The 230,686-nt window shown below is 72.7% G+C and carries 181 protein-coding genes, 2 tRNA genes, 3 rRNA genes and 1 pseudogene (2 of these 187 only partly in view); 111 read left to right on the forward strand and 76 right to left on the reverse strand.

The window, feature by feature from the left end; translation table 11 throughout:
• Both BX285_RS23735 and BX285_RS23740 read left to right on the forward strand, forming a co-directional pair.
• On the forward strand, positions 1 to 50 hold the 3' end of the coding sequence (locus tag BX285_RS23735) for an IucA/IucC family siderophore biosynthesis protein (protein ID WP_310794233.1). It extends 1,774 nt beyond the left edge of the window; the window shows 50 of its 1,824 coding nt (coding positions 1,775–1,824); its start codon lies off the left edge, out of view; the stop codon is at positions 48 to 50.
• A 12-nt stretch (positions 51 to 62) separates the two neighbouring features.
• Positions 63 to 2,192, forward strand: a complete 2,130-nt coding sequence (locus BX285_RS23740; RefSeq protein WP_097236029.1) for an ATP-dependent DNA helicase — start codon at positions 63 to 65, stop codon at positions 2,190 to 2,192.
• A 116-nt stretch (positions 2,193 to 2,308) separates the two neighbouring features.
• Here the strand turns inward: BX285_RS23740 and lexA are convergent, their stop codons facing one another.
• Positions 2,309 to 3,007 carry a transcriptional repressor LexA gene (lexA, locus tag BX285_RS23745; protein ID WP_257033036.1) on the reverse strand — a complete coding sequence of 233 codons (699 nt, stop codon included), beginning with the start codon at positions 3,005 to 3,007 and terminating at the stop codon, positions 2,309 to 2,311.
• Positions 3,008 to 3,535: 528 nt separating this feature from the next.
• Between lexA and nrdR the strand changes: the two genes are divergently transcribed.
• The 13 genes from nrdR (at position 3,536) to BX285_RS23810 (ending at position 20,247) form a co-directional block, all read left to right on the forward strand.
• Positions 3,536 to 4,036 carry a transcriptional regulator NrdR gene (gene nrdR, locus BX285_RS23750; RefSeq protein WP_097236028.1) on the forward strand — a complete coding sequence of 167 codons (501 nt, stop codon included), beginning with the start codon at positions 3,536 to 3,538 and terminating at the stop codon, positions 4,034 to 4,036.
• 207 nt (positions 4,037 to 4,243) lie between these two features.
• Positions 4,244 to 7,135, forward strand: coding sequence for a vitamin B12-dependent ribonucleotide reductase (locus BX285_RS23755; protein ID WP_121177951.1), 2,892 nt, complete (start codon positions 4,244 to 4,246; stop codon positions 7,133 to 7,135).
• 160 nt (positions 7,136 to 7,295) lie between these two features.
• The gene (locus BX285_RS23760; RefSeq protein WP_121178978.1) at positions 7,296 to 8,063 is read left to right on the forward strand and encodes an SDR family oxidoreductase; all 768 of its coding nucleotides are present in this window, start codon (positions 7,296 to 7,298) and stop codon (positions 8,061 to 8,063) included.
• A 436-nt stretch (positions 8,064 to 8,499) separates the two neighbouring features.
• Positions 8,500 to 10,323, forward strand: a complete 1,824-nt coding sequence (locus BX285_RS23765) for an ATP-binding protein (protein WP_259470754.1) — start codon at positions 8,500 to 8,502, stop codon at positions 10,321 to 10,323.
• Positions 10,320 to 10,766 (forward strand): roadblock/LC7 domain-containing protein, encoded by a 447-nt coding sequence (locus tag BX285_RS23770; RefSeq protein WP_097236025.1) that lies wholly within the window; start codon positions 10,320 to 10,322, stop codon positions 10,764 to 10,766. The genes BX285_RS23765 and BX285_RS23770 overlap by 4 nt, the downstream gene beginning before the upstream one ends.
• On the forward strand, positions 10,763 to 11,131 hold the full coding sequence (locus BX285_RS23775; RefSeq protein WP_097236024.1) for a DUF742 domain-containing protein: 369 nt from the start codon (positions 10,763 to 10,765) through the stop codon (positions 11,129 to 11,131). The genes BX285_RS23770 and BX285_RS23775 overlap by 4 nt, the downstream gene beginning before the upstream one ends.
• Positions 11,112 to 11,837 carry an ATP/GTP-binding protein gene (locus tag BX285_RS23780; protein ID WP_097236023.1) on the forward strand — a complete coding sequence of 242 codons (726 nt, stop codon included), beginning with the start codon at positions 11,112 to 11,114 and terminating at the stop codon, positions 11,835 to 11,837. The genes BX285_RS23775 and BX285_RS23780 overlap by 20 nt, the downstream gene beginning before the upstream one ends.
• A 34-nt stretch (positions 11,838 to 11,871) precedes the next feature.
• Positions 11,872 to 13,116: a cytochrome P450 gene (locus tag BX285_RS23785; RefSeq protein WP_097236022.1), complete on the forward strand. Its 1,245-nt coding sequence runs from the start codon at positions 11,872 to 11,874 to the stop codon at positions 13,114 to 13,116.
• 91 nt (positions 13,117 to 13,207) lie between these two features.
• A complete protein-coding gene (locus tag BX285_RS23790; RefSeq protein WP_097236021.1) occupies positions 13,208 to 14,422 on the forward strand; it encodes a cytochrome P450 in 1,215 nt (404 codons plus the stop codon).
• A 279-nt stretch (positions 14,423 to 14,701) separates the two neighbouring features.
• Positions 14,702 to 16,099, forward strand: a complete 1,398-nt coding sequence (locus BX285_RS23795) for an ABC transporter substrate-binding protein (protein ID WP_097236020.1) — start codon at positions 14,702 to 14,704, stop codon at positions 16,097 to 16,099.
• Positions 16,100 to 16,347: 248 nt separating this feature from the next.
• Entirely contained in the window at positions 16,348 to 17,385 is a 1,038-nt protein-coding gene (locus BX285_RS23800) for a carbohydrate ABC transporter permease (protein ID WP_121177954.1), read from the forward strand.
• Positions 17,382 to 18,413, forward strand: coding sequence for a carbohydrate ABC transporter permease (locus BX285_RS23805; protein ID WP_257032390.1), 1,032 nt, complete (start codon positions 17,382 to 17,384; stop codon positions 18,411 to 18,413). Before BX285_RS23800 ends, BX285_RS23805 begins: the two co-directional genes overlap by 4 nt.
• A gap of 160 nt (positions 18,414 to 18,573) precedes the next feature.
• A complete protein-coding gene (locus BX285_RS23810; protein WP_121177956.1) occupies positions 18,574 to 20,247 on the forward strand; it encodes a DUF4153 domain-containing protein in 1,674 nt (557 codons plus the stop codon).
• Positions 20,248 to 20,424: 177 nt separating this feature from the next.
• Here BX285_RS23810 and BX285_RS23815 read toward each other — a convergent pair whose 3' ends face one another.
• A complete protein-coding gene (locus BX285_RS23815; RefSeq protein ID WP_398901035.1) occupies positions 20,425 to 21,975 on the reverse strand; it encodes an MFS transporter in 1,551 nt (516 codons plus the stop codon).
• Between the two features lie 404 nt (positions 21,976 to 22,379).
• Between BX285_RS23815 and BX285_RS23820 the strand changes: the two genes are divergently transcribed.
• From BX285_RS23820 to BX285_RS23830, 3 genes are all read left to right on the forward strand, one after another.
• On the forward strand, positions 22,380 to 22,985 hold the full coding sequence (locus BX285_RS23820; protein ID WP_183107206.1) for a TetR/AcrR family transcriptional regulator: 606 nt from the start codon (positions 22,380 to 22,382) through the stop codon (positions 22,983 to 22,985).
• 33 nt (positions 22,986 to 23,018) lie between these two features.
• Positions 23,019 to 23,717: a ribonuclease HII gene (locus tag BX285_RS23825; RefSeq protein ID WP_097236017.1), complete on the forward strand. Its 699-nt coding sequence runs from the start codon at positions 23,019 to 23,021 to the stop codon at positions 23,715 to 23,717.
• Positions 23,718 to 23,817: 100 nt separating this feature from the next.
• A complete protein-coding gene (locus BX285_RS23830) occupies positions 23,818 to 24,501 on the forward strand; it encodes a hypothetical protein (RefSeq protein ID WP_097236016.1) in 684 nt (227 codons plus the stop codon).
• A gap of 117 nt (positions 24,502 to 24,618) precedes the next feature.
• On the opposite strand, the gene BX285_RS23835 is transcribed toward BX285_RS23830, so the two are convergent.
• Complete coding sequence (locus BX285_RS23835; RefSeq protein WP_398901533.1) at positions 24,619 to 25,272, reverse strand: hypothetical protein; 654 nt, start codon at positions 25,270 to 25,272, stop codon at positions 24,619 to 24,621.
• A gap of 431 nt (positions 25,273 to 25,703) precedes the next feature.
• Positions 25,704 to 27,899 (reverse strand): RecQ family ATP-dependent DNA helicase, encoded by a 2,196-nt coding sequence (locus BX285_RS23840; RefSeq protein ID WP_121177961.1) that lies wholly within the window; start codon positions 27,897 to 27,899, stop codon positions 25,704 to 25,706.
• A 228-nt stretch (positions 27,900 to 28,127) separates the two neighbouring features.
• Between BX285_RS23840 and BX285_RS23845 the strand changes: the two genes are divergently transcribed.
• Entirely contained in the window at positions 28,128 to 29,684 is a 1,557-nt protein-coding gene (locus tag BX285_RS23845; RefSeq protein WP_121177964.1) for a DUF4192 domain-containing protein, read from the forward strand.
• Between the two features lie 46 nt (positions 29,685 to 29,730).
• On the opposite strand, the gene BX285_RS23850 is transcribed toward BX285_RS23845, so the two are convergent.
• The gene (locus BX285_RS23850) at positions 29,731 to 31,044 is read right to left on the reverse strand and encodes an alpha/beta fold hydrolase (RefSeq protein WP_121177967.1); all 1,314 of its coding nucleotides are present in this window, start codon (positions 31,042 to 31,044) and stop codon (positions 29,731 to 29,733) included.
• Positions 31,045 to 31,801: 757 nt separating this feature from the next.
• On the opposite strand from BX285_RS23850, the gene BX285_RS23855 reads away from it, so the two are divergent.
• The 8 genes from BX285_RS23855 (at position 31,802) to BX285_RS23890 (ending at position 42,193) form a co-directional block, all read left to right on the forward strand.
• Positions 31,802 to 33,922 carry a glycogen debranching N-terminal domain-containing protein gene (locus tag BX285_RS23855; RefSeq protein WP_259470872.1) on the forward strand — a complete coding sequence of 707 codons (2,121 nt, stop codon included), beginning with the start codon at positions 31,802 to 31,804 and terminating at the stop codon, positions 33,920 to 33,922.
• Positions 33,923 to 34,077: 155 nt separating this feature from the next.
• Entirely contained in the window at positions 34,078 to 34,836 is a 759-nt protein-coding gene (locus BX285_RS23860) for an NUDIX domain-containing protein (protein WP_121178983.1), read from the forward strand.
• 167 nt (positions 34,837 to 35,003) lie between these two features.
• Positions 35,004 to 35,285: a hypothetical protein gene (locus BX285_RS23865; RefSeq protein ID WP_097236012.1), complete on the forward strand. Its 282-nt coding sequence runs from the start codon at positions 35,004 to 35,006 to the stop codon at positions 35,283 to 35,285.
• Positions 35,286 to 35,555: 270 nt separating this feature from the next.
• A complete protein-coding gene (locus BX285_RS23870; RefSeq protein ID WP_183107207.1) occupies positions 35,556 to 37,022 on the forward strand; it encodes an ATP-binding cassette domain-containing protein in 1,467 nt (488 codons plus the stop codon).
• Positions 37,023 to 37,025: 3 nt separating this feature from the next.
• On the forward strand, positions 37,026 to 37,931 hold the full coding sequence (locus BX285_RS23875; RefSeq protein ID WP_097236010.1) for a hypothetical protein: 906 nt from the start codon (positions 37,026 to 37,028) through the stop codon (positions 37,929 to 37,931).
• Positions 37,932 to 38,042: 111 nt separating this feature from the next.
• Positions 38,043 to 38,975 (forward strand): FadR/GntR family transcriptional regulator, encoded by a 933-nt coding sequence (locus BX285_RS23880; protein WP_097236009.1) that lies wholly within the window; start codon positions 38,043 to 38,045, stop codon positions 38,973 to 38,975.
• A 494-nt stretch (positions 38,976 to 39,469) separates the two neighbouring features.
• Entirely contained in the window at positions 39,470 to 41,119 is a 1,650-nt protein-coding gene (locus tag BX285_RS23885; protein WP_097236008.1) for an RNA polymerase sigma factor, read from the forward strand.
• Between the two features lie 195 nt (positions 41,120 to 41,314).
• Positions 41,315 to 42,193: a trypsin-like serine protease gene (locus BX285_RS23890; protein ID WP_259470755.1), complete on the forward strand. Its 879-nt coding sequence runs from the start codon at positions 41,315 to 41,317 to the stop codon at positions 42,191 to 42,193.
• Positions 42,194 to 42,407: 214 nt separating this feature from the next.
• Here BX285_RS23890 and BX285_RS23895 read toward each other — a convergent pair whose 3' ends face one another.
• Positions 42,408 to 42,641 carry a hypothetical protein gene (locus tag BX285_RS23895; protein WP_097236007.1) on the reverse strand — a complete coding sequence of 78 codons (234 nt, stop codon included), beginning with the start codon at positions 42,639 to 42,641 and terminating at the stop codon, positions 42,408 to 42,410.
• Positions 42,642 to 43,180: 539 nt separating this feature from the next.
• Between BX285_RS23895 and BX285_RS23900 the strand changes: the two genes are divergently transcribed.
• The 6 genes from BX285_RS23900 to BX285_RS23925 all read left to right on the forward strand — a co-directional run bounded on the left by BX285_RS23900 (position 43,181) and on the right by BX285_RS23925 (position 50,331).
• Complete coding sequence (locus tag BX285_RS23900) at positions 43,181 to 45,292, forward strand: type IIA DNA topoisomerase subunit B (RefSeq protein ID WP_097236006.1); 2,112 nt, start codon at positions 43,181 to 43,183, stop codon at positions 45,290 to 45,292.
• Positions 45,293 to 45,487: 195 nt separating this feature from the next.
• Entirely contained in the window at positions 45,488 to 45,973 is a 486-nt protein-coding gene (locus tag BX285_RS23905) for a CcdC protein domain-containing protein (protein WP_097236005.1), read from the forward strand.
• Positions 45,974 to 45,982: 9 nt separating this feature from the next.
• Entirely contained in the window at positions 45,983 to 47,179 is a 1,197-nt protein-coding gene (locus tag BX285_RS23910) for a sensor histidine kinase (RefSeq protein WP_259470756.1), read from the forward strand.
• Entirely contained in the window at positions 47,176 to 47,868 is a 693-nt protein-coding gene (locus BX285_RS23915; protein ID WP_097236003.1) for a response regulator transcription factor, read from the forward strand. The genes BX285_RS23910 and BX285_RS23915 overlap by 4 nt, the downstream gene beginning before the upstream one ends.
• A gap of 127 nt (positions 47,869 to 47,995) precedes the next feature.
• Complete coding sequence (locus BX285_RS23920; protein WP_259470757.1) at positions 47,996 to 48,604, forward strand: DUF485 domain-containing protein; 609 nt, start codon at positions 47,996 to 47,998, stop codon at positions 48,602 to 48,604.
• Positions 48,601 to 50,331 (forward strand): cation acetate symporter, encoded by a 1,731-nt coding sequence (locus BX285_RS23925; RefSeq protein WP_257032384.1) that lies wholly within the window; start codon positions 48,601 to 48,603, stop codon positions 50,329 to 50,331. Before BX285_RS23920 ends, BX285_RS23925 begins: the two co-directional genes overlap by 4 nt.
• Positions 50,332 to 50,409: 78 nt before the next feature.
• Here BX285_RS23925 and BX285_RS23930 read toward each other — a convergent pair whose 3' ends face one another.
• On the reverse strand, positions 50,410 to 51,096 hold the full coding sequence (locus BX285_RS23930; protein ID WP_121177976.1) for a response regulator: 687 nt from the start codon (positions 51,094 to 51,096) through the stop codon (positions 50,410 to 50,412).
• The gene (locus BX285_RS23935) at positions 51,096 to 52,703 is read right to left on the reverse strand and encodes a sensor histidine kinase (RefSeq protein ID WP_097236000.1); all 1,608 of its coding nucleotides are present in this window, start codon (positions 52,701 to 52,703) and stop codon (positions 51,096 to 51,098) included. The genes BX285_RS23930 and BX285_RS23935 overlap by 1 nt, the downstream gene beginning before the upstream one ends.
• A gap of 274 nt (positions 52,704 to 52,977) precedes the next feature.
• Here BX285_RS23935 and BX285_RS23940 point away from each other — a divergent pair, with 274 nt between their 5' ends.
• The 3 genes from BX285_RS23940 to BX285_RS23950 are packed head-to-tail and all read left to right on the forward strand — an operon-like array spanning position 52,978 to position 55,777.
• Positions 52,978 to 53,787, forward strand: coding sequence for an ABC transporter ATP-binding protein (locus BX285_RS23940; RefSeq protein ID WP_097235999.1), 810 nt, complete (start codon positions 52,978 to 52,980; stop codon positions 53,785 to 53,787).
• Complete coding sequence (locus tag BX285_RS23945) at positions 53,777 to 54,658, forward strand: ABC transporter permease (RefSeq protein ID WP_097235998.1); 882 nt, start codon at positions 53,777 to 53,779, stop codon at positions 54,656 to 54,658. Before BX285_RS23940 ends, BX285_RS23945 begins: the two co-directional genes overlap by 11 nt.
• Before the next feature lie 39 nt (positions 54,659 to 54,697).
• The gene (locus tag BX285_RS23950) at positions 54,698 to 55,777 is read left to right on the forward strand and encodes an ABC transporter substrate-binding protein (protein WP_097235997.1); all 1,080 of its coding nucleotides are present in this window, start codon (positions 54,698 to 54,700) and stop codon (positions 55,775 to 55,777) included.
• A gap of 114 nt (positions 55,778 to 55,891) precedes the next feature.
• On the opposite strand, the gene BX285_RS23955 is transcribed toward BX285_RS23950, so the two are convergent.
• Both BX285_RS23955 and BX285_RS23960 read right to left on the reverse strand, forming a co-directional pair.
• Positions 55,892 to 56,794 carry a sucrase ferredoxin gene (locus BX285_RS23955; RefSeq protein ID WP_097235996.1) on the reverse strand — a complete coding sequence of 301 codons (903 nt, stop codon included), beginning with the start codon at positions 56,792 to 56,794 and terminating at the stop codon, positions 55,892 to 55,894.
• 72 nt (positions 56,795 to 56,866) lie between these two features.
• Positions 56,867 to 59,317: a DNA topoisomerase (ATP-hydrolyzing) subunit A gene (locus BX285_RS23960; protein WP_121177978.1), complete on the reverse strand. Its 2,451-nt coding sequence runs from the start codon at positions 59,315 to 59,317 to the stop codon at positions 56,867 to 56,869.
• A gap of 295 nt (positions 59,318 to 59,612) precedes the next feature.
• On the opposite strand from BX285_RS23960, the gene BX285_RS23965 reads away from it, so the two are divergent.
• From BX285_RS23965 to BX285_RS23975, 3 genes are all read left to right on the forward strand, one after another.
• On the forward strand, positions 59,613 to 60,950 hold the full coding sequence (locus BX285_RS23965; protein WP_097235994.1) for a pitrilysin family protein: 1,338 nt from the start codon (positions 59,613 to 59,615) through the stop codon (positions 60,948 to 60,950).
• A 20-nt stretch (positions 60,951 to 60,970) separates the two neighbouring features.
• A complete protein-coding gene (locus BX285_RS23970) occupies positions 60,971 to 62,335 on the forward strand; it encodes a pitrilysin family protein (RefSeq protein ID WP_097239964.1) in 1,365 nt (454 codons plus the stop codon).
• A gap of 325 nt (positions 62,336 to 62,660) precedes the next feature.
• Positions 62,661 to 63,854 (forward strand): RtcB family protein, encoded by a 1,194-nt coding sequence (locus tag BX285_RS23975; protein ID WP_097235993.1) that lies wholly within the window; start codon positions 62,661 to 62,663, stop codon positions 63,852 to 63,854.
• Positions 63,855 to 63,925: 71 nt separating this feature from the next.
• On the opposite strand, the gene BX285_RS23980 is transcribed toward BX285_RS23975, so the two are convergent.
• On the reverse strand, positions 63,926 to 64,207 hold the full coding sequence (locus BX285_RS23980; RefSeq protein ID WP_097235992.1) for an HPr family phosphocarrier protein: 282 nt from the start codon (positions 64,205 to 64,207) through the stop codon (positions 63,926 to 63,928).
• A gap of 226 nt (positions 64,208 to 64,433) precedes the next feature.
• Between BX285_RS23980 and BX285_RS23985 the strand changes: the two genes are divergently transcribed.
• From BX285_RS23985 to BX285_RS24000, 4 genes are all read left to right on the forward strand, one after another.
• Positions 64,434 to 67,250, forward strand: coding sequence for a GNAT family N-acetyltransferase (locus tag BX285_RS23985; RefSeq protein ID WP_121177981.1), 2,817 nt, complete (start codon positions 64,434 to 64,436; stop codon positions 67,248 to 67,250).
• Between the two features lie 91 nt (positions 67,251 to 67,341).
• Entirely contained in the window at positions 67,342 to 67,941 is a 600-nt protein-coding gene (locus BX285_RS23990; protein WP_097235990.1) for a DUF5998 family protein, read from the forward strand.
• A 32-nt stretch (positions 67,942 to 67,973) separates the two neighbouring features.
• On the forward strand, positions 67,974 to 69,161 hold the full coding sequence (locus tag BX285_RS23995; protein WP_097235989.1) for an alkaline phosphatase family protein: 1,188 nt from the start codon (positions 67,974 to 67,976) through the stop codon (positions 69,159 to 69,161).
• A gap of 61 nt (positions 69,162 to 69,222) precedes the next feature.
• On the forward strand, positions 69,223 to 69,879 hold the full coding sequence (locus BX285_RS24000; protein WP_097235988.1) for a thymidine kinase: 657 nt from the start codon (positions 69,223 to 69,225) through the stop codon (positions 69,877 to 69,879).
• A gap of 44 nt (positions 69,880 to 69,923) precedes the next feature.
• Here BX285_RS24000 and BX285_RS24005 read toward each other — a convergent pair whose 3' ends face one another.
• Positions 69,924 to 70,667, reverse strand: coding sequence for a VOC family protein (locus BX285_RS24005; RefSeq protein WP_306458912.1), 744 nt, complete (start codon positions 70,665 to 70,667; stop codon positions 69,924 to 69,926).
• A 166-nt stretch (positions 70,668 to 70,833) separates the two neighbouring features.
• Between BX285_RS24005 and BX285_RS24010 the strand changes: the two genes are divergently transcribed.
• Positions 70,834 to 71,709: a sulfurtransferase gene (locus BX285_RS24010; RefSeq protein ID WP_097239963.1), complete on the forward strand. Its 876-nt coding sequence runs from the start codon at positions 70,834 to 70,836 to the stop codon at positions 71,707 to 71,709.
• Between the two features lie 86 nt (positions 71,710 to 71,795).
• Here the strand turns inward: BX285_RS24010 and sepH are convergent, their stop codons facing one another.
• The gene (gene sepH / locus BX285_RS24015; RefSeq protein WP_097235986.1) at positions 71,796 to 72,875 is read right to left on the reverse strand and encodes a septation protein SepH; all 1,080 of its coding nucleotides are present in this window, start codon (positions 72,873 to 72,875) and stop codon (positions 71,796 to 71,798) included.
• Between the two features lie 516 nt (positions 72,876 to 73,391).
• On the opposite strand from sepH, the gene BX285_RS24020 reads away from it, so the two are divergent.
• Positions 73,392 to 74,246: a hypothetical protein gene (locus BX285_RS24020; RefSeq protein ID WP_121177983.1), complete on the forward strand. Its 855-nt coding sequence runs from the start codon at positions 73,392 to 73,394 to the stop codon at positions 74,244 to 74,246.
• Here BX285_RS24020 and BX285_RS24025 read toward each other — a convergent pair.
• Both BX285_RS24025 and BX285_RS24030 read right to left on the reverse strand, forming a co-directional pair.
• A complete protein-coding gene (locus tag BX285_RS24025) occupies positions 74,243 to 75,565 on the reverse strand; it encodes a D-arabinono-1,4-lactone oxidase (protein WP_097235984.1) in 1,323 nt (440 codons plus the stop codon). The two genes, BX285_RS24020 and BX285_RS24025, sit on opposite strands and share 4 nt — an antisense overlap.
• A gap of 101 nt (positions 75,566 to 75,666) precedes the next feature.
• Complete coding sequence (locus tag BX285_RS24030; protein WP_097235983.1) at positions 75,667 to 76,923, reverse strand: MFS transporter; 1,257 nt, start codon at positions 76,921 to 76,923, stop codon at positions 75,667 to 75,669.
• Positions 76,924 to 77,052: 129 nt separating this feature from the next.
• On the opposite strand from BX285_RS24030, the gene BX285_RS24035 reads away from it, so the two are divergent.
• Both BX285_RS24035 and BX285_RS24040 read left to right on the forward strand, forming a co-directional pair.
• Positions 77,053 to 78,195 carry a ferrochelatase gene (locus tag BX285_RS24035; protein WP_097235982.1) on the forward strand — a complete coding sequence of 381 codons (1,143 nt, stop codon included), beginning with the start codon at positions 77,053 to 77,055 and terminating at the stop codon, positions 78,193 to 78,195.
• A 39-nt stretch (positions 78,196 to 78,234) separates the two neighbouring features.
• Entirely contained in the window at positions 78,235 to 79,053 is an 819-nt protein-coding gene (locus BX285_RS24040; protein ID WP_257032383.1) for an inositol monophosphatase family protein, read from the forward strand.
• A gap of 194 nt (positions 79,054 to 79,247) precedes the next feature.
• Here BX285_RS24040 and BX285_RS24045 read toward each other — a convergent pair whose 3' ends face one another.
• Entirely contained in the window at positions 79,248 to 79,433 is a 186-nt protein-coding gene (locus BX285_RS24045; RefSeq protein WP_030057688.1) for a hypothetical protein, read from the reverse strand.
• Positions 79,434 to 79,879: 446 nt separating this feature from the next.
• Here BX285_RS24045 and BX285_RS24050 point away from each other — a divergent pair, with 446 nt between their 5' ends.
• The 4 genes from BX285_RS24050 (at position 79,880) to BX285_RS24065 (ending at position 84,051) form a co-directional block, all read left to right on the forward strand.
• Positions 79,880 to 80,533, forward strand: coding sequence for a response regulator transcription factor (locus BX285_RS24050; RefSeq protein WP_097235981.1), 654 nt, complete (start codon positions 79,880 to 79,882; stop codon positions 80,531 to 80,533).
• 101 nt (positions 80,534 to 80,634) lie between these two features.
• Positions 80,635 to 81,936 carry a cell wall metabolism sensor histidine kinase WalK gene (locus tag BX285_RS24055; protein ID WP_121177986.1) on the forward strand — a complete coding sequence of 434 codons (1,302 nt, stop codon included), beginning with the start codon at positions 80,635 to 80,637 and terminating at the stop codon, positions 81,934 to 81,936.
• A 303-nt stretch (positions 81,937 to 82,239) separates the two neighbouring features.
• Positions 82,240 to 83,223 carry an acyl-ACP desaturase gene (locus BX285_RS24060; protein ID WP_097235979.1) on the forward strand — a complete coding sequence of 328 codons (984 nt, stop codon included), beginning with the start codon at positions 82,240 to 82,242 and terminating at the stop codon, positions 83,221 to 83,223.
• A gap of 528 nt (positions 83,224 to 83,751) precedes the next feature.
• On the forward strand, positions 83,752 to 84,051 hold the full coding sequence (locus BX285_RS24065; protein WP_030057692.1) for a DUF4193 domain-containing protein: 300 nt from the start codon (positions 83,752 to 83,754) through the stop codon (positions 84,049 to 84,051).
• A 274-nt stretch (positions 84,052 to 84,325) separates the two neighbouring features.
• On the opposite strand, the gene BX285_RS24070 is transcribed toward BX285_RS24065, so the two are convergent.
• Positions 84,326 to 84,775, reverse strand: coding sequence for a DUF3093 domain-containing protein (locus tag BX285_RS24070; RefSeq protein WP_373560472.1), 450 nt, complete (start codon positions 84,773 to 84,775; stop codon positions 84,326 to 84,328).
• A gap of 136 nt (positions 84,776 to 84,911) precedes the next feature.
• Between BX285_RS24070 and BX285_RS24075 the strand changes: the two genes are divergently transcribed.
• The 6 genes from BX285_RS24075 (at position 84,912) to rrf (ending at position 92,364) form a co-directional block, all read left to right on the forward strand.
• A complete protein-coding gene (locus BX285_RS24075) occupies positions 84,912 to 85,490 on the forward strand; it encodes a PaaI family thioesterase (protein WP_121178986.1) in 579 nt (192 codons plus the stop codon).
• The gene (dut, locus tag BX285_RS24080) at positions 85,490 to 85,957 is read left to right on the forward strand and encodes a dUTP diphosphatase (protein ID WP_179852738.1); all 468 of its coding nucleotides are present in this window, start codon (positions 85,490 to 85,492) and stop codon (positions 85,955 to 85,957) included. Before BX285_RS24075 ends, dut begins: the two co-directional genes overlap by 1 nt.
• Before the next feature lie 69 nt (positions 85,958 to 86,026).
• On the forward strand, positions 86,027 to 86,830 hold the full coding sequence (locus BX285_RS24085) for a DUF3710 domain-containing protein (protein WP_097239959.1): 804 nt from the start codon (positions 86,027 to 86,029) through the stop codon (positions 86,828 to 86,830).
• Between the two features lie 427 nt (positions 86,831 to 87,257).
• Positions 87,258 to 88,781: ribosomal RNA gene (locus BX285_RS24095) — 16S ribosomal RNA — on the forward strand.
• A gap of 275 nt (positions 88,782 to 89,056) precedes the next feature.
• Positions 89,057 to 92,176 (forward strand): 23S ribosomal RNA (locus BX285_RS24100).
• Between the two features lie 71 nt (positions 92,177 to 92,247).
• A 5S ribosomal RNA gene (gene rrf / locus BX285_RS24105) occupies positions 92,248 to 92,364 on the forward strand.
• Together the 16S, 23S and 5S rRNA genes form the textbook arrangement of a ribosomal RNA operon.
• A gap of 223 nt (positions 92,365 to 92,587) precedes the next feature.
• On the opposite strand, the gene BX285_RS24110 is transcribed toward rrf, so the two are convergent.
• Positions 92,588 to 93,379: a VOC family protein gene (locus tag BX285_RS24110; RefSeq protein WP_121177989.1), complete on the reverse strand. Its 792-nt coding sequence runs from the start codon at positions 93,377 to 93,379 to the stop codon at positions 92,588 to 92,590.
• A 213-nt stretch (positions 93,380 to 93,592) separates the two neighbouring features.
• Here BX285_RS24110 and BX285_RS24115 point away from each other — a divergent pair, with 213 nt between their 5' ends.
• The 3 genes from BX285_RS24115 (at position 93,593) to BX285_RS24125 (ending at position 98,617) form a co-directional block, all read left to right on the forward strand.
• Entirely contained in the window at positions 93,593 to 95,836 is a 2,244-nt protein-coding gene (locus BX285_RS24115; protein ID WP_097235976.1) for an ATP-dependent RecD-like DNA helicase, read from the forward strand.
• Positions 95,837 to 96,061: 225 nt separating this feature from the next.
• Entirely contained in the window at positions 96,062 to 97,351 is a 1,290-nt protein-coding gene (locus tag BX285_RS24120; protein WP_097235975.1) for a citrate synthase, read from the forward strand.
• 546 nt (positions 97,352 to 97,897) lie between these two features.
• Complete coding sequence (locus tag BX285_RS24125; RefSeq protein ID WP_121177991.1) at positions 97,898 to 98,617, forward strand: SDR family NAD(P)-dependent oxidoreductase; 720 nt, start codon at positions 97,898 to 97,900, stop codon at positions 98,615 to 98,617.
• Positions 98,618 to 98,682: 65 nt separating this feature from the next.
• On the opposite strand, the gene BX285_RS24130 is transcribed toward BX285_RS24125, so the two are convergent.
• A complete protein-coding gene (locus BX285_RS24130; protein ID WP_121177994.1) occupies positions 98,683 to 100,971 on the reverse strand; it encodes a cation-translocating P-type ATPase in 2,289 nt (762 codons plus the stop codon).
• Positions 100,972 to 101,036: 65 nt separating this feature from the next.
• Positions 101,037 to 101,255 carry a heavy-metal-associated domain-containing protein gene (locus tag BX285_RS24135; RefSeq protein WP_097235972.1) on the reverse strand — a complete coding sequence of 73 codons (219 nt, stop codon included), beginning with the start codon at positions 101,253 to 101,255 and terminating at the stop codon, positions 101,037 to 101,039.
• A 206-nt stretch (positions 101,256 to 101,461) separates the two neighbouring features.
• On the opposite strand from BX285_RS24135, the gene BX285_RS24140 reads away from it, so the two are divergent.
• On the forward strand, positions 101,462 to 102,634 hold the full coding sequence (locus BX285_RS24140; RefSeq protein WP_257032382.1) for a PP2C family protein-serine/threonine phosphatase: 1,173 nt from the start codon (positions 101,462 to 101,464) through the stop codon (positions 102,632 to 102,634).
• A gap of 56 nt (positions 102,635 to 102,690) precedes the next feature.
• Here BX285_RS24140 and dhaL read toward each other — a convergent pair whose 3' ends face one another.
• Positions 102,691 to 103,317, reverse strand: coding sequence for a dihydroxyacetone kinase subunit DhaL (gene dhaL / locus BX285_RS24145; protein ID WP_121177996.1), 627 nt, complete (start codon positions 103,315 to 103,317; stop codon positions 102,691 to 102,693).
• Positions 103,318 to 103,329: 12 nt separating this feature from the next.
• Positions 103,330 to 104,325 (reverse strand): dihydroxyacetone kinase subunit DhaK, encoded by a 996-nt coding sequence (gene dhaK / locus BX285_RS24150; RefSeq protein ID WP_097235970.1) that lies wholly within the window; start codon positions 104,323 to 104,325, stop codon positions 103,330 to 103,332.
• Between the two features lie 193 nt (positions 104,326 to 104,518).
• On the opposite strand from dhaK, the gene dhaM reads away from it, so the two are divergent.
• On the forward strand, positions 104,519 to 104,911 hold the full coding sequence (dhaM, locus tag BX285_RS24155) for a dihydroxyacetone kinase phosphoryl donor subunit DhaM (RefSeq protein ID WP_097235969.1): 393 nt from the start codon (positions 104,519 to 104,521) through the stop codon (positions 104,909 to 104,911).
• 18 nt (positions 104,912 to 104,929) lie between these two features.
• Here dhaM and BX285_RS24160 read toward each other — a convergent pair whose 3' ends face one another.
• Positions 104,930 to 106,642 (reverse strand): bifunctional 3'-5' exonuclease/DNA polymerase, encoded by a 1,713-nt coding sequence (locus BX285_RS24160; protein WP_259470760.1) that lies wholly within the window; start codon positions 106,640 to 106,642, stop codon positions 104,930 to 104,932.
• Positions 106,643 to 106,858: 216 nt separating this feature from the next.
• On the opposite strand from BX285_RS24160, the gene BX285_RS24165 reads away from it, so the two are divergent.
• Positions 106,859 to 108,883, forward strand: coding sequence for a M3 family metallopeptidase (locus tag BX285_RS24165; protein ID WP_121178001.1), 2,025 nt, complete (start codon positions 106,859 to 106,861; stop codon positions 108,881 to 108,883).
• A gap of 31 nt (positions 108,884 to 108,914) precedes the next feature.
• Here BX285_RS24165 and BX285_RS24170 read toward each other — a convergent pair whose 3' ends face one another.
• Both BX285_RS24170 and BX285_RS24175 read right to left on the reverse strand, forming a co-directional pair.
• A complete protein-coding gene (locus BX285_RS24170; RefSeq protein WP_121178004.1) occupies positions 108,915 to 110,447 on the reverse strand; it encodes a cellulase family glycosylhydrolase in 1,533 nt (510 codons plus the stop codon).
• A 127-nt stretch (positions 110,448 to 110,574) separates the two neighbouring features.
• Positions 110,575 to 111,210: a TetR family transcriptional regulator gene (locus BX285_RS24175; protein ID WP_121178006.1), complete on the reverse strand. Its 636-nt coding sequence runs from the start codon at positions 111,208 to 111,210 to the stop codon at positions 110,575 to 110,577.
• Positions 111,211 to 111,356: 146 nt separating this feature from the next.
• Between BX285_RS24175 and BX285_RS24180 the strand changes: the two genes are divergently transcribed.
• On the forward strand, positions 111,357 to 112,583 hold the full coding sequence (locus tag BX285_RS24180; protein WP_121178009.1) for an acyl-CoA dehydrogenase family protein: 1,227 nt from the start codon (positions 111,357 to 111,359) through the stop codon (positions 112,581 to 112,583).
• Between the two features lie 12 nt (positions 112,584 to 112,595).
• Here the strand turns inward: BX285_RS24180 and BX285_RS24185 are convergent, their stop codons facing one another.
• From BX285_RS24185 to BX285_RS24195, 3 genes are all read right to left on the reverse strand, one after another.
• Positions 112,596 to 113,246, reverse strand: coding sequence for a hypothetical protein (locus tag BX285_RS24185; protein ID WP_259470761.1), 651 nt, complete (start codon positions 113,244 to 113,246; stop codon positions 112,596 to 112,598).
• 144 nt (positions 113,247 to 113,390) lie between these two features.
• Positions 113,391 to 114,203, reverse strand: a complete 813-nt coding sequence (locus tag BX285_RS24190) for an enoyl-CoA hydratase/isomerase family protein (RefSeq protein ID WP_121178011.1) — start codon at positions 114,201 to 114,203, stop codon at positions 113,391 to 113,393.
• A 35-nt stretch (positions 114,204 to 114,238) separates the two neighbouring features.
• Positions 114,239 to 114,928, reverse strand: a complete 690-nt coding sequence (locus BX285_RS24195) for a TetR family transcriptional regulator (protein WP_121178014.1) — start codon at positions 114,926 to 114,928, stop codon at positions 114,239 to 114,241.
• 151 nt (positions 114,929 to 115,079) lie between these two features.
• Here BX285_RS24195 and BX285_RS24200 point away from each other — a divergent pair, with 151 nt between their 5' ends.
• Positions 115,080 to 116,612: an MFS transporter gene (locus BX285_RS24200; RefSeq protein ID WP_398901061.1), complete on the forward strand. Its 1,533-nt coding sequence runs from the start codon at positions 115,080 to 115,082 to the stop codon at positions 116,610 to 116,612.
• Between the two features lie 103 nt (positions 116,613 to 116,715).
• On the opposite strand, the gene BX285_RS24205 is transcribed toward BX285_RS24200, so the two are convergent.
• Entirely contained in the window at positions 116,716 to 117,264 is a 549-nt protein-coding gene (locus tag BX285_RS24205) for a GNAT family N-acetyltransferase (RefSeq protein WP_121178017.1), read from the reverse strand.
• A 76-nt stretch (positions 117,265 to 117,340) separates the two neighbouring features.
• On the opposite strand from BX285_RS24205, the gene BX285_RS24210 reads away from it, so the two are divergent.
• A complete protein-coding gene (locus BX285_RS24210) occupies positions 117,341 to 117,979 on the forward strand; it encodes a TetR/AcrR family transcriptional regulator (RefSeq protein ID WP_183107208.1) in 639 nt (212 codons plus the stop codon).
• Between the two features lie 372 nt (positions 117,980 to 118,351).
• On the opposite strand, the gene BX285_RS24215 is transcribed toward BX285_RS24210, so the two are convergent.
• Positions 118,352 to 118,427 (reverse strand) — tRNA-Arg (locus BX285_RS24215).
• A 631-nt stretch (positions 118,428 to 119,058) separates the two neighbouring features.
• Here BX285_RS24215 and BX285_RS24220 point away from each other — a divergent pair.
• From BX285_RS24220 to BX285_RS24240, 5 genes are all read left to right on the forward strand, one after another.
• On the forward strand, positions 119,059 to 119,655 hold the full coding sequence (locus tag BX285_RS24220) for a single-stranded DNA-binding protein (RefSeq protein WP_097235960.1): 597 nt from the start codon (positions 119,059 to 119,061) through the stop codon (positions 119,653 to 119,655).
• Between the two features lie 353 nt (positions 119,656 to 120,008).
• Entirely contained in the window at positions 120,009 to 121,424 is a 1,416-nt protein-coding gene (locus tag BX285_RS24225; protein WP_183107209.1) for a Cys-Gln thioester bond-forming surface protein, read from the forward strand.
• Between the two features lie 290 nt (positions 121,425 to 121,714).
• Complete coding sequence (gene ettA, locus BX285_RS24230; protein WP_097235958.1) at positions 121,715 to 123,379, forward strand: energy-dependent translational throttle protein EttA; 1,665 nt, start codon at positions 121,715 to 121,717, stop codon at positions 123,377 to 123,379.
• A 130-nt stretch (positions 123,380 to 123,509) separates the two neighbouring features.
• On the forward strand, positions 123,510 to 123,953 hold the full coding sequence (locus BX285_RS24235; protein WP_097235957.1) for a thioesterase family protein: 444 nt from the start codon (positions 123,510 to 123,512) through the stop codon (positions 123,951 to 123,953).
• A gap of 35 nt (positions 123,954 to 123,988) precedes the next feature.
• On the forward strand, positions 123,989 to 124,681 hold the full coding sequence (locus BX285_RS24240; RefSeq protein ID WP_306458849.1) for a hypothetical protein: 693 nt from the start codon (positions 123,989 to 123,991) through the stop codon (positions 124,679 to 124,681).
• A gap of 38 nt (positions 124,682 to 124,719) precedes the next feature.
• On the opposite strand, the gene BX285_RS24245 is transcribed toward BX285_RS24240, so the two are convergent.
• From BX285_RS24245 to BX285_RS24290, 10 genes are all read right to left on the reverse strand, one after another.
• Entirely contained in the window at positions 124,720 to 125,124 is a 405-nt protein-coding gene (locus BX285_RS24245; RefSeq protein WP_097235956.1) for a globin, read from the reverse strand.
• A 98-nt stretch (positions 125,125 to 125,222) separates the two neighbouring features.
• Complete coding sequence (locus BX285_RS24250) at positions 125,223 to 126,365, reverse strand: ABC transporter permease (RefSeq protein ID WP_257032379.1); 1,143 nt, start codon at positions 126,363 to 126,365, stop codon at positions 125,223 to 125,225.
• On the reverse strand, positions 126,362 to 127,279 hold the full coding sequence (locus tag BX285_RS24255) for an ABC transporter ATP-binding protein (protein WP_097235955.1): 918 nt from the start codon (positions 127,277 to 127,279) through the stop codon (positions 126,362 to 126,364). The genes BX285_RS24250 and BX285_RS24255 overlap by 4 nt, the downstream gene beginning before the upstream one ends.
• A gap of 158 nt (positions 127,280 to 127,437) precedes the next feature.
• The gene (locus tag BX285_RS24260) at positions 127,438 to 128,715 is read right to left on the reverse strand and encodes an FHA domain-containing protein (RefSeq protein ID WP_121178022.1); all 1,278 of its coding nucleotides are present in this window, start codon (positions 128,713 to 128,715) and stop codon (positions 127,438 to 127,440) included.
• 73 nt (positions 128,716 to 128,788) lie between these two features.
• Entirely contained in the window at positions 128,789 to 130,144 is a 1,356-nt protein-coding gene (locus BX285_RS24265; RefSeq protein ID WP_097235953.1) for a VWA domain-containing protein, read from the reverse strand.
• Between the two features lie 108 nt (positions 130,145 to 130,252).
• Entirely contained in the window at positions 130,253 to 131,572 is a 1,320-nt protein-coding gene (locus tag BX285_RS24270; RefSeq protein ID WP_179852734.1) for a PP2C family serine/threonine-protein phosphatase, read from the reverse strand.
• Between the two features lie 3 nt (positions 131,573 to 131,575).
• Positions 131,576 to 134,113: a serine/threonine-protein kinase gene (locus tag BX285_RS24275; protein ID WP_121178024.1), complete on the reverse strand. Its 2,538-nt coding sequence runs from the start codon at positions 134,111 to 134,113 to the stop codon at positions 131,576 to 131,578.
• A 5-nt stretch (positions 134,114 to 134,118) separates the two neighbouring features.
• Positions 134,119 to 135,540: a hypothetical protein gene (locus tag BX285_RS24280; protein WP_097235951.1), complete on the reverse strand. Its 1,422-nt coding sequence runs from the start codon at positions 135,538 to 135,540 to the stop codon at positions 134,119 to 134,121.
• A gap of 225 nt (positions 135,541 to 135,765) precedes the next feature.
• Entirely contained in the window at positions 135,766 to 136,725 is a 960-nt protein-coding gene (locus BX285_RS24285) for a glutamate ABC transporter substrate-binding protein (RefSeq protein WP_121178027.1), read from the reverse strand.
• A 22-nt stretch (positions 136,726 to 136,747) separates the two neighbouring features.
• Positions 136,748 to 138,286, reverse strand: a complete 1,539-nt coding sequence (locus BX285_RS24290; RefSeq protein ID WP_259470765.1) for a hypothetical protein — start codon at positions 138,284 to 138,286, stop codon at positions 136,748 to 136,750.
• Between the two features lie 287 nt (positions 138,287 to 138,573).
• Here BX285_RS24290 and BX285_RS24295 point away from each other — a divergent pair, with 287 nt between their 5' ends.
• Both BX285_RS24295 and BX285_RS24300 read left to right on the forward strand, forming a co-directional pair.
• A complete protein-coding gene (locus BX285_RS24295; RefSeq protein WP_097235949.1) occupies positions 138,574 to 139,149 on the forward strand; it encodes a nucleosidase in 576 nt (191 codons plus the stop codon).
• Between the two features lie 52 nt (positions 139,150 to 139,201).
• A complete protein-coding gene (locus BX285_RS24300) occupies positions 139,202 to 139,720 on the forward strand; it encodes a DinB family protein (RefSeq protein ID WP_257032377.1) in 519 nt (172 codons plus the stop codon).
• A 75-nt stretch (positions 139,721 to 139,795) separates the two neighbouring features.
• Here the strand turns inward: BX285_RS24300 and BX285_RS24305 are convergent, their stop codons facing one another.
• Complete coding sequence (locus BX285_RS24305; RefSeq protein ID WP_121178029.1) at positions 139,796 to 140,758, reverse strand: sigma-70 family RNA polymerase sigma factor; 963 nt, start codon at positions 140,756 to 140,758, stop codon at positions 139,796 to 139,798.
• A 103-nt stretch (positions 140,759 to 140,861) separates the two neighbouring features.
• Between BX285_RS24305 and BX285_RS24310 the strand changes: the two genes are divergently transcribed.
• Positions 140,862 to 141,644: an SDR family oxidoreductase gene (locus BX285_RS24310; protein WP_121178032.1), complete on the forward strand. Its 783-nt coding sequence runs from the start codon at positions 140,862 to 140,864 to the stop codon at positions 141,642 to 141,644.
• 78 nt (positions 141,645 to 141,722) lie between these two features.
• Positions 141,723 to 142,268, forward strand: coding sequence for a hypothetical protein (locus BX285_RS24315; RefSeq protein ID WP_121178034.1), 546 nt, complete (start codon positions 141,723 to 141,725; stop codon positions 142,266 to 142,268).
• Between the two features lie 3 nt (positions 142,269 to 142,271).
• Here BX285_RS24315 and BX285_RS24320 read toward each other — a convergent pair whose 3' ends face one another.
• Complete coding sequence (locus BX285_RS24320) at positions 142,272 to 142,868, reverse strand: cysteine hydrolase family protein (protein ID WP_097235945.1); 597 nt, start codon at positions 142,866 to 142,868, stop codon at positions 142,272 to 142,274.
• Positions 142,869 to 142,953: 85 nt separating this feature from the next.
• On the opposite strand from BX285_RS24320, the gene BX285_RS24325 reads away from it, so the two are divergent.
• Complete coding sequence (locus BX285_RS24325) at positions 142,954 to 143,916, forward strand: GlxA family transcriptional regulator (RefSeq protein ID WP_097235944.1); 963 nt, start codon at positions 142,954 to 142,956, stop codon at positions 143,914 to 143,916.
• Here the strand turns inward: BX285_RS24325 and BX285_RS24330 are convergent.
• The 3 genes from BX285_RS24330 to BX285_RS24340 all read right to left on the reverse strand — a co-directional run bounded on the left by BX285_RS24330 (position 143,913) and on the right by BX285_RS24340 (position 146,517).
• Positions 143,913 to 144,413: a hypothetical protein gene (locus BX285_RS24330; RefSeq protein WP_121178037.1), complete on the reverse strand. Its 501-nt coding sequence runs from the start codon at positions 144,411 to 144,413 to the stop codon at positions 143,913 to 143,915. The two genes, BX285_RS24325 and BX285_RS24330, sit on opposite strands and share 4 nt — an antisense overlap.
• A gap of 113 nt (positions 144,414 to 144,526) precedes the next feature.
• The gene (locus BX285_RS24335) at positions 144,527 to 146,191 is read right to left on the reverse strand and encodes an alpha/beta hydrolase (protein ID WP_121178039.1); all 1,665 of its coding nucleotides are present in this window, start codon (positions 146,189 to 146,191) and stop codon (positions 144,527 to 144,529) included.
• Positions 146,188 to 146,517 (reverse strand): hypothetical protein, encoded by a 330-nt coding sequence (locus BX285_RS24340; protein WP_121178042.1) that lies wholly within the window; start codon positions 146,515 to 146,517, stop codon positions 146,188 to 146,190. The genes BX285_RS24335 and BX285_RS24340 overlap by 4 nt, the downstream gene beginning before the upstream one ends.
• 266 nt (positions 146,518 to 146,783) lie before the next feature.
• Here BX285_RS24340 and BX285_RS38635 point away from each other — a divergent pair.
• Together BX285_RS38635 and BX285_RS24350 are read left to right on the forward strand one after the other, a co-directional pair.
• A pseudogene (locus BX285_RS38635) lies at positions 146,784 to 146,921 on the forward strand (pyridoxal-phosphate dependent enzyme); the annotation flags it as partial.
• 231 nt (positions 146,922 to 147,152) lie between these two features.
• Positions 147,153 to 147,716: a hypothetical protein gene (locus BX285_RS24350; RefSeq protein ID WP_121178045.1), complete on the forward strand. Its 564-nt coding sequence runs from the start codon at positions 147,153 to 147,155 to the stop codon at positions 147,714 to 147,716.
• A 330-nt stretch (positions 147,717 to 148,046) separates the two neighbouring features.
• Here BX285_RS24350 and BX285_RS24355 read toward each other — a convergent pair whose 3' ends face one another.
• The 4 genes from BX285_RS24355 to BX285_RS24370 all read right to left on the reverse strand — a co-directional run bounded on the left by BX285_RS24355 (position 148,047) and on the right by BX285_RS24370 (position 152,588).
• Positions 148,047 to 149,768 carry a DUF885 domain-containing protein gene (locus BX285_RS24355; protein ID WP_121178047.1) on the reverse strand — a complete coding sequence of 574 codons (1,722 nt, stop codon included), beginning with the start codon at positions 149,766 to 149,768 and terminating at the stop codon, positions 148,047 to 148,049.
• Between the two features lie 85 nt (positions 149,769 to 149,853).
• A complete protein-coding gene (locus BX285_RS24360; RefSeq protein WP_310794235.1) occupies positions 149,854 to 151,437 on the reverse strand; it encodes an AMP-binding protein in 1,584 nt (527 codons plus the stop codon).
• Between the two features lie 111 nt (positions 151,438 to 151,548).
• Entirely contained in the window at positions 151,549 to 152,136 is a 588-nt protein-coding gene (locus tag BX285_RS24365; RefSeq protein ID WP_121178053.1) for a hypothetical protein, read from the reverse strand.
• 14 nt (positions 152,137 to 152,150) lie between these two features.
• A complete protein-coding gene (locus BX285_RS24370) occupies positions 152,151 to 152,588 on the reverse strand; it encodes an ATP-binding protein (RefSeq protein WP_121178056.1) in 438 nt (145 codons plus the stop codon).
• A 161-nt stretch (positions 152,589 to 152,749) separates the two neighbouring features.
• On the opposite strand from BX285_RS24370, the gene BX285_RS24375 reads away from it, so the two are divergent.
• From BX285_RS24375 to BX285_RS24385, 3 genes are all read left to right on the forward strand, one after another.
• The gene (locus tag BX285_RS24375; protein ID WP_310794236.1) at positions 152,750 to 153,694 is read left to right on the forward strand and encodes a helix-turn-helix transcriptional regulator; all 945 of its coding nucleotides are present in this window, start codon (positions 152,750 to 152,752) and stop codon (positions 153,692 to 153,694) included.
• Positions 153,651 to 153,794, forward strand: a complete 144-nt coding sequence (locus BX285_RS38640) for a DUF397 domain-containing protein (RefSeq protein ID WP_306458911.1) — start codon at positions 153,651 to 153,653, stop codon at positions 153,792 to 153,794. The genes BX285_RS24375 and BX285_RS38640 overlap by 44 nt, the downstream gene beginning before the upstream one ends.
• Before the next feature lie 75 nt (positions 153,795 to 153,869).
• Positions 153,870 to 153,953: transfer RNA gene (locus tag BX285_RS24385), tRNA-Leu, on the forward strand.
• Between the two features lie 262 nt (positions 153,954 to 154,215).
• Here the strand turns inward: BX285_RS24385 and BX285_RS37505 are convergent.
• Positions 154,216 to 154,389, reverse strand: coding sequence for a hypothetical protein (locus BX285_RS37505; protein WP_183107210.1), 174 nt, complete (start codon positions 154,387 to 154,389; stop codon positions 154,216 to 154,218).
• A gap of 354 nt (positions 154,390 to 154,743) precedes the next feature.
• Here BX285_RS37505 and BX285_RS24395 point away from each other — a divergent pair, with 354 nt between their 5' ends.
• Together BX285_RS24395 and BX285_RS24400 are read left to right on the forward strand one after the other, a co-directional pair.
• Positions 154,744 to 155,955 (forward strand): sensor histidine kinase, encoded by a 1,212-nt coding sequence (locus BX285_RS24395; RefSeq protein WP_121178061.1) that lies wholly within the window; start codon positions 154,744 to 154,746, stop codon positions 155,953 to 155,955.
• Positions 155,913 to 156,629, forward strand: coding sequence for a response regulator transcription factor (locus tag BX285_RS24400; RefSeq protein WP_097235934.1), 717 nt, complete (start codon positions 155,913 to 155,915; stop codon positions 156,627 to 156,629). The genes BX285_RS24395 and BX285_RS24400 overlap by 43 nt, the downstream gene beginning before the upstream one ends.
• A 26-nt stretch (positions 156,630 to 156,655) precedes the next feature.
• On the opposite strand, the gene BX285_RS24405 is transcribed toward BX285_RS24400, so the two are convergent.
• Positions 156,656 to 158,062, reverse strand: coding sequence for an amidase (locus tag BX285_RS24405; protein WP_259470873.1), 1,407 nt, complete (start codon positions 158,060 to 158,062; stop codon positions 156,656 to 156,658).
• A 163-nt stretch (positions 158,063 to 158,225) separates the two neighbouring features.
• Here BX285_RS24405 and BX285_RS24410 point away from each other — a divergent pair, with 163 nt between their 5' ends.
• The 9 genes from BX285_RS24410 (at position 158,226) to BX285_RS24450 (ending at position 170,091) form a co-directional block, all read left to right on the forward strand.
• Complete coding sequence (locus tag BX285_RS24410; RefSeq protein WP_097235932.1) at positions 158,226 to 158,810, forward strand: TetR/AcrR family transcriptional regulator; 585 nt, start codon at positions 158,226 to 158,228, stop codon at positions 158,808 to 158,810.
• Between the two features lie 127 nt (positions 158,811 to 158,937).
• The gene (gene aroA / locus BX285_RS24415; protein WP_121178066.1) at positions 158,938 to 160,185 is read left to right on the forward strand and encodes a 3-phosphoshikimate 1-carboxyvinyltransferase; all 1,248 of its coding nucleotides are present in this window, start codon (positions 158,938 to 158,940) and stop codon (positions 160,183 to 160,185) included.
• Positions 160,186 to 160,249: 64 nt separating this feature from the next.
• Positions 160,250 to 161,335 (forward strand): RNA ligase family protein, encoded by a 1,086-nt coding sequence (locus tag BX285_RS24420; protein ID WP_121178068.1) that lies wholly within the window; start codon positions 160,250 to 160,252, stop codon positions 161,333 to 161,335.
• A gap of 93 nt (positions 161,336 to 161,428) precedes the next feature.
• Positions 161,429 to 165,139, forward strand: a complete 3,711-nt coding sequence (locus tag BX285_RS24425; protein ID WP_398901075.1) for a tetratricopeptide repeat protein — start codon at positions 161,429 to 161,431, stop codon at positions 165,137 to 165,139.
• A gap of 154 nt (positions 165,140 to 165,293) precedes the next feature.
• Positions 165,294 to 165,671 (forward strand): YciI family protein, encoded by a 378-nt coding sequence (locus tag BX285_RS24430; RefSeq protein WP_097235928.1) that lies wholly within the window; start codon positions 165,294 to 165,296, stop codon positions 165,669 to 165,671.
• A 2-nt stretch (positions 165,672 to 165,673) separates the two neighbouring features.
• Positions 165,674 to 166,939, forward strand: a complete 1,266-nt coding sequence (locus BX285_RS24435; RefSeq protein WP_097239949.1) for an RNA polymerase sigma factor — start codon at positions 165,674 to 165,676, stop codon at positions 166,937 to 166,939.
• A gap of 166 nt (positions 166,940 to 167,105) precedes the next feature.
• Positions 167,106 to 168,029, forward strand: coding sequence for a diiron oxygenase (locus BX285_RS24440; protein ID WP_121178073.1), 924 nt, complete (start codon positions 167,106 to 167,108; stop codon positions 168,027 to 168,029).
• Positions 168,030 to 168,065: 36 nt separating this feature from the next.
• A complete protein-coding gene (locus tag BX285_RS24445; RefSeq protein ID WP_121178075.1) occupies positions 168,066 to 169,721 on the forward strand; it encodes an FAD-dependent oxidoreductase in 1,656 nt (551 codons plus the stop codon).
• Positions 169,722 to 169,953: 232 nt separating this feature from the next.
• Positions 169,954 to 170,091, forward strand: a complete 138-nt coding sequence (locus tag BX285_RS24450; protein ID WP_257032375.1) for a hypothetical protein — start codon at positions 169,954 to 169,956, stop codon at positions 170,089 to 170,091.
• A 153-nt stretch (positions 170,092 to 170,244) separates the two neighbouring features.
• On the opposite strand, the gene BX285_RS24455 is transcribed toward BX285_RS24450, so the two are convergent.
• The 6 genes from BX285_RS24455 to BX285_RS24480 all read right to left on the reverse strand — a co-directional run bounded on the left by BX285_RS24455 (position 170,245) and on the right by BX285_RS24480 (position 181,159).
• Entirely contained in the window at positions 170,245 to 171,099 is an 855-nt protein-coding gene (locus BX285_RS24455; protein WP_097235924.1) for a methyltransferase domain-containing protein, read from the reverse strand.
• A 103-nt stretch (positions 171,100 to 171,202) separates the two neighbouring features.
• Complete coding sequence (locus tag BX285_RS24460) at positions 171,203 to 175,972, reverse strand: DNA repair ATPase (RefSeq protein ID WP_121178078.1); 4,770 nt, start codon at positions 175,970 to 175,972, stop codon at positions 171,203 to 171,205.
• A gap of 30 nt (positions 175,973 to 176,002) precedes the next feature.
• On the reverse strand, positions 176,003 to 178,021 hold the full coding sequence (locus tag BX285_RS24465; RefSeq protein WP_121178081.1) for a flotillin family protein: 2,019 nt from the start codon (positions 178,019 to 178,021) through the stop codon (positions 176,003 to 176,005).
• Positions 178,022 to 178,100: 79 nt separating this feature from the next.
• On the reverse strand, positions 178,101 to 178,853 hold the full coding sequence (locus BX285_RS39300) for an OB-fold-containig protein (protein ID WP_121178083.1): 753 nt from the start codon (positions 178,851 to 178,853) through the stop codon (positions 178,101 to 178,103).
• Between the two features lie 272 nt (positions 178,854 to 179,125).
• Positions 179,126 to 180,241 (reverse strand): CdaR family transcriptional regulator, encoded by a 1,116-nt coding sequence (locus BX285_RS24475; protein ID WP_097235920.1) that lies wholly within the window; start codon positions 180,239 to 180,241, stop codon positions 179,126 to 179,128.
• 120 nt (positions 180,242 to 180,361) lie between these two features.
• On the reverse strand, positions 180,362 to 181,159 hold the full coding sequence (locus tag BX285_RS24480; protein ID WP_183107211.1) for a GntR family transcriptional regulator: 798 nt from the start codon (positions 181,157 to 181,159) through the stop codon (positions 180,362 to 180,364).
• 274 nt (positions 181,160 to 181,433) lie between these two features.
• Here BX285_RS24480 and BX285_RS24485 point away from each other — a divergent pair, with 274 nt between their 5' ends.
• Positions 181,434 to 182,195, forward strand: coding sequence for a tyrosine-protein phosphatase (locus BX285_RS24485; protein WP_121178088.1), 762 nt, complete (start codon positions 181,434 to 181,436; stop codon positions 182,193 to 182,195).
• A 20-nt stretch (positions 182,196 to 182,215) separates the two neighbouring features.
• On the opposite strand, the gene BX285_RS24490 is transcribed toward BX285_RS24485, so the two are convergent.
• Together BX285_RS24490 and BX285_RS24495 are read right to left on the reverse strand one after the other, a co-directional pair.
• Positions 182,216 to 183,073, reverse strand: coding sequence for an ABC transporter permease (locus BX285_RS24490; protein ID WP_097235917.1), 858 nt, complete (start codon positions 183,071 to 183,073; stop codon positions 182,216 to 182,218).
• Complete coding sequence (locus BX285_RS24495; protein ID WP_121178091.1) at positions 183,070 to 183,981, reverse strand: ABC transporter ATP-binding protein; 912 nt, start codon at positions 183,979 to 183,981, stop codon at positions 183,070 to 183,072. The genes BX285_RS24490 and BX285_RS24495 overlap by 4 nt, the downstream gene beginning before the upstream one ends.
• A gap of 134 nt (positions 183,982 to 184,115) precedes the next feature.
• Between BX285_RS24495 and BX285_RS24500 the strand changes: the two genes are divergently transcribed.
• Together BX285_RS24500 and BX285_RS24505 are read left to right on the forward strand one after the other, a co-directional pair.
• The gene (locus BX285_RS24500) at positions 184,116 to 185,294 is read left to right on the forward strand and encodes a sensor histidine kinase (RefSeq protein WP_121178093.1); all 1,179 of its coding nucleotides are present in this window, start codon (positions 184,116 to 184,118) and stop codon (positions 185,292 to 185,294) included.
• A 56-nt stretch (positions 185,295 to 185,350) separates the two neighbouring features.
• On the forward strand, positions 185,351 to 185,977 hold the full coding sequence (locus tag BX285_RS24505; protein WP_373560549.1) for a LuxR C-terminal-related transcriptional regulator: 627 nt from the start codon (positions 185,351 to 185,353) through the stop codon (positions 185,975 to 185,977).
• A gap of 83 nt (positions 185,978 to 186,060) precedes the next feature.
• Here BX285_RS24505 and BX285_RS24510 read toward each other — a convergent pair whose 3' ends face one another.
• The 9 genes from BX285_RS24510 to BX285_RS24555 form a co-directional block, all read right to left on the reverse strand.
• Complete coding sequence (locus BX285_RS24510; protein ID WP_220783971.1) at positions 186,061 to 187,170, reverse strand: hypothetical protein; 1,110 nt, start codon at positions 187,168 to 187,170, stop codon at positions 186,061 to 186,063.
• Between the two features lie 350 nt (positions 187,171 to 187,520).
• Positions 187,521 to 188,150 carry a hypothetical protein gene (locus tag BX285_RS37510; protein WP_183107212.1) on the reverse strand — a complete coding sequence of 210 codons (630 nt, stop codon included), beginning with the start codon at positions 188,148 to 188,150 and terminating at the stop codon, positions 187,521 to 187,523.
• Between the two features lie 173 nt (positions 188,151 to 188,323).
• Positions 188,324 to 189,343, reverse strand: a complete 1,020-nt coding sequence (locus tag BX285_RS24520; protein WP_121178096.1) for an N-acetylglucosamine kinase — start codon at positions 189,341 to 189,343, stop codon at positions 188,324 to 188,326.
• A 177-nt stretch (positions 189,344 to 189,520) separates the two neighbouring features.
• On the reverse strand, positions 189,521 to 190,801 hold the full coding sequence (locus tag BX285_RS24525; RefSeq protein WP_121178993.1) for a 6-phospho-beta-glucosidase: 1,281 nt from the start codon (positions 190,799 to 190,801) through the stop codon (positions 189,521 to 189,523).
• A gap of 8 nt (positions 190,802 to 190,809) precedes the next feature.
• Positions 190,810 to 191,739 carry a carbohydrate ABC transporter permease gene (locus tag BX285_RS24530; protein WP_097235912.1) on the reverse strand — a complete coding sequence of 310 codons (930 nt, stop codon included), beginning with the start codon at positions 191,737 to 191,739 and terminating at the stop codon, positions 190,810 to 190,812.
• Positions 191,740 to 191,760: 21 nt separating this feature from the next.
• On the reverse strand, positions 191,761 to 192,774 hold the full coding sequence (locus tag BX285_RS24535) for a carbohydrate ABC transporter permease (RefSeq protein ID WP_121178098.1): 1,014 nt from the start codon (positions 192,772 to 192,774) through the stop codon (positions 191,761 to 191,763).
• Between the two features lie 27 nt (positions 192,775 to 192,801).
• Entirely contained in the window at positions 192,802 to 194,157 is a 1,356-nt protein-coding gene (locus BX285_RS24540; RefSeq protein ID WP_121178101.1) for an ABC transporter substrate-binding protein, read from the reverse strand.
• Positions 194,158 to 194,285: 128 nt separating this feature from the next.
• A complete protein-coding gene (locus tag BX285_RS24545) occupies positions 194,286 to 195,476 on the reverse strand; it encodes an ROK family transcriptional regulator (RefSeq protein ID WP_121178104.1) in 1,191 nt (396 codons plus the stop codon).
• Positions 195,477 to 196,067: 591 nt separating this feature from the next.
• Positions 196,068 to 196,421: a hypothetical protein gene (locus tag BX285_RS24555; protein ID WP_257032373.1), complete on the reverse strand. Its 354-nt coding sequence runs from the start codon at positions 196,419 to 196,421 to the stop codon at positions 196,068 to 196,070.
• A 418-nt stretch (positions 196,422 to 196,839) separates the two neighbouring features.
• Here BX285_RS24555 and BX285_RS24560 point away from each other — a divergent pair, with 418 nt between their 5' ends.
• Both BX285_RS24560 and BX285_RS24565 read left to right on the forward strand, forming a co-directional pair.
• The gene (locus tag BX285_RS24560; protein WP_179852730.1) at positions 196,840 to 197,667 is read left to right on the forward strand and encodes a helix-turn-helix transcriptional regulator; all 828 of its coding nucleotides are present in this window, start codon (positions 196,840 to 196,842) and stop codon (positions 197,665 to 197,667) included.
• Complete coding sequence (locus BX285_RS24565) at positions 197,664 to 197,885, forward strand: DUF397 domain-containing protein (protein WP_097235906.1); 222 nt, start codon at positions 197,664 to 197,666, stop codon at positions 197,883 to 197,885. Before BX285_RS24560 ends, BX285_RS24565 begins: the two co-directional genes overlap by 4 nt.
• Before the next feature lie 470 nt (positions 197,886 to 198,355).
• On the opposite strand, the gene BX285_RS24570 is transcribed toward BX285_RS24565, so the two are convergent.
• On the reverse strand, positions 198,356 to 199,711 hold the full coding sequence (locus BX285_RS24570; RefSeq protein WP_097235905.1) for a transcriptional regulator: 1,356 nt from the start codon (positions 199,709 to 199,711) through the stop codon (positions 198,356 to 198,358).
• 121 nt (positions 199,712 to 199,832) lie between these two features.
• Here BX285_RS24570 and BX285_RS24575 point away from each other — a divergent pair, with 121 nt between their 5' ends.
• Genes BX285_RS24575 through BX285_RS24585 form a run of 3 tightly spaced genes read left to right on the forward strand, consistent with a single transcriptional unit; the run spans position 199,833 to position 203,094 of the window.
• The gene (locus BX285_RS24575; RefSeq protein ID WP_097235904.1) at positions 199,833 to 200,885 is read left to right on the forward strand and encodes an NAD(P)-dependent oxidoreductase; all 1,053 of its coding nucleotides are present in this window, start codon (positions 199,833 to 199,835) and stop codon (positions 200,883 to 200,885) included.
• A 17-nt stretch (positions 200,886 to 200,902) separates the two neighbouring features.
• A complete protein-coding gene (locus BX285_RS24580; protein ID WP_097235903.1) occupies positions 200,903 to 201,958 on the forward strand; it encodes an NAD(P)-dependent oxidoreductase in 1,056 nt (351 codons plus the stop codon).
• A gap of 35 nt (positions 201,959 to 201,993) precedes the next feature.
• Positions 201,994 to 203,094, forward strand: coding sequence for a DegT/DnrJ/EryC1/StrS aminotransferase family protein (locus BX285_RS24585; RefSeq protein ID WP_257032372.1), 1,101 nt, complete (start codon positions 201,994 to 201,996; stop codon positions 203,092 to 203,094).
• Between the two features lie 17 nt (positions 203,095 to 203,111).
• On the opposite strand, the gene BX285_RS24590 is transcribed toward BX285_RS24585, so the two are convergent.
• The gene (locus BX285_RS24590; protein WP_097235901.1) at positions 203,112 to 203,990 is read right to left on the reverse strand and encodes a glycosyltransferase family 2 protein; all 879 of its coding nucleotides are present in this window, start codon (positions 203,988 to 203,990) and stop codon (positions 203,112 to 203,114) included.
• A gap of 27 nt (positions 203,991 to 204,017) precedes the next feature.
• On the opposite strand from BX285_RS24590, the gene BX285_RS24595 reads away from it, so the two are divergent.
• The 5 genes from BX285_RS24595 (at position 204,018) to BX285_RS24615 (ending at position 208,217) form a co-directional block, all read left to right on the forward strand.
• Complete coding sequence (locus tag BX285_RS24595; protein ID WP_097235900.1) at positions 204,018 to 204,764, forward strand: hypothetical protein; 747 nt, start codon at positions 204,018 to 204,020, stop codon at positions 204,762 to 204,764.
• A 10-nt stretch (positions 204,765 to 204,774) separates the two neighbouring features.
• On the forward strand, positions 204,775 to 206,145 hold the full coding sequence (locus BX285_RS24600) for a hypothetical protein (RefSeq protein WP_121178109.1): 1,371 nt from the start codon (positions 204,775 to 204,777) through the stop codon (positions 206,143 to 206,145).
• Positions 206,142 to 206,633, forward strand: a complete 492-nt coding sequence (locus tag BX285_RS24605) for an AAA family ATPase (protein WP_121178994.1) — start codon at positions 206,142 to 206,144, stop codon at positions 206,631 to 206,633. The genes BX285_RS24600 and BX285_RS24605 overlap by 4 nt, the downstream gene beginning before the upstream one ends.
• A 177-nt stretch (positions 206,634 to 206,810) precedes the next feature.
• Positions 206,811 to 207,500, forward strand: a complete 690-nt coding sequence (locus tag BX285_RS24610) for a pentapeptide repeat-containing protein (protein ID WP_183107213.1) — start codon at positions 206,811 to 206,813, stop codon at positions 207,498 to 207,500.
• A 165-nt stretch (positions 207,501 to 207,665) separates the two neighbouring features.
• On the forward strand, positions 207,666 to 208,217 hold the full coding sequence (locus BX285_RS24615) for a tetratricopeptide repeat protein (RefSeq protein ID WP_121178114.1): 552 nt from the start codon (positions 207,666 to 207,668) through the stop codon (positions 208,215 to 208,217).
• Between the two features lie 11 nt (positions 208,218 to 208,228).
• Here the strand turns inward: BX285_RS24615 and BX285_RS24620 are convergent, their stop codons facing one another.
• Positions 208,229 to 209,422 (reverse strand): mechanosensitive ion channel family protein, encoded by a 1,194-nt coding sequence (locus BX285_RS24620; RefSeq protein ID WP_097235895.1) that lies wholly within the window; start codon positions 209,420 to 209,422, stop codon positions 208,229 to 208,231.
• Positions 209,423 to 209,924: 502 nt separating this feature from the next.
• Here BX285_RS24620 and BX285_RS24625 point away from each other — a divergent pair.
• Positions 209,925 to 210,569: an HNH endonuclease gene (locus BX285_RS24625; RefSeq protein ID WP_121178117.1), complete on the forward strand. Its 645-nt coding sequence runs from the start codon at positions 209,925 to 209,927 to the stop codon at positions 210,567 to 210,569.
• Between the two features lie 162 nt (positions 210,570 to 210,731).
• On the opposite strand, the gene BX285_RS24630 is transcribed toward BX285_RS24625, so the two are convergent.
• The gene (locus tag BX285_RS24630) at positions 210,732 to 214,682 is read right to left on the reverse strand and encodes a beta-N-acetylglucosaminidase domain-containing protein (protein WP_259470769.1); all 3,951 of its coding nucleotides are present in this window, start codon (positions 214,680 to 214,682) and stop codon (positions 210,732 to 210,734) included.
• Between the two features lie 539 nt (positions 214,683 to 215,221).
• Between BX285_RS24630 and malQ the strand changes: the two genes are divergently transcribed.
• Positions 215,222 to 217,300, forward strand: a complete 2,079-nt coding sequence (gene malQ / locus BX285_RS24640) for a 4-alpha-glucanotransferase (RefSeq protein WP_259470874.1) — start codon at positions 215,222 to 215,224, stop codon at positions 217,298 to 217,300.
• A gap of 113 nt (positions 217,301 to 217,413) precedes the next feature.
• Positions 217,414 to 217,644: a hypothetical protein gene (locus tag BX285_RS24645; protein ID WP_097235890.1), complete on the forward strand. Its 231-nt coding sequence runs from the start codon at positions 217,414 to 217,416 to the stop codon at positions 217,642 to 217,644.
• Between the two features lie 147 nt (positions 217,645 to 217,791).
• Here the strand turns inward: BX285_RS24645 and pepN are convergent, their stop codons facing one another.
• Both pepN and BX285_RS24655 read right to left on the reverse strand, forming a co-directional pair.
• On the reverse strand, positions 217,792 to 220,377 hold the full coding sequence (pepN, locus tag BX285_RS24650) for an aminopeptidase N (protein WP_121178122.1): 2,586 nt from the start codon (positions 220,375 to 220,377) through the stop codon (positions 217,792 to 217,794).
• Positions 220,378 to 220,605: 228 nt separating this feature from the next.
• Complete coding sequence (locus BX285_RS24655; protein ID WP_147465226.1) at positions 220,606 to 222,282, reverse strand: PQQ-binding-like beta-propeller repeat protein; 1,677 nt, start codon at positions 222,280 to 222,282, stop codon at positions 220,606 to 220,608.
• Positions 222,283 to 222,755: 473 nt separating this feature from the next.
• Between BX285_RS24655 and BX285_RS24665 the strand changes: the two genes are divergently transcribed.
• The 3 genes from BX285_RS24665 (at position 222,756) to BX285_RS24675 (ending at position 227,852) form a co-directional block, all read left to right on the forward strand.
• Positions 222,756 to 223,934 carry an ROK family transcriptional regulator gene (locus BX285_RS24665; RefSeq protein WP_121178127.1) on the forward strand — a complete coding sequence of 393 codons (1,179 nt, stop codon included), beginning with the start codon at positions 222,756 to 222,758 and terminating at the stop codon, positions 223,932 to 223,934.
• 331 nt (positions 223,935 to 224,265) lie between these two features.
• Positions 224,266 to 226,170 (forward strand): 1-deoxy-D-xylulose-5-phosphate synthase, encoded by a 1,905-nt coding sequence (gene dxs / locus BX285_RS24670; RefSeq protein WP_097235887.1) that lies wholly within the window; start codon positions 224,266 to 224,268, stop codon positions 226,168 to 226,170.
• Positions 226,171 to 226,325: 155 nt separating this feature from the next.
• Complete coding sequence (locus tag BX285_RS24675; RefSeq protein ID WP_257032369.1) at positions 226,326 to 227,852, forward strand: glycosyltransferase family 39 protein; 1,527 nt, start codon at positions 226,326 to 226,328, stop codon at positions 227,850 to 227,852.
• A 101-nt stretch (positions 227,853 to 227,953) separates the two neighbouring features.
• Here the strand turns inward: BX285_RS24675 and BX285_RS24680 are convergent, their stop codons facing one another.
• Both BX285_RS24680 and BX285_RS24685 read right to left on the reverse strand, forming a co-directional pair.
• Positions 227,954 to 230,101 carry a 3-hydroxyacyl-CoA dehydrogenase NAD-binding domain-containing protein gene (locus tag BX285_RS24680; protein ID WP_121178129.1) on the reverse strand — a complete coding sequence of 716 codons (2,148 nt, stop codon included), beginning with the start codon at positions 230,099 to 230,101 and terminating at the stop codon, positions 227,954 to 227,956.
• Between the two features lie 2 nt (positions 230,102 to 230,103).
• Positions 230,104 to 230,686: the 3' end of an acetyl-CoA C-acyltransferase gene (locus tag BX285_RS24685; protein WP_097235885.1), read on the reverse strand. Its footprint extends 635 nt past the window's final position; 583 of the gene's 1,218 nt are visible here — the last part of the coding sequence; its start codon lies beyond the right edge, outside the window; it ends in the stop codon at positions 230,104 to 230,106.

The following is a 230,686-nucleotide window of genomic DNA, read 5'->3' on the forward strand; positions in this document are numbered from 1 at the left end:
ACGTACGGTTGCCCGCGCAACGGGACCGGATTGTCACCCCCGCCCCGTAGGGTGGGAGGGTCATGACGAACGACTCCGAATCCCACGACTCCGAATCCCAGCGGGCGGCGGACCTCGGCGACGAGGCCGAGGAAGCAGTCCCCGTCCCGCGCTCGCGGATCCCCGAACTGCTGCACGCCGCGGTGGCGGCCGTCGGCGGCGTCGAGCGCCCCGGACAGGTCCGGATGGCCGAGGCCGTCGCCGACGCCGTCGACCACGGCGAGCACCTGCTCGTCCAGGCCGGCACCGGCACCGGGAAGTCCCTGGCCTACCTGGTGCCCGCGCTCGCCCACGGCGACCGCGTGGTCGTCGCGACCGCCACCCTGGCGCTCCAACGCCAGCTGGTGGAACGGGACTTGCCGCGCACCGTCGACGCGCTGCACCCGGTGCTGCGCCGCCGCCCGCTGTACGCGATGCTCAAGGGCCGCTCCAACTACCTGTGCCTGCACCGGGCCAACGAGGGCACCCCGAGCGACGAGGGCGAGGGCCTGTTCGACCCGGTGGACGCCCTCGGCGGGCCCACCGGCAAGCTCGGGCAGGACGTGCTGCGGCTGCGCGACTGGGCCGACGAGACCGAGACCGGGGACCGGGACGACATGAGCCCCGGCGTCTCCGACAAGGCCTGGGCGCAGCTCTCGGTCACCTCCAAGGAGTGCCTGGGCGCCACCCGCTGCCCGTACGGGCAGGAGTGCTTCGCCGAGAAGGCGCGGGAGCGGGCCAAGCTCGCGGACGTCGTGGTCACCAACCACGCGATGCTCGCCATCGACGCGATCGAGGGCGCGCCGGTGCTGCCCGAGCACGGGCTGCTGATCGTGGACGAGGCGCACGAGCTGGTCAACCGGGTCACCGGCGCGGCCACCGCCGAGCTGACCGTCGGCGCGGTCAACCGGGCGGTGAAGCGGGCCGCCCGGCTCGCCAACGAGAAGGCCGTCGACGCCTTGCAGGCCGCCGCCGAGAACTACCACGGCCTGATGGAGACCGCCCAGCCCGGCCGGGTCGAGGAACTGCCGGAGTACCTGGCGTACGCGGTCACCGCGATCCGGGACGCCGCCCGCCAGGTGATCACCTCGCTGGGGGAGACCAGGGACAAGGGGCTCAGCGACGAGGACGCCGTCCGCAAGCAGGCGATGGCCTCGGCCGAGACGCTGCACGAGACCGCCGACCGGCTGCTGGAGGGCTCCGAGTACGACGTGGTCTGGATCGAGCGCAGCGACCGCTACGGGCTGGGCACCGCCTCGCTGCGGGTCGCCCCGCTGAGCGTGTCCGGGCTGCTGCGCGAGGGGCTGTACAAGGAGCGCTCGGTCGTCCTCACCTCCGCCACCCTCAAGCTCGGCGGGGACTTCAACGGCGTCGCCGCCTCGGTCGGCCTGCCCGCCGAGACGCGGCTGCCGGACGTCCGCACGGCCGGGGACAACCCGGAGCAGGGCCCGGCGTTCGGCGAGGACGCGGTGCCGCACTGGCGCGGCATCGACGTCGGCTCGCCGTTCAAGTACCCCAAGCAGGGCATCCTGTACGTCGCCAAGCACCTGGCCGATCCCGGGCGCGACCCCGAACGGCCGGACATGCTCGACGAGTTGGCCGAGCTGATCGGCGCGGCCGGCGGGCGGACGCTGGGCCTGTTCTCCTCGATGCGCGGCGCCCAGGCAGCCGCCGAGGCGATGCGCGAGCGGCTGGACCACCGGATCCTGCTCCAGGGGGAGGACACCCTGGGCGAGTTGATCCGCGAGTTCGCCTCGGACGCGAGCACCTGCCTGTTCGGCACGCTCTCGCTCTGGCAGGGCGTGGACGTGCCGGGCTCGGCCTGTCAGCTGGTCGTGATGGACCGGATCCCGTTCCCGCGGCCGGACGACCCGCTGATGAGCGCCCGCCAGCGGGACGTCGAACAGCGCGGGGGGAACGGCTTCATGGCGGTCGCGGCCACGCACGCGGCGCTGCTGATGGCGCAGGGCGCGGGCCGGCTGGTCCGCGCGGCGGAGGACCGGGGTGTGGTGGCGGTGCTGGACCCACGGGTGGAGACCAAGCGGTACGGGGGCTTCTTCCGGTCCTCGATGCCCGGGTTCTGGTACACCACGGACCGCAACCAGGTGCGGCGCTCGCTGGCGGCGATCGACGCCTCGGCGGCGCCGGTGCGGCCGGTGGTGAAGCGGGGCTGAGCGGGCCTCGGCAGGTCCTCGGAACGCCGGAGGGGCTCCCCGCACGCTGCGGTGGAGCCCCTTCCCGGTGTCTGATGGTGGTGGTGCGGGCGCGCCCGAGGGGACGCGCAGCCCGCTCAGAGGCGGCGCAGGACCGCGACGACCTTGCCCAGGATGGTCGCGTTGTCGCCGTTGATCGGCTCGTACGCCGGGTTGTGCGGCATCAGCCAGATCCGGCCGTCCTCGCGCTTGAGCCGCTTGACGGTGGCCTCGCCGTCGATCATGGCGGCCACGATGTCGCCGTTCTCGGCGACCGGCTGGCGGCGGACGGTGACCCAGTCGCCGTCGCAGATGGCGGCCTCGATCATCGAGTCGCCGCGCACGGTGAGCGCGAACAGCTCGCCCTCGCCGACCAGTTGGCGGGGCAGCGGGAAGACGTCCTCGACCGTCTGCTCGGCCAGGATCGGCCCGCCGGCGGCGATCCGGCCCACCAGCGGCACGTAGGAGGTGGAGGGGCGGCCGGCCGTCTCGGCGGTGTTCGGACGGGCCACCTCGACGCCGCGGACCTCGTAGGCGCGCGGCCGGTGCGGGTCGCGGCGCAGGAAGCCCTTGCGCTCCAGGGCCATCAGCTGGTGGGCGACCGAGGAGGTGCTGGAGAGGCCGACGGCCTGGCCGATCTCGCGCATGGACGGCGGGTAGCCCCGGCGCTGGACGGAGTCCCGGATGACCTCGATCACCCGGCGCTGGCGCTCGGTGAGCCCGGCCTCGTCGGTGCGGATGCCGGGGGGGCGCCCGGGCATGGCCCGGGCGGGGGAGGCATGGGCGTCATCAACCATGGCGGAGGAGTGTTCGACCGGCTGGTCGGGCACCCGGTTCGCGCCGGAAAGGGCCGTACCGGGGAGACGGTGGTCTTCGCTGCGGTCCATGCTGATGTCCACACCCTGCTGATTGTTGGTGCGCTGCCCGAGCTTGAACTGGGCGTGTTCCTGCACCGGGATGGTGTTGCTTTCGATCGTGTTCACGGCGGCCCCTCTCGACGGCTGTCCTCTCCCTTTTCCAGCCCAACGCACCTCCTATCGAAAGGTTGCGCCAAACACACGTTCGAGTGAATTATTCGGGAGTTGGCTGACTCGATCAAGGCTTTGTTGTACATCGAGTAAATGTTCGACTCGAACGCGACTCCGGCAGTCTAATCGGCGCCGACACGCCAGGGGTGCCGCTTCCCCCAGAGACCTAGATGTAGTGGCTAGAGTCCTCTCCGTGCCCAGTACTAGTGGTCGCCTCGCATGATCAGCTTGCCGAGGCCGGGGGCACATCGCATAGACTCGACTGGTCCGCACGTTCTGCCAGGGAGGGATCCCGAGGTGCACTGCCCCTTCTGCCGGCACTCCGACAGCCGCGTTGTCGACAGCCGGACCACCGAGGACGGCAGCTGCATCCGCCGTCGTCGGCAGTGCCCGGACTGCGGTCGCCGCTTCACCACGGTGGAGACGGCGGCGCTGATGGTCATCAAGCGCAGCGGCGTCACCGAGCCGTTCTCCCGGCAGAAGGTCATCACCGGCGTCCGCAAGGCCTGCCAGGGCCGCCCGGTCACCGAGGACGCGCTGGCCCAGCTCGGCCAGCGGGTCGAGGAGTGCGTGCGCGCCAGCGGCAACGCCGAGCTGACCACCCACGACGTCGGGCTGGCCATACTCGGCCCGCTCAAGGAACTCGACGTGGTCGCCTACCTGCGCTTCGCCAGCGTGTACCAGGCCTACGACGGACTGGAAGACTTCGAGGCCGCCATCGCGCAACTGCGCGCCGAGCAGCCTCTCACCCCGGAGACGGACGACGCCTGCGTCTCCGTCGCCGCCGCCGCGCCCTAGGAGGCGCCGGCACCAGGCCCCAGGCGGGCCCAGCCGCACCACGACGGCCCCGCGGGGCCCCCGCGCGCCCGGAAACGGGGCGCAGAACACTACAAACCGTGCGAGAACAGGCAGGGTCTCCGCCTGCCCGCACACCGGAAGAACGAACCAGCAGTGCCCGGACTTTTCAGGGCACTCCGGGCGTTTGCCCAGGAGGAGGAGCGAGAAGTGACAGACACCACGAGCGGTTCCGCACGCGGGTCGAAGTCCGAGAAGGCGGCCAAGGGCGCCAAGGCCCCCAAGGGCGGTCTCCGGATGGAGCGCATCCACACCACTCCTGGCGTGCACCCGTACGACGCGGTCCGCTGGGAGCGGCGCGACGTCGTCATGACCAACTGGCGCGACGGCTCGATCAACTTCGAGCAGCGCGGCGTCGAGTTCCCGGACTTCTGGTCGGTCAACGCCGTCAACATCGTCACGTCCAAGTACTTCCGCGGCGCGGTCGGCAGCCCGCAGCGCGAGTGGAGCCTCAAGCAGATCATCGACCGCGTGGTGCTCACGTACCGCGCCGCCGGCGAGAAGCACGGCTACTTCGCCTCCAAGGACGACGCCGAGATCTTCGAGCACGAGCTGACCCACGCCCTCCTCCACCAGGTGTTCAGCTTCAACTCGCCGGTCTGGTTCAACGTCGGCACCAAGCAGCCCCAGCAGGTCAGCGCCTGCTTCATCCTGTCCGTCGACGACTCCATGGAGTCGATCCTCGACTGGTACAAGGAAGAGGGCATGATCTTCAAGGGCGGCTCCGGCGCCGGCCTCAACCTCTCCCGCATCCGCTCCTCCAAGGAACTGCTCTCCTCCGGCGGCAACGCCTCCGGCCCGGTCTCCTTCATGCGCGGCGCCGACGCCTCGGCCGGCACCATCAAGTCCGGTGGCGCCACCCGCCGCGCGGCCAAGATGGTCGTGCTCGACGTCGACCACCCGGACGTCGAGGCCTTCATCGAGACCAAGGTGAAGGAGGAGGAGAAGATCCGCGCCCTGCGCGACGCCGGCTTCGACATGGACCTCGGCGGGGACGACATCACCTCCGTCCAGTACCAGAACGCCAACAACTCGGTCCGCGTCTCCGACGAATTCATGACCGCCGTCGAGAACGGCACCGAATTCGGCCTGCGCGCCCGGATGACCGGCGAGGTCATCGAGACCGTCGACGCCAAGAAGCTGTTCCGCAAGATGGCCGAGGCCGCCTGGGCCTGCGCCGACCCCGGAATCCAGTACGACTCCACCATCAACCACTGGCACACCTGCCCGGAGTCCGGCCGCATCAACGCGTCCAACCCCTGCTCCGAGTACATGCACCTGGACAACTCCAGCTGCAACCTCGCCTCGCTCAACCTGATGAAGTTCCTGCGCGACGACGACAGCTTCGACGCCGAGCGCTTCGCCAAGGTCGTCGAGCTGGTCATCACCGCGATGGACATCTCCATCTGCTTCGCCGACTTCCCGACCGAGAAGATCGGCGAGACCACCCGCGCCTACCGCCAACTCGGCATCGGCTACGCCAACCTCGGCGCCCTGCTGATGGCCACCGGCCACGCCTACGACAGCGAGGGCGGCCGCGCCCTGGCCGGCGCCATCACCTCGCTGATGACCGGCACCGCCTACCGCCGCGGCGCCGAACTCGCCGGTGTCGTCGGCCCGTACGACGGCTACGCCCGCAACGCGACCGCCCACCAGCAGGTCATGAAGCAGCACGCGGACGCCTCGCTCGACGCCGTCTCGGTGGACGAACTGGACGCCCCGGTCTGGCTGGCCGCCAACCGGACCTGGCAGGACGTGGTGCGCCTCGGTGCGCAGAACGGTTTCCGCAACGCCCAGGCCTCGGTGCTCGCCCCGACCGGCACCATCGGCCTGATGATGGACTGCGACACCACCGGCGTCGAGCCCGACCTGGCCCTGGTCAAGTTCAAGAAGCTCGTCGGCGGCGGCTCGATGCAGATCGTCAACGGCACCGTCCCGCGGGCGCTCAAGCGCCTCGGCTACCAGGACGAGCAGATCGAGGCGATCGTCGCCCACATCGCCGAGCACGGCAACGTCGTCGACGCGCCGGGCCTGAAGGCCGAGCACTACGAGGTGTTCGACTGCGCGATGGGCGAGCGCGTCATTTCGGCCATGGGCCACGTGCGGATGATGGCCGCGATCCAGCCGTGGATCTCCGGCGCCATCTCCAAGACGGTGAACATGCCCGAGAGTGCCACGGTCGAGGAGATCGAGGAGATCTACTTCGAGGCGTGGAAGATGGGCGTCAAGGCGCTCGCGATCTACCGCGACAACTGCAAGGTCGGCCAGCCGCTCTCGGCGAAGAAGAAGGACTCCGAGGACAAGGCCGAGACGGCGCAGGCTCCTGCCGCGGTCGAGAAGGTGGTCGAGTACCGCCCCGTCCGCAAGCGCCTCCCCAAGGGCCGCCCGGGCATCACCACCTCCTTCACGGTCGGTGGCGCCGAGGGCTACATGACCGCCAACTCCTACCCGGACGACGGCCTCGGCGAGGTCTTCCTCAAGATGTCCAAGCAGGGCTCGACCCTCGCGGGCATGATGGACGCCTTCTCCATCGCCGTCTCGGTCGGCCTGCAGTACGGCGTCCCGCTGGAGACGTACGTCTCGAAGTTCACCAACATGCGCTTCGAGCCGGCCGGCCTGACCGACGACCCGGACGTGCGGATGGCCCAGTCGATCGTCGACTACATCTTCCGCCGCCTGGCGCTGGACTTCCTGCCCTTCGAGACCCGCTCGGCGCTCGGCATCCACTCCGTCGAGGAGCGCCAGCGTCACCTGGAGACCGGCTCCTACGAGCCGCTGGACGCCGACGAGCTCGACACCGAGTCGCTCGCCCAGTCCGCCCCGGTGGCGCCGGTGACCCCGGTGGTCGCCGCCACCCCGGCCCCGGCCGTCGAGGCGCCCAAGGCGGCCCCGAAGCAGGCCCACAACTCCACGGAGCTGATGGAGATCCAGCTCGGCCTCAACGCCGACGCGCCGCTCTGCTTCTCCTGCGGCACCAAGATGCGCCGCGCCGGCAGCTGCTACCTCTGCGAGGGCTGCGGCTCCACCAGCGGCTGCAGCTGACCAGCCCGGTGTTCACCCCCTGAGGTGAACTCCTGAAGCGGGGCGAGGACTTCACGGTCCTCGCCCCGCTTTCGGCGTTCCCGGGGGCTGCCGATGTCACGGATCGGGGCGGTGGTCGGTCCGTAAGGAGGACAAGGCAGTCGACGAGAGGAGTGGTGTGGTGGACGGGACGGTGCTGGTGACCGGGGCGACGGGGACCTTGGGACGGGAGGTGGTGCGGCTGCTGGTGGCGCGCGGGGTGGCGGTGCGGGCCCTGAGCCGGCGGGCGCGGGGCGGGGGCGACGGGGTCGAGTGGGTGGTCGGGGACCTGGTGAGCGGGGCCGGGATCGCGGAGGCGATGGCCGGGGTCGAGGTGGTGGTGGACTGCGCGACCACGCAGCGGAAGGCGGACGTGGCGGCGGTCCGGACGCTGGTGGCGCGGGCTCGCGGGGCGGGCGTGCGGCACCTGGTGTACGTGTCGATCGTGGGGATCGACCGGGTGCCGCTCGCGTACTACCGGACGAAGCTGGCCTGTGAGCGGGTGGTGCGGGAGTCGGGGCTGGGGTGGACGGTGCTGCGGGCCACGCAGTTCCACGACCTGCTGCTGAGGTTCTTCGACGCCTCGGTGAAGCTGCCGGTGTTCCCGGTGGTCGGCGGGGCGCGGTTCCAGCCGGTGGATGTCCGGGAAGTGGCGGTGGCGGTGGCGGATCTGGCGGGGGAGGAGCCCGCCGGGTTCGCGCCCGAGGTGGGCGGGCCGCAGGTGCGGTCGTACCGGGAGCTGGCCGAGGCGTACCTGCGGGCGGCGGGCAGGCGGCGGGTGCTGCTGCCGGTGCGGGTGCCGGGGGCCGTGGGGCGGGGTCTGCGCGCCGGCGGGAACCTGACGCCGGAGCGGGCGGTGGGGCGGGGGACCTTCGAGGAGGCGCTGGAACGGCGGTTCGGCGGCCACTGACCCCCGAGATTGTCAACCGGGGTTGACACCTGCGCGAGTGTCAACCAGAGGGCGCGGGTGGTCGCCGACCACGGGCTGGACCCGAAGGCCGTCCGGGCGGCGGTCGAGCGGAAGCCGGGCTGAGCCCGGCTGTGAACCGGGCCACTCGGTCGTGCGGCGGTTGCGTCACCGATCGGTGGACGGGACGTGCATGAATCGGTGCACGGGACGTGGAGGAATCGACGTACGGGACGTGGGTGAAGGAGACTGCCCGTCAACTGGCCACTTGAGGCCAATGTCTGAATCGATATGATCGGCGCATAAGCGTGAACCGATCAGCCGCCCGGAGACGTTTTCGCAACGTCACCGGGCGGTCTCGTATCTGCGCCCGACCAGCTGTCGGCGGTCGCGACCGTCGTCGACCCGCCGCCCGCCGACGTTGCCGAGGACCGCACCGATGAGAGAAGCCCCCAGCCCCGACGGCCGGCCGCGCCGACGGCCCGAGCCGCGCACCGTCGCCCTGACGGCGGCCGCCGTCCTGCTGGCGCTGGCCGCCGCACCCGTCGGCGTCACCCGGGCCCTGGGCGCGCACCAGCCGCTGACCGCCCTCGCGGTGGGCGCCGTGACGGTGCTCTGGCTGATCGCCGTCGGCCTGGCGGCGCTCGGCGCCGAGCGCTCCCGCGCACTGGCCGAGGACCTGGCCGCGCAGCACCAGGAGACGATGACCGCGCTGGTCGCCGTCGGCTCCGCCCGGCAGGCCGAGGCGGCGGCTAGGGAGCTGGTCGGCGCCGCGCAGACCGAGCGGGACGCGGCCCGTGCGGAGCGTGCCCGCGCGGAGGCGGAGGTCGCGGCCATGCACACCGAGCTGGCCCGGCTGCGGGCCGAGTGGGACGCCGAGCGGGCCGAGGCGGAGGCGGGCCGGGCGCAGGCCGAGGCCGAGCGGGCCGAGCTGGACGGGATCGCCGAGGGCGTCCTGCCCGAGGTGGTGAAGAAGCTGCGGGGCGGCGCGGCCGTGGACAGTGCGCTGGCCGCCTACCGCAAGCACCCCCAGTACGCGCTGCTGCGCGCCGTCGGCGAGGAGATCGGTCGGGGCGAGCGGCTGCGGGCCGCCGCGCTCGCCGTCTGCGCGACCGCCGCCGGGCGCGTGCAGGCGCTGGCCACGAGCATGCACGCCGAGCTGCGCGAGATGCAGCACCGGCATGACGAGGAGGTCCTGGGCGACCTGCTGCGCCTGGACCACTCGACCGCCCAGGCGGGCCGGATGGCCGACAGCATCGCGGTGCTCACCGGCGCCCGTTCGGGCCGCCGCTGGGCCAAGCCGATCGCGGTGGAGTCGGTGCTGCGCGGCGCGCTCGGCCGGATCGGCGCCTACCAGCGGGTGCGGCTGCACAACGCCAGCACGGCCGCGGTGGCCGGGTTCGCGGCCGAGGGCATCATGCACGCGCTGGCCGAGCTGCTGGACAACGCCACCAACTTCTCCGCCCCACCGGCCGAGGTGCACGTCTACGTCGAGGAGGTGCCGGCCGGGCTGGCGGTCACCGTCGAGGACAGCGGCCTGGGCCTGGGCGAGAGCTGGCTGCGCCGGGCCGAACGGGCCGTCTCCGCCGAGCCGCTGGACCTCACCACGCTCTCCGCCGGCACCCGGCTGGGCCTCGCGGTGGTCGGCGTGCTGGCCCGCAAGCACGGGCTGCAGATCTCCTTCCGGCCGTCGGCGCGCGGTGGTACGGGGGTGGTGATGCTGATCCCGCAGCAGCTGGTCTCGCACCCGGCTCCGGAGTCCGCTCCGGCGCCCGTCTCGACCCAGGCGCCGGCCGCGGAGTCCGCGCGCCCCGCGCTGACTTCCGCCTTGGCGCCCGCGCTGAGCTCCGCACGCCCGGCGCCCGCACGTTCGGCGCGCACTCCCCTGCCGCCGGCGCCCCAGGCACCCGCCGTGCCGGCCGTCACGGGGGCACCCGCTGCGCCCGCCGTCACGGCGGCACCTGCCGTCCCAGCCCAGCTGCCGCCCGCACCCGCCCAGCTGCCGCCCGCGCCCGCCCGGATGACCGACAGCGGCCTGCCGCAGCGCCGTCGCGGGCAGACGCTGGCCGTCACCGCCCCGGCGGCGGCCCCGGCAGCGAAGCCCGTACGCAGCGACGCGGTGAGCGCGGCCGCCCGGTTCGGCGCGTTCCGCCGGGCCGCCGCCCGTCCCCCGGAGGCCGAGCAGCACGCCGCCGGGGCGCCGACCACGGACACCGACACCACGCCCGACGCTTCCCCCGTCACCGAGAAGGACTCCCCATGAGCAGCGCCACCGACCGCGACCTCGACTGGCTGTTGGAAAACCTGCTGGCGGCAACCCCCGGCACCCGGCACGCCCTGGTTCTCTCCGCCGACGGCCTCAAGCTCTGCCACACCGCCGGGCTGGGCACCGACCAGGCCGACCAGCTGGCCGCGATCGCCTCCGGTCTGCAGAGCCTGGCCCACGGCGCCTCGATCGAGTTCGGCGACGGAAGCGGCGGCGTCCGCCAGTCGATGACCGAGTTCCACGGCGGCATCCTGTGCATCGTGGCGGCCGGCGAGGGTGCCCACCTGGCGGTGGTCACGGACGACGACGCGGACGTGGGCGTGGTCGGCCACAACATGCACGGCCTGATCGAGCAGATCGGCGTCCACCTCAGCGCGCCGGCCCGGGGCGGGGAGGGCGAAGCCGAGGGGGCCGCCACACGAGAGAGCGCCGGGATATGACCGCGGGGCCGGTGCTGCCGGGCCGCGACGACGACCCGGACCGCCTCTACACCATCACCAAGGGCCGCAGCCGGTCCCCGGAGAACGCCTTCGACCTGGTCACCCTGATCGTCGCCGAACGGCAGCCGGCACCCGGGATGCAGTCGGAGCACGTCCGGATCCTGCGGCTGTGCGAGGCCCCGACCGCGGTGGTGGAGGTGGCGGCGGAGCTGGCGCTGCCCGTCTCGGTGGTGAAGATCCTGCTCGGTGACCTGCTGGAGTCCGGGGCGGTCACCGCCCGCCACCCCCGGTTCGCGCCGAACAAGGCCCGGCTGCCCGACCTCGACACGCTGAAGCAGGTGCTGCATGGCCTCCAACGGCTCTGACGTCCGGCCCGCCGCCGAGCGCACCCCGCTACGGGCGACCGCCGACAACGCGCTGAAGATCGTCGTGGTCGGCGGCTTCGGCGTGGGCAAGACCACCCTGGTCGGCTCGGTCAGCGAGATCCGCCCGCTGAACACCGAGGAGGTGATGACCCGGGCGGGGGAGGGCATCGACCCGGCCGGCACCTGGGGCAAGCGCTCCACCACGGTCGCCTTCGACTTCGGCCGGATCACCCTCTCCGAGCGCCAGGTGCTGTACCTGTTCGGTGCGCCCGGGCAGGAACGTTTCTGGTTCCTCTGGGACCGCCTGTTCAGCGGCGCCCTGGGCGCGGTCGTCCTGGTGGACACCCGGCGGCTGGAGGAGTCCTGGTACGCGATCGACCGGCTGGAGCACCACGGCACCCCGTTCATCGTGGCCCGCAACAACTTCGGCGAGCCGACGCACACCCTGGAGCAGGTGCGCGAGGCGCTGGACCTGCCGGACTCGGTGCCGCTGGTGGACTGCGACGCGCGCGACCGCGAGTCCGGCAAGCGGGTGCTGATCGACCTGGTCCACCACCTGACCGAGCTCGCCGAGGCCGAACTGGCCGCCGCCGAATCGGCGATGGAACCGGCCGCCCCCGCACCGGCGATGGAACCGGTCGCCGCGGCACCGTCCACGGAGACGGCCGCCGCCGCACCGTCCATGTACGAGGAGAGCACGCCGTGACCGAGTCCGAGTCCGCGTACGAGGAGAGCACCCCGTGACCGAGCCCGCCGCCACCCCGCCCCCGGGCTGCCCGGCGCATGCCGGCGCCACGCCGCTGTACGGGCCGCGCTTCCAGACCGACCCGGCCCAGCTCTACCGCGAGCTGCGGGCCGCGCACGGCCCGGTCGCCCCGGTCGAGCTGGCCGGCGGCGTGCCCGCCTGGCTGGTCATCGGCTACCGCGAACTGCAGCAGGTGACCGGTCAGCCGCAGCTGTTCGGCCGCGATTCCAGCCGCTGGCACGCCTGGGAGACGCTGCCCGCCGACTGGCCGCTGAAGCCGATGATGGCGCCCGTCCCCTCGATCCTCTACGCCGAGGGCGAGGAGCACGTCCGGCGCTCCCGCGCGGTCACCGACGCGCTGGCCGGGATCGACCCGTACGAGCTGCGCAAGCACGCGGAGGAGATCGCCGACGGGCTGATCGACGAGTTCGCCGGGCGCGGCGAGGCCGACCTGGTCGCCGAGTACGCGCACCGGATGCCGCTGCTGGTGCTGTGCCGGGTGCTCGGCCTGGACGAGGAGCAGGCGCCGCAGCTGATCACGGCGCTGCTGGCCATGCTGGACGGCGGCCCGGACGCGCCGGCCGGCGCCCAGCGGCTGCTGGAGCTGATGCTCGCGCTGGTGGAGGAGAAGGCCGAGTACCCGGGGGCCGACGTGGCCTCGCGGATGCTGGCGCACGAGGCCGGGCTGACCCACGACGAGGTGATGCGCGACCTGCGGGTGCTGCTGATCGCCGGCCACCAGCCGTCCTCGTACTGGATCTCCAACGCGCTGCGGCTGATGCTCACCGACGAGCGGTTCGCCGCCTCGCTGGCGGGCGGTCGGCGCAGCATCAGCCAGGCGCTGAACGAGGCGCTCTGGGAGGACACCCCGACGCAGATCTTCGCCGGGCGCTGGGCGGTCCGGGACACCCAGCTGGGCGGTCAGCGGATCGGTGCGGGCGACATGGTGCTGCTGGGCTTCGCCGGGGCCAACGCGGACCCGTCGGTGCGCCAGCCCGACGGCCGTCCGGCCGAGGGCAACCGGGCGCACATGAGCTACTCGTACGGCGAGCACGGCTGCCCGTTCCCGGCCCAGGAGGCGGCCGAGGTGATCGCCACCACGGCGATCGAGGTGCTGCTGGACCGGCTGCCGGACCTGCGGCTGGCGGTGGCCGAGCACGCGCTGGTGTGGCGGCCGTCGGCCTGGGTGCGGGGGCTGGTGGCGCTGCCGGTCTCGTTCACCCCGGGCCACCCGGTCTGATCCGTCGCCGTCCTCCGACCCGCGTCGCGTTACAGGTCCGCGTCGCGCTACAGATCCGCGTCGATATCCGTCGTCCGAAAGAGAGTTGTCGATGACCGCTGCCCCGGCCCCGATCGTCCTCGACCCGCTGGCCCGCGACAACGCGGCCGAGGGTGCCCTGCTGCGGGCCGCCGGCCCGGTGGTGCCGATCGAGCTGCCCGGTGGTGTGGCCGCCTGGGCGGTGACCCGGCACGGGGCCGCCCGCGAGCTGCTGACGGACGCCCGGCTGGTGAAGGACGCCGCGCACTGGGGGGCGTACCAGCGCGGTGAGGTGCCGAAGACCTGGCCGCTGATCGGCCTGGCGGTGCCGGGACCGAGCATGGTGACCACGGACGGCGCCGAGCACCGTCGGCTGCGGGCGCTGGTCGCGCAGGCCTTCACCCCGCGCCGGGTGGAGCTGATGCGTCCGCGGGTCGAGGAGATCACCCACGCGCTGCTGGACGCCCTGGCGGCGGGGGAGCCGGTGGTCGACCTGAAGACGGCCTTCGCCTTCCCGCTGCCGATGACGGTGATCTGCTCGCTGCTGGGCGTTCCGGAGTCGGACCACGCCGTTCTGCGCGACCTGTACGAGCGGTTCTTCGGCGTCAAGCCGGACCCGGCGGGCATCCAGGCGACCATCGCCGGGCTGAACGCCTTCGTCAACGAGCTGGTGGCGCAGCGCCGTTCGGCCCCCGGTGAGGACCTGGCGAGCGCGCTGCTGGCGGCCGACACCGAGGGCGGGGCGCTGACCGACGCGGAGGCCGCGGCCACCCTGCGGGTGATCATCGCGGCGGGTCACGAGACCACGGTGAACCTGATCGGCAACGCGGTGCGGGCGCTGCTGGCGCACCCGGACCAGCTGGAGCTGGTGCGTTCGGGGAAGGTGTCCTGGGAGGCGGTGGTTGAGGAGTCGCTCCGCTGGACGCCGCCGACCAGCAACTTCCTGTTCCGCTTCACGGCCGAGCCGATCCCGGTCGGCGACGTGGTGATCCCGGCGGGTGAGCCGGTGCTGGTCTCGTACAACGCGATCGGCCGGGATCCGCTGCAGCACGGGGTGACGGCGGAGCTGTTCGACGTCACCCGGGATCCGAGCCGCCACCTGTCCTTCGGGCACGGCCCGCACGTCTGCCCGGGTTCGCCGCTGGCCCGGCTGGAGGCGGGGGTCGCGCTGCCGGCGTTGTTCGCGCGGTTCCCGGAGCTGTCGCTCGCGGTGCCGGACGCCGAGCTGCGGTCGAGCGGGTCGCTGGTGGTGAACAGTCTGCTGGAGCTGCCGATCCGGCTGTTCTGACGGTTACCGACCCGGTGCCAGGGGGAGGCCCTGTTCGGATATACCGGGCGGGGCCTTCGACTTGTGGTGGCGGCGATCCGGGAAACGCCTGGTGGTGGGTCACGGTCGGGACACCGACCGGTGAAAGTCGAACGCGGACCTTGGCGGAGGAGGGCTGCTGCGTTAACGTCTTGGATCAGTCCGGCCGTCCTCCGTCCGTGCCCCTGTGGGCCCATCTCCGGTACAGCGCAATGTCGTTCAGCCACCGTCGGCAGCCACGCCCTGGCGAGGAGAACCGCATTGACCCCCAATCCGACCGCGCCGCAATCGACTTCCCGTACCTTCCGCCGTCGTGCGGTCGCCGTGCCCGCCCTGCTGGCGGCGCTGGCGCTGACCGCGGCCTGCTCCAACAGCTCCGGCGGTTCGGGGGGCGGCGGAGGCGGCGCGGCTCAGTCGCTGTCCGGCGACTGCGCCAAGTACCAGCCGTACGCCGGGCATTCGGGCACGACAGTGACGATGTTCGCGTCCATCCTGAGCCCGGAGTCTGACAACCTGGAGAAGTCCTGGGCCGAGTTCGCCAAGTGCACCGGGATCAAGATCAGTTACGAGGGTTCGAACGACTTCGAGTCCCAGCTGCCGGTCCGGGTGACCGGCGGCAACGCGCCGGACTTCGCGATCATCCCGCAGCCGGGCCTGCTGGCGCAGATGGTGAAGAGCGGCAAGGTGGCGAAGCCGCCCGCCCAGACCGTCGCCAACCAGGACAAGTGGAGCCCGGTCTGGAAGACCTACGGCTCGGTCAACGGAACCTTCTACGCGGCGCCGATGAGCGCCAACATGAAGTCGCTGGTCTGGTACTCGCCGAAGGCCTTCAAGGCGGCCGGCTACGAGGTGCCGAAGACCTGGGCGGACCTGATGGCGCTCAGCGACCGGATCGCCAAGGCGGGCGGCCCCAAGCCGTGGTGCGGCGGCATCGCCTCCGGTACGGCCACCGGCTGGCCGGCCACCGACTGGCTGGAGGAGGTGGTGCTGGGCTCGTACGGCGGTGAGGTGTACGACCAGTGGGTCGGCCATCAGGTGAAGTTCTCCGACCCCAAGATCACCACGGCGATGAAGACCGTCGCCGACTGGATGCAGAACCCGGCCTGGACGAACGCGGGCTTCGGCGACGTGAAGTCGATCGCCACCACCACCTTCCAGGACGCGGGCACGCCGATCCTGGGCGGCAAGTGCCTGATGCTGCAGCAGGCCTCCTTCTACGAGGCGCAGTGGCCCAAGGGCACCAAGGTCGGTCCGGACGGGGACGTGTTCGCCTTCCACCTGCCGGCGGTGAACCCGTCGGTCGCCAACCCGGTCGAGGGCGGCGGCGAGTTCCTGGCCGCCTTCTCCGACCGGCCCGAGGTGCAGGCGGTGCAGAACTACCTGTCCAGCTCGGACTGGGCGAGCAGCCGGGTGAAGACCGCGAGCGGCTGGGTCTCGGCCAACCAGGGCGTGGACAAGAGCCTGTACACCGACCCGATCGACAAGCTGTCGGCCGAGGCGCTGACCGACCCGGCGGCCACCTTCCGCTTCGACGGCTCCGACCTGATGCCGGCCGCGATCGGGGCCGGGCAGGAGTGGAAGTCGCTGACCGCCTGGTTCGCCGAAGGGCAGTCGATCCAGAAGACCGCCGCCGACATCGACGCCGCCTGGCCGCAGTAGGCGTCGGCGGTCGGCGGTCGTAGCTTCTGACGCCGGCCGCTGGGCGCCGGCTGCCGGTCGCCGGTCGCCGACTGCTGGTCGTCTGTTGCCGCTGGCCGCTGGCCGCTGGCCGCTGGCCGCTGGCCGCTGGCCGCCGGTCGCCGTCCGCCGGGCCGGCGAGTCACCGGGACCACCTGTCGAGGGCGGTGCGGGGCCACCCACCCGCACCGCCCGCCCCCTTCCCACCGCACCCGAAGGGACGTACAGCCATGTCCGTACCCGGATCCCCGTCCTCCTCCGCCGCCCTGGCCACCGCGAGACTGGCGGCCGGAACCTGGGGTGATGCCGCCGTCAAGTTCGGCAACACCTTCGGCGCCGTCGCCGGTTTCCTCGGCATCCTGCTGGTGGTCTTCCTGGTCGCCGGCCGGGCGCGGGGCCGGCTGGCCCGCCCGCTGGCGGTCGCGGTGTTCCTCGGCCCGGCGGTGCTGCTGCTGGCCGTCGGCCTGGTGGTGCCGCTGGTCCGCACGGTCTACCTGAGTCTGCAGAACGACGACGGCAGCCGGTTCGTCGGCGGCGAGAACTTCGGCTGGGCGCTCACCACCGACTCGGTGCAGAAGGTGCTGCTGAACACCCTGCTGTGGCTGGTGGTCGCGCCGCTGGTGGCGACCGGGCTGGGCCTGGTGCTCGCGCTGCTGGTGGACCGGATGCGCGGGCAGGCGGTCTACAAGTCGCTGATCTTCATGCCGATGGCGATCTCGCTGGTCGGCGCCTCGATCATCTTCAAGTTCGTCTACGAGTCGCGCGGGCCGGGGCAGCCGCAGATCGGCCTGCTCAGCCAGCTCGCCGTCGCGGTGGGCTGGGACGACCCGCCGAACTGGATGCTCTCGCAGCCGCTGAACACCTTCCTGCTGATGGCGGTGCTGGTCTGGGTGCAGACCGGCTTCGCGATGGTGGTGCTGTCGGCGGCGATCAAGGCGATCCCGAACGAGGTCGTGGAGGCGGCCCGGCTGGACGGCGCGAGCGGGGTGCGGTTGTTCTGGTACGTCACCGTGCCGATGATCCGCACCACGGTGATGGTGGTGCTGACCACCGTCATGATCATCACGCTCAAGGCCTTCGACATCGTCCGCACCATGACCGGCGGCAACTTCGGCACCCAGGTGCTGGCCAACGAGATGTACTCGCAGTCCTTCGTGCAGTTCAACGCCGGGCGGGGCAGCGCCCTCGCGGTGATCCTCTTCCTCGCGGTGCTGCCGCTGGTGGCCTACAACATCGTCCAGCTGCGGAAGGAGCGTGAGGTGCGGTGACCTCGCTGCGCAAGGAGCGCGACCCGAAGGCCCGTGTCCCGAAGGCCCGTGTCCGGAAGGGGGCCGGTCCGAAGGCGTCCGTCCCGAAGGCCCGCGTCCCGGAGGCGTCCGTCGGGGTGGCCGGGGCCCCCGGTCCGGTCCGCAGGGCCTTCGGCAGCCCGCTGGCCTCGGTGTTCGTGATCGCGATGACGGTGCTCTGGACGATCCCGACGCTGGGCCTGCTGGTGACCTCGCTGCGGCCCAAGCAGGACGTGACGGCCAGCGGCTGGTGGAACGCCTTCCTCCACCCGGACTTCGGCCTCGGCAACTACCACTCGGTGCTGTTCGAGGGAGGCGCCGGCGTCTCCACCGGACTGATGCCGTTCCTGGTCAACTCGCTGGCGATCAGCATCCCGGCGACCGTCTTCCCGCTGGTGCTCGCCGCGATGGCGGCCTACGCGCTGGCCTGGGTGCGGTTCCGGGGGAGCGACGCGGTGTTCTTCACCGTGTTCGCGCTGCAGGTGGTCCCCCTGCAGATGGCGCTGATCCCGCTGCTGCGGCTGTTCGCCTCCGGCGCGCACCTGGGCTCGCTGACGCTGGTCCCGGCGGTGGACCTGAAGGGCAGCTACGCGCCGGTCTGGCTGGCGCACACCATGTTCGCGATGCCGCTGGCGGTGTTCCTGCTGCACAACTTCATCGCCCAGCTGCCGCGGGACCTGATGGAGGCGGCGGTGGTGGACGGCGCCTCGCACTTCAAGATCTTCCGCTCGATCGTGCTGCCGTTGAGCGCCCCGGCGCTGGCCTCGTTCGCGATCTTCCAGTTCCTGTGGGTGTGGAACGACCTGCTGGTGGCGCTGACCTTCGCCGGCGGCACACCGGAGGTGGCGCCGATGACGGTACGGCTGGCGCAGCTGTCCGGCTCGCTCGGCGGGCGCTGGGAGCTGCTGACGGCCGGGGCGTTCCTGTCGATCGTCGTGCCGCTGATCGTCTTCTTCAGCCTGCAGCGGTACTTCGTGCGGGGGCTGCTGGCCGGGTCGGTGAAGGGGTAGCGGGCCGGGGTGTCCGGATTCCATTCTGAACGCGTTCAGAACCAACTTTTGAACCTGTTCAGAATGGTCTACAGTCGGCTGCGGCGGCGCCGAGCGCGCCCGTCGGCGGACCGCCGTGAGGGCGGTCCCCCGCATACCCGCCGACCACTGAGGGGGACTCATGTCCGGCCTGTCCACGCCCGCCTCGGCCGATCCGCCCCCCGCGCCGGAGCGCCCGTCGTACGGACCGCCCGGACCGTACGGGCCGTACGGGGCCTCCGGGCCGTACGGCCCGTACGCCCCCTACCGGGCGCCCGGCGGGCCCGTCCCCCCGAACCCCGTCACCGCCTGGCTGCGCCTCAGCGCCCCCGACCGCCGGGCCGGTGCCACGCCCCGGGTCGTCCTGCTCGCCCTGCTCACCGGCCTGCTGACGGCCTGGCTGCTGTACGACGGACTCGGCGCCAACCTGCTGATCTGCGGCACCGCCACCGCCGTCGGGGCCGGCTGCGCCGCCCGGGCGGCGGGCCGTAGGATCCGGCCCTGGACGGTCGTCTGGAGCGTGCTCGCCCTCGTCCTGCTCGCCGTCCCGGTCCGGTGGGAAGCGGGCTGGCCCACCCTGCTCGCCGTCCTGGGGGCGCTCGGGCTGGCCTCACTGGCCCTGCACGGCGGCCGTCGCTGGCCCGGCGTCCTGCTTGCGCTGCCCGGTCTGCCCGAGCAGCTGGTGCCGGCCGTGCGGTGGGCCTGGACCGGCATGGCAGGGCGCTCGCTGCCCGGCCGCGGCCGGATCGTCCCGGTGCTCAAGGCGCTCGCGGTCGCCGTCGCCCTGCTGACCGTCTTCGGCCTGCTGTTCGCCAGCGCCGACGCCGCCATGGCGGACCTGCTGGGCGGGCTCAGCCCGGACCTCGACCTCGGCCAGCTCCCGGCACGCGGGCTGCTGTTCGTGCTGGGGACGCTCACCGCGCTGGGCTTCGCACGGATCGCGGCCGGCCCGCGCCGCTGGGACCGGACGGTGATCCGGCCGGGCCGGGAGCGCCGGCGGCTGGAGTGGGCGTTGCCGCTGGTCGCGCTCAACCTGATGTTCGGCGTCTTCGTGGTGCTCCAGGCCGTCGTCGTGCTCGGCGGCGCGGACGCCGTGCTGAGCAACACCGGGATGAGCCGCTCCGCCTACGCCCGGCAAGGCTTCTGGCAGTTGAGCGTGATCACCGTGCTCACCCTGGTCGTGGTGGCGGTCGCCAAGCGCTGGGCGCCGCGCACCACCGCCGCCGACCACCGGGTGGCACGGATCCTGCTCGGACTGCTCTGCGTGCTCGCGCTGGCCGTGGTCGCCTCGGCACTCGGCCGGATGTGGTTCTACGTGGACGCCTCCGGGCTCACCCGGCTGCGGCTGTGGGTGCTCGTGGTCGAGGTGTGGCTCGGCGTCGTCTTCCTGCTGCTGATCACCGCCGGGCTGACCCGCCGCACCGGCTGGCTGCCGCGCGTCGTCGTCCTCAGCGGGATGCTCACCGTCGCGGTGTACGGACTGATGGGGCCGGACGCGATCGTCGCCGAGCAGAACGTCAGCCGGTACGAGCAGGCCCTGCGGACCGACCCGCACGGAGCGGCGATCGACCTGCGCAACGTCCGCGACCTCTCGGCGGACGCGGTGCCCGCCCTGGACCGGCTGCCCGAACCGCAGCGCAGCTGCGCCCTGGAGCTGATCGGCCAGGACCTGGGCGCGGAGGCGAACCCCTGGTACGCGACGGGCGCCTCGGTCGCCCGGGCCCGGAAGATCCTGGCGGAGCGGCCGCCGGTCGACTCGCCGGTGTTCGGCCGCCGGCCCTGCGACCGGGCGGGGCTGGGGTACGAGGGCTGGTAGCCGGGCGTGCCGGAAGGCGGCAGGGCTGGAAGGCGGCAGGGCCGGAAGGCGGGCGTGCCGGAAGGCGAAAGGGCCGGCCGGGAGCGTGCTGCTCCCGGCCGGCCCTGGGCGTTGTGGCGTTGGACAGGCCTCCGCCGTTCCGGCGCCCGGACGTTCCGGCGCCCGGACGTTCCGGTGTCAGTGCATCGCGACGGCGGAGGAGTCGCCGCTCGGCAGGTCGCTGGCCTTGGCCTTGATCACGAAGACCGCGATCAGCAGGGCGACCGCCGCGAGCGCGGCGCCCACGATGAAGCCGTGCGAAATGCCCTGGGTGAGGACGGAGTTGGCGGCGTCCGTCCCCGGCGGGAACTCGTGGTGCTGCTGGAGGTAGGCCAGCTGGTCCGGGGTCGCGCTCTTCATGAACCCGGGCAGCTGCGCGGTGGCCTCGGCCGTGGCGTAGTGCGCGAAGACCGTGGTCAGGATCGAGAGGCCGAGCGAACCGCCGATCTGCTGCATCGAGTTGAGCAGGCCCGAGGCGGCGCCGGTCTCCTCGCCCGGGACGCCGGCGACGGCGAGCAGCATCACCGGGACGAAGATCAGGCCCATGCCGAAGCCGAACACCACCGTGGGGCCGAGCACTCCGTCCAGGTAGCCGCTGTCCCCGCTCATCTGGGTCAGCCAGGTGAGGCCCACGGTGACCAGCAGCGCGCCGCCCGCCATGAACGGCTTCGGGCCGTACTTGGCCTGGAGGTTGGAGGCGATCTGCGCGGCGATGATGATCGAGACGCTGATCGGCAGGAACGACACGCCGGCCTTCAGCGGGCTGTAGCCGAGCGGGCCCTGCACGAACAGCACCACGTAGAAGAAGATGCCGAACATGGCCGCGGCCAGGCAGAGCATCATCACCAGGCCACCGGTGCGGTTGCGGTTGGCGAACAGGTGCAGCGGGGTGATCGGCTGGTCGGTGCGGTTCTCGATCACGAAGAACGCGGCGAGCAGGATCGCGCCGGCCGCGAAGGAGCCGAGCGTGATGCTGTCCGACCAGCCGTCCGAGGCGGCCCGGATGAACCCGTAGACCAGGCCGACCAGGCCGAGGGTCGAGGCGAGTGCGCCGGGCAGGTCGAAGCGGCCCGGGTGGCGCTCGGACTCCGCGATGTAACGCGGCGCGGCGACGGCGATCAGGATCGCGATCGGCACGTTGACGAAGAACACCCAGCGCCAGTCCAGGTACTCGGTGAGCAGACCGCCGGCCAGCAGGCCGATCGCGGCACCCGATCCGGCCACCGCCGAGAAGACGCCGAACGCCTTGTTGCGTTCCGGCCCCTCCTCGAAGTTGGTGGCGATCAGGGCGAAGGCCGTCGGGGAGCAGATCGCGCCACCGATGCCCTGGAGCGCGCGGGCGGCCAGCAGCAGGCTGCTGTCCTGCGCGAAGCCGCCGAGCAGCGAGGCCAGGCCGAACAGCAGCGTGCCGAAGATGAACACCCGGCGGCGGCCGAGGATGTCGCCCGCGCGGCCGCCGAGCAGCAGGAGCCCGCCGAAAGTCAGCGTGTAGGCGTTGATGACCCACGACAGGTCGGTGGTCGAGAAGTTCAGGGCGTCCTTGATGTGCGGTAACGCGATGTTCACGATCGTCGCGTCGAGGACCACCATGAGCTGGGTGGCCGCGATGACGGCCAGGGTGATGCCCTTGCCCCGACCCTTTCCGGCCTGCGGTGGTGCGTTCTTGCTGAGCGTGTCGGAGATAGCCACGAATGTGCCCCCTGCTGGCCATGTGCTCGGTGCTGTGGACCCGGCGGACCGCCGGTGTCCGGATGTGGCGCTGCGCGGCCTTGCGCAGGCCGGGAAGGAACGGGATCGTTCACTAATCGGGACGATATCCTGGTCGTGATTGTGAACGCAAGCGTTCCTTAAGGGTGGTGGTGATGGAGCGGTTGGTACGGCGCCTGGTGGCGGACCGGACCGGTCGGTCGTCCGGGCGGACGGCCGGACCGGCGGCGGACGCGACGCCCCCGCCCGGGAGTTCACCGGACGCCGCGCGGGCCCCGGACACCTTGCGGGCCCCGGACGCCGCGCGGATTCCGGGTGCCCCGCGGCCTTCGGGCGCCTCGCATGCCACGGGCGTCGAATCGGTCGCGGGGACGGCCCTCTGCCCGGTGCGGGCCGCCCACCAGGCCCTGGCGCGACCCGGACGGCGCCGTGGCAAGGAACTGGAGAACGCGATCTTCGAGGCCGCGCTCGACCAGCTCACCTCCGGCGGATACGCGCGGCTGACCATGGAAGGCGTCGCCGGCGCGGCGCGGACCGGGAAGGCCGCGCTCTACCGGCGCTGGGCGTCCAAGGACGAACTCGTCATCGACGCCCTGGACGCCACTCTTCCACGCCCTTACGACACCCCGGACCTCGGGTCCGCCCGCGACGAACTCCTGCAGCTCATCGAGGCGTTCGTGGCCGCACTGGCCTCCCGGGCAGGCGCCGCGATCCACGCGCTGATGGCCGAGATCGACCAGGAGCGGGCCGAGGTCTTCAAGTGCTTCATCAACGACCGGGTCATCGATCCGACCACGGCGACCATCCTGGAGATCCTCCGCCGCGGAGCCGAACGCGGCGACGTCCGGCCCGGCGCGGCCACCCCGCTGGTGGCCGACGTCATCCCGGCGATGCTGCTCTACCAGGCCAAGATCCGCGGATTCCAGGACCTGGGACCGGACTTCGCCACCCGGCTGGTGGGCGAGGTCCTGTGGCCGATGATCCGGGCTTAGGCTGGAGGCTGCCCCAGCTGAACGGAATCCGCCATGCCCATCGTCCCGCCGACGCACTCCGTCGAACGCTCGCTCCGCCGGGCCGGCGCCAGGACCGTCGTCGGCCTGGACGAGGTCGGGCGCGGCGCCTGGGCCGGGCCGGTCACCGTCGGTGCGGCCGTCACCGGTCTGCGCAAGGCGCCGGAGGGGCTGACCGACTCCAAGCTGCTGACCGAACTGCGCCGCCGCGCACTCGCCCCGGTCCTCGCCGACTGGGTCACCGCGTACGCCATCGGGCAGGCCTCGCCGCAGGAGTGCGACGAACTCGGCATGACGGCGGCGCTGCGGCTGGCCGCCGGCCGCGCGCTGGAGGCGCTGCCGGTGGAGCCCGACGCGGTGATCCTGGACGGCAAGCACGACTACCTCGGCGGCCCCTGGCGGGTGCGCACGGTGATCAAGGGCGACCAGTCCTGCATCTGCGTCTCCGCAGCCTCGGTTCTCGCCAAGGTCCACCGCGACGGCCTGATGGCCGAACTGGGCGAGGGGTGCCCGGAGTACGGCTTCGCCGACAACGCCGGCTACCCGTCCCCGGTGCACCGCGCAGCGCTGGAGGAGCACGGCCCGACCGGACACCACCGGCTCTCCTGGGCGTACATGGACGCCCTGCCGAAGTGGCGCCACCTCAAGCGCGTTCGGGAGCTCGTGGGCGAGGGCCGGGAGTCCGCCGACGAACAGTTGACGCTCGGTTTCTGACGGTCCGTCTGGAATTGCCGGGGCGGGGGCGGCAGGTGTCCGGTGCTCAATGGGTGGGGCGCCCGTGCGCGTCCGACCGGCATTTGATAGATATCCGGGTATGCCTGTCTTCCCCGAGGAGCCGGAGATTCACGAGAGCCTCCCGGGCCCCGGCGTTCCCTTCCCCCGCGAGTCGGACGCACAAGCCCTCCACGTGCCCGCCACCGGCGGCGCACCCGCCAGCGCACCCACCACCACCGTCGCCGCCCCGGCTCCGGTGCCCGGCCCCCGCCCGGCGCCCCCGAGCCCGGCCCCTCCGCACGCCGCCCGTCCCGGTCCGCCGCCGCGGATCCCCAAGCCCGGCCCGGCGGTTCGCCGCCCGGCCCCCGCCGCACCGCAGGTGGAGGTCCAGCGGATCGCCGCCACCCCGGCCCAGGCGGTCGGGCGCGCCGACGACGCCGTCGACCTGCTGCTCGACTCCGGCCGCGACCCGGGCCAGATCCTGGTGCTGACGGTCGGCGGGGCGCACCCCTGGCAGCAGCACGAGCTGTCCTTCGGTGAGGAGCGCTACTGGGCGCAACTCGCCGAGGGCGGGGACGTGTTCTACGCCGACGCCGCGCTGACCCGCCCGGTCCGGCGCGAGGTGGTCGTCCTGGTGGTCAACGGCGGACCGGCCGCCCGGGCCGCCGAGGCCTACACCAAGGCGCTCGGCCACGCGACCGCGCTGCTGGTGGTCTGCGGTGACGCAGGCCCGGCGGCCACGGGGGCGGCCGGCGCCGCGCCCGGACGCCCGGTCAGGGCCTGACCGGGCCCGACCACACCCGTCCCGCTCCGGGCCCGGCGCCGTACGGTGCCGGGCCCGCAGTCCGTCCTCCGGCGGGGCCGGCGCCCGGCGTCGGGCCACGGCGTGGCGCGCCCGGCTTCAGCCCGTGCCGGTGCGGCGGGCCTGCTCGGCTGCGGCGACCCGCGCCGGGATCCACGGCGGCTCGGACTGCGGCGAGCGCGGTGCGCCCTCGCCGGGCGGCGGCTGCTCGACCACCTGCCGGCGGGCGCGCTGGCCGCGCGGGGCGTCGAGCACCGAGCGCGGCGGCAGCTCCGTCACGGTGTGCACCGGCCCGTCCGCCCACGAACCCGCATGCGGATTGCGCCCGTTCCGTCCGTCCCCGAGGACCTGCCAGCCCGCCGGGGTGAGCCCGATGTACGCGCCGCAGCGCATCCCGTGCAGCACGGCGGCGTCCCGCAGTGCCCACATCCAGGCGCCGTCCTGCTCCGTCCACCCGGGTGCGCCGTCGCGGCAGCGCAGCAGGACGGCGGTGCGGCTCGGCTCGGGCAGCCGCAGGTCGTGCGGGATGATCCGGCGCAGGTGTGCCAGCAGGGCGTTCCGGTGCTGCCAGCCGTCGGTGTCGTGCGGCCAGGGGGCGAAGGAGGCCGAGGCGGCCAGGCGGTGGAGCGTGTCCAGGACGGCGACCACGACCGTGCCCGGCTGGGGCAGGTGGCGTTGGTGCAGTTCCGGGACGAATTCGCGGGGGTCGCGCAGCAACGGGATCCCCGAGGCGGTCCAGGTCTCCAGGTCCAGTACCCGTCTGGGCGTGGAACCTCCGGAGAGGGGATGCTGACCTCGGTCGATACCGTTGATCACGATCCTCCTTCCTGGCCCGTGGGCAGGCGGGTGCCGGGGTACGCCGAAGGGCGGGTCCGGTGGACCGAGTTTCGGGTACTCCCCAATTCTCGGGGCATCGAGGGCGAGGCGGCAACGATGAAATGATGAACGCCATCCGAAAGCCCATGTTCTGCCGGATATGTTCCACCCTGATCCACCTCCCGTCCGGATGTCGCCGGGCCTTGGTCCACGACGCCCGAAGGACGAGGTGACCGTCGTCGGCGTGGTGACCACCGCTTTCTTCGACCGGTTGACCGGTGTGATCGAAATCGCTCGGCTCGATCCTTTCTGTTAGGCCATTCGAGTGAGGGCCGTCGTTCCGCCGACGGCCCTGCGCCGCCACGTCATCACCCCTGCACGGCCAGCACCAGGGGCAGCACCGCGCTCGCTCCGGCCCGGCGCAGCAGTCGGGCGGCCACGGTGACCGTCCAGCCCGAGTCGACGAGGTCGTCCACCAGCAGTACCGGCCCGCCGGCCGCCGCCACTGCCTGCTCCACCTCCGGCGGCAGGACCAGGGCCCCGGCCAGCGAGTGCAGCCGTTGGGCGCTGTTGCTGCGGGCCCCGTGCGGCGGCACCCCGCCGGCGTACTCGATCCGGCCGAGCAGCGGCAGCCGCCCGACCTCGGCGATCCGCGCGCCCAGGCTGCCGACCAGCTGGGGCCGCCGCGAGGAGGCCATGGTCACCACGCCGACCGGCCGCTCCAGCCGGCTGCCCTCCGCCGTCGCGGGCCCGGCCCAGCCGCCCGGCCCGCGGGCCCAGTCGGCGAGCACCGCCACCAGGGCGTCCACCGCCTCGCCGGGCACGGGGACGTCCGGCGCCTGCTCGGCGAGCAGGGTGCGCAGCCGGTTGCCCCAGCCGATGTCGGACAGTCGGCCGAGTGCGCGGCCGGTCTCGGCCTGCTCGCCGGCCGGGATGCGGCCCTTGAGCGGCACCCCGAGCGCCTCCATCCCGGTCGGCCAGAGCCGGCGCGGCTCGAAGCTCACGCCCGGGCGGCCGAGCGCGGCCCGCGCCGCCGCCAGCGTCTCGGCGGTGACCTCCGGGGTGTGCAGCGGGCCCGCGCAGTTGTCGCACCGCCCGCACGGCGCGGCCTGCTCGTCGTCCAGCTGCCGGCGCAGGAACTCCATCCGGCAGGTGGTGGCCGCCGCATAGTCGCGCATCGCGCGCTGCTCCGCCTCCCGGGAGGCGGCGACCTTGGCGTAGCGGGCGGTGTCGTACTCCCAGCTCTGCCCGGTGGCCGTCCAGCCACCCTTGACCCGGCGGACGGCGCCGTCCACGTCGAGCACCTTGAGCATGGTCTCCAGCCGGGCCCGGCGCAGGTCCACCCGGGGCTCCAGGGCGGCGGTGGAGAGCGGCCGGCCGGCCTCGGCCAGGGCGTCGATGGTGCGGCGCACCTGCTCCTCGGGCGGGAAGGCCAGCGAGGCGAAGTAGCGCCAGATCGCCTCGTCCTCGCGCCCGGGCAGCAGCAGCACCTCGGCCCGGTCCACACCGCGCCCGGCCCGGCCGACCTGCTGGTAGTAGGCGATCGGCGAGCTGGGCGAGCCGAGGTGCACCACGAAGCCGAGGTCGGGCTTGTCGAAGCCCATGCCGAGCGCGGAGGTGGCGACCAGCGCCTTGACCCGGTTGGCGAGCAGGTCGGCCTCGGCGGTGCGGCGCTCGGCGTCCTCGGTGCGGCCGGAGTAGGAGGCCACCGGGAAGCCGCGCTCGCGCAGGAAGGCCGTCACCTCCTCGGCCGCGGCCACCGTCAGGGTGTAGACGATGCCGGAGCCGGGGAGCCGGTCGAGGTGGTCGGCCAGCCAGGCGAGCCGGTGCGCCGGGTCGGGCAGGGCAAGCACGCCCAGGGTGAGGCTCTCCCGGTCGAGCGGCCCGCGCAGCACCAGGGCGTGCTCGTCGGCGGTGCCGGTGCCGAGCTGCTCGGCGACGTCCGCGGTGACCCGGGCGTTGGCGGTGGCGGTGGTGGCCAGCACCGGGACGCCGGGCGGCAGCTCGGCGAGCATGGTGCGCAGCCGGCGGTAGTCGGGGCGGAAGTCGTGCCCCCAGTCCGAGATGCAGTGCGCCTCGTCGACCACCAGCAGGCCGGTGGAGGCGGCGAGCTTGGGCAGCACCTGGTCGCGGAAGTCGGGGTTGTTCAACCGCTCGGGGCTGACCAGCAGGACGTCGACCTTCCCGGCGGCGACCTCGGCCTGGACCTCGTCCCACTCGTCGGTGTTGGCCGAGTTGATGGTGCGGGCGTGGATGCCGGCCCGGGCCGCCGACTCCACCTGGTTGCGCATCAGGGCGAGCAGCGGCGAGACGATCACCGTCGGCCCGGCGCCGCGGGCCCGGAGCAGGGCGGTGGCGATGAAGTAGACGGCGGACTTCCCCCAGCCGGTGCGCTGGACGACCAGGGCGCGGCGGTGGTCGACCACGAGGGCCTCGATGGCCGTCCACTGGTCCTCGCGCAGGGCGGCGCCGGGGCCGGCGAGCTCGCGCAGGACGGCCTCGGCCCGCGCCCGGACCTCGGCGCGGTCGGGGGTGGCGGTGGTGTGGGTGTCGGGCTGCTGCATGGCGTCCATGTAACCCCGTGCCGCCGACAAGCGACGAATGCCGGGGAGGCGGAGGTGGGGAAGACGAGGCGTATTTCATCCGCTGGTCCGCTGAACGGCAGTCAAAATCCACTCGGTGGAGGGCGTGTCGCTTGCTCCGAATGAGCGAAGGGAAATTCGGCGCCGGAGTTATCCACAGAAAAAAGTCGGTTTCGGCGCCGTTCGCGGATTGCGTCCACTCTTGCGGCCATGAACGCGATGAACAACGAACACGTCATTCTGTCCCTCGGCCCGGCCTCCGAGCACCGGCCGGTCGTCATGCGCGGTCCGGCCGACATGGCCGAGCTGCTGCCCTACCTCCTGGGGTTCTACCCCGATGACAGCATCGTCGCGGTCGGCCTCCAGGGCCCCGAGCTGCACCAGGGCGGGCTGGTCCGGGCGGACCTCCCGGCCTCCCCCGAGCAGTGGCCGGCCGCCGCGGAGGAGACGGCCGCCCTGCTGGTCGCCCTCTCCGAACGGCACGGCTCCCGGCCGCTCCAGGTGCTGCTCTACCTCTGTCAGGATCCCGGCACGGCGCACGCCCCGCCGGTGGTGGACGGCCTGCGGCCGCTGGCGGACGGCCTCCGGGCGGCCTTCGGCCGCCGGGGAGTGGCGGTCAAGGAGTCGCTGTGCGTCTCGGACGGCCGCTGGTGGTCCTTCCTGTGCCGCGGCGACGGCTGCTGCGACCCGGCGGGCAACCCGGTGCGGTGCGGTCCCGGTCCGGGCCCGGCGGCCACCGCTGCGACGGTCGCCGGCCTGGTGCCGCGCGGCAGCCGGAAGGCGATCGTCGGCGGGCTGGTCCCGATCGGCCCGCCGCAGGACGCCCCGCAGCGCGCGGCGCTCCTCCGGGCCGAGGCGGCCGCAGGCGCCCTCTCCCGGGAGCAGGGCATCGCCCTGCTCGACCAGGCCGTGGCCGAGTTCGCGGCCGGCGCCCGGGAGCTCGACCCGGACCGGACGGCCCGGCTGCTGTTCGCCCTGCGGGACCGGATCGTCCGGGACCGCGGCGTCGAGTACGTCCGCCCCGCCGAGCTGGCTCCCGCCGAGCGGCTCTGGCGCTTCCTCGCCCGGCACGCCGTGCCGCCGCACGAGGCCTGCGCGGTGGCCCCGCTCACCCTGCTGGCCTGGGCCTCCTGGGTCGCCGGGGACACGGCGACGGCCCGCGTGGTGCTCGGCCACGCGCTGCGGCTCTCCCCGGACTACCTGCTGGCCGAGCTGCTGTACGAGTCGCTGAACGACGGCATGACGCCCGGGGCGCTGCTGGCCGCCGTCGAGGCCCAGCGGCGGCGGCGCGAGGAGCCCGCGCCCGCGTCGGCCCCGGCCGACGAACCGCCGCCGCCCGGCGGCGGCGCGGATCCGGGGCCCGCCGCCCCGACGGCGGGGGCGGCCGCGACGGCCGAGACGGCCGAGGTGGCGGATGAGCGGTCCCGCGGGGGCACCGGTGGGCGGCGGCGCCGCAGGGGCGGTCGGCGGAAGGGCACGCCCACGGCACCCGCACCAGTGCCGGTACCCGAGGAGCCCGGCCCGGGTGGCCTCCGGCGCCCTGGCGGGTCGGCGCCGGACGGGAGCGGCCCCGCCGCGGTCGCCCTGCTGCCCGCACCGGGCCGGGCCACGGCACCCGGGTGCTCCCGAGCAGCCGGGGAGCGGTCCGCCCGGAGCCGGCGGCTCGGCCGCGCGGCGGCGTGCGCGCCCGCCGTCCGCGCCGGGGGCGGCCTCCACCGGTGCCGGGGCGTCCGGCGGGAGGCGAGAGGAGGCCGCCGTGCGCAGTGACACCGTGCGCCCAGGACGGCTCGGCGCCGCGCCGGGCCGCCGGGAGCTACGCCTCGCCGTGCGCCATCTTGATCAGGCGGTCCAGCACCTTGCCGCCGCTCACCCGCAGGCCGTCGTGCTCCCACTCGTTGGTGATCCAGGTCCGCAGGCCGCGCACCGCGCGGGCGGTCTCCAGCGAGTCGGCGGTGTCCACGTACATGTCGTCGTGGTACACCGCCGCCACGACCGGCACGCTGTTGGCGGCCAGCCGCGCGCGGTCGTACAGGTCGGGCCAGTCGGTGCGGGCGGCGAGCAGGTCCGCGGTCTCCTTCAGCGGGCGCAGCGCCGGGTCGGTGTCGAACATCCAGGGGTAGATCATCTCCCCGGTGAAGAGCACCGGGGCGTCGGCCTCCAGCGCGGCCCGGGCGTCGAACTGCGGGAACTCCTTGCGGATCCGTTCGGCGGACCAGGCGGTGCCGCCCTGGTCCACCGAGCGCTGGCCGTAGATCGACTCGTGCAGCACCGCGTACAGCGGCCCGCCCGCGAAGGAGAGCTGGGCCTGGGCGCCCGCCAGGAAGGTGTCGGAGAGCTCGGGCCCGGCCGCGCCCTCCACCCAGGCCTCCTCCAGCAGGTAGTGCAGGGTGCCCGAGCCGCTGCCGCCGCCGAGCAGCAGCCCGAGGGCCTGGAAGGCCTCGACGGTGAGCAGGCCGCCGTCCGGCAGCGTCGCGGGGGAGTCCGCCAGGTGGGCGGCGATCCGGCGCACCGCCTCGACGTCCTGCGGGAACCGCGCGTAGTGGTCCTCGTTCTTGTGGACCACGCGCGGGTACGCGGCGCGGTACACGTCGTCGGCGGAGCTGCCGAGGCCGGCCAGACCGCCGGTGATGAAGGCCTCGGTCAGGCCTTCGGGAGCGATGGAGAGGTAGGTGAGGGTGCAGAAGCCGCCGAAGCTCTGGCCGAGCACGCTCCAGCGCCGGTCGGCGCCGAGCAGCCGGGTGCGGATCAGCTCCGCGTCCCGGACGATCGAGTCCGCGCGGAAGTGGGCCAGGTAGTCCGCCTGCTGCTGCGGGCCGCCGCGCCGGGCGAGGGTCTGCCGGGTGGCCGGGGTGGACCGTCCGGTGCCGCGCTGGTCGAGCAGGAGCACCCGGTAGTCGTCCAGGGCGCGCTCCAGCCAGGCGTCCCGGCCGAGCGGACGGGCGGCCTTGCCGCCGGGCCCGCCCTGGAGGAAGACCAGCCAGGGCAGGTCGTCCCGCTCGCGGCCGGCGGCCACCACCTCGCGGGCGTACACCTCGATCTGCTCGCCCTGCGGGGCGGCGTGGTCGAGCGGGACCTGGAAGACGTGGTCGGTCGTGACAATCCCGGGCAGCCGGCTGACGGTGGACATGCAACTCCTCGGTCTCTGCTGGTCACAGCGGTGGCGTCGCGGTTCACGGGGTCACCGGGTGCGGAGGCCGCGACCCCCGCACCGTATCCTGGCCGCGATCGAGCGCCGGTTCGACCGCCCCCGCCCACCCGACCGGGCGGCCGACACCGGTGGAAACGGACCGGAGCCCCGCAGGTGACGGCCCGCGAGCCCGGGGCCGGGCCCTGCGTCGCAGAGGGCGAAGGGCCCGCGGCCGCGGCCCGGTGACGTCCCGACGGAAGCGGCACGACCGCCCGGCGGGTCGGGGCCGGCCGACGGCGCTCGCGGCGGGGCGTGACCTGGCACCGGTGCGCGGCGTTCACCCCGGGGGCCCCGCGCGTCGGCGGAGTCCGCCCGGCGGTGCGGAGCAGGCCGCCCCGGGCGCCGACAGCCGCCGACGGCCAGGCGCGACGTCGGCACCGGCAGCGGCTGCCCGAGGGCCGGCCCGGCCTGCGGGCGGGGCCATGAGGGGCGGGGCGTCACCGGCAGGCCGGGAGACCGGACCTGACGGCGTGCCGGGCATGGTGGCGGCCCGGCGGCAAGGCGCGGTGCACCGGTACCGGTCCGGTACCGAGCACCGCATGGCACGACCCGGCACCGGGTACGGCCAGACACGGCACACCCGCCGACGGGGAACCCCGCCGGCCCGGCACCATCAGCACGCGATCGAGCATGCTCGCGGCCCACCGGCCTGACCCGGCCACCGGACCGCCGAGGGGAGGAGAGTCCGGTGACCGCCATGAGGCCACCACAGGCCATGCCGGCCGAGAGCGTGGTGGGCGCGCCGCGACCGGTCGGCCGGCCCGACCAGGCTCCGGCCCCGTGGCTCGCGGGCGCGCCCGCCGGCCCGGGCCGCCCCATGGCCCCGCCGCGCCCGCAGCCCCCCGCCGTCCACCAGGCGGTGATCTGCGTCAACGCCCCGGCGATGGCCGCCTCCGGCCCCGACGGCCAGCTGCGCGGCCACGGCCTGCACGGCTTCTACCGCAACGGCGTGCGGGCCCTCGCCCGGATGGAGCTGCGGCTGGGCGGCATGGAACCGCTGCCGCTCCAGGGCACCCTCACCAGCACCGCTCAGGCCCGGTTCCTGGGCGCCGTACGCCTCCCCGGAGACCCTGACCCGGACCCGGCGCTCACCGTCGAGCGGCTGCGCCACGCGGACGGCGTGGAGACCGTCGTCGTGCGCAACACCGGTCCGCGCCCCGCCCGGCTGCCGCTGGAGATCGCCCTCGGCACCGACCTCGGCCCGGTCGCCGAGATCGCCGCCGGGCACCGCCCGCCCGACCTGCCGGGCCAGGTGCAGTCCGCCGGGCTGCGCTGGACGGGCCCGGTGCACAGCGCGGTGGTCAGCGCCAAGCCCTCCCCGCACGCCGTCCTGGCCGGTGCGGGGGTGCTCCGCTGGGACCTGGAGGTCCAGCCCGGTGCCCGCTGGTCGGTCGAGCTGCGCACCGAGCTGGAGAGCGTCGCCACCGGCCCCCGTCCACCGGGCGGGCGAGGCACCGGAGTCCCGCTGCCCTGGTCCGAGCCGGAGGTCCGCAGCGACGACTCCAGGGCGGCCCCGCTGGTCTCCCGGTCCCTGGACGCCCTCGGCGGGCTGCTGTTCGCCGACCCGGACCGCCCCACCGACCTCTACCCGGCCTCCGGCGCGCCCTGGCGCTTCGGCCTCGCCCCGGCCGACGCGCTCTGGGCCGCCCGGCTGACCCTGCCGCTGGGCACCCGGTTGGCCGCCGGCACCCTCCGGGCACTGGCCCGCCGTCAGCAGCCGGCCGCCCCCGGCCGCACCGAGGGCCTGCTGCCCGGCGCCCTGCGGCACGGCGGTCCGGAGCTGCCGCCCACCTGCACCGCCACCGAGGCCACCCTGCTGTTCGTCACGGTGCTGACCGAGGCCTGGCGCTGGGGCCTGCCCCGGGCGGAGGTCGCCGAGCTGCTCCCGGCCGCCGAGCGGGCCCTGGCCGCCCTGCGCGAGGGCCTGGTCGACGGCTTCGTCACCGACCTGAGCCGCCCGGTCGAGGAGCGCTCCGCCCACCCCGTCGCCGCCCGCGCCGAGGTCCAGGCGCAAGCCCACCGCGCCGCGCTGCACGGCGCCGAGCTGCTGGAGGCCTTCGGCCGTCCGGGCGCCGAGGACTGGCGTAGCTGGGCCGCCGGGCTGCGCGGGCGCTTCCGCGAGCGGTTCTGGATCGACGACCTCTCCGGCGGCCGCCCCGCCGCCGGGCTCGCCCCGGGCGGCCAACCGCTGCCCGCCCTCAGCTCCTCCCTGGTGCACCTGCTGGACACCGGGCTCGCGGCCGACGGCGGCCGGCACGAGAGCCTGCTGGACCGCGAGCAGACCCGGCTGTTCGCCCAGCGCCTGGTCGCGCCGGAGTTGGACAGCGGCTGGGGCCTGCGGACCTTGAGCGCCAAATCCCCCCGCTTCAACCCGCTGGGCCACCGTGGCGGCGCGGTGCGGGTCCACGAGACCGCGCTGGCGGTGGCCGGTCTCGCCGAGGCCGGCCACGAGAACGAGGCGGGGACGCTGCTGGAGGGCCTGCTCGCCGCAGCCGCCCACTTCGACGGCCGGTTGCCGGAGATGTACGCGGGGGAGCAGCGCGCCCCCGGCTGTCCGCCGGTGCCACACCCGGCCGCCTGCCGCCCGGCGGCGGTCTCCGCGGCCGGTGCCGCGCACGCGGTGTTCGCCCTCGCCGGGGCCCGACCCGACGTCCCGGGCGGGCGGGTCCTGGTCCGTCCGGCCAGCACCGCGCCGCTCGGCGAGCTGGAGCTGACCGGACTGCGGGTGGCGGGCGAGCCCTTCTCGGTCCGGGTCAGCCGGATCGGGGTGGCGATGGTCGAGGAGGCACCGGCGGACCTGCAGCTCGTCGCCCGCTGACCGCCCGCCACGCGCCGACGCGACCGTGCCCGCGGGCCCCGGCCGCCCGTGCGCGAACCGTGCGGGGCGGGCCGGCAACCGGCCCCGCACGGTCCACGGGCAGGCCTGCGCGCAGGCCTGTGCTTATCGTCAGAGAGACGACTATGATCGTCGCCATGTCGCGTTACGATCCGTCGGCCTTCCCCCCCTTCGCTGTCACGGTTGACCTGGTGGTGCTGACGGTGCGCGACCACTCGCTCTGCGCCCTGCTGGTCAGACGCGGCGAGCCGCCCTTCCAGGGGTACTGGGCCCTGCCCGGCGGCTTCGTCCGCCCGGACGAGGGCCTGGCCGAGGCCGCCTCCCGGGAGCTGGCCGAGGAGACCGGCCTGCGCGCGTACTCGGCCCCCGGCCACGACGCGGCCGGCCCCGGCGCCGCCGGTGCCCACCTGGAGCAGCTCGCCACCTACGGCCACCCGCAGCGCGACCCCCGGATGCGCGTGGTGAGCGTCGCCTACCTGGTGCTCGCCCCCGACCTGCCGACGCCCCGGGCCGGCGGCGACGCCAGCAGTGCCCGCTGGGCCCCGGTCGGCGAGCTCCTCGGGGACAACCCGGTCGACGGCGTCCCGCTCGCCTTCGACCACGGGCTGATCCTCGCCGACGGGGTGGAACGCGCCCGTTCCAAGATCGAGTACTCCTCCCTCGCCACCGCCTTCTGCCCGACCGAGTTCACCGTCGGCGAGCTGCGCCGGGTGTACGAGGCGGTCTGGGGGGTGGCGCTGGACCCGCGGAACTTCCACCGCAAGGTCACCGGCACCCCCGGCTTCCTGCTGCCCTCCGGCGGCACGACGACGCGGCAGGGCGGCCGCCCGGCCCAGCTGTTCACGGCCGGCGGCGCGACCGTCCTCAATCCGCCCATGCTCCGCCCGGAGTCCTGAGCTGAGCCAGGCAGGTGACGGCCCACGAGCCCGGAACGAGCCGGAGCGCGTCGGAGCGCGCCGCCGAATGGCCCGGCCTGGCTGCGGCCGCAGGGGCACCGGCGCAGAGTGTCGGTGACGCACCGGCCGCCGGGCCGAAGGCCCTGCCCGACCTCAGGAGCCCCGTGATGGTCATCAACGACGACTGCGCGAACCAGCGATCCGTCATCACACGGCTGGCAACCGACTACCGGAGCCTCGACGCGACCACCACCGCCACGGAGCACGAGCTGGCCGCCCTGCAGGACCGGAAGGGCTCGCCCGAGGCACTCGCCTCCGTGCAGGAGCGGCTGGCCACCGAACGCGAGCAGCTGGGCCTGCTCGCCGTCGAGGGTCAGGCCGCCGTCGACGAGTTCCGGGCCGTCTGCGGGGGCGAACAGCTCCCGCCGCTGCCCTGGCCGGCCGGTTAGGAGCGGCGACCAGCGGCGGCGGGCGGACGCGGCCGTCGGTGGTTCCCGTCCGCGGTCGCGCCTCGTTCGGGTCCGTGAATCGCAGGATCGGATTGTCCCCTGATCGGGTGAGGCGGGCGCGCGGTGGGCCCGTGCCGTTCCCGTAATGCCCGGAATAGCCGTCGCCGCCCCCTAATGTGCTGGCGCGGAGCCGTGCGGACACACGCCGTCGGCCCCTCCGGGGGCGCTCCGCGTCGAGCAGGTCGGCCGAGGGCATGGGAGCAGCCAGCGATGATCCAGATCACCGGACTGACCAGAGTCCACCGCAAGGGCGCCCCGCCCGCCGTGCTCGATCTGACCTTCGACGCCAGGCCCGGCATGGTGACCGCGCTGCTCGGCGCCGAGGGCGCGGGCAAGTCCACCGCGCTGCGGCTCATGCTCGAACTCGAACGCGGCCAGGGCGTCACCCTCTTCGACGGCCGCCGTTACCGCCGGCTCCGCCGCCCCGAGCGCGAGGTCGGCGTGCTGCTGCCCGGCCCGGGCGAGGGCGTGGCCGCGGTCGCCGGGCACCCGGGCCGCAGGGCGCACAGCCACCTGCGGATGCTGGCCGCGGCCGTCGGCGTCCCGGCCCGGCGGGCCGACGAGCTGCTGGAGCAGACCCGGCTGGCCGCCGTCGCCGGGCAGCGGCTGCGCACCTTCTCGCCCGGCATGCACCGCCGCCTGGCCCTGGCGGCCGCCCTGCTCGGCGACCCCGGCACCCTGCTGCTGGACGGGCCGACCGACGGGCTGTCGCCTCGGAACATCGAGTGGTTCCACTCCTTCCTGCGCTCCTTCGCCGTCGCCGGCGGAACGGTGCTGGTGACCACCCGGACCCCGCAGGAGGCCTCGCAGCTCGCGGACCGGGTCGTCACCCTGGACCACGGCCACCTGGTGGCCGACCAGCCGGTGGCGGAGTTCCGCCGGACCAGGCTCAGCCCCGAAGTGGCCGTCCGGGGGCCGCAGATGGCGCGGCTGGCGGACCTGCTGGTCAGTCAGGGCGCCGAGGTCCGGCGGGACGGTAGCGTCGGCCTCGCCGTGGCCGGCATCGACCGCACCGAGATCGGCGAACTCGCCTACCGCCACGGGATCCTGCTGCACGAGCTGGCCGACCGGGTGGTCGAGCAGCCGGCGCCCAGGGTCGTCCTGCCGGCCGCCTCGGGCCGGTCCGGCAACCTCCGGGTCCGCCCGGCATCCGAGGTCGAGCCCTCCGTCGAGTCGGCCTCCGAGCCCGGCCCCGAGCCCGCCGCCGAGGCCGTCCCCGTCCCCGTCCGCATCGCGGCGCCCGCCACCGAACGCGTCCCCGAACCGGCCCCGGCGCCCGCCCCCGAGCCCGGCGCCCCGACCGCCCACGAGCCCGGACCCGACGCAGAGGCCGCCACCACGCCGCAGCGCCGGGTGCCCCGGGCCCAGGGCGACGCCTCCCTGCCCACCCGTGCGCTGCCGGTCGCCGTGGTCGCCGCCGCCCTCCCCGCCCTCGGCGCTGCCGCCCCCCGGTCCGCCGAGCCCGGCGAGCGCATCGAGCCGGCCCCGACCGTCGCCGTCGACCGGCTCTTCCGGGACGACCCGCTCCCGGCCGAGGACTCCGGCCGGGTCAGGATCCCGGGCCGCCACGAGAGTCGCGAGCTGCTCGCCGACGACACCGTCCGGCTCCGCCGCCTCGGCTCGGGCGCGACCGCAGTCCCGGCCCCCGCCACCACCGACGACCACCGGAGCGAGTGAACCGTGCGTGCCCTGGCCTACGAGCTGCGCCGACTGCGCGGCCTGCGTTCCACCTGGCTGCTGATCGCCGCCGTGCTGCTCGGCGACGCCGTCGTGGCCGCCGTCCTGGCGAGCCAGGCCCCGGACGGCCCGCTGGCCGCCCACGCTGGGGTGCGGCTGCTGACCGCCGCCGTCCCGCTGATCCCGCTGCCGTTCGCGGCCCTCGGAGCGGGCGTGCTGGGCGCGCTCTCCTACGGCCACGAGGTGCGCCACCCGGGTCTGCCGGCCTCGCTGGTGTCGTACCCGCGCCGGGTGCGGCTGCTGCTGGCCAAGCTGCTGGTGGTCGGTCCGGTGGCGGCGGGGCTGGCGCTGGCCACCCTGCTGCTGGACACGGTGGCCGTGCACCTGGCACTGCCGGGCGGGGTGACGGTGGCGGCCTGGGCGGAGCCCGCCGCGCTGTCGGCCCGGGTATCCGAGGCGCTGACCGGCGCCGGCCTGTCCGGGCTGTCCGACCTGCCGGGCGTCCTCGCCCCGCTGGCACTGCCGGCCGGCCACGGGGTGCCGGCCGCACTGCTGGCGTTCGTCCTGCTGACCGTCGTGGCCGCATGGACCGGGGTGCTGACCGCCTCGCTGACCCGCAGCGCCGCCGCCGGGGTGCTGCTGCTGTGCGCGCTGCCGCCGCTGCTGGAGTCCGGCGTGGCCCTGCTGCTGCGCCGCACCGGCAGGCCGTGGCCGGCCCGCGCGGCCGAGCTGCTGCCGTTCCAGTCCGGCATCGAGTGGGCGTACGGCTGGGTGTACGGCGGGCCGCACGGGACGGCGGCCGGGAGTGCTGCGCTCACGGATCCGGCACTGCTCGTGGCGGTCGCGGCCCCTGCGGCCGTCCTGCTGCTCGCCGCGCTGCTCGTCCAGGCCTGGCGCCGTGCGCTGTAGGGCCCGCAGCCCGCTCGTCCCGAAGTACCAAGATCGACCAGCAGTGACCGCAATGCGCGGTTCTTCCTGATAAGAAGTCAATTATCCAGTCACGGTCGATCACCCTTTCGTGTGCTTTTCACGAGAATTCTCAAGCCACGCCTGCGGATCGCCGACAAAGGAGGCGTGAGTACCCTTGCGCACCCCACCATGACCCCCGCCCGTTCCGCCGAAGGGCCCATCCACGGCTCCGGCGACCTGGACCGCTTCTCGTACGCCGACCGGCCGACCCCGCCGGCGCCCCGCTGGGAGGGCGCCGAGTCCGACATCGCCCGGGTCGGCCGCAAGACCACCAGCAGCCGCGGCCGCGGTCTGCACGGCCAGCTGGTCCAGCAGCTCGGCCAGATGATCGTCTCCGGCGACCTCGGCGCCGACCGCCCGCTGGTGCCGGAGGAGATCGGCCAGCGGTTCGAGGTCTCCCGGACCGTCGTCCGCGAGTCGCTGCGCGTGCTGGAGGCCAAGGGCCTGGTCAGCGCCCGGCCGAACGTCGGCACCCGGGTCCGCCCGGTCAGCGACTGGAACCTGCTGGACCCCGACATCATCGAGTGGCGCGCCTTCGGGCCGCAGCGGGACGAGCAGCGCCGGGAGCTGTTCGAGCTCCGCTGGGCGATCGACCCGCTGGCCGCCCGGCTCGCCGCCGGCCACGGCCGGGAGGACATCCAGCAGCGGCTGGTCGAGCTGGTCGAGATCATGGGCCACGCCGCCGCCCAGGCCGACCTGTCCACCTACACCCGGGCCGACGCCGAGCTGCACGGCCTGGTCCTGCAGCTGGCGGGCAACCGGATGCTGGAGCACCTGTCCGGGATCGTCGCCTGCGCACTGCAGGTCTCCGGCGGCCCGGCGATCTCCTGCGAGCGCCCCGCGGAGGCCTCGGTCAGCCTGCACGCCCGGCTGGTGGATGCGCTGGGCAGCGGCGACGGCACCGCGGGCGAGGCCGCGATGCGGGCGCTGCTCACCGTCCACCCCGAGATCGAGCCGTCCGTCCCCGCGCCCCGCGAGCACTGAGCGGGCTGTTCCGAAGAGCGGACGCGCCGGATCCGGCGGCCCGCTCCGCCAGGCCCTCCGGCGCACCGTGCGGCGCAGCCGGGGGGCCTCCGCACGCCTGCGGTGGGTCTCCGGTCCGTCGGATGGCCGGTCCGACCGGCCGAGCCGCGGCCCCTCCCGCACCGGTCCACACAGGACATGACAAAACGCTTCGGCACGAGTGCGCGATGATGGAAGCCGGCCTCGTGGCCGCGGCCGCCGAGTGGTGTGACCCGCGACACGAAGGCCATGCGTAACACTTGACGAGTAGCAGCGATGTCTCCTGAGCGGGAGCAGCTCCGGAATACTCCAACATGTCAGAATGCTGTGTTGGTCCGCGGCGCTGCTGCCGTCCTGCAAACCCAGTCCTCAAGCCCGAGTCGGTCGGAATCGACACCGCGCGCCTGACGCGCGATCTCCTTCCCCGCCCGCTCGGGCGGCCGGTACGGGTTCGAGTCCACTCATCGTCCGAGAGGTTGTTCGTGTCGGCCAGCACATCCCGTTCGCTTCCCCCCGAGATCGCCGAGTCCGCGGCTCTGCTGGCGCTCATCGAGCGGGGCAAGGCCCAGGGGCAGATCGCCGGTGACGACGTGCGCCAGGCGTTCGAGGCGGACCAGATCCCGGTCACCAAGTGGAAGAACGTCATGCGCAGCCTCAACCAGGTGCTGATTGAGGAGGGGGTGGACCTCATGGTCAGCGCGGCCGAACCGGCCGGCGCCAAGCGCAAGAGCGTTGCTGCCAAGAGCCCCACCAAGCGCACCGCCACCAAGGCTGTCACCACCCGGACCCCGGCCGCCCCGTCGGCCCCGACCAAGCCGCCCGTGCGGATCGCCCCCGGCGCTCCCGTCGCGGCTCCGGCCGTCGCGGCCGCCGCCGCGGCCCCGGCCCCCACCGTCTCCGCCGACATCACCGTGGAGACCACCGGCATCGCCGCCGAGATCAAGGCGGTTCCGGCGAAGAAGGCCGCCCCGGCGAAGAAGGCCGCGGCCAAGAAGACCGCCGCGCCGGCCAAGAAGACCGCCGCCAAGAAGACCACCACCGCCAAGGCCGCCAAGGGCGGCGAGGAGGAGCTGCTCGGCGAGGAGGAGCTGCTCGAAGAGGTGGCGCTGCCGGGCGACAAGGCCGAGGCCGAGGGTCCGGAGGAGGAGTCGGAGGGCTTCGTCCTCTCCGACGACGACGAGGACGACGCGCCGGCCCAGCAGGTCGCCGTCGCCGGTGCCACCGCCGACCCGGTCAAGGACTACCTCAAGCAGATCGGCAAGGTCCCGCTGCTCAACGCCGAGCAGGAGGTCGAGCTCGCCAAGCGCATCGAGGCCGGCCTGTTCGCCGAGGACAAGCTCTCGGCCGCCGACAAGCTCGCTCCCAAGCTCAAGCGCGAGCTGGAGATCATCGCCGAGGACGGCCGCCGGGCCAAGAACCACCTGCTGGAGGCCAACCTCCGCCTGGTGGTCTCGCTGGCCAAGCGCTACACCGGCCGCGGCATGCTCTTCCTGGACCTGATCCAGGAGGGCAACCTCGGTCTGATCCGTGCGGTCGAGAAGTTCGACTACACCAAGGGCTACAAGTTCTCCACCTACGCCACCTGGTGGATCCGCCAGGCGATCACCCGCGCCATGGCCGACCAGGCCCGCACCATCCGCATCCCGGTGCACATGGTCGAGGTCATCAACAAGCTGGCCCGCGTCCAGCGCCAGATGCTCCAGGACCTGGGCCGCGAGCCCACCCCGGAGGAGCTGGCCAAGGAACTCGACATGACCCCCGAGAAGGTCATCGAGGTCCAGAAGTACGGCCGCGAGCCGATCTCGCTGCACACCCCGCTGGGCGAGGACGGCGACAGCGAGTTCGGTGACCTGATCGAGGACTCCGAGGCGGTCGTCCCGGCCGACGCGGTCTCCTTCACCCTGCTCCAGGAGCAGCTGCACTCGGTGCTGGACACCCTGTCCGAGCGCGAGGCCGGCGTGGTCTCGATGCGCTTCGGCCTGACCGACGGCCAGCCGAAGACGCTCGACGAGATCGGCAAGGTGTACGGGGTCACCCGTGAGCGCATCCGCCAGATCGAGTCGAAGACCATGTCGAAGCTGCGTCACCCGTCGCGTTCCCAGGTGCTGCGCGACTACCTGGACTGATCGACGACAGTAGTCCCGGTGAGGGCCCGGAGCCGTACGGCTCCGGGCCCTCACCGCTGTCCGGGGCCGGGTGCGTCAGCGTCCGGGTGGTGGTTGTCGCTCGTCCGGGTGGCGGCGCGGCGGGAAGTGGTCGCGCAGCGAAGTTGATCACCTACGCTGTGCCGGTTGCCTGCTGCCGAGCCTTCTGGAGTCACGGTGCCGACCGAGCCGGACCGCACTGACCTGCCGACCGCCGCCCCGTCCCGGACGGGCCGCGGGCGCCGCCGCGCCGCCGCGCTGGCACTGCTCGCCACCGTCCCCGTGCCGCTGGTCACCCTCGGGGCGGCGACCCCGGCCGAGGCGCAGCGCCGGGTGGTCGGCGGCGCGGCCGCGAGCACGGCCGACCACCCGTGGATCGTGGCGCTGGCCAGCCGCCAGCAGTTCGGCAGCGGGCGCTCCGGCCAGTTCTGCGGGGGCGCGCTGGTCGGCCCGACCAAGGTGGTGACGGCCGCGCACTGCTTCTACGACGAGGCCAAGGGCCGGGTGGAGCGGCCGGGCCTCAAGGTGATCGTGGGCCGGGACGACATGCGCGGCACGGCCGGCCGCGAGGTGATGGTGAAGTCGGTCTGGATCCACCCCGACTACTCCTTCGCCGCCAACATGAACGACGTCGCGGTGCTCACCCTCGCCGACTCCCAGGGCGCCCGGCCGGTGGTCGAGCTGGTCGGCCAGGGCGAGACCGAGCCGTACGCGGCCGGGACCAGGGCGCAGGTGTACGGCTGGGGGGACACCAGCGGACGGGGGGACTACTCGCCCACGCTGCGCGGGGTGGACGTGCCGATCGTCCCGGACCAGACCTGCGCGCACGCCTACCCGGGCGGGCCGGACGGCAAGTTCGACGCGCGCGGCATGGTGTGCGCGGGCGAGGAGAAGGGCGGCAAGGACGCCTGCCAGGGCGACAGCGGCGGCCCGCTGATCGTCGGCGGCCGGCTGGTCGGCCTGGTGTCCTGGGGGACGGGCTGCGCCGAGGCGGTCCACCCGGGGGTCTACACGCGGGTGTCCTCGGTCGCGGACGCGGTGCGCTCGGTGCTGTGAGTGTCGCTACCGGTGCACGGGCGGTCACGTTCTGACGTTCAGTCGGGCCGGGGCCGTGACTGCCGGGCCGCACGGAAGCGAATGCGGGAGAACGGTCCGGGGAACAGCAGAGCCGGGCGACCGGCCCTCAGGGGTCGGTCGCCCGGCTCACCGGTCGCGCTCGGTGCGCGGCCGGACACAGCTCGACGCTGGCTGCTGTTGGCGGCGCCCGGGATCAGCGCTCGTCGTCGGTGGCCGTCGCGGTGGTGCTGGTGGTGAGACGGCCGCTCTCGTCCTGTATCTCCACGGCGATCTTCTTGAGCTCGGGCTCGAACTTCCGGCCGTGGTGGGCGCAGAAGAGCAGCTCTCCGCCGCTGGCGAGTACGACGCGCAGGTAGGCCTGGGCGCCGCAGCGGTCGCAGCGGTCAGCCGCGGTGAGCGGGCTCGCAGGGGTCAGAACAGTAGTCACGTCGCCTCTTCTCTAGCTCGACGAGCTGTCGTACCAGGGTCAACATCCAACCAGGCCGAAAACGTTCCCGCTCGTGGCTTTTCTTCTCTGAGGATTCTGCTGTGTTGATGAGGACGTGCCCCGGGCCGCGGTGGTTCATGCGTGCCGAAATCCCGGGATCCGCCCGTCGCTCGAACGCCCGATCGGGATCGGGTTCGAGGTCCGCGTAGCATAATCCTCTGCCGGGTTGGAGCATAAGCCCCGCCCCGGGCCCCGGTAGCCTGCATCACGGCAGTTCCGGGGCCTGTGCCGGGCCCCACGATCCGCCAGGACCGGTGCTACCGGGAGGAGATGGCGCCCCCGGGGACCGTACCCGGGTGCGGTGCTTGTTCGCGCAGCGCGTACAAGCTGCGAGGGGCCGGTCCGTCGTGCTGCGCACCCCGCGGAGCGGTGCGGGCACGCAGGGCGACGGATGTCGGTGCGGTGTGCTGCACTGGCGTTTGGTCCGGATCCGTCCGGATGTGACCGATGAGACAGAACTTCACCGAGGAGAGTGCCGCGTGAGTGCCGAAACGACCGTGCCGTCCGCGCTGCTGGCCGGCGACGACGGTTCCAACTACACCGCGCGGCACCTGCTCGTCCTGGAGGGCCTGGAGGCCGTCCGCAAGCGCCCCGGCATGTACATCGGCTCGACCGACAGTCGCGGCCTGATGCACTGCCTCTGGGAGATCATCGACAACTCGGTCGACGAGGCGCTGGGCGGCTACTGCGACCGGATCGAGGTCGTGCTGCACCCGGACTCCTCGGTCGAGGTCCGCGACAACGGTCGCGGCATCCCCGTCGACGTCGAGCCGAAGACCGGGCTGTCCGGCGTCGAGGTCGTGATGACCAAGCTGCACGCCGGCGGAAAGTTCGGCGGCGGGTCCTACGCGGCCTCCGGCGGTCTGCACGGCGTCGGCGCCTCGGTCGTCAACGCGCTCTCCGCCCGGCTGGACGTCGAGGTGGACCGCTCCGGCCACACCCACGCGATCAGCTTCCGCCGCGGCACCCCCGGCATCTTCACCGAGGCCAGCCCGGACGCGCCCTTCGAGCCGGCCAACGGCCTGACCAAGGCGCGCAAGGTCCCGAAGACCCGCACCGGCACCCGGATCCGCTACTGGGCCGACCGGCAGATCTTCCTCAAGGACGCCAAGCTCTCCCTGGAACACCTGCACAGCCGCGCCCGGCAGACCGCCTTCCTGGTGCCCGGCCTGACCATCGTCGTGCGTGACGAACGGCTCACCGAGAGCGAGCAGATCGACGAGTCGGTCTTCCGCTACGACGGCGGCATCGCCGAGTTCTGCGAGTTCCTGGCTCCCGACAAGCCGGTCTGCGACGTGCTGCGGCTGCGCGGCGAGGGCACCTTCAAGGAGACCGTGCCGGTCCTGGACGAGCTCGGGCACATGACCCCGACCGAGGTCACCCGCCACCTCGGCGTGGACATCGCGCTGCGCTGGGGCGCCGGCTACGACACCACGCTGCGCTCCTTCGTCAACATCATCGCCACCCCCAAGGGCGGCACCCACGTCACCGGCTTCGAGCGCTCGCTGGCCAAGACCGTCAACGAGGCGCTGCGCGCAGGCAAGCTGCTGCGCGTCGCCGAGGACGACATCACCAAGGACGACGCCACCGAGGGCCTGACCGCGGTGGTCACCGTCCGGCTCGCCGAGCCGCAGTTCGAGGGCCAGACCAAGGAGGTGCTCGGCACCTCGGCGGCCAACCGGATCGTCGCCGCCGTCGTCGCCAAGGAGCTCAAGGCCTTCCTCACCTCGGCCAAGAAGGACGAGAAGCTCCAGGCCCGGGCCGTGCTGGAGAAGGTCGTCGCGGCCGCCCGCACCCGGGTCGCCGCCCGGCAGCACAAGGAGGCCCAGCGCCGCAAGACCGCGCTGGAGACCAGCTCGCTGCCCGCCAAGCTGGCCGACTGCCGCAGCGACGACGTCGACCGCAGCGAACTGTTCATCGTCGAGGGCGACTCCGCGCTCGGCACCGCCAAGCTCGCCCGCAACTCCGAGTTCCAGGCACTGCTGCCGATCCGCGGCAAGATCCTCAACGTGCAGAAGGCCTCGGTGAGCGACATGCTCAAGAACGCCGAGTGCGCCGCGATCATCCAGGTGATAGGGGCCGGTTCGGGCCGCACCTTCGACATCGACCAGGCCCGCTACGGCCGGGTCATCTTCATGGCCGACGCCGATGTCGACGGCTCGCACATCCGCACCCTGCTGCTCACCCTCTTCCACCGCTACATGCGGCCGATGGTCGAGCAGGGCCGGGTGTTCGCCGCCGTGCCGCCGCTGCACCGGATCGAGCTCACCGCCCCCAAGCGCGGCCAGGAGAAGTACCACTACACCTACTCCGACGCCGAACTGCGCTCCACCCTGCTGGAGTTCCAGCGCAAGGGGCAGCGCTGGAAGGAGCCGGTGCAGCGCTACAAGGGCCTCGGCGAGATGGACGCCGACCAGCTGGCCGAGACCACCATGGATCCGCGCCACCGCACGCTGCGCCGGATCAACCTGGGCGACCTGGAGCAGGCCGAGAAGATCTTCGACCTGCTGATGGGCAACGACGTGGCCCCGCGCAAGGAGTTCATCGTCGACTCGGCGGCGACCCTGGACCGCTCGCGCATCGACGCCTGACGCGCCCAGCGCCCGAGGGACGCGCCCAGCGCCAGACGCGCCCGGAACGTCAGGGCCCTCCACCCGTGGGTGGAGGGCCCTCGCGCTGCCGGTTCCACCCGTGGTCCACCCCGGCTCCGATCAGCGGGAACCGCCGGATCCGTAGCGTCGGAGAGGTCAGCAACAAGCCCCTCTCCTCGGGACGGAGCAACTCCCATGGGTGCCGTAGCCAACCTCCTCGTGATCGTCGCGGTGGTGGTCCTGGTGGTCCAGCGCCAGATGCGCGTCCAGCGCCTGGACACCGAGCGCCGCTTCTGGCTGCTGCCGCTGGTCCTGGGCGCGCTCGCGCTGCGCGACCCGCAGATCATCGACCACCGGCACACCGTGCTGTCGGTCGCCCTGCTCGCCGTCGGACTGGTCACCGTGCTCGCGATGGGAACGGTCTGGGGTTGGACCGTCCGGCTCTGGCGGGACGCCGACGGCAGCATCCTCGCCAAGGGCACCAAGGCCACCATGGCCGCCTGGGGCGGGATGATCGCCATCCGGATCGGCCTGTACGCGCTGGGCTCGGCCCTGGGCGTCCACCAGGCGGGCAGCTCGCTGATGCTCGGCATGGCGGTCCTGCTGCTGGTCCGCTCGCTCGTGGTGAACTGGAGGGCCCGGACGCTGGAGCCCGCGCAGGCGACCGCCGTACTGCACTGATCCGCCGCCGTGAGCACCGAGGAGGCACCCGTGGCCGGGTGGTACTGGACCCGCTGGCCGTCCCGGGAGGGGCTGGAGCGTGACGCCGAGAGCCGGCCCCGGCGGGTCCTCACCGTGTCCGGCCGGATCGTCCTGCTGGCCGTCGTCGGCTGGGGGACCTTCTCCGACGGGAAGTACACCGGCTGGTCGGCGGCGGCCGCCGCGGCCGGACTGGCCGCGGCCGCCGCACTCTGCGCGGCCTACCTGTGGGCCGGCCGGGAGCAGCGCCCGGTGGTCTCGTACCTGCTGGTCTCCGCCCTGGTCGGCGGCGCCTGGCTGGCGAACTGGGGAAAGGCCTACACGCTCGCCGACTTCCTCTGGATCGGGCTGGCCGTGACGGCCCTGGTCCGGCTGCCGCCCGCGCCCGCGCTGCTCGCCGCGTCGGCCGCGCTGGGCTCGTACACGGCGGCCTCCCCGACCAGCTGGCTGAGCATCGGCGCCACCGTCGGCGGGGTCACGCTGCTCGGCTACCTGTTGCGGTTGGACGTCGAGGCGCGCGGCACCGCGCGCCGACTGCTGGAACAGGAGCGCGCCGCCCGGGCCGCCGAGGCGGAGAGCGCGGCGCTCGCCGAACGGGCCAGGATCGCCCGGGAGATCCACGACGTGCTGGCCCACAGCCTCTCCGCGCAGCTCGTCCACCTGGAGGCGGCCCGGCTGATGCTGGAGGGCGACACGGACCGGGAGCGGATCCGCGAACGGGTCGTCGCCGCCCGGCGGATGGCGCAGGACGGGCTGGCCGAGACCCGGCAGGCGCTGTCCGCGCTGCGCGGCGAGTTCACCACGGTCGGGGACTTCCTGGTCGAGCTGACCGGCCGGGAGCGGGCCGTCCTCACGGTGACCGGCACGCCCCGGCCGCTGACCGCCGAGCCCGGCCTCGCGGTGCGGCGCACCGCGCAGGAGGCGCTGACCAATGTGCGCAAGCACGCGCCCGGCGCCCGCTGCTCCGTCGAACTGCGCTACCTGGAGCGGGTGGTGGAGCTGGAGGTGCGCAACTCCCGCCCGTCGCGCGGCCAGGCGGCCGGTGAGCCGGCGCCGGGGGAGCTGGCGGCCAGCGGCAGCGGGTACGGTCTGCTGGGGATGCGCGAGCGCGCGGAACTGCTCGGCGGCACGCTGCTGGCGGGCCCGGAGGACGGAGGGTGGCGCGTGCTGCTGCGGGTGCCGGCATGACGGATGCGGTCACCAGGGTGCTGGTGGCGGACGACCAGACGGTGGTGCGCGAGGGCATCGTGATGCTGCTGGGGCTGCTGCCCGGCATCGAGGTGGTCGGCGCGGCGGGGGACGGGGAGGAGGCCGTTGCCCTGGTGGAGCGTCATCACCCGGACGTGGTGCTGATGGACCTGCGGATGCCGCGCTGCGACGGCGTCGAGGCCACCCGGCGGATCCGGGCGGCGCACCCGGAGACCGAGGTCGTCGTGCTCACCACCTACGCCGACGACGACTCGCTGTTCCCGGCGCTGCAGGCCGGAGCGCGCGGCTACCTCACCAAGGACGCCGGGGCCGAGGAGATCGCCAGGGCCATCGCGGACGTGCGCGCGGGCGCGGCCGGGCTCTCCCCGCAGGTCCAACTCCGTTTGCTGGAAAGGCTGTCGGAGCAGCCGGGCCGGGCCGAGTCGACGGCCGGGCAGCCTGCCGCCCGGCCGGGGGAGCTGCCCGACGGGCTGACCGCCCGGGAGGCCGAGGTGCTCGCGCTGATCGCCGAGGGGCTGTCCAACGCCGAGATCGCCCAACGGCTGTTCGTCAGCCAGGCGACGGTGAAGACCCACATCAACAATCTGTTCGCCAAGACCGCGGTGCGGGACCGGGCGCAGGCGGTCGCATACGCCTTCCGGCACGGAATCACCGGTACGCAGCAGTAGTCGGATGGGCGTCCGTCAGATGATCGACCACCTCATCGAGTGAAGGTATCTGCGATGGTCGGGGACGGTGTCCGGTGGCCTCCATGATGGTTCGGGTCAGAACGCCCGGCCCGGCCCAGGAGCAGCAGTGCCACAGCAGCAGACCAGCAGTCCCGGACAGGGGCAGCGATTCGACTGGTGGGCCGCTCCGGCCGCCGCCACTGCGTCCGAGCCGGCTGCCGCGCCCCGTCGAACGGCGGTGCCGGTCCAGCCGGTGCCCACCCGTACGGCCGCCGCCCAGCCGATCACCGTCTCCGAGCCGATCACCGTCTCCGAGCCGGCGCCCGCACCGGCCGCCGCGGTGCCGCCCGCACCCGGGGCGGGGCCCGCGCCGGTCGCCGCGCCCGTCGTGCCGCAGCAGCCGTCGGCACCGGCGACCGTCGACAGCACCGAGGTGTACCGGGCCGTCCAGGCGAGTGCGGCCTTCCAGGCCATCCGCCACAGCTACCGCTCGTTCGCCTTCCCGGTCGCCGGCCTCTTCCTCGGCTGGTACCTGCTGTACGTGGCCGCCCAGGCCGCCGCCCCCGGGCTGATGCGCACCCCGGTCGCCGGACCGCTCAACGTGGCCTGGCTGCTCGGCCTCTCGCAGTTCGTCACCACCTTCCTGCTCACCTGGCTCTACGCCCGCAACGCCCGGACCAAGCGCGACCGCGCCGCCCTGGGCCTGCGCTGGGACACCCAGGACCAGCTGCGATGACGACCACGATGACGACCGCCACCCCGCCCCCCGTCGCCCCCGCCGGCGACCACCACTCGCTCGCGATCGTGCTGTTCGCCGTCATCGTCCTGGTCACCCTGGGCGTCACCCTCTGGGTCGGCCGCCAGGGCAACGCCGCCGAGGACTTCTACGCCGGCGGCCGCGACTTCACCCCGCTGCAGAACGGCTTCGCGCTCTCCGGCGACTACCTCTCCGCCGCCTCCTTCCTCGGCGTCGCCGGGCTGATCGCCCTGTACGGCTACGACGGCGTGCTCTACAGCATCGGCTTCCTGGTCGCCTGGCTGGTGGTGCTGATGCTGGTCGCCGAACTCGTCCGCAACGCCGGCCGGTACACCCTCGCCGACGTGCTCGCGCTGCGGCTGCGCCGCCGCAAGGTGCGGGCCGCAGCCGGCGGCGCCAGCGTCGTCGTCACCCTGCTCTACCTGGTCGCCCAGATGGTCGGCGCCGGCTCGCTGGTCGCCCTGCTGCTCGGCACGAACAGCCCGCACGCCCGCACCTGGACGATCATCGCGGTCGGCGCCCTGATGATCGTCTACGTGACGATCGGCGGGATGCGGGCCACCACCTGGATCCAGATCATCAAGGCCGTCCTGCTGGTCACCGGCTCGGTGCTGCTGACCGTACTGCTGCTGGTCCACTTCCACGGCGACCTCGGCGAGCTGATGCGCCAGGCCGCGCAGCACAGCGGCGCCGGGCACCGCTACCTCGAACCCGGGCTCAAGTACGGCGCCGGCTTCACCAGTCGGCTGGACTTCTTCAGCCTCGGCCTCGCCCTGGTGCTCGGCACCGCCGGCCTGCCGCACATCCTGTCCCGCTTCTACACCGTGCCCACCGCGCGGGCCGCCCGCCGCTCCACGATGTGGGCGATCGGCCTGGTCGGCGGCTTCTACCTGATGGCCATCGCCCTCGGCCTCGGCGCCACCGCGCTGGTCGGCTCGGCCGAGGTGCGGCACGCCAACCCGGCCGGGAACACCGCCGTCCCGCTGCTCGCCCTGGTGCTCGGCGGCGGCAACGGCAGCACCGGCGGAGTGGTGCTGTTCGCGCTGATCTCGGCGATCGCCTTCGCCACCATCCTCGCCGTGGTCGCCGGGCTCACCCTGGCCTCCTCGGCGGCCTTCGCCCACGACATCTGGGCCGGCGCCTGGCGCAACCGGCCGCGGCGGGAGCGGACACCGTCATGGCGCGGCCGGCTGCGCCGCCGACCGACCGAGGCGCTGCCGGCAGCCCGCTCGGCGGACGAACCCGGGCTCGGGAGCAGCGAGCAGCAGGAGGTCGTCGTGGCCCGGATCGCCGCCGTCGGGATCGGCGCGGCCGCGATCGTGATCAGCCTCTACGCCCAGCAGCTGAACGTGGCCTTCCTGGTCGGCCTGGCCTTCGCCGTCGCCGCTTCCGCCAACCTGCCCGTCCTGCTCTACACCCTGTTCTGGTCGCGGTTCACCGCCCGCGGCGCGGTCTGGTCGGTGTACGGCGGGCTGGTCCCGGCGATGGTGCTGGTGCTGTTCTCGCCGGTGGTCTCCGGCTCCAAGGTGGCGCTCTTCCCCGGCGTCGACTTCCACTGGTTCCCGCTGGAGAACCCCGGCATCATCTCCATCCCGCTCGGCTTCCTGGCGGGCTGGATCGGGACGATCACCTCGCCCGAGCCCGCCGACGCGGACCGCTTCGCCGAGCTGGAGGTGCGTGCCCTCACCGGTGCGGGCGCGGCCTGAGCCGTCGCGTCCCGGGGAACCCCGGCGGTCCTGGGGCCGCCGGGGTTCCCCCGCGTTCGCAGCCGGGGTGCCCGGGTGTCAGCGCCGGGCCGCCAGCCCGTAGCGGTGCTCGGGCCGGCCGGTGTCCCCGTAGCGCAGGGTCAGCCGCAGCCGGCTGTCGCGCTCCAGCTGCTTGAGGTAGCGCTGCGCCGTGGAGCGGCTCAGCCCGGTGGCATCGGCGACCTCCTGGGCGGACAGCGGCCGGCCGGCCCGTCGCAGGACGCCCATCACCAGGTCGGTGGTCGGCGCCGAGTGGCCCTTGGGCAGGGCCCCGGCCGGGGCGCCGGCGCTGCGCAGGGTGGCGAAGAGCCGGTCCACCTCGTCCTGGCCGGCCTCCCGGGCGGGGGCGGCCAGTGCGTGCCGCAGCTGCGCGTACGCCACCAGCTTCTCCCGCAGCCCGGCGAAGGTGAACGGCTTGACCAGGTACTGCAGCGCGCCGTGCTGCATGGCGGCGTGCACCGTCGACACGTCCCGGGCGGCCGTCACCATCATCACGTCGCAGGCCACCTGGCGGTCCCGGAGCCGGCGCACCAGCGCCAGGCCGGTCTCGTCCGGCAGGTGGTGGTCGAGCAGCAGCAGGTCCACCGGGCGGCGCTCCAGCGAGGCCAGTGCCTCCCCGGCCGAGTGCGCGGTGCCGGTGACCCGGAAGCCGGGCACCTTGGCCACGTAGGCGGCGTGCACGTCCGCGACCCGGAAGTCGTCGTCCACCACGAGTACGTCGATCATCACGCCTCCACGAGCCGGTCGGTGAGCAGGGCCTCGGGCAGCTCGACCGTGAACCGGGCGCCGCCGAGCGGTCCGGTGTCGAGCACGATCCGGCCGCCGGTCCGCTCGACCAGGCGCCGCACCATCGCCAGCCCGAGCCCGCGCGGACGGTGCGCGGGCGCCTCCTTGCTGGTCCACCCCTCCTCGAAGACCTGCTCGCGCAGCACCTCCGGTACGCCAGGGCCGCTGTCCGCGACCTGCAGCAGCAGGGTCGAGCCGGACGCCGCCAGGCTCACCTCCACCCGGCCGCTCCCACCCGGCACCACCGCGTCCACCGCGTTGTCGATCAGATTGCCGAGCACCGTCACCAGTGCCCGCGGTTCCACCACCGCGTCCGGCAGGTGCGCCGCCGGGGCCAGCGCCAGCCGGACCCCGCGCTCGCCCGCCACCGCCGTCTTGCCCGCCAACAGCGCCGCGACGTGCGGATCCTGCACCTGCTCGGCGATCCGCGCGGCGACCACGGCGTGCGAGCCGGACTGCTCCGAGATGAACGCCACCGCCTGCTCGTGGCGGCCCAGCTCCAGCAGGCCCAGCAGGGTGTGCATCCGGTTGGCGTGCTCGTGGTCCTGGGCCCGCAGCGCCTCGGTCAGGCTGCGGGTGGTGTCCAGCTCGCGGACCAGCGACTCCAGCTCGGTGCGGTCGCGCAACGTCACCACCGCGCCGCCCTCGGGTCCGTCCGAGGCCGTGGCCATCCGGTTCACCACCAGCACCCGGTCGTCCCGGACGGCCGGCAGGTCGGTGCCGGTGATCCGGCCGGTCAGGACGTCGGCCAGCCGGCCCGGCGGCAGCACCGCGCCGATCGGGCGGCCGGTGCAGTCCTCGGGCAGGCCGAGCAATCGCAGCGCCTCGTCGTTGGCCAGCCGGATCCGGCCGTGCTCGTCCAGCGCCACCATGCCCTCGCGGATTCCGTGCAGCATCGCCTCCCGCTCCACCAGCAGCGCGGAGATGTCGGCCAGCGCGATGTTGTGGGTGCGGCGCTTGAGCCGGCGGGCCAGGGCGAGGGTGGCGACCGTACCGGCGGCCAGGCCGGCGCCGGCGCACAGCAGGATCCCGGTGAGCATCTTGAGCAGCCGGCGGCGGATCGAGTCGTCGCTGATGCCCACCGACACCTCGCCGACGATCCGGCCGTCCGCCATCCGCAGCGGCACCTTGCCGCGCGCGGTGCGGCCCAGGGTGCCCTGCTGGATCGCGGTGACGCTGCGGCCGGCCAGGGCCGGCTCGGGGTCGGTGCTGACCCGGTGGCCGATCCGGCCCGGGTCGGTGTGCGAGAGCCGGATCCCGTCCACGTCGGTGACCACGACGAAGCTTGCGCCGGTGGCCACGCGGATCTGCTCGGCGTTGCGCTGCGCGGTCACCGTGTCGCGGGAGGCGGCGGCCCGGGCGATGGTCTCGTCGGTCGCGGTGGCCTGGGCGATCGACAGCGCCCGCTGCATCGCGTCGTGGTCCAGTTCGCTGCTGACCGGGGCCAGGAACAGCCCGGCGGTCACGGCGGTGACACCGACGGTGACGACGGTCTGGCTCAGCAGCAGCTGGGCGAAGACCCGGCGGGGCCAGTGGGGGAGCTTCAACCGGGCCTCCTCTCGGCGGCTGCGGGCGGTTCCGCGGGCGGTTCCGCGGGCGGTTCCGTACGGGGGTGTTCTCGGGCGGGGGCGTTCTCGGGTGGGGGTCGGGACACCCTACGTTTCCGGCGTGTTTCTGTCAGCCGCGTCCCCGCAGTTGTAGCGCAAGCAAAACGAGCAGAACACCCCTCAAAGCGGAGAAGTCGCACTACGCGGAGAAGGCTCCCGCCGGAGCCGGGCCCGCTCCTACCTTTCCGGGGCAAGCACAGACCCGGGAGGATGAATGAGCAAGTCCCCGGCGATCGAGTTGACCGGCGCGACCAAACGGTTCCGCACCCCCTCGGGGGCCCTGCACACCGCCGTCCGTGATCTCGATCTGACCGTCGCCCAAGGCGAGTTCGTCGCCGTCGTCGGCCCCACCGGCTGCGGCAAGTCCACCACGCTGACCCTGGTCAGCGGCCTGGAGGAGCCCACCGAGGGCGAGGTCCGGGTGTACGGGGAGTCCGTCCGCGGGATCAACCCCCAGGTCGGGTTCGTCTTCCAGCAGGACGCCGTCTTCCCCTGGCGCACCGTCCTGTCCAACGTCATGGCCGGCCCCCGCTTCCGCGGCGTGCCCGCCGCCGAGGCCAAGGAGCGGGCCCGGGACTGGCTCGGCCGGGTCGGCCTCGGCGCCTTCGAGGACCGCTACCCGCACCAGCTGTCCGGCGGCATGCGCAAGCGCGTGGCGCTCGCCCAGACCTTCGTCAACGACCCGGCGATCCTGCTGATGGACGAACCGTTCTCGGCGCTGGACGTGCAGACCCGCGCCCTCATGTCGGACCAGCTGCTGGAGCTGTGGGCCGGGACGGGCTCCTCGGTCGTCTTCGTCACCCACGACCTCGACGAGGCCATCGCGCTCGCCGACCGGGTCGTCGTCATGACGGCAGGACCGGCCACCGTCAAGGAGATCTTCACCGTCGACCTGCCGCGGCCGCGCACCGTGGAGGCCGTCCGGCTGGAACCGAGGTTCGTCGAGCTGTACCGCGAGATCTGGGCCTCGCTCGGCGAAGAGGTGCGCATCACCCGGGAGAGAGGAGCGGGTCGTGCCGCTTGAGACCGCGTCCGAGACCGCGTCGGCCGTCACCGGGCAGCCCCCGGCCGTCACCACGAGAACCGAGGCCCGCGAACGGGCCGCCCGCAACCGGAAGTTGGGTGTGTACGCGGCCCGGGTCGCGGTCCTGGCCGCCTTCCTCGGGCTCTGGGAGATCTGCGCCCGGACGGACGTCATCGACCCGTTCAACTTCTCGCAGCCGTCGAGGATCTGGGACCAGATCTGGCAGTGGATCACCCACGGCACCGCCCAGGGCTCGCTCGGCGAGCAGATCGGCTACACCCTCTACGAGGCCCTCACCGGCTGGGTGATCGGCGTCGTCGGCGGTGTGCTGCTGGGCATCGCGCTCGGCCGGATCCGCTTCCTGGCCGAGGTGTTCGGACCGTACATCAAGGTGCTCAACGCCATCCCGCGCATCGTGCTGGCGCCGATCTTCCTGATCTGGTTCGGCCTCGGCCCGGCCTCCAAGGTGGCCTCCGCCGTGGTGCTGGTGTTCTTCCCGGTGTTCTTCAACGCCTTCCAGGGCGCCCGCGAGGTGGACCGCAACCTCGTCGCCAACGCCCGCATCCTGGGCGCCGACAACCGCAAGGTCACCCTCCAGGTGGTCATCCCCGCCGCCACCACCTGGATCTTCACCAGCCTGCACGTCAGCTTCGGCTTCGCGCTGATCGGCGCCATCGTCGGCGAGTACATCGGCGCCACCAAGGGCCTCGGCCTGCTCGTCGCGGCCGCCCAGGGCACCTTCAACGCGGCCGGCGTGTACGCCGCCATGACCATCCTCGCCGTCGTCGCACTGTTCACCGAGGGGCTGCTGACCTTCGCCGAGAAGAAGCTGTTCCGCTGGAAGCCCGCCGACGCGGGCGACGGCCGCTGACCCACCCCTGCCGGTAAGAAGAGAGAGGCACCCCCACCCATGCGCCCCCACTCGACTGGCAGAGTTGCTGCCACCGCCCTCGCCGCCGCCCTGCTCCTCCCGCTCTCCGCCTGCGCCAACGACGCCGCCACCGCCGGCCACGGCGCGGTCGCCGCCCCGGCCGGGCAGCAGGTCGACGGGCCCAAAGTCAAGATCATGGTCGGCGGCCTGGACAAGGTCATCTACCTGCCCGCGATGCTCACCCAGCGGCTCGGCTTCTTCGCCGAAGCCGGCGTCAACGTCGAGCTGATGACCGAGCCCGCCGGCGTCAACGCCACCACCGCGCTGCTCGCCGGGGACGTCCAGGGCGCGGTCGGCTTCTACGACCACACCATCGACCTGCAGGCCAAGGGCAAGAACGTCGAGTCCGTGGTGCAGTTCTCGCAGGCCCCGGGCGAGGTCGAGATCGTCTCCGCCAAGCAGGCCGACGCCATCAGGTCCGGCGCCGACTTCAAGGGCCGGAAGCTCGGCGTCACCAGCATCGGCTCCTCCACCGACTTCCTCACCAAGTACCTCGCGGTCAAGAACGGCACCGCCGTCAGCGAGTTCAGCCCGATCGCGGTCGGCGCCGGCCAGACCTTCATCGCCGCGCTCCAACAGGGCAGCATCGACGCCGGGATGACCACCGACCCGACCGTCGCCAACGTCCTCGACAAGGGCCTCGGCAAGATCCTCTACGACATGCGCACCCCCGAGGGCTCGCGCCAGGCCCTCGGCGGGCTGTACCCGTCGTCGTCGCTGTACATGAACATCGACTGGGTGGAGAAGAACAAGGACACCACCCAGAAGCTCGCCAACGCCTTCGTGAAGACCCTCAAGTGGATGTCCACGCACACCCCCGAGGAGATCGCCGCGAAGATGCCCGCCGACTACGCGCAGGGCGGGGCCGACCAGTACGCGGCGGCCATCAAGGCGACGCTGCCGATGTTCACCACGGACGGCGTGATGCCGGCCGACGGCCCGAAGACGGTGCTCGCGGTGCTCGCGGCGTTCCACCCGGACGTCAAGGGCAAGGAGGGGTCGATCGACCTGTCGAAGACCTACACCACGGAGTTCGTCGGCAAGGCCGCCACCGGCTGAGCTCAGGCTGAGCAGCGTCCGAGCCGTCGGCTGACCATCAGTCGATCCCCGGGCCGCCGACTCCCCGGCCGCCGCGGTCCCGCGCCCACCCCCACGGGCGCGGGCCCGCTGCGTTCAGACCCCTCGTACGGACAGCACGTCCATCCGCGACGGCGTCCCCGCCGCCTTGCCGCAGCTCTCCGGACGCGGCGGCTCGCTCACCGACTCGATCACGTCCACCTCCCAGGCCCGGCCGTCCCGGTGCAGCACCCCTACCAGCCAACGGCCCTCGCCGTCCGGCCGCTGGGTGAGCGTCAGCGCGTCCACGCTGGTCTCCCCGGTCGCCAGCCGCACCGCGTGCTCGGCCGCCTGCCCCGGACGGTCCCAGCCCGAGCAGCCCCGCGACCACTCCGGCACCATGTGCCCGGCCGCCGTCGCCGCCAGCACCTCCTTGGCCGTCTCCGCCGTCAGCCGCCCGTACGCGTAGCCGTACGGCAGCACCAGCATCGTGGGGGAGAAGCGGTGCCCGCCCAGGTGGGTCACCTCCCACACCTCGCTGTGCCCGGCCGCCGCCAGCTCCGCCGCGAGGGGGCGGCCCAGCAGCGCGCAGCAGCGGTCCCGCCGCCCGTTGGTGCACACCAGTGCCAGCGGGCCGCCGACGTGCTCCGCGCCGAAACCGGTGTGGTCACCGGCGCCCAGCGCCGCGAAGTCCAGCCCCAGCAGCTCCGCAGGGTCGGCCACCACGGCCCGGCGCACCCAGTCGCGGCCCGGCACCGTGTGCGCCACGACCACCTCGTGCCGCGCCGTCGGCAGGCAGTCCGCGTGCCGTCCGGGGCGCCGGATCAGCGCCACCCGTACGCCTGTGCCCGCTGCGGCCGCCTCCAGCGCCCGCCCGACGGCCGGATCCAGGTGGCTCTCACCCAGGGCCTTCGCGCCCCACGGCCCGGCCTGTTCCACCAGCAGCCAGGTGGTGGCCACCGCCGCCGTCGCTGCCAACGGCTCCGAAAGTTCACGCGACACGGTCGCACAGGTGCTCACTCGGGCAAGGCTACCCTCACCAAAAACCCGGAGGGGGTGCCCCGACGGACACCCCCTCCGGGCAGCGCACCGCTACGCCGGGCCGGCGACCACCGCCACGGGCTTGGTGACCGGGGTGCCCGAGCCGTCGCGACGCGGGTCGCGCTCCGGGAGCTCCACCGGGGAGCCCTTGGCGTCGGCGGCCCGGGCCGGGGCGGCACCCGCCCAGGCGAACGCCAAACCGTCCTCGCCGCGCAGGAAGCGCTGGCAGCGCACACCGCCGGTGGCGCGGCCCTTGCGCGGGTACTGCTCGAACGGGGTGACCTTCCAGCTCGTCTGCTCGCCGCCGGCCAGCGTGCCCGAGGCCGTGGCCACCGAGACGACCACGGCGTCCGCCGCCGGATCCACCGCGGTGAAGGACAGCACCCGCGCGCCGTCCGACAGCTTCACACCCGCCATGCCACCCGCCGGGCGGCCCTGCGGACGCACCTGGCCCGCCGGGTAGCGCAGCAGCTGCGCGTCCGAGGTGATGAAGACCAAGTCCTCCTCGCCGGTGCGCAGTTCGACCGCGCCCACCAGCTCGTCACCGTCCTTGAGGGCGATCACCTCGAACTCGTCCTTGTTCGCCGGCCACTCCGGCACCACCCGCTTCACCACACCCTGCACGGTGCCCAGCGCCAGCCCCGGCGAGGACTCGTCCAGCGTGGTCAGCGCCAGCACCCGCTCCCCGGCCTCCAGCCGCAGGAACTCGCCCACCGCGGCCCCGCCCGCCAGGTTCGGCGACGGCGTCGGCGGCATCGCCGGCAGGTCGATCACCGGCAGCCGCAGCACCCGGCCCGCGGACGTCACCACGCCGATGTCCGCCCGCGCCGTCGCGTGCACCGCCGACACGATCACGTCGTGCTTCGACCGCTTCTCCGACAGCTCGAACGGCTCGCCGTCCGCCGTCCGCGCCAGCAGCCCCGTCGAGGACAGCAGCACCCGGCACGGGTCGTCCGCCACCTCCAGCGGCACCGCCAGCGACGCCGACGGCGCAGCCCCCGCCTCCAGCAGGACCGTCCGCCGCTCCGTCCCGAACTGCTTGGCCACCGCGCCCAGTTCGGACGAGACCACACTGCGCAGCCGGGCGTCCGACTCCAGGATCTCGGTCAGCTCGGCGATCTCCGAGTTGAGCTTCTCCTGCTCCTGCTCCAACTCCACCCGGTCGAACCTGGTCAGCCGCCGCAGCGGGGTGTCCAGGATGTACGCGGTCTGCGTCTCCGACAGCGAGAAGCGCTCCATCAGGCGCTCCTTCGCCTGCTGCGCGTTGTCACTCGACCGGATGATCGAGATGACCTCGTCGATGTCGACCAGCGCCACCAGCAGGCCCTCGACCAGGTGCAGCCGCTCCTGGCGCTTGCGGCGACGGAAGTCGCTGCGCCGGCGCACCACGGTGAAGCGGTGGTCGACGTAGACCTCCAGCAGCTCCTTCAAGCCCAGCGTCAGCGGTTGCCCGTCCACCAGCGCCACGTTGTTGATGCCGAAGGTCTCCTCCATCGGCGTCAACTTGTAGAGCTGCTCCAGCAGCGCCTCCGGCACGAAGCCGTTCTTGACCTCGATCACCAGCCGCAGCCCGTGCTCGCGGTCGGTCAGGTCCTTGACGTCCGCGATGCCCTGCAGCTTCTTCGCGTTGACCAGGTCCTTGATCTTCGAGATGACCTTCTCCGGGCCGACGTTGAACGGCAGCTCGGTGACCACGATGCCCTTGCGGCGGGCCGTCACCGCCTCCACCGTCGTCGTCGCCCGGATCCTGAACGTCCCGCGGCCCGACTCGTACGCGTCCCGGATCCCCGACAGGCCCACGATCCGCCCGCCGGTCGGCAGGTCCGGACCGGGCACGAACCGCATCAGCGTGTCCAGGTCCGCGTTCGGGTGCTTGATCAGGTGCCGGGCTGCCGCCACCACCTCGGACAGGTTGTGCGGCGGCATGTTCGTCGCCATGCCCACCGCGATGCCCGTCGCGCCGTTCACCAGCAGGTTCGGGAACGCGGCCGGCAGCGCCAGCGGCTCCTGCTCGCTGCCGTCGTAGTTCGGGCCGAAGTCGACGGTGTCCTCGTGGATCGACTCCACCATCGCCATCGAGGCCGCCGTCAGCCGCGACTCGGTGTAACGCATCGCCGCCGGCGGGTCGTCGTTGCCCAGCGAACCGAAGTTGCCGTGCCCGTCGATCAGCGGCAGCCGCATCGAGAACGGCTGCGCCATGCGCACCACCGAGTCGTAGATCGACTGGTCGCCGTGCGGGTGCAGCCGGCCCATCACCTCGCCCACCACGCGGGCGCACTTCACGTGCGCGCGGTCCGGGCGGAGGCCCATCTCGTTGGCCTGGTACAGGATCCGGCGGTGCACCGGCTTCAGGCCGTCCCGCGCGTCCGGCAGGGCACGCGAGTAGATCACCGAGTAGGCGTACTCCAGGAAGGAGCCCTGCATCTCGTCCACGACGTCGACGTCGAGGATCCGCTCCTCGAAGTCTCCGGGCGGCGGGGTCTGCGAACTGCGGCGGGCCATCGCGGCGGGGCTCCCTTACGTGTCGCTGGCTGTGTGTCGGGCCGTGTCGGTCGGTCGTCGGCCGATCGTCGAACGGCCACTGCCGTCCTGCGCCGCACCCGTCAACCGGACGCGGCCGACAGGGCACGGCGCCCCCATTGTGGACCCTCGCGCCGACACTGCCGGTCAGCGGCCCTCTTCCGCCCCTGGCGAACGACCCCGTCCGCGCGGACACGAACACGCTCCCCATACGTTGCACCACAATGGGGGACGCCACACGAACCCCCGACATCGACGACGGGAAGGACCCGAGCGCATGGCCAACCCGGCCCCCGCCTCCAGCCGAGGCATCGCCATCACCGAGCACCGCCTGGCCAACGGCCTGCGCGTCGTCCTCTCCGAGGACCACCTCACCCCGGTCGCCGCCGTCTGCCTCTGGTACGACGTGGGCTCCCGCCACGAGGTCAAGGGCCGCACCGGCCTCGCCCACCTCTTCGAGCACCTGATGTTCCAGGGCTCCGCCAACGTCTCCAACAACGGGCACTTCGAACTGGTCCAGGGCGCCGGCGGCTCGCTCAACGGCACCACCAGCTTCGAGCGCACCAACTACTTCGAGACCATGCCCGCCCACCAACTGGAGCTCGCCCTCTGGCTGGAGGCCGACCGGATGGGCTCGCTGCTCGCCGCGCTCGACGAGACCTCCATGGAGAACCAGCGCGACGTCGTCAAGAACGAGCGCCGCCAGCGCTACGACAACGTCCCGTACGGCACCGCCTTCGAGAAGCTCACCGCGCTGTCCTTCCCCGACGGCCACCCGTACCACCACACGCCGATCGGCTCCATGGCCGACCTCGACGCGGCCACCCTGGAGGACGCCCGCGCGTTCTTCCGCACGTACTACGCGCCCAACAACGCCGTCCTGTCCGTCGTGGGCGACATCGACCCCGAGCAGACCATCGCCTGGGTCGAGAAGTACTTCGGCTCCATCCCCGCCCACGACGGCAAGCAGCCCCCGCGCTCCGGCGAACTGCCCGACACCATCGGCCGCGAGATCCGCGAGGAGATCCACGAGGACGTCCCGTCCCGCGCCCTGATGGCCGCCTACCGCCTCCCGCACGACGGCACCCGCGAGGCCGACGCCGCGGACCTCGCCCTCACCATCCTCGGCAGCGGTGAGTCCAGCCGGCTCTACAACCGGCTGGTCCGCCGCGACCGCACCGCCGTCGCCGCCGGCTTCGGCCTGCTGCGCCTGGCCGGCGCCCCCAGCCTCGGCTGGCTCGACGTCAAGACCTCCGGCGACGCCACCCTCGCCCAGATCGAGGCCGCCGTCGACGAGGAACTCGCCCGCTTCGCCGCCGAAGGCCCCACGCCCGAGGAACTCGAACGCGCCCAGGCCCAGATCGAGCGCGAGTGGCTCGACCGGCTCACCACCGTCGCCGGCCGCGCCGACGAACTCTGCCGCTACGCCGTCCTGTTCGGCGACCCCAAGCTGCTCAACGACGCCCTCCCCAAGGTCCTCGACGTCACCGCCGAGGAGGTCCAGGCCGTCGCCAAGGCCCGGCTCCACCCCGACAACCGCGCCGTCCTCGTCTACGAGCCGACCGCCGACGCCGCTTCCGACGCCGCTTCCGAAGAGGAGGGTGCCGCCGTATGAGCACCGACTACGTCCCCGCCATGACCTTCCACCCCCAGCCGCAGCCGGGCACCCCCAGCCCCTGGGCCTTCCCCGCCCCCGAGCGCGCCGCCCTCGGCAACGGCATCACCGTCCTGCACTGCCACCGGCCCGGCCAGCAGCTCGTCGCCGTCGAGGTCCTCCTCGACGCCCCGCTCGCCGCCGAGCCCGAGGGCCTGGACGGCGTCGCCGCGATCCTCGCCCGCGCACTCAACGAGGGCACCGACACCCTCAGCGCGGAGGAGTTCGCCGGCGAGCTGGAGCGCGCCGGCGCCACCCTGGACGCCCACGCCGACCACCCGTGCATCCGGGTCTCCCTGGAGGTCCCGGCCTCCCGACTCCAGCGCGGCCTCTCCCTGCTCGCCGACGCCCTGCGCGCCCCCGCGCTCCCCGAGGCCGAGATCGAGCGCCTGGTCGCCAACCGCCTGGACGAGATCGTCCACGAGCAGGCCAACCCCGCCCGGCGCGCCGCCAAGGCCCTCTACGCCGAGCTCTTCGACGCCGCCGACCGGCTCTCCCGGCCCCGCGCCGGCACCGCCGACACCGTCAAGTCGATCGACCGCACCGCCGTCAAGGCCTTCTACGACGCCCACGTGCACCCCGCGACCAGCACCGTCGTGGTCGTCGGCGACCTCACCGGCGTCGACCTGCCCGCCCTCCTGGAGAGCACCCTCGGCACCTGGAGCGGCCCGGCCGCCGAGCCCTCCCGGCACGCCCCGGTCGCCGGCGACGACCACGGCCGGGTCGTCATCGTTGACCGCCCCGGCTCCGTCCAGACCCAGCTGCTCATCGGCCGGATCGGCCCCGACCGCCACGACCCGGTCTGGGCCGCCCAGACCCTCGGCACCTACTGCCTGGGCGGCACCCTCACCTCCCGCCTGGACCGCGTCCTGCGCGAGGAGAAGGGCTACACCTACGGCGTCCGCTCCTTCGCCCAGCCGCTGCGCTCCGCCGCCGACGGCAGCGGCCGCTCGCTGCTCGCCATCAGCGGTTCCGTGGACACCGCCTCCACCGCGCCGGCACTCGCCGACACCTGGACCATCCTGCGCACCCTCGCCGCCGAGGGCCTCACCGACGCGGAGCGCGACGAGGCCGTGCAGTTCCTGGTCGGCGTCGCCCCGCTGAAGTACGAGACCGCGGGCTCGGTCGCCGGCACCCTGGCCGACCAGGTCGAGCAGTACCTGGCGGACGACTACCAGGCCGAGGTCTACCGGCAGCTCGCCGAACTGCCCACCGCGGCTGCCACCGAGGCCGTCGTGGCGGCCTTCCCGCCGGACCGCCTGGTCACCGTCCTGGTCGGCGACGCCGCCGCGATCGCCGACGACGTGCGGGCGCTCGGCATCGGCGAGGTCACCGTCGTCAGCTGACGTCCGGCTGCCGTTGTCGTCCGGCCCGGTGGAGCACCCGCTCCGCCGGGCCGGACGCGTTTTAAATCCATTGCGGGCCCGGCCGGTTCCGTGGATAGATGTTCCCCGACGCACACCACGTGCGAACTGCGACGAACGGGAAGGGAGGCGGTCACCATGCGGGTCGAGCGAACGATACGACGACGCTCCCCAAGGCCGTATCTCCCCTGCGTCGCGTCGGCTGCCTGAGCGCGCCCACCCCTGAACTTCCCCGAGCCGCACCGGGATTCTCTTACGCGCGGCATTCCTTCCGCTGAACTCACCGACCCCTGGAGGTCGTTCACCCATGACGTACACCGAAGTCCCCGGCGTCCGGGTCCCGATCCGGATGTGGACCGACCCGGCGACGGTCGAGGGCGCGGCGATGCAGCAGCTGCGCAACATCAGCTCGCTGCCCTGGCTGCGCGGCCTCGCCGTGATGCCCGACGTCCACCTGGGCAAGGGCGCGACGGTCGGCTCCGTCATCGCGATGAAGGACGCCGTCTGCCCGGCGGCGGTCGGCGTCGACATCGGCTGCGGGATGAGCGCGGTGAAGACCTCGCTCACCGCCGACGACCTCCCGGACGACCTGTCCGGCCTGCGCAACAAGATCGAGCAGACCATCCCGGTCGGCCGCGGCCTGCACACCGACCCGGTCGATCCGAGCAAGCTGCCCGGCTTCCGCGCGGCGGGCTGGGACGACTTCTGGCAGCGCTTCGACGGCATCGCGGAGGACGTCAAGTGGCGCCGCGAGCGGGCGATGCAGCAGATGGCCACGCTCGGCGGAGGAAATCATTTCATCGAGCTGTGCGTCGATACGACCGGCGCGGTTTGGCTGATGCTGCACTCCGGGTCCCGCAACATCGGCAAGGAGCTGGCCGAGCACCACATGGGCGTGGCCCGGTCGTTGTCGCACAACCAGGGCCTGATCGACCAGGACCTCGCGGTCTTCCTGGCGAAGACCCCGGAGATGGCCGCCTACCGCCAGGACCTCTTCTGGGCGCAGGAGTACGCCAAGCACAACCGCGCGGTCATGATGGCGCTCTTCCAGGACGTCGTCCGGAACGAGTTCACCAAGGCGGAGGTCACCTTCGACGAGGTGATCAGCTGCCACCACAACTACGTGGCGGAGGAGCGGTACGAGGGCGTCGACCTGCTGGTGACGCGCAAGGGCGCGATCCGGGCCGGCTCCGGCGACCTCGGGATCATCCCCGGCTCCATGGGGACGGGCTCCTACATCGTCCGCGGCCTGGGCAACGAGGCGGCGTTCAACTCCGCCTCGCACGGCGCCGGCCGCAAGATGAGCCGCAACGCCGCGAAGAAGCGGTTCACCACGCGGGACCTCGCCGAGCAGACGGCGGGCGTGGAGTGCCGCAAGGACAGCGGCGTGGTGGACGAGATCCCGGGCGCCTACAAGAACATCGAGAAGGTCATCGAGCAGCAGAAGGACCTCGTCGAGGTGGTCGCGCACCTCAAGCAGGTCGTCTGCGTCAAGGGCTGACCACAGCAGATCGGGGTGCCACCGGAATCCGGTGGCACCCCGATCAGGCGCTTCGTGAGCCTTGCGCGGTCTCAGGCCGCGGCGGGGAGCTCGTCGAGGCCTTCGGAGACGAGCTTGGCGAGGCGGTCGAGGGCCTGGTCGGCGTCGGGGGCGTCGGAGGCGAGGATGACCTCGTCGCCGCCCTGGGCGCCCAGGGCGAGGAGGCCGAGCATGGAGGCGGCGTTGACCGGGTTGCCGCCCGGCTTGGCGATGGTGATCGGCACGCCGGTGGCCGTGACGGCCCGGACGAAGACGGAGGCGGGACGGGCGTGCAGGCCCTCGGCCCAACCGATGGTGACGCGGCGCTCGGCCATGAGACGTGCCTTTCCGGTGAAGCTGGTCACGGCCGTGCTCGGGGAGCGGGGGAAACGACCGTGTTGTCTAGACCAGTGTTGCACGCAGACAGCCCCCGCGAGCCGCCGCGTTCAGGACTTGTGATTGTTTCTTTTCGGGGCATAAACCCCGGCCGCCGGCCCCGTCCAGCCTGCCGCGGGCACAGGTCAGGCGCCATTCGGCCCACCGCCGGATAACCTGACGAACGTGGACGACTCCGCGGCAGCGACCCCCGAGCAGCAACCGGACTATCCGCAGCACTGGGAAGCGGACATCCTGCTGCGCGACGGCGGTACGGCCCGGATCCGGCCGATCACGCCCGCCGACGCCGGGCGCCTCGTGGAGTTCTACGAGCAGGTCTCGGACCAGTCCAAGTACTTCCGCTTCTTCGCCCCCTACCCGCGGCTCTCCGACAAGGACGTCCGCCGCTTCACCCACCACGACTTCGTGAACCGGGTCGGCCTGGCGGTGGTCGTCCGGGACCGCTTCATCGCCACCGTCCGGTACGACCGGATCGACGCCGAGGGCCGCCCCTCCGACACCGGGACGGACGCCGAGGTGGCCTTCCTGGTGCAGGACGCCCACCAGGGCCGCGGCGTGGCCTCCGCCCTGCTGGAGCACATCGCCGCGGTGGCGCAGGAGCGCGGCATCCGCCGCTTCCAGGCGGAGGTGCTGCCGGAGAACCGGAAGATGGTGAAGGTCTTCACCGACGCCGGCTACACCCAGCACCGCAGCTTCGCCGACGGCGTGGTGCACCTGGAGTTCGACCTCGAACAGACCGAGCGCTCGCTGGCCGTGATGCGCGCCCGCGAGCACCGCGCCGAGGCCCGCTCGGTCCAGCGGCTGCTCACCCCGCGCTCGGTCGCGGTGCTCGGGGTCTCCCGCAACCCGCAGACCGTCGGCCGGGCGATCCTGCGCGACCTGCTGGGCAGCGCCCCGGCCGAGCGCCCCGTCCACGCGGTGAACCGCAACGCCCCGCCCGGCACCGAGCTGGACGGCGTCCCGGTGCACCGTTCGATTCTGGACATTCCCGGGCCGGTGGACCTCGCGGTGATCGCCGTCCCCGAGAGCGCCGTCCCGGCCGCCGTCGCCGAGTGCGGCGCCCACGGCGTGCGGGGCCTGGTGGTGGTCACCGCCGGCTACGCGGAGACCGGGCCGGAGGGCCGGGACCGCCAGCGCGCGCTGGTCCGCCAGGCCCGCGCGGCGGGGATGCGGGTGATCGGCCCCAACGCCTTCGGCCTGATCAACACCGACCCCGAGTATCCGCTGAACGCCTCGCTCGCCCCGCGCCTGCCCGGCCGCGGCGGCTTCGGGATCTTCTGCCAGTCCGGGGCGATCGGGGTGGCCCTGCTGGAGGCCGCCCACCGGCGCGGCCTCGGCGTCTCCTCCTTCGCCTCGGTGGGCAACCGATCCGACGTCTCCGGCAACGACTTCCTGCAGTACTGGGCGGAGGACGAGGCCACCGGGGTGGTGCTGCTCTACCTGGAGTCCTTCGGAAACCCGCGCAAGTTCACCCGGATCGCCCGCCGCCTGGCCGCCGTCAAGCCGATCGTGGTGGTCAAGGGCGCCCGCCACACCGGCAGCCTGCCGCCCGGACACGCCGTCCCGGCCACCGCCACCGGCCTGCGCGACGCCACGGTGGACGCGCTGTTCGAGCAGGCGGGCGTGATCAGGGTCGCGACGATCACCGAGCTGTACGACACCGGCGAGCTGCTGGCCCTGCAGCCGCTGCCGCCGGGGGACCGGGTCGCGGTGGTCGGCAACTCGGACTCGCTGGGCCTGCTCACCTACGACGCCCTGCTGAGCGCGGGCCTGCGGCCGCGCACGCCCGTCGACCTGACCACCGCCGCGACCGGCGAGAACTTCCGGATCGCACTCGACGTCGCCCTGGCCGACCCGGCCGTGGACGCGGTGATCGCCGTCGCCATTCCGCCGATCGGCACCTCCGCGCACGCCTTCATGGGCGGCCGGCTGACCGGTGAGGACGACCCCGCGATGGGCTCGGACGACCCGGAGATCGCCGCCGCCCTGCTCGAAGCCGGCGGGCGCGCCAAGGAGTTGGGCAAACCGCTGGTGCTCGCCCACCTGGCGCTGACCGACCTGCCCACCCGGCTGCGCCCCGGCGGCATCCCGGCGTACCCGGCGCCCGAGCGGGCCGTGCACGCCCTCGCCCACGCCGTGCACTACGCGCAGTGGCGCCGCCGGACGGCCGAGGCGGAGGAGACGGCGCGCGTCCCGGAGCTGGACCGGATCGACGAGCCCGGCGCCCGCACCCTGGTGGCGGCGGCGCTGAGCACCCGGACCGCTACAGCCGCGCGCACCCAGCCCGGCGGCGCCCGGATCACCCTGTCCGACGCCGAAGCCCGCGAGCTGCTGGCCCGCTACGGCGTGGACGTCTCGCCGACGCTGCCCGCCCCGGACGAGGCGACGGCCGTCGCCGCGGCGGCCTCGCTCGGTTACCCGGTGGCCCTGAAGGCGACCGCCCCGCACCTGCGCCACCGCCCCGACCTGGGCAGCGTCCGGCTGGACCTGACCGGCGAGGAGGGCCTGCGCCGCGCCCACCGCGAGCTGGACGCCCTGCTCGGCGGCGCCGCACAGGCCGAGCTGGTGGTGCAGCGGCTGGCGCCGCGCGGCGTGGACACCGTGATCGGCGCCACGGTGGACCCGGCGGTCGGCGCGATCCTGTCCTTCGGCCTGGCCGGCGCGCCGGCCGAACTGCTGGGCGACACGGCGCACCGCCTGGTGCCGGCCACCGACCAGGACGTGGCCGGGCTGATCCGGGAGGTACGGGCGGCGCCGCTGCTGTTCGGCTGGCGCGGCGCCGAGGCGGTGGACACCGGCGCACTGGAGGAGCTGCTGCTCAGGGTGTCGCAGTTGGTGGACGACGTCCCGGAGATCGCCTCGGTGGACCTCGAACCCGTGGTCGTGGCCCCGCACGGGCTGGCGATCCTGGGGGCGCGGGTGCGGGTCGCGCCACTGCCCGTCCGCAGCGATCTGGGCCCGCGCGCCATGAGCACGCTGTAACCTTCCTTGGTTGCGCCCTGCCCGGGCGCTGTTGTCCGAAGCTTGGCGCCGCGCCGCCCGCTTCGTCGGCGGACCATGCCAGGATGGAGATATGGCGAAGACCGGTACCACCACCACTCAGGACCTGCGCTCGGCGATCGAGCGCAGCGGCTACTACCCGGCCCTGGTGTCCGAGGCGGTCGAGTCCGCGGTGGGCCCGGAGCCGATCAGCTCCTACCTGGTGCACCAGGAGACGACCTTCGACGCCAACGAGGTCCGCCGGCACGTGACCGTGCTGGTGCTGACCCCGACCCGGTTCGTGGTGAGCCACACCGACGAGCAGTCGGGCGCCGAGGGCAGCCCGGCGGTGCCGTACGCGACGACCTCGACGGAGAGCGTCCGGCTGGACCGGATCGGCTCGGTCGTGGTGAGCCGGATGGTGGCGAACCCGGAGACGTACACGCCCGGGACGCTGCCGCGCGAGGTGGTGCTGACGATCGGCTGGGGCGCGGTACAGCGCCTGGACCTGGAGCCGGCCGGCTGCTCGGACCCGAACTGCGAGGCGGATCACGGCTACACCGGCTCGGCGACGGCCGACGACCTCTCGCTGCGGGTGAGTGAGGCCGGTGACGGCCCGGAGACGGTGGCCCAGGCGCTGGTGTTCGCCCGGGCGCTGTCCGACGCGACGATCGACAACGGCCCTCGGGTCTGATCGCCGCCACCGAACGCTACGAATCCGGTTCCATGTCCTTCGCACCTGCCGACGGCTACGACGCCTTCGAGATCCTTGACCCGGCCACGGCCCCCGCACCCCCGTACGGAAGCGGCTCGCTGTGCGACCTGCTGCCCTCGGTGGCGGCGGGCCTCGGCGTCCCCGGGTTCACCGCGACGCTGCCGATCGCCCCGGCGGACCGGGTGGTGGTGTTCCTGGTCGACGGCCTCGGCTGGGAGCTGCTGCTGCGTCACCCCGAGTACGCGCCGTTCCTGTCCTCGCTGGCCGGGAGTTCGCTGGGCGGCAGCGGCCGTCCGCTGACCGCGGGCTTCCCGTCCACCACGGCGACCTCGCTGGCCTCGGTCGGCACCGGGACGCCGCCGGGCCTGCACGGGCTGGCCGGGTACACGGTGGCGGTGCCGGGGGCGGGCTACCTGATGAACCAGCTGCGCTGGCAGCCGCCGACCGAGCCGCACGCCTGGCAGCCGTACCCGACGGTCTTCGAGCGGACGCACCAGGCCGGGGTGGCGACCGCGCAGGTCTCCTCCCCGCTGTTCGCCCAGACCCCGCTGACCAGGGTGGCGCTGTCCGGCGGCACCTTCCTCGGCCGCACCACCGGCGAGGAACGGATGGACCTGGCGGCCTCCTGGCTGGCCGAGCACGACCGGGCGCTGGTGTACACGTACGTCAGCGAGCTGGACGGCGCGGGCCACCGCTTCGGGGTGGACTCCGACGAGTGGCGGATGACGCTGGACGCGGTGGACCGGCTGGCCCGCCGGCTGGCCGAGCAGCTGCCGCCGCGCTCGGCGATGTACGTGACGGCCGACCACGGCATGATCGACATCGCGCCGGAGGACCGGATCGACTTCGACGAGGACTGGGAGCTGGGCGCCGGCGTGGCCCTGCTGGGCGGCGAGGGCCGGGCCCGGCACGTGTACGCGGTGCCGGGGGCCGCCGCCGACGTGCACGCGGTCTGGAGCGAGGTGCTGGGCGACCGGATGTGGGTCGCGAGCAGGGACCAGGCGATCGCGGCGGGCTGGTTCGGCCCGGCCGTGGACGAGCGGGTGTACGGCCGGATCGGCGACGTGGTGGCCGCGGCGCGCGACGACATCGCGATCGTCGCCTCCCGCAACGAGCCCGGCGAGTCCGCGATGATCGGGCTGCACGGCTCGATGACCCCGGTCGAGCAGTTCGTGCCGCTGCTCGAAGTGCGCGGCTGAGCCGTGCCCTTGACTTCTCTGTGCCCGAACTCCCCTGATGTGAAAGGCCCTTGCTCCACCCATGGCTGAACTGGTGTTCTTCTCGGGCACGATGGACTGCGGCAAGTCGACGCTGGCGCTGCAGATGGACCACAACCACTCCGCGCGCGGCCGGCAGGGCGTGATCCTCACCCGCAACGACCGGGCGGGCGCCGCGACCGTCTCCAGCCGGCTGGGCCTGCGGACCGAGGCGGTCGAGGTGACGGACGACTTCGACTTCCACGCGCACGTGGTGCACCGGCTCTCGGCGGGCGGCCGGGTGGACTACCTGATCTGCGACGAGGCGCAGTTCTTCTCCGCCGAGCAGGTCGACCAGCTGGCCCGGGTGGTGGACGAGCTGGACATCGACGTCTACACCTTCGGCATCACCACGGACTTCCGCACTCGGCTGTTCCCGGGCTCGCAGCGGCTGATCGAGCTGGCCGACCGGGTGGAGGTGCTGCAGGTCGAGGCGCTGTGCTGGTGCGGCGCGCGGGCGACCCACAACGCGCGGACGGTCGGCGGGGTGATGGTGGTCGAGGGCGCCCAGGTGGTGATCGGCGACATCTCGGTGAGCGACGACGAGGTCGGCTACGAGGTGCTGTGCCGCCGCCACCACCGCCGCCGGCTGACCGCCGCGACGGCCCGTGCCTCGGTGCTCTCCCCGGACGTGCTGCCCTTCGAGGAGCAGCAGGCTTAGGGCGTGTCCTGCGGATCCTTGCCGGGTCCGCGACGGGATCCGCCCTAACCCCTCACTTCCAGCACCGAGAAGTGCCCGCGCTGCGGGTCGGCCAGCCGGACGGCGCGGCCGTGGGCGGTGTCGTGCGGCTCGACCAGGATCCGGCCGCCGAGTTCGACCGCGTGACGTGCGGTCAGGTCGACGTCGCGGACGGCGAAGTGGGTGCGCCAGCGCGGCGGGTGGCCGCGCAGGTCGGCGCGGTGCCGGATGCCGGCGACCGGTCGGCCGTGCACGAGCAGTGAGCTCTCGTCCTCGCCGGGCCGGACGGGACGGTCGAGCACGGTGGCGTAGAAGACGGCGGCGCCCTCGGTGTCGGGGGTGAGCAGTTCGACCCAGGCCGGGCCGCCGGGTTCGTCGCCGGCCTCCCGGCCGAGGTGCTCCTCGCCCTGCCAGAGGCCGAAGACGGCGCCGGAGACGTCGGAGGCGATCGCCATCCGCCCGGCGCGCTCGGCCTGCACCGGCCCGACGGCGACGGTGCCTCCGCATTCCCGGACCAGCTGGGCGGTGCGGTCGGCGTCGTCCACGGCGAAGTAGGTGGTCCACTGCACCGGGAAGCCGGTGGCGGTGGAGACGCCGAGGCCGGCGACCGGTTGCCCGTCGAGCTCGGCCCGGACGTAGTCGCCGAGTTGGCCGGGGCCGGGGGCGTACGTCCAGCCGAGCAGTTCGCCGTAGAAGGCGCGGGCACCGGGCAGGTCGTCGGTCAGCAGGCTGACCCAGCAGGGCGTGCCCTGGGCCAGTCGGAGTTCCACCGCGGTCAATGCGGGCCTCCTCGTGGGTGGTTGGCGCACGGGGATCCTCGGGCGCGAGGGTGATGCTTCCACCCTGGCGGTCGCCCAACCCTCGGGCCGCGCGGAAAGTCCGGCAAAGTCCGCACAAAGAGCGGCGCGTCGGCCGCGCTGCGCGACAATGGCCGCCATGACGACCTACAACGACGGTTCCCCGCTGATCTCCGTGGCCGAGCTGCGGGCGGCGCTCGCCTCCGCGCGTCCGCCGGTGCTGTTGGACGTGCGCTACCAGCTGGTCGGTGCGGCGCCGGGCGGCCCGACCGCGGCCGAGGAGTACCGGGCCGGGCACCTGCCGGGCGCGCACTTCGTCGAGTTGGACCGGGACCTCGCGGCCCCGCCCGGTGCGCCCGGCCGGGGCGGCCGCCACCCGCTGCCGGACCCGGAGGAGTTCGGTGCGGCGATGCGCGGCTTCGGGGTGGACGCGCAGCGGCCGGTCGTGGTGTACGACGGCGCGGCCTCGATGGCGGCGGCCCGGGCATGGTGGCTGCTGCGCTGGGCCGGGCACCGGGACGTCCGGGTGCTGGACGGCGGCTTCGCGGCCTGGCAGGCGGCGGGGCTGCCGGTGACGGCCGAGCTGCCCAAGGCCGGGGAGGGCGACTTCAAGCCGGTGCCGGGGCAGCTGCCGACGGTGGACGCGGACGGTGCGGCGCTCTGGGCGCGCGAGGGCCTGCTACTGGACGCCCGGTCGGGGGAGCGCTACCGGGGTGAGACGGAGCCGGTGGACCCGCGGGCCGGGCACGTTCCGGGCGCGGTCTCCGCGCCGACGACCGGGAACGTGGGTGCGGACGGGCGCTTCCTGCCGGCGGCCGAGCTGGCCGAGCGGTTCCGGGCGCTCGGCGCGGGGGAGCGGGAGACCGCGGTGTACTGCGGTTCGGGGGTGACGGCGGCGCACCAGATCCTGGCGCTGGAGGTGGCCGGCCTGTCGGCCACGCTGTACCCGGGCTCGTGGAGCGAGTGGTCGAGCGACGAGAGCCGCCCGGTGGCGGTCACCGAGCAGCCGGGCTGAGCACGAACAGTCCGAGCGCAACCGGGCTGATCCCGGGAACGCCGAAGGGGCGGGAGGCCCGGCCTCCCGCCCCTTCGGCAGCGCTGCTACTCCTGCTTCTTGCGCCGGCTGCCGAAGACGATCTCGTCCCAGCTGGGCACGGTGGCCCGGCGCCCGGGCCGGACGCCGTCGGCCTCGGCCTGCCGGTCGGTGGTGCCGACCAGGCGCTCGCGGTGCGGGGCGACGGCGCGCGGCATCAGGATGTCGGCGTAGGCCGAGCCCGCGCCGACCGCCGGGGCGGCGGCCGCAGCCGGCTCCTCGTTCTCCTCGGCGACGTCGGCGGGCACCGGCTCGATGGCGGTGGGGCCGCCGACGGCGAGGTCGCCGCGGAAGGCGGGGACCACGTCGAGCAGGCTGGTCAGCGAGTCCCGGGCCTCGGCGGTGGCCTCCCGCGACTCCCGGACCTCACGGGCCGACATGATGCGGTCGGCGGAGGGCCGGTCGATCATCGGGCGGGGCGGCCGGTCCTGGGGGAGCCGGGCGATCCGCGGGATGAACGGGAAGACCGACTCCTCCTCGCGCTCGACGTTCTCGCCGATCAGCGCACGGGCCTCGTCGTCGTTGGGCTGGACCAGGCGCCGGGGCGGGTCGTACGTCCAGGAGGCGCTGCGGCCTTCGCCGTCGGCCCGGTAGGAGAGGATGACCTCCCAGGTGCCGTCGTCGCGGCGCCAGGAGTCCCAGCGCTCGGTGTCCTTCTCGGCGCCGCGCAGCGCGAGGCGTTCGGCGACGGCCTCGCCGAGCTGCGGGCCGGAGGACTCGCCGTTGCGGCGGATGGCGGTCTTGCGGGCGCGCTCGGCCATGAAGGCGCGTTCGGCGAGGACCGGGCCCTCGAAGCGGCGGACGCGGTCGACGGAGATCCCGGCGGCCTGGGCGACCTCCTCGGCGGAGGCACCGGCTCGTATCCGCGCCTGGATGTCCCGGGGGCGGAGGTGGCTCTCGACCTCGATCTCGATCTGGCCGAGGCGCGGCCGGTCGCCGCGGATGGCGGCGCGCAGCCGCTCGTCGATGGGGAGGGTGTACTCCGTGCTGTCGGCGGCCTTGAGCACCAGCCGTGTGCCGTCGTTGCTGACGGCCACAACCCGCAGTTCGGGCACGGTTACCTCCCGGGTGGTGCCTGCCGACGTCACCTGCGTCGCTGCTCCCGTACTGAGTGTGGCCTGCCCGCTCGCGACTGGCCACAACCTTGCTGAGTTCCCCGGCGTGTCGGGCTCACGCCCGGGCATGCCGCTGTGGCACGGTTGCCTTTTTGCCACGCCATCGGTCGACGTCGCGTCTGGGTGTCCCGGCCGTCCTCGCACGCGGAGTGTTCGCGACGGTCCGGGACGGGCGTCGCCGTGCGTGCCCGGTCCGTGGCTCCCCGTCAAGCTGCCGGTTCAGGCGCAGTCGACAAGTCGACCCAAGGCTCGGGCTTTACGAACAGTACTCCATTCGTGGCATCCGGAGGGGCGGCTCGCCGCTCAAGTCTCCCGCGATTCACGGGAATCTCAAGAGCGCGCGCCCCTGATGGCGGACCACCACCGGATGAACGGTGATCATCTTCACACAATCCGGGAGTGCAGAACCGCATTTTCGCCCCTTGTGTCCTTCTTTGGGCAAGATGGAGTGGCTTGTTCGAAGAACAGTCGTACGGACCGAGGGATGCGATGTCGGAGCGGGGCCCCGCCGAGGAGGGCGGCAAGGAGGAGCGCAAGCGGATCGATCTGAGCGTGGCTCAGGTCGTGGCGAGCGCGCTGGCTGCCGTGGTGGGCGCGCTGTTGGCGTCCGAACTGGGCGTCTACGGAACGATCATGGGCGCCGCGGTGGTGAGCGTCGGGGCCACCACCGGTGGCGCGGTGTTCCAGCACGTCTTCCGGCGGACCGGCGAACAGCTGCGCGAGGCGGTGGACCGGGGGCCGAGCCAGGCCGTCAACACGCTGCGCCAGGTGCCGGTGGCGAGCGGGGAGCCGGCGCCGTCCCCGGTGCTCACCGCGGAGTGGAACGAGCCGCAGGTGGTGCGGGCGCGCCGGCGGTGGACCTGGAAGAGCTACGCGGTGGTGTCCGGGCTGGTCTTCGTGCTGGCGATGACGCCGATCGTGGCCTTCGAACTGGCCACCGGGCAGCCGGTGTCGGCAACGGTCAAGGGCGAGTCCGGCAACGGCACCTCCTTCGGCGGCTCGGTGGCGCCCGCGTCCTCCCGGCCGCAGGACGCCCCGGCGGAGCGGCCGGCCCCGGGCGGCCCCCGCGGGTCGGACGCCACGCCGTCCGGCGGTGCCTCGGCCCCGGCGACGACGCGGCCGAGCGGGGAGCCGAGCGCCACCCCGAGCACCGGCGCGGGCACGAGTACGGGTACGGGCTCGCCCTCGGCGGGTCCGAGCGCGAGCCCGTCGGGCGGCTCCTCCCCGTCGGCGGGCGGCGGGAAGCCCACCGGCGGGGCGACGCCGCAGCCGTCCGTACCGGCGAACGAGCCGACGCGGGCGACGCAGGCCCCGCCGCCCGCCGCCGAGACCCCGGCGAACTAGGCGCCCAGCACCCGGCGCAGGTAGTCGTTGCCGAAGACGCGCTGCGGGTCGACCTCGTCGCGCAGCGCGGTGAAGTCGCCGAAGTGCGGGTAGACGCCGGCCAGGTACCCGGCGTCGCGGGTGTGCAGCTTGCCCCAGTGCGGGCGGCCCTGATGGGCGGTCATCAGCTGTTCGACGCCGGTGAAGTAGCCCTGGTCGGCGGTGCCCCGGTAGAGGTGGACGGCGATGTAGGCGCTGTCCCGGCCGGAGGCGGTGGAGAGCCAGAGGTCGTCGGCGGGGGCGAAGCGCACCTCGACCGGGAAGCTGACCTTCCAGTCGGAGCGTTCGATCAGGGCCTTCAGCTCGCGCAGCACCTCGCCGACGGCCGCGCGCGGCACCGCGTACTCCATCTCCACGAAGCGGACCTTGCGCGGGCTGGTGAACACCTTGTACGCGGTGTCGGTGTAGCTGCGGTCGGACCAGGCGCGGCTGGCCAGTGCGGCGATCGAGGGGATGGAGCCGGGGAAGCGCCGGCCGACCCGGCAGGCGCCCTCCCAGACGGTGTTGGAGAGGAAGTCGTCCTCCAGCCACTCCTTGAACCGGGGCAGCGGGGCGGCCGGGCCCTGGCTGCGGTTGTTGCGCTTGGTGGAGCAGCGGTCGGTGTGCGGGAACCAGTAGAACTCGAAGTGCTCGTTGACGGCGGTGAGGTCGTCGAGCCGTTCCAGCACCTCGTCGAAGGCCATCGGCTGCTCGTGGGCGGTGAGCAGGAAGGCCGGTTCGACGCCGAAGGTGAGTGCGGTGATCACGCCGAGGGCGCCGAGGCCGAGCCGGGCACCCTGGAAGAGCCGGGGGTTCTCGGTGGGGGAGCAGTGCCGGACGGTGCCGTCGGCGAGGACGATCTCCAGGGCGCGGATCTGGGCGGCGAGCGAGCCGGAGTCGCGGCCGGTGCCGTGGGTGCCGGTGCTGGTGGCGCCGGCGACGGTCTGGACCTCGATGTCGCCCATGTTGGTGAGGGAGAGGCCCTCGGCGGCGAGGATCCGGTTGAGCCGGTGCAGCGGGAGCCCGGACTCGACGGTGATGGTGCCGGCCTCGCGGTCGATCCCGCGGACGGCGGTGAGGGCGTGCGGGCGGATCTGGACGCCGTCGCCGGCGGAGGCGATCGCGGTGAAGGAGTGGCCGGATCCGACGGCCTTGACGGTGCGGCCCTGTTCGGCGGCGCGCAGGATCTCCTTGGCCAGTTCCTCCGCGGTGCCGGGAGCGGCGGCCCGGGCCGGCCGGGCGCTCTGGTTGCCGGCCCAGTTGGTCCACCGGGTGCGGGTCGCGGTACTGGCCTGGGGCATTGCGGTGCCTCCTGCTCCGTGGCCGAACGGGTCGGCGCAGTCCGGGGCGGGCGCCCCTACCCGCAGGTAGGCCCGGCGGGTAGGGCGAGAGATTAGTCAGTTCACCGGTCGGCGTCTACGGTCCGATCGGCTGCCTCGGCGGGCTCGTTCGCGGCGTCCGCGGCGTGCAGGCGGCCGAGCCCGGTCAGCGCGACGACCACCCCGAGGGCGCCGGCCGTCAGCGGGACCCAGTAGCCGGCCGAGGCGCCGGAGGCGTCGACCACCCAGCCGCCGATCGAGGAGCCGAAGGCCACGCCGAGGGCGAGCCCGGTGGTGGTCCAGGCCATGCCCTCGGTGAGCTTCGCGGCCGGGACGAGCCGTTCGACCAGGGCCATCGCGGAGATCAGGGTAGGGGAGATGGCGACGCCGGCGACCAGCAGGGCGGCGCCGGCCGCGACCAGCCCGCCGACGCCGTGCACGGTGGAGGCGACGAGCAGGATGGGGATCATGCTGAGCGCCATCATCACCACGCCGACGAAGAAACGGGTGGACAGCGGGCTCCTGGGCTTGAGCGCTCCGTAGACGACGCCGGCCAGGCCGGAGCCGACCGCCCAGACGGCCAGGACGACGCTGGAGAGCCCCTTGTGCCCCTGGGCGTCGGCGAAGGCCACGGTGACGATCTCGACCGAGCCGAAGATCGCGCCGGTGGCGACGAAGGTGAGCACCAGCACGACCAGGCCGCCGTTGAGGATGGCGCTGCCGCCGCTGTGGGCAGAGGCCGGGTGGACCGGCGGCTCGGTGCGGCGCTGGGCGGTGAACAGGGCGATGCCGACGGCGAGCGCGAGGATGGCCACCAGGACGCCGGACTCGGGGAAGACGTTGGTGGCCAGGCCGATGGCGAGGATCGGGCCGACGATGAAGCAGACCTCGTCGACGACGGCCTCGAAGGAGTACGCGGTGTGCAGCTTGGCGGGTTCGTCGCGGTAGAGGTGGGCCCAGCGGGCGCGGACCATGGCGCCGGCGCTGGGCATGACGCCGAGGCCGATGGCGAAGAGGAAGAGGGTCCAGGACGGCGCGTGGAAGTGCGCGCAGAGCAACAGCCCGGTCGCGGCGGCGAGGGTGAGCGCGGTGGCCGGGAGGGCGATGCGGCGCTGCCCGTGGCGGTCGACCAGCCAGGAGACCGCCGGGCCGAGCGCCGCGGCGGCGACCGCCATCGTTGCCGAGACGGCGCCGGCCAGCCCGTACGACCCCGTCAGTTGGGAGAGCATCGTCACGATGCCGATGCCGGCCATGGAGATCGGGAGGCGGGCTATGAACCCGGCGGAGGAGAAGGCCAGGGTGCCGGGGGCGGCGAATATCCGGCGGTAGCTGGACAGCACGGGGGGTCTCCGTGAGGGTAAGGAACAAGGCTGGTCAACACAGCTTACGTACGTTGGCAAACGGTATTTTCCGGGCACCTGCGCGGCCCCGCCGACGGCGTCCGGCCCCTCAGTGGCAGGATCGGTGCCATGTCCGACGCGCGCAAACCCTCCCCCTCCGGCGCCGCCCCGTACGACGCCCTCCTGCTCCTGTCCTTCGGTGGGCCCGAGGGCCCCGAGGACGTCGTGCCGTTCCTGGAGAACGTCACCCGCGGCCGCGGGATCCCCAAGGAGCGGCTGAAGGAGGTGGGCAAGCACTACTTCCTGTTCGGTGGGGTCAGCCCGATCAACGAGCAGAACCGCGAGCTGCTGGCCGCGCTGCGCAAGGACTTCGCCGACCACGGGCTGGACCTGCCGGTGTACTGGGGCAACCGGAACTGGGCGCCCTACCTGGTCGACGCCCTGCGGGAGGTGGCCGCCGACGGCCACCGCCGGATCGCCGTGCTCGCCACCAGCGCCTACGCCGGCTACTCGGGCTGCCGCCAGTACCGGGAGAACCTGGCCGATGCGCTGGCCGCCCTCGCCGAGGAGGGCGTGCCCGCCCTGCGGGTCGACAAGCTGCGGCACTTCCACAACCACCCCGGCTTCGTCGAGCCGATGATCGACGCCACCGAGGCCGCGCTGGCCGAACTGCCCGAGGCCGTGCGGGCCGGCGCCCGGCTGGCCTTCACCACCCACTCCATCCCGGAGGCCGCGGCCGAGACCTCCGGCGCCCCGGACGACCCGGCCCGCGGCAGGCCGGGCGGCGCCTACGTCGCCCAGCACCTGGACGTGGCCCGGCTGATCGCCGCCGCCCTCGCCGAGCGCACCGGCGTCGCCGACCGGCCCTGGGAGCTGGTGTTCCAGAGCCGCAGCGGCGCCCCGCACATCCCGTGGCTGGAACCGGACATCTGCGACCACCTGGAGGCCCAGCACGCCGACGGCGCGCCCGCCGTGGTGATGGTCCCGATCGGCTTCGTCTCCGATCACATGGAGGTCAAGTACGACCTCGACACCGAGGCCGTCGCCAAGGCCGCCGAGCTCGGACTGCCGGTGGCCCGCGCCGCCACCGTCGGCGCCGACCCCCGGTTCGCCGCCGCCGTGCGCGAGCTGGTGCTGGAGCGGGCCGCCACCGAGCGCGGCGAGGGCGTGACCCGCTGCGCCCTGGGCACGCTCGGCCCGAGCCACGACGTGTGCGCGGTGGCCTGCTGCCCCAACCCCCGCGCCCCGCGCCCGGCCGTCGCCGAGCGCTGACCCCTTCACGAGCGCTGACCCCTTCCGGAGGAGAGACCCGTGCCCACCCCCGCCCTGCCCGACGACCGGCTCCTCGACGACCTGCTGGACGTCGCCCTGGACGCGGCCCGGCAGGCCGGCGCGCTGCTGCGCGACGGCCGCCCCGCCGACCTCGGTGTGGCCGGCACCAAGAGCAGCCCGGTCGACGTGGTCACCGAGATGGACCTCGCCTCCGAGAAGCTCGTCCTGGAGCTGATCACCGACCGCCGCCCGACCGACGGCTACCTCGGCGAGGAGGGCGCCGAACGGCCCGGCAGCAGCGGGGTGCGCTGGGTCGTGGACCCGCTCGACGGCACGGTCAACTACCTGTACGGGCTGCCCTCCTGGGCGGTCAGCGTGGCCGCCGAGCTGGACGGCCGGGCGGTCGTCGGCGTGGTCTACGCCCCGGCGCGCGAGGAGCTGTTCCACGCGGTCCTGGGGCGCGGCGCCCGGCTGAACGGCCGGCCGCTCTCCGTCCGCCCGGCTCCGCCGTGGGGCCAGGCGCTGATCGCCACCGGCTTCAACTACGTCCAGCCGGTACGGGTGCGCCAGGCCGAGGTGCTGCTGGCCCTGATGCCCGAGGTGCGGGACATCCGCCGCGGCGGGGCGGCCGCGGTGGACCTGTGCGACGTCGCCGCCGGGCGGCTGGACGGTTACTTCGAGCGCGGCCTCGCTCCCTGGGACCGGGCGGCCGGCTGCCTGATCGCGGCCGAGGCCGGCGCCCTGGTCGGCGGCCGTCCCGGGCACGGCCCGGACCGCGAGCTCACCGTGGCCGCCGCCCCGGGCGTGTACGAGCCGCTGCAGGAGCGCCTGGCCGCCCTGCGGGCCTGGGCGGACTGACCGGTTCCGGGCGGGCCGGGCGGGCCGTTCCGGGTGGGCCGGCTCGCCCTCGCCGGCCCGGCCCGCCCGGAACGGCTCCGGACATGCGAAGAGCCCTGGCATACGGGGGATGCCAGGGCCTGGGATTTCGCACGGCCCCCGCAGGGCCGCTGGTGCCGGAGTCCCGGCGACGGGTCGGTGGTGCCGAGAACGGGTCAGGCAGCGGTGCGGTGGCGCTCCAGCACCGTGTCGACGCCGTGCTCGGCGGCGAGTCGGCGGAGGTCGTCCAGCTCGGACTGCTCCACCTCGGCGAGGAACTCGTCCCCGGCCTCGATCGCGCGGTGCAGGTCCTGCTCGGCGTTGGCTATGCGCTGCAGGATTCCGGCCTTGAAGGCGTCCATACGGGCCCCCTTACTGTGTCGGACGTGCACGGTCGTGCGCTCTCCGCCCCGAGGAGGTACCAGCCGGTGAAAGCGCCCCGGCCGGCAGGTGGTTGCTCTCCGGTCGGGCGCGGAGACGGCCCTTCGGCCGCTCCCGGTGATGTCCCAGCCCCAGGGCCGGCGCGGATGAACGCACGGCGGGTGGGTGCGATCGGCCGAGGGCCAGATCGCGGGTGTGTGCAGCTGTCCTCCCCCCGGAGGTGGGCGGGAAACCTCCCGCCGAAAGAAAGTTGCCCGTGTCACAGTCCAAGCGGAGTGGTACCGACACGAACGGTCACCGTCGCGGGGCCCGGGCCCTTGCCCGGGGGGCAGCTTATCGCTGCTTTACCGCGGGACCAGGCAGGATGGAGGCACCGTCGGAGCCGTGCGTCCGCTTCCGGGGCCGGCCTGGAGAAGGGACAACGACCGTGCGGGTTCTCGTCGTCGAGGACGAGCAGCTGCTTGCCGAGGCCGTCGCGACCGGCCTGCGCCGCGAGGCGATGGCCGTCGACGTGGTGTACGACGGGGAGGCCGCGCTCCAGCGCATCGCGGTCAACGACTACGACGTGGTGGTCCTGGACCGCGACCTCCCGCTGGTCCACGGCGACGACGTCTGCCGCAAGGTGGTCGAGCAGGGCCTGGCGACCCGGGTGATCATGCTGACCGCCTCCGGCGACATCAGCGACCGGGTCGAGGGCCTGGAGATCGGCGCGGACGACTACCTTCCGAAGCCGTTCGCCTTCAGCGAACTCGTCGCCCGGGTAAGGGCGCTGGGCCGCCGCGCGACCGTCCCGCTGCCCCCGGTGCTGGAACGCGCCGGCATCTCGCTCGACCCCGGTCGGCGCGAGGTGATCCGCGACGGACGCACCGTCCAGCTCGCCCCCAAGGAGTTCGCCGTTCTGGAGGTGCTGATGCGGGCCGGCGGCGCCGTCGTCTCCGCCGAACAGCTCCTGGAGAAGGCCTGGGACGAGCACACCGACCCCTTCACCAACGTCGTGCGCGTCACCGTGATGACGCTGCGCCGCAAGCTCGGCGACCCGCCGGTGATCGTCACCGTGCCGGGCTCCGGCTACCGCATCTGACCACCGGAATCCGCCACGGATTCCCCATCCGAAGAGGGGCCCGCCCCCCAGGGATTCCCCCACCCCGCGCCCGCCCCGGCGGACGCCCCGAGAGGACGATCATGACCACCCCGCCCCCGGCCGGCGGGCCCTCCGGCGCGCCCGCCGGCGGCCCGCGCGCCGTACCGCCCAAGCCCGTCCACCCCCCGATCGCCCCCCGGAACGGACGGTACGTCCCCGGCGACGGCGTACTCGCCTGGCTGCCCTTCCGCCCCACCATCCGGATGCGGCTCACCCTGCTCTACGGCGGGATGTTCCTGATGGCCGGCGTGGTGCTGCTGCTGCTGATGTACGTGTTCTTCCAGGACGCCGTCTCCTACCTGCAGCCGCGCAAGTTCAACTTCAACGGCAACTTCGTCCAGGTCAGCGGCCCCAACGGGACCAGCACCGCGATGGACAGCTCGCAGTTCAACGACCTGCAGGCCGCCGACTACCTCTCGCGCTCCGACTCCGCGCTCAACACCCTGCTGCGCAAGTCGCTCACGATGCTGGTCTGCCTCGCCGTGATCGCCTTCGCGGCCGGCTACGCGATGGCGGGCCGGGTGCTGCGCCCGCTCGGCCGGATCACCCGCACCGCCCGCGACGTGGCCTCCTCCGACCTGCACCGGCGGATCGAGCTGGACGGGCCGGACGACGAGCTCAAGGAGCTCGCCGACACCTTCGACGACATGCTGGACCGGCTGGACCGCTCCTTCGACTCCCAGCGCCGCTTCGTCGCCAACGCCTCGCACGAGCTGCGCACCCCGCTGGCGATCAACCGCACCCTGCTGGAGGTCCAGCTCTCCGATCCGGCCGCCTCGACCGACCTCCAGCAGCTGGGAAAGACCTTGCTGGCCACCAACGAGCGCAGCGAGCAGCTGGTCGAGGGCCTGCTGCTGCTCGCCCGCAGCGAGAACGAGCTGACCGACCGGCGTCCGGTCGAACTGTCCGAGGTGGCCACCCGGGCCCTGGAGCAGACCCGGGCCGAGGCGGAGAAGCGCGAGGTCGAGCTGCGCTCGAAGCTCGATCCGGCGGTGGTCGCGGGCAACGGCGTGCTGCTGGAGCGGCTGGCGCTCAACCTGCTGCAGAACGCCGTCCGGTACAACACCGCCGGCGGCTGGGTCGAGCTGGCCACCGCCGCGGTGCCGGGCGGCGGCGAGCTGGTGGTCTCCAACACCGGGCCGGTGGTGCCCGGCTACGAGCTGGAGCACATCTTCGAGCCGTTCCGCCGGATCAAGGGCGCCGATCGCACCCGCAGCGACAAGGGGGTCGGCCTCGGCCTGTCGATCGTCCGCTCGGTGGTGCGCGCCCACGGCGGCACCATCGAGGCCACCCCGCGCGCCGGTGGGGGGCTCACCATGCGGGTCCGCATCCCCTCGCCGTAGCGGCCCCTCCAGCCCTCGGCGCGGGGGCGTCCCCGGCCCCGCCGCGGGGGGCTGACCTGCCCTCGCCGCAGGGCTGACCGCCCCGTTCCGTAAACGACCGTTCACAGCCGCCCCCGTCAGGCCTGTCAAGACGACATAAGGCCTGGCGGGGGCGGCTTGTCTTTTCCGGTCCGGGCAACTTACGGTGTCGTAACCTACGCAACCGTAAGTGAGTCCGTCGGCGCGCCCGCCGACGGGGTCCGTACGGCGTGTGCCCGCCCAACGCGCCCGTCCCTGCGCGTGCCGTCCCCCGGGAGCAAGACCGTGACCATCGCCCCTGTGCAGAGCAGCACCTCGCTCGGATCGAGCGGCTGGACCGACGCGCGGCTCATCCTGGCCCTCGAAGAGGTCGTGGAGAAGGAGCTCAACCGCCACCTGGGCGTGGCCAAGGAGTGGATGCCGCACGAGTTCGTCCCGTGGAGCCAGGGCCGCGACTTCGACGGCGTCCTGGGCGGCGAGGCCTGGTCGCTGGAGCAGTCCCAGGTGACCGCGCTGGGCCGGGTGTCGCTGGTGGTGAACCTGCTGACCGAGGACAACCTCCCCAGCTACCACCACGAGATCGCGAGCATGTTCGGCCGCGAGGGCGCCTGGGGCACCTGGGTGCACCGCTGGACGGCCGAGGAGGGCCGCCACGGCATAGCCATCCGCGACTACCTGCTCGCCACCCGGGCCGTCGACCCGGTGGAGCTGGAGCGGGCCCGGATGAGCCACATGTCGGAGGGCTTCGAATCCGACAACGCGCACAGCATGCTGCACTCGGTCGCGTACGTGTCCTTCCAGGAGCTCGCCACCCGCATCGCGCACCGCAACACCGGCAAGTACGCCGGCGACCCGCTCTGCGAGCAGCTGCTGACGAAGATCGCCAACGACGAGAACCTGCACATGGTCTTCTACCGGAACCTGCTGAAGGCCGCCCTGGAGATCGCCCCCGACCAGGCCATGCGCGCCATCGCCGACGTGGTCACCGCCTTCCGCATGCCCGGCCACGGCATTCCCGGCTTCGAGCGCGCCGCCGCGCAGATCGCCATCGGCGGGGTGTACAACCTCCGCATCCACCACGACGACGTGCTGCAGCCGGTGCTGCGCAACCTCAAGGTGATGGAGATCGGCGGCCTCGGGCCGGAGGGGGTGCTGGCGCAGAACGAGCTGGGCGTCTTCCTGGACGGCCTGGACGCGCAGGCCCGGAAGTTCGACGAGCGCCAGGCCGCCCTGCTGGCCCGCCGGGAGGCCCGGCGCAACGCTGGCTAGGACGCTTCGGCGGGTCTCCGGCAGGTCTCCGACAGGTCTCCGACGGGTCTCCGGCAGGTCTCCGGCGGGCGGTCGGAGTGGGTGGATTTTCCGTGGTTTGCCCCGGAAGATTCCGAACGTGACCAAGCTCACACCGTGTCGCTCCACGATTTCGGTCAACCTCGGAGAGTGATCATCTGTTCGGAGGCCTCGCTCGCGCTCCGTGACCGGATTTTGCCCCCGAGCGGATCGGTCGGATCGGTCGGCAGCCCTGATGGGTAAGGGATTCGGTGGGTGCCCGCACCATCGGCGCTCACTGTGCGTGGTCGGTTTTTCGGGCTTGAGGAGGGTATGTGATGGCCCAGCGTGAGGGCTTCGGCAGCCCCGGGGATCACCCCGATGGACCCCCGGCTGAGTGTCGATTGAGTAACAGGGCTTGAAGTAAGGCAAAATCTCCGCCTCGGGTCGGGCACAAGACCGACCCCCCATGCGTTACGTGCGCTGGAGATACCGCACACACCGCACAAACCCGGAGGGGGAGAGCGAAAAATGGCAACCGACTACGACACCCCACGCAAGACCGACGACGAGCTCAACGAGGACAGCATCGAGGAGCTCAAGGCCCGTCGGAACGACAAGGGCGGCGGCTCCGTCGACGTCGACGAGTTCGACGCCGCCGAGGGCATGGAGCTGCCCGGCGCCGACCTCTCGAACGAGGAGCTCGCCGTTCGGGTGCTGCCGAAGCAGGCCGACGAGTTCACCTGCATGAGCTGCTTCCTGGTCCACCACCGCAGCCAGCTGTACAGCGAGAAGAACGGCAACCCGATCTGCCGGGACTGCGGCGCCTGAGCACCGCGGCGGACGAGGCCCGGTGCCCGCGGCTCCCGCGGGACCGGCACACCGCTCCTTCCGGCCCCGGGCAGCGGGGCCGGACGGCAGTTCCGGGAGCCGTCCACCAGGACGGGCCCGGTAGGACGGAGTCGGCCGACTCGTCGGCCAGGACAAAGTCATAGGGACGGTCCCGCAGCAGCGGAACCGTCCCTCTCCGTTTTCCCGGGCCTGCCGGGTTCTCGGTCCTTCGGGGCCCTGCCGGGCTCCCTGGTCCTTCGGGCCCGGCCCGTCCTCAGGTGCGGGCGCCGCGCCGGGCGTCCTCCAGCGCCTCCGCCAGCTTCATCGGCGAGCGGGTCGACAGGTAGAGGTACGGCGTCGGGTCGGCCGGGTCGGTCACCTCGACCCGAAGCGCCGTCGGGACATAGCTGCGCAGCAGCATGAAGGCGCGCGGATCGGCCTTCGGGCCGCGCCAGGCCGCCGCCTCGGCGGGGCTCAGCGCGTGCGCGGAACCGAGCGCGTCCACCGGGATCCGGGCCGGCCCGGCCACCAGCGAGCCCTGGACCACGCGGATCCGGGCCGAGCCGTAGCTACTGATCGCGACCGCGCCGGCGGCGATGCCGACCACCAGCCCGACCAGCGCGGCCGGGCCGCTGACCCGGATCAGGACCAGCGCGAGCGTGAGACCCACCGCGACCGGGAGCAGCCACCAGGAGCGCGGCACCGTGAGGCGTTCGTCGTACATGCCCCCCATTGTGGGCGCCCTGACGCCCGCCGGCGGACGCCACCCCCACCGGGGGCCTTCCTACCCCTCGGTAGGGTTGGGGCCCGTGACCGGTACGACTGCCCCCAGCACCCCCACCGACCGGCCGGCGCCCACGATGCCGCCGACCCCGACGACCCCGCCCCCGGACGCCGTCATGCCGCCCCGCGCCCCCGAGGCGCCGGCCCCCGGCACCCGGCTCGGTTCCCACTACGAGCACTGCTTCGGCTGCGGCCCGCAGCACCCCGGCGGCCTGCAGATCGACGCGATCGCCGGCGAAGGGCTCGACGTCACGGCCGAGTTCACCGTCCGGGACGTCCACCAGGGCGGCCCCGGCCTGGCCCACGGCGGCCTGCTGACGACGGCGATGGACGAGACCCTGGGAACCCTCAACTGGCTGCTGCACGCCCCCGCCGTGACGGGCCGGCTGGAGACCGACTTCCTCTGCCCGGTGCCCGTCGACTCGGTGCTGCACCTGCGCGCCTGGGTCACCGGCGTGCACGGCCGCAAGATCTACAGCGCCGCCGAGGCGCGGATCGGCGGCCCGGACGGGCCGGTCGCCGTGCGGGCGCAGGCCCTCTTCATCCAGGTGAAGCTGGAACACTTCACCACGCACGGTCGTCCCGAGGACATCGAGAAGGTCCTCGACGACCCGGATCTGATGAAGCGCGCACGAGCCTTTGAGGTGAACCCCTAGTGAGCGAGACCCCCCGCCCGCAGCTGGACGTCCTGATCAAGCGCATCGACCCCGAGCTGCCGCTGCCCGCCTACGCGCAGCCCGGGGACGCCGGCGCCGACCTGCGCACCACCGTCGACGCCGACCTGGCCCCCGGTGAGCGGGCGGTGCTCCCCACCGGCGTCGCCATCGCGCTCCCGGACGGCTACGCGGCCTTCGTCCACGCGCGCTCCGGGCTCGCAGCTCGTTGCGGAGTTGCTCTCGTGAACGCCCCGGGGACGGTCGATGCCGGGTACCGTGGAGAGATCAAGGTGATCGTCGTCAATCTGGACCCGCGCGAGGGGGTCAGCTTCCGCCGAGGGGACCGAATCGCCCAGCTGGTGATCCAGCAGGTCGAGAAGGCCCGCTTCCACGAGGTGGAGGAGCTGCCTGGGTCGGCACGCGCCGAGGGCGGGTTCGGGTCGACCGGCGGCCATGCCGCGGTCTAGCATTCCCGCGGCCTCGCAGGAAGCCGAGCAGGTATTCGCATCGGTCTTGGACCGGGAAGGACAGTGACCGTGTTCCGTCGTCGCCAGAAGAGCGAGGACGCTGTCGAGCAGCTCGCCGACGACGCCATCAGCGCCGACGAGACGGCCGATGACGTCGAAGGTTCCGCCGAGAGCGAGAACGTGACCGAGCTGGACCCGGCCGACCGGGTCGGCCTGCCGCCGGCCCCGCGGCCGGACGGTCCCTGGGACCACTCCGAGCTCGAGAACCCCGAGGAGGGACGAGTCGACCTCGGGGGTCTGCTGGTCCCCGGTGTCGAGGGCATGGAGCTCCGTGTCGAGGTCGCCGGTGACGCGATCGTGGCGGCAACCCTCGTGCTCGGGAACAGCGCCATCCAGCTCCAGGCCTTCGCGGCCCCGAAGTCGGAGGGCATCTGGGGGGAGGTCCGGGAGGAGATCGCCAACGGCATCACCTCGCAGGGCGGCCTCATCGAGGAGGAGGAGGGCCCGCTCGGCTGGCACCTCCGTGCCCAGGTCCCGGTGCAGCTGCCGGACGGCACCCAGGGTGTCCAGCTGGTGCGGTTCGTCGGCTGCGACGGCCCGCGCTGGTTCCTGCGCGGCGTGATCTCGGGCCAGGCTGCGGTGCAGCCCGAGATGGCCGGGATCCTGGAGCAGGTCTTCCGTCAGACGGTCGTCGTCCGCGGCGAGGCCCCGATGGCCCCCCGCGACCCGATCGTGCTGAAGCTCCCCGAGGACGCGCAGATGGTGGCCGACGGTGGCGGGGCAGCCGCCGGCGCCGGCGAGGGCGACAACCGCTTCGGTGGCACCTCGCTCGACCCGTTCGCCCGCGGCCCGGAGATCACCGAGGTCCGCTGATCGGCTCCCGATCGCCCCAGATCGCCCCTGCCCGGGAGCCCGGGCAGGGGCGATTTGCATGGGGCGGGTCGGTCCCCGTACAGTTCCGGAGTCGCCGCGGGAGACCGGGGTGGCAAGCGGAAAGCGAATCCGATGAATGAAGCTCCGGAAAACGGGGCGGAAAACGTCTGATAAGCTGGAAACACGAATGAACGAAGCCCGGAGGGTCCGCTGGAAGGCGGTCCGAAGGAAGCGTCCGTTCCTTGAGAACTCAACAGCGTGCCAAAAGTCAACGCCAGATATGTTGACATCCCCGGCCTCGGTCATTCTGATCGGGGTTGGAGATTCCTTTTGAAGTAACACTAGCGAGGACGCAGTGCGCGGGATCACCCTATTCCGGTGGTTGCCGTGCCGCTCAACGCGAGTGCCGCCCGATTACGGGTAGACATTCACGGAGAGTTTGATCCTGGCTCAGGACGAACGCTGGCGGCGTGCTTAACACATGCAAGTCGAACGGTGAAGCCCTTCGGGGTGGATCAGTGGCGAACGGGTGAGTAACACGTGGGCAATCTGCCCTGCACTCTGGGACAAGCCCTGGAAACGGGGTCTAATACCGGATATGACCTTCCTCCGCATGGGGGTTGGTGGAAAGCTCCGGCGGTGCAGGATGAGCCCGCGGCCTATCAGCTTGTTGGTGGGGTAATGGCCTACCAAGGCGACGACGGGTAGCCGGCCTGAGAGGGCGACCGGCCACACTGGGACTGAGACACGGCCCAGACTCCTACGGGAGGCAGCAGTGGGGAATATTGCACAATGGGCGCAAGCCTGATGCAGCGACGCCGCGTGAGGGATGACGGCCTTCGGGTTGTAAACCTCTTTCAGCAGGGAAGAAGCGCAAGTGACGGTACCTGCAGAAGAAGCACCGGCTAACTACGTGCCAGCAGCCGCGGTAATACGTAGGGTGCGAGCGTTGTCCGGAATTATTGGGCGTAAAGAGCTCGTAGGCGGCCTGTCGCGTCGGATGTGAAAGCCCGGGGCTTAACCCCGGGTCTGCATTCGATACGGGCAGGCTAGAGTGTGGTAGGGGAGATCGGAATTCCTGGTGTAGCGGTGAAATGCGCAGATATCAGGAGGAACACCGGTGGCGAAGGCGGATCTCTGGGCCATTACTGACGCTGAGGAGCGAAAGCGTGGGGAGCGAACAGGATTAGATACCCTGGTAGTCCACGCCGTAAACGTTGGGAACTAGGTGTTGGCGACATTCCACGTCGTCGGTGCCGCAGCTAACGCATTAAGTTCCCCGCCTGGGGAGTACGGCCGCAAGGCTAAAACTCAAAGGAATTGACGGGGGCCCGCACAAGCAGCGGAGCATGTGGCTTAATTCGACGCAACGCGAAGAACCTTACCAAGGCTTGACATATATCGGAAACGGCTAGAGATAGTCGCCCCCTTGTGGTCGGTATACAGGTGGTGCATGGTTGTCGTCAGCTCGTGTCGTGAGATGTTGGGTTAAGTCCCGCAACGAGCGCAACCCTTGTTCTGTGTTGCCAGCATGCCTTTCGGGGTGATGGGGACTCACAGGAGACTGCCGGGGTCAACTCGGAGGAAGGTGGGGACGACGTCAAATCATCATGCCCCTTATGTCTTGGGCTGCACACGTGCTACAATGGTCGGTACAAAGGGCTGCGATGCCGTGAGGCGGAGCGAATCCCAAAAAGCCGGCCTCAGTTCGGATTGGGGTCTGCAACTCGACCCCATGAAGTTGGAGTTGCTAGTAATCGCAGATCAGCATGCTGCGGTGAATACGTTCCCGGGCCTTGTACACACCGCCCGTCACGTCACGAAAGTCGGTAACACCCGAAGCCGGTGGCCTAACCCGTAAGGGGAGGAGCCGTCGAAGGTGGGACCAGCGATTGGGACGAAGTCGTAACAAGGTAGCCGTACCGGAAGGTGCGGCTGGATCACCTCCTTTCTAAGGAGCACATAGCAGCTTCGGGCGAATGTCCCGGAGTGCTCGCTCATGGGTGGAACGTTGACTATTCGGCACAGTTCAGACGATGTTTCCTAGTACTGCTTCGGCGTGGAAGAGATTCATGGTCTGGGTGTGTCGGGCACGTTGTTGGGTCCTGAGGGAACGGGTAACCGTTGTCTCAGTGGTTGCCGGCCTCACTTGAGGTGGTCTTCGGATCATTGAGGGTGTGTGACTGGTCGTTGTTTGAGAACTGCACAGTGGACGCGAGCATCTGTGGCCAAGTTTTTAAGGGCGCACGGTGGATGCCTTGGCACCAGGAACCGATGAAGGACGTGGGAGGCCACGATAGTCCCCGGGGAGCCGTCAACCAGGCTTTGATCCGGGGGTTTCCGAATGGGGAAACCCGGCAGTCGTCATGGGCTGTCACCCGCTGCTGAACACATAGGCAGTGTGGAGGGAACGCGGGGAAGTGAAACATCTCAGTACCCGCAGGAAGAGAAAACAACCGTGATTCCGGGAGTAGTGGCGAGCGAAACTGGATGAGGCTAAACCGTTTTGGTGTGAGACCCGGCAGGGGTTGCCATTGCGGGGTTGTGGGAATGAGCTTCAGTCGTCTGCCGGCGGCTGGGCGAGTCAGAAACCGTATGGGTAGTCGAAGGACATGCGAAAGGTCCGGCGTAGAGGGTAAGACCCCCGTAGACGAAATCTGTACGGCTTGCTTGCTCATCTCCCAAGTAGCACGGGGCCCGAGAAATCCCGTGTGAATCTGGCGGGACCACCCGCTAAGCCTAAATATTCCCTGGTGACCGATAGCGGATAGTACCGTGAGGGAATGGTGAAAAGTACCGCGGGAGCGGAGTGAAATAGTACCTGAAACCGTGTGCCTACAAGCCGTGGGAGCGTCGTTCATCAGCTTGCTGGTGGGCCGTGACTGCGTGCCTTTTGAAGAATGAGCCTGCGAGTTTGCGGTGTGTAGCGAGGTTAACCCGTGTGGGGTAGCCGTAGCGAAAGCGAGTCCGAATAGGGCGTTTGAGTTGCATGCCCAAGACCCGAAGCGGAGTGATCTAGCCATGGGCAGGTTGAAGCGCGGGTAAGACCGTGTGGAGGACCGAACCCACCAGGGTTGAAAACCTGGGGGATGACCTGTGGTTAGGGGTGAAAGGCCAATCAAACTCCGTGATAGCTGGTTCTCCCCGAAATGCATTTAGGTGCAGCGTCACGTGTTTCTTGCCGGAGGTAGAGCACTGGATAGGCGATGGGCCTTACCGGGTTACTGACCTTAGCCAAACTCCGAATGCCGGTAAGTGAGAGCGTGGCAGTGAGACTGTGGGGGATAAGCTCCATGGTCGAGAGGGAAACAGCCCAGAACACCGACTAAGGTCCCTAAGCGTGTGCTAAGTGGGAAAGGATGTGGAGTCGCAGAGACAACCAGGAGGTTGGCTTAGAAGCAGCCACCCTTGAAAGAGTGCGTAATAGCTCACTGGTCAAGTGATTCCGCGCCGACAATGTAGCGGGGCTCAAGCACATCACCGAAGTCGTGTCATTGCAGCAATACTCCCAACGGAGGCTGTGATGGGTAGGGGAGCGTCGTGTGCCGGGTGAAGCGGCGGTGGAAACCAGTCGTGGACGGTATACGAGTGAGAATGCAGGCATGAGTAGCGATACAAGAGTGGGAAACTCTTGCGCCGATTGACCAAGGGTTCCTGGGTCAAGCTGATCTGCCCAGGGTAAGTCGGGACCTAAGGCGAGGCCGACAGGCGTAGTCGATGGACAACGGGTTGATATTCCCGTACCCGCTTTGAAGCGCCAACGCTGAACCTCTTGATGCTAAGCCCGTGAAGCCGGCCCGGAGTCTTCGGACAAAGGGACGTGGTGGAGCCGGTGACCCAACGGGGTAGTAGGTGAGCGATGGGGTGACGCAGGAAGGTAGTCCAGCCCGGGCGGTGGTTGTCCCGGGGTAAGGGTGTAGGCCGTGAGGTAGGCAAATCCGCCTCACATTAAGGCTGAGACCTGATGCCGAGCCGATTGTGGTGAAGTGGATGATCCTATGCTGTCGAGAAAAGCCTCTAGCGAGTTTCATGGCGGCCCGTACCCCAAACCGACTCAGGTGGTCAGGTAGAGAATACCGAGGCGTTCGGGTGAACTATGGTTAAGGAACTCGGCAAAATGCCCCCGTAACTTCGGGAGAAGGGGGGCCATTCCTGGTGACGGGCCTTGCGCCTTGAGCTGGGGGTGGCCGCAGAGACCAGCGAGAAGCGACTGTTTACTAAAAACACAGGTCCGTGCGAAGCCGTAAGGCGATGTATACGGACTGACGCCTGCCCGGTGCTGGAACGTTAAGGGGACCGGTTAGCTTGGATTCGTCCAGGCGAAGCTGAGAACTTAAGCGCCAGTAAACGGCGGTGGTAACTATAACCATCCTAAGGTAGCGAAATTCCTTGTCGGGTAAGTTCCGACCTGCACGAATGGCGTAACGACTTCTCGACTGTCTCAACCATAGGCCCGGTGAAATTGCATTACGAGTAAAGATGCTCGTTTCGCGCAGCAGGACGGAAAGACCCCGGGACCTTTACTATAGCTTGATATTGGTGTTCGGTTCGGCTTGTGTAGGATAGGTGGGAGACTTTGAAGCGGCAACGCCAGTTGTTGTGGAGTCGTCGTTGAAATACCACTCTGGTCGTGCTGGATGTCTAACCTGGGTCCGTGATCCGGATCAGGGACAGTGTCTGGTGGGTAGTTTAACTGGGGCGGTTGCCTCCTAAAGGGTAACGGAGGCGCCCAAAGGTTCCCTCAGCCTGGTTGGCAATCAGGTGTTGAGTGTAAGTGCACAAGGGAGCTTGACTGTGAGACTGACGGGTCGAGCAGGTACGAAAGTAGGGACTAGTGATCCGGCGGTGGCTTGTGGAAGCGCCGTCGCTCAACGGATAAAAGGTACCCCGGGGATAACAGGCTGATCTTCCCCAAGAGTCCATATCGACGGGATGGTTTGGCACCTCGATGTCGGCTCGTCGCATCCTGGGGCTGGAGTAGGTCCCAAGGGTTGGGCTGTTCGCCCATTAAAGCGGTACGCGAGCTGGGTTTAGAACGTCGTGAGACAGTTCGGTCCCTATCCGCTGTGCGCGTAGGAGTGTTGAGAAGGGCTGTCCCTAGTACGAGAGGACCGGGACGGACGAACCTCTGGTGTGCCAGTTGTCCTGCCAAGGGCATGGCTGGTTGGCTACGTTCGGGAGGGATAACCGCTGAAAGCATCTAAGCGGGAAGCCTGCTTCGAGATGAGCACTCCCACCTCCTTGAGAGGGTAAGGCTCCCAGTAGACGACTGGGTTGATAGGCCGGATATGGAAGCCCTGTGAGGGGTGGAGTTGACCGGTACTAATAGGCCGAGGGCTTGTCCTCAGTTGCTCGCGTCCACTGTGTTGTTCTGAAACAACGACCGCCCTGTCGGCGGGTCGATAGTTTCATAGTGTTTCGGTGGTCATAGCGTGAGGGAAACGCCCGGTTACATTCCGAACCCGGAAGCTAAGCCTCACAGCGCCGATGGTACTGCAGGGGGGACCCTGTGGGAGAGTAGGACGCCGCCGAACAATTCTTCTGAAGAACCCCCATCCGGATCCCGGATGGGGGTTCTTCGCATTTCCGGACCCTTTCCGGGCCGCGAGCCAGGGAATCGCAGGACGCCCAGGGCAGCCGTGTGGCGCATGATCAGCGAAGACAGGTCGCTGCTCCCACGCCTCCCACCTGTCTACGCCCGTAGCGCCCCTTCAGGGCCCTTCTGAGGCCCCTGAAGGCTGAAGGGCTGATCCGGTGTCACTCCTCGGGCCTGGAGCTGGTGATGACGGCGAAGACGGCCCCGTGCGGGTCGGTCAGCTGGCCGAGGCGGCCGACGCCGTGCACGTCCATGGCCGGGATCCGCACGGTGGCGCCGAGGTTGGTGGCGATGGCGAGGGAGGCGTCGACGTTGGGGACCTCGAAGTACGGGAGCCAGTGCGAGCTGGTGCCGGCGGCGGTCTGTTCGGGGCCGAGTTGCATGATGCCGCCGTGGGCGTCGTCGGTGCCGCCGCCGGCCGGGGTGAGGACGGTGTAGAGCGAGCCTTCGAGCGGGACGTCCTGTTCCTGCCAGCCGAAGACGCTGCGGTAGAAGGACTTGGCGCGTTCGGCGTCGACGCTGTAGCACTCGGCCCAGCAGAGGCTGCCTTCCTCGTTGACCAGGTCCAGGCCGCGGGTGTCGTGCGGTTGCCAGACGGCGAACTCGGCGCCGGTGGGGTCGGTGTAGCCGGCCATCCGGCCCGCGGTGAAGACGTCGAAGGGGGCGAACCGGACCCGGCCGCCGACCTCTTCGACCAGTTCGGTGGTGCGGTCGGCGTCGAGGGTGGCGAAGTAGAGCGTCCAGGCGGGCAGTGCGCCCTCCTCGGTGAGCGGGCCGAGGGCGGCGACCGTCCGGCCGCCGAGCTGGAAGAAGCCGTAGCCGCCGGCCTCGGGGCCCGCCGAGTCGAATGTCCAGCCGAACAGTGCGGTGTAGAAGTCGACGGAGGCCCGGGTGTCGGGGCTGCCCAGGTCGAGCCAGTCCGGGGAGCCGGGGCGGAAGGCGGTGTTGAGCATGGCACTGCTCCTCGGACGGGGCCCGGGCGGGCGCGGTCGACGGTCCCCCTCGGCTCCTCCCAGCCTGGCACCTCGGCGGGGGCGCTGCACGGCAGGGTTCGCATGCGGGTTCGGGGGTCGAGCCGGGGCCGGGTCCGGGGGTGTGGGCTTGTCGGGGCCGGGCGGTACGGTGCGTAGCGGAATGATCCACCCGTACCGGTCGAAGGGGGCCCGGTGAGCAAGCAGGCGCAGGCGCAGGCGCAGGCGGGTCAACAGCCGCGCCAGCTCGCGCAGGTCGAGGGCGTGCTGGAGCGGATCACGTACGCCAACGAGGAGACCGGCTACACGGTGGCCAGGGTCGACACCGGCCGGGGCGGGAACGACCTGCTGACCGTGGTGGGTGCGCTGTTGGGTGCGCAGGTCGGGGAGTCGCTGCGGCTGCACGGCAGGTGGGGCTCGCACCCGCAGTACGGGCGGCAGTTCACGGTGGAGAACTACACGACGGTGCTGCCCGCCACCGTGCAGGGCATCCAGCGGTACCTGGGCTCGGGGCTGATCAAGGGGATCGGGCCGCGGTTCGCCGAGCGGATCGTGGAGCGCTTCGGGGTGGACACCCTGGAGGTGATCGAGAACGAGCCGGGCCGGCTGATCGAGGTGCCGGGGCTGGGGCCGAAGCGGACGAAGAAGATCGCGGCGGCCTGGGAGGAGCAGAAGGCCATCAAGGAGGTGATGGTCTTCCTGCAGGGGGTCGGGGTGTCGACCTCACTGGCTGTGCGAATCTACAAGCAGTACGGCGACGGCTCGATCGGTGTGGTGAAGAACGAGCCGTACCGGCTGGCCTCGGACGTCTGGGGCATCGGCTTCCTGACGGCGGACCGGATCGCCCAGGCGGTGGGGATCCCGCACGACAGTCCGGAGCGGGTGAAGGCCGGGTTGCAGTACGCGCTGTCGCAGAGCACCGACCAGGGGCACTGCTTCCTGCCGGAGGAGCGGCTGATCGCGGACGGCGTGAAGCTGCTGCAGGTGGACGTCGGCCTGGTGATCGACTGCCTGGCGGAGCTGGTGGCGACCGAGGGGGTGGTGCGCGAGGCGGTGCCGGGGGAGGGCGGGGAGCCGGTTACCGCGGTGTACCTGGTGCCGTTCCACCGGGCGGAGATCTCGTTGGCCAACCAGCTGACGCGGCTGCTGCGTTCGGACGCGGACCGGATGCCGTGGTTCGGGTCGGTGGACTGGCCGGTGGCGCTGGAGTGGCTGGCGAAGCGGACCGGGGCCGAGCTGGCGCCGGAGCAGGAGCAGTCGGTGCGGCTGGCGTTGACCGAGAAGGTCGCGGTGCTGACGGGCGGTCCGGGCTGCGGCAAGTCGTTCACGGTGCGGTCGATCGTGACGCTGGCGCTGGCGAAGCGGGCCAAGGTGGTGCTGGCGGCGCCGACCGGCCGGGCGGCGAAGCGGCTGGCGGAGCTGACCGGGGTGGAGGCCTCGACGGTCCACCGGCTGTTGGAGCTGAAGCCGGGCGGGGACGCCGCGTACGACCGGGACCGGCCGCTGGACGCGGACCTGGTGGTGGTCGACGAGGCCTCGATGCTGGACCTGATCCTGGCGAACAAGCTGGTCAAGGCGGTGCCGATGGGCGCTCACCTGCTCTTCGTGGGGGACGTGGACCAGCTGCCCTCGGTGGGTGCGGGGGAGGTGTTGCGGGACCTGCTGGCGGAGGGCGGGCCGATCCCGTCGGTGCGGCTCACCAGGATCTTCCGGCAGGCGCAGCAGTCGGGCGTGGTGACCAACGCACACCGGATCAACGAGGGCAGGCCGCCCCTGACGGAGGGTCTGGCGGACTTCTTCCTGTTCGCGGAGGACGACGCGGAGCGGGCGGCCGGGCTGACGGTGGACGTGGTGGCGCGCCGGATCCCGCAGAAGTTCGGTTTCGATCCGCGCCGGGACGTCCAGGTGCTGGCGCCGATGCACCGGGGCCCGGCCGGCGCGGGCAACCTGAACACGCTGCTGCAGGGGGCGGTGACGCCGGCCCGGGAGGGGCTGGCCGAACGTCGTTTCGGCGGCCGCACGTTCAGGGTGGGGGACAAGGTCACGCAGATCCGCAACAACTACGACAAGGGGCGTAACGGCGTCTTCAACGGCACGGTGGGGGTGGTGACCGCCCTCAGCGTGGACGACCAGCGGTTGACGGTGCTGACCGACGAGGACGAGGAGGTGGCGTACGACTTCGACGAGCTGGACGAGCTGGCGCACGCGTACGCGGTGACGATCCACCGCTCGCAGGGCAGCGAGTACCCGGTGGTGGTGATTCCGGTCACCATGTCCGCGTGGACGATGCTCCAGCGGAACCTGCTCTACACCGCCGTGACCAGGGCACGGAAACTCGTGGTGCTGGTCGGGTCACGGAAGGCGATCGCGCAGGCCGTTCGGGCCGTCAGTGCTGGTCGGAGGCATACCGCGCTGGATCATCGACTGGCTACTGGATGATTATCCAACAGGATGGTTGCCTCTAAAGTTCTCTTGACGTGAAGAGATTTACGGCAGAGCCTAGAGTGGTGCCGATCTTGTCCGGTTCGTACCGGCTGCGGCTGCAGGTTTTGTAGGGGCGGGCCCTTTCGGGCCACCCCGGGTGCGCGACTGTCCTCCGGATGGGGGATGGTAGAGACAGTCAGGGCACCTTGGAAGAGGATTCATTTCGTCGGTGAGGAAGACGTGAGCGACAACTCGGTAGTACTGCGGTACCAGGACGGCGAGTACGAATACCCCGTCGTCGAGAGCACTGCGGGCAACGCCGGCTTCGACATCTCGAAGCTGCTCCCGCAGACCGGCCTGGTCACCCTGGACAACGGCTTCGGTAACACCGCCGCGTACAAGTCCGCGATCACCTTCGTGGACGGCGACAACGGCATCCTGCGGTACCGCGGCTACCCGATCGAGCAGCTCGCCTCGCAGGGCGGCTTCATCGAGACCGCGTACCTCCTGATCAACGGCGAGCTGCCCAACGCGGACCAGCTGGCGGAGTTCAACCGCGAGATCACCCAGCACACCCTGCTGCACGAGGACGTCAAGCGCTTCTTCCAGGGCTTCCCGCGGGACGCCCACCCGATGGCCATGCTGTCCTCGGTGGTCGGTGCGCTCTCCACGTTCTACCCGGAGAGCCACAACCCCTTCGACGCGGCCCAGCGCCACCTGTCGACCGTCCGCCTGCTCGCCAAGCTGCCGACGATCGCCGCGTACGCGTACAAGAAGGCGATGGGCCAGCCCTTCGTCTACCCGCGCAACGACCTCAGCTACGTGGAGAACTTCCTGCGGATGACCTTCGCGGTCCCCGCCGAGGACTACGAGCTCAACCCGGTCGTCGTCAACGCCCTGGACAAGCTGCTCATCCTGCACGCGGACCACGAGCAGAACTGCTCGACCTCCACGGTGCGCCTGGTCGGCTCCAGCCACGCCAACCTGTTCGCCTCGATCTCGGCCGGCATCTCGGCCCTGTGGGGCCCGCTGCACGGCGGCGCCAACCAGGCCGTGCTGGAGATGCTGGAGAGCATCCAGAAGGACGGCGGCGACGTCGACGCCTTCATCACGAAGGTGAAGAACAAGGAAGCCGGCGTCAAGCTGATGGGCTTCGGCCACCGGGTCTACAAGGCCTTCGACCCGCGCGCCGCCCAGGTCAAGCTGCTCGCGCACGAGGTCCTCGGCCAGCTCGGCAAGAGCGACGAGCTGCTGGACATCGCGCTCAAGCTGGAGGAGCACGCGCTCAAGGACGACTTCTTCGTCTCGCGCAAGCTCTACCCGAACGTGGACTTCTACACCGGCCTGATCTACCGCGCCATGGGCTTCCCGACCAGCATGTTCACCGTGCTGTTCGCCCTCGGCCGGCTGCCGGGCTGGATCGCCCACTGGCACGAGATGATCAACGACCCGACCAGCCGGATCGGCCGTCCGCGCCAGATCTACACCGGCACCGCCATCCGCGACTACGTCCCGCTCGACGGTCGCTGACCCGGCAGTGGTCCGGCAGTAGCGAAGAGGGGCCCGGCCGCCGAGCGGCCGGGCCCCATCGCGTCCCCGCGGCGGGCCCCCGGAGGGGTCCGCCGTGGGGACGGAACCGTACGACGCACGACTCCGGGGCCGGCCGCAACCGGGGACGGCCGCTCAAAGCGTCCCTGGCCCGCCAGAACCCCGGCGCCGTGCGCGAAGGCCGTCAAGGGCGACGACCGTTCCCGGGGCCCGCCGGAGCCCCGTCGGCGGCAGGCGGTGGAAGCGCAGGGGACGCGTTGCCGTTCATCGCGTTCCCACCCACCGGAAAACTGCCGCACTACCAACCTAAGACGTACCAGGGCGCGAGAAGTTACGCCCGGGGGGTGTGAGCTGCCTCTCGCCACGCTCCGTGTGCGCGTCGTACCCCGCCCATATCACACCTTCTCTCGCGCGGGACGTCACCCTCCCCGCAGTCACGGCAACCGAGCGTGATAGGAATCGTGGCATTCCGGTACGGACCGCCGCGCACTCGCAGCGCGGCGGCGGACCTGGGGAGGGAGTGCGCAGATGGCCAGGAACGTCGTCGTCACCGGCGGTGGCACGGGAATCGGGTACGAAGTCGCGCGGCGCTTCGCCGAGGTGGACGACCAGGTGGTGATCGTGGGCCGCCGACGCGCGGTCCTGGAGAAGGCCGCAGCCGACCTCGGGCCGAACGTCACCCCGCTGGTGTGCGACCTCGCCGACCCGGACGACGTCGAGTCCGCGCTGCGCGAACTGCCCGAGCGGATCGACATCCTGGTCAACAACGCCGGCAGCCGCGAGACCGTGGTCGGCGGCGGGCCGCACGCCCTGCTGGCCCGCTGGCGCGGCGACTTCGAGCGCAACGTGCTGACCGTGGTGCTGCTCACCGAGTCGGTCCGCGACCGGCTCACCCCGGGCTCCGGTCGGGTCGTCACCATCAGCTCCATCGCCGCCCTGCGCGGGGCCGGCTCGTACGGGGCGGCGAAGGCCTCGCTGCACGCCTGGAACCACTTCCTGGCCGCCCAGTTGGGCACCTCGGGCATCACCGCCAACATCGTCGCGCCGGGGACGGTCAGCGGCACCGAGTTCTTCGGGCCCCGGCTGGACGAGGCCGAGGTCGCCCGGCGGGCGGCGCGCACCCTGCTCGGCCGGATCGGCGAGACCGGGGAGGTCGCGGCGGCCGTGCACTTCCTGGCCTCGCCCGAGGCCGGGTTCATCACCGGCGAGATCCTGCACTGCAACGGCGGCGAGCTGCTGGGGCGTTGACGCGCGGCGAAGGCTCCGGACCGGGTGTCGGTCCGGAGCCTTCGTGCTGTCGGGGGCCGGGCGGGTCAGGCGGGGCGGAAGCGGCGCAGCCGGAGGCTGTTGGTGACCACGAAGACCGAGGAGAAGGCCATCGCGGCCCCCGCGATCATCGGGTTCAGCAGCCCGGCGGCGGCCAGCGGGATCGCCGCCACGTTGTAGCCGAAGGCCCAGCACAGGTTGCCCTTGATGGTGCCGAGGGTGCGGCGGGAGAGCCGGATCGCGTCGGCGGCGGAGCGCAGGTCGCCGCGGACCAGGGTGAGGTCGCCGGCCTCGATCGCGGCGTCGGTGCCGGTGCCCATCGCCAGACCGAGGTCGGCCTGGGCGAGCGCGGCCGCGTCGTTGACGCCGTCACCGACCATCGCCACCACCCGGCCCTCGGCCTGCAGCCGCCTGACCGTCCCGACCTTGTCCTCGGGCAGCACCTCGGCGATCACGTCCCGGGCCGGGATGCCGACCTCGGCCGCCACGGCCTCGGCGACCAGCCGGTTGTCACCGGTCAGCAGCACCGGGCGCAGGCCGAGCGCGCGGAGCCGGGTGACCGCCTCGGCGCTGGTCGGCTTGACCGCGTCGGCCACCTCCAGGACGGCCCGCGCCTCGCCGTCCCAGCCGACCGCGACCGCGGTGCGGCCGGCCGCCTCGGCGGCGGCCTTGGCGCGGGCCAGGGAGGGCGGCAGGTGCAGCGCCCGGTCGGCGAGCAGGGCCTCGTGCCCGGCGACGACCGTGCGGCCCGCCACGCGGCCCTCCACGCCCCGGCCGGGGACCGCGCGGAAGCCCTCGACCTTCGGCAGCTCGCCGGTGGGCTCGGCGGCGAGCGCGGCCGCGGCGATGGCGGCGGCGATCGGGTGCTCGGAGGCGTGCTCCAGGGCGCCGGCCAGGCTCAGCACCTCGGCCTCGGTGGTGGCGCCGGTGGTGTGGACGGCGAGCAGGGTCATCCGGCCGGTGGTGACGGTGCCGGTCTTGTCCAGGACGATGGTGTCCACGGTGCGGGTGGACTCCAGCACCTCCGGGCCCTTGATCAGGATGCCCAGTTGGGCGCCGCGGCCGGTGCCGACCATGAGGGCGGTCGGGGTGGCCAGGCCCAGGGCGCACGGGCAGGCGATGATCAGGACGGCCACGGCGGCGGTGAAGGCCCCGGTCGGGCTGTCGGTGACCAGCAGCCAGCCGACCAGGGTGGCCAGGGCGATCAGGATGACCACGGGGACGAAGACGGCGGAGATCCGGTCGGCGAGGCGCTGGGCGGCGGCCTTGCCGTTCTGCGCCGCCTCGACCAGCTTGGCCATCCGGGCGAGTTGGGTGTCGGCGCCGACCCGGGTGGCCTCGACCACCAGGCGCCCGCCGGCGTTGACGGTGGCGCCGGTGACGGTGTCGCCGACGGTGACCTCGGCCGGGACGGACTCGCCGGTGAGCATGGAGGCGTCCACGGCGGAGCTGCCCTCGACCACCAGGCCGTCGGTGGCGATCTTCTCGCCGGGGCGGACCACGAAGCGCATGCCGACGGCCAGCCCCTCCACCGGCAGGCGCACCTCGCGGCCGTCCCGGAGCACCGCGACCTCCTTCGCCCCGAGGTCGAGCAGGGCGTGCAGGGCGGCGCCGGCCCGGCGCTTGGAGCGGGCCTCCAGGAAGCGGCCGAGCAGGATCAGCACGGTGACGGCCGCGGCGGTCTCCAGGTAGAGCGTGGCGGAGGCGTCGGTGTCGCCGATGGTGAGGGAGACCTCGTGGCGCATCCCGGGCATGCCGGCGTGGCCCCAGAACAGTGCCCAGAAGGACCAGCCGAAGGCGGCCAGGGTGCCCAGCGAGACCAGGGTGTCCATGGTGGCGGCGCCGTGCCTGAGGTTGGTCCAGGCGGCGCGGTGGAACGGCAGGCCGCCGTACGCCACGACCGGGCCGGTGAGGGCGAAGGCCAGCCACTGCCAGTTGGTGAACTGCAGGGCCGGGACCATCGACAGCAGCACCACCGGGACGCTGAGGACGGCGCTGATCAGCAGCCGGTCCAGGAGCGGGTCGGCGGCGGGCTGCTCGGGCGCGGTGGTGGCGGCGTCGGTGCGGCCGGACGGTGCGGGGGCGGCGGGCGCGGGGGGCGGCGGGAGCTCGGCGGTGTAGCCGGTGCGTTCGACCGTGGCGATCAGGTCCTCGACCGTGGTCCCGGGGCCGAAGTCGACCCGGGCCTTCTCGGTGGCGAAGTTGACGGTGGCCTCGACGCCGTCCATCCGGTTGAGCTTCTTCTCGATCCGGGCCGCGCAGGAGGCGCAGGTCATCCCGCCGATCGACAGCTCGACCCGGTCCCGGGCCTCGACGTCGGGGGCGGACGTGCTCATGCGGATCAGCTCCTCGGTGGGGGCGGACGGCGGGGCCGCTGGTCCGGCCCCACCGCTCGACGGGTTCAGGCGCTGCGGCCGACCAGCTCGTAGCCGGCCTCGTCGACGGCGGCGCGGACCTGCTCGTCGTCCAACGGTGCGGCGGAGGAGACCGTCACGGTCCCGGCCTTGGAGTCGGCGGCGACCTCGGTGACGCCGGTGAGGGCGGAGAGCTCCTCGCTGATCGCCTTCTCGCAGTGGCCGCAGCTCATGCCGGACACGGTGTAGGTGATGGTGCTGGACATCGGGGCCTCCGGGAGGTCTGGTGCGGGTGCGTGCGCTGGTTCCTGCACGGATCCGTGCGCTGTTCCTACGGTGATTCCTATGATGAGAACACCATACCCCTCTGGGGTATTCCAGGAAGGTCCCAGGAAGGGGCGGGGGAGGTGCAACGCATCGTAGGCGACACGGCGGGTGGGTGACGGCGCAGATCGTCCCTTATGTTCGATATGTGTTCTCGTTCCGCCGCGCCCAGTCACCCTCGGCTCCCACGGCAGCCGGACTGTCACCGGGCCGGCAGCGCGGCGCCCTGCTCGCCGCCGACCTCCAGGACATCCCGTTCTGGCGGCGGGCCACCCCCGCCCTGCTCGCCGTCCTGCTGGTCGGGCTCGCGGACCTCCTCTCCGGCAAGGACCGCTACCTCGCGCCGCTGATGACCGTCGTGCCGACCATCGCGGCCCTGACCCTGCGCCCCCGCGAACTGCTCTCGGTCTGCGCGCTCGGGCTGATCGCCGTCTTCGGACTCAGCCACTACGACGAGGTCGACAACATCAACGACGCGCGCTTCCTCTACGGCGCGATGGTCAGCTACCTGGTCGTGACCCTGTTCTCGGCCTGGGTCGCCAAACTCCGGATGCGCCGCGCGGCCGCCTTCGCGGCCGTCAGCTCCGTCGCCGAGGCCGCCCAACGGGCCCTGCTGCGGCTGCCCGGACCGGCCGTCGGGCCGCTGCGGCTCGCCGTCCGGTACGTGTCGGCGGCCGACGCCTCGCACATCGGCGGGGACCTGTACTCCGTCCTGGAAACGCCGCACGGGACCCGCGTCGCGGTCGGGGACGTCCGCGGCAAGGGGCTCGCCGCCGTGCAGACCGCGGCCGTGGTACTGGGCGCGTTCCGCGAAGCCGCGTACGACGAGTCCGGGCTGCGGGGCGTCGCGGCGCGGATCGAGGCCAGCGTCGAACGGCACGTGCCGGACGGGGAGTTCACCACTGCGCTGTTCGCGGAGTTCCGGACACCGGGGGTGATGGAACTGCTGCAGTACGGGCACGTGCCGCCGATCAGGGTCGACGGCGAAGGGCGGGCGCACGTCCTGGACGCGCCCGACCCGTGGGTGCCGCTGGGCCTCGGCCGGCTGGCCACCGGGGAGCCGACCACCTGGGGGCAGCCGTTCGGGCCGGAGGACGTGCTGGTGCTCTGCACGGACGGGGTGATCGAGGCGCGGCACCGCGAGAGCGGGGAGTTCTACCCGCTGGCGGAGCGGGTGGGACCGCTGGTGCGGGGCGCTGCGCGCTCGGCGGGGGATCTGGAGGCGGCGGTGGGGCGGGTGTACGCGGACCTGCTGGCGCACACGGGTGGGGAGCTGCGGGACGACGCGTTGTTGTTGCTGATCACGCGGACGGACGAGTGAGGTTCCGCCGCGCGGGGCTGGGGTGGGGTCGGGCTCTCGGGAGGATGGGTGCCGGGTCAGGAGGCGGTGGTGTCGGCGAGGGTGCGGAAGAGGAGGGCGGTGGAGGTGGCGCCGGGGTCCTGGTGGCCGATGCTGCGTTCGCCGAGGTAGGAGGCACGGCCCTTGCGGGCCTGGAGGGGGACGGTGTCGCGGGCGCCCTGGTCGGCTGCGTCGGCGGCTGCGGCGGCGGCCTCGGGGAGGGTGGCGCCGGCGGCGGCCGCGGCGCGGAAGGCGGCGACGGCCGGGGTCCAGGCGTCCACGATGGTCTTGTCGCCGGGTTCGGCCTTGCCGAGGAGGCGGACGGCGTCGAGCCCGGCCGCGAGGGCTTCGGCGAGGGCGGCCGGGGCGGCGGGCTCGGGCAGGGCGGTGCCGATGGCGCGGAAGGCCTTGCCGTAGAGCGGGCCGGAGGCGCCGCCGACCTTGGAGATGAGGGTGGTGCCGGTCTTGGTGAGGACGGCGCCGGGCCCGGCCGGATCGAGGCCGTCGAGGGCGGTGAGGACGGCCGTGAAGCCGCGGTGGAGGTTGCTGCCGTGGTCGCCGTCGCCGATCGCGGAGTCCAGCTCGGTGAGCCGGGCCTGCTCCTTCTGGACGGCCGCGGCGATCGCGCGGACCCAGGCCTCGGCCAGCGGGGTGTCGAAGTCCATCGCGAATCCTCCTCAGGCCCGCTTGAGGGCGGGGGTGTCGACGGGGGCGTCCCAGAGTTCCAGCAGCTGGGTGTCGGCCTTGGTGAGGGTGAGCGAGAAGCCCGCCATGTCGAGGCTGGTGACGTAGTTGCCGACCAGGCTGCGGGCCACCGTGATGCCGCGCTCGGCGAGCCGGGCGGCGACCTCGCCGTAGACGACGTACAGCTCCAGCAGCGGGGTCGCGCCCAGGCCGTTGAGCAGGGCGATCACCTCGTCGCCCGGGGTCAGGTGGTGGTCGGTCAGGATGGTCTCGACCACCTCGGCGGCCAGCTCGCGGGCCGGGCGGAGCTTCTCGCGGCGGCGGCCGGGCTCGCCGTGGATGCCGACGCCGACCTCGATCTCGTCCTCGGGCAGGTCGAAGCCGGGCTTGCCGGCGGCCGGGACGGTGGCGGGTGAGAGCGCGATGGCGAAGGAGCGGGAGGCGGCGTTGACCCGCTCGCCCAGGGCGGCCACCTCGTCCAGCGGGGCGCCGCGCTCGGCCAGCGCGCCGGCGGTCTTCTCCACCAGGACGGTCGCGCCGGTGCCGCGGCGGCCGGCCGTCCAGGTGGAGTCCTCGACCGCGACGTCGTCGTTGACCAGGACGGTGCGGACCTCCAGGCCCTCCTCGGCGGCGAGTTCGGCGGCGAGCTCGAAGTTCATCACGTCGCCGGTGTAGTTCTTCACGACGAAGACGACCCCGGCGCCGCTCTCCACGGCCTTGGCGGCGGCCAGCATCTGGTCCGGGACGGGGGAGGTGAACACCTCTCCGGGGCAGGCGGCGTCGAGCATCCCGGGGCCGACGAAGCCGCCGTGCAGCGGCTCGTGGCCGGAGCCGCCGCCGGAGATCAGCGCGACCTTGGGCCCGGCCGGGCGGACGGCCCGGGTGATCACCCGGTTCGGGATGTCCACCGTCAGCTCGGGGTGGGCGGCGGCGACTCCGGCCAGGGCGTCCTCCAGGACGCTCTCCGGGGTGTTGATCAGCTTCTTCAACGCTCTTCGCTCCCTTGGTGGCCTTGGTGGGCTTGCTGAGGACGCTACGGCGGCGGACGCCGGCGGGGACTGTCGCGCGGGACGGGCTCCGGACCCGACGCTACGCCAGACGGGGGGTCCGGGCACGGGGTACGACACGCGGGATCCCGGTCACTCGCCCGGAGTAGTGGGAGCGGGCCGTAGGGTCGCGGGCATGAGCGGAAACGTGGGCATTGTTCTGGTCTCGCACAGCGCCCGGCTCGCGGAGGGGCTGCGCGAGCTGCTGGGCGAACTCGCCTCGGACGGTGTGCGGGTGGTGGTCGCGGGCGGTACGGAGGACGGCGGGCTCGGCACCAGCTACGAGCTGATCGCGGGGGCGATCGCGCAGGCGGAGGGCGGGGCGGGCGTGGTCGTGCTGCCGGACCTCGGCAGCTCGGTGCTCACCGCCGTCACGGTGCTGGAGGACGAGCCGCGGCCGGGCGTGCGGCTGGTGGACGCGCCGTTCGTGGAGGGCGCGGTGGCCGCGGCCGTCACCGCCTCGACCGGGGCGGGGCTGGCCGAGGTGGTCGCGGCGGCCGAGGAGGCGCGGGGCTTCCGGAAGCTGTAGGGCCCGCTTCGGAAGGGCTCACTTGGCGTCCGCGTAGCAGTCCACCACCGCCGTGCTGAGCGGGAAGCGCACCGGGGTGTCGCCGAACACCAGCCGGCGGGCCTCGTCGGCGGCCGCGTCGACGGCGGCGGCGACCTCGTCGGCGAGGTTGGCCGGGGTGTGCACGATCACCTCGTCGTGCTGGAAGAACACCAGGTGGGGGCGGTCCGCCGGGCCGGTTGCGGGCAGCTCGTTCAGCCGTCGGCGCAGCGCCGCGAGCAGGGCGAGGGCCCAGTCGGCGGCGCTGGCCTGGATGACGAAGTTGCGGGTGAAGCGGCCGCGGGCGCGGGCCGTGCGCCCGCCGGACTCGCCCGCCGTGTCGGCCTCGGTGAGGTCGAGGAAGTCGGCGGAGGCGGGCGGGCAGACCCGGCCGAGCCGGGAGGCGACCACGCCGCCGTCCTCGCCGGTGCGGGCGGCGGCCTCGACGTAGCCCATCGCGGCCGGGTAGCGGCGGCGCAGGGTGTTCAGCAGCGGGCCGATGTCGCCGCCGGTCTGCCCGTACATGGCGCCGAGCAGGCCGAGCTTGGCCTTGTCCCGGTCGCCCTGGAAGGCGGTGGCGGCCAGCGCCTCGTACAGGTCGCCGCCGGCTGCGCTGCGGGCCAGCCCGGCGTCCCCGGAGAGTGCGGCGAGCACCCGGGGCTCCAGCTGGGCGGCGTCGGCGACCACCAGCAGCCAGCCCGGGTCGGCGACCACGGCCCGGCGCAGGATGCGCGGGATCTGCAGGGCGCCGCCGCCGCGGCTGGCCCAGCGGCCGGAGACCACGCCGCCGACCACGTACTCGGGCCGGAAGCGGCCGCCGCGGGCCCAGGCGTCCTGCCAGGCCCAGCCGTGCGCGACGTGGATCCGGGAGAGCTCCTTGTAGCGGACCAGCAGTCGGGCGGCCGGGTGGTCGATGCCCTTGAGCTCCCAGGAGCGGGTGGAGCCGAGCTGGATGCCCGCCTCGGCGAAGGCGCGCAGCACCTGGGTGTGCGAGTCGGGGTTGAACGGCTTGCCGCCGAGGGCCTGTTGGAGTTCGTGGGCGAGGTCGGCGAGCAGCCTGGGCTGGGTGCCGGGGACGGTCGGGCGGGGGCCGAGCAGATCCGTCAGCAGCCGGTCGTGGACGTCGGAGCGCCAGGGCAGGCCGTCGTGCGCGATCTCGGCGGCCACCAGGGCGCCGGCCGACTCGGCGGCGACCAGCAACCGGAACCGCTGCCGGGCGGCCGGGTCGGCGATGGCCGCGATCCGGCGCTGCTGCTCGGCGTGGACGGCGACCACGGCGGCCAACGGGTCGGCGCCGGGCGGAAGTTGCATCCGGTCGGGGGCGAAGAGGGTGTCCTGGCCGTCGTCGGCGTCGGCGAGGCCGGGCTCGGGCAGGTCCTCGGGGACGGGCAGGCCGCGCAGCCGGGACCAGGCGGCGCCGAGCGAGCGGGGCGCGCCGAACCGGCCCTCGTGCGCCAGCAGCAGGGCCTCGACCAGCCGCAGGTCGTGGCAGCGGGCGAGCCGGTCGGGGAGCCGCGGCAGCAGCGGGGCGTAGCCGGAGTCGGCGGCGGCCCAGACCCAGCGGGTCTGCTCGGCGGCCTCCCGAGCGGCGACGGCGGCGGCGAGGTCGCGGACGGCCTCGGGCGGGCCGAGGGGCACGCCCGCGTCGTCCAGCGGCTGGAGCCGGCCGCCGGGGCCGTGCGGGTCGGGCACGAGGGCCGTTCTGGGGGCCACGGGGGCTGCTCCTCTCCGGCGCGCGGTCGGGCGTGCGGCTACGGGCGCGGGCGTGTGGACACGGGTGTGCGGGTCTAGGGGTAGGGGTGCGAGTGTTCGGTCTGCGGGTGCGGGCGTGCGGGGCGACATTCGTCCGGGTCGACGTTAACGGGTGGGTACGACAACGGGAGGAGGGGCACATGGGCAGGGCGGGTGACACCGCGTAGGGTCGGCGGAATGACCGAGAACCCGTTCTTCCGGCCCAGCACGCTGGAATACGAACTGCCGCCCTTCGCCGAGATCCGTGAGGAGCACTACCTGCCCGCGTACCGGCGCGGGATGGCCGAGCAGTTGGCCGAGATCGCGGCGATCACGGCCACCGGGTCCGCGCCGACCTTCGAGAACACCCTGGTGGCGCTGGAGCGTTCCGGGGAGCTGCTGCGCCGGGTGGACGTGGTGTTCCGCAACCAGGTCTCCTCCGACACCACCGACGCGCTGGACGCCGTGGACGCCGAGGTGAGCCCGCTGCTCGCCGCCCACCACGACGCGATCCACCTGGACCGCGCGCTGTTCGCCCGGATCGAGGAGCTGTACGGGCGTCGCGACGAGCTGGGCCTGGACCCGGAGTCGCTGCGGCTGCTGGAGCGCTGGTACACCGGCTTCGAGCGTTCCGGAGCCCGGCTGGGCGAGGCGGAGCAGGCCCGGCTGCGCGAGCTGAACGCCGAACTCGCCGCGCTCGGCACGACCTTCCAGCAGAACGTCAACGCCGCCACCCGGGCCGCCGCGCTGGTCCTGGACTCCGCGGCCGAGCTGGCCGGGCTGGACGAGGGTGCGATCGCCGGCGCCGCGGAGAACGCGCGGGTGCTCGGCCACGAGGGCAAGTACGTGCTGAGCCTGAAGAACACCTCCGGCCAGCCCGAACTGGCCCAGCTCGCCGACCGGTCGGTGCGTGAGCGGCTGCTGGCGGCCTCGCTCGGCCGGGGCGTCGAGACGAACGGCCCGCTGGCGATCCGGATGGCCGCGCTGCGCGCCGAGCGGGCCGGGCTGCTGGGGCACCCGAGCCACGCCGCGTACGTGGTGGCGGACGAGACTGCCGGCACCGTCGAGGCCGTCTCCGGTCTGTTGTCCCGGCTGGTCGGGCCGGCCGTGGCCAACGCCCGCCGGGAGGCCGCCGAACTGGCCAAGGCGGCGGCCGAGGACGGCATCGAGGAGATCGCCGCGCACGACTGGGCGTACTACTCGGAGAAGGTCCGGCAGAGCTCGTTCCAGGTCGACGCGGCGGCGCTGCGCCCGTACTTCGAGCTGGAGCGCGTACTGCGCGACGGTGTGTTCTTCGCGGCGGAGCTGGCGTACGGGCTGCGCTTCACCGAGCGGCCGGACCTGACGGCCCACCACCGGGACGCGCGGGTCTTCGAGGTGTTCGAGGCGGACGGCACCCCGCTGGGCCTGTTCATCGGCGACTTCCACGCCCGGGCGTCCAAGCGCGGCGGCGCCTGGATGGACTCGCTGGTCGCGCAGTCCGGGCTGACCGGGCAGCGGCCCGTGGTGCTGAACACCCTCAACATCCCGCTGCCGGCGTCCGGCGAGCCGGCACTGATGTCCTGGGACGAGGTGCGCACGCTCTTCCACGAGTTCGGGCACGCGCTGCACGGGCTGTTCTCGGACGTGCGCTACCCGCGGTTCTCGGGCACCTCGGTGCCGCGGGACTTCGTCGAGTTCCCCTCGCAGGTCAACGAGATGTGGATGGTCCGCCCGGAGGTGCTGGCCAACTACGCCCGTCACCACGAGACCGGGGAGCCGCTGCCGGCCGAGCTGGTCGAGCGGATGACGGCGGCCGAGGGCTTCGGGCAGGGCTTCCGGACGGTGGAGTACCTGGCGGCCACGCTGCTGGACTGGGCCTGGCACACCGTGCCGCAGGGCGAGGAGGTCGCGGACGCCGAGGAGTTCGAGGCGCGGGCGCTCGCCGCGGCGGGGATCGCGGTGGACGCGGTGCCGCCGCGCTACCGGACGGCGTACTTCCAGCACATCTTCGCCAGCGGCTACAGCGCGGCGTACTACGCCTACATCTGGTCGGAGGTGCTGGACGCCGACACCGTGCAGTGGTTCGAGGGCAACGGGCGCACGGTGCGGGAGAGCGGCGAGACGTTCCGGCGCGAGCTGCTGGCGCGCGGGTTCAGCCGGGACCCGCTGGAGTCCTTCCGCGCGGTGGTCGGCCGGGCGCCGGAGACCGGGCCGCTGCTGGCCCGCCGGGGGCTCGTCTGATCAGTTCGGTTCGAGTCGTTCCGGTTCCGGGTCATTCCGGTCGGAGCGTGATCGTCACCGGGGTGCCCGGACGGGCGTGCGGGAGCCGGATCCGTACGGTTCCCGCGCGTCCGTCCGCGGGCTGCTCGACCTCGACGCGGGCGTTGGCGGGCGAGACGGTGACCCGGACGCCGCGCGGAAACGCGGACGGCGGCAGGAGGAGTTCGCTGCTGTGCCCGGTGCCGTCGGCGCTCCAGCGGACGGTGCCGCCCGCGGTGCCGCCTTCGGTGCCGGTCTCGGTACGGACGTCGGTGCCGGCGACGGCGGCCGGGTACGGGCCGAAGGCGGGCTCGTCGCCGGGGGCGGGCCGCCCGGCCGGGTCGAGCGCGCAGTAGCCGCCGGTGCCCCGGCACCAGTACCACATCGTCCAGCCCTCGGCGAAGCCGTCCATCGCGGCGACCTGCCGGGAGACCAGTTGACGGTTGCCCGGCGTACGGGAGTTCGGCGGGCCCCACTCACCGACCAGGACCGGCAGGCGGTGGGCGGCCGGGTAGCCGGTGATCGCGGCGGTGTACTGCTCGACGAAGCCTGCCGCCGGATCCCAGTCGGCGCCGTTCTCGACCGCTGTGTCGTAGAAGTGCGGCGCGTAGCCGAGCCGGGGTGCGCCGGGGCGCGGGTCGGTGAAGCCGGGCAGCCGGGTGGGCACGCCCTGGCCGACCAGGACCGTCGGCTCCACGAACAGCCAGGCACGGGAGTCGACTCGGCGCACCGCGGTGATCAGCCGGCCGTACATGTCGGCGAGCCGGCCCTGTTCCAGGACGGCGGAGGCGGCGGCCAGGACGGCCGGGTCGCTCGGGTCGCCGTCCACCGGGCCGAACGGCTCGTTGAACAGGTCGTAGCCCAACAGCGAGCGGTGGCCGCGTAGTTCGCGGGCGAGCCGGGTGTAGAAGTCGGCCTGCCAGGCGCGCAGGTCGGGGTCGTCGTAGAGGTGGCGGAAGGCGGCCTGGACGGCGGGCTGGAAGTAGCCGGCGAACCAGTCGTCCGGGTCCGGGGTGAAGGGCAGGCCGTCGTCCCGGGTGGCCCAGACCGGGATGCCGTTGGTGCCGCCGCCGAACTTCGGCCCGTAGACGTCCTGGTGGAAGTCGACCAGGACGAGCAGGCCCAAACGGTCGGCCCGGTCGAGGAGTTGGTGCAGGCGGCGCAGTTCGGTCCGGTCGAGGCGGCCGCGGGTGGGCTCCAGCCTGGTCCAGGAGACCGGCAGCCGGACGAGGGTGAAGCCCTGCCCGGCGATCGCGTCGAGGTCGGCCGCGGTGGCCTCGGCGTACTTGTCGAGGTTGAAGCCGCGCAGTCGGAGCTGCCGCCCCTGGGCGTCGGTGAGTGAGGTGCGGCCGTCCGCGGCGGTGGCCGTTCCGGTGGGGAAGCGGTCCTGGTACCCGCCGTGGGCCGGGGCCGCGGTCGGGCTCGCGGGCTGGGCCGCGGCCGGTTGCGGGGCCGGGGCCGGGGTCGGGGCGCCGTGAGCCGGTCCGGTGGTCAGGGTGGCGGTGGCGGCGAGCAGCAGGGCGACGGCGGTGCGGCGCAGGCGCATCGGGGACCTCGCACGGCGGGGTGGGTGGGGGCCCGATGATGCCCGGCTCGCCCTCGGCGGCACAAGGGTCGTGCGCACCAGAGTCGGGTGCACAAAGATCGTGCACGGCAAGGGAGTTCCGGTGAGTTCAGTCCGCTGCCGGGGCCGTGGGCTCGGTGGGGGCGGCCGGCAGGACGGCGGTCGGCAGGTCGGCGGCGGCGGCCAGCCGGCCCCAGAGCAGGTCGGCCAGGGCCTGCACCATCCGGGTGCGCGAGCAGGGCCTGGACTCCAGCCACCAGTCCCCGGCGGCCAGCACCATGCCGGTGATGCCCCGGCCCCAGGCCTCGGCGAGCAGGTCGCGGTCGGCGCCGAGGTCGATCTGGCTCTGGACGGCGCGGGTGATCTCCTCGGCGATCTGCCGCAGGGCGGGGGCGAGTGCGTTGCCGGCGCCGCTCGGGTCGCCCGGCTCGGGGTGGGTGAGCAGTCGGTAGACCTGGGGGCGGGCCTCGATCCCGGCGAGGTAGGTGTCCAGCACGTGCTCGACCCGGTCGCGGCGCTCCAGCGGTTCGGCGAGGGCGGCCCGGACAGCGGTCAGCAGGCCGCTGGTGTGGCGTTCGGTCAGGGCTCTGATCAGGCCGTTCCGGTCGCCGAAGTGCCGGTAGAGGATCGGCTTGGTGATGCCGGCCTCGGCGGCGATGGCGTTCATGCTGGCACTCGGCCCCTCGCGCTGGATGACCCGGTCGGCGGCGTTGAGCAGCTGCTCGCGGCGGGGCTCTCGGGACATGCGCTGCTCCTCGGATTCGGGGGTGGATCTGGGGGGTCGTCACCGGTCAGGGCCGTTGACACCGGTTACCAATCAGTAGCAGACTCCGTCGATGTTACCGGAGGTAACACCCTGGTCGGCCGCACACGTCTTCGGAGGCAAGCACCATGAGCAGCACGTTCTCGCTGGACCCGGGCGCGGACCAGCTCGCCGTACGCGACTGGCTGCACGGCTTCGCCGCCGACGTCATGCGCCCCGCCGCCGCCGAGTGGGACGAGCGCGAGGAGACCCCCTGGCCGGTCATCCAGGAGGCCGCCAAGCTGGGCATCTACTCGCTGGACTTCTACGCCCAGCAGTACTTCGACCCCTCCGGCGTCGGCATCCCGATCGCCATGGAGGAGCTGTTCTGGGGCGACGCCGGCATCGGGCTGTCCATCGTCGGCACCACGCTGGCCGCCGTCGCGGTGCTGGCCAACGGCACCGACGAGCAGATCGGCACCTGGACCCCGCAGATGTTCGGCACCCCGGACGACGTCAAGGTGGCCGCCTTCTGCTCCTCCGAGCCGGACGCCGGCTCCGACGTCTCCGCGCTGCGCACCCGGGCCGTGTACGACGAGGCCAAGGACGAGTGGGTGCTCAACGGCACCAAGACCTGGGCCACCAACGGCGGGATCGCCGCCGTCCACGTCGTGGTCGCCACCGTCGACCCGGCGCTCGGGGCGAAGGGGCAGGCCTCCTTCGTCGTCCCGCCGGGCACGCCCGGGCTGAGCCAGGGCCAGAAGTTCAAGAAGCACGGCATCCGGGCCTCGCACACCGCCGAGGTCGTGCTGGACGGCGTCCGGGTGCCCGGCAGCTGCCTGCTCGGCGGCAAGGAGAAGCTGGACGAGCGGCTGGCCCGGGCCCGCGAGGGCGTCAAGCGCCCGGGCGGCAAGGGCAACGCGGCGATGGCCACCTTCGAGGCCTCCCGCCCGGCCGTCGGCGCGCAGGCCATCGGCATCGCCCGGGCCGCGTACGAGGTGGCGCTGGATTACGCCGGAACCAGGGAGCAGTTCGGCCGCCCGATCATCGACAACCAGGGCGTGGCCTTCCAGCTCGCCGACATGAAGACCCGGATCGACGCGGCCCGGCTGCTGGTGTGGCGGGCGTCCTGGATGGCGGCCAACAACCAGCCGTTCACCGCCGCCGAGGGCTCGATGTCCAAGCTGTACGCGGGCGAGACGGCCAAGTACGTGACGGCGCAGGCGATGCAGATCCTCGGCGGCAACGGCTTCACCCGGGAGTACCCGGTGGAGCGGATGCACCGGGACAGTGCGATCTACACGATCTTCGAGGGGACCAGCGAGATCCAGCGGCTGGTGATCGCCCGGGCGATCTCGGGGATGCCGATCCGCTAGACGCTGGTGGCCCTAGCGGGCGGCCCAGAAGGTGAGCCCGGCGGTGAGTGCGCCCACCGCCGTGCCGACGACCGTCTGGGCGACGGTGTGGTCCCGCAGCACCACGCGGGACCAGCCGACCACCGGGACCAGCGGGGAGAGCAGCAGCCAGAGCGGGCCGAGCGCGATGGCCAGGCAGACCACCGCGCCGGCGGTCACGGCGGTGTGCACGGAGACCTTCCACCAGGCGGTGATCACCAGGATCGGGACCAGCGAGGCGAACATCGCCAGGACCAGGGCGGTCAGGTCGGCGGGGGCGTCCAGCCGGATCATCACCGCGAAGCTGAGCAGCACCGAGCCCATGATGAACGGCAGGACGGTCAGCCGGCGCTGCCGGTGGCCGACGTGGCGGTCCGCCACGGTGCCCTTGCGGATGCCGCGCCGGATGAACAGGGTCGGGATGACGGCCGCGAACAGGATCGCGAACAGTGCCCAGCCGACGCCGGGCAGGCCGTAGCGCAGGCCGCCCAGCAGCGGGAGCAGGGCGATGATCACGTTCTTCGGCTCGACGCCGTCGGTGATGCGGCGGGCCCAGACCGTTCGGGCGGTGGGGGCGGCCCCGCCTTCGGTCGTGGCCTCGGTCATGGCCTCGGTCATGGCCTCGGGCGTGGCCTCGGTCGTCATCGGGGTGGTCGCTCCGGGGTCGTGAGGGGCTGGACGGCGGCCGGATGATCGTACGGGTGTCGCCGCCGTGCACGGACCCCGGCCGCGCTTCCCGGCCACGCTTCCCGGCCACCTGCTCCGGTCCGGGATCAAACCGGTCCCGGTTCAGAACCGGGCCGGCCGGCCCTCCAGGAACGCGGCCAGGCCCTCGTGGACGTCCGGGGCCTGCCGGGAGCGGCGCTCCCAGGGGGCCAGCGCCTCGGCGGCCTGCTCGGGCGGGACGGCCAGGGCGGCCTTGACCGCACCGATGGTCTGCGGCGAGCGCAGGGTCAGCAGGCGGGCGAAGTCCAGTGCGGCGGCGTCCAGTTCGGCGTCCGGCAGGACGCGTTCGGCGAGGCCCAGCGGCAGCGCGTCCCGGCCCGGCACCAACTCGCCGGAGAACAGCAGGTACTTGGCGCGCGCCGCGCCGACCAGCCGGGCCAGCCGCAGGGTCGGCACCGCCGGGTAGACCACCCCCAGCTTGGCCGGGGTGATGCCCAGCCGGGCGTCCTCGGCGACGAAGCGCAGGTCGCAGGCGACGGCCAGTTGGCAGCCGCCGCCCACGCAGGCGCCGTGCACCACCGCGATCGTCGGGTGCGGGAAGGCCGCCAGCGCCTCCTCGGCGACGACGTTGATCGCGTGGTAGGCGTCCGCGCGTTCCGGAGCGCCGTACATCTCGGCGAGTTCGCCGATGTCCGCGCCCGCGCTGAAGGTGTTGCCGGCGCCGGTGAGCAGCAGGGCGCGGATGCCGTCCTGGGCGGCGAGCTGCTCCAGCACGGCGGGGATGGCCTGCCAGATCGCCAGGGTCACCGCGTTGCGGCGGTGCGGGCGGGCCAACTCCAGCACCGCGACGCCGTCCTCGCCGACGTACGCATGGAGGCCCTCGACCCGGGTGGGCAGGGCTGAGCGGTCCCGCGTGAGCAGCGGCTGGTCGTCCATGCGCACCTCCGGTGGGTCGTGGTGCGCCCACTCTCTCAGGCGGTGGCGGCGCAGTAGTCCCCGAGGCCCCGTTCGACCAGGGCGAACGCGCGCCGGGTCGCGCCGAGGGCGTCCGGCAGGATGTCCGCGGCGCGTTCGCCGGCCAGCATCCGACGCTGGTTCTCGCCGGTCAGGGTCAGCTGGGCGGCCACCAGTTGGGCGGCGGCGACCCTGGCGGTGAGCTCGTCGTGGGCCGGGTCCTGGGCGAGCAGCTCGGCGGCCAGCAGGGTCTGCGTCTTGCGGTCGAAGCCGGCGGTGGCGCGAATCGCCAGGGCCGGGGTCTGGTGGATCACCCGGACCACATTGAGGACGACCGGGTCGTCGCTCAGGCCGGTGGAGGGGTCGAACCGTTCGAGCGCGGCCAGGTAGTGCTCGCGCAGCGCCACCACCGCAGAGGTGCCCGGGGCGCGCTCGCGCACCACCCGGGCCGGCTCGTCGAGGTGCTGCTCCAGCGGGGCCATGACCAGGTCTTCCTTGGTGGGGAAGTAGTTGAAGACGGTCATCTTGGACACCTCGGCGGCTGCCGCGATCTCGGCGACCGAGACCTGGTCGAACCCCCGCTCGGCGAAGAGTCCGATGGCGGTGTGCCAGATCCGCATGCCGGTCTGGATCTTCTTGCGCTCGCGCAGCGGGAGCGCGCCGAGGTCGCGGTCGGCGGCGAGGTCGAGGGCGGGGTGTGTCGCCATGGGGAGACTGTACCAGGATCAAAGGTGGACTCGGCTGAATAATTGGCTTGGGCGAAGAATTGACCAGGTACAAAAATGCTGCCATGGTGGTGCCGAGCCCGCCGGACCACCCCGGTCGGGCCGAACTCCACTGACTCCGGGGGACTTTCCGATGGCACCCGATGCCCTGGCCGAACCGGCTCCGGCCGCACCGACCCTGATGACACCGGCCCGGCGAAGGCTGGGCATGATGCTCTGCCTGGTCACGATCGTGCTGGCCGTGCTCGACATGAACATCGTGTCGGCGGCCACCGTGCCGATCGTCCGCGACCTCGACCCCGTCCACGGCGTCGACCGGCTGCCCTGGCTGGTCAGTGCGTTCGCCCTGGCCGCCACCGCGCTGCTGCCGCTGTACGGCAAGCTCTGCGACGTCCACGGCGCCAAGCGCGTGTTGCTCGGGGCCGTCGGCACCTTCCTGGTCGGCTCCGCGCTGTGCGGGGCGGCCCAGACCATGGGCCAGCTGATCGCCTTCCGGGCCGTCCAGGGCATCGGGGGCGGCGGCCTGATGAGCGTCACCATGGTGGTCATCGCCCAGTTGAAGGAGCCGGAGGAACGCGGCGGCGGCAAGGGCGGGGCGATGGGCGGGATCGTCGCGGGCCTCGGCATGGCGATCGGCCCGCTGATCGGCGCGCTGTTCACCGACCACCTGAGCTGGCGCTGGATCTTCTACGTCAACCTTCCGCTCGGCCTCGTCGTCCTGGCCGGCGTCGCCCTGGTGGTCAAGCTGCCGTCGGCGGCCGGGCGTCGGAGACTGGACTTCCCCGGCGCCGCCCTGGCGGCCGCCTTCGCCACCGGGCTCCTGCTGGTCACCGAGTGGGGCGGCAAGGACTACGGCTGGGCCTCTCCGGTGATCCTCGGGCTCGGCGCCGCCACCCTGGCCGTGCTCGCCCTCTTCCTGTGGCGCCAGAGCACCGCCGCCGAGCCGGTGCTGCCGCTGTCGCTGTTCCGGATCCGGGTGGTGCGCCTCGGCTTCGCGATCCAGGGCCTGGTCGGGATGGGCATGACCGGCTCGATCATGTTCGTGATGCTCTACCTGCAGATCGCCCGCGGGGTCGCCCCGACCGCGGCCAGCCTGTACCTGATCCCGATGGCCGCCGGGATGACGGCCGTCGGCCTGCTGACCGGCCGGCTGGTCTCCCGCGGCCACTCGTCGCGCACGTTCCTGGTGGCCGGCGCGGGCTGCTCGGCGCTCGCCCTGGCCCTGCTCGCCCTCAGCGGGCCGGCCACCGGCCTCTGGGCGGTCTGCCTCGAACTCGCCCTGCTGGGCGGCGGGCTGGGCCAGCTGATCGGCCAGCTGATCGCCGAGGTGCAGCAGGCCGCCCCGGCCCACCAGCTCGGTGTGGCGACCACCGGGGTGCGCTTCTTCCAGACCCTCGGCAGCGCGCTCGGCGCGGCGCTGTTCGGCACCGTGCTGGCCCGGGTGTTCGAGGCGGGGGAGTCCGGCCGGACGCTCGACGCGGTCAGGACGCTCACCGGCGCGGCCCGCGAGCACGCGCTGGGCAGCTTCACGGACGCCGTGGACGTGGTGTTCCTGTCGGCGAGCGGCGTGATGGTGCTGGTGCTGGTGCTCGCCCTGCGGCTGCGGGCCTCCGGGGGTGCGGCGGGGGAGCGTTCCGAGCCGGAGAAGCCGGTGCTGGCGGCCTGAGCGGGCCGGGACGACCGGTACGGCGCGGGGCCCGGTGGACCACAGGGGAGTCCACCGGGCCCCGCGCCGTCGGTGCTGCCGGGAAGGGCGTCGCCGCCGGGCGTCAGGCCCGGGCGGCCCACTCGGAGGCCAGGATCGCCCAGATCTCCTTGTCCAGGCGGACCCCGTTGTGCAGGTACCACTCGCGCAGCACGCCGTCCCGCGTCATGCCGACCCGTTCGGCGACGGCGCGGCTGCGGGCGTTGACGGAGGTGCACCACCACTCGGCCCGGTGAAGGCCGCGGGTGACGAAGGCGTAGTCGAGCAGCTGCCGGACGGCGGCGGTGACCAGCCCGCCGCCCTCGCCGGCCGGCTCGGTCCAGGCGCCGATCTCGCAGACGCCGGACTTGGTGTCGAAGCTGACGAACATCACGCCGCCGACCAGCGTGCCGTCCCGCCAGATGCCGAAGATCCGCTTCTGGTCGGCGGCCTGGCCGTCGGCGTAGCGCTGCAGGGTGGCCCGGGCGGAGTCCAGGTCGGTGGAGAAGGTGGCCCAGGGGATCCACGGGTCGGTGTGGGCGCGGGCGCGGTCGATGTGGGCCAGGAACTCGGGGGCCTGCCAGGGCTCCAGCGGGCGCAGTTCGGCGTGGTCGGTGAGCTGTACGGCAAACACGGGCGGGCCTTTCACGATGGTGCGCGGGCTGGTCGGATCTATTCATAACAAACGTTTGGTATGTACGATAGCCCCCATGACACCGGCCCGTGGAGACCATGACGCCCGCCGCTCGGACGTGTCCGAGGGGGTGTGGCGAGTGCTCTCCACCCGGGGCTTCGAGGGGCTGACGCTGCGCGCGGTGGCCACCGAACTGGGCGCCTCCACCGGGCTGTTGACGCACTACTTCCCGAACAAGCGGGCGCTGCTGAGCCATGCGCTGGAGGAGCTGGACCGGCGCTCGGGCGACCGGCCCCGGCGGGCCGCCCCCGCCGACGGCAGCCCGCCGCCGCCTCCCGGGCTGGCCCGGCTGCGGGCGGCGCTGCTGGACGTCCTGCCGCTGGACGGGGACTCCGCGGCCGGCAACCGGATCTGGGTCGGCTCCTGGGACCACGCGCTGGCCGATCCGGAGCTGGCGGCCGCGCACGCGGGCCGCTACGCCCGGTCGCGGGTGGCGCTCACCGGGTTCGTCCGGGACGCCCAGCGGCTCGGGGAGCTCCCGGCGCAGGCCGATCCGGCGGAGGTCGCGGCGGGGGCGCAGGCCTTCGTGCTCGGACTGGTGGTGCAGGCGCTGTTCGCCCCGGACGAGTTCCCGGCCGGGCGCCAGGAGGCCCTGCTGGACGCCTATCTGGCGGGGCTGACGGGGCCGGCGGCGCCGACCGAGTCGGCGGACTGACGGCGCTTTCCGGCTCGTGTTCCTGGGTGTCCGCTGGGCGTTCCCGGGGTGCTTTCCGGGTGCTTTCGAGCGCGACCGGTGCGCTTTAGGGCGTTTCCGGGTGCTTCCGAGAGCTTCCGGGCGGGGAGTTCCCCCGGGATTTCCGCCGTACGGGCGGCCCGGCGGGATTGTCCGGGCCGTGGGATTGTCCGAAAACGACCCGGAACCCGACCGAGCACCGCACCTGCCGCCGGCAATGGCCGCCGGCACTTTTTCGCGGCGGCATGACACGCATTGTCACGGGTTATGCGCGGTGCGTGCGCAGTATGACCGGGAGAACCTATCCGGCTACGCATAGTCGCGGTCGTGCGGCGATCCGCGGAAATTGTCGGGTGGCGCCCCCAGCAGGATTCGAACCTGCGACCTACCGCTTAGAAGGCGGGTGCTCTATCCGCTGAGCTATGGGGGCGGGACGGGCGGCGCCCGGGTGGGCGTGACCGTGGCCGGGAGCGGGCGACGAGCGCCGAGGGCGCGCGCTGTCCGGCCCCGTACCTGAGGGTGGGGGTGGGGGTGGGTGGACCCTCGACCTGTCGGGGACAGGATAAGGGTGTCCAGTTCCTCGGCCGAGTGTGACGACACCGTCGTTGGTGTGTCGGTTCGGTGGAGCGGTCCGATAATCGCAGGTGAACGCCGTGAGTGCAGCGGTCTGGGAGTGTTCCGCGCCGGACGTTGTGCAGTCGTTACGGGGCTGCCTCCTCACCCGTTATGGATTCGGCACGGAGAATGCGCCGCCGGCGGCGCGAGTGGGGCGCTAATCGTGGTTGCGCCGGTCGGATGACGTGCGCGGACGGTCGCCGGGGGGCGTTCCCCCGGCCGCGGGTGGGGGCGGCGATCAGCGGGTTTGTTGTCATGGCCGCGAAGAGGCGGGGGCGAAGCGGTCTCCGGAGGGCAAAATTCACCCCTGCGAGTGACAGCTGTTCCACGGGCCCGAGTTATCCACAGGATTTCGGAAGTCATTGGCCGTTATTTCCCGCGGGGTGCACGCTCAAGGCGCACCGGTCGATTCCGTACGGTGCATCGGCGAGAACGGAGAGTGTGCCGTGAGCGAGACGCATGTGACGGTGGTCGGCAATGTCGCGACGGAGGTGACCTACGGGGAGACCTCCGGCGGGGTGCCGATGGCGAGCTTCCGGGTCGGCTGCACCGAGCGGCGGTACGACCGGCAGCGCGAGTGCTGGGTGGACGGCGAGACGCAGTTCGTGGCGGTGACGGCCTGGCGGGCGCTCGCGGTGAACCTGATCAGTTCGCTGAACAAGGGCGATCCGGTGCTGGTGAGCGGCCGGCTGCGGGTGCGGGAGTGGAAGGAGGGGGAGGTGAAGCGCAGCCGGGCTGAGATCGACGCCCGATCGGTCGGACACGATCTCACCCGCGGTACCTCGGCGTTCCGTTGGGCGTCGGCGGTGCGCGGGCAGCCCGCGGGCGGCGTGGGGCCGGGTGGGGCGGAGGCCGCGGGCGAGGCCGGAGGTGAGCCCGGGGGCGAGGTGGTGCCGGGGTGGATCGTGAGCGCACTGGAGGCGCGTCGGGCCCTTGCGGCCGCCGCGACAGCTCCGGCGGCGGCCGTGCGTCCGGTGATGGAGGGTCAGAGCGAGGTGGCCGGGAGCGGTCGGGGAGGTGACGTGCAGGGCGTGGTGAACTGACCGGTCGGTGGCCGACTCTGTCGACAAATATGTTGATCGAGATGGTTGTTGTGCCCGCACGCACAATGCCGACCGGATAACAGAAAGTGGCCCGGAGTTTCCGGCCATCCGTCAGCTTGTGTGGAATCTGGGAGGGTTGATAACGATCCAGATACGGAATCGTCCTGATTTCGCATGGGGGTTTCGGGGCCTCTGGGGGTCAATAGGATTCGTCTGGTTCATACCCGCAGCAGTGCCACAGGGGGCACGCGCGGCACGGCAAGTCGGCGGGCCGTCCATCGGACCGGCCCGGCCCGGAGGGATCCCAGATGTTCCAGAGGCAGGGGCGGAGTCTGTCCCGGATAACCACTGTCATGCTCACGACCAGCGTGGCGCTGGGCGGAGGCCTGTTCGCGGCCGGTGCGGCGGTCGCAGCGGACACCCCGGGTTCGGGCGTCACCGCGGTGGTGCAGAACACCATGCTCGGCGAGAAGGTCGACGTCGAGGGCAAGGGGACCGTCGACGCGGGTCTGTTCACCCTCAAGACGGCCGCGGGCGAGAAGCTGCAGACCTACTGCATCGACTTCGACAACCCGGTCTACCTGAACAGCCGCGCCAAGTACCACGAGGCCGACTGGGCGTCGAGCTCCCTCAACAGCAACGCCAACGCCTCCAAGATCCGCTGGATCCTGGACAACTCGTACCCGCAGGCGAACCTGGCCTCGCTGGCCGCGGCCATCCACGTCAACAGCCTGAGCGACGAGGACGCCGCCGCCGGCACCCAGGCGGCGATCTGGAAGTTCTCGGACGACAAGACCGCGATCCCGCGCACCGAGAACGCCAAGAAGCTGCGCAACTACCTGACCAGTGACGCCAACAAGGGCGTGGCGGCCGAGCCGAAGCCCTCGCTGACGCTCACCCCGGACTCCGTCTCCGGCAAGTCGGGCGGCAAGCTCGGCCCGTTCGTGCTGAACTCCAGCGCCGGCGCCGTCAAGCTGGCCGTCTCCGGCGACGCCGCCGACAAGATCAAGGTGCTGGACAAGGACGGCAAGCCGGTCGCCGGCAACCTGGCCGGTCCGATCGCCAAGGACACCCAGCTGTTCCTGGACGTGCCGGCCGGCACCCCGGACGGCAAGGCGGGCCTCGACGCCAGCGCCGAGGCCACCGTGCTCAGCGGCCGGGTCTTCATGAGCGACCTGGACGACGACGGCAACCACAGCCAGACCATGATCCTGGCCGGCTCCACCAAGGTGAACGTCGCGGCCTCCGCCAAGGTCGCCTGGAAGCAGGGCAAGGGCGCGCTGGTGGACAGCTCCGCCAAGGTCGAGTGCGCCAACAACGGCGTGCGCGTCTCCGTCACCAACAGCGGTGACGAGGCCGCGACCGTCACGGTCGACAAGCAGCAGGTGACCGTCCAGCCGGGCAAGACCGAGAGCGTGCTCGTCAAGGTCGCCGAGAAGGCCAAGTACGACATCAAGGTGGCCGGCCCGAACGGCTACGCCAAGGAGTTCACGGGCGTCCTGGACTGCAAGACCGGTGTGACCCCGACCGGCACCCCGACCACCCCGGCCGGCACCGCCACCCCGTCGGCGACCTCGACCACCCCGGCCGCCGGCCAGCCGACCCCGGCGACCACCAGCTCCGCCCCGGGCACCGGTGGCCTGGCCCAGACCGGTGCCAATGACTCGACCCCGATCCTCGCCGCCGTCGCCGGTGGTCTGGTCGTGGCCGGTGGCGCCGCCGTCTTCGTCCTGCGCCGCCGCGGCCGCCACGGTCGCACCGCCGCCTGAGGCTCCCGAAGCGCCTCAGCGCCTGAAGCGCACCGTCGCCTGAGGCGCCTGAGGCGCCTGAGGCGCCCGGGCGGGCCGGGGGAGTCCACCTCCTGAGGCCTGAAGAGCGGAATCGGCCCGGTTCCCCGCAGTTGCTGCGGGGAACCGGGCCTTCGCCGTTCCCGATGCGTCCCGGATCCGTTCGGGATACCCCGGCGGGGTCCACCTGGGCGGTTCGGGGGTTCGGGCCGGGTGCGGCACAATGGAAGGCTGCAAGCCGAATACTCCCGACGACGCCGGAGCGATCTCACGTGGCGGAATACATCTACACGATGCGCAAGGTGCGCAAGGCTCACGGAGACAAGGTCATCCTTGACGACGTGACGCTCAGCTTCCTCCCCGGAGCGAAGATCGGCGTCGTGGGCCCCAACGGTGCCGGTAAGTCCACCGTGCTGAAGATGATGGCCGGCCTGGAGCAGCCCTCCAACGGCGACGCCTTCCTCTCGCCCGGCTACACCGTCGGCATGCTCCTCCAGGAGCCGCCGCTGGACGAGTCCAAGACGGTCCTGGAGAACGTCCAGGACGGCGTCAAGGAGATCAAGGGGAAGCTCGACCGCTTCAACGAGATCGCCGAGCTGATGGCGACCGACTACTCGGACGAGCTGCTCGACGAGATGGGCAAGCTCCAGGAGGAGCTGGACCACGCCGAGGCCTGGGACCTGGACGCCCAGCTGGAGCAGGCCATGGACGCCCTGGGCTGCCCGCCCGGCGACTGGGCCGTCACCAAGCTGTCCGGTGGCGAGAAGCGCCGCGTGGCGCTCTGCAAGCTGCTGCTGGAGGCCCCCGACCTGCTGCTCCTCGACGAGCCCACCAACCACCTGGACGCCGAGTCGGTGAACTGGCTGGAGCAGCACCTGGCCAAGTACAAGGGCACCGTCGTGGCCGTCACCCACGACCGGTACTTCCTGGACAACGTGGCCGGCTGGATCCTGGAGCTCGACCGCGGCCGCGCGATCGGCTACGAGGGCAACTACTCCACCTACCTGGAGAGCAAGCAGTCCCGTCTCAAGGTCGAGGGGCAGAAGGACGCCAAGCGCGCCAAGCGCCTCAAGGAAGAGCTGGAGTGGGTCCGCTCCAACGCCAAGGGCCGCCAGGCGAAGTCCAAGGCCCGTCTGGCCCGCTACGAGGAGATGGCGGCCGAGGCCGACAAGATGCGGAAGCTGGACTTCGAGGAGATCCAGATCCCGCCGGGCCCGCGCCTGGGCAGCGTCGTCATCGAGGTCGAGAACCTCAACAAGGCCTTCGGCGAGAAGGTCCTGATCGACGACCTCAGCTTCACCCTGCCGCGCAACGGCATCGTCGGCATCATCGGCCCGAACGGCGCCGGCAAGACCACCCTGTTCAAGATGCTCCAGGACCTGGAGACCCCGGACAGCGGCAAGGTCAAGGTCGGCGAGACCGTCAAGATCAGCTACGTCGACCAGACCCGCTCCAACATCGACCCGAAGAAGACCCTCTGGGAGGTCGTTTCCGACGGTCTGGACTGGATCAACGTCGGCCAGGTCGAGATGCCGTCCCGCGCCTACGTGTCGGCCTTCGGCTTCAAGGGCCCGGACCAGCAGAAGCCGGCCGGCGTGCTCTCCGGCGGTGAGCGCAACCGCCTGAACCTGGCGCTCACCCTCAAGCAGGGCGGCAACCTGCTGCTCCTCGACGAGCCCACCAACGACCTGGACGTCGAGACGCTCTCCTCGCTGGAGAACGCCCTGCTGGAGTTCCCCGGCTGCGCCGTGGTCATCTCCCACGACCGCTGGTTCCTCGACCGAGTGGCGACCCACATCCTCGCCTACGAGGGCGAGAGCAAGTGGTTCTGGTTCGAGGGCAACTTCGAGTCGTACGAGAAGAACAAGATCGAGCGACTGGGCGCCGACGCCGCCCGTCCGCACCGGGCCACCTACAAGAAGCTGACCCGAGGCTGACACCCAGCTGTCACAACGGCCCGGCAGACTGCCCTCCGGGGCGGCCTGCCGGGCCGCGGCCCGTCACCGACGTCCGACGTCCGAACTCCGACGTCCGGCGTCGGGCCACCGGACACCGAGGAGAACACCCGTGGCTCGCCACATCTACCCCTGCCCGCTGCGCTGGTCCGACATGGACGCCTTCGGGCACGTCAACAACGTGGTCTTCCTGCGCTACCTGGAGGAGGCCCGGATCGACTTCATGTTCACCCAGGCCGCCGAGGCCGGCGCCGGGGAGTTCGCGGGCGGCTCGGTGGTGGCGCGCCACGAGATCGACTACAAGCGCCCGCTGGTGCACCGGCCGACGCCGGTCACCATCGAGACCTGGGTGACGAAGATCGGCGGAGCCTCGCTGACCGTCTCGTACGAGATCAAGGACGTCGCCGAGGACGGCACCGAGACCGTGTACGTCCGGGCGTCCAGCGTGGTCGTCCCCTACGACCTGGCCGAGGGTCGGCCGCGCCGGATCTCGCCGGTGGAGCGGGAGTTCCTGTCCCGTTTCATGGACGAGGAGCCCGCCGTCGCGGCAGTCTGAAAGCCCACCCCACCGATCGATTCGAGCTGAGCCGCGTGACCATCACCGCCCGCCTCGCCCTGGCCGACGCCGGGGAGGCCGCCGACCTCTCCGCCTTCCTGCTGCGCCTGTTGCGCTTCGACAAGGCGGCGGCCGTGCGCCTGCAGGCGGTCGGCCCCGCGCCGGAGGACGGCGTGCTGGCGGTCTTCGGCCGGCTGCCGCTGGGCGGTTCGGGCGTGCTGGTGATCCGCACCGCGCGGCTGGGCGGCCTCGACGAGCCGGTGGACCTGACCGCCTCGGCGGGCCAGCTGCTGGACGGTGTGGACGCGGAGGCGGGCACCGTCGCGCTGCCCGCGCCGGTGACCGGCCCCGCCTGGGCCGGGCTGCTGCCGCCGCGCACCGGCTGGCGGCCGGTCGGGGCGCCGCCGGTGGCCGAGGTGCACCCCGAACTCATGGCCGGGGTGCGGGAGTTCCGCGAGCGCAGCGAGGCCGTCCCGGCGCACCACCGCACCCGGTCGGTGCTGGACGCGCTGGCCGACGAGATCTGGTCGCGCCCGGTGTCCGCGCTGCCGGAGCTGCCGCTGCGGGCGGTGCACGCCGCGTACGTGATCGGTTTCCTGAAGCCCGGCGCCCCGCTCACCGTGCACCGGGCGGGCGGCTGGCTGCGGCTGAGCGCCCCGGCGGGTTCGGTGGTGGTGCGCACGGCGGCCGCGCCGGGCGCGGGGCTGGGGCTCAGCCCGATCCGGTAGCGGCCGGATCCGGTAGCCGCCCGATCCGGTAGCCGGGCTCAGCCCGGGGTGTTGATCATCGAGGCGGCGGCGTAGGTCAGGTAGTCGATCAGCTGCTGTTCGTGCTCGGCGGGCAGTTCCAGGCCCGCCACCGCCGCCCGCATGTGGGTGAGCCAGGCGTCGTGCGCGGCCTTGTCGACCTTGAACGGCGCGTGCCGCATCCGCAGCCGCGGGTGGCCGCGCCGGTCGCTGTAGGTGCGCGGGCCGCCCCAGTACTGCATCAGGAACAGCGCCATCCGCTCCTCGGCGGGGCCCAGGTCGTCCTCGGGGTACATCGGCCGCAGCAGCTCGTCCTCGGCGACGCCCTGGTAGAACAGCCGGGCCAGCCGCCGGAAGGTCGGCTCACCGCCGACCTGCTCGAAGAAGGTCTCCTCGCTCAACGTGCCCCGTCGGATCTCGTTCACCCGACCATGGTCGCAGACGCCGGTGGGGCCGTACACCAGGACAAAAGGCGTACGACCCCACCGGGGACGGTCAGCGGGAGGTCAGTGCTCCCACGTGATCAGTCCTCCCACTTGAACAGCTTCCAGGAGATGCCGGTCAGCACGGCCGCGAAGAGCAGCAGGCCGCCCATGGTCGGCAGGGCGTCCATGACGCCGCCGCCGCGGGTCAGCACCGACTGTGCGGAGTTGACCAGGTAGTGCAGCGGCATGACTTCGGAGATGGTCTTCAGCCAGCCCGGGGCGCCGTCCAGCGGGAAGAACGAGCCGGACAGGAAGGACATCGGCAGCACGATGATCTGCGAGATGCCGTTGGCCGCCTCCTCGGTCTTGGCGACCGAGCCGGCCAGCAGGCCGATCGACATGAAGGCGAGCGTCGCGCAGCACACCAGCGGGATGATCAGCCACCAGTTGCCGGTCAGCTTGAGCCCGAAGAAGCTCGTGGCGACGACCAGGAAGACGGTGGTCTGCAGGAGCGCGGTCACCAGCGAGACCAGGACCCGGGAGCTGACGACCGTACCCGCGTTGATCGGGGCCAGCCGCAGCCGGCGCAGCACCTTGGTCTTGCGCCAGTTGACCAGCGTCAGGGCGGCGCCGAACACCGCGCCGGTGGCGACGGCCCAGCCGAGCAGGCCGGGGGTGAGGAACTGGATCGGCTTGAGCGACTTGTCCTCGACCTGCTGGGCGTCCAGGACGTAGGCCGGCTTCTGGCCGGTGGCCTCCTGGTTGGCGCTCTGCACCACCGAGTTGAAGATGCCCTGGACGGCGCCGGCGCGGACGGTGTCGGCAGCGGTGAAGCGCAGCTCGACCTTGCCGTCCGGGCCCTGCTTGATCATCGCGTCGAAGTCGCCCTTGCGGACCTTCTCCAGCGTGGCCGACTCGTCGTCGGTCCTGGTGATCGTGAGGACCTGGTCCAGCCCGGCCCGTTCGCCGCCCTGCATCGAGTCGAACAGCTTCACCGCGCCGACCTGCGCCACCTTGGCGTGCGGGCTGCCGGAGCCCTTGGTCACGGCGCCGAAGAAGACCAGGAAGACCAGGGGGAAGAGCAGGATGAAGAAGGTCGCGGTGCGGTCGCGCTTCATGCCGAGCAGCATGGCGCGGGACAGGCTCCAGAACGCGCTGACCCGCTCCCGTTCGCCGGCGGCGCCGGCCGAACCGCCCCGCTGGGCGGGGACCTTCGGCTCGGTGGACGTGCTGGCGGTCATGCGCGGAACTCCCGTCCGGTCAGCTGGAGGAAGACGTCCTCCAGGGTGGCGCCGCGCACTTCGAGGCCGCGCAGGGCGTTCTGCTCGGCCAGGACGCTGAGCACCGGGGCCGGAAGGCGGGTGGAGACGGAGAGCGAGACGGTGTCGTCCTCCAGGGTGGCGATGTCGGCGCCGGCCGCGGTCAGCAGCTCGCGGGCCCGGTCGAGGGGCAGCTGGCCGGAGGCCACGCTGATCCGCACGGTGTCGTCGATCTCGCGGATCAGCGCCGCCGGGGCGCCGGTGTGCAGGATCTTGCCGTGGTCCATGATCGAGACGCGGTCGCAGAGCACCTCGGCCTCGTCCAGGTAGTGCGTGGTGAGCACGACCGTGCGGCCCTCGGCGTTGATGTCCCGCAGGAGGTCCCAGAGGTTGCGCCGGGCCTGCGGGTCGAGGCCGGTGGTGGGCTCGTCCAGGAAGACGAGCTCCGGGTCGTGGGCCAGTGCGCAGGCGATCGACAGGCGCTGGGCCTGGCCGCCGGACATCTGGTCGGTCATGGCTTCGGACTTGTCCGCGAGGCCGACCCGCTCCAGCATCGCATCGGCCCGCTTGGCACCGACCCCGTAGAACGACGCGAAGGTGCGAATGGTCTCCCGGGCCGTCAGTTTCCGGAAGAAAGCGGAGGCCTGGAACTGCACGCCGATTCGCGGCAGCAGTTTCGGATTGCGCGGCCAGGGAGCCATCCCCAGCAGCTCGACCCGGCCCTCGTCCGGTTCCCGGACGCCTTCCAGGATCTCCATCGTGGTGGTCTTCCCGGCGCCGTTGGGGCCCAGGATCCCGTAGAACTCGCCGGCCTCGACGGTGAAGGACACCCCGTCGACGGCCTGCACATCCCCGTACCGCTGACGGATGCCGTCGGCGGATATAGCTGCAGTCATGTGCCCTGACAATAGGGCTAGCGGAGCGTCTTGTGCACGTCCCGGAGCGGGATTTGCGGATCCTTTGAGGAAGCCGGAGGAAAAGGGCCGGGCCGGGCGAAATGTCGAATTCCGCTCGGCCCGGCCGCAGTTGCCGCTGACGCTGGCTCAGGAGTGCGTCAGGCGCGGTGCACCGTGATGGTCGTCCAGGCGCCGATGTGGATCCGGTCGCCGTCGTTCAGCGGCACCGCGGTGTGCGGGGCGACCGGCTCCGCGCCGCCGTTCACGGTGGTGCCGTTGGTCGAGTCCTGGTCCACCAGCACCCAGCTGCCGTCCGCCTGTTCGGCGAGCAGCGCGTGCTGGTGCGAGGCGCCCGGGTCCTCCGGCGGGACGGACAGGTCGATCTCCGGGACGGTGCCGCGGTGCTGGCTGCGCCGCCCGATCCGCAGCTGGCCGCGGCCGGTCAGCGGGATCCGGCGCTCGGGGCAGTACGGCGGGAAGAACAGGCCGGCAGCCTCGGGGCCGCTGCGGGCCATCATGTCGGTGAAGTAGTCCCGGTCGGCCGCGACGACGGCGATCCAGGTGGTCCGCACCGGCTCGGCCGGGGCGGCCTCCTGGTGCGGAGGCTGCGGCTGCTGCGGCTGCTGCGGCGGGGCGAGGTGGAAAGAGGTGCCGAAGTCGCCGCCGCGGGTGTTCGGCCCGGGGCCGGCCGGCTGGGCGTACACCGGGCCGGAGTCCTCGCGCAGCTGGGCCTCGGGGAAGGCGCCCTCCGGCGGAGGGTAGCCGTAGGTGTGCTGCTGGGCCGGTGCCTGCTGGGCGGGGGCCTGCGGCTGCTGCGGCACGGGCGGGGCGACGGCCTGCGGGGCCGCCGGGGGCTGCTCGGCCGCCTGCCGGCCGTACGGGTCCTGGCCGTACGGGTCCTGGCCGTGTGGGTCCCGGCCGTACGGGTCCTGCGGGTGCTGGGGCTGCTGCGGGGCGCCGCCGTAGGCCGCCGGGATGTTCAGCGGCGCGGGCTGGGCGGGGCCGGGGACGGGCGCGGCGGCGGCCGGGGTCTGGCGGCGCGAGGGCGTGGAGAGCTCGTAGTCGTAGCCGCACTCCTCGCAGAACCGGCCGGTCTGCGGGCTGCGGCAGATCGGGCAGACGGTCAGGCCCTCGGTGAGGCCCTGTGCCGGCGGCGGGTAGGACCCGGGCGGGGGGTAGGACCCGGGCGGGGGCACGGCACCCGGCGGGGGCACCGCCCCCGGGGGCATCGGCGGCGGGGGCGGCGGCGCGCCGAAGGACGCACCGCCGTGCTGCGGGTGCCCGGCGGGCGTGCCGGGTGCCGGGTGCTCGGCTCCGGGCGCGCCCGGGTAGCCCCCGTGGGCGCCGGGGGCCGGGGCCGGCGGGGTCATCGGGAAGCCGCAGAAGTCGCACCAGTCCTCGGCCTGCGACTCGTGGCCCCTCGGGCAGATCGGCATCAGGTCCCCCTCGTTTCGGGCCGGCTCCGTGCGGCGTCGGGCCGGGGCGCCGGCCCGGTCACGTCTTCAGCGGTCACTTCTTCACACGTACCGTCTTGGTCGACCGGGTCTCAAGGGTCATCGAGTCGGCCTCGCTCACGTTCTTACGGAACCGAACCGTACCCTCCTTCGGGTCCACCACGTCCACCACCTTCTGCAGCAGCTTGTAGGTGCCGTCGTTCCCGGTCGCGTGGGCGATCCGGACGGCGGCGCCCAGCTTGGCGGTGGCGGTGTCGACGTCCCCGGCGCGGTGGGCCTCCAGTCCCTCCTGGATGGAGGAGGCCAGTTCGGCCTGCCCGGTGTAGTGGGCGACCTGTGGGCTGATCCGGGTGGAGGAGGCCAGGTCGTCGGTCCACACCGCCTTGACCAGGCCCTGGCTGAGCACCTCGGGGGTGCCGCTGCCGACCTGCGGGGGCAGCACCAGGCTGATCCGGGCGGCGAGCATCTCGTTGCCGATGGAGGCTGCCGGGACCTCGACGCAGACGTGGTAGTCGCGGCTCTCGTCGCCCCAGGAGCCGGTGGGGTAGTCCCCGGCCCGGGGCCCGGCCTCGGTGCGGCGGGCGGTGAGGTCCTCGACCGCGGGGGCGACCTGCTTGACGAACTTCACGGTGGCGTTGGCCGGGGTCCAGATCCGCAGGGCGACGTCGGCGACCTGCTTGCCCATGGCGCCGGCCATCATCGAGCGGAAGTCCTCGGCCAGGCCGGAGGGTTCGGCGACGATGTCGACGGTGCCGAGCAGCGCCGAGGAGATCTTGCGCAGTTCGTCGATCCGCCAGTCGGTGCCGACGCCCCGGCAGTCGGCGGTGAAGTGGCCGGTGACCCGCTCGATGGTGCGGGCCAGGTCCTCCGCCGACTCGTGCTCGTTGTTGCCGTCGGTGAGCAGGATCGCGTGCCGGATGGCGATGTCGTGGCGGGTGAGGAAGAGCTTGTCGGCCTTGGCCAGCCAGGTGCCCATCGCGGTGCCGCCGGCCGCGGTGAGGCGGCGCAGCGACTCCTTGGCCTGCTCGCGGGTGGCGGCGGAGGCGGTGGCCAGGGTGCCGTCGCCGGGGTAGATGTCGCGGGCCTCGTGGGTGCCGGCGACGACGGCGAAGGCGGTGCCGTCGCGCAGGGCGTCGATGGCGGCGGAGGTGGCCTCCCGGGCGCCGTTGATCTTGGTCTTGGGGTAGTCCATCGAGCCCGAGCAGTCCACCAGGATCACCACGGCCGCCTCGGCCCCGGCCCCGGCGGGCCCGGCGTCGGTGATCCCGAGCGGGCGCCCGCCGGAGGTGCCGCCGCCGGTCGCGGTGACGGTGACGATGGCGTTGACCTCGCGGGCGCCGTCGGCCAGGTACTCGTTCTGGAAGATCTCCACGTCGAACCTGGGCAGGTTCGGCTTCGCCAGTGTTGCCATGGGGCGGTCGGCTCCCGTCGGGTGAGGGGGTGGATGCGATCAGGACGGTGGGGCGGTGCGCCGGGCCGGCCGGCGGACCGTGGTCCGCGAGCTCCGGTGGCGGGCCGGTCAGGCCGTCGGCGGGTGCGGCGGCTGGGGCGGCTGCGGCGGGACGGGCGGGGCGGCGGGAGGCGCCGGCGGGACGGCCGGGACCGGTGGGGCCTGGGGCGGCAGGGCGGCGGGCAGCGGGGCGGCGGGGGAGCCGATCACCGGGATGTCCGGCAGGGTCGGCTCGTAGTCCTCGTCCTCCTCGACGGCCGGTCGTGCCGCCGGCGCCGCCGGGGTCAGCACCGGCAGGTCCAGTGCGGTCGGGGTCTGTTCGGCCTCCTCGACGGGGACGACCGGCGGGTCGATCGGCAGCACGGCGACCGTGATGTTGTCGTGGCCGCCGGCCGCGACCGCGAACTTCACCAGGGTCTGCGCCGTGGCGAGCGGCTCGGTGCGGGCGTCCGGCCGGACGTAGTACGCCAGGTCGGTGGCCGCCTCGGCGTAGTTCCACAGGCCGTCGGTGCAGATCAGCACCACGCCGGGGACGTGCGGGGTGAAGTCGAGGGTGTGCGGCACGACCTCCTCGGCGTCGGCGCCGAGCCAGCCGGTGATCGCGTGGGCGCGCGGGTCGGCGTAGGCCTCCGCCTCGCTCATCAGCCCGGCCTCGACCATCCGGGCCGCCCAGGAGTCGTCCTGGGTGAGCCGGAAGGGCTCGGCGGCGGCGCGGTCGTCCGGGATCCAGTACGCCCGGGTGTCGCCGACCCAGCCGATGGTGACCCGGCCGCCGGCCGCTATCGCGCTGACGTAGGTGCAGGCGGGCGCGTTGAGGTCGGGCCGGGCGGGGCCGGCGCCGTCGGTGGCCAGGTCGGCCACGGCCCCGGCGGCGTCGGCGATGGCCGCGCGCATCGCCTCGTTCGGGTCGCGGCCGGCCTCCAGGGAGGTCAGCAGGGACTCGGAGGCGGCGTCCACGGCGGTCGCCGAGGCCTCGTCCGGGCGGTCGGAGGAGGAGACGCCGTCGCACACCACGGCGACCACGACCGGCTCGCCGCCGGGCAGCGAGGTCGCGGCGACGGTGAAGCTGTCCTCGTTGCGGTGGTGGCGCACGCCGCGGTCGCTGACCCCGGCGACGCCGCCGAGCGCCTTCTCCATGTGGTCGCGCGGGCGCGGCTGGGCGCCGCCGCAGCCCTCGCAGTAGCCGTCCGGGGTGACCTGCGGCTGCCCGCAGTGCACGCAGACCGGCCCGCGCTGCTGCGGTACGGCCTCACCCCGGGCGGCGGCCCAGCCCGCGGGCATCGCGCCCGGGGCCGGCCGGCCGTCCCGGCCTGCCCCGCAGGAGCCGCAGTAGGCGTCCTCCGGATCCATCGGCTCGGAACAGCTCGGGCACTCGGTCTGCTGCGGCATCGGCTACACCCACGTCCTGGGACGGGCACGGTTGGCCCGTTCCACCATCTCGATCCTGGTCTCCGCCCGGTCGGCCAACCGGGCGAGTACCCGGTAGGACTGTTCCAGGGCGAAGCGCAGTTCCCGCTCCTGCGCGGGACGTCCCAGCACCACCAGTCCGGCGGCCTGCGGGGCGCCGGCCGAACCGGCGCCGATCCAGCCGAGGGCCGCGCTGAGCACCTCGACGGACAGCTCCTCGCGGCGGCGGTCGTCCAGCCGCAGCGCGGTCAGCTGCTCGGAGCCGGCGCCGAGGTCGGCGGCCAGCTCGTCGGTGGCGGGCCGCTCGCGCAGCCGGGCGCGGACGGCGGCGATCCGGGCGGCGGTGTACTGGCTGGAGGTGGCCGGGACGGACTCCAGGACGCGGACCGCGCCGGGGCGGTCGTCCTCGGCCAGCCGGACCCGGGCCAGCCCGAAGGCGGCGCTCAGGTAGGCGTGGTCGGTGCTCCACACCAGCCGGTAGAACTCGGCCGCGTCGCCGCCGTCGCCGAGGAGTTCGGCGCAGATGGCGAGGGCCAGCTTGGGGGCGGCCTCGCCGGGGAAGGCGTCGTAGACGGCGTCGAAGGCCTCGGCCGCCGCCCGGAGGTCTGCTACTCGCCCGCTCGCCGGATCGGCTGCTCGGGGCGGCTCCGCAAGCCCCTCGGCAGCCCCGACGAGGGCGGTGAGGCCGCGGTACCAGACCACCCGCCAGTCGTCCGGGTGGTCCTGTTCCAGCTCGGCGAGGCGGCCCACGGCGTCGCGGTGGCGGCCGAGTTCGAGCAGGGCGCGCAGTTCGCGCAGCCGGCTCTCCATCGAGACGGCGGGTGCGCCGGCCAGGGCGGCGAGCGCGTCGGCGGGGTCGGGGGAGAGCAGGGTGGCGAGGAAGCCGGCGTTGGGGTCGCCCGGGTCGACCCGGGGGATGGGCAGGGCGAGGGCGGCGGCGGCCGGGTCCAGGGCGGTCACCCGGAGCTGTCCGGGCGTGCTGGCCGGCAGGACCAACTCGGTGTCCACGACGCGCAGTTCGGGCCCGAAGAGGGTGGAGAGGGCCGGGTAGGGCCGGTCGTTCCGGAGGGCCAGGATCTCCCGCAGTACGGCGGTGAGCTGGTCGGCCATCTCCTCGGCGGAGGCGAAGCGGCGGGCCGGGTCCGGGTCGGTGGCGCGGACCAGCAGCCGGTAGTACGACTCGTACCGGGCGAAGACCTCGACGTCCTCCGGGCCGGGCAGGGTGTCCCGGTAGGTGCTGCTGTAGCCCTGGAAGTCGAAGGTGAGCACCGCGAGGGTGCGGGCCACGGTGTAGAGGTCGGAGGCGGGGGAGGGGCCGTCGGTGGCGATCTCGGGCGCCTGGTAGCCGATGGTGCCGTAGATCGGGCCGTCGTCGTCGAGGCGGCGGACGGCGCCCATGTCGATGATCTTGAGGGTGTCGCCGCTCTGGATGGCGTTGTCGATCTTGAAGTCGCAGTACACCAGGCCCCGGTCGTGCAGGTAGCCCAGGGCCGGCAGCGCCTCCAGCGCGTAGGCGATGGCCTGCTCGACCGGCAGCGGCTCGCGCCGGCCGTCCGGGGTGCGGCGGTCGTTGGCGATGTCCTTGAGCGACTTGCCGCCGACGTACTCCATCACGATGTAGCCGTCGGTGGCGCCGGTGCGCAGGTCCGGGTGCTCGGCGAAGTTGATGATCCGGACGATGTTCGGGTGGTCGACCTCGGCCAGGAAGCGCCGTTCGGCGACGGCCGCGGCCAGCGCGTCCTCGTCCCCGGTGTCCAGCAGGCCCTTGAGCACCACCCACTTGTCGTCCAGCCGCCGGTCCACCGCCAGGTAGATCCAGCCGAGCCCGCCGTGCGCCAGGCAGCCCACCACCTCGTACTGCCCGCCGACCAGGTCGCCGCGGCGCAGCTTGGGCGTGAACGAGTACGGCGTGCCGCACTTGGTGCAGAAGCCGTCCGGGCGGCCCGGGCGGCCGTTCTTCTCCCGGCCCACCGGGGCCTCGCACTTGGAGCAGAACCGCTTGCGCTCGGGCACCTCCGGGTTGGCCAGCACCGCCCGGGCCGGGTCGGCGCTCGCCACGGTCGGCACGGTGACCAGGCCGGCGCCCAGCCGGTTGCGGGTGCCCGCGCTGCTGCTGCCCCGGGTGGAGCGCACCGAGACCGAGCGGCTGCTGCCGGTGCGGGTCGAGCGGTGCGAGCGGGAGCGGCCGGACATCGACCGGGCCGAGCCGGTGCGGGAGGAGCGGGCGGAGGCGCTGCGCGCCGAGTCCGGGGCGACCCGGGCGGAGGGGACGTAGGGCTGGGTGACGCCGGTGTCGGGGCCGGGCGGGGTCAGGCCGCAGTCGTCGCAGTAGCCGTCGGCGTCGATGGTGCCGGAGCAGTCCCGGGGACAGGGCGAGCCGGGGCCCGCCGCGGCTGCCGGTGCGGGCGCCTGGGGCGTGGCGGTGGTCCCGCCCGCCGGGGCCAGCCCGCACTCGTCGCAGTAGCCGTCCGCGTCGATCCTGCCGTCGCCGGAGCAGTCCGGCCGTACGCACGTCTCGCCCATCAACCTCAGCCCCCCTGAACCTGTCCGTCGACCGGCGTCTGGCCGGTCGCCCCCTGAGCCTGCCCGGCCTCGGCCCGGGCCTGGTCCTCCGCCTCGGCCCGGCCCGCTGCCTCGGCCTGGCGCTCCGCCTCTGCCTGGGCCGGGCGCAGCGACTGCTGGAACCGGGCCACCGCGGCGGCCGCCGCCCGCAGGTCGCACGGCGCGCTCCAGAGCAGCCAGCGCGCCTTCTCGTACCGCTCGATCACTTCCGGGTCCTCGGAGACCCGCAGCCGGGCCGCCATCGCCTTGTAGGCGTCCAGCCGGCCGCGCAGCTCGGCCCGGACGGCCAGCGGCTGGGTCACCTCGGTGAGCGCCTGCCGGGCCCGGGCCAGCTCCTTGGCGGCGGCGTCCTCCAGGGTGTCCAGCAGCGGCGCCAGCCGGCCCCACTGCCCGCTCTGGCGCAGGTCCAGCGCCGCGACGATCCGTTCGCGCAGCGCCGACGCCGGGCCGGGCACCGCCGGGACGTCGCTGGCCGCTATCTTCGCCAGCACCTCGCCGCGCGCCCGGCGGGCCTCGGCCAGCGTCGCGTCGGCCCGCTGGAGGAGGTCGCCGACGCCCTGCAGCCGCTCCTCGGCCTCGTCGCGCAGCCGCAGCAGGTCCTCCAGCTCCAGCCGGACGCCGTCCAGCGCCCGCCCGGCCCGGTCGAACCGCTCGGTGTCCACCACCCCGGCGGGCCCGGCGAAGGCCGAGCCCTCCGGCACCGTGCCGCGCTGGGCGGGCACCCGGGCCGGGCGCCACAGCGCCAGCGGGTCCGCGCGCACCTCGGTGCGCAGCTCGGTGAGGTCCTTCTCCAGCCCGGCCAGGTCGTCGCCGAGCGGGTGGGCGCCGATGCGCACGCCGAGCGAGGCGGCCAGGGTGCGCACCCGGTGCAGTTCGGCCAGCAGCAGGTCGATCCGGGCCGGCAGCGCCGACCAGACCGCGTCGGCGGCGCTGACCACCTCCAGCACGGTGGCGTACCAGGAGTTCATCCGGGCCATCAGCGCGTCCAGGCTGATCCGCTCGACCAGCTTGGCGGGCGCGCCCAGCAGTTGCGGCCCGTCCGGCACCGCGCCGCCCGGGACGGTCACCGCGTCGCCCGTCAACAGCTCGCTCAGCTCGGCGAGTTCGGGCGCACCCGGCTTGGCCTTGCGGGCCCGTACGGCGCGCGCCGAGGCCAGCGCCTCGGAGTAGCGGTCGAACAGTGCCCAGAGCAGCGGCAGGCCCTTCCCGGCGACGGACCACCGCTCCAGGGTGCGCCCGGCCAGCTCGGCGCCGTCCAGCAGCCGCAGGCCCGGGTGGTCCTGCAGCGTGAGCAGCGCCGACTCGACCGCGTCCCGCTCCGCGCCGAGGCGCGCGAGCGCGCGGTCCACCTCCTCCCGGCTCAGTACCGGGCCAGCCGATGCCGCCACCGCGGTGTCCTTCCTTCCTCGCGTGCGATCCCGACGTGCGTGACGCGTGACCCCACGACAACCCCCGTGTCCACCACCGGTCTCCCCGTGGTGATCGTCCCGAACCCTAGCCGGTGACCGTTCGGGCGGAGCGGGCGCGGGGCGTCAAGACCGTGTCAACGCCCCGGGCCCGCCAGCTGTGGATCCGGCCCGGTGGACGGCTCAGTGCGTGCTTCAGTGTGTGCTTCAGTGCGTGCCCGGCCAGTAGTGGTCGGCCTCGCCGCCCATGTACGGCTTCAACCAGTGGTCGTACGAACGGGCCCAGTCGCCGCGGGCGTAGTAGTCGGCCAGCACCTGGTTGACCCGGGCGGTCAGGTCGGGGCTCTCCTTCAGCATGGCGACGCCCATCACCTCCGGCTGCGCCTCGCCGTCCACCATCCGCACGGTCTGGTCCTGGGCGGCCTGACCGGCCGCCAGGCCGGTGTCGGTCATGGTGGCGTCGACCTTGCCGAGCTGCATCAGGACCAGGCAGTCCAGCTGGTTCTCCACCGTGACGACCTTCGCCGCGGTCTTCTTGCCGGTGACCACGGCCTGGGCGGTGGAGCCGTCGGCGGCGCACACCGTCCGGTCCTTGATCGCGTCGTCGACGGACTTCGCCGGGGAGGCCTTCGGGACCAGGACGCGCTGGGTGGTGTTGAAGTACGGCTTGGAGAAGGCGACGTCCTCCATCCGCTTGCAGTTGATCGTCATGGTGCGGACGATCAGGTCGACCCGGCCCTTCTTGACGGCGTCGATCCGGTCGGCGGTCGCCACCGGCTTGAGCACCACCTTGTCCGGGTCGCCCATGACGGCGGCGCCGATCGCCCGGGCGAGGTCGATGTCGAAGCCTTCGATCTGGCCGGTGTTCGGGTTGCGGGCGCCCCACCGGTAGCTGTTCTGGTCGACGCCGATCACCAGGCTGCGCCTGGCCTTGATGGCCTTCACGGCCGGGCCGTCCTCGGTGCTCGGCGGCACGCTCTTGTAGACGTCGCAGGTGTCGGTCGGGCCCTGCTCCTGTTGTTCCTGCTGGGTTTGCTGTTCCTGCTGGGCCTGCTGCGCCGCCCGGGGGGCTGCGCCGACCGGCCCGCCCGCGGTGAGCACGACGGCGCCGGCCGCGAGCAGGGCCAGGGCCCGGGTGGCTGTTCCGATGACGGTCCTCTTGCGCATCTGTCCGTTTCCCCCTTGCCCGTTACCGGTACTCGGCCAGTCGCCGCCCCAGGCCCCGCAGCGCGGCGGCCGCCGCCACCAGGCCGAGCAGCGCGGCCGCGACGGCGGTGGTGCGCAGGTCCCCGCCGGTGCCCACGGCGGCCTGCGTGAAGTGGTCCTGCTCGATGTCGGCGGCCCGCGCGAGTGCCCTGTCGGTGGCGTTGAAGGCGGCGTCGGCGGTGGCCGCGTCGGGCTTGGCCGTCACGGTCGCGTCCAGGGCGCCCTGGTAGTCGGCGTTGCCGGTCTCCTGCGCCCGGGCCGCGTCGTGCCGGGTGCGCCACTCGTCGAACTGCTTGGCCGCCTCCTGGACGCTCGCCTGCGCGGCCGAGGGGGCGAGCCGGACGGCCTGCGGGAGGGAACCGTCGCTGCGCTCCGGCGGGAGGTCCGCGGACCCGGCGAGGTGCGCGGTGGCCTTGGCCCACTGGTCGACGTACTTGGTGGTCGAGCCGCGGGCGACGAAGTGCAGGTTCTCCGCCAGCCGGGCGGTCAGCACGTCGACCCGGGCGGAGTTGAGCGCCCGCAGCGGGCCGGCCCCCTCGCGCTCGCTCTGCTGGAGCGCCGAACTGATGGTCAGCCCGGTGACGGTGAGCCAGAGCGCGCCCGCCAGCACCGCGGCGGTGGCGCCCAGCAGCCCGACGTTGAACACCCGGTTGGTGCGGCGGAACAGCGTCAGCTGCACCCAGGCCAGCGCCGCCAGGGTGAGCGCCGCCAGGCCGTACGCCGCCCAGGGCACCGACTCGGCCGCGGCGTAGTCGTCAGCCAGCTCCTGGTTCTCGACGGCGGCCAGTTCGGCGGCGGTCGGCAGCAGGACGGTCTGCATCTGCTCGGAGGCGTACCGCAGGTAGGCGCCGCCGAGCGGGATGCCCTGCCGGTTGTCGGCCCGGGCGGTTTCCACCAGTCCGGCGTACGCCGGGAGTTGCTGGTTCAGCCGGGCGAGTGAGTCCTGCGCGGGGGAGGTCGAGGTGGTCCGGGCGGCGGCCTGGGCGACGAGCTTGGCGGCCGTGGCCAGGTCCTGCTCGTAGCGGTCCCGGACCTCCTTCGGCTCGGCCCCCGCCAGCAGGAAGCCGGTCGCCGCGGTGGTGGCGGCATCGGCCAGGTTGCGGTGGATCTCGGCGGCGTCCCGGCTGAGCGGCTGGCTGTACGAGACCACCCGGTCGGCGGCCTGCGCCCTGGTCTCCAACTGCCAGGCGGTGAGCCCGCCGAAGGCCACCGTCAGCACCGTGAGCACCACCCCGGCCAGCCGCAGCCGGCCGGGCGCCGTACGGGTGGCCTGCGCCAGCCGGGCCCGTACACCCGTGGCCAGGACGGCCCGGGGGCGCGGGGCGGGCGCCCCGCCGGGGCCGGGCGCCGCGAGGGCGCCGGGCTGCGCGGCGGCGTGCGGGCCCGCGAACGGTGCCGGCGCGGTGGCGGCCGGCCTGGCCGCGGTGCCCGGTGCCCCGGCCGTCCGCGGTGGTACCGGCGGGCCGTTCGGCCGTGCCGGGATCGGGGCGCCCGGTGCGCCGTTGCCTGCTGGTGTCGCCACCCGCCTCATCCTCCCCTGGAGCCGAACCCGTTCCCCGGGGCCCGGCCGATGGCAGCAGTATGGCCGCGACTCCCCCCGGCCACACCCGACTTGCGCCGATCTTGAGCTTGTCGTGCACGGTTTCCGCACGTTCCCCCCGGGGCGTTTCCGACCCCGTACGGAGAGGTGGCGAACCGTCCGACGCGGCCCGCACCCTACGCGGTTCCTTCACACGGGGGGAATGCGGGGGTCCGTTTGTGGGCGCGCGCTCCCGGGTGCGGCAGCCCCCCGCTCCGTACGATGGCCCCATGCGCCTGCTTGGAACGATCACGCCCGACCGCCCGCTGCTCGTCGTCGCCGTCCGCGAGGAGGCCGCCCACCTCGGCGACGGGCTGCCCGTGCTGCTCACCGGGATGGGGAAGGTCAACGCCGCCGCCGCGCTCGCCGCCGTCCTCGCCCAGGGCGAGAAGCCCTCCGAGGTGATCAACCTCGGTACGGCCGGCGCGCTGCGTCCCGGCTGGGAGGGCACCCACCACGTCGTCCAGGTGATCCAGCACGACCTCGACACCGCCGCCCTGCACGCGCTCACCGGCCGCCAGTACGGCGCCCCGCTGGTGATCGGCAAGGGCGACGGGCCGGTGCTGGCCACCGGGGACCTGTTCGTCTCCGACGCGGCGGCCCGCGACCGGCTCGCCGAGCACGCCGACCTGGTCGACATGGAGGGCTACGCCGTCGCCACCGTCGCCCACCGGGCCGGGGTGCCGGTGCGCCTCGTCAAGCACGTCAGCGACGAGGCCGGCGAGGGCGCGGGCCACACCTGGCGGGAGTCGGTCGACGACTGCGCCCGGCACCTCGCCGACTGGGTTGCCACGCAGGGCTGGTGACCGTGCGTCAAAGTCGGTTCTCCGCGGCGGAGAAGGTGGCTAGGGTGGCTCGGTGACCCAGAATCCCGAGCCGAGCAAGCTCTCCGACACCCGCCCGCCGAGCCTGAACGCGGACGAACCGACCACCCTGCTGGCCTTCCTCGACTACCTGCGCGAAGGGGTCATCGGCAAGGTCGACGGGCTCTCCGACGAGGACGCCCGGCGCCCCGGCGTCGCCTCCGGCACCAGCCTGCTGTGGCTGCTCCGGCACCTGACCGCGGTCGAGCACAACTGGTTCGCCTGGGCCTACCAGGGCGAGGCCGAGGGGCCGTACGACGTGGACCGCGACCCGCTGGACGGCGTGACCGTGGCGGAGCAGGTCGCCGCCTACCGGGAGGCGGTCAAGCGGTCCAACGCGGTGGCGGCCGCCGCCCCGGACCTCGACCGGCCGGGCGTGCGGTCGCTGCGGCCGGACGTCATCGAGGGGCCGTCGCTGCGGTGGGTGCTGGTCCACATGATCGAGGAGACCGGGCGGCACGCCGGGCACGCGGACATCATCCGCGAGCAGCTGGACGGGGCGGTCGGGCGCTGAGGGCGGGCTGCTCCGGAAGGGGGGTGGGAAGGCGGTCGCCTTCCCACCCCCCGCCCGTCGACGGCTCCGGCGGTCCTACCGGTCGCGGAAGGCCGAGAGGTCCAGCGCCGCCAGCCGCTCCGGGTCGGTGAGCACGTCGATCGCGACGATCGCGCCGGCCACGACGGTGAACGCCATGATCGACAGCGCCCGGCCGTTGTCGCCGATCACCACCGCGCCCGCGGTGCCGTTGACCAGCGCCGGGCGGGCGAACGGCGACAGCGTGCCCCACAGCACCGCCTGGCCGGCCACCGTGGCGGCGCCCGAGAGCACCACCGTGTGCCGGGCCATCACCGCCCCGCCGTCCGAGCGCAGCACCACGTCCGGGTCGAGCACGGCGACCAGCGCGTCCAGGTCCCCGTTGCGGGCGGCGGCGAAGAAGGCGTCCACCGCCAGCCGCTGCCGGCCCAGGTCCGGATCCGGCGCGGGCGCCTGCCCCTGCACCTTGCGGCGGGCCCGGCTGGCCAGCTGGCGGGTGGCGGCCGCGGTCTTCTCGATCAGCGGCGCGATCTCGTCGAAGGGCACGGCGAACAGGTCGTGCAGCACGAAGGCCACCCGCTCGGCGGGCGACAGCGACTCCATCACCACCATCAGCGCCAGCCCGACCGAGTCCGCCAGCATCACCTCCTGCTCCGGGTCCACCACGCCCTCCCGGCGCAGCAGCGGGTCCGGGATGCGCGGGCCCGGCTCGCCGCCCGGCCCGGCCGGCTCCAGCGGCTCCTCCCGGCGGGCGGCGCGGGCGCGCAGCAGGTTCAGGCAGACCCGGGAGACCACCGTGGTCAGCCAGCCGCCGAGGTTCTCCACCGCGGCGGTGTCGGAGCGGTCGTAGCGGAGCCAGGACTCCTGGAGGGCGTCCTCCGCCTCGCTGATCGAGCCGAGCATCCGGTACGCGACCGCGCGCAGGTGCGGGCGCTGCTCCTCGAAGAACGCGGCCCGGGCAGCGCTCTCCTCCTTCGTCCCGACTTCTTTCCCGTCTTTCTTTCCGTCTGTCTCGTCCACCTGTCACATTCCTTCGTCGCCGGGGGTCAGAGCAGCAGGAGCCACCCAACAACGGCTGCGGCGGGGAGATCAACTCCCCGCCCGGGACGAACCGGAGACGATCGTGACGAACAACCCCGTGCTTGTGACCGGCGGCACCGGCACCCTCGGCCGGCAGGTCGTACCGCTGCTGCGCGCGGCCGGGCGGCCGGTGCGCGTGCTCAGCCGGCAGGAGCGCACCGCCGCCGACGGCGTGACGTACGTACGCGGCGACCTGCTCGGCGATCCGGCCGAGGCGGCCGCCCGGCTGGACGAGGCGCTGGCCGGCGTGGACACCGTGCTGCACCTGGCGGGCGGCCCCAAGGGCGACGACGCCGCCACCCGCCTGCTGGTCGCCGCCGCGCAGCGGGCCGGGGTGCGGCACCTGGTGTACATCTCGGTGATCGGCGCCGACCGGATCCCGCTCGGCTACTTCCGGGCCAAGCACGCCGCCGAGGAGGCGGTGGCCGGCTCGGGTCTGCCGTACACGATCCTGCGCGCCGCACAGTTCCACGACCTGGCGTTCACGGTGGTGGAGAAGATGGCGAAGCTGCCGGTCGTGCCGGCGCCCGGCGGGGTCCGCTGGCAGCCCGTGGACGTGCGCGAAGTCGCCGCCCGGCTGGTGGAGTTGACGCTGCACGAGCCGGCCGGGATGGTGCCCGACCTGGCCGGGCCCGCGGTGTACGAGATGGGCGAGCTGACCAGGCGGTACCTGGAGGCGCGCGGGCGCAGCCGCCGGCAGCTGCCGGTACGGGTGCCCGGCAAGGTCGGGCGCGCCTACCGGGCGGGGGAGAACCTGACCCTCGCGGGCGCGGAGCTCGGGCGGCGGACCTGGGAGGAGTTCCTGGCGGAGCGGCTCGCGGCCTGAGCCGGCTGTGGCCTGAGCCGGCTGTGGCCTGAGCCGGCTGTCGGGGGCGTGTCCGTGGGGCGTCGTAGGGTGGCCGCCATGTCCCTCCTCGACGCGCTCCGCGCCAACCCCGACGCCCTCGACCACCTGATCTGGCACGGGGACTTCGACCCCACCCGCAGCTACGATCACGTGGAGGAGGTCGTGCTCGCCTCCGGAGCGGCGCTGGAGCGGTTCGCCAAGGACAACGCGGGCGGCACCTACTTCCTGTGCGGCGAGGGCGGCGAGGAGCGGCCCGTGCTGTTCGCCGACTCCGAGGGCGGCGCGGCCCTGCTGGCCGTCGGCGTGCCGGAGCTGGTCCGGCTGCTGCTGGCCGTGCCGTGGTGGCGGGACTGCCACCGGCTGACGGAGGAGGAGAGCGCGAATGCGGCCGCGGAGTACCTGGAGATGGCCGAGGAGTCCCTGGAGCGCGACCTCGACCTGCCCGCCGAGCGGGACGCCGTCGCCGCCGCCCTCGGCCTCGAAGTGCCTTCCGAGGCCGAGGCGTTGGCGCGGCTGCGCGAGGTGGCGTTCGGCCTCGGGCCGTCCTTCGTGCTGCTCAACGCGGAGGAGGGCGGCGCGTACGAGCCGCTGTTCCGGGCGTAGCCGTCAGGCCTTTGCCGCTCGGACGACGTCCTCCGTCGTGACCACCTTGGCGAAGCGCATCGCGTGCAGGGTGGTGGCGGTGGCGCGGGCGAGGTCGGCGGCGGGGACGGTGGTGCCGTCGGGGCCGGTCATGTCGAAGGAGTGCATGGCGTCGGTCGGGAAGATCGCGTCGTAGCCGAGGTTGCCGGCCATCCGGGCGGTGGTCTCGTTGCACACGTTGGTGATGATCCCGGTGATCACCAGCTGGCGGGCGCCGCGCTCCTGCAGCCAGGCGTGCAGGTCGGGGGTGCCGTAGAAGGCGCTGTTGACGGTCTTGGTGACGTGCAGGTCCGGGGTGAGCCCGGCGACGAAGTCCTTCAGCTCGTACCCCGGGGTGCCCTCGGCCAGCGGCCCGGCCTTGGAGGCGTGCTGCACGGTGACGATCGGCCGGCCGGTGGCCTGCCAGGCGGCGATCAGCTCGGCCATCCGCTGCTCGGCCTGCGGGTTGTCGCGCGGGCCCCAGAAGTCGCGGTCCTCGAAGCCCTTCTGGACGTCGATGAGGAGCAGGACGGCGTCGGAGTCGAGGGTGAGCGGGGCGTCGAAGGCGTCGGTGTTCGTCATGCGTCCATGGTGGGCGCGGGGGCGGTGCGGCCGTGATGGGCAGAGAAGCCACCCATCGAGAGATTCCTGCCATAGATTCTCTGCCATGCGAACCGTGGGCTGCCTGATCTTCGACGGTGTCCGGGCCTTCGACTACGCGGTGATCGGCGAGGTGTGGGCCAACCGCACCTCCCGGCCCGGCCTGCCCGCCTTCGACCTGCGGGTCTGCGGGCCGGACGGCGCCCGGGTCCGGCTGGGCGGCGGGCTGGAGCGCGTCCCCGACCACGGGACGGAGGCGCTGGCCGACTGCGACCTGGTCGTGGTCCCCGGCGTCGAGGACCCGGGCGCCGCCCGCGACCCGGCCGTCCACGCCGCCCTGCGGGCCGTCCGCTCCCGGGGCGTGCCCATCGCCTCCCTCTGCGCGGGCGCCTTCGTCCTCGCCGAGGCCGGCCTGCTCGACGGCCGCGAGGCCACCACCCACTGGGCGCTCGCCCCCGAACTCGCCCGCCGCTTCCCGGCGGTGACCGTCCGCCCCGAGGTGCTGTTCACCGGCGGGGACGGCCTGTGGACCTCGGCCGGCGTCGCGGCCGGCATCGACCTCTGCCTCCACCTCGTCCGCACCGCCCACGGTCAGCGGGCCGCCGCCACCATCGCCCGCGCCATGGTCACCGCCCCCTTCCGGGCCGGCGGCCAGGCCCAGTTCATCCCCACCCCGGTCCCGGCCCCCACCGCCGACGACCCCCTGTCCCGGGTCCGCGCCGAGGTGCTGGCCTCCCTGGACGCTCCCTGGACCGTCCCGCGGATGGCTGCCGCCGCCCTGATGTCCGAACGCAGCTTCGCCCGCCACTTCACCGCCGCCACCGGCACCACCCCCGTCCGCTGGCTCCTCGACCAGCGGATCCTCACCGCCCAACGCCTCCTGGAGGAAACCGACCTCCCCGTCGACACCGTCGCCACCCACTGCGGCTTCACCTCCGCCGTCTCCCTCCGCCCGGTCTTCACCACCAGGGTCGGCGTCGCCCCCCGCGAGTACCGCCGCGCCTTCCGCGGCCGGGAGGCGGAGGGTTAGGGGGTGCTCGGTGCCGACGGCGAGGCCGAGTCGGAGGGCGGGATCAGGCAGGGGGTGCGGACCGCGAGGGACATCCGGTTGTGTCCCTCCGTGCTGTCGACGTCCACGACGTACCGGCTGTCGGGGTGCCGGGCCGAGAAGGCGACGATGGGCTGGGCGGACGGGGTGCCGACGGGGTTCTCCCGGTACTCGGTGATCGTGAGCCCTTCGCCGGTGAGCAGGTCCCGGACCTTGTGGAGCACGTCGTTCTGCTGGTCATCCGGGACGTCGGCGTGGACACCGTAGTTGAGCGTGTAGCGGCCGTCGGACGCCTTCTCGCCGTTCCTGCCGATGCACTGACTGAACCAGAAGTTCTCCGGTTCCTCATTGATGCGGGCCCCGGCCGTCTGCGCCACGTGAGCGATGATCCGGCGCGCCCAGTCCAGCGATTCCTGCTCGGACTTGACGGGCAGCGGGTCGTCCTTGCCGTCGTATTTTCCGGCGCCGGGGCTGGACATACAGGCTCCAAGGGTGATGGTCAGCAGTGCCGTGACAGTGAGGCGGCCCAGCCGTGTGACGGCAGCCCGAGTGCGAAGGGACGAGGTAGTCATGGGTTCCATTCGGGGGTCCATCAGTGGGGGATCGAGCCCCAGAAGGGGTCTTCCTTAGAGCCGGTGGAAGGCGGCACTTTGGCGATGATCTTTCCGATGTTCTTCAGGCTTTCGGAGTTGTCGGTCCAATATCCGGCGTGACCGGAGGTGTCGACCTGGATGTTGTTCCCCCCGAAACCGGCCATGTGCGGCGCGTAGCCCAGCACCGTGCCGCTGACGACACGAATGGGATCGGACGTGGCTGCCCCGATCCAGACGTGGTCGGGGTCGATGTTGAGTTGGTCGGCGGTGGCGACTCCCATGCCCGGACTGCCGAGGGCGAGGATGTCGTCGGCGTGCAGACCGCCCCCTGCCTGGGCGGCCTCGCCGACGGCGAAGGTCCCGTAGCTGTGTGCCATCCAGGTGAGGTGGGTCTTCGGTTCGCCGTGGGCCACGCGGAGTCCGTTGGAGAACCTCCGCATGTCCTCCGCGCCATCGATGCCACGCATGGGGTTTCCGGCTTCCGGAAGGCTCTCCGGAGTGTCATAGCCGAGGTAGGAGATCACGGAGACGGTCTCGCCGCCCCCGGCCTGGCGCTCGGCGATGGCCTGGAATTGGCGGATGCGGTTGATCTGGTCCGGGACGCCAGGGAGTTCGGTGCCGGTGCCCGGAACCCACACGGCGGTGTGGGAGGCCTTGTCGGGATTGCCCGTGGCGACGATCGCGCGGCCGTCACCTCCGTACGCCTCCGGATCGATGGCGAGCAGGAACATCTGCTTCGTCTCGTTCCGCTCGTCGGCGCTCTCCTCCAGCTTCGTCCTGATGTCCTTCAGCGTCTGCTTGCGCTTGGCGTACGCCTCCTGGTCGAGCCCGAACACGGAGGCCGAGCCCGCCTCCAGGGCGTCGATCTTCTGGTCCAGGACGAGCCGGTTGGCCTTGTCCCGCGCTTCGGCGGGGATGCCGTCGAGGTTGCCCACCTGGGCCGCGTTCAGGGTGACGTAGGTTTCCTGCTGTTCTGGGGTGAGGCCCTTCCACCACTCCGCGTTCTTGGCGGGGTCCTTGCCGTCCGGGATGTACGGGTCGACGAGGTCGAGCTCCCGCATGATCCCGGCGACGTTGTTCTTCGCAGTGAGCAGGGAGCCCGCTTCCCGGGAGGGGTCCAGGGTGTTGGCGCTGAGCGAGACGAGGGCGCTGTGGCCTTGGTCGCTCGCCGTCTGGGCAGCCTTCAGGGCGGCGTCGATGCGGTCCTGGAAACCCTTCGTCTCCGAGCCGAGTTGCTGACGCGCTTTCTGCGCCTCCGGGTCGTTGGCCTCACCCTTGCCCGGCGGCGGCATGGTGATGACGCCCTCGGGGGAGACGGTCAGACCGGCGTCGACGGCTCGGTTCACCGCATTGGTGAGGTTGGTCTGTGCCTGGTACATCCGTTCGGCGACGGTGTTGAGCACCAGGGCCGCGGCCTCCGACTCCATCCTGATGATCTCCAGCTGGACTTCCGTCTTCACCATGTACGGACGCGCGGCCGCGGCGTCGGCGCCCTCCCAAGCGGGTCGGCTCGGGCCGTTGTTGACCTGCAGCGGACCGTTGACCTGGTTGCGGTGGCGCTGTCCGGTGGTGTCCATGGCGTGCGCGAGGGCCTTCCAGGCCTTGGCGGCGTCGCGCAGTCCGTGCGGGTCGAACTTCACCAGGAGTTCGTAGACGCCGGTCACTTCGCCCCCTGCTGCGGCACGGCCCACCCGCCGGCGACCGCCTGGTCGTGGTGCTCGTGGGCGGACGCGTTGGCGTCGAGATTGGTCGCGGTGTCCAGGAGGCGCTGCCGCAGGTCGCCGAGCGGCTTGGCCCAGCCTGTGCCCAACTGTCCGAGGCCGCCGGAGATCGACCAGCCGGTGAGCTGGGTCGAGACGGTGGTGCTGGTGGTGAGGGCGGCCTGGACGGGCTTGTCCAGTTCCTCGCTCAGCGCCTTGGCGATGCCTGCGGAGGCCCGCAGGTCGGCTGGTTGGATCGCTATCTTGCCGGACGTGTCCTTGTCGCCCACCGGGTTCCCCTCCCCTAGGCGGATGCGTGTGCCGCCTTCGCCCGCAGAACGCTAGGCGGGGACTGGGCTCTCCGCATCCGTACAGATACTCAGATGATATGAGCACAGCAGGGCGGGGAGTTCCTGGCGAGGCTGTGGGCGGGGGTGTGGGGAGGGGTGGCGGCCCTCAGCGCCGCCACCCCTTCTGGCTTCTCGGCAGGGGGTGGTGGTTCGTTGAGCCAAACCGCTTCGGTTCGAGCGGATCCCGGACCGCGAAATCGCTGCTGACGGCCCGCCGGCTCGCGCGCGAGGAGGGCATCCTGGCCGGCTCGTCGTCCGGGTCGGCGGTGGCGGCGGCGCTGCGCGCGGCGCGCGAGCTGGGGCCGGATGACCTGGTCGTGGTGCTGCTGCCGGACTCGGGCCGGTTGGGGGGGCGATGTGACGGGGTGACCCGGGATGGGGGACAGGTATAAAACTGGCAGCACGTCCGCGACGGTGCTTGCATGGAGATTGAGACATGCCCTCGTGTGAGCACCGAGGAAGGTTCATCTACCCGCTCAGCTGCCCCGGCTTTCGTCGCCCGTCTGCAGCGCACAGCAGCATGCCGGACAGGATCAGGTCCGCACGACGCAATTCATCAACCAGAGGCGACAGCCATGCCCGCGACCGCCACAAAGATCGACTCCACGTGCCATTCACCACTGTTGTTCATCGGGGAAGTGCTCTTGCGCCCGTCGGCCCCGAAAGCCCTGGAACAGTTCCCAGACGCGGAATACGAACTCGGCGTGGACATTATCGGCCCGCCCGGGTACAGGGTCGTACTGGATAACCTCATGCTGTTCCTCACCATCACGGATCCCCCCTTGAACGCGGACGGGACCGGGGTGTTCTTCGTCCAGCATGCGGATACCGGCTGGTATTGGGGCCTCCCCGTAAGTGACACCACACCCCCAGGTTTGGACGGCTGGGTAGAAGACCTGCACCAGCCGCATCAGCCCACGAGGCGACTGCGAGGCCGCAAGGAGCATGATGCGATCTGGTCCGGCCCCGGTAACGGCTCGACCTACTGGATCGGCGTGAACGGCTTGAAAGACACGCAAACCTTGTCCTTCACCGCCTACCCGATGGCAGAGAAGGCTGTCGCTACCACGAGCGGATGCACTATCCAGCTGACGGGCCTCAGCATCAACGAAGAACTGACCGGGACTTGGGGCGGTTAGTACTCCAGCTGTAGATCTTGATCGTCATGGTTGTTGGGCTGCCTGCCGCTGGTAGTGGCTGGTGCGGGCGCGTGCTTGGTGCCGACACCGCCATTCCGGCCAGCGGAGTTAGTTGGCGAGGTCGCGAAGGGGCGGCGGGAGTTCCTGGCGAGGCTGTGGGCGGGGGTGTGGGGAGGGGTGGCGGCCCTCAGCGCCGCCACCCCTTCTGGCTTCTCGGCAGGGGGGTGGTGGTTCGTTGAGCCAAACCGCTCGGTGGGGTGAAGTCGGGTGGGGATCTTCGTGGGGTTTGGCGGAGGTGGTGTGGGAGTCGTTCCTCGGGCGTGCGGTTCGTCAGAGGGTGGCGAGGTGGTCGGCCAGGGCGTCGAGGCCGAGGGAGCCCTGGGCGAGTGCGTTCATGTGCCAGGACTTGAGGTCGAAGGCGGCGCCCTGGCGGCGGCGGGCGGCTTCGCGGCCCTGCAGCCAGGCGCGTTCGCCGAGTTTGTAGCCGATGGCCTGGCCGGGCCAGCCGAGGTAGCGGACGATCTCGCTGTCGCGCAGTTCGGCGGGGCTGCCGTTGTAGGTGGCCATGAACTCGGTGGCGAGTGCGGGGGTCCAGCGTTCGCCGGGGTGGAAGCCGGCGTCGGCGGGGATGGCGAGTTCCAGGTGCATGCCGATGTCGATGATCACGCGGATGGTGCGCAGCATCTGCTCGTCGAGGAAGCCGAGCCGGTGGGCCGGGGTGTCGAGGAAGCCCAGTTCGTCCATGAGGCGTTCCGCGTACAGGGCCCAGCCCTCGACGTTGGCGCTGACCATGCCGAGGGTGGTCTGGTAGCGGCTGAGCCGGTCGGCGAGGGCGACCCACTGGGCGAGCTGCAGGTGGTGGCCGGGGACGCCCTCGTGGTACCAGATGCTGACGAGCTGCCAGGTCGGGAAGGTGTCCCGCCCGAGGGTGGGGAAGTAGGTGCGGCCGGGGCGGCTGAAGTCGAGGCTGGGACCGGAGTAGTACGGCGAGGCGGAGCTGCCCGCCGGGGCGAGCTTGGATTCCACTCGGCGCAGCGGTCCGGAGATGTCGAAGTGGGTGCCGTCGAGGGCGGTGATCGCCCGGTCCATGACCGACTGCAGCCAGTCGAGGATCGCCTCCTCGCCCTCGACCGCGGGGCCGTGCTGCTCCAGGTGCCGCATCGCGGCGAGGGAGCCCGCGCCGGGCAGGACGCGTTCGGCTTCGGCGCGCATCTCGGCCGCGGTGCGGTGGAACTCCTCCCAGGCCCACGCGTAGGCCTCGTCCAGGTCGACGTCGGCGCCGGTGTGGTGGCGTACGGCGAGCCGGTAGCGTTCCCGGCCGACGGCGTCCGGGGTGTCGGCGGTGGCGGGCGCGTAGGTGTCGCGCAGCCAGTCGCGGAACTCGGCGACGGCGACGGTGGCGCGGAGGGCGGCGGCGTCCAGTTCGCCGCGCAGCCGCTCGGGGCCGGGGGTGACGAAGTCGGCGAACCAGCTTGCGGCGCCGGCGTTTTCACCGGTGCCGGTGGTGCCGGTGGTGCCGGGCTTTTCGCCGGTCCAGGCGGTGAGCTGGTCGATGACGGCGGCGGCCTGGCGGGGTGCGACGAGCAGGCGCCGGGACATCCCCTCGGTGAGGGTGGCGCGGTACCCGTCGAGTGCGGCGGGCAGGTTGCGCATCCGGCCGGCGACCGCGGCCCAGTCGTCGTCGGTGGCGGTCGGCATGTAGCTGAAGATGTCCCGCACCTGGTGGACGTGGGCGGCGATGTTGCGCAGCTGCCGGAAGTTCTCACCGGAGTCGTGCATCGCCAGCTCGGCGGTCAGGCGCTCGCGGAGCAGCCGGGCGCAGGCCCGGTCGGCGGGGTCGTCCACGAGGGCGGTGGTGGGGGCGGCGTCGAGCGTGGTGAGGGTCCGGCGGGCGAGGTCGGCGCGCGCGTCGAATCCTGCCGGGGAGAGGTCCGGTTGCCGGTCGTCGCCCGGGTGCAGGCCCAACCAGGCGGCGTGCAGCGGGTCTTGGGCGGCGACCTGGTCGAGGTAGCGGTCGGCGATGGTGCGAGCGGTGATCGTTTCATCTGCCATGGCGCCATGATGGCGCACCCGCCGGGCGTCCCGACGGCGAGTTCGCCGCCGGGACGCCCCGTTCGCGGGTGCCGCCCGGGTGCCGTCAGTCCGCGGGGGCGTCCCGTAGCAGCTTCTTGTCCGGCTTGCCCACCGGCGTCAGGGGGATCTCCGGGACGATGCGCAGCACCTCCGGGGCGTACATCCGGCCCTTGTGCGCGGTGACGAAGGCGCGCAGCTCCTCCAGTTCGGGCCGCTGCCCCGGGGCGGGGACGACGGCGACGTGGACGTGTTCGGCCTGCTCGGCGTCGCGCACCCCGTAGACCGCGCACCGGGCGACCGCGGGGTGGGTGAGGAGCAGGTCCTCGACCTCGCTCGGGTAGACGTGGCCCCCGACGACGATGATCTTGTCCTTGAGGCGGTCGGTCAGGTAGAGGTAGCCGTCGGCGTCGAGGTAGCCGATGTCGCCGGTGTTCAGCCAACCGTCGTGCAGCACCTCGGCGGTGAGGTCGGGCCGCTTCCAGTAGCCGGCCATCACGGTGGCCGAGCGGACGTGGATCTCGCCCTGTTCGCCGGTCGGCAGGTCGGTGCCGTCGGTGGAGCGGATCACCACCTCCACGCCCGGGAGGGGCCTGCCGACGGAGAGTTGGCCGCCGTGGCCGATCCGGTCGTGCTCGTGCGGCAACAGCATGGCGATGTTCTGCGCCTCGGACTGCCCGTAGCCGCTCACCAGCACCGGCCCGAACACCTTGATCGCCTCCCGCACCCGGCTCGGCGAGGCCGCGCAGCCCCCGTACGCGACCCGGCGCACGCTGGACAGGTCGGTACGGCCGAGCGCCGGGTGGTCGAGCAGTCGGTAGAGCAGTGGCGGCAGTACCCACAGGTCGGTGATGCGCTCGCGCTCGACCGCGGCCAGCACCTCGCCGGGGTCGAAGGAGCGCTGGAGGACCACCGAGCCGCCGCTGTACAGCACCAGGTCGGCGAGGACCCCGGCGAGGTGGGCCAGCGGGGTCGCGGCGAGCAGGCGGGGCGGGACGCCGTCGGGCCCGCCGCCGTACGGGACGTCGAAGGCGCCCCGGTAGGCGCCGTGCAGGCCGCGGACGCCCTTCGGGATGCCGGTGGTGCCGCCCGTGTGGCGGATGGTCAGGTCGTCATCGGGGCGGATCCGGACGGCCGGCGGCTCGGCGGGCCGGTCGGCGGAGGCGGCGATCACGTCCTCGCCGATGGGCTCGGCACCGACGGTCTCCGGGCCTGGGCCCAGGGTGAGGACGGTCGGCCCGTCGAGCAACGGGACCAACTCGGCTGCCCCGGCGAACCGTTCGGCGTCCACGAGCAGGATGGTGGTGTCGACGCTGGCGGCGATCTCGGCGAGGATCGGCGCGCTCATGCCGTCGTACAGGTTCACGATCCGGGCACCGGCGAGCCAGGCGGCGTACCGGGCGCTCAGCGCCTCGGCGGTGTTGCCCGTCAGCAGGGTCACGGTGGTGCCCCGGGTCGCGCCCCGGGCGATCAACTCGTGGGCGAGGCGGTACGTGGCGGCGGCGAACTCCCCGGCGGTGATCACGACGCCGTCGGCGGTGGTGATGGCCCGCCGGTCGGGGTCGGCGAAGAGGGAGCGGAGGATCAGGGCGGGGGCGCTGACGAACTCCGCGTCGGTCATGGCCACTTCTTCTTGGTGGGTGGTAACCATGGTCGCAGACTAGCCCGATCCTTCGTGTCCCATCAGGGAGTTGGGCGCCCGGCAGGGAGGAATGCCTCCCAGGGTGTGGCGCAGGAAGTCGGTGGGGTCGACTTCCTGTGTCTACGGGTGGGGGGCCTGGGGGGCTTGGGCTTGCCGGGTGGCGTGGGTGGCGTGGGTGCGGCAGCGGTGGAGGGCGTGTTTGAGGCGGGTGTCGGGGTTGGGGGTGGTGGTGAGGAGTTCGCCGGCCTGGATGAGGGTGGTCCAGTAGAGGGTGGGGTCGCCGGTGCGGGGCATGGGGCGGGCGGCGGTGAGGGAGAGGTAGGCGGTGATGAGGTTGCCGGTGGTGAACCAGCGGTGGAGGCCGTGCTGGTGGCCGGGGCGGATGCCGCCCATGGCGTCGACGGCGGTGAGGAAGAGGTCGATGACGGCGAGTTCGGTGGGGGTGAGGGGTTTAGGGATGTCGAAGACGCCGAGGGCTTCGAGGAGTTCGCCGGTGTCGGCCTCGGAGCCTGGGCGGGGGTTGGCGAGGAGGGCGTCGTAGCAGTCGTCGAGGCGGCGGGCGGTCTCGGCGGCGGGGATGCCGAGGGCGGTGCAGACGGCGCGGGCGCAGCGCAGGGGTGCGCGGGTGCGGCGGGCGAGGAGCGCGTAGGCGTCGGCGGGAGTGCGACCGCGGGAGAGCGCGTGGCGGGCGAGGGTGGCGAGGTGCATCAGGAGTCGGGCTTTCAGGCGGCGTGGGCAGTGGCGGTGGGGTGGCTGGGGGCGACGAGGGCCCAGACGAACTTGCCGATGCCACCGGCGCGCGGGCAGCAGCCCCAGCGTTCGGCGAGCTCGCTGACGAGGAACAGGCCGCGCCCGTGTTCGTCGTCGGGCTGGGCGGTGTGGAGGGTGGGGCGGCCGCTGCCGGCATCGTGGACCTCCAGCCGCAGGCGGGAGTTGGCCATCGCGAAGCGGACCTCGATGAGGCAGTCGTCGGGGGCGTCGCTGTGCTGGACGGCGTTGGCGAACAGCTCGCCGAGGAGGAGTTCGGCGACGTCGGAGTAGCGGTCGCCGGCGGGGAGGGCGGCGAGGTAGGCCCGGAGCAGGTACCGCGCGAGGGGCGTGGATTCGGTACGGGATTCCAGGCGGGCGGCGAACGTGCGGGGGCGGTGGGTAGCGAGCATGGCGAAGTACCTCGGGGGGCGGTTGGGGGAGCGCGCAGGGCGCGCGCAATCACGCTATGCATGCAGATGATTGCGTTCTGGTGTCAATCATCGAGGCTGCGGAGGTACGGTGACGCCCAAATCGGTGTGCGGGACGCGTGATGCACAAACGGGGGGCAGCGATGACACAGCGGAAGATCAAGAGGCTGACGGCCAGCTCCGCGGTCATGTTCGGCGCGGAGCTCAAGTACGCGCGCGAGCGGGCGGGATACCGGCAGGAGGACATCGCCAAGATCCTCCACTGCGACCGGACGGTCATCTCGCGGATCGAGAGCGGCAAGCGGAAGCCGTCGGTCGAGGAAGTCGAGGCGATCGAACGGCTGTTGGACACCGGCGACCTGCTGATGCGGTTGTACCTGCGGATCGATTGGGATGCGCAGGTCGAGCACCCGGACTGGTTCGAGGAGTACGTGGACCTGGAGGCCATCTCCATTGGGGTGAGGATGTACGAGGACAGCGTGATGTGCGGCCTGCTGCAGTGCGAGCAGTACGCGCGTGCGCTCTTCTCCACTGGCATTGCAGCCGGAAAGCCGGAGGAGATCGAGGAGTTGACCAGGGCCCGACTCAGTCGGCAGAGCCGTTTTCTCGCCCCCGGTGGGCCCTTGTTGTTCGTCATCCTGGGGGAGAGGGTCATTCGCACTGTTGTGGGTGGGCCCAGCGTAATGAGGCGCCAGATGGAACACCTGCTGCGGGTGGCAGAGCTTCCGAACGTCGTCATTCACGTGGCGCCGTCTGAGCGTCGGAGGTTTATTGTCAAGACGGCTATGGTGTTGCTGGAGCTGCCAGACGGACAGAATCTGGTCTACTCGGAGAGCCTTGATCGAGGGCACCTGAGTGTGGATATCGCTAGTGTGGCCAAGCACCGGCGCCGGTACGAGCAACTCCTGGGTGATTGCCTGTCCGAGGTCGACTCGCTTCGGCTGATCGCCGAGGCGCTGGAGGGTTTCAGGGATGATGAGCAACGAGCTCGCCGCGGCCGACTGGCGGAAGAGCAGCCACAGCCACGACGACGGCGGCAACTGCATCGAGGTAGCCCCCGGATTCCCCGGCCTCGTCCCCGTACGTGACTCCAAGGACCCCCACGGCCCGGTGCTCGTCTTCCCCGCCTCCTCCTGGGACGCCTTCATCGACGCCGTCCGGACCGGCCGGCTCCCGATCGAGGGCTGAGCACCCCCAGGGGGTCGTCCGGGGGTGGTCATCAGCACCTCTCCAGATGGTCTATAGTTAACCCATCACCCAGATGCGCGGGTGGCGGAATAGGCAGACGCGCTGGATTCAGGTTCCAGTGCCCGAAAGGGCGTGGGGGTTCAACTCCCCCCTCGCGCACAGCGAACGGCCGGTCGATCTTCGGATCGACCGGCCGTTTTGTTTCGCGCGACACCTTCCACATGCGAGGGGGCGGGATGGACGCCGTACTGGGTGGGCTGTAGGGGGCGTACTACCGTCGGCGGTCGCCTCGACTATCTCGTCACATCGGCGCCTACCCGCGCATTCTTTGGAATCTCAGGTCGCACGTATGGCCGAGGCGGCCTCTTTGACGGCAGCCGCGACGGCAACGCAGGACGGACGAGGCGCCAGTTGCGGGCCGTCAGGTCTCTTCATCCAAGAGCCGCGCGGCCGCCTTGGGGTCCATGAGGTCGGACCAGACTTGTTCGGCAGGCAGCAGCTCGCGCTCGGGCAGCGCGGACTCGGGGAACCCTGCCAAGTCGACGGCGTGCTCGTGGCCATCTCGCAGCGAGCCAGGCACCAGGTCGGTGATCACCCCGCTCAGTCGCAGGGCGAAACGGGTCGCCGCCTCCAGCTGGTAGCGGTCGCGGTCGTCGGGGCCGGCCAGCAGATGATCGCTGTGCGTGTCGGTGGCGGCAGGCCGGTCGTGTGTGGCGTTATAGCGCTGCCGGGCCGGTCAGCATGGCGACGCTGGAGGTGAGCGAACCATCCAGGACCTTCATCGACTCGACCATGCCCCGGCGGACCTCCTCCCGCCGCTGCTCCAGATAGATCAAGGCGCCGTCCTGCGGCCGACGCTTCGCTCCACTCGGGCCGGGCCGTCGAGTGTTCCCTCTCCTCCCTCGATCGGGGGAGGTCGGTGCCGGGAGCCCCGACGATACTGGCGACCATGATCAAGGTGATTCGGCCGCTGTTGCGCGGCTCCACGTACACAGGTGTGCTGTTCGCGCTGGTCGGGGCGGTGGCGGGGCTGCCGTTGGCGCTCGTCGCGCTCGTGCCCGCTGCGGGGATGTCGGCGAAGCCGTATGCGCTCTCCGCCGCCCTGTCGTTGGCGCTCTGGGTGGTGCTGATCGCCCTTGTCGGGCTGGCCGGGGCCACTCGCCGGGTGCTGGTGCGGGCGGCGCGGCGGTTGTTGCGGGTGGCGGTGGCGGACCCGGCGGCGGGGGCCTCGGGGGAGCGGTGGCGGACTCCGCTCTTCTTCGTCCTGCACGTGCTGCTGGGCTGGGTGCTGCTGTTCGGCGGGAGCACGCTGCTGGTCATGGGGGTGGCGCTGCCCGGCGGATACGCCGACGGCGAGGCGCGGGTGAGTCTGTTCGGCTGGTCCACGGACCTGACGGGCGGCTGGAGTTGGGCCACCGCAATCCTCTGCCTCCTGCTGGCGGCCGTACTGTTCGCGGCCGTCTCCGCCGCGCTGCGGTGGCTGGCGCCGCGCCTGCTCGGGCCCTCCTCCGCCGAGCGGCTGGCGATGGCGGCCGAGCGGGAGCGGGCACTGGCCGAACGCAACCGGCTGGCGCACGAGTTGCACGACTCGATCGGGCACACCCTGACCGCCGCCACCATCCAGGCTGCCGTGGCGGGAGAGGTGCTGTCCGCCGATCCGGTGGCTGCCCGGGCCGCCATGCGCAGCATCGAGGAGTCGACCCGGGCCGCTCTGGAGGACCTGGACTACGTGCTGGGCGTGCTGCGCGCGGAGCAGGCGGGCACCGCGCCGACCCGTACCCTCGCCGACCTGCCCGAACTCCTCGACCGGCTGCGGCACGCGGGCGCGGTCGTGGTGCCCGAGACCGTCGGTGACCCCGCCCGGGTGCACGGCACGCTGTCCCGCGCCGCGTACCGGATCGTGCAGGAGGGCCTGACGAACGCGCTGCGGCACGGCGCGGGCGGGCCGATCCGGCTGCGGGTGGCGGTCGCGGGGGAGTGGTTGGAACTGAGCGTGCGGAACGGGATCAAGAGCGGGCCGAGCGGCTTCCCCACCTCCGGCCACGGCCTGCCCGGGCTCGCCGAGCGGGTCCGCCTGCTGCACGGCGAGTTCGAGGCCGGTCGGCACGGTACGGACGAATGGCGGCTGGCCGTCCGGCTGCCGATACGGTTGGCGGCGTGAGCAGCGCAGAAGCCCTCGTCACCGTCCTGATCGCCGACGACGACCCGGTGACCCGCAGCGGGCTGAGCACCCTGCTGAACGCCCAACCGGGCATCGAGGTGGTCGGGCAGGCCGCCGACGGCGTCGCCGTGGTGGAGCAGGTGCGGCTGCTGCGGCCGGACGTGGTGCTGATGGACGTCCGCATGCCACGCCGCAACGGCATCGACGCGACCCGCGAACTGCTCGCCGACGCGACGGCGGAGCCGCCGAAGGTCGTGGTGATCACCACCTTCGAGAACGACGACTACGTCACCGCCGCGCTCGGTGCCGGCGCCAGCGGTTTCGTGCTCAAGCGCCTGCCGGTCCCGCAGATCGCCGAGGCGGTGCGGGTAGCGGCGGCCGGGGAGGCGATCCTCTTCCCGGCCGCGCTGCGCCGGATGGTGGCGGCCCGCCCGCTGAACTCCGCCGAGGCGCTGCCCCGGGCGGCGCTGACCGGGCGGGAGGAGAGCGTGCTGCGGCTGATGGCGACCGGGCTGTCCAACCCGGAGATCGCACAGTCGCTGGCGGTGAGCCTGGAGACGGTGAAGACGCACGTCGGGAACGTGCTGACCAAGCTGGACGCGCAGAACCGGACGCACGCGGTGGTGATCGCGTACGAGTCCGGGCTGGTCGTGCCGGGCCTGCAGGGCGCCTGACCGTCCCCCGGCTTCGGCCGCGTGGGTCAGGTCCGCGGGTCGATCGGGGTGAGCACGCCGAGCCGGTCCTCGACGGCCTGGGCGGCGGCCAGGCACAGGTCCTCGCGGAACGCCCGGCCGATGAGCTGCACGCCGGTGGGCAGCCCGTCCTCGGCGAGCCCGGTGGGGACGGCGACGGCCGGGACGCCGACGAAGCTGGTCACCGAGCAGAGCCGCATGCCCGACGCGACGCGGTCGCGGCCCGCCTGGTCCCGCGACTCCAGGCCGGGTTCGACCGGTGGCTCGGTGAAGACCGGGCCCAGCAGCAGCGGGTACGCGTGCAGGAACTCCGTCCAGGAGCGGCGGATGTTCATCCAGGTGCCCAGGAGCCGGAGCAGCCCGGCGGCGTCGGCGGGCGGGGCGGTGCGCATCGTGAAGCCGATGAAGCGGTCGCCGCCCGGGCCCAGCAGCTGCCGTACGGCGGGCCAGTTCGGGGCGAACTCGGTGTTGGTGAGGCGGTGGTAGGTGTCGAGGGCTTCGTCCAGCCGTGGGACGTCGGGGACCTCCCGCACGTCGTAGCCGGCGTCGCGCAGCGCGTCAGCGGCGCGGGCGACGGCCCGGCGGACGGTGGGGTGGACGCCGTGGCCGCCCGGGTCGGTGACGACGGCGACCTTCGGCGGGCCGTTGAGCGGTTCGCCGTACAGCGGGGCGGGGACGGAGCGCGGGTCGCGGGGGTCGGGACCGGCCAGCGTCTCGTAGGCGAGCCGGAGGTCGGCGACGGTGCGGGCCAACGGGCCGTCGGTGACCAGGACTTGGGAGGCCGGGCCGGGGTCGTCCGGGCCGAGGAGGCGCTGGTCGGCGGGGAAGCGGCCGGTGGTGGGCTTGAGGGCGGCGACGCCGCAGAAGGCCGCCGGGATCCGGAGCGAGCCGCCGGAGTCGTTGCCGAGCCCGAGCGGGGCCAGGCCGGCGGCGACCGCGACGCCGTCCCCGCCGCTGGTGCCGCCGGGGGTGCGGCCCGCGTCCCACGGGTTGCGGGTGTCGCCGTACAGCTCGCTGCGGGTGTGCATCCCGGCCAGGATCAGGGTCGGCATGTTGCTGTGGCCGACCGGGATCGCCCCGGCGGCGCGCAGCCGGGCCACCGGGATGGCGTCGGCGCGGGCGGTGTGGTCGCGGAAGTGCGGGGTGCCGAAGGTGGTGGGCACGCCCTCGACGGGGGTGCACTCCTTGACGGTGAAGGGCACGCCCGCGAGCGGGCCCAGTTCCTTGCCGGCGGCCCGGCGGCGGTCGGTGTCCCTGGCGTCGGCGCGGGCGCGGTCGGCGAGGAGCTGGGTGACGGCGTTGAGGTGGGGGTTGACCTCGGCGATGCGGGCGAGGTGGCTGTCGACCACGTCGAGGGCGGAGACCTCGCCGCTGCGGACGGCGGTGGCGAGTTCGGTGGCGGGTTTGCTCCACAGGGGCACGGGGGCGGGTCTCCTCGGGTCGTCGTGGTTCCGTTCCGATGCGGGTGCATCGGAACTGGGGACAGAACCATAACCGGGGAACCGATACGCTTGCATCGAATAAGGCGGGCATCGCGCCACAGCGGGCAGCGCGCCACAGCGGACGAGGAGGTCGGGCATGCCGAAGCAGGTGGACCACGACGGCCGGCGCCGGCAGATCGCCGAAGCCGTCTGCCTGCTCGTGGACGAACACGGGCTGGCGGCCGTCACCCTGCGGGACGTCGCCACCCGCGCCGAGGTCTCCATGGGCGCCGTCCAGCGCTGCTTCCGCACCAAGGAGGAGATGCTGCTGTTCGCCCTCGCGCACATCGGCGAACGCGTCACCGCGCGGGTGCGCAGCCGGCTGTCCGCCGGGCCCGCGCAGTCCGCCGCCACCCGACTCGGGCTGGTGGCCGGGGAAGTGGCGCTGCTGCGCGAGGAACACCGGGCCGAGGCCAGGATCTGGCTCGCCTTCGTCGCCGGGGCCGCCGTCACCCCGATCCTGGCGCAGACGTTGCGCAGCAGCTACGCGGAGCTGGAGGAGCTGATGGCGCGGCTGGTCGGGGAGGCGGCCGGTGAAGCGCTGGACCCGGCTGCGGAGGCGCGGACGCTGCTCGCCCTCGCCGACGGGCTCACCGCGCACGTGCTGATCGGGCACCGGACGGCGGAGGAGGCGGAGGAGGTCCTGCACACGTACCTGGCCGGGCTCTGGGCGCGCTGCTGAACCCCGGCAGGCTCCCGTTCGCGGAGCCGTCGCCGTCCGGTCCGTGGATGGTCGACCGCAGCGGCAGCCGGATCGGGCAGGATCGGGGCCGACGCCGCTGGACACACCTGAATCGGGAGAGCCTGCCGTGACCGTCGTCGAGATCCCCGGGTCCAAGTCCGTCACCGCCCGGGCGCTGTTCCTGGCCGCCGCCGCCGACGGCGTGACCACCCTGCACCGCCCCCTCGCCTCCGACGACACCGAGGGGTTCGTACAGGGGCTGGACACGCTCGGGTACCGGGTCGACCGCGCGGCGGACCGCTGGCACGTCACCGGCCGTCCCACCGGTCCCGCCGTCAAGACCGCCGACGTCTACTGCCGGGACGGCGCCACCACCGCCCGCTTCCTGCCCACTCTCGCCGCCGCCGGCCACGGCAGCTACCGCTTCGACGCCTCGGCCCAGATGCGCCGCCGCCCGGTCGCCCCGCTGACCCGGGCGCTGCGCGAACTCGGCGTGGACCTGCGGCACGAGGAGGCCGAGGGGCACCACCCGCTGACGGTCCGCGCCGACGGCGTCCGGGGCGGCGAACTCACCCTGGACGCGGGGGAGTCCTCGCAGTACCTGACCGCGCTGCTGCTGCTCGGCCCGCTCACCCGGGACGGGCTGCGGATCACCGTCACCCGGCTCGTCTCGGCCCCCTACGTCGGCATCACCCTCGCGATGATGCGGGACTTCGGGGTGGAGGTGAAGCGGGAACGGACGCCGGCCGGCGAGGTGTTCGATGTCCCGCCCGGCGGCTACCGGGCCGCCGACCACGCGATCGAGCCGGACGCCTCCACCGCGAGCTACTTCTTCGCCGCGGCCGCCGTCACCGGCCGGGAGGTCACCGTCCCCGGCCTCGGGCGGGACGCCCTCCAGGGTGACCTGCGCTTCGTCGACGTGCTGCGCCGGATGGGCGCCCGCGTGGACGTCGGCAGTGACCGTACGACGGTCGCCGGCTCCGGCTCGCTGTCCGGGCTCACCGTCAACATGCGGGACATCTCCGACACCATGCCCACCCTCGCGGCGATCGCGCCCTTCGCGACCGGGCCGGTACGGATCGAGGACGTCCACAACACCCGGGTCAAGGAGTGCGACCGGCTGGAGGCCTGCGCCGCCAACCTGCGCGCGCTGGGCATCCAGGTGGCGACCGGGGACGACTGGATCGAGATCCGGCCCGGTACGCCGCGCCCGGCCGAGATCGCCACGCACTCCGACCACCGGATCGTGATGTCCTTCGCCGTCACCTCGCTGCGCACCTCCGGGATCACCTTCGACGACCCGGGGTGCGTGCGGAAGACGTTCCCGGGGTTCCACGAGGCGTTCGCGCGGCTGCGCGCGGAGTGGGAGCTCTGACGGCGGGGCACAGGCCGGGATTCCCTGTTGCCAGGGGCCTGCTCCGGCGGCGAGGATCCTGTGCGTGTCCGAGACGACGACGGAGCCGACGGCGGGGCTGACGGCAGGGCTGACGACAGGGCTGACGACAGGGCCGGCGAAGGCGCTGAGGCCCTACCCCAAGATCCCCGCGCGCGGCCGCTCCGGGGGGCCCGGCAGCCGGGAGTGGATAGCGGCGGAGAAGGTGCACGGCGCGCACTTCGCGGTGGTCTGCGAGGGCGGCGCGTCGGTGCGGGCCGCCAAGCGGCGTGAACTGCTGGACGACGAAGGGCTGGACGGCTTCTTCGGGGTGAGCCGGATCTGGCCGCAACTCGCCGTCGCCGCCGCCCGGTTCGCGGACGTGCTGCGGGGGACGTGGGGCCCCTCGGCGGTGGTGACGGTCTACGGTGAGCTGGCCGGCGGACGCTACCCGCACCCCGGGGTGCCCGCCCTCGCCGGGGTCGATCCGGTGCAGACCGGCGTCTGGTACGCCCCGGGGCTGCACTGGCTGCCCTTCGACGCCACCGTGGAGACGGCCGACGGCCGGTGGTGGATCGCCGACCGTGCGCTGCGCGAGGCGGCGGGCGCCGCTGGGCTCGCCTGCGTCCCGCTGCTGGGCCGGGGTGCGCTGAACACGCTGCACGACCTGCCGGTGCGGTACCCGAGCCGGGTGCCGGCCCTGTTCGGCCTGCCCGAACTCGCGGACAACCTCGCGGAGGGCTATGTCCTCAAGCCCGCCGGGGAGTGGCGGGAGGCGGGCGTGGCAGAGGTGGTGGCGCGCCCGCTGGTGAAGGTCAAGCAGCAGGCCTTCGCCGAGGACGAGCGCTACGACGGCGCCCGCCCGTACCTCCCTCCGCCCGAGGGGGCGGCCGGAGTTCCGGCCTGGCTGCTGGTCCAGGCCTCGGCGCTGCTCACCCCCGCGCGGGCGGCGGCCGCGGTCAGCAAGCTGGGGCCGGGTACGGGCGCGGAGGCCGTGGTGGGCGAGATCGCCCAGGACGTGGCGGACGAACTCGGGGACGCCCTGGGCGGGTTGGAGGAATCCGTCCGCGCGGCCCTGCGGCGGGCGCTGGAACCCGGGGCGCGGGCACTCGCGTCCTTCGACGCGGAGGACCGGCGCAATCCCCGACGGTGAGGGAGCGGAATGGCTCAGGCAAGGAAGCGGCTGTCGCGCGCGGAAGCGCTCCGGCGCCGGGCGGGTGCCCAATTCGTTGGTCGGCGCGCCCAGTTGGCCCTCTTCGCGGAGAACTTACGCCGGAACCCCGACTCGGAGGCCACCGACGACCCGGCCGACTTCCTGTTCCACGTCCGCGGCGTCGGCGGCGTCGGCAAGTCGACGCTGATCGCCGAATGGCGCGAAGCAGCCCGGCGGGCCGGGGCGTTGACGGCGGTGGTGGACGAGAACGACGTCCACGGAGTCGAGTCCGCGCTGAGCGCCATCGCCCGCCAACTCGCCGACCAAGCCGGCCCGTTGAAGGAGTTCGACCGGGCCCTCGACCAGCACCGGCGATCCCTGCAGGCCGCCGCCGACCGGGCACCGGCCCCGCCAACCGGCGGCGAGACGGCCTCGCTACCGGCCCGGATGGTCACCCAGGCGGCGTTCGGCGCCGCCTCGATGCTGCCCGGTGCGGGCGTGGTGGCCGCGGTGGCCAACCCCGAGAACGTCGCCCTCGGCGCGGACCGCCTCATCGCCGGCCTGCGGCAGCGCCGGCGGGGCAACGACAGCGAGGAGGAGGCGCTCAGCCGTGCGTTCGTCGCCGAACTGGAGAAGCTGTGCGGCGCCCGCGACAACCAGTGGGTGGTCATCTTTCTGGACACCTGGGAACTGACCGGCCGCCACCTGGACGCCTGGCTGCGCGAATTCATCGATGGCGCCTACGGCGAGGTCCCGCTCGACGTCGTAATCGTCCTGGCCGGCCGGGACGAACTCAGCGAACGCGACTGGGGCACCCTGCGCTCGGAAGTCGTGGACGTCCCCCTCGACGTCTTCACCGAACAGGAGACCCGCGAACTCCTCGCCGTCCGGGGCGTCACCGACCCCGAGGTGGTCGAGGCCGTCCTGGGCCTGTCGATGCGGCTGCCCCTGCTGGTCGCCCTGCTCGCACAGACCGGCCTCCAGGCCGTGGACGACGTCGCCGACGCCGATGCCGACCTCACCGACCACGCGGTCGAACGCTTCCTGCAGTGGATCCCCGAACCGGACCGCCGCGAGACGGTGCTCGCCGCGGCGCTGCCCCTCCAGCTCAACCACGACCTGTTCGCCTGCGCCGTCCCGGGCGCGGCCGCCGACGCCTGGGACTGGCTGCTGGACCAGCCCTTCGTCTCCGGCCGGGGCTCCTACCGGCAGTACCACGCCGTGGTCCGGGCGAGCATGCTGCGCCGTCAGCGGATGCACTCGCCCACGGCCTGGTCGGCGGCGCACACCCGGCTGGCGGAGCACTTCACGGCGGCCCGGGAGGCCCTGGAGCGGCGGCTGCCGGAACGGAAGCGGCGCACGGACGAGCAGTGGCGCCGTGCGACGCTGAACGAGACCTACCACCTGCTCTGCGCCGACCCGGCCGCCAACCTGGCGCAGGCCCTGGAGCACGTCGCGCGGATCACCGGAGTGGCCCGCGCGGACCTGCCCGCGTGGCTCGACATGCTGCGGCAGGCGGCACAGGACGGCGACCACCCGGAGCTGACCCGGTGGGCGGGGAAGCTGCGCACGGCAGCCGCCGAGGAGCAGCCGGAGACGGCGGTCCTCACCGTCCTGTGCGCTCCGGGCCTGCCGCCGCACGTACGGGCCTGGGCGCTCGCCGAGCGCGGGGACTACCACTCCATGTCGGACCGTACTCCGGAGGCCATCGCCGACCTCGACCGCGCCATCGCGCTCATGCCCGGGCTCCCCGATGCACGCGCGTACCGCAGCCGCGCCCACGTCGAGCGCGGCGACGAGCAGGCGGCCATGGCCGACCTCGACGCCGCCCTCGCACTCGACCCCGAGTACGCGTGGGCGTTGTGTTTCCGCGGCGTGATCCACCTGGATGCGGGGCGGCCCGACGAAGCGATGGCGGACGTCACGGCGGGCCTCGCGCTGGACCCCGACCTGAACTGGGCGCTCATCGTTCGTGGTGAGGCCCATCGCGAGGCCGGTCGGCTGGAGGAGGCGGTGGCCGACTTCACGACCGCCCTGGAGACGATCCCGGAGGCCGGATGGGCGCTGAGCCGCCGCGGAGAGGCCCATCGGCAGGCCGGTCGGCTGGACGCCGCGATAGTCGATCTCACCGCGGCCATCGAGCTGGACGGTGAGGACGAGTCGGCTCTCGGATCCCGAGGGCTGGCCCACCACGCGGCCGGTCGGTTGGAGGAGGCGGTGGCGGACTTCACGGCGGTCATCGAGCTGGGCGCCACGGACGGATGGGCGCTGGCACAGCGCGGCAACAGCCATCGGGTGGCGGGTCGGCGGGAGGAGGCGATGGCCGACCTCACGGCGGCCCTGGAAGCGAACCCGGCGGACGACGTCGCGTTGGCCCGCCGTGGTGAACTCCACCGTCTGGCAGGCCGGTTCGAGGAGGCGTTGGCCGACGTCACGGCGGCGCTCGAACTGGACCCCGGGTACGTGTGGGCACTCGGTGAGCGTGGTCAGCTGCACCAGGAGGCCGGTCGGCCGGAGGAGGCGCTGGCCGACTTCACGGCGGCCCTGGAGCTGAGCCCCGACTATGCGTGGGCACTCGTTCAGCGTGGTGAACTCCACTGTCTGGCAGGCCGGCTGGAGGAGGCGGCGGCCGATCTGACGGCGGCCCTGGAGCTGGACCCCGCCTATGTGACGGCGCTGGCCCAGCGAGGGCTGGTCCATCGCCTCGCGGGCCGACCGGAGGAGGCGTTGGCCGATCTGTCGGCGGCGCTGCAGCTGGACCCCGCGAACGAGTGGGCGCTGGCCGAGCGTGGTGAACTCCACCGTCTGGAGGGTCGGCCGGAGGAGGCGGTGGCCGACCTGTCGGCGGCGCTCGCACTGGACCCCGCGTACGGGTGGGCACTGGCCCGGCGCGGCGGAGCCCATCGTCTGGCCGGTCGGCTGGAGGAGGCGTTGGCCGATCTGTCGGCGGCGCTGCAGCTGGACCCTGCGAGCGCGTGGACACTCGGTGAGCGCAGCCTGGCGCACCAGCAGGTGGGTCGGTTGGAGGAGGCGGTGGCCGATCTGTCGGCGGCTCTGGCGGTGGATCCCGGGTACGGGTGGGCACTGGTCCGGCGCGGGGAGTTCCATCGCAGCGCCGGCCGGTTGGAGGAGGCGTTGGCCGATCTGTCGGCGGCGCTGGAACTGGACCCCGGGTACGTGTCGGCACTCCTCCAGCGCGGGGACGTCCATCGCAGGGCCGGCCGGTTCGAGGAGGCGACGGCCGATCTGACGGCGGTGCTGGAGCTGGAGCCCGAGCACGTGTGGGCGCTCGTCCTGCGGGCGTGCACTCACCAACTGGCCGGCCGTGAGGCCGAGGCGGTGGCGGACGCTTCGGCAGCTCTCTCCCGGAACTCCGACGATCCGGAGGTCGGATCCTTCCTGGTCATGATCTTCCTGCAGGCCGGTCGTTTTCAGGAGGCCCGGGAGGCCCTTCGCCGGGCGGCGCAGCCGGACCCGGACGACTCGGACGTCCTGCTGGACACGGCGATGCTGGCGCTGCTGGAGGGCGGGCGGGAGGCGTCCCTCGCGGCCTGGAACGACTATGCGGCGGCGGCAGGGGCCGGGAAGGAACTCGAAGTGGCGGCGGCCGCGCTGCTGCACGGTCTGGTCGTCGGCAGCGCTCCGCCGGATGCGTTGGCCCGCGCGTTCCTTTCCGTGCCCCAGGGCCGTCTCGTGCTGGTCGACGTCCGCGCCTACGTGGAGGCGCTGACCCGGGTGGAGGCGCCGGTCGGGCCGCGGGCCGACGCTGCGCTGCGGGTGCTGAGGGCGCCTGACGCACCTTGATCGTCGGCGCCTTCGGGAGGCCTCTTCGGGATGTTCCAGGGCGCGGAGAACTTCTCGGAGAAAATTCCCGACCGATGTCGAGGTCCCGTTCGGCGGCTCCGACCGGGAGGTGACCGCGCGCCGGAGGGGCGCGTGAACCGGAAGGACACCCGAGATGAAGTACGTCGCGATGATCTACGGCAACCAGGCCAAGTGGGCCTCCTTCCCCGCCGAGGCGTGGCCGGAGGCGATCGCCAAGGTCGAGGCGTTCACCGCCAAGTACCGCGGCACCGGCGAGCTCGTCGGCGCGTACGGGCTGGCGGACGCGGCCGCCGCGCAGCTGGTGCGGCGGGTGGCCGGTGTGCCGGTGGTGACCGACGGGCCGTACCTGGAGACCAAGGAGTACCTGGCCAGCTTCTACCTGCTGGACTGCGAGGGCCTGGAGCGGGCCCAGCAGATCGCCGCCGACATGCCGTTCGCGGACCTGGAGCCGGTGGAGCTGTGGCCGATCCTGCACGAGTCGCCGGTGAACGACCTCCCGGCGGGCGAGTGAGCCTGACGGGCGGCGCTGCCCCCGAGGACCTGCTGCGCGAACTGGCGCCGCAGGTCCTCGGGGTGCTGGTGCGGCGGCACGGCGCGGCGGCGTTCGACGCGTGCGAGGACGCGGTGCAGGAGGCGCTGTTGGCCGCCGCGTTGCAGTGGCCGGAGGAGGGCGTGCCGACCAGCCCGCGCGGGTGGCTGGTGACCGTCGCGGACCGCCGGTGGGTGGACCAGGTGCGCAGCGAGTCGGCGCGGCGCCGGCGGGAGGAGTCGTCGGTGCTGGCGACGCCGCAGTCGGCGCTGGTCGCTCCGGCCGCCGACGTGCCGGATCCGGCGGCGGACGACTCGCTCGCGCTCCTGTTCCTCTGCTGCCACCCGGCGCTTTCCGTGCCGAGCCGGATCGCGCTGACCCTGCGGGCGGTCGGCGGCCTGACCACCGCGCAGATCGCGGCTGCGTTCCTGGTGCCCGAGGTGACCATGGCGCAGCGGATCAGCCGGGCCAAGCAGACGCTGAAGGCGGCGGGCGGCGGGTTCGGGCTGCCCGAAGGGGAGAGCGCCGTCGCCCGGCTGGGTGAGGTCAGGCACGTGCTCTACCTGGTCTTCAACGAGGGCTACACGGCCAGTGGCGGCGAGGAGTTGACGGTGCCGCGGCTGGCCGTCGAGGGGGTCCGGCTGGCCCGGCTGCTGCTGCGCCTGACTCCGGGTGACGCCGAGACGGCGGGACTGCTCGCGCTGATGCTCCTCACCGAGGCCCGCCGGGCGGCCCGCACCGGACCGTACGGGGAGGTGGTGCCGCTGGAGGAGCAGGACCGCGGCCGGTGGGATCGCGAACTCCTCGCTGAGGGGCTTGAGTTGATCGAGGCGGCGCTGTCGCGTGGGCAGGCCGGGCCGTACCAGGTGCAGGCGGCGATCGCCGCCGTGCACAGTGAGGCGGCGACGGCCGATGCCACCGACTGGCCGCAGATCCTGGTGCTGTACGACCTGTTGCTGCGATTCGACGCCAACCCGGTGGTCGCCCTCAACCGGGCCGTCGCCGTGGCGATGGTCCACGGGCCGGCGGCCGGGCTCGGCCTGCTCGACGAACTCGCCGCCGACCGGCGCCTGGCCCGGCACCACCGCCTGCTCGCCGTCCGCGCCCACCTCCTCGACCGGCTCGGCACCGACCCGGCGGCGGCCGCGCGTGCCTACCGGGAGGCCGCGGCCCGTACCTCCAGCGGACCGGAGCGACGCCACCTGACCGCCAGGGCGCTGCGGGTCGGAGCGGCGGGCCCGGGGGCGTGAGCCGTACGGGGACGGGGGCGTGCGCCGCCGGGCCGCACGCTGGTTCGCTGCTGCGCAGGGGGTTCTCGGCGTGCGCAGGGGGTTCTCGGCGACCCGCTCTTATTGTACTGTCCGTCTAATAAGCGGGTGAGCGGGAACCCGCAGGAGCAGGCACCCGGAGGCAGCCATGGCTCTCACCGACCCGGCGGCGCGCAGGCAGGACCACCGCCACACCACGGCCGACGACGACGTCTCCCGGCGGCTGCTGGAGTCGGCCGCCGCGCTGTCCTACGACCCCTCGACCGAGATCGACTGGGACAGCCCCCTCCCGGAGGGCCACTACGGCCTCAACCCCGAGTGGAGCACCCTCTACGGCACCCGGCTGTGGGACGAGATGACCGAGCACCAGCGGGTCACCCTGACCCGGCACGAGGTCTGCTCGATCATGAACACCGGCATCTGGTTCGAGATGATCCTCCAGCAGATGGTGCTGCGCGACCAGTACCTCAAGAACCCGGTCAGCGCCGAGTTCCGGTTCGCGCTCACCGAGATCGCCGACGAGTGCCGCCACTCGATCATGTTCGCCCGCGCCTTCGAGAAGATGGGCGTCCCCGCCTACCGGCCGAACAAGCTCATCGCCCAGGCCGGGCGCGCCTACAAGTCGCTCGCCAAGGGCGAACTCGCCTACGGCGGCATCCTGGTGGCCGAGGAAGTGCTCGACGTCATGCAGCGCGACTGGATGCGCGGCGAGAACGTGCTGGACATCGTCCGCGGCACCTCCCGGATCCACGTGGTCGAGGAGTCCCGGCACATGAAGTTCGCCCGGCAGGAGATCCGCGAACGGCTGCGGTACGCGAGCCCGGCCCGCCGGCGCGCCTCGGCCACCGGCATCGCCATCGGGGCGTACGTCATCGTCACCAGCATGGTCCACCCGGGCGTGTACAAGGCCGCCGGGCTGGACGTCGGACGGGCGCTCGCCGAGGTGAAGGGCAACGAGCACCGCAAGGCGATGATGCGCAACAGCTCCCGGCACCTGATGGCCTTCCTCGCCGAGACGGGGCTGCTCACCAGCCGCTCGGCGGCCGTCTACCGCCGCGTGCACATGCTCTGACGGTCAATCAGCTACAGCGAGGATCCGACTCCGGCCATGGCCTACGCGATCACCCAGACCTGCTGCAACGACGCCTCGTGCGTGTCCGTCTGCCCGGTCAACTGCATCCACCCGACCCCGGACGAACCGGAGTTCGGCACCACCGACATGCTGTACATCGACCCGCAGGCGTGCATCGACTGCGGCGCCTGCGCGGACGCCTGCCCGGTGGACGCGGTGTTCCCCGTCGACCGGCTGCGCGGGCCGGACACCGTGTTCGGCGAGCTCAACCGGACCTGGTTCCGCGACCACCCCAACGACCACGCCTGGGGCCGGCCCAGCTTCCCGCGCAGCCTGCCGGGCGAACTCGGCACGCTGCGGATCGCCGTCGTCGGCACCGGGCCGTCCGCCGGGTACACCGCGCAGGAACTGCTGCGCAGCACCAGCGCCGAGATCACCATGATCGACCGGCTGCCGGTCACCGGCGGACTGCTGCGGCACGGCGTCGCGCCCGACCACCAGGCCACCAAGCGGATCGCCGAGAGCTTCGCGAGCGTCTTCCGCGACCCGCGCCTGCGGATGCACCTGAACGTGGAGATCGGCACCGACGTCACGCACCGGGAGCTGGCCGCCCACCACCACGCCGTGGTGTACGCGGTCGGCGCGGCCGCCGACCGCCGGCTCGGCATCCCCGGCGAGGACCTGCCCGGCAGCCTGCCCGCCACGGCCTTCGTCGGCTGGTACAACGCCGACCCGACGGTGCCGGCCGACACGGTCGAGCTCCCGGCGGAGCGGGTGCTGGTCATCGGCAACGGCAACGTCGCGGTGGACATCGCCCGCATCCTGCTCACCGACCCCGACCGGCTCGCCGCCACCGACATCGCCGACCACGCCCTGGCCGCGCTGCGCCGCAGCCGGGTGCGGGAGGTCGTGCTGCTCGCCCGGCGCGGGCCCGAGCAGGCGGCGTGGACGACGGCGGAGTTCCTGGCGCTGCGGCAGCTGCCGGGGGTCGAGGTGGTGGTCGAGGACCACCCGGAGGTGCGGGCGGCGATCGAGGCGGCTGCACCGGACTCGCGGGCCGCGTTGCTCGCCGGCCTGCCGCTGGTGCCGTACGACGGGGGCGCGGAGCCGGCGGCGGAGCGGCGGCTCGTGCTGCGGTTTCTGTCGTTGCCGGTCGGGATCTCCGGGGACGGGCGCGTCGAGTCGCTGACCGTGGAGCGGACCACGCTGACGGCGGACGGGCGGGCCGAGGCCACCGGGGAGACCGACGTCCTGCGGGCCGGCCTGGTGGTGCGCTCCATCGGACACCGGGGTGTGCCGCTGCCCGGACTGCCGTTCGACCAGCGGGCGGGGACGGTCGCGCACCGGGGCGGGCGGGTCGTCGACCCGGCGACCGGGCAGCCGTTGCCGGGCGCGTACGTGGTGGGGTGGGCCAAGCGCGGGCCGTCCGGCGGGATCGGCGCCAACCGGGCCTGCGCGCGCGAGACGGTGGACGCGCTGCTGGACGACGCGGAGGCCCGTGTGCTGCCCGTACCGGAGGCGGGGCACCGGGAGTTCGAGCGGCTGGTACGGAGCCGGCGGCCGGACGCGGTCGGGCTGAAGGAGCTGCGGGCGGTGGACCGGGCGGAGCGCCGGCGGGGCGAGGCCGAGGGGCGGCCCCGGGTGAAGCTCGCCACGGTGCCGGAGCTGCTGGCGGCGGGGCGGCGACGGTAGCCGGCGTGCAGGGGATGCCGGCGTGCACGGGAAGCCGACGTGCACAGGAAGTCGGACGGGCCGACTTCCTGTGCACGCCCGGACCGATCTCCGCGTGCGGGTTGATCTGCGGGCCGCCGGGTTGACGCGGCCGTGTCCCGGCGCGGAGGGGGCGCGTTGGGCGGGTGTGAGCGGATTTGGGGTGATGCCGGTCCCACGGCAGTGGCCGGTCGAAGAAACGATTCTGCATGGCGTGGAGCCACCGGGGGAGCCCGATGCGGGGCCGCCCATCTACGCCGAGCTGGCCCGGCGGTGGCAGGCGGAGGGGCGGACGGTCCCCGGGCTGCCCGACCCGGTGTGGGAGACGCTGGCCGCGCCGGGCGGTCCGTGAGCTCAGTGTCCGGTACAGCACCACGTCCTCGCCCGTCAGTCGGGCCGTGCGCAGCCGCCCCGGCGGCAGGTCCCGGGTGCGGCCGACGCAGAACCAGCCGCTCGGGTACGGCAGCGGGGCGGAGTGCTCGTCCACGGCGGAGGACGTCGGAGGTCACCTCGGTGGCTTGACGGCGGTGTGAACGTACCAGGCGACGTACTCGCGCACGCCGTACATCTCCACCGTGGAGCGGAGATTGAGCCACTTCGCCGGGTCGCCGACACGGCGCAGCAGCTCCCACGGCAGACGGAAGTAGGTGTGCACGGCCTCGGTGGTGGGCGTGTAGTACGCCGTCGCGTCCAGCGCCTCCTCGACCTCGAAGCCGGCCCCGGTGAGCAGCTGCGGCAGGTTGCGGGCGTGGTACAGCTTGGCGCCGGTCATCACCATCGCGTCCAGGTACGGTTCGAGCAACCCCCGGGCGTGTGACGGAAGTTCGTCCAGGGAATCGGTGCTCATCGGGCCGAGCAGCACCAGCCGTCCGCCGGGGCGCAGCACCCGGTGCAGCTCGGCGAGTGCGCGGGGCGGGTCGTAGGAGTGGACGAGCGTCTCCATCGAGTAGGCGCCGTCGAACTCGCCGTCGGAGAAGGGGAGCCGGTGGTAGTCGCCCCAGGAGAAGGCGGTCCGGTCGGCGAGTCGGGCCCGCTCGCTCAGCCGGCGGGCCTCGGCGAGGTGGAAGTCCAGCACGTCGACCCCGGTGACCAGTAGCCCGAACCGCGCCGCCATCGCCCGGGCCACCACGCCCGCCCCGCAGCCGGCGTCCAGCACCCGTGACCCGGGCGGCAGCGCCAGCTTGCGGCCGAGCACGTCCTCCAGCTGCCGCTGCGCCCGCCACAGCCGCCACTTCGACTGGCCCGGCTCCGTCCAGCCCCAGTGCCGGGCGTTGCGCGCGACCCGGGTGTAGAACCACCGGCTCCCGGCCCGCCCGTACACCCGGCGCAGCCCGGTGAGATCGAGTTCCTGAGCGCCCATGCGGACACGCTAGCGGCGGGTGGGCGGCTGCTCCCGGCGGCGCCACGGGGAATGCCCCGCCGGGAGGGTTCGTAGGGCTGTAGGACTGGCAGGTCTGCGGGGCTCACCCCCGCCAGGCGCGCTTCAGCTCCTCCCAGCGCTGTGCCTGCTCGGGCGTCAGCGTGCCGCGCAGCTCGGCGAGCTTCAGCAGCTGCGCCTCCGCGTCGGCGCCCAGCGGCTGCGCCTCGGCGCGGTAGTGGTCGGTGAGCAGGGCGTCGAGCTCGGGCCGGGTGAGGGCGGGGTCGAGGCGCTGGGCGAGTTTGGCCATGTTGCGGTAGGAGCCCTGGAGAAGGAAGGGGGGCTCGGTGCGGGTGCGGTCGTCCTGGGCGGCGGAGTCGAGGTAGGCGCGGTTGACGGCCAGGACGGTGGAGCGCAGGTGCAGCAGGCCGGCCAGGACGGCGGTCATCCGCTCGGTCTCGGCGGCCGGCCAGGCGCCCGTGAGCTGCCCGCCCGGGGTGCCGGCCGCGCGGGCGAGCAGGGTGTCCAGGTCGGCGCGTTCGGCGGTGGCGAGCGGGGCCAGGTGGGCGTTGGAGGGCAGCGCGTTCTCGACGAAGCTGAGCGCGAAGAGGTCCTGGCGCCCGGCGACGGCGTCGCCGAGGTTCCAGACGTCGGCGCGGTTGGCGAGCATGTCGGGCAGCCGGAACAGCCGCCCGGACTCGGTGTACGGGTTGGCAGCCATCACCACGGCGAAGCGCCTGCCGCGCAGGTCCCATTCGCGGGCCTCCCCGTCCTGCACGCCGTCGATGCGGCGCTGGGCGTCGCACAGCGGGATGAAGCGCTGCAGGAACTCGGGCGAGGTGTGCTGGACGTCGTCCAGGTAGAGCAGCACGTTGTCGCCCGCGTGCAGGGCGAAGTTGAGCTTCTCGACCTCGCGCCGGGAGGTGGCGTCGGGGGCCTCGGCCGGGTCCAGCGAGGTGACCCGGTGGCCGAGGGCCGGGCCGCTGACGGTGACCAGCAGCAGGCCCAGCCGTTCGGCGAGGTACTCGACCAGGGTGGTCTTGCCGTAGCCGGGCGGGGAGACCAGCAGCAGCAGGCCGCTGCGGTCGACCGGCCCGCCGGAGTCCGCCGTGCCGAGCTGCTTGGCGAGGTTGTCACCGATCAGCGGCAGGTACACCTGGTCGATCAGCCGGTTGCGGACGAAGCCGTTGAGCGGGGCGGGCCGGTACTGGTCGAGCCGCAGCCGGGCGTGTTCGGCGGCCAGCAGGTCGCCGCGCAGTCGCTGGTAGGCGCGGTGGCCGGGTGCCTCGACGGCCTCGAACTCACGGACCCGGGCGAGTAGTTCGTCCAACCGGAGGTCGAGCCTGCCGCCGGTCAGCCGCGGGTGGTCGCCGAGCAGCCCGGTGACCCGGGTACCGACGGCGCCCTCGACCGGCCGGCGCGGCAGCGAGGGGCAGAGCAGTGCGGCGGCGGCCTCGGCGAGGTCTCCCGGCTCGGCGTCGGCGGCGCCCGCCGCCAGCCAGGCCGCGGCGAGTTGGCGCCGTACGGGCAACAGGGCGGGCTCGTCGGGCAGCGCGGCCAGCGCCTCGGTGAGGCCGGCCGACTCGGGGGCGGCGCGGAACTTGTCGAGCAGTGCGGCGGCGCCCGCCGAGTAGGCGAACGCGGGTGCGGAGGCGGCGAGTTCGGCCACCAGGTACGGCCCTGCTGCCGGGGATCCCACGGTCTCCGATCCGGCCGCGTCCGGCACGAACTCGGCGACCGCGGCCGACAGTTCGGCGGCCAGGGCGTCCAGCGCCGCCTGCGCCTGCGGTGCCGGGGCGCCGCCGAAGGCCTCCCGGGCGAGCCCGAGCGAGCGGGCCCGGGTGTGCCAGAGCAGCCGCTGCCGCGCGTCGGCGCCGTGCGCCCAGTACAGCTGCGCGGCCGCCCGGGCCTGCGCCGGGTGGCGCAACAGCCCGGCCTCGGCGTCGAGTCGGAGCAAGGCGTGGAGCAGCAGCGCCGCGTCGTGGTCGTGCACACCGCGCTGGTAGCCCTCGTCCGGGCGCTGTTCGGCGGCCCGCCGGACGTGCTCCAGCAGCTCCGCCGGGTCCGCGTCGGCGGCGAGCGTGCCCGGTGCGGCTGCCAGCAGCAGGCTCGCGGCGAGGTATTCGGCGCGGTAGAGCCCCGGGGTCTCCGAGGGCAGCGGGCGGTCCCAGTAGCGTTCGGTGGCGGCGAAGGCCGGGTCGGTGACGGGGGAGCGGTAGGCGGTGCCGGTCAGGGTGAAGGCGGGGCGTCCGCGCCAGGGGACGAGGGCGAGTTCGGGCCGCTGGGTGGTCACACCGAACAGGTGCCGGCCCAGCCGCAGGGTGCCCGGGCCGTCCCCGGCGAGCTCGGCGCGGTCGCGCAGGGCGCGGTGGGCCCGGCCGCGGGCGGCGCGCAGCCGGCCGGTCAGCTCCTCGGCCCGGACCCGGTCGCCGAGCGCGGTCAACTGGGCGGCCAGGTCGCGGAGTTTGACGGCCGTCGGGTCGGCGGCGAGGGCGGCGTCGATCTCGGCCGTGGTGGACAGTGCGGTCAGCCGCCGGTGCAGGGTGTCCAGGATGCGCTCGGCGGAGGCGGCCAGCCGGTCGGCGCGGCGGGCCCGTTCCTCCAGCAGGTGCTGGCGGCGGGCGGTGAGCGCGTCGTGGAGCTCGGTGCGCCGCTGGGCGAGCTGACCGCCGAGGGCCGGGTCGGCGTCGGCGAAGCGGGTCTCCAACTGTTCGATCCGCAGCAGGAGTCGGCCGAGCTGGTCGTCGCAGGCCTCGGGGGTGTCGGCGGCGGCGAGCGCGGCGGTGGCGGCCTGGCCGAGCAGGGCCGTCTCGGCGGCGAACTCGGCGGCGGCCTCGCGGGTGCGCAGTTCCCGGCGGCGCACGGTGAGCGCGGCCCGGGCCCGGTTGAGCAGCCCGAGCACGTCGGCGAGCCGGTCCAGGATCGCGGTCCGGGTGGTGGCGTCGGCCAGGTCGAGGGTGCCGACCAGCTCCGAGACGGTCTGCAACGCCTCGCCCTGGGCGGTGAGTTCGCCGCTCAGCGGCTCGGCCTCGGCGGCGGTGGCGATGACGGCGCAGGCCTCGGCCAGTTCGGCGGCCCGGCGCCGGTGCGGGGCGAAGGCCGTGGGCTCGGCGAGTTGGCCGACGGCCCGGCCGGCGGCCTCCGTCAGGCCCTCGGCGAGGTGCGCGGCGAGCGCGTCGATCCGCTGCGGGTCGGCGCGCGGCAGGTCGCGCAGTGCCTCGACCCGGCCCTGGGCGCGGCGCAGCCCGGCGAGCCGGTCGACCCACTCGGCGGCGTCGGCCAGGGTCTCGCCGCGGGCGGTGCGCAGCAGGCCCTCGACGTGCTCGGCGGCCTCCTCGGTCTGCCGGGCGGCGTGCGCGGTGAGCTGGGCGACGGCCTCGTACTCGGCGATGACCCGGCGGGCGGTGTCGCGGATCTCGGCGAGCGGTGCGGCGAGGTCGCCGAGGCCGTCCTGGCCGAGCCAGTGGTGCCGGTCGGCGGTGCGGGTGCAGGCGGCGAGCACGGCCCGGTGGCCGGCCGGGGTGTCGGCGCCGGCCGCGGCGAGCCGGGCGAGGGCGAGGCAGTCGGCCAGGGCGCGGACCAGATCGGCGTTGCCGATCCGGGCCAAGGGCCCGGTGCCGGGCGGCTGTCGGGCGGCGAAGCGCTCGCTGGTGAACGGGGTCCGCCAGAGCTGGACGGGGTGCAGCCGGGCGGGCCCGTCCTCGGCCGGGCGCAGCGCGATCAGGGTGCCGTCGGCGAGCAGCGCGTAGCCCTGGCAGGGCAGCGGGGCGGCGGCCTCCTGGCGGACGCTGTTGTACGGCTGGAGCAGGGCGCGGCCGTCGGCGGGGGAGCGGAACTCGTACAGCACGTCCTCGCCGTTGGGCGAGAGCACGGTGCGCTCGTACACCAGGCCGTCCACCGGCTGGTCGAAGGTGCGCACGGTGCCGTCCACCAGGTGGCAGCCGCCGGGGAAGGCCACGCCCTGGTCGGCGGGCAGCCGCAGGCAGGCCTGGCCGAGCGCGTCGATCCGGGTGACGGTGCCGGTGGGCAGGTGCACCACCAGGTGCCGGACGGTCTCCTCCTGGTACGGGCGCACCCGCACCAGCAGCAGGGTGCCCAGCCGGGCGTGGGCGATCTGCGCGTCGGCGAGGGTCTGCAGGGCCTCGGCCAGCGGCTCGTGGTGCAGCTCCCGGCCGTCCGGGGTGGCGAGGGTCAGCCGGCCGCCGTCGACGCCCAGGTGCAGCTCGCCGGCCAGGTCGGCGCGGGGCGGGCGGCCGGGGCCGGCGGGGAGCTGGTCGTCGCGGGTCAGTGCCGTCCAGGGGAGCTGCTGCCCGTCGGCGGGGGTGTGGTCGCGCTCGCCGCGCCCGTCCAGGTAGGCGGGCCGGGCGTCGTCGGCGCCGTCGTCCAGGCGCCAGCGCAGCACCCGGACGTCGGTGGCGGCGGGGCCGGTGCGGAAGACGGCGAGCAGCCGGCCCGCCACCGGGCGCAGCCGCTCCAGGCGGGCGTCGCGGAAGTAGCGGCGCAGGTCGGCGAGGTCCTGGCGCAGCCGGGGGTCGTCCAGCAGGGTGCCCTCGGCGGGGGCGGGGGAGAGGTCGGGGCGGTGCAGGCCGAGTCCGTCGGTGGTGTCCTCGGCGGTGGTGTCCCCGGCGGTGGTGTCGGGCCGGGTGCCGAGCAGCAGCAGCCCGCCGACGGCGGTGAGGTCCTGCGGGAGGCAGGCCCGGGCGGTGGTCAGCCGCCCGGTGCCGGTGAGCCGCAGCTCCCCGCCGCCGAACTCCTCGACCCGGCGGGCGTTCAACGCCCGTGCGCGGTCGGCGAGTTCGGCGGCGGCCCGGGCGAGCCGGTCGCGCAGGACCTCGTAGGTGCCGGCGTCGAGCCGGGCGTCGTCGAGGGCGTCCACGGTCAGTTCCTCAGCTGTTCGGCGGGTTGGCTACTTGCTGCCGTTCGCGGTGGCCTGCGCCCCGATCGGGGTCTCGGCGATGCCGAGCTTGCGCGCCGAGTCCAGCAGTCGGCTCAGCTGCCCGGCCTGCTCGCCGTTCCCCGAGCCGATCAGTTTCATCAGCAGCGCGGACACCGTCAGGTTCTGCACGTCCGCCGTGGAGACGGAGGACAGCACCCGGGTCAGGTCCTCGGTGAAGTCGGCCCGGCCGTCCAGCCACGGGCCGGCCAGCGCCTGCGCGGTCTGCGAGTGTCCGACGAAGGCGTCCACGCTCTTGCCGGCCGTCACCGACTGCACCAGCCGGTCGAAGAACACCGAGTCCCCGCCGACGATGTCGATCTTCGCCTTCTCCAGGCCGGCCGCGACCAGGGCCGCCTGCGCCTCGGCGATCTGCCGCTGCGCGTCCAGCCCGGCCAGCCGGACGTCCTTCTCGGCAGCCAGCCGCAGCCGGTACTCCTCGTGCCCGCGCGAGGCCTCGTCCAGCTTGGCCATCGCCGCGGCCTTCTCGGTCAGGCCCTCGGCCTCGGCCTTCAGCCTGGCACCGACCTCCAGCGCGCCGGCCTTGGCCTTCTCGGCCTGCACGGCGGCCTCGGCGCGGCCCACCTTCTCCACCGCCGCGGCCTCCTGCTCCCGTACCTGCACGCGGGCCAGGCCCTCGGCGGCGGCCTCCGCCCGGATGCCCTCGGCCAGCCGGACCTTGGCGGACGCGTCCAGCTCGGCGGCCCGCTGCCGGGCCTCGGCCAGCACCAGCGCCTCGCGGGCCTTGTGGGCGGCGGCCTGCTCGGCGGCCTCGGCGGCCTTGATGTCCTTGACGAGCTTCTCCTGCGCCTCCGCCTCGGCCTGGATGACCACGGCCTTGCGGACCCGCTCGGCCTCCTCGGTGGTGCGCAGCGTCTTGACGGCCTCCTCCTGCTCGGCGACGGTGCGGTCCACCGCGACCCGCTCGCGGACCACGTCCGCGACCTCCCGCTTGGCGGACTCGACCTCCTTCGTCTTGGCGATCGTGGCGAGCTCGGTCTCCCGCTCGCGGCCGACGACCTCCAGCAGGCGGTCCCGCTCGATCCGCTCGTTCTCCACCGCGATCACCCGCTCGCGGTTCTTCTGCGCCACCGCGACCTCGCGGGCCTGGTTCTCCCGCTGCACGCCGAGCACTTCCTCGGTGCGCAGGAAGGCGGTCTGCGCGTTGAGCCGCTCCTCCTCCTGCACCCGGGCGATCACCGCGTCCTCCTTGGCCCGCAGGGTCTCGATCTCGCGGCGCTGGCGGATCTCGGCGTCGGCCTGGCGCCGTTCGAGCTCCAGGACGGTCTCCCGGGCGTCCACGTTCTGCCGGGTGATCTCCTTCTCCTCGGTGCGCTGGTACTCGTTGGTGCGCACGTGCTCGATCGCGGTCAGCTCGGTGATCTTGCGGATGCCCTGGGCGTCCAGGATGTTGTCGGCGTCCAGCTGGCTCATCGGCGTCTGTTCCAGGTGGTCGATGGCCGCGTCCTCCAAGGTGTAGCCGTTGAGGTCGGTGCCGATGACCGCGATGATCTGGTCCCGGAACTCGTGCCGGTGGGTGTACAGATCGGTGAAGTCCAGCTGCTTGCCGACGGTCTTGAGCGCCTCGGCGAACTTCGCGGCGAAGAAGTCCTGGATCGCCTGCGGGTCGCTGGCCCGGGCGGTGCCGATCGACTGCGCCACCTTGACGACGTCCTCGACGGTCTTGTTCACCCGGACGAAGAAGGAGATCCGGATGTCGGCACGGATGTTGTCCCGGCAGATCAGGCCGTCCCGGCCGGCCCGGTGGATCTCCACCGTCTTCGCGGTGATGTCCATCAGCTCGGCCTTGTGCAGGATCGGCAGGACGATCGCACCGGTGAAGGTGACGTCCACCTTCTTCGTCCGGGAGACGATCAGGGCCTTGCCCTGCTCGACCTTCTGGAACAGGCGGCCCACGAACAGCAGCACGGCGAGCACGATGAGCAGCACGACGGCGACGAGAACGCCGAAACCCACGGCGATGGTGTCCATCACGGAGTCCTTTGACGAGATGGCGAGTTGGTGCGAAGAGGTGTGAAGTGGCGCGAGAATGCCGGAATCTGACGAGACGTCAGTGGATGATGCCCGGCGGCGACGGGTCGAAGGGTGCCACCAGGAAGTGCTCGCCCTCGGCGTCGTAGTCGAAGATCAGGGCGGTCCGTCCGGCGGTGAGCCCCGGCTCGGGGGTGGGGGTACGGACCTGGACGGTCGCGGTGGAGCCGTCCCCGGCGGTGACCTCGGCCTGGCCGAAGTCGGCGGTCACCCGGCCGGTGCGGATCACGCAGACCCGGCCGACGAAGTCCCCCCGGGTGACCGGCCGGTCCTCCGGGAACAGCCGCCGCAGCGGCCTGACCAGCACCCGGGTGCCCGCCCAGGAGGCGACCAGCGCGACGGCGAGCACACCGCCGCGCGCCGGCGCCCCCGAGGTGAGCGCGGTGCCGGCCAGGCTGACGAACCAGGCGAGCGCGACCAGCAGCGACACCGCCACCGTCACGGGCACCCCGCCCAGTCCCAGCGCGCCCAGCACGCCCCCGTGGTGGCCGGGGCCCGGGTGGGAGCCGTTTCCCCCGTTGGTCCCGTGGGCCCCGTTCCCCCCGACACCGTGCCCCCCGACACCGTGCCCGACGTGACCCGCGTGACCCGCCGGCCCGACGTGCCCGGCGCCCCCGTGGTGTCCGACGCCGTGTCCCCCGTGCAGGGCGTCGAACCCCAGTCCGCCGAGCAGCATCAGCAGCCAGTACCCGACGACCACCACCAGTGCGAAGCTGAACAGCGCTGTCGGAAAGGCCAGCGCGGCCGCGAAGAATCCCCCCGATCCGGCCACGCTCCCCCGCCTTTCCCCCGGCGCCGTGCTTCGGCACCGGGGAGATCATGACAGTGAGGGCGGCCCCCGCACATTGCCAGGATCCGGCAATCTTTACGGCCTTTTGACACCCTGGTACGCGCGGCCCGCGTGACATTGCGACGGCCCGGCAACAGGGCGGTCGCCGGGCCGTCGCAGAGCGGCCCTCCGGGTTTGCCGTGCCGGGCCGGCAGAGGTGCCGGGGCTGTCGGGGCGCTGGGCCGTCGGGGCGATGGGCCGTCGGGGCACCGAGATCAGAGCGGCTGGTCCGGCCAGTTCAGCAGCCGGGCCCCCATCGCCGCCGTCTCCAGCGTGAACCGCTGCAGCGCATCCGAAGGGTCGTACCCCGTGAGCGCCTTGATCCGCTCCAGCCGGTAGCCGAGCGTGCGCACGCTCAGCCCCAGCCGGCGCGCCGCCTCCGCGTTCACGTATGCGGCCTCCGCCTGCACCGCGATGGTGTCCAGCAGCGGACGGGCGCCGCCGCGCGCCTCGGTCAGCGGACCGAGCACGCTGCGCACCAGGTCCGCCATGGCCGCCCGGTCGCGCATCAGCACCGGGAAGACCAGCAGTTCCTCGGCCTTCAGATGGGTGGCCGACAGGTCCAGGCGCTGCGCGTAGTCCAGCGCGTCCAGCGCCTCCTCGTAGCTGCGCGGCACCCCGCTCGGCCCCGAGTGCCGGCGCCCGGTGGCGACCCGCAGCACCGGGCGGTAGCCGGGGCCGGGGCGCAGCGTCAGGTCCGCGAAGGCGTCCAGCACGGCGCGCTCGGAGTCCGGGGCGATGCAGACCAGCCGGCCGTCCTTGCTGGCCAGCAGGACGTCCCGCTCGCCGAACCGTCCGGCCAGCTCCCGCTCCACCCGGTGCACCAGCGGATGGACGTCGGCGAACGGCTCGTCGCCCACCGCGACCGCCACCGTGTACGCGCCCGCCAGCCGCAGCCCGAAGTGCTCCGCGCGCTCGGCGAGCAAGCCGAGTTCGCTGCGGCCGAACAGCAGGTCGTCGATGAACTCCCGCCTGGCTGCCTCCTCCTGACGGACCGCCAGGCGCTGCGCGCGCTCATGGCCCTCGCCGAGCGCGGCCAGCGCGGCGTCGGTGGCGGCCAGGACGGCGTCCACCATCCGGCGCAGCTCGTTGACGCTGCTCGCGGAGGCCGCCCCGGGCAGCGTCTGCCAGGCCCGCCGGGCCGCCGCCAGACAGTGCGACACCACCTCGCGCAGCCCGTACCCGGCCTCGGCGCAGTGCTCGCCGAGCTTGCGCAGGCCCTCCAGCTCGTCCCGGCGCAGCAGCCGGCCGGTGCGCGAGACGTCGGCGAGCAGGACGAGGTACGCCTCGGCCAGTTCGGCGGGTATGTCGTGGTCGAATTCCTCGGTCATCGCGTCCTGCCATCCCCCGTGCGACCTGGTATTTCGGCGCAGCACACTAGCAGGATCGATACCTCCGCCGGACAGGCTCCGGCCCCGGACGGGGGCCCTGCCGCTCGCTGCTGCGCCGCCCTACCGCTCGCGGAAGTGCAGCACGAAGCGCGCGCTGCTGCCGTCGATCCGCCGCCGCACGTACAGGGCCGGGGTGCCGTCCGGGGTGCAGCTGACGCCCTCGCGGACCAGCAGCGCGGTGCCCGGTGGGACGTCCAGCAGTTCGGCGTCCGCGAGGTCCGCGCCGACCGCCCCGAAGGCCCGCCAGTCGTACTCCAGCTCCACCCCGGCCGTTCGCGCCAGGTCCAGCACCAGGTTCCCCGGGCGGCCCGGCCGGACCAGCTCCGCGGGCAGCGGGCCGAACGGCACCCAGTAGCTGGAGGCCGCCCGGGCCCGCCCGCCCAGCCGGATCACCGAATCCACCCGGGACAGCTCCTGTGGCGTACGGCCCAACTGGCGGGCCGCCTCCGCGTCCTCCGCCGTGCCGGTCACGGGCGGGGCGGCCACCACGAACTCGCCGTCCGCCGCGCTGTCCTCCCGACCGGCCTCGGGCAGGGCGGCGTGCACGCTGCCCAGGTCGAAGCGCTGGCTGCGCGGATCCACCGCGATCGACACCCGGACCGCGGGCGGGCGGACGAAAGTGCCCACGCCCCGTCGGATCTCCACCACGGCCGCCCGCTCCAGCTCCGCCACCGCCTGCCGCACGGTCAGCCGGTTCACCCCGAACTCGGCGCTCAGCTCCGGCTCGCTGGGCAGCCGGGCGCCGGCCGGGTACGCACCGGCGTCGATGCGTTCCTGGAGCCGACGGGCCAGCCGGCGGTACAGCGGGGTGCTCGGGGTGCTCGCGGGGTTCGGAGTGTCCGCGGGGTTGGTCGCCACGGGCTCGATCCTACGAAGCCGACCGCCCGGGCTCGGCCGGTCCGCCGTCCCGTGCGGGTCGCCGTCGCGTTCGGGTGGCAGCCCCGTTCGGGTCGCCGCGGCGCAGCGACGGGAGTGGGATGGAGGGAGCGCAGGGCGCCCGCCGCTTGCCCGGGGGCCCCGGGACGCGTTAGACATCTAGACGTCTAGATGTCCCTCGTCCCGCCCGTCCGGTCCGTCCCGCCCCGCCGGCCCGCTCCGCTCGTCCCGCGCGGCTCCACCGAAAGGCCCCCGCATGTCCCTGGTCAACTTCCGCGACGCCGCCACCCTCGGCGACCCCGAGGGCCGACGGGTCCGCCCCGGCGTGCTGTACCGCTCCGCCCAGCCCTTCCCGGCCGCCGACGAGGCCACCGTCGCCCAGCTGCGGGCCTGCGACATCCGCACCATCGTGGACCTGCGCGACCCGCGCGAGACCCACCCCGCCGACTGGGCCGCCGCCGAGGCCGCCGGGATAGCCGTCGTCGCCGCCCCGGTGAACCCCGCCACCGACGCCCTCACCGCGCGGATGGGCACCATGACCACCGCCGCCGACCTCGGCGACTTCTACGTCCTGCTCGCCGAGTCCGCCCCCGAGGCGGTGGCGGCCGCGGTCGAGGCCACCGTCCGCCCCGGCGCCGTCCTGCTGCACTGCGCCGCCGGCAAGGACCGCACCGGCCTGCTGACCGCCCTCCTCCTGGACCTCCTGGACGTCCCCGCCGAGCGCATCGTCGCCGACTACGCCCGCACCACCGACGCCCTCCCGCAGATCTTCGCCGGCCTCGCCGAGCGCCACCGCACCGCCCTCAACGACGCCGACCACAGCCGCGTCACCGACTCCCAGGGCCGCCACCTCACCATCCCGGCCCCCCTCCTGGAAGCCCCGGCCGAGGCGATGTCCGTCTTCCTCGACCGCGTCCGCACCCACCACGGCGGCGCCGCCTCCTTCCTCCCCGCCTGCGGCGTCCCGGCGACGACCCTCGGCGCCTTCCGCGCCAAGGCGGGCGCAGCCACCGCCTGACCGCCGCCGGATTCCCGAGCTCACACGTCCCGCCGCCGCACCAGGACCACCGTCACGGTGACGGCGGCGGCCGCCCACACCCCCATCGTGATCCAGGAGTCCAGCACGCTCGGCGCGTACTTGCCCATCGTGGTGGCGGAGCCGGGCCGGATGGTGAGCCGCGAGACGGTGGAGAGCGGCAGGTGGGTGCCGATCTCCTTCAGCCACCGGTAGCGGTCACCGCCGAACATCAGCGGCAGGATGAACATCACCAGCACGAGCGCCACGATCGAGGCGGTGGCGTGCCGCAGCAGCGCGCCCAGGGCCATGCCGATCAGCGCGCAGACCGGCACGATCGCCGCGTAGCCGAGGACGGCCCGCAGGCAGCCCTGGTCGGTGATGGAGACCCCGACGTGCCGGGAGGCCAGCATCGCGTTGACGGCGAAGAACGAGCCCGCCGACACCCCCGCCCCGGCGAGCGCGGTGATCCCGCCGATCAGCAGCACCTTGGCCGCGATCACGCCCCGCCGGTCCGGTACGGCGGCGAAGGTGGTGCGGATCATGCCGGTGGTGTACTCGCCGAACACGGTGATCGCACCGAGGCTGCCGGCGGCGATCGCCATCAGGTCGCCGGCGATGTTGCCGAGGCCGTGGAACAGCGGGTCGTACGGGGCGCGCTGCTCGCCGAACAGGGGCGCCTGCGGGTGGTCGATGTACGGCAGGTCGGTGTGGACGGCGTTCAGGTTGACGACGATCGCCACCAGCGAGGCGAGCGCCAGCACCCAGTACGTGGACCGCAGCGAGCGCAGCTTGATCCACTCGGCGGCGAGCAGGTCGGCGAATCGGGCGCGCGGCTCGGGGCGGGCGATGACGGTACGGCGGTCGGTCAGGGTGCTCATCGGGCTTCTCCGGCCGGGTACTCGACGCTGTCGGCGGTCAGGGACATAAAGGCGGACTCCAGGGAGGACGTCCGGGCGGTGAGTTCGTGCAGCACCACGCCGTTGCACAGGGCGAGTTCGCCGATCCGCTCGGCGGACAGCCCGGTGACGTCCAGCAACCGAGGTGCTGTGCACCGGACTTCGCCCCCAGCGGCCCGCAACACCGCGGCGAACGCGTCGAGTTCGGGGGTCCGCACGGTCACCATGGAGACGGCGTTGCGGGCGGCGAACTCGGCGAGGCTCTCGTCGGCGATCAGCCGGCCGCGGCCGATCACCACCAGCCGGTCCGCGGTGTGCTCCATCTCGGCCATCATGTGGCTGGAGACGAAGACCGTCCGCCCCTCGTCCGCGAGCCGCCGGAACAGCCCGCGCACCCAGAGCACGCCCTCCGGGTCCAGCCCGTTCAGCGGCTCGTCGAAGAGCAGCACGGGCGGATCGCCGAGCAGGGCGCCGGCGATGCCGAGGCGCTGCTTCATGCCCAGCGAGTAGCCGCCGATCCGCCGCCCGGCGGCCTTGCCGAGCCCGACCTCGGCCAGCACCTCGTCGACCCGCCCGAGCGGGATCCGGTTGCTGCGGGCGAGCGCCGACAGGTGCGCCTTGGCGCTGCGCCCGCCGTGGACGTCGCCCGCGTCCAGCAGGGCGCCGACGTGCCGCAGCCCGCGCGGCCGGCCGGCGAAGGGCACGCCGTCGACGGTGACGCTCCCCTCGGTGGGGGTGTGGAGGCCCAGGATCATCCTCAGCGTGGTGGACTTGCCCGCGCCGTTGGGGCCGAGGAAGCCGGTGACGGTGCCCGGCCGGACGGTGAAGGTCAACTGGTCGACGGCCGTGGTGGCGCCGTACCGCTTGGTCAGTCGCTCGATCTCGATCACGGGGGCAACGGTGCCGGTCAGGGCCGTACTCGGGCATCGGGCAGCGGGACACAACCGGGGGCGGCCGCCCCCGCCCCCGGGATTAGTCCCGCGGGCCGATGTGCCGCCGTAAGGCCCGCCACTACCATCGCGTCATGATCATCGAACCCCGCCCGCCCCTGCTCAGGCGCCTGCCCGCCGGCGTGTGGGTGGGGGCGTTCTGGACGCTCGTCGTCGTGTTCCGGCTGTTCACCCGGCGCGACGAGCTGCGCCACCTCTTCGAGTACGAGGGCAACATCGAGGACATGCCGCTGCTGGTCACCGCGGTGGTCACCACTCTGGTCGCGGCGCTGCTGGTGCGCCTGCCGCAGGCCGCGATCGCGGCGGCGCTGGCCGGCTGCCTCTTCACCCTGGGGATGCGCAACGTCCCGGAGACCCCGGTCGTGCAGTTCCTGATCGCCGACGCCGTGGTCGGGTACACCGCGGCCACCCGCTCCCGCACGGTGTCGCTGTTCGCGGCGGCGATGCCCGTCGCCATGCTCGCCGGAATGCTGGCCTGGGGCGCCTGGAACGGGTACCCCGTCAAGCCGATGGCCTACGGCGGGCTCGCCGGGACCGTCCTGATCGCCTGGCTGGTCGGCCACACCGTCCACCAGGGCCGCGCGCACGCCGAGGCCCTGCGCGGGCGGGCCACCGAACAGGCGGTGACCGCCGAACGGTTGCGGATCGCCCGAGAGTTGCACGACATGGTCGCCCACAGCATCGGCATCATCGCGATCCAGGCCGGCATGGGCAGCCGCGTCATGGACACCCAGCCCGCCGAGACCCGCAACGCGTTGAACGCCATCGAGGCCACCAGCCGGGAGACCCTGGCCGGGCTGCGCCGGATGCTCGGCGCGCTGCGGGCCGGCGAGAACGAGTCCGCTCCGCTCGAAGTAGCCCCCGGGATGGCCGAGTTGGACCGGCTGGTGGAGCGGAACGCGGGCGCCGGCGTCCGGGTCGCGGTGACCCGCGGCGGCGAGCCGCGCACCCTGCCCGCCGACGTCGACCTGGCCGCCTTCCGGATCGTCCAGGAGTCGGTCACCAACGTGCTCAAGCACGCCGGCACCCGCGACTGCCACGTCACCGTCGACTACCGGCCGCACGAATTGGCCGTCACCGTGGTCGACTCGGGCGCGGGCCGGCCGACCGCTTCCCCCGGCACCGGCTACGGCATCGCCGGCCTGCGCGAGCGGGTCGCCCTGCTGCACGGCGAGTTCACCGCCGGCCCGCGCCCCGGGGGCGGCTTCCGCGTCGCCGCCCGACTGCCGATCCCCGTGGAGGTGGGACCGTGATCCGTGTCGTTCTGGTGGACGACCAGCCGCTCATCCGCACCGGCCTGCGGGTGCTCATGGCCGACGCCCCCGACCTGGAGGTGGTAGGCGAGGCCGGCGACGGCACCGAGGCCGTCGACCTGATCACCCGGCTGCGCCCCGACGTCGCCGTGATGGACATCCGGATGCGCCCCCAGCCCGGCAGCCGGGGGGTGCCCCCGGTCAGCGACGGCATCGAGGCCACCCGCCGGATCACCGCCGATCCGGACCTGCCCACCCAGGTCCTCGTCCTCACCACCTTCGACGACGACGACTACGTCTACGGTGCGCTGCGGGCCGGCGCGAGCGGCTTCCTGGTCAAGGACCTCGCCCTGGAGACCATCCTGGACGGCGTGCGGGTGGTCGCCGCCGGCGACGCCCTGCTGGCCCCCGGCATCACCCGCCGGCTGATCGGCGAGTTCGCCGCCCGCCCCCAGCGGCCCGCCCAGCCCCGGCGGGCCCTCGCCGGCGGCGTCACCGAACGCGAGCGCGAGGTGCTGACCCTGGTCGGCCGTGGCCTGTCCAACGCCGAGATCGCCGCGGAGCTCACGATCAGTGTGGCCACCGCCAAGGCCCACGTGGCCCGGCTGTTCACCAAGCTCGACGCCCGCGACCGGGTCCACCTGGTCATCCAGGCCTACGAGTTCGGCCTGGTCGCGTCGTAGGGCGGGGCCGACACGACGGCGCCGGGGCGGGCCCCCACGGCCCACCCCGGCGCCTACCCCTGGGTGTGTCTACGCCCTGATCGTCAGGGGACGATCGCGTGCGAGATCTGGCAGGCGCTCACCGCGTTCGACCAGGTGCCCTGCATGGCGAAGGAGCCGGTCGCGAAGGCCACGTTCTGCGAGCCGCCGGTGCCACCGACACCCTTCCAGGCGCACTTGTCGGCGTTCTCGGCGCCGGACGAGTCGGTCCAGCCGCCGGCCGGGTTCTGGTCGGTGATGGTCTCCGAGTACTCGTGGCCGTACACCATGGTCACGCCGTCCAGCAGGCCCGCACTGCCGCTGTTGACGTAGTTCTGGCCGCAGGAGGTGCCCATGTCGGTCACGTACGGGTCGTTGGTGAACGCCAGGTCGCCGTACGGGGAGGAGGCCGCGCCACCGCTCAGCGTGGTGTCGCCGTTCCAGTCGTGCCAGGCGCAGAAGTTGCCGGTCGAGGTGTTGAAGCCGTCCGGGTGGGTGCCGGTCGGGGACAGCACGACGTACTGCGCGTTGCGGTTGGACGCGGCCGTGGTGTTGCCGAAGTGCCCGGCGCCCTTGATCGCCTCGTTGGCGATCTGGTTGCCGGTGGCGTTGCTCGGGGCGGAGGCCGAGGTGTCCACCCAGACGCCGGCCAGCGCGCCGCCGGTCGGGTAGCCGACGTGCGCGGCGGTCGACGGGCAGCTGGTGGCGCCCTTGGTGATGCCCTCGCAGTACTGCGTCATGACGCCGGACCAGGTCTCGTTGTTGGTGCCGAGGCCCTTGAACAGCTGCTGCGCGCGGACGGCCTCGCCCGACGGGTCACCGGAGAGGGTGGTGTACCCGTTGGCGTCGGTGCCCTGGGTGCCCCACTGGGAGCCCCAGAAGATCAGGTAGACCTTCGGCGCGCCGGTGGTGACACCGATGCCGTCGACACCGCCGCCGTACTTGAGGTTCGTGGTGCGCTGGGCGGCGGCGGAGTTGGCATTGGCGTGCTCGGCGCTCTCCCTGGTGGGGACGGTGCCGTGCCGGTAGGGGTGGGACTGCCCGGCGAACTCGCTGCCCGGCTGGTCGGCCTGGGCGGCCGGGGCGGCGGCGAATCCGGCGGTGGCGAGCGCCAGCGCGCCGAGCCCGGTCAGGGCCCGGGTGCGCATCCGGCGGGAGGTGGGGGACATGCCCATCGTGAGGGTTCCTCTCTGATGCCGACCGCACGTCGGTAGGGCGCGGCGGCGGCACTGTGGGGACGAAGGGGAGTGCGACGACGGCAGGCCGGAGCAGCGGACCGGCCGTCACGGCCGGTCAGCGACGTTGGGGATGGGGAGCCGGTTTCACCGTCGACGGCCGGAAGCAAAGCAGAGCCGCCGAAACCGGGTCAACGACGTCGAGAGTAAGACCAACCCCAAGGAAGGCCCCCATGGACGTAATGAACGTCAAAAGCTCCCAGTTGGGGCCTGGTTGATGCGCGTAGCAAAGCCGATTATCAACAGTTTCCAGGACCTTCTACACCGTATTCCGCGCCGGGAACGCACCGTCACGGCACCGTGACCTCGCCGATCCGCACGATCCGCCCGTGCGAGTCCAGCACCACGTCGTAGGCGTTGCCGTGGCAGCCCCACGGGTCCGCCGGGTCGCGTTCGGCCAGGCAGTCGTTGAGGTGGGTGATCAGGTCCTCCAGCGGGACGGACCTGGCCGGGTCGTCGTGCGGGCGGTCGACCAGGGTGGCGGTCACGCCGGCCGCCGCGAAGCCGTAGTGGACGGGGGTGCCGGTGGGGGCGTAGCGGGCCGGGTCGCAGGTGTAGCGGGCGGGTTGGGCGGTGAGCTCGGCGGGGCCGGCGGCGACGACGACCAGGACCTCGTGGCCGGGGCTCTGCGCGGGAGCCGTGCAGTCGGCGGCGGCCCGGGCGGGCCCGGCGGCGGTCGAGGCGGCGGAGTCGGCGGACGACTCGGCGGAGGGTTCGGCGGCGGGGGAGTAGCCCTCCTCGTCCTCCTCCGCGAGGAAGTCCTCGTCGTCGAGGAAGTCGTCCGCGCCCTCGTCGGCGACCGCCGCGGCCGAGGCGGCGGCCACCGCCGGCCCGGAGTCGGCGGGCGTACAGCCGGACAGCACGGCTGCGGTGCCGCAGGCCAGCAGGGCGGCGGCGAGGAGGTTGCGGGGCACGGCCATGGCACAAGTCTCCCCGGGCGGCGGAGGAAGTCGGTACTCGGGTCACACGACCGGCGCCCGGACCGCGGTTCCCACCCGGCGCCAGCGCGAAACCTCCTCCCCGTCCCGCTCTGGACAAGCCCTCCCCCGCCGGACGTGCGGATCCGGCGGGGGAGGGAGCTGTTGAGCCGCCGTCAGGCCGCCACCGTCCGCGGTTCCTCGTACGCCTGGCGCAGCCGCTCCTGCGCCTCCGCGCCCACCTCCAGGTGGTCGAGCCCGAGCAGGGCCGCCCCCAGGACGGGCGGTGCGACGACGACCCGCGGTTCGGCCAGCGGCGCGGCCTTCGCGAGGCGGGCCGTCAGGTTGTCGAGCAGCAGCGGCTGCCGGGAGGCGAGCACGCCGCCGCCCAGGACCACCGGGGCCGGGGAGTCCAGCAGCCCCAGGCGTCCCAGGGCGACGACGGCCAGCCGGACGATCTCGTCGGCCTGGCGGTCGATCAGCTCCAGCGCGACCCGGTCCCCGTCGCCGGCGACCGCGAACAGCACCCGGACGAGCTCGTGCAGCCGCGCGCTCGGCAGCTGCCCGAGGTGGACGGCCTCGGCGACGGCGCCGGCGGTGGGCAGGCCGAAGTGCTCGGCGATGGCCGGGGCGAGGGCGGTGGGCCCGCCGCGGCCGTCCTCCGCGCGGACGGCGTGCCACATGCTGGTGATGGCCAGGCCGGAGCCGCCGCCCCAGTCGCCGGTGAGTTCGCCGAGGGCGGGGAAGCGGGCGGTGCGGCCGTCCGGGAGGAGACCGACGCAGTTGATCCCGGCGCCGCAGACGACGGCGACCCCGCGCGGGCTGTCGGTGCCGGCTCTGAGCAGGCCGAAGGTGTCGTTGGCGACGGTGTTGCTGACGCCCCAGGGGTGGGATTCGAGGGCGTCGCGCAGCGCCTGTTCCTCCACCGGCAGGTCGGCGTTGGCGAGGCAGGCGCTGACGTGGCTGGTGAGCACGCCGTCCCAGCCGGGGTGGCCGGCCTGGGCGGCGGCCTGTTCGACCAGCGGGGCGAGGCCGGCGACGGCTGCGGCGCCGCCGATCTTCTGGGGTTCGAAGCCGCCGCCGCGGGCGGTGCCGAGGATGCTGCCGTCGGCGCCGATCAGGGCGACGTCGGTCTTGGAGTTGCCCGCGTCGATGGCGAGTACGCCGGGCAGGAGTGGTTCGGGCTGGTGGGTCATCGGTTCCCCGCGGCTCGTACGTGGCCCGGCCGTCAGTCGCGGCCGGGTGCCCGGCCGGTCAGTCGGCGGCCGGTGCGGCCCGGCCGGTCAGTCGGCGGCCGGGGGTGGACGGTCTCCTCGCGACGTGCCGGCCCGCGTCCCGCTCGGAAGCGCGGGCCGGGCACGTCGTGGGCCGGGTCAGGCCCAGGCGAGGTGCTCGCGGTTGTGGGCGAGCAGTCGGTCCGTGAGCCGGTCGGCGAGTTCGATCTGGCCGACCAGCGGGTGGGCGAGCAGGGCGTCGAAGACCCGGTCGCGGCCGCCGTGCAGGGCGGCGTCGAGGGCCAGGTGCTCGTACGCGGTGACGGCGGCGACGAGCCCGGCGTACAGCGGTTCCAGCGGGCGCTGCGGCAGCGGGCGCACGCCCGCCGCGTCGACCTCGGCCGGCACCTCGATGACGGCGTCGTCGGGCAGGAAGGGCAGCACGCCGTCGTTGCGGGTGTTGACCACCTGGACGGAGGTGCCGCCGCCGGTCCCGAGCAGTGCCGCGATCAGCTGGACGGCGGCCTCGGAGTAGAAGGCGCCGCCGCGCTTGCCGAGCAGTTCGGGCTTGGTGTCGAGGGTCGGGTCGGCGTACAGCTCCAGCAGCTGCCGTTCGATCTCGGCGACCTGGGCGGCCCGCGAGCCCTGTTCCCTGAGCTCGGCGACCACCGCGTCGTGCTGGTAGAAGTACCGCAGGTAGTAGGACGGTACGACGCCGAGCCGTTCGATGACGGCCTGCGGCAGGTGCAGGTCCTCGGCGATCTCCTTGCCGAAGCCGCCGAGCAGGTCCGGCAGCACCTCCCGCCCGCTCGCGGAACCCGGGGCGTCCAGCAGCGTCACCCCGCGCTCCCAGGTCAGGTGGTTCAGCCCGACGTGGTCGAGCCGGACCAGCTCCGGGTCCACCCCGAGGTGCGCGGCGAACTTGCGCTGGAAGCCGATGGCGACGTTGCACAGGCCGACGGCCTTGTGGCCGGCGGTCTGCAGCGCCCGGGTGACGATGCCCACCGGGTTGGTGAAGTCCACGATCCAGGCGTCCGGGTTGGTCCGGCGGACCTGCTCGGCGATGTCGAGGACCACCGGGACGGTGCGCAGCGCCTTGGCGAGCCCGCCGGCGCCGGTGGTCTCCTGCCCGACGCAGCCGCACTCCAGCGGCCAGGTCTCGTCCTGGTTGCGCGCCGCCTGCCCGCCGACGCGCAGTTGCAGCAGGACGGCGTCGGCGTCGGCGACCCCGGCGGCCAGGTCGGTCGTCACCGTGACCACCGCGCCGTGCCCCTGCCGGGCGAAGATCCGCCGGGCGAGCCCGCCGATCAACTCCAGCCGCTCGGCGGCCGGGTCGATCAGCACCAGTTCGCCGATCGGCAGGGTGTCACGCAGCCGGGCGAAGCCGTCGATCAGTTCCGGGGTGTACGTCGAACCACCGCCGACGATGGCCAACTTCAGTGCGGACATCAGCCCTTGACCCCTGTCAGTGTCACGCCTTCGATGAAGGCCTTCTGAGCGAAGAAGAAGAGGACGATCACCGGCGCCATCACCAGCAGGGTGGCGGCCATGGTGAGGTTCCAGTTGGTGTGGTGCGCGGCCTTGAACGACTCCAGGCCGTAACTGAGCGTCCAGGCCCCGCGGTTGTTGCTGGCGTAGATCTGCGGGCCGAAGTAGTCGTTCCAGCAGTAGAAGAACTGGAACAGCGCGACCGCGGCGATGGCCGGCTTGGCCATCGGCAGGACGACCCGCAGCAGGGTGCGCAGGTCGCCGCAGCCGTCGATGCGGGCGGCCTCGATGTACTCCTTGGGGATGGTCAGCAGGAACTGGCGCAGCAGGAAGATGGAGAACGCGTCGCCGAAGGCCATCGGGATGATCAGCGGCCAGAGCGAGCCGCTCATGCCCATCTGCTTGGCCCAGAACAGGTACATCGGGATGACGGTGACCTGCGGCGGCAGCATCATCATCGCGATGACGGCCATCAGGGCCAGGTTGCGGCCGCGGAAGCGGAACTTGGCGAGCGCGTAGGCGACCGGCAGGCTGGAGACGATGGTCAGCAGGGTGCCGAGCCCGGCGTAGAGCAGGGTGTTGCGCCACCAGGTGAGGAAGCCGGGGGTGTCCCAGACCTTGCTGTAGTTGCCCCACTGCCAGCTGGCGGGCCAGTAGTCGGTGGTGAGCGCCTGCTGGTCGGTCATCACCGAGGTGAGGAAGACGAAGACGAAGGGCAGCAGGAAGAACAGCGCGGCGGCGACGGCCAGCGCGTGCACGGCCACCCAGTTGAGCAGGGCGCGGCGCCGGGCGGCCCGGGCGGCGGGGCCGCCGGGGCGGGAGCGGCCGGTGCGGGAGCGGGAGGGGCCGGTCGGGGCCGGCGCCGTGGTGAGCGTGTTGCCGAGAGTCATGATCAGGTCCTCACTGGCCCGCTAGTCGTCGCTCGCCAGGAAGCCGGAGCGGCGGCGGAGCAGGATCGAGGTGACGGCCATCGAGATGGCGAACAACACCAGGGCGACGACGCAGGCCGCGCCGTAGTTGAAGCGCTGGAAGCCGAGGTTGTAGACCATCTGCGGCAGCGTCCAGGTGGAGCCGTTGGGGTAGCCGGGCTCGAACTGCTGGCCGGAGTTGCCCGCGATGCCGCTGGCGACCTTCCCGGCGACGATGGCCTGGGTGTAGTACTGCATGGTCTGGATGACGCCGGTGACCACCGCGAACATGATGATCGGCGAGATGTTCGGCAGCGTGACGTACCGGAACCGCTGGAAGGGCCCGGCGCCGTCCAGTTCGGCGGCCTCGTACTGCTCCTTGGGGACGTCCAGCAGCGAGGCCATGAAGATGACCATCAGGTCGCCGACGCCCCACATGGCGAGCAGGGTGAGCGCGGGCTTGGACCAGTCCGGGGAGGCGAACCAGCCGGGCTGCGGCAGGCCGAGCTCGCCGAGCAGGTGGTTGACCGGGCCGGTGCCGGGGTTGAACAGGAAGGCGAAGGCGACGGTCGCGGCCACCGGCGGGGCCAGGTACGGCAGGTAGAAGAGCGTGCGGAAGAAGCCCGCGCCGGTCTTGACCTTGGTGATGAGCATCCCGACGCCGAGGCCGAACAGGACCCGCAGGCTCACCATGACGACGACCAGCCACAGGGTGTTGCGCAGGCCCTGCCAGAAGGTCGGCAGCTGGTTGACGACGTAGTCCCAGTTCTTCAGGCCGTTGAAGGTCGGCGAGCCGAAGCCGTTGTACTGGGTGAAGGAGAAGTAGGCGGTGGAGACCAGCGGGTAGACGAAGAAGAGGCTGAAGCCGATCAGCCAGGGGGAGAGGAAGGCGAGGGTGCGGACCGCCTCCCGGCGGCGCTTGCGGCGCAGCAGATGCTGCGCGGCGGGCGCCGCCGGGCCGGTCGGGCCGGCATCCCGGGAGGTGCTTCCCTTGCGGGTGCCGAACGCGAGTGACATGGGAGCTCCGTGGGCCGTTCGCGGCGCTTACTTGGCCTGGGCGATGTCGGTGTCGATCTGCTTGGCCGTGGCGGTCAGCCCGGCCTGCAGGTCGGTCTGCTTGCCGGACTCGTAGTCGTAGCCCAGGTTCTGCAGGGAGACGATGTAGCCGCCGCCGTTGACGGCCGGCGGGGTGGTGCCGGAGTTCGGGTTCTTGGCGACGTCCAGGAACGTCCTGAAGTTGTCGTCGGCGACGAGCTTCGGCGAGTCGAGCGCCTCGAAGGTGCTGGGTACGTTGTGGATCGCGTTGGCGAAGCTGACGACCGCGTCGGTGTCGGTGGTCAGGTACTTGACGAACTCCCAGGCGGCGGCCTGCTTCCGGCTGGTGCTGGCGATGCCGACGATGGTGCCGGTCTGGTAGCCGCGGCCGTAGGTGTCCGCCTGGTCGTCCGGGACGGGGAAGGCGGCGGTGGCCCACTCGAAGCCGGGCTTGTTCTCGGCGAGCGAGGCGGTGCGCCACTCGCCGTCGATGGCCATCGCGACCTGGCCGGTGTGGAAGGGGTTCTTGGCGCTGAACTCCTCGCCGAAGGTCGAGCGGAACCTGTCCAGCTTGGCGTAGCCGCCGAGCTGGTCGACCAGGCCCTTCTGCCACTTGAGCATCGCGGCGACCTTCGGGTCGGTGGCGATGGTCGACTTGCCGTCGGCACCGAAGTAGGAGGCGCCGTACTGGCCGAGGTAGTGCTCGGTGGTGGACTCGTAGCCGTGGTAGAGCGGCATGAAGCCGAGCTGCTTGTACGAGTCTCCGTCGGCCTGGGTCAGCTTGACGGCGTCCTCGGCGAACTCGCTGAAGGTCTTGGGCGGGTGGGCGATGCCGGCGTCGGCGAAGGCCTTCTTGTTGTAGTACAGGCCGTACGCGTCGCCGAGCAGCGGCAGCGAGCACTGGTTGCCCTGGAACTGCGTGTAGTTGAGCATCGCGGCCGGGAAGGTCTTGGCCGGGTCGATGCCGCTCTTCTGCAGCATCGGCTTGAGGTCGGTGAAGGCCTTGGTGGAACAGAACATGCCGACGTTGTTGGTGGTGAAGGAGGACACCACGTCGGGCGCGTCGTCGCCGCCGGCCCGCAGCGCCTGGTTGACCTTGTCGTCCGGGACGTTGCCGACGGCCTTGACGTGGATGTTGGGGTGGGACTTCTCGAAGGCGGCGATGTTGTCGTTGATCGCCTTGGTCTCGTTGTCCTGGCTCCAGCCGTGCCAGAAGGTGATGGTGACGTCCTTGCCGCTCGCCGAGTCGTCGGTGCCGCCCGAGTCGCTGGACCCGGTGCAGGCGGTGGCGAGCAGGGCCAGGACGGCGCTGCCGGCGACGGCGACGATCGTGCGGCGGCCTCTGCGGGAGGTGGTGGCGTGCACTTCGAGGTCCTCCTGGGGGGTGCGCGGGCAGGCGTCATTGCCTCGGGGCCCGCGTTCGGGGGTCGGGAGAGGGCGGGGGCAGGGGTGGGTGCAGGTGGGTGCAGGTGCGGGGAGCGTCAGTGGGCGGGTCAGTGGGTGGAGAAGACCGCCTCGCGGGCGTCGGACAGGGCCCGCTGCAGGGCGCCGAGCAGGACCGGTGAGCCGGGCAGGGCGCTGCTGCGGACCTCCGGTCTGGCGATGGAGATCCGGGCCAGCTCCTCCTCGACCAGCGCGCGCAGCCGTTCCCCGCCCGCGCTCGGCACCGCCCCGGAGAGGACCACCAGCTCGGGGTCGACGACGGAGACGATCACGGCCAGGCCGACGGCGAGCCGCCCGGCCAGCTCGGCGAGGAAGCCGTCGCCGGCGCCCGGGGTCGCCAGGGCCTTGGCGATCGACTCCTGCGCGGTGGGCGCGCCGAGCCCGTGCTCGCGGGCCAGCGCCCGGACGGCGGGTGCGCCGACGAGGGCCTGGAACCCGCCGAACTTGCGCCGCCGGGCGTCCCATTCGACGGGGGAGTCCGGCACCGGCATGTAGCCGACCTCCCCGGCGCCGCCGGTGAACCCGCGGTGCAGCCGTCCGGCGATCACGATCGCGGCGCCGACCCCCGCCTCGGCCCAGAGCAGGACGAAGTCCTCGAAGCCGGCCGCCGCACCGGAGGCCTGCTCGGCGACGGCGGCCAGGTTGACGTCGTTCTCGATCGACACCGGCGCACCGATCGCCTCGGTCAGCTCCTCGACCAGCCGCGGGGAGTGCCAGCCGGGCAGGTGGGAGGCGTAGCGCAGCTTGCCGGTGACCGGGTCGGGAGCGCCGCCGACGCCGATCGCGACGGTGCGCAGGCTGCCCTCGGCGAGCCCGGCGGCCCGTACCGCCTCGGCCACTGCGGCCGCCACTCTCGGTACGGTCTCGGCGGCCGGGACACCCTTGCTGGTCACGGTGTGCTCGGCCAGCGTGGCGCCGGTGATGTCGGCGACCGCGACCCGGATCCCGCTGTTGGTGACGTCCAGCCCGGCGACGTACCCGGCGGCCGGATTCACCTGGTACAGCTGCGCGTTGGGCCCCGGCCCGCCCGCCGTGGTGCCGACCGGCAGCACCAGCCCGGCCGCCTCCAGCCGGGCCAGCAGCTGGGAGGCGGTGGGCTTGGACAGCCCGGTCAGCGTGCCGATCTGGGTGCGGGACAGCGGCCCGTTCTCCAGCAGCAGTTCCAGGGCGGCGCGGTCGTTGATGGCCCGCAGGAGGCTCGGCGTACCGGCGAGGGGGGCCTTGGCGGTGCTCTTGGTCATGCCCGGCATCCTCCCCTCCCGACCGATCGACGTGAACTGTTAGGAAACTTTCCAGTTGCTTGGCACAGGACCGTACGGGCCGCGTCAGCGGAGTGTCAATGGTCGGCGCAGCCGAGGATGCCGAAGCGTTACGGGCAGCAAGAGGCCACCCACCCACCCACCCACCCACCCACCCACCCACCCACCCACCCACCCACCCACCCACCCACCCACCCACCCACCCACCCACCCACCCACCCACCCACCCACCCACCCACCCACCCACCCACCCACCCATTCCGCGACGAACCTCCAACACGGCGGGCTCATTGAGGTTGAGCAGCGGAAAAACGAACACTTGAAAAACGGCTGGGCTCGCGTCCAAGGGGCGCGAGCCCAGCCAATATCGGATACCCCACCCACCTGCCCCGCCGGAAATGCGCAATCGGCGGCCCCGGCCAGAGTGGCCGGGGCCGCCGGCGCCAGAGCTGGGGAGCGCTCCCCTCTGGCCTAACCCACAATCGCCGCGATGGGCGGGTGGCCCGGCCGACAACGGCCGGGCCACCCGAACCAGGGAAAGCAAGCGATCAATGCGAACCGGGCGGCCGAAAGTCAGGCGGCTTCGGATTGGTTCATCGCGGCAGCTCTCGGTTGCGCGAGCCAGACCAGTCGCGAAGTGATTCCCGGGCGCCCGGCGAAATGGCGCAAGACTCGATCAGGGGACGCCAGGGTCATGCGCGCCCGTCCGTCGACGCTGATCACGTGCGTCGGCCCGGGATCATCGACGAGCCCCCAGGCCACGACCCACCCATCGGCGTCCGCGAAGCCCTCGCCGCACACCTGGACGACGGCGAACATCCGAGGCGCGGTGTCCAGTACGAGCCCGCACAGCTCCTGGTCGAAGGTCGGGTCGGCCGACAGTCGAGGCGTGACCGGGCGGGGGTTTTGCGAGTGCTCAGCAGTCATGGATGTCCTTAGGAATGTAGCGCCGTGATGTCGGCGGCCAGTTGAGAACAACTGGCCGCCGACACCACGACTCATCGCCCGCCGCCCACACTCGGTTGAGCGGGTTGGGTGGGCAGGGGTGCCGCGGATGGGGTTCTCGCTCCTGCCTTGTGGTGATGGGGGCTCGGGGGGTCAGAAGGGGCGCGAGTGGGCGAGATCTGCTGGCTGACCCTCCGTAGTCCTGCACTCACAGCATGTCCCCTGACTATGTTTCAGTGCAACCCATACGACGGGTGAAATGAAAACATTCACTTCGAATGTGATTTCGGGTGCGTTGCACCCACTTGTGTGGTGGCGTGCAGGCTCGTCGGACGGGCACACTGACCCACTGATACGCAGAAGGGCATCCGTCATGGCTACAAGTGAGCGAGTACCGACCGTGCGTCAGCGTCGCATCGCCGCAGACCTTCGACGTCTGCGCGAGAGGAAGGGGCTGTCAGCCGAGCAGGTTGTCAGCAAGGTCCCCGGTCTCAACCTGCCGAAGCTCAGCCGCTATGAGAACGCTCGTTCAGGAGTCAAACCGGAGATCGTCGAGGCGCTGCTCGACCTCTACGAGTGCGATGAGGGACTGCGCGAAGTCCTGTTGGAGATCGCCCGTCAGAAGGACCAGCGCGGTTGGTGGAAGGGCTACAGCGACACCATCAATCCGCTCTACACCGATCTGATCTCGATGGAAGCGCAGGCCGTTGAGATCAAGGCATTCGAGCTGACCTTCGTCCCGGGTCTTCTCCAGACGCCCGATTACGCGACCGCGATCATCTCCAGACTCTCCGCTGTGTCCACGGGCGTGGACGCCATGGTCGATGTCCGGATCGCGCGACAGCGGGTGCTCACCAGGATGGAGAACCCAGTGAAGCTGTGCGCCGTCATCCACGAGTCGGCCCTGGCCATAAACGTCGGCGACGACGTGATGCGAGAACAGCTCAGCCGGCTCGTGAAGATGAGCCGCCTGCCGAACGTCCACATCCAGGTCATGCCGGCGACCGCCCGGCCGAACCGAGGATTCAACGGCGCGTTCACGCTCCTTGAGTTTCCACAACGCGCCCTCGACATCGTGCTGACGCCAGGCATGGTCCGCAGCAGCTGGGTCGAGGACCCAGCGGAGGTGGACATCTACCGAGGCAGCTTCCACGAGATCATGGCCGCGGCCCTGAACGTGGACGACTCCCTTGAATTCATCACCCAGAAGAGGGACGAACTTCCATGACCATCGCGAATGCATCCACCCTGAACGTGACCTGGAGGAAGTCCAGCCGAAGCAACGAACAGGACAACTGCGTCGAGTTCGCCTTCCCGGCCGGCCAGGGGTCGTTCGTTCGGGACTCGAAGGACCCCGAGGGGCCTGCCCTGGCCCTGACCGCCGAGGCACACGCCACCTTCATCGCAGCGGCGGCTTACGGCGAGTTCGACTTCGGGCTCGTCTGACAGCACGCCCAAAATGGCTGCGGTCCGGCGCAGATGAAGTGCGCCGGACCGCGCTTGCTGTTCTACCCCGCCCTCTCGCTGATCTACCAGAGGGACGTCCAGTGGCTGGCTTCATACGCCCCGAGCAGGCTGGGAGCGTATCCTCTACGACTTCGTCAGGTTTGTTCGGGTCGTCCACCGGTGCCGGCTTTCGACAAGCGGCCGACCCTAGGACAACGGGTCCAAGAAGAGCAGGTGACACGCCCAACCGCCGCTGGGACTGCAGCAGTCGGTGCGGGCCCAGCCCACCCGACAGGGCGGAGTCCGACACCGCGGACAGCATCACCTTAGGCCGTGTCACCGTCACCCTGCCTCGCCTGGACGAGCCGGGCCTGTACCTGCCCAGCGTCACTTCCCGGGACTCCACCCGGGGTATCCTCCAGGACTTCCAGCTCGGCTGCCCCGACCGTACGGCCTGGTGCCATCTGGTCCTACAAGGACGCAAGCTCGGCGGCTCGCTGGGCGAGTTCGGGGGCACCGGGGATTCCTCGCCTGCTGTAGACAGCCATGGTCGAGTGCACCGTCCTCAGCTCCTTCCTGTTGCGGTCGGACGCCACGCCGTCCATGAGGTCCAGGCACTGGTTCCACAGGATCACGGCCTCCTCGTGACGGTGCTGGGCGGCCACGGACTTGGCGAGGTTCGCAAGGGTCAGGCCGCGAACCCGCTGGTACGTCGACACTACGCGGCCCTCCAGCGCCGCACGGTAGTGCCGTTCGGCGGCCCGGTGCTCCTTCATCTCGGTCAGGGTCTTGCCGGTGTGCGATGCCACGGTGGCCGCGACCGGGCCGGAGGCGGCGGCGTAGGAGGGAACGCCGTCGTCGCCGGCGAGCATGGCGTCCTCGGCGGCCAGGAGCGCCCCGGCGGCGTTCTTGCTCTGGCCGCTCGCTCCGTAGGCCCGGGCGGCTGTCACCAGCAGCAGCGCTTCTGTCTTCTGGTCGACCTTCCCTTGGGCGCGTGACAGCGCAGCCTCGGCCAGTTCGGCGCAGTGCGTGGTCTGGTTCAGGTCGAGAGCCTGGTGGGTGAGGGCGCGCATCATCCAGGCCCCGTGACCTGCGGGGTCGGACTCGCAGGCGAGTTGGTAGCCGAGCAGGTAGAACCTCTGAGCGGCGCCCTCGCGGCCGAGGTCGTGGCACTTCCATCCGACCAGGGTCGCCAGCTCGGCCGCCGCCCCGTATGCGCTCCTCCGGACCTCCTCGGACGGGAACGTGGCCTGGAGCATCGGCACGACGGCGTCCGCCAGGTAGGACGACACGGTGGACAGGCCGTGGCCGCCGCCCAGCCTCTCGTCGGCCGTCCTGAACATCTCAGTGAGCTGCCGGACGGTGTGCACCTCCTCGGCTCCGGCCCTGCGGCCGCCCTGTGCGGTCCGCAGGGCGGCGGCGACGGTCTGGTGGTCGTAGGTGAGCGGGAGCCCGACTGTCGCGGTGGAAAAGGCGAGAGCGAGGAAGTCGCGACGGTGGAGCATGACAAGTCTCCCGAGGTCGGCAGCGGTTGCCAGAGGATCAGGGGCCATGGCCTCCCCGATGGCCGGGAAGCCTAGACCGATCTCGGCGGTCGTCACCTTCCGCTTCGCCATTCTCGTCAAAGCCTCGGCAAGGTAGGTCGCCGTTCTGCCTGTCGGAGTACCACCCCTCACCCAGGAGAGCACGGCCGACCGTGAGGTGTGCAGCGTCTCCCCGGCCTCCGCCGCGACGTTGCGGACCACCTTGGCCAGGGCTTCGTACGTACACCCGGCTTCCTCGATGACGGCCGCCAGCTGCCGGTTCGGTCCCTTACGTCCAGTCAACTCACGCTCCCAGCGCCGATCTTGAACAGGTTGAACGGGATGAGCGGGCCATCGCCGTACCGCCTGAGCGTGGCAGACGGTTCACTGACTGCACATACCCGCACTTCAGAGGAGGTCCCTCATGGCCGGCGTGTTCTTCGACCCGCGCCTGCGCGAGCTGACCGGCGCCGGCGTGCTGGTCACCGGTGGCGGTGGCCTGGTGGGCAGCCGCATCGTCGCCCAGCTTGCCGCGTTGGGGGCCAAGCCGATCGTCCTGGACCGGTTCGACGCCTACCCGAATCCCGTTCGCGACCTGTTCCAGGTGGACCAGCACAGCGTCCAGGTCGTTCTCGGCGACGTGCGCGAGCGGGCCACCGTGACGTGGCTCGCGGGCCGCGCGGACTACGTGATCCACGCCGCCGCGTACGCCGACGTCGCTGCCTGCACGCGCCGGCCCGACACCGCGTTCGCCGCCAATCTGCACGGCACTCAGACCATCCTGGACGCGGTGACGGCCTCGTCGGTGAAGCGGCTGGTGTTCGTGTCCTCCGCCTCCGTGTACGGCGACGGCATCCCCATGCAGGACGGTGCAGCTCGGTTCGCCGAGGACCAACCGCTGACCCCAATCTCGGTTTACGCCAACACTAAGTTGTGGGGCGAGCACCAGGTGCGCCTGATGCTCGGCGGCAGCGGCACGGAGTACTCGATCGTCCGGTACTTCTCGGTCTACGGTGACCCGCAGATTCCCAAGCCCCACTCGCACTCCTGGATGGTGCCGTGGCTGGCCCTGTCCGCCCACACGGGTCGGCCGATGCGGCTCAACGGCGGCGGCCACCAGGTGCGCGACATGGTCCACGTCGAGGACATCGCGCACGCCACCCTCCTCGCCCTCGTCACCGACCAGGCCGCCGGACAGACCATCAACATCGGCACCGGGATCCCCACCTCGGTCCGGCGGATCGCCGAGCTGATCGCCACCCACTACCCCTGCGCTGCGTTCGTCGACACGCCGATGCCCGAGGGTGACCCGCGCGGCGGCTGTGCCGACACCCGCCGGGCCACCGACCTGCTCGGCTGGCGTCCCACGATCGCCCTCGCCGAGGGCATCGATCGCTACGTGAACTGGCTCAGGACCACGCCAAACGCCATCCCTGACTGGTTCACCGCCCCGACCGCCGCCGCTCTGGCCGCCTGAACGAAGGGACCACTTCCATGCGCGTCGTGCTGCTCGGCGGAGCCGGATACATCGGCTCCGTCGCCTCCCACCACCTTGTCTCCCTCGGCCACCACGTCACCGTCGTGGATGGCCTGATCTACAACCGCGGGGACGACCCCGGCCTGCTCCTGCCCAACGCCGCCACGTTCGTCCACGGCGACCTGCGCGACTCCGACCTGCTGGCCAGGGCCTGCGACAGCGCGGACGTCATCGTGCACCTGGGTGGGATTGTCGGTGAACCGGCCTGCCGGCTGGATGAGGAACTGGCCGTCGAACTCAACTACGCTGCCCCGATGCTCGCCGCCGAGGTCGCTGCTGGCGCCGGTGTCGGCCAGTACGTGTTCTTCTCCTCCTGCAGTGTCTACGGCGAGCGCGGGGGCACCGTGGACGAGGACACCGAGCCCAACCCGCTGGGGATCTACGCCCGGACCAAGGTTCTCGCCGAACGGCGCCTTCCTGAAGTCCTCGACGGTGTCGCCAGGTTGACGAGCCTTCGGCTGGCGACCGTCCACGGCTCCTCGCCCCGCCAGCGTCTGGACTCCGTGGTCAACTCCATGGCGTCGCGCGCCGTCGCCACCGGGCGCATCCCGCTCAACGGTGGCGCCCAGCGCCGCCCGCTCGTCCACGTCCGCGACGTCGCCCAGGTGCTCGCCGCGGTCCTGGAGGGCGACCTGATCGGGGCGTGGAACGTTGGCAGCGACGAGGAGAACCACACCATCGCCGACATCGCCGAGACCGTGGCCGCCATCGTGCCCGGATCGAAGATCCAGCGCGGTCCGGAGCGGGACGAGACCGATGCCCGCGACTACCAGGTCAGCTTCGCCCGCCTGGCGCGCCACATCCCCGGGGCTTGCTCCACCCCCCTCAAGGACGGCGTGCGGGAGATCGCCGACCTCCTCGCCAGCCGCAAGATCACCGACCCGAACGAGCCCCAGTACGACAACCATCGGGGCCTGGCGGACGCCTTCACCGCGGGCGAGGTGCGGACCCTTCGCACACCCGCGTGCCAGCGGTACCGGTCCGAGTACACCGCCGCGTGGGGGCAGTCATGACGACGGCTGCAACATTCCTGCCGTGGAACCGTCCCTTGCTCGGGCAGGAGGAGGAAGCCGAGGTGCTGGACACCCTGCGCTCGGGCTGGCTCACAGCCGGCCCGAAGGCGACCCGGTTCGAGGCGGCGGTGAAGGACGCCCTCGGGGTGGAGGAGGCGTTCGCCGTCTCCTCGTGCACCGCCGCCCTCCACCTCGCCCTGCTGGCGGCCGGGATCAAGGCGGGCGACGAGGTGATCACGCCGAGCCTGACCTTCTGCGCGGCCCCGAACGCCATCGTCCAGTGCGGCGGCACCCCGGTGTTCACGGAGATCGATCCCGTCACCTACAACCTCGACCCGGAAGCGGCCGAGAAGGCGATCACCTCCGGGACAAAGGCCATCGTGGTCATGCACTACAGCGGCCAGCCCTGCGACCTCCTGGCCTTCCGCAAGCTCGCCGACGACCACGGTCTGCTGCTGATCGAGGACGCCGCCCACGCCCTGTACGCCTGGCGCGACGGCGTGCGGGCGGGCAGCGTCGGCGACCTGGCGGTGTTCTCCTTCTACGCCAACAAGGTCATCACCTGCGGCGAGGGCGGGATGATCGTCGGCCGCAGCGACATCGTCCAAGCCGCCCGCCTGCTCGGTCGGCATGGCATCGACTCCTCCGTGTGGCAGCGGCACGGTAAGCGCCGCACCGCCGACTACGAGGTCACCGTGCCGGGCCTGAAGTACACGATGCCGGATATCACCGCCGCGGTCGGCCTCCAGCAGTTTCGGAAGCTCGCCGACTTCACCGCGCGCCGGGCCCAGATCGCCGCCTCCTACGACCGGTCCTTGGCAGGCCTTCCAGGGCTGCGGCTGCCGACCGTTCTGGACGGCGTCCGGCACGGCTGGTTCCTCTACCCCGTCCTGATCGACCCGGCCGGCGGCCGGACCCGGGACACGGTGGCCGGCACCCTCCTGGACGAGCACGGGATCGGCACCAGCGTGCACTTCCAGCCGGTCCACCGCCTCGCCGCCCACCGCTCCCCGGACTGCCACCTGTCCGTGACCGAGCAGATTGCCGCCCGGCAGCTGTCCCTGCCCTGCTACCCGGCCATGACCAGCACGGACGTGCAGCGCGTCATCGACGCCATCCACGCCGTTTGGACCTGACTGCGCCGGGCCGGACGTCAGAACACCGGCGGCCGGCCCAGCTTCGCCATCCGCCATACCGTGCTCCACCGCATCGGACGACGCGGAGGACATGCGGTGCGGACTCCCTCGAAGAAGCCGGACCACCACGCCCTGAGACCGGACAGCGGCGGTCGGCGGACCAGCGCGTACAGCGCCCAGGAGGTGAGGTAGACAGGCACGAGGGCCGCAGGAAGGTGGCGCTTGGCCAGCCAGACCCGGTTCCGCGCCGTCATCCGGTAGTAGGCGGCGTGCCGGGCCGGGTCGGTGCGGGGATGCTGCAGCACCATGTCGGCGCGGTAGTCGATGTGCCAGCCCGCGTCCAGCGCGCGCCAGGCGAAGTCGGTCTCCTCGTGCGCGTAGAAGAACGGGGCGGGGAAGTCGCCGACCTGGTCGATCACGCTCATGCGGATGGCGTGACCGCCGCCCAGGAACGTGGTGACCGGTCCGGACTGCATCGGATCGCTGGCGCCGAGGCGGGGCACGTGGCGGCGCTGGGTGAACCCGGTCTCGTCCGCGATCCGGAAGGACACGATCCCCAGCCGCGGGCCCTGCTCGAAGGCTTCACGGATCAGCCGGAAGGTGTCGGTGCGAGGCAGCAGGCCGTCGTCGTCCAGGACGACCAGCACGTCCGTGCCGCCCAGCTCGCGCAGCCGCTCGACGCCGGCGTTGCGGCCCCCGGGGATGCCGAGGTTCTCCGGCAGCTCCACGGCGTCCACCCAGTCCGGCAGCTCGGGCAGCTTCACGCCCTGCCCGAGCACGACGGTCCGAACGCCGCTGTCGCCGCCCTCCTGGGCCCGTACCGAGTCCAGCAGCGCCATCAGCTCCGCAGGCCGGTTCCCCATCGTCAGCACCACCACGCCCAGCGTGACGCCCATCGCACCCGACCTCATCAGGAATCGTTCATGATCTCGCCGACACCGCAGCCCGGGAAGACGCCGCTGCGCGCGCTGGCCAAAGCAGGCCGGCTCCCGGACCACCAGTACATGGACCGGACCACGCTGGCCTGGATCGCCGGTAACCGTCCCACCGGTCCGGGTGTCCGGGCCACCATGCCACACCGTCCGCTCCTGCTGGTACCCGAAGGCTCCTGGTTCGCCCGTAGGGAGGCGGTCGACTCCATCCACGGCGTCCGGCACGGTGCCCGGGTCGCGCTCCTGGTGCAGTTCCTCGCCCACGATCACGGCATCGACCCCGGCCGCACACAGGCCCTTGCCGTCTCGGCGGCCTGCCACGACTGCCGACGCCACCACGACCGCGACGACCCGGGCCACGGACAGCGCGCCGCCCGCTGGCTCGCCGAGCACACCGCCACCGTGGCCTCCGCCCTCGGCACCCGTCCCACGCCCGAGGCGATCACGGCCGTCGCCCTTCACGACGTCGCCCACCACGCTTTCACGGACGACCGGGCGAGCGCCTACCGGCAGCACCAGGACGCGGTGGACCTCCTCAAAGGCGCCGACGCCCTCGACCGCTACCGGCTGCCCCTCGCCCGCTGGTGGCCCGACCCCAAGCAGTTTCGCCTGCCCGTCCCCGCCTGGCTCCACCTGCTCGCCCACGACCTGGTGGTCCACAGCGAACAGGCGCGCCTCGACGGAGCCACCGACGCCTTGGCGCTGGAGCACGCGCTCCGCGTCACGCTGTCCGAGTAGGAGGAACCCCTTGCACGCCGAATGGGACTACGCCCACACCGACTACGGCGCCCTGCCCGCCCGCCCGGCACCGGCGGGGCTCGCCGACACCGACGCCGAGTGGTACCAGCGCCTCGAACAGGCCCCCAGCGGAAGGCTGTTGCGCGACAATGCGATGCTCCGCTCGCTCTCCGCCGGCACCCCGATTCACCTCCTGCACCTGACCCGCGACCTGGCAGCCGTGCGAGCCAGCGGCCACCTGCTCGCCTCCACTGGCTGCCTGGTCGGCGCCGTCTACGGCTCCCCGCTCACCCCGGCACCCGGCGGCGCGCTGCGGCCCCACAATCTGGGCTCGTACCTGCTGGAGAGCCGAGGCAGGCTCGTGAGTCGGAGCAACAGCACACCACTGGTCATCGAGGTCACCCCCACCGGCCCGGCGCCGTTGAAAGGGCTCGACTACCTGCGTCTGGGCGGCATCCACCTGCGGGCCTACCAGCAGTGTCGCCACGTCCTCACCGCTGCCGAGGACACCCGGGTGCTGCGGTCCGTCGTGGACCGGGTTCGCGTCACGGCGCCGTTCCTCGACACCCTCCTGCGCAACGCGGGCGGCAACACGACACCAGACGTACCGTTCATCGATGCGCTCGCCGCCGCGATCCCGGTCTTCCCCTACCTCGGATACCTGTACTTCGAGACCGTCGCCGAGTACCTGATGCTCAACTCCACCAGCCGGGCCACCCGCGAGTACATCGACCGCGGGGAGCTGAACAACCGGCTCTACAAGGACCTCGCCCTCTCCGCAGTGGACGGCATGGGCACGCTCTTCGACCTCGGGCGGTTCCACCCGGACCACGCCCGGCTCCTCGACCTCGTCGCTCGCATCGAGCCCGGCCTGGTCGCCTCGGTCCCCGGCTACGTCCGCCGGCGCCTGTCCTACCTCTTCGCAGCCACGTCCCTCCCCCCTTGCCAGGACATTCGGGATTTCACGTTCCACGAGGCGGCCGACCTGGGCACGCTGGCCGAGACGGCGCCGCACCTCCTCGGCCAGCTGATCTTCCGGGAGATCCGGCTTCTCGACCGCTACCCACAGCTCTACCACTGCTTCGAGCAGGCCAAGGCCCTGGAAGCGTGGGCCTACTGGAACAAGGAGGGCATCTCGACGCCGTTCAACGGTGTCAGCCCCAAGGGGGAGATCGGAATCAACCCGGCCTACCCCAATGCCCGCTTCACGGTCTGGACGGCCGAGTCCTGTGCCCGGGGGCTTCTCCACCCGGTCGAGCAGGTCGCCGCCGTCCCGGTCCCTCGGCTCGTGCCTTGGCTGGTTGCTTCGCTACGCGACAGAACGGAGGAGGAACGGTGGATCAGCCGGTCCCTGGTTCCACTGCAAGCGGCCCCAGCTTGATCGTTCTACGCGGCAACTCGGCTTCCGGGAAGACCAGCACGGCCTGGCGCGTTCGATCCCTGTTCGGCGACGGGCTGGCGATCATCTCGCAGGACAGCGTCCGGATCAACGTCCTCGGGGAGCCCGACATCCGAGGCGGAGTAAATATCGAAATGATCGACGCCATGGCGAGGATCGCCCTCGGCCGGGGATACCACGTGCTCCTGGAAGGCGTCCTCGCGGCCGACCGGTACGGCGACATGCTCCACGGGCTGCACCGCGATCACCCGGGCCGCAGCAGCTTCTTCTACCTCGACATCCCGTGGGAGGAGACCCTGGCCAGGCACTCGACCCGGAAGAAGGCGCAGGAGTTCGGACCGGAGGAGATGCGCGAGTGGTACATACCGCACGACGTACTTGTCGATGTCGGTGAAGTCGTCATCGGTCCGGAGAACACCTTGGACGTCACGGCGCGGTTGCTCCTCGACACGGTGCTCACCTCCACGTAGCCGTCGCCGCCTGCGAGTTCTCCGGCTTCTGCCGGGGAGCCCAGGCCGGTCATCGTTACTTTCGACAACCGGCCGACCTGGGACAGCTGCTCCAAGAAGAGCAAGCAGCCCGTCCAACCTCGCCCGGCCCGCACCGCGCGGGTGCGGGCCCGGCCCGACAGAGCGGAGCCCAACCCCGTGGACAGCAAAACCTTCGGCCGTGTCACCGTCACCCTGCCCCGCCTGGACGAGCCCGGCCTGTACCTGTCCAACGTCACTTCCCTGGACTCCGCCCGGGGCATCGTCCAGGACTTCCAGTACGGCGACACCGAGCTGCGGGACCTGGACCTGACCGACACCAGCCTCATCACCGGCCGCGTCAGCGGGCTGCGGGCCGAACGCGTCCAGTTCGACAAGGTCCGCCTGGACTCCGTCGAGTTCGACACCTGTGACCTCGCCACCGCCCGCATCAGTGACAGCAAACTGTCCCGCGCCGTCTTCCGCAACTGCAAGATCATGGGAGCCAACCTCACCGGCCTGACCCTGGACAACGTGCTCTTCGAGAACTGCAAGCTCGACTACGCCGGCTTCGAGCAGGTCCGGGCCACCGGGCCGGTTGCTTTCTCCAAGTGCGTGCTGACCGAGGCTTCGTTCACCGGCTGCGACCTCGGCGGCACGGTCCTCGACGCCTGCGCGCTGCGGCTGGCCGAGTTCGGCCGAGGCAAGTACCAGGGCCTGGACCTGCGCGGCAACGACCTGACCTCGCTGCGGGGCGTCGCCAACCTCGCCAGGGTGATCATCGACCGGGCCCAGCAGGCCGAGCTTGCCGAGGCCCTGATCGCGGAACTGGACGTGACCTTCGGCGACACGCTCGACGAGCGCCGGTGACCCGAACCGGGAGGAGCCCGGCTTGAACCTCGCCATCGCCCACACCGACCCCGCCGCCCTCATCGAGCGGTGCGAGGTGAAGCTCCCGGACGGCCCGGCGCCGCCACTGGCCTCGCGGAGTGCTGCCGACGCTCGTTTGATCGGCATCGAACGACGGAGGGTCACGTGCTTGACCACCTCATCACTCACGACGACAGCCTGCGGATGGTCCCCACCGACCGGAACGAGCTGACCACCGCGGTCGGCCAACTCCACGAGGAACTGCGGGCCTTGCCCGAGGGGAGCGACCCCGCGCGCGCTCGGGTCCTGACCAGGTGGATCGGCATCGGCCAGATGTGCCTGGGCAACCACGAGGAGGCCCGTGCAACACTCCGGCAGTCGCTCGACCTCGCCGCAGCGATCGGCAACACCCGGGCCGTCGTCGCCACCGGGCTCAACCTCGGCGACGCGCACCGCTACGCCGGTGACGTGCGGACTGCGGCCGCGCTCTACCGCAGTGCCCTGAACACCGCGCGAAACCAGCACCCGGAACTGGTCGACTTCGCGCTTCAGCACACCGGAAAGCACCTCATGGAGCGCGGCGACCTCGAGGACGCCCAGGCCCATCTCCAAGAGGCGCTGCGGCTGTGGATCGCCAAGGAGGAGGCCGGGCTGGTCGAGTCCACGCAGGCCGCACTCGCCCGGGTTGGAGCTGCTGATCGGGCCGGTCCCCGGTAGGGCCGCCTCCGCTACGGCGTCGGCTCCGGCCTCGGCAGCGGGATCGGCTCCGTCGCCTTGAAGCGGGCCGAGTTCGGGTCGGCGAGGGCGGAGGGCGCCGCCTGCTCGGTCGCGGGAGCCGCCGCCGGCGCGGCCGCCGACCCGGCTGCCGCCGCCGAGGCCGCTGCTGCGGCCGCCGCAGCCGCCGCCGTCGGGGTCTCCTCCTTGACCTTGATCCCGGCCTGGTCGAAGGCCACCTTTACCCGCTGCCGCAGCGCCCGGGAGACGGCCGGCGCCTTGCCGGGGGCGGTGCGGGCCTCGACGCGCACCGTCACCGAGTCCGCCGCGACCGACTCCACGCCCAGGATCGACACCGGCGCCCAGACCAGCTCGTCGTACGGCGCCTCCTTGGCCAGCTGCTCCGCGCTCTGCAGGATCAGCTCCTCGGCCCGCAGCAGGTCCTCCTTGGACCCGATCTGGATGTCCACCGAGGCCGTCGACCAGCCCTGGCTCATGTTGGCGATCCGCTTGACCTCACCGTTGCGGATGTACCAGATCTCGCCGTTCGCCCCGCGCAGCTTGGTCACTCGCAGGCCGACCTCCAGGACCGTGCCGTTGGCCACCCCGGTGTCGATCTCGTCGCCGACGCCGTACTGGTCCTCCATGATCATGAAGACCCCGGAGAGGAAGTCCGTGACCAGGTTGCGTGCGCCGAAACCGATCGCCACACCGGCCACACCGGCACTCGCCAGCAGCGGCGCCAGGTTCACCCCCATCGCGGAGAGCACCATCAGCGCCGCCGTGCCGAGGATCGTGAAGGAGGCCACGCTGCGCAGCACCGAGCCGATCGCCTCCGAGCGCTGCTGACGCCGCTCCGGGTTCACCACCCCGGTGTTGGCCAGCAGCCCGCCCAGCCGGCTCTCCTCCTGGTGGTCCGGGGTGCGCGCCATCCGCCCTATCAGCTGGGTGATCAGCTTGCGCACCATGGCCCGCAGCACGAGCGCCAGCACCACGATGAGGACGATCCGCAGGCCGGAGGCCAGCCAGCCCTGCCAGTGCGTGTCGAACCAGCTGGCGGCCTGCTTGGTGGTGTCCGAGACCTCCTGCGCGCTGGTCGGGATGCGCAGGTCCGGCAGCTGCGGCGCGGAGGGGCTGGGGCTCGGCGTCGTCGGGACGGAGGGCGTCGAGGACGCATCGGACAGACCGGTGGCGCCGGAGCGGAACACGGGCGGACCTTCCTTGCAGGGAGCGTGTCGGGCCCGCGCCGCCGCAAGCGGCCCACGGACCGTGCGCCTTAGCCTATCCGGCGCCGAACACCCGACCGGACACGCCGGGGTGACGGCCGTGACCGAGCGAGAAGCCTCCACAGGGCGTACACACAGCCCCGGACGCCCCGTCAACGCACCGGTGCGCTCCCCCGGAGTCCCGGCCCGGACCCGCCCCACCAGGGCCCGAACACTGCTCCGACCGGCCGATCGGTCCCCCGGGAGGGCCACCGCGCCGCCCCGCCCCCCGCCCGCCGGGGCGCCCGGGTGCAACCCGACCGTCCCCCGGGCATACCGGCTATGACGGAGAGCACACCCGGAGTTCACGGCAGGTCCGTTACACAGGAGTGGTGGCGCCGTACAACGGCGTAAGGCGACACTGGGGGAGATCGCGCACTCGTTGTGCGATCCAACCGCTCGTCCCGGCGCGAGCCACGCGCCGCAGGCGTCCAAGGAGGCATCCGTGCCGCATGTCCTGGTCCTCAACGCGTCCTACGAGCCACTCGGCGTCGTATCGATGCGCCGCGCACTCATCCTGGTCCTCAATCACAAGGCGGTCAGCCTGGAGGACTCGGAAGTCACTCTGCACAGCGCCACCAGCGCCCTTCCGGCGCCGTCCGTCGTCCGTCTGACCCGCTTCGTCCGGGTCCCGTTCTGCGGGCCCGTCCCGCTCACCCGCCGGGCGCTGTTCGCCCGCGACCACGGCCGCTGCGTCTACTGCGGGGCCGCCGCCACCAGCGTCGACCACGTCATCCCGCGCAGCCGGGGCGGCCAGCACCGGTGGGACAACGTGGTGGCAGCCTGCCGCCGCTGCAACCACACCAAGGCCGACCGCCACCTCACCGAACTCGGGTGGCGGATGAAGCGCCCACCCGCCCCGCCCAGCGGCCTCGCCTGGCGGATCATCGGCACCGGCATCAAGGACCCGCGCTGGCGCCCCTACCTGGAGCCGTACGGCGGTGCCGACCAGCTGCGGGCGCCGCAGTGGGGCGAGTACGAGCACCACGACCATACCGAGGCCAACCACTCGGTCCCGATCGGCCGGGCGCACGGCGCCCACTCCACCCCCGTCCGCCGCGGCGAGCAGCCCGAACCGCTCTCCGCCTGACCCGAGCGACACAAGGGCCCGCCCGTCTCACACCGTCGGTACGCGCCTCATGGGCCGCCGCGCCCCCCGCACCGGGGGCCGGCGGCCCGCCGCCGTTTTTCGGGGCCCGGCTCGCCGCCGGATGTCCCGCCGGGTGGAGTGTCCGGCCGGGTGCCCGTGCCGCTACTGCTTCGGCGCCGTCGCCGGGGGAGCCGTGGGCGCCGCCGTGGCGCCCGGAGCGCCGCCCGGCTGGGCGGGCGGCTGCCCGGCCGGGGGCTGGGGCTGGGCCGGCGGGGTCACCGCGTAGAGCTCGACGCCCCACAGCGAGTAGCCGTACTTGGTCGCCCGCGCCACGCCCTGGACCCGGACGAACCGGACGCCGGGCGCGTCGAACCGCACCGCCTCGTCGCCGCCCTTGCCGTTGTCCACCGTCGCCGCGTCGGTCCAGGAGTTCCCGTCCGCCGAGACCTGGATCCGGTACGAGGCGGCGTACGCGGCCTGCCAGTGCAGCACCGCCGCGCCCAGCCGGGTCGCCTGCGGCAGCTCCAGCCGGACCCAGGCGTCGTCCTTGGCCGGCGAGGACCAGCGGGTCTTCGGGTCGCCGTCGGTGACCGCCGAGGCCGGGAAGTTCGCCGTCTCGTCGCCCGAAGAGGTGGCCTTGGCGCCGAGCGCCAGGTCGGCCCCGCCGGTCGGCGGCACCACGTGCACCTGGAGCACCTGCTTGACGGTGGTGGTCCCGGCCACGAACTGCACCGGCACCTGGTACGTCCCGGACGGTGTCCCGGGGGCGGCGCTGACCAGCAGCGGCACGCCGACCCGGCCGCCGCGCGGCACGGTCACCGGGCCGGCGGGCGCCACGGTCAGGCCCTTGGCGGTGGCCGGCACGTCGGCGCGCAGCTCGCCGGTGGTGCCCTCGGGGCGGCCGGCCTCCACGGTGGCCCGGGTCTGGACGGGCGCGGCCGCGCCGGTGACCACGTCCAGGGCCGGGTCGGAGAGGCTGAGCCGGGCCGCCGGGGCGTCCGCGTACCAGGGGATGACCTGGTTGACCACGGGCGGGTCGCCGCCGGGCTTCCAGGTCAGCCGGAACGCGTCGGCCACCTGCCCGCCGGCGGGCAGCTCGTTGTAGCCGGGCTGGATGGTGCCGATGTCCGCCCAGGTGCCGTCGGCCCGCCGCACCGCGAGGGTGGCGGTGGCGCGCACGCCGGGATCGGTCAGCACGGTGAGCCGGTCCAGTGGACGGGCGGCGCCGAGTTCGACGGTGAGCGGTGCGTCCTGCGCGGTCGGCGCCTTGGCGGCCCGGTACGCGGTGTCGGGGTTGCCGTCCAGGACGGCCGCGGCGGAGGAGCCGGGCAGCGCGTCGGGCCCGCCGCTGACGCTCGCCGGGGCCTCGTCCGGGGCGGTGACGGTGAACTCGCGCACCGCGACGGCGGTCTTCTGCGCGGCGGTGGCGCGCAGCCGTACGGCCCGGACCACGGTGCCGGGCGGGAGCTGGGCGCTGATCGTCTTCTGGTTCCTGACGACGGCGAGCTGCTTCCAGCCGCCCTCGCCGGTGGAGTACTCCAGCACGCCGTCGCGGATGTAGTCGTCCACGGCGGTCTGGGCGTCCGGGCCGTCGCCCCAGCCGCCCATCAGCACGGTGACGTTGCCGACCGGGCGGCCCGCGCCGAGGTCCAGGCCGACCGCGTCGCCGGGCTGCGGGGGCGCGGAGCTCCAGTAGAACGTGTCGGCCAGGCCGTCAGCCATCAGGGCGGGCAGGTGGTCGTGCGCGGTGCCCATGGTGGTGGTCGGGGCGACCCCGCCGCCGCCCACGCCGGCCCAGTTGTCGGCGGCGCGGACAGCGCGTTCCAGGAACGGGCCGAGCACGCCGGGGCCGATGCTGGCCGGTGCCCGGTCGAGCTGTTCGCGCAACCGGTTGAGCTCGACCCGGGCCTTCCAGGCCGCGGTGCCGTCGCCGCCGTGCTGGGCCAGCAGCATGTCCAGGGCGGCCTGCCCGGCGAGCCCGTAGTCGCGCAGCGGGCCCAGCCAGGGCGCGGCCTCGCCGGCGAGCTGGGCGGTGGCGGGGGTGCCGGCCAGGGTCTGCTGGGCGGTGGCCATCGAGGCGAAGGCCTGCCGCAGCGGGGTGGCGGCCTCGATCAGCCGGCCCAGGTCGGGGGCCACGCCGGAGGTGGGTTCGGCGGCGGCCCAGAAGCGGTCGAGCAGCGGTGTCAGGTAGCCGGACTCCTGCTTGGACAGCGGCGAGGAGGTGCTGTTGCCGGCCAGCGCGGTGACGGCGGGCAGGGTGCTGCCGGCGGGCGTGGCGGCGGCGCCGGTGGGCCCGGCCAGCGAGCGGACGGCGGCCTGCCAGGACTCGTCCGGCTTGTACGCGGTCGGGTTCCAGGCGAAGTCGCCGGCCGTGGCGATGGCTATCCGGGAGGCGACCGGCTGCTGCATCGCACCGGTCAGCATGACGGCCGAGCGGGTGGCGACGCCCGGTTCGCGCCCGGTGTAGGCGCCGAGGAAGAGCCGGTCCGGGCTGGCGTCGTTGACCGGGTAGTTGTCCATGGTGACCAGCGGGTGCCCGTACAGGCCGGCGGTGTCGGCGGTCTGCGCGGCGGTGATCTTCTCCGGGATCACCCCGACCCCGCTCCAGGCCACCTGCACGCCGTCCGGCAGCGCGGCGGCCAGCGCCTTGCGGTACGGCGTGGCGCCCTGCTGGTGGTACTCGGTGGGGACGACGGACAGCGGGGCCAGGCCCGGGTTCTTCGCGATCAGCCGGTCCTGCACCTTCTTGACCAGCTCGGCCTGCGCCTTGGCGGCCGCGGCGGGGCCGGTGCCGTACTCGTCGCGGTCGTCGTCGCAGTGCCACTCGTCGTAGCTGACGTCCAGGAACTGCAACTGGAAGGCGGTGAAGCCGAGTTGGCGCAGCCCGTCCAGCTTGGCGACCAGCGCGTCCACGTCCTTGGCGGAGCTGAAGCAGAGCGACTGCCCCGGGTCGATCGCGTAGCCGAGCGTGACGTGGTTGCGCCGGGCCCGGTCGCCCAGTTCGCGCAGCTCGCCGGCCTGGGCGGCCGGGTAGGGGGTGCGCCAGCCGGAGAGCCGGAACGGGTCGTCACCGGGGGCGTACAAGTAGAAGTTCTGCTTGGAGCGGCCGAGGAAGTCGACCTGCTCCAGCCGCTGCTGGGCGGTCCAGGGGGTGCCGTAGAACGCCTCCGCGGTGCCGCGCACCGGCGCGCCGGTCGGCCAGTCCCGCAGCGTGATCCCGGGCAGACCGAGCCCGGCCGCCCCCGGCGCCTGCCCCTGCCCGGCGGGGACGGCGGCAAGCAGCTGGCGCAGGCTCTGCGCGGCGTAGAAGGTGCCGGTGGCGTCCACGCCGGACAGCACCACGGCGCCGTACGTCCCACCGCCCTGGGCGGGCAGCTGACCGGCCGACAGCACGTAGCCGCCGACCGGCATGCCCGCCGTGGACGGCCCGGTGCCGTCCTTGGTGCCGGCCGCGGCGGCCAGCTGCCGCAACACCCGGTCCACCTCGCCGTCGGCACCCTCGGCGGGCCCGCCGACGTACACCACCAGCGAGCCGGCGGCCGGCGTCCCGCCGTCCGGCTTCGGCGTCACCTCGGTCGTCCCGGCGACCTTCAGCACCTCGCGGACGGCCAGCACCGCCCCGGGGTCCGCCTTGGGCGCCGCCACCAGCGTCACGGCCGCCGGCACGGTGACGGCCCGGCCGGCCACCGTCTGCTCCTGCGGGCGCGGGAACACCTGAGGATCGGTCACGCTGCCCAGCGGCGTCTGCGGCGCGGTGCTCACCACGTCCGACCCCGGCTCCGCCGCGTACGCCGTCGGCAGCGGCCCGGCCAGCAACCCGCCGACCACCGCCGCGGCCGCGACCCCGGCCGCGATCTGCATCGCCCGCAGCCCCGGCCGCCCCGCCGCCCGCTCGGCCCGCTCCGCCCGCACCGACGCCAGCAGCGGCTCCGTGCCCTTGAGGTCCGCGATCAACCGGTCCGCCGCCCGCGGCGCCAACTGACGGCACGTCCGCGCCGTGGCCCGCCGCGCGGCCAGCGCCGCCGGGTGCTGCAGCACCTCCCGCAACGCCGCACTCTGCTCCAACTGCGACCGCAGCCGCCGCCCGGCCACAACGGACACTCGGGCTTGCACAGGAGCCTCCTCGCCAGGCCAGAACCACATCGCCGCCACCCCACCAGCTCCCCGACCCGGTGTCAACGCCGCCGACGGCTATGCCTCCCTTGCCCCGATTCCTCCCCTTACCGCCCTCACCCCACAACCCAGCGGGCCCGCACCACCATTCGGCGATGCGGGCCCTGGCGTCCCCTCAGGACATCGAGGTCAGGAATGCGGTGGTTCGAGTGGAGGTGAGAGACCTTTACCGCTGATCCTGTCGCAGCAGGGCGGTGGAGCTGAGGCGGCCGCATCCGGGTGACGCCGGGGAGGGTGGGAGCAGCCCTGACAAAGCCGGGACGGGCCGGTACTGCCAGAGGGTCCGGGTTCGGCGAGCGGGGCGGAGAAGGGTTCTCCCTTGTCTTGCCGCTGACGCCCTGATCCACCGCCCGCCGTCGTGTCGCGCAGCGTCGTCGGGTGGTTACCCGGGTAGGACTTGGGAGTCCTGACCGGGCGTAGCCGAGACATCGCAGGAGCCGCGAGTGGCCGCTTACCACGACAGTGACGGAGCCGAGCAGGTGCCGGCCCAGGATGCCCCGCCGCCGCCCGCCGAACTGCTGGCGCTGGCGCAGGCGTACGGGGTGGACACCCGGTACCCGGGGCCGGGCGGGCAGACGGTGGGGGCGCGGACGCTGGTGGCCGTGCTGGCCGCGCTGGGGGTGGCGGCCGGCACGCCGGAGGAGGTGCGGGAGGCGCTGGAGCGTCACCGCGCCTCTGTGCAGGGGAGGTTGCTGCCGCCCTGCGTGGTGGTGCGGCAGGGGCGGCGCACCGCGCTGGACGTCCCGGCGGACGCCCGGCTGCACGTGGAGCTGGAAGGCGGAGGGAGTTGGGAGCTGCCGTGCGGGCACTCGCACTGGCTGCCCGCCGACCTGCCGCTCGGCCGGCACGTCCTCAAGGCGGAGTCCAACGGCGCGAAGGCGGAAGCGGCGCTGATCGTCGCCCCGCAACGGCTGCCCCAACTCACCGGCCGCAGCTGGGGGTTCCTCGCCCAGCTGTACTCCGTTCTGTCCGACCGCTCCTGGGGCATGGGCGACCTCGGCGACCTCGCCGAGCTGGCCCAGTGGGCGGGCGCCGGCCTCGGCGCGGGCTTCGTGCAGATCAACCCGCTGCACCAGGGACTGCCGGGCGCCCCCTCCGACCCGTCCCCCTACCGCCCTTCCTCCCGCCGCTACGCCGACCCGGTGCACCTGCGGGTCGAGGCCGTCCCCGAGTACGCGTACCTGGACGGCAAGCGGCGCGGCCAGGCCGAGGAGCTGACCCGCCGCGCGGCCCGGCTGCGCGAGGAGGTCCTCGGCCACGACGGCCTGATCGACCGCGACGCCGTCTGGGCGCTCAAGCGCGAGGCCCTGGAGCTGCTGCACGAGGTGCCGCGCGGGCCCGGCCGGCAGGCCGCGTACGAGGCGTTCCAGCGCCGCGAGGGCGAGTGGCTGCGCCGGCACGCGCTCTGGAACGCCCTGGCGGAGGTGCACGGCGCCGACTGGCACCACTGGCCGAAGGGTCTGCGTCACCCGGACGGCCCACACGCCGAACAGGCGGAGAAGGAGCACGCGGAACGCGTCGAATTCCACCGCTGGCTCGCCTGGCAGGTCGACCAGCAGCTCGCCGCCGCCCAGCGGGCCGCCCGCGAGGCCGGCATGCCGGTCGGCCTGATCCACGACCTCGCCGTCGGCGCCCACCCGGACGGCGCCGACGCCTGGGCCCTGCAGGACGTGCTGGCCGGTGGCATCTCGGTCGGCGCTCCGCCGGACGCCTTCAACGCCCACGGCCAGGACTGGGGCCTGCCGCCCTGGCGCCCGGACGCCCTCGCCGAGGCCGGTTACGCCCCGTACGCGGAACTGCTGCGGGCGACGACGCGGCACGCCGGGGCCCTGCGCATCGACCACGTGATGGGCCTCTTCCGTCTCTGGTGGGTACCGGCGGGCCACCCGCCCACCGAGGGCGCCTACGTCCGTTACGACGCGGAGGCGATGCTCGGCGTCCTGGCCCTGGAGGCGCACCGCGCCGGGACGGCGGTGATCGGCGAGGACCTCGGCACGGTCGAGCCGGGCGTCCGGGAGGAGCTGGCGGCGCGCGGCGTGCTCGGTACGTCCGTGCTCTGGTTCGAGCGGGACTGGCAGGCCGACGGCGGCATCCTGGCCCCGGACGCCTGGCGCCCCGGCTGCCTGGCCACCCTCACCACCCACGATCTGCCGAGCACCGCGGCCCGGCTCTCCGGCGAGCACGTCGAGCTCCGCCACCGGCTCGGCCTGCTGGCCCGCCCACTGGGCGACGAGCAGGAGGAGGCGGCCGAGGAGCTGGCCGACTGGCGGTCCGAGCTGACCCGGCTGGGGCTGCTGCTGCCGGGCGAGCCGCTGTCGATGCCCGCGCTGTACGGCTTCCTGCGGGCGACCCCGGCGCAGCTGGTCGGCGTCTGGCTGCCGGACCTGGTCGGCGACCCGCGCCCGCAGAACCTGCCCGGCACCTGGGACCAGTACCCGAACTGGCGCCTCCCGGTCGCCGACGGCTCCGGCACCCCGATCACCCTCGACCGCCTCACCACCACCCCCACCGCCCCCCTCCTCGCCACCCTCCTCACCCCGCCCACCCGGCCGCACTGACCCCTACCCCGGGGGCCGCCCACCCCGGCGGCCCCGGGGCACCCCGCAGCGCCCACCCCCACCAGGCCGACCCCGACGCGCGCCCTCCCATAAGCCCCGGGTAAGTTGGAAACGTGGACAAGAGGAACGCTTTGCGAGCCGGCGCGGTCTCCGCAACGGTCACGCTGATGATGCTGCTGTCGTCGCCCGCCATGGCCTTCACCAGGGACGACGGCGATGACCCCGGTACGTCCGGCCTGAGTGTCGGCCAGACCCTCGGCCTGTACGTGTTTCTCCCGCTCGTCGCCTTCGCGGTGATCGCCGGTCTGGCCGGCCTGCCGTACGGCAAGGGCAAGAAGAAGTAGGCCCGGCCCCGCACGCGCCAGGCTGCCCCCCGCACGCCGGCACGCGCCGGCAGTCGCACGCCGCTCGCCGTCCGCCAGGACCCCGTACAACCCCCGAAGGGGCGCCGGACGACCCGTCCGACGCCCCTTCCGGTTTGTCACCGACCGTCAGCGCGCCCCCGCCGCACGGTCGACCGCCTGCGCCTTGAGCGCACGCTCGATCCCGGCCCGGGCCTCGATGACCTGCCGCCGCAGTGCCGGCGCCGGCTCGGCCGAGGCCAGCCACGCGTCGGTGGCCTCCAGGGTCGCGGCCGTCACCTGCAGCGCCGGGTACAGCCCGACGATGATCTGCTGCGAGATCTCGTGGCTGCGGGTCTCCCAGACGCCCTTGACCGCCGCGAAGTACTTCGCCGCGTACGGGGCGAGCAGTTCGCGCTGGTCGGACTGCTGGAAGCCGGCGATCACGGCCTCCTGGACGTAGTTGGTCAGCTTGTCCGACTCCACCACCGACGCCCAGGCCTCGGCCTTGGCCTCGGCGGTCGGCCGGGCGGCGCGGCAGGTGGCCGCGTGCTCCTGGCCGGCCGCGGTGTTGTCCCGCTCCAGCTCGGCGGCGATGAGCGCCTCGTCGGCCCGCCCGGTGGCGACCAGCCGCTCCAGCAGGGTCCAGCGCAGCTCGGTGTCCACCGCGAGGCCCTTGATCTCGACGGAGCCGTCCAGCAGCCCGGCGAGCAGTGCGAGCTGACCGTCGGTCCGGGCGACCGCGGCGAGGGCGCGGGCCCAGGCCAGCTGGTGGTCGCTGCCGGGCTCGGCGGCACGCAGGTGCTCCTCGGCGGCGGCGGCCCAGCGGGCGAGGCCTTCCTCCCGCCAGTCCGGGTCGGTGTACGCGTCGAGGGCGAGCTTGACCTGGCGGTGCACGGACTGCACCACGCCGATGTCGGACTCGCGGCCGATGCCGGAAAGCGCGAGCGACAGGTAGTCGCGGGCGGCGAGTTCGCCGTCGCGGGTCATGTCCCAGGCGGAGGCCCAGCACAGCGCGCGGGGGAGCGATTCGGTGAAGCCGCCGAGGTGTTCGGTGACGACGGCCAGCGAGTCCTCGTCGAGCCGGATCTTGGCGTACGACAGGTCGTCGTCGTTGAGCAGCACGACGGCCGGGCGGTGACGCCCGACCAGCTGCGGCACCTCGGTGCGCGGCCCGTCGACGTCCAGCTCGACCCGCTCCGTCCGCACCAGCGAGTCGCCGTTGAGCTCGTACAGGCCGATGGCGATGCGGTGCGGCCGCAGGACGGCCTCGCCCTTGGCGCCGGCGGGCAGCGCGGGGGCCTCCTGCAGGACCGCGAACGACTCGATCTCGCCGTCCGTGTTCAGCACCAGCGACGGCCGCAGCACGTTGATGCCGGCGGTCTCCAGCCAGGCCTTGGACCAGGCCTTGAGGTCGCGGCCGCTGGCCTCCTCCAGGGCGCCGAGCAGGTCGCTGAGCCGCGTGTTGCCCCAGGCGTGGCGCTTGAAGTAGGCCTGCACGCCCTGGAAGAAGGCGTCCTGCCCGACGTAGGCGACCAGCTGCTTGAGCACCGAGGCGCCCTTGGCGTAGGTGATGCCGTCGAAGTTGACCTGGACGTCCTCCAGGTCGTTGATGTCGGCCATGATCGGGTGGGTGGAGGGCAGCTGGTCCTGCCGGTAGGCCCAGGTCTTCATCTGGTTGGCGAAGGTGGTCCAGGAGTGCGGCCACCTGGAGCCGGGGGCCTCGGCCTGGCAGACGGCCTCGGCGAAGGTCGCGAAGGACTCGTTCAGCCAGAGGTCGTTCCACCACTCCATGGTGACGAGGTCGCCGAACCACATGTGGGCGAGCTCGTGCAGGATGGTGGCGGCGCGGGACTCGTACGCGGCGTCGGTGACCTTGGAGCGGAACACGTACTGGTCGCGCAGGGTGACGGCGCCCGCGTTCTCCATCGCGCCGGCGTTGAACTCCGGGACGAACAGCTGGTCGTACTTCGCGAACGGGTACGGGAAGTCGAACTTCTCCTGGAAGTAGTCGAAGCCCTGCTTGGTGACCTCGAAGATGGCCTCCGGGTCCAGGAACTCGCGCAGCGAGGGCCGGCAGTAGACGCCGAGCGGCACCTTCTGCTCGCCGTTCTCGTAGCTGTCGAAGACGCCGACGTACGGGCCGGCGATCAGCGCGGTGATGTAGCTGGAGATCCGGCCGGTGGGCTCGAACTTCCAGACCTGGGTGGCACCGTCGCCGACCGGCTCGGGCGTCGGGGTCGGCGAGTTGGAGACCACGACCCAGCCGGTGGGGGCGGTCACGGTGAACGTGAACGCGGCCTTCAGGTCGGGCTGTTCGAAGCTGGCGAAGACACGGCGGGCGTCCGGCACCTCGAACTGGGTGTACAGGTAGGTCTCGCCGTCGACGGGGTCGACGAACCGGTGCAGGCCCTCACCGGTGTTGGTGTACGCGCAGTCGGCGACGACCCGCAGCTCGTTCTCGGCGGCCAGGTTCGGCAGCGGGATGCGGCTGTCGGCGAAGCTCGCCGGGTCGAGCGGCGCGCCGTTGAGGGTGATCTCCTCGACGCTCGGGGCGACGAGGTCGATGAAGGTCTCCGCACCGGGCGTGGTGGCGGTGAACCGGACCACGGTGGTGGACCGGAAGGTGCCGCCTTCACGGGCCGAACCGAGGTCGAGCTCGATGTCGTACGCGTCCACGTGGAGGAGGTCCGCCCGGGTGCGGGCCTCCTCGCGGGTCAGGTTTGTGCCGGGCACTCGCTGCACTCCTTTGTCAGGCTGATGGTGCGAATCCTCGCATGTCCCAACGCACGGGCCCGCCGAATAATCGCAGGCGGGGCGGGCCCGGGCCGTTCGCCCGTGCCCGCCCCGCCCGCGCCGGTCGCGACCTGGGGTGATGTCCCCCGGAGTCGCCTCCCCGGCGTCCGGTGTCACCTCCCCGTGTCACTTCCCCGGGGTCACTTTCCTGGCGTCACTTTCCTGGCGTCACTTCTTCCACTTGGTCAGCGGACCGTCCGAGGAGCTGTAGCGACGGAAGGCGTACACCGCGGCGCCGTCGTCCGAGATCAGGTACTCGGAGGTGCTGCTGCCGATGTCGAGGCCGTTCGGCATCGCGAGGGTGCCGATGTCGGTCATCGAGCCGTCGGTCGGCGAGAGCGTCACGAGGCGGGCCGGCTTGTCGTAGCCCTGCTCGACGACGGCGCGGATCTTGCCGTCCTTGTCGGTGCCGGACACCAGGCGCATGTCGTTGCTGGACGAGGACGTGGTGGCCGACCAGAGGCGCTTGCCGGTGTTCAGGTCGTAGGCGTTGATGCCCGGCTTGGTGCCGCTGACCTGGACGTACAGGGTGGAGCCGCTGACGACGTTCCGGGTGATGGCCTCGTCCTGGCCGGACAGCCGCAGGCTGTCCGAGCCGGGCTCCTTGACGGACATCTGGGTGCCCGGCTTGTTGTCCTTGTCGAACGGCAGGACGTAGTCGCCCTGCGGGCCGTTGGTCATCAGCAGCACGAGCGGCTTGTCCTGGACGACCTGGTCGACCTGCTCGATGCTGCCGGTCAGGGTGATCGGCGTGCTGGCGGCCTTGCCGGTGTCGGCGTTGACGATGACGAGCTGCGACTTCGGGCCGCTGCCGCCGTAGCAGCGGTCGCTGACCGCGATCTGGGCGCCGGCGGTGCGGCCGCGCACGGTGCAGTCCTTGTCACGCGGCTGGTACTGCCAGGCGGGCTGGCCGTTGGCGATGTTGAGGGCGCCGACCGCGTTGCCGCCGATGGCGACCACGTTCTCGGTGACGCTCAGCGTCGGGGAGGACATCCGGTCGGCCGAGACCTTGACGCTCCAGAGCAGCTTGCCCTGGGCGAGGTCGACGGCGCCGACGGTGGAGCAGTCGCTGTCACCGGTGTTGAAGGAGACGGCGGCGATGTTCTTGGAGTTGGCCGCGTACGAGGCGGTGCACATCTCCTTGCTGCCGGCCGGGACGGGGATGGTCCAGGCCTCCTTGCCATCCGTCAGGTTGTAGGCCTTGATGCCGCTGCTGTCGACGCGGATGGCGTACTTGTCGGTGCCCCAGACGCCGAGCATCTGGTTCGCGCCGTCCGTGTTGGCGCCCTTGGGGGCGTTCCAGGCGACGTTGAAGCCGGCGCCCTTGCCACCGGGGCCGGGCGCGGGGCTGTTGTTGCTGTCCGGGCCGGCGCTGGTGGTGTCGTTGGCGTTCGGCGTGGGGCTCGGGCTGGGCTCCTTGAGCAGCACGACCAGGGCGATCACGATCGCGATCGCCAGCACGCCGCCGATGATCCCGCCCCACAGCATCACGGGGTTGCGCTGCTTGGGCGGCACGGGAGCACCGGGGTAGCTGTACCCGGGCTGCTGCTGCGGGTAGTTGTAGCCGCCGGTGTTGTAGCCCTGCCCGGGGTCCGGGGCGCCGTACGGGGCACCGGGCACCGGGTCGTACGGGCCGACCGGCGCACCGGCCGGGGGCGGCGGGGCCTGGGTGGGGAAGCCGGTCGCGGTCGGCGCGTACGCCGCGTACTCGGCGCCGCCGACCGGCGGTTGGGCGGGCGGCTGCGCGGGCGGTGCCGGCGGCTGGGCGGGCGGCGGCCCGGCCTGCCCCGGGATGGCCGAGCCGTCCAGCTGCGTCATCTGGTCCGCGACGGCGGCAGGATCCACGCCGCCGCCTGGCGGGCGTCCGAACGAGACGCCCCGGTTGTCCTGCGGACCGCTGCCAGGCGTTTCGCCTGCCCCCGGCGTAGGGTGATCCCCTGCCATCTGATTCCCCGTCATGTCTGGATGCGTCCCCCTGCCGGTACCGTCCTCGGTTCCGGTGGGACGCCTGAGAAGTGGGCACCATGGTAGTGGTGCGTGGTTTTCGGCCGCTGCCAGGACCGCCCAACCCCGACGTCACAGGTCCAGGCCGCGCAACACCTTCACCCCCCGATCACCCACCCCTCACCCCCGACACCCCGACGTGACCCGCCCCCGCCCCCGGGCATCCGGCCCCCGCCCCCCGCCCCCTGCCCCTGCCCGCCGCCAGGCGCCCCCCATCCCCGGCCATCCCGCGCCCGCCCCCGCCCCCGGGCCGTACCCTTCAGGAGTTGAAGGGGAAGCCCGGCGGAGGGTTCCCCGCCCTGGGAGGGTGGATCATGTCGACGGACACACCGGGCTCGCAGTCGTCCCTGCACCGGGCGAACCTGGAGCGGGTCCTGCGCGCGGTGCGGATGGCCGGTTCGCTGACCCAGGCCGAGATCGCCCGGGGCACCGGCCTCTCCGCGGCCACCGTGTCCAACATCGTGCGGGAGTTGAAGGAGAGCGGCACCGTCGTGGTCGCCGACACCTCCTCCGGCGGCCGCCGCGCCCGCAGCGTCTCGCTCAGCGGGGACGCCGGCATCGTGGTCGGCATCGACTTCGGCCACACCCACCTGCGGGTCGCGGTCGGCAACCTGGCGCACCGGGTGCTGGCCGAGGAGAGCGCCCCGATCGACGTGGACGTCTCCGCGCAGCAGGGCTTCGACCGCGCCGAGGCGATGGTGGAGCGCCTGCTGGCGCAGGCCGGTTTCCGCCCGGACAAGGTGATCGGCGTCGGCCTGGGCGTGCCCGGCCCGATCGACGTGGAGACCGGCGCGCTGGGCTCGACCGCGATCCTGCCCGGCTGGACGGGCATCGCCCCGGGCAAGGAGCTGGGCGAGCGGCTGGGCATGCCGGTGCACGTGGACAACGACGCCAACCTCGGTGCGCTGGGCGAGCTGGTCTGGGGGGCTGGCCGCGGACTGAGCGACCTCGCGTACATCAAGGTGGCCAGCGGTGTCGGCGCCGGCCTGGTGGTCAACGGCCAGATCTACCGCGGCCCGGGCGGTACGGCGGGTGAGATCGGGCACATCACGCTGGACGAGGCCGGGCCGGTCTGCCGCTGCGGCAACCGCGGCTGCCTGGAGACCTTCGTCGGTTCGCGCTACCTGCTCTCCCTGCTCAGCTCCACCCTGGGCCCGGACCTCTCGTTGCCGCGGGTGGTCGAGCTGGCCCAGCAGGGCGACCTCGGCTGCCGCCGGGTGATCGCCGACGCCGGCCGGCAGATCGGCACCGGTGTCGCGACCCTGTGCAACCTGCTCAACCCGCGCCGGGTGATCCTGGGCGGCGACCTCGCCGAGGCCGGTGAGCTGGTGCTCGCCCCGATCCGGGACTCGGTGGCCCGCTACGCGATCCCCAGCGCCGCCCGCCAGCTCTCGGTGGTCCCCGGCACCCTCGGCGGCCGGGCCGAGGTACTGGGCGCACTGGCGCTGGTGATGAGCGAGATGGGCGAGTCCGGAGCCCTCGGCCGGTCCTAGCACCTGCCGAACCACGAACGGCGCCCGCCGAACCACGCCCGGCTCCCGCTAGGACCGCACCCGCCGCCGTCCAAGCCGCACCCGCCGACGTCCCCCGTCATAAAGGTGGCCGAACACCCGAGCGTCAACCCACGGTGACGCGCATCCCCCGGCCGACCTCCGGGAATGGCAGTGGCCGAACGGTGGCACCGGGCGCGCCGCTCGGTGCCCGGCAGGCGGACATTAGACTCGACCGGTCGGTACCGGCCGCGACCACCGGCCTGCCGCCGGACCGGGCAGCGACGCCCGTCGGACCGTCCGTGGTCCGCGAACACTGAACGAGGAGGAACGGGTGGCCCTGCTGACCCGCATTCGGGGACCGCGCGATCTCGACCGGCTCACGCCCGGACAGCTGGCCGCACTGGCCCAGGAGATCCGGACCTTCCTGGTGACCGAGGTCTCCAAGACGGGCGGCCACCTCGGCCCCAACCTCGGCGTGGTGGAGCTCACCATCGCGCTGCACCGGGTCTTCGACTCGCCGCGCGACCGCATCCTCTTCGACACCGGCCACCAGAGCTACGTCCACAAGCTGCTCACCGGCCGCCAGGACTTCTCCCGCCTGAAGATGAGCGGCGGCCTGTCCGGCTACCCGTCGCGGGCCGAGTCCGAGCACGACGTGATCGAGAACTCGCACGCCTCCACGGTGCTCTCGTACGCGGACGGCCTGGCCAAGGCCAACAAGATCCAGGGCAAGGCGGACCCGGTCGTCGCCGTGATCGGCGACGGCGCGCTGACCGGCGGCATGGCCTGGGAGGCGCTCAACAACATCGCCGACGCCAAGGACCTGCCGGTCGTCATCGTCGTCAACGACAACGAGCGCTCCTACTCGCCGACCATCGGCGGTCTGGCCAACCACCTCGCCACCCTGCGCACCACCCAGGGCTACGAGCGCTTCCTGTCCTGGGGCAAGGACGCGCTGCAGCGCACCCCCGTGGTCGGCCAGCAGCTGTTCGAGACGCTGCACGGCGCCAAGAAGGGCCTCAAGGACTTCATCGCCCCGCAGGGCATGTTCGAGGACCTCGGCCTCAAGTACATCGGCCCGATCGACGGCCACGACCTGACCGCCCTGGAGTCCGCGCTGACGAAGGCGCGCGGCTTCGGCGGCCCGGTGATCGTGCACTGCCTCACCGAGAAGGGCCGCGGCTACCACGCCGCCGAGAACAACGACGAGGACCGCTTCCACGCGGTCGGCGTGATCCACCCGGACACCGGCCTGCCGGTCAAGAGCTCGGGCAAGGACTGGACCTCGGTCTTCGGCGAGGAGATGGTCGCGCTCGGCCACGAGCGCGAGGACATCGTCGGCATCACCGCCGCGATGCTGCACCCGGTCGGCCTGGCCCCGTTCGCCGAGGCCTTCCCGGACCGCATCTTCGACGTCGGCATCGCCGAGCAGCACGCCGTCACCAGTGCCGCCGGCCTGGCCACCAACGGCCTGCACCCGGTGTTCGCGGTCTACGCGACCTTCCTGAACCGCGCCTTCGACCAGGTCCTGATGGACGTCGCCCTGCACAAGCTGGGCGTCACCTTCGTGCTGGACCGCGCCGGTGTCACCGGGACGGACGGCGCCTCGCACAACGGCATGTGGGACATGTCGATCCTCCAGGTGATCCCGAGCCTGCGGCTGGCCGCCCCGCGCGACGCCGACCAGGTACGGGCGCAGCTGCGGGAGGCCGTCCAGGTCAAGGACGCCCCGACGGTGGTCCGCTACTCCAAGGGCACGGTCGGCCCGGCCGTTCCCGCGGTCGGCCGGGTCGGCGGCATGGACGTGCTGCGCGCCGCCGAGGAGCCCTCCGGCGTCCACCGCGCCGATGTGCTGATCGTCTCGGTCGGTGCGATGGCCCCCACCAGCCTGGAGGTCGCCGACCTGCTGGCCGCCCAGGGCATCACCGCCACCGTGGTGGACCCGCGCTGGGTCAAGCCGGTGGACGCGGCCCTGCCGGGCCTGGCCGCCGAGCACCGGGTGGTCGTCACGATCGAGGACAACGGCCGGGTGGGCGGCGTCGGCGCGGCCGTCGCCCAGGCGCTGCGGGACGCGGACGTGGACCTGCCGGTCCGCGACTTCGGAATCCCGCAGGAGTTCCTGGACCACGCGAGCCGGAACGAGATCCTGGCGGAAATCGGTCTGAACGCCCCGGACATCGCCCGCAAGGTGACGGCCCTGGTCGCCCGCCTGGACACGGCGCGGGTCGAGGCCTGACGAGGGGCCTCGGCGACGCGGTTCGCCCGTGCTCCGATCGGCCGACGACTGTTCGTCGTAATGTCGTAACAGTTCGTCACGGAACAAGCTGACAATCGCACTGAAAGGCGGGACCGGCGCGGATCGCGCCGATCCCGCCCGGTAGGTTGTCAACCGTGCCGACCCCCACCCGCCTCCGCCTCGCCGGACTGGCCGACCGCCTGCCCGAGCGCGTCCGTACCCACGTCCGTACCGGGTACTGGACCAGGCTGGTGCCGGTGCTCACGCTGGTCGCGCTGCTCACCCACATCCCCTCCTTCGCCCGGCCCGTCTGGAGCCCGGACGAGGGCTTCCTGGCCACCCAGGCCCGGATGCTGGCGGACGGCGGGGTGCTCTACGACACCGTGGTGGACCGCAAGCCCCCGTTGCTTCCCTGGCTCTACCAGGCCTGCTTCGCGGTCTTCGGCTCCGCCTCGCTCTGGCCGCTGCGCACCCTGGCCGTGGTGGCCCACCTGGTCACCGCGATCCTGCTGGCCTCGATCGCCCGCGGCCGCTGGGGCAACCGGGCCGGCGCCGGCGCGGGACTGCTCTACCTGCTGGTCTCCATCGGGCTCTCCCCGGAGGACACCCAGGCGGCGACCTTCGAGGTCTTCATGCTGCCCGCCATGGTGGCCGCCTTCCGGTACGCCGAGCGGCGCCGCTGGCTGGCGGCGGGCATCGCGGTGGCGCTCTGCTCGCTGACCAAGCAGACCGGCGGCGCGGTGCTGCTGCCGGTGCTCTGGATGCTGTTCCAGGACGCCCGCCGGCGCGGGGTGCGCTGGCCGCCCGCGCTGTTCAAGATCGGCTTCGGCTTCACCCTGCCGATAGCGCTGGTCGCGGTGATCCTCACCAAGCCCAAGGGCTTCCTCTTCTGGGTGGTCACCGGCAGCGGCGACTACGCCACCTTCGGCGGCGCCTGGCTGCAGATGATCGGCCGAGCCCTGGGCAACTCGGCCATCCTGGCCGCGGCCGGCCTGGGCTTCCTCTACCCGGTCGGACGCCGGCTCTGGCTCAAGCACCGCCACCGCCCGCTGCCGGTGGCCGGCGAGGAGCACGGCTCGACCACCGACCTGTGGGTGTGGCTGCTCTCCTCGGTCGTCGCGGTCAGCGTCGGCTTCCACTTCTTCGGCCACTACTACCTGCAGCTGATCCCGCCGCTGGTGCTGCTGGGCACCGGGGCGGTCGCCACCTCGGCGATCCGCTGGAAGCCCGTCCTGGTGTACACCACGGTGGCCGCCACGGTGTTCTGGGGCCTGGCGCTGGCCTGGCCGGGGGAGCGGCTCAACCGCACCACCGAGGTCGCCACCGCCGTCGCCGCGCAGACCACCCCCAAGGACACCGTGCTGGTCTGGGGCATGCACCCCGAGCTGTACTGGCTGGCCGGCCGCAAGCCCGCCACCCGCTACCTGACCGCCGGCTTCCTCACCAACTACAGCGGCGGCAAGGACGGCAGCCAGAACGTGGGCGAGCAGTTCAGCGTCTCCAACGCCTGGCAGACCTTCGACAAGGAGCTGGCCAACGGTCTGCCCGAGGTCGTCGTCGACGACTCCGGCATCGCCCCGTACCAGCCGGTCATGGTCCCCCGGATCGAGAACCTGCTGGACACCCACTACGAGATGGTCGGCGTCTTCGCCGACACCGTGGTCTACCGCCTCAAGCACTGAACGTCCCTACGCGCGCCCCTCCTGAAGAGGCGCCCGTACACACGAAGGAGCCCCGGTGACCACCAGGTCACCGGGGCTCCCGCGTTTCACGGAGCTACGCCCTACGCGGGCACCGAGGCCACGCCGGGGGCCAGGAACGGCTTGCCGTTCACCCGCTCCGAGACGCCCTCACGGTCCAGGTACGGGGTGATCCCGCCCAGGTGGAAGGGCCAGCCGGCACCGGTGATCATGCAGAGGTCGATGTCCTGCGCCTCGGCGACGACACCCTCCTCCAGCATCAGGCCGATCTCCTGCGCGACGGCGTCCAGGGCACGGGCGCGGACCTGCTCCTCGGTGAGCACCGAGTCGCCGAAGGTCAGCAGCGCCAGCACCTCGGGGTCGAGGACCTGCTGCCCGTCCACCCAGGTGTAGAAGCCGCGCTTGCCGGCCTTGACCACCTTGGCGAGGTTCTCGGAGACGGTGAACCGCTCCGGGAAGGCGCCGTGCAGGGTCTCCGACACGTGCAGCGCGATGGCCGGACCGACCAGCTCCAGCAGCACGATCGGGGACATCGGCAGGCCGAGCGGCTCGACGGCCTTCTCGACGTCGGCGATCGGGGTGCCCTCGTCGATGATGCCCTGGATCTCGCCCATGAAGCGGGTCAGGATCCGGTTCACCACGAACGCCGGGGCGTCCTTGCAGAGCACCGAGGTCTTCTTCAGCTTCTTCGACACGGCGAAGGCGGTGGCCAGCGACGCGTCGTCGGTCTTGTCGCCGCGGACGATCTCCAGCAGCGGCAGGATCGCGACCGGGTTGAAGAAGTGGAAGCCGACGACCCGCTCGGGGTGCTTCAGCTTGGAGGCCATCTCGGTGACCGACAGCGAGGAGGTGTTGGTCGCCAGCACACAGGTCGGCGAGACCACGTTCTCCAGGTCCGCGAAGACGGTCTGCTTGACGCCCATCTCCTCGAACACGGCCTCGATGACGAAGTCCGCGTCGCCGAAGGCGACGGCCTTGTCGAGCGAGCCGGAGACCAGGCCCTTGAGGCGGTTGGCCTTGTCGTTGCCGATGCGGCCCTTGGAGAGCAGCTTGTCGATCTCGGCGTGGACGTAGCCGACGCCCTTGTCGATGCGCTCCTGGTCGATGTCGGTGAGGACCACCGGCACCTCCAGACGGCGGGCGAACAGCAGCGCCAGCTGCGAGGCCATCAGACCGGCACCGACGACGCCGACCTTGGAGACCGGGCGGGCCAGCGACTTGTCCGGCGCACCGACCGGGCGCTTGGCCCGGCGCTGCACCAGGTTGAAGGCGTAGATGCCGCTGCGCAGCTCGCCGCTCATGATGAGGTCGGCCAGGGCCGCGTCCTCGGCGTCGAAGCCGGCCTGCAGGCTGCCCTTCTCGGCGAGGTCGGCGTCCTTGACCAGGGCGATGATGTCCAGCGCCTTGTACGCGGCCGGAGCGGCCCCGTGCACCTTGGCGTCGGCGACCAGACGGCCCCAGGCGACGGCGTCGTCCCAGGCCTTGCCGCGGTCGATCGCCTCGCGCTCGACGACGACGTCGCCCTTGAGGACCTTGGCGGCCCACAGCAGCGACTGCTCCAGGAAGTCGGCCGGCTCGAAGATCGCGTCCGCGATGCCGAGCTCGAACACCTCCTTGCCCTTGAGCTGCTTGTTCTGGTTCATCGAGTTCTCGATGATGACCTTGATCGCCTTCGAGGGGCCGATCAGGTTCGGCAGGATGGTGCAGCCGCCCCAGCCGGGGACGAGGCCCAGGAAGACCTCCGGCAGCGAGAAGGCCGGGACGCCCGCGCTGACTGTGCGGTAGGTGGCGTGCAGGCCGACCTCGACGCCGCCGCCCATCGCCGCGCCGTTGTAGAAGGCGAAGGTGGGGACGGGCAGCGCGGCGATCCGCTTGAAGACCTCGTGGCCGCCCTTGCCGATGGCCAGCGCGTCCTCGTGCTGCTTCAGCAGCTCGACGCCCTTGAGGTCGGCGCCGACCGCGAAGATGAACGGCTTGCCGGTGATCGCGGCGCCGACGATCTTGCCCTCGGCGGCCTCGGCCTCGACCTGGTCCAGCGCCTCGGACAGCTTGAGCAGCGAGCCCGGGCCGAAGGTGGTCGGCTTGGTGTGGTCGAAGCCGTTGTCCAGGGTGATCAGGGCCAGCTTGCCGGCCTGCAGCGGCAGGTCCAGGTGGCGCACGTGCGCGGTCGTGACGACCTCGCCCGGGAACAGCTCGGCGCCGTGCTGCAGGAGCTCAGTGGTGTTGGTCATGCTCACTTACCACCCTCGAAGTGCGGGTTCTCCCAGACGATGGTGCCGCCCATGCCGAAGCCGATGCACATCGTGGTGAGGCCGTAGCGGACGTCCGGGCGCTGCTCGAAGCGGCGGGCCAGCTGGTTCATCAGGCGCACGCCGGAGGAGGCCAGCGGGTGGCCGAAGGCGATCGCGCCGCCGTACGGGTTGACCCGCTCGTCGTCGTCCGCGATGCCGTAGTGGTCGAGGAAGGCCAGCACCTGGACGGCGAAGGCCTCGTTGACCTCGAAGGCACCGATGTCGTCGATGGTCAGGCCGGCCTTGGCCAGCGCCTTCTCGGTGGCCGGGACCGGGCCGATGCCCATGACCTCGGGCTCGACGCCGGCGAAGGCGTAGGAGACCAGGCGCATCTTGACCGGGAGGCCGAGCTCCTCGGCGACGTCCTCGGCGGCCAGCAGCGAGGCGGTGGCACCGTCGTTCAGACCGGCCGAGTTGCCCGCGGTGATGTTGCCGTGCGGACGGAACGGGGTCTTCAGACCCGCCAGGCTCTCCATCGTGGTGCCCGGGCGCAGCGGCTCGTCCACGGTGGCCAGGCCCCAGCCG

The sequence above is a fragment of the Streptomyces sp. 1114.5 genome (genome assembly GCF_003635085.1).
In the GTDB taxonomy this organism is placed as follows: Bacteria; Actinomycetota; Actinomycetes; order Streptomycetales; family Streptomycetaceae; genus Kitasatospora.

Bases quoted from the DNA above. Each gene is read 5' to 3' on its own strand.
- BX285_RS23740 (WP_097236029.1), top strand. From the start codon at position 63: ATGACGAACGACTCCGAATCCCACGACTCCGAATCCCAGCGGGCGGCG.
- lexA (WP_257033036.1), bottom strand. From the start codon at position 3,007: ATGGTTGATGACGCCCATGCCTCCCCCGCCCGGGCCATGCCCGGGCGC.
- BX285_RS23765 (WP_259470754.1), top strand. From the start codon at position 8,500: ATGAGAGAAGCCCCCAGCCCCGACGGCCGGCCGCGCCGACGGCCCGAG.
- BX285_RS23770 (WP_097236025.1), top strand. From the start codon at position 10,320: ATGAGCAGCGCCACCGACCGCGACCTCGACTGGCTGTTGGAAAACCTG.
- BX285_RS23775 (WP_097236024.1), top strand. From the start codon at position 10,763: ATGACCGCGGGGCCGGTGCTGCCGGGCCGCGACGACGACCCGGACCGC.
- BX285_RS23780 (WP_097236023.1), top strand. From the start codon at position 11,112: ATGGCCTCCAACGGCTCTGACGTCCGGCCCGCCGCCGAGCGCACCCCG.
- BX285_RS23790 (WP_097236021.1), top strand. From the start codon at position 13,208: ATGACCGCTGCCCCGGCCCCGATCGTCCTCGACCCGCTGGCCCGCGAC.
- BX285_RS23800 (WP_121177954.1), top strand. From the start codon at position 16,348: ATGTCCGTACCCGGATCCCCGTCCTCCTCCGCCGCCCTGGCCACCGCG.
- BX285_RS23810 (WP_121177956.1), top strand. From the start codon at position 18,574: ATGTCCGGCCTGTCCACGCCCGCCTCGGCCGATCCGCCCCCCGCGCCG.
- BX285_RS23825 (WP_097236017.1), top strand. From the start codon at position 23,019: ATGCCCATCGTCCCGCCGACGCACTCCGTCGAACGCTCGCTCCGCCGG.
- BX285_RS23830 (WP_097236016.1), top strand. From the start codon at position 23,818: ATGCCTGTCTTCCCCGAGGAGCCGGAGATTCACGAGAGCCTCCCGGGC.
- BX285_RS23840 (WP_121177961.1), bottom strand. From the start codon at position 27,899: ATGCAGCAGCCCGACACCCACACCACCGCCACCCCCGACCGCGCCGAG.
- BX285_RS23845 (WP_121177964.1), top strand. From the start codon at position 28,128: ATGAACGCGATGAACAACGAACACGTCATTCTGTCCCTCGGCCCGGCC.
- BX285_RS23850 (WP_121177967.1), bottom strand. From the start codon at position 31,044: ATGTCCACCGTCAGCCGGCTGCCCGGGATTGTCACGACCGACCACGTC.
- BX285_RS23855 (WP_259470872.1), top strand. From the start codon at position 31,802: ATGAGGCCACCACAGGCCATGCCGGCCGAGAGCGTGGTGGGCGCGCCG.
- BX285_RS23860 (WP_121178983.1), top strand. From the start codon at position 34,078: ATGTCGCGTTACGATCCGTCGGCCTTCCCCCCCTTCGCTGTCACGGTT.
- BX285_RS23865 (WP_097236012.1), top strand. From the start codon at position 35,004: ATGGTCATCAACGACGACTGCGCGAACCAGCGATCCGTCATCACACGG.
- BX285_RS23870 (WP_183107207.1), top strand. From the start codon at position 35,556: ATGATCCAGATCACCGGACTGACCAGAGTCCACCGCAAGGGCGCCCCG.
- BX285_RS23905 (WP_097236005.1), top strand. From the start codon at position 45,488: ATGGGTGCCGTAGCCAACCTCCTCGTGATCGTCGCGGTGGTGGTCCTG.
- BX285_RS23915 (WP_097236003.1), top strand. From the start codon at position 47,176: ATGACGGATGCGGTCACCAGGGTGCTGGTGGCGGACGACCAGACGGTG.
- BX285_RS23925 (WP_257032384.1), top strand. From the start codon at position 48,601: ATGACGACCACGATGACGACCGCCACCCCGCCCCCCGTCGCCCCCGCC.
- BX285_RS23930 (WP_121177976.1), bottom strand. From the start codon at position 51,096: ATGATCGACGTACTCGTGGTGGACGACGACTTCCGGGTCGCGGACGTG.
- BX285_RS23940 (WP_097235999.1), top strand. From the start codon at position 52,978: ATGAGCAAGTCCCCGGCGATCGAGTTGACCGGCGCGACCAAACGGTTC.
- BX285_RS23950 (WP_097235997.1), top strand. From the start codon at position 54,698: ATGCGCCCCCACTCGACTGGCAGAGTTGCTGCCACCGCCCTCGCCGCC.
- BX285_RS23960 (WP_121177978.1), bottom strand. From the start codon at position 59,317: ATGGCCCGCCGCAGTTCGCAGACCCCGCCGCCCGGAGACTTCGAGGAG.
- BX285_RS23965 (WP_097235994.1), top strand. From the start codon at position 59,613: ATGGCCAACCCGGCCCCCGCCTCCAGCCGAGGCATCGCCATCACCGAG.
- BX285_RS23970 (WP_097239964.1), top strand. From the start codon at position 60,971: ATGACCTTCCACCCCCAGCCGCAGCCGGGCACCCCCAGCCCCTGGGCC.
- BX285_RS23975 (WP_097235993.1), top strand. From the start codon at position 62,661: ATGACGTACACCGAAGTCCCCGGCGTCCGGGTCCCGATCCGGATGTGG.
- BX285_RS23980 (WP_097235992.1), bottom strand. From the start codon at position 64,207: ATGGCCGAGCGCCGCGTCACCATCGGTTGGGCCGAGGGCCTGCACGCC.
- BX285_RS23990 (WP_097235990.1), top strand. From the start codon at position 67,342: ATGGCGAAGACCGGTACCACCACCACTCAGGACCTGCGCTCGGCGATC.
- BX285_RS23995 (WP_097235989.1), top strand. From the start codon at position 67,974: ATGTCCTTCGCACCTGCCGACGGCTACGACGCCTTCGAGATCCTTGAC.
- BX285_RS24000 (WP_097235988.1), top strand. From the start codon at position 69,223: ATGGCTGAACTGGTGTTCTTCTCGGGCACGATGGACTGCGGCAAGTCG.
- BX285_RS24010 (WP_097239963.1), top strand. From the start codon at position 70,834: ATGACGACCTACAACGACGGTTCCCCGCTGATCTCCGTGGCCGAGCTG.
- BX285_RS24020 (WP_121177983.1), top strand. From the start codon at position 73,392: ATGTCGGAGCGGGGCCCCGCCGAGGAGGGCGGCAAGGAGGAGCGCAAG.
- BX285_RS24025 (WP_097235984.1), bottom strand. From the start codon at position 75,565: ATGCCCCAGGCCAGTACCGCGACCCGCACCCGGTGGACCAACTGGGCC.
- BX285_RS24035 (WP_097235982.1), top strand. From the start codon at position 77,053: ATGTCCGACGCGCGCAAACCCTCCCCCTCCGGCGCCGCCCCGTACGAC.
- BX285_RS24045 (WP_030057688.1), bottom strand. From the start codon at position 79,433: ATGGACGCCTTCAAGGCCGGAATCCTGCAGCGCATAGCCAACGCCGAG.
- BX285_RS24055 (WP_121177986.1), top strand. From the start codon at position 80,635: ATGACCACCCCGCCCCCGGCCGGCGGGCCCTCCGGCGCGCCCGCCGGC.
- BX285_RS24065 (WP_030057692.1), top strand. From the start codon at position 83,752: ATGGCAACCGACTACGACACCCCACGCAAGACCGACGACGAGCTCAAC.
- BX285_RS24070 (WP_373560472.1), bottom strand. From the start codon at position 84,775: ATGTACGACGAACGCCTCACGGTGCCGCGCTCCTGGTGGCTGCTCCCG.
- BX285_RS24075 (WP_121178986.1), top strand. From the start codon at position 84,912: ATGCCGCCGACCCCGACGACCCCGCCCCCGGACGCCGTCATGCCGCCC.
- BX285_RS24110 (WP_121177989.1), bottom strand. From the start codon at position 93,379: ATGCTCAACACCGCCTTCCGCCCCGGCTCCCCGGACTGGCTCGACCTG.
- BX285_RS24125 (WP_121177991.1), top strand. From the start codon at position 97,898: ATGGCCAGGAACGTCGTCGTCACCGGCGGTGGCACGGGAATCGGGTAC.
- BX285_RS24130 (WP_121177994.1), bottom strand. From the start codon at position 100,971: ATGAGCACGTCCGCCCCCGACGTCGAGGCCCGGGACCGGGTCGAGCTG.
- BX285_RS24135 (WP_097235972.1), bottom strand. From the start codon at position 101,255: ATGTCCAGCACCATCACCTACACCGTGTCCGGCATGAGCTGCGGCCAC.
- dhaL (WP_121177996.1), bottom strand. From the start codon at position 103,317: ATGGACTTCGACACCCCGCTGGCCGAGGCCTGGGTCCGCGCGATCGCC.
- dhaM (WP_097235969.1), top strand. From the start codon at position 104,519: ATGAGCGGAAACGTGGGCATTGTTCTGGTCTCGCACAGCGCCCGGCTC.
- BX285_RS24165 (WP_121178001.1), top strand. From the start codon at position 106,859: ATGACCGAGAACCCGTTCTTCCGGCCCAGCACGCTGGAATACGAACTG.
- BX285_RS24170 (WP_121178004.1), bottom strand. From the start codon at position 110,447: ATGCGCCTGCGCCGCACCGCCGTCGCCCTGCTGCTCGCCGCCACCGCC.
- BX285_RS24175 (WP_121178006.1), bottom strand. From the start codon at position 111,210: ATGTCCCGAGAGCCCCGCCGCGAGCAGCTGCTCAACGCCGCCGACCGG.
- BX285_RS24180 (WP_121178009.1), top strand. From the start codon at position 111,357: ATGAGCAGCACGTTCTCGCTGGACCCGGGCGCGGACCAGCTCGCCGTA.
- BX285_RS24185 (WP_259470761.1), bottom strand. From the start codon at position 113,246: ATGACGACCGAGGCCACGCCCGAGGCCATGACCGAGGCCATGACCGAG.
- BX285_RS24190 (WP_121178011.1), bottom strand. From the start codon at position 114,203: ATGGACGACCAGCCGCTGCTCACGCGGGACCGCTCAGCCCTGCCCACC.
- BX285_RS24195 (WP_121178014.1), bottom strand. From the start codon at position 114,928: ATGGCGACACACCCCGCCCTCGACCTCGCCGCCGACCGCGACCTCGGC.
- BX285_RS24200 (WP_398901061.1), top strand. From the start codon at position 115,080: ATGGCACCCGATGCCCTGGCCGAACCGGCTCCGGCCGCACCGACCCTG.
- BX285_RS24210 (WP_183107208.1), top strand. From the start codon at position 117,341: ATGACACCGGCCCGTGGAGACCATGACGCCCGCCGCTCGGACGTGTCC.
- BX285_RS24225 (WP_183107209.1), top strand. From the start codon at position 120,009: ATGCTCACGACCAGCGTGGCGCTGGGCGGAGGCCTGTTCGCGGCCGGT.
- BX285_RS24250 (WP_257032379.1), bottom strand. From the start codon at position 126,365: ATGACCGCCAGCACGTCCACCGAGCCGAAGGTCCCCGCCCAGCGGGGC.
- BX285_RS24255 (WP_097235955.1), bottom strand. From the start codon at position 127,279: ATGACTGCAGCTATATCCGCCGACGGCATCCGTCAGCGGTACGGGGAT.
- BX285_RS24260 (WP_121178022.1), bottom strand. From the start codon at position 128,715: ATGCCGATCTGCCCGAGGGGCCACGAGTCGCAGGCCGAGGACTGGTGC.
- BX285_RS24265 (WP_097235953.1), bottom strand. From the start codon at position 130,144: ATGGCAACACTGGCGAAGCCGAACCTGCCCAGGTTCGACGTGGAGATC.
- BX285_RS24270 (WP_179852734.1), bottom strand. From the start codon at position 131,572: ATGCCGCAGCAGACCGAGTGCCCGAGCTGTTCCGAGCCGATGGATCCG.
- BX285_RS24275 (WP_121178024.1), bottom strand. From the start codon at position 134,113: ATGGGCGAGACGTGCGTACGGCCGGACTGCTCCGGCGACGGCAGGATC.
- BX285_RS24285 (WP_121178027.1), bottom strand. From the start codon at position 136,725: ATGCGCAAGAGGACCGTCATCGGAACAGCCACCCGGGCCCTGGCCCTG.
- BX285_RS24295 (WP_097235949.1), top strand. From the start codon at position 138,574: ATGCGCCTGCTTGGAACGATCACGCCCGACCGCCCGCTGCTCGTCGTC.
- BX285_RS24315 (WP_121178034.1), top strand. From the start codon at position 141,723: ATGTCCCTCCTCGACGCGCTCCGCGCCAACCCCGACGCCCTCGACCAC.
- BX285_RS24320 (WP_097235945.1), bottom strand. From the start codon at position 142,868: ATGACGAACACCGACGCCTTCGACGCCCCGCTCACCCTCGACTCCGAC.
- BX285_RS24325 (WP_097235944.1), top strand. From the start codon at position 142,954: ATGCGAACCGTGGGCTGCCTGATCTTCGACGGTGTCCGGGCCTTCGAC.
- BX285_RS24330 (WP_121178037.1), bottom strand. From the start codon at position 144,413: ATGTCCAGCCCCGGCGCCGGAAAATACGACGGCAAGGACGACCCGCTG.
- BX285_RS24350 (WP_121178045.1), top strand. From the start codon at position 147,153: ATGCCCGCGACCGCCACAAAGATCGACTCCACGTGCCATTCACCACTG.
- BX285_RS24355 (WP_121178047.1), bottom strand. From the start codon at position 149,768: ATGGCAGATGAAACGATCACCGCTCGCACCATCGCCGACCGCTACCTC.
- BX285_RS24360 (WP_310794235.1), bottom strand. From the start codon at position 151,437: ATGGTTACCACCCACCAAGAAGAAGTGGCCATGACCGACGCGGAGTTC.
- BX285_RS24365 (WP_121178053.1), bottom strand. From the start codon at position 152,136: ATGCACCTCGCCACCCTCGCCCGCCACGCGCTCTCCCGCGGTCGCACT.
- BX285_RS24370 (WP_121178056.1), bottom strand. From the start codon at position 152,588: ATGCTCGCTACCCACCGCCCCCGCACGTTCGCCGCCCGCCTGGAATCC.
- BX285_RS24375 (WP_310794236.1), top strand. From the start codon at position 152,750: ATGACACAGCGGAAGATCAAGAGGCTGACGGCCAGCTCCGCGGTCATG.
- BX285_RS24395 (WP_121178061.1), top strand. From the start codon at position 154,744: ATGATCAAGGTGATTCGGCCGCTGTTGCGCGGCTCCACGTACACAGGT.
- BX285_RS24400 (WP_097235934.1), top strand. From the start codon at position 155,913: ATGGCGGCTGGCCGTCCGGCTGCCGATACGGTTGGCGGCGTGAGCAGC.
- BX285_RS24410 (WP_097235932.1), top strand. From the start codon at position 158,226: ATGCCGAAGCAGGTGGACCACGACGGCCGGCGCCGGCAGATCGCCGAA.
- BX285_RS24430 (WP_097235928.1), top strand. From the start codon at position 165,294: ATGAAGTACGTCGCGATGATCTACGGCAACCAGGCCAAGTGGGCCTCC.
- BX285_RS24440 (WP_121178073.1), top strand. From the start codon at position 167,106: ATGGCTCTCACCGACCCGGCGGCGCGCAGGCAGGACCACCGCCACACC.
- BX285_RS24445 (WP_121178075.1), top strand. From the start codon at position 168,066: ATGGCCTACGCGATCACCCAGACCTGCTGCAACGACGCCTCGTGCGTG.
- BX285_RS24455 (WP_097235924.1), bottom strand. From the start codon at position 171,099: ATGGGCGCTCAGGAACTCGATCTCACCGGGCTGCGCCGGGTGTACGGG.
- BX285_RS24465 (WP_121178081.1), bottom strand. From the start codon at position 178,021: ATGGACACCATCGCCGTGGGTTTCGGCGTTCTCGTCGCCGTCGTGCTG.
- BX285_RS24475 (WP_097235920.1), bottom strand. From the start codon at position 180,241: ATGACCGAGGAATTCGACCACGACATACCCGCCGAACTGGCCGAGGCG.
- BX285_RS24485 (WP_121178088.1), top strand. From the start codon at position 181,434: ATGTCCCTGGTCAACTTCCGCGACGCCGCCACCCTCGGCGACCCCGAG.
- BX285_RS24490 (WP_097235917.1), bottom strand. From the start codon at position 183,073: ATGAGCACCCTGACCGACCGCCGTACCGTCATCGCCCGCCCCGAGCCG.
- BX285_RS24500 (WP_121178093.1), top strand. From the start codon at position 184,116: ATGATCATCGAACCCCGCCCGCCCCTGCTCAGGCGCCTGCCCGCCGGC.
- BX285_RS24505 (WP_373560549.1), top strand. From the start codon at position 185,351: ATGGCCGACGCCCCCGACCTGGAGGTGGTAGGCGAGGCCGGCGACGGC.
- BX285_RS24510 (WP_220783971.1), bottom strand. From the start codon at position 187,170: ATGGGCATGTCCCCCACCTCCCGCCGGATGCGCACCCGGGCCCTGACC.
- BX285_RS37510 (WP_183107212.1), bottom strand. From the start codon at position 188,150: ATGGCCGTGCCCCGCAACCTCCTCGCCGCCGCCCTGCTGGCCTGCGGC.
- BX285_RS24520 (WP_121178096.1), bottom strand. From the start codon at position 189,343: ATGACCCACCAGCCCGAACCACTCCTGCCCGGCGTACTCGCCATCGAC.
- BX285_RS24530 (WP_097235912.1), bottom strand. From the start codon at position 191,739: ATGACTCTCGGCAACACGCTCACCACGGCGCCGGCCCCGACCGGCCCC.
- BX285_RS24535 (WP_121178098.1), bottom strand. From the start codon at position 192,774: ATGTCACTCGCGTTCGGCACCCGCAAGGGAAGCACCTCCCGGGATGCC.
- BX285_RS24545 (WP_121178104.1), bottom strand. From the start codon at position 195,476: ATGACCAAGAGCACCGCCAAGGCCCCCCTCGCCGGTACGCCGAGCCTC.
- BX285_RS24555 (WP_257032373.1), bottom strand. From the start codon at position 196,421: ATGACTGCTGAGCACTCGCAAAACCCCCGCCCGGTCACGCCTCGACTG.
- BX285_RS24565 (WP_097235906.1), top strand. From the start codon at position 197,664: ATGACCATCGCGAATGCATCCACCCTGAACGTGACCTGGAGGAAGTCC.
- BX285_RS24575 (WP_097235904.1), top strand. From the start codon at position 199,833: ATGGCCGGCGTGTTCTTCGACCCGCGCCTGCGCGAGCTGACCGGCGCC.
- BX285_RS24580 (WP_097235903.1), top strand. From the start codon at position 200,903: ATGCGCGTCGTGCTGCTCGGCGGAGCCGGATACATCGGCTCCGTCGCC.
- BX285_RS24590 (WP_097235901.1), bottom strand. From the start codon at position 203,990: ATGGGCGTCACGCTGGGCGTGGTGGTGCTGACGATGGGGAACCGGCCT.
- BX285_RS24595 (WP_097235900.1), top strand. From the start codon at position 204,018: ATGATCTCGCCGACACCGCAGCCCGGGAAGACGCCGCTGCGCGCGCTG.
- BX285_RS24665 (WP_121178127.1), top strand. From the start codon at position 222,756: ATGTCGACGGACACACCGGGCTCGCAGTCGTCCCTGCACCGGGCGAAC.
- BX285_RS24680 (WP_121178129.1), bottom strand. From the start codon at position 230,101: ATGACCAACACCACTGAGCTCCTGCAGCACGGCGCCGAGCTGTTCCCG.